Annotated in this window: 187 protein-coding genes, 3 tRNA genes and 3 pseudogenes (1 of these 193 running past the window's edge); 94 read left to right on the top strand and 99 right to left on the bottom strand. The window is 72.2% G+C overall.

The features are described from left to right. The first annotated feature begins 96 nt into the window (after window positions 1-96). Window positions 97-1,104, top strand: coding sequence for an RNA polymerase subunit sigma-70 (locus tag RIN75_RS08110; RefSeq protein ID WP_309111172.1), 1,008 nt, complete (start codon window positions 97-99; stop codon window positions 1,102-1,104). 46 nt (window positions 1,105-1,150) lie between these two features. On the opposite strand, the gene RIN75_RS08105 is transcribed toward RIN75_RS08110, so the two are convergent. After that, the gene (locus RIN75_RS08105) at window positions 1,151-1,735 is read right to left on the bottom strand and encodes a dihydrofolate reductase family protein (RefSeq protein WP_309111171.1); all 585 of its coding nucleotides are present in this window, start codon (window positions 1,733-1,735) and stop codon (window positions 1,151-1,153) included. Between the two features lie 454 nt (window positions 1,736-2,189). Between RIN75_RS08105 and RIN75_RS08100 the strand changes: the two genes are divergently transcribed. After that, a complete protein-coding gene (locus RIN75_RS08100) occupies window positions 2,190-2,999 on the top strand; it encodes an SAM-dependent methyltransferase (protein WP_309111170.1) in 810 nt (269 codons plus the stop codon). Between the two features lie 20 nt (window positions 3,000-3,019). Here RIN75_RS08100 and RIN75_RS08095 read toward each other — a convergent pair whose 3' ends face one another. Beyond that, the gene (locus RIN75_RS08095) at window positions 3,020-4,093 is read right to left on the bottom strand and encodes a GTP-binding protein (protein WP_309111169.1); all 1,074 of its coding nucleotides are present in this window, start codon (window positions 4,091-4,093) and stop codon (window positions 3,020-3,022) included. An 84-nt stretch (window positions 4,094-4,177) separates the two neighbouring features. After that, window positions 4,178-4,312: a hypothetical protein gene (locus tag RIN75_RS08090; RefSeq protein ID WP_309111168.1), complete on the bottom strand. Its 135-nt coding sequence runs from the start codon at window positions 4,310-4,312 to the stop codon at window positions 4,178-4,180. Here RIN75_RS08090 and RIN75_RS08085 point away from each other — a divergent pair. Further along, a complete protein-coding gene (locus tag RIN75_RS08085; RefSeq protein WP_309111167.1) occupies window positions 4,311-4,844 on the top strand; it encodes a hypothetical protein in 534 nt (177 codons plus the stop codon). The genes RIN75_RS08090 and RIN75_RS08085 overlap by 2 nt on opposite strands. Before the next feature lie 357 nt (window positions 4,845-5,201). Then, on the top strand, window positions 5,202-5,510 hold the full coding sequence (locus RIN75_RS08080; protein ID WP_309111166.1) for a hypothetical protein: 309 nt from the start codon (window positions 5,202-5,204) through the stop codon (window positions 5,508-5,510). Window positions 5,511-5,689: 179 nt separating this feature from the next. Here RIN75_RS08080 and ccsB read toward each other — a convergent pair whose 3' ends face one another. The 7 genes from ccsB to RIN75_RS08045 form a co-directional block, all read right to left on the bottom strand. Further along, window positions 5,690-6,463 (bottom strand): c-type cytochrome biogenesis protein CcsB, encoded by a 774-nt coding sequence (gene ccsB / locus RIN75_RS08075; protein WP_309111205.1) that lies wholly within the window; start codon window positions 6,461-6,463, stop codon window positions 5,690-5,692. A 47-nt stretch (window positions 6,464-6,510) separates the two neighbouring features. After that, window positions 6,511-6,909, bottom strand: a complete 399-nt coding sequence (locus RIN75_RS08070; RefSeq protein WP_309111165.1) for a hypothetical protein — start codon at window positions 6,907-6,909, stop codon at window positions 6,511-6,513. Further along, on the bottom strand, window positions 6,902-7,282 hold the full coding sequence (locus RIN75_RS08065) for a hypothetical protein (protein ID WP_309111164.1): 381 nt from the start codon (window positions 7,280-7,282) through the stop codon (window positions 6,902-6,904). Before RIN75_RS08065 ends, RIN75_RS08070 begins: the two co-directional genes overlap by 8 nt. A gap of 64 nt (window positions 7,283-7,346) precedes the next feature. Next, the gene (locus RIN75_RS08060; protein WP_309111163.1) at window positions 7,347-8,189 is read right to left on the bottom strand and encodes a M56 family metallopeptidase; all 843 of its coding nucleotides are present in this window, start codon (window positions 8,187-8,189) and stop codon (window positions 7,347-7,349) included. Continuing rightward, the gene (locus tag RIN75_RS08055) at window positions 8,186-8,539 is read right to left on the bottom strand and encodes a BlaI/MecI/CopY family transcriptional regulator (RefSeq protein WP_309111162.1); all 354 of its coding nucleotides are present in this window, start codon (window positions 8,537-8,539) and stop codon (window positions 8,186-8,188) included. Before RIN75_RS08055 ends, RIN75_RS08060 begins: the two co-directional genes overlap by 4 nt. A gap of 129 nt (window positions 8,540-8,668) precedes the next feature. After that, a complete protein-coding gene (locus tag RIN75_RS08050; protein ID WP_309111161.1) occupies window positions 8,669-8,884 on the bottom strand; it encodes a hypothetical protein in 216 nt (71 codons plus the stop codon). A 56-nt stretch (window positions 8,885-8,940) separates the two neighbouring features. After that, entirely contained in the window at window positions 8,941-9,780 is an 840-nt protein-coding gene (locus RIN75_RS08045) for a TIGR03620 family F420-dependent LLM class oxidoreductase (protein ID WP_309111160.1), read from the bottom strand. Between the two features lie 90 nt (window positions 9,781-9,870). Between RIN75_RS08045 and RIN75_RS08040 the strand changes: the two genes are divergently transcribed. Next, the gene (locus tag RIN75_RS08040; RefSeq protein WP_309111159.1) at window positions 9,871-10,719 is read left to right on the top strand and encodes a LysR family transcriptional regulator; all 849 of its coding nucleotides are present in this window, start codon (window positions 9,871-9,873) and stop codon (window positions 10,717-10,719) included. Between the two features lie 32 nt (window positions 10,720-10,751). Here the strand turns inward: RIN75_RS08040 and RIN75_RS08035 are convergent, their stop codons facing one another. The 3 genes from RIN75_RS08035 to RIN75_RS08025 form a co-directional block, all read right to left on the bottom strand. Further along, window positions 10,752-11,618 carry a hypothetical protein gene (locus tag RIN75_RS08035; RefSeq protein WP_309111158.1) on the bottom strand — a complete coding sequence of 289 codons (867 nt, stop codon included), beginning with the start codon at window positions 11,616-11,618 and terminating at the stop codon, window positions 10,752-10,754. 322 nt (window positions 11,619-11,940) lie between these two features. Then, the gene (locus tag RIN75_RS08030; protein ID WP_309111157.1) at window positions 11,941-12,765 is read right to left on the bottom strand and encodes a hypothetical protein; all 825 of its coding nucleotides are present in this window, start codon (window positions 12,763-12,765) and stop codon (window positions 11,941-11,943) included. A 23-nt stretch (window positions 12,766-12,788) separates the two neighbouring features. Further along, the gene (locus RIN75_RS08025) at window positions 12,789-13,610 is read right to left on the bottom strand and encodes an alpha/beta hydrolase (protein ID WP_309111156.1); all 822 of its coding nucleotides are present in this window, start codon (window positions 13,608-13,610) and stop codon (window positions 12,789-12,791) included. Between the two features lie 23 nt (window positions 13,611-13,633). Here RIN75_RS08025 and RIN75_RS08020 point away from each other — a divergent pair, with 23 nt between their 5' ends. Continuing rightward, entirely contained in the window at window positions 13,634-13,903 is a 270-nt protein-coding gene (locus RIN75_RS08020) for a hypothetical protein (protein ID WP_309111155.1), read from the top strand. Here RIN75_RS08020 and RIN75_RS08015 read toward each other — a convergent pair. Then, entirely contained in the window at window positions 13,873-14,193 is a 321-nt protein-coding gene (locus tag RIN75_RS08015; protein ID WP_309111154.1) for a metalloregulator ArsR/SmtB family transcription factor, read from the bottom strand. The two genes, RIN75_RS08020 and RIN75_RS08015, sit on opposite strands and share 31 nt — an antisense overlap. 62 nt (window positions 14,194-14,255) lie before the next feature. On the opposite strand from RIN75_RS08015, the gene RIN75_RS08010 reads away from it, so the two are divergent. Then, window positions 14,256-15,293, top strand: coding sequence for an NAD(P)/FAD-dependent oxidoreductase (locus RIN75_RS08010; protein WP_309111204.1), 1,038 nt, complete (start codon window positions 14,256-14,258; stop codon window positions 15,291-15,293). Here RIN75_RS08010 and RIN75_RS08005 read toward each other — a convergent pair. From RIN75_RS08005 to RIN75_RS07995, 3 genes are read right to left on the bottom strand one after another with little or no spacing between them, the layout of a single operon-like run. After that, window positions 15,290-15,691 (bottom strand): arsenate reductase ArsC, encoded by a 402-nt coding sequence (locus tag RIN75_RS08005; RefSeq protein WP_309111153.1) that lies wholly within the window; start codon window positions 15,689-15,691, stop codon window positions 15,290-15,292. The genes RIN75_RS08010 and RIN75_RS08005 overlap by 4 nt on opposite strands. After that, complete coding sequence (locus RIN75_RS08000) at window positions 15,688-16,383, bottom strand: MIP/aquaporin family protein (protein ID WP_309111152.1); 696 nt, start codon at window positions 16,381-16,383, stop codon at window positions 15,688-15,690. The genes RIN75_RS08005 and RIN75_RS08000 overlap by 4 nt, the downstream gene beginning before the upstream one ends. Continuing rightward, the gene (locus RIN75_RS07995) at window positions 16,383-17,072 is read right to left on the bottom strand and encodes a helix-turn-helix domain-containing protein (protein WP_309111151.1); all 690 of its coding nucleotides are present in this window, start codon (window positions 17,070-17,072) and stop codon (window positions 16,383-16,385) included. The genes RIN75_RS08000 and RIN75_RS07995 overlap by 1 nt, the downstream gene beginning before the upstream one ends. Before the next feature lie 55 nt (window positions 17,073-17,127). Here RIN75_RS07995 and RIN75_RS07990 point away from each other — a divergent pair, with 55 nt between their 5' ends. Next, on the top strand, window positions 17,128-18,198 hold the full coding sequence (locus RIN75_RS07990) for an ArsO family NAD(P)H-dependent flavin-containing monooxygenase (protein WP_309111150.1): 1,071 nt from the start codon (window positions 17,128-17,130) through the stop codon (window positions 18,196-18,198). 43 nt (window positions 18,199-18,241) lie between these two features. Here the strand turns inward: RIN75_RS07990 and RIN75_RS07985 are convergent, their stop codons facing one another. Beyond that, window positions 18,242-19,456, bottom strand: a complete 1,215-nt coding sequence (locus tag RIN75_RS07985) for an MFS transporter (RefSeq protein ID WP_309111149.1) — start codon at window positions 19,454-19,456, stop codon at window positions 18,242-18,244. Continuing rightward, a complete protein-coding gene (locus tag RIN75_RS07980; protein ID WP_309111148.1) occupies window positions 19,440-20,762 on the bottom strand; it encodes an NAD(P)-binding domain-containing protein in 1,323 nt (440 codons plus the stop codon). Before RIN75_RS07980 ends, RIN75_RS07985 begins: the two co-directional genes overlap by 17 nt. 206 nt (window positions 20,763-20,968) lie before the next feature. Here RIN75_RS07980 and RIN75_RS07975 point away from each other — a divergent pair, with 206 nt between their 5' ends. Together RIN75_RS07975 and RIN75_RS07970 are read left to right on the top strand one after the other, a co-directional pair. Then, the gene (locus tag RIN75_RS07975) at window positions 20,969-21,364 is read left to right on the top strand and encodes a hypothetical protein (protein WP_309111147.1); all 396 of its coding nucleotides are present in this window, start codon (window positions 20,969-20,971) and stop codon (window positions 21,362-21,364) included. Continuing rightward, on the top strand, window positions 21,361-21,774 hold the full coding sequence (locus RIN75_RS07970; RefSeq protein ID WP_309111146.1) for a MerR family transcriptional regulator: 414 nt from the start codon (window positions 21,361-21,363) through the stop codon (window positions 21,772-21,774). Before RIN75_RS07975 ends, RIN75_RS07970 begins: the two co-directional genes overlap by 4 nt. Before the next feature lie 26 nt (window positions 21,775-21,800). Here the strand turns inward: RIN75_RS07970 and RIN75_RS07965 are convergent, their stop codons facing one another. Together RIN75_RS07965 and RIN75_RS07960 are read right to left on the bottom strand one after the other, a co-directional pair. Beyond that, the gene (locus tag RIN75_RS07965) at window positions 21,801-22,160 is read right to left on the bottom strand and encodes a hypothetical protein (protein WP_309111145.1); all 360 of its coding nucleotides are present in this window, start codon (window positions 22,158-22,160) and stop codon (window positions 21,801-21,803) included. Window positions 22,161-22,294: 134 nt separating this feature from the next. Continuing rightward, entirely contained in the window at window positions 22,295-22,564 is a 270-nt protein-coding gene (locus tag RIN75_RS07960; RefSeq protein ID WP_309111144.1) for a DUF1876 domain-containing protein, read from the bottom strand. Between the two features lie 100 nt (window positions 22,565-22,664). On the opposite strand from RIN75_RS07960, the gene RIN75_RS07955 reads away from it, so the two are divergent. Next, on the top strand, window positions 22,665-23,057 hold the full coding sequence (locus RIN75_RS07955; protein ID WP_309111143.1) for a GNAT family N-acetyltransferase: 393 nt from the start codon (window positions 22,665-22,667) through the stop codon (window positions 23,055-23,057). 250 nt (window positions 23,058-23,307) lie between these two features. Here the strand turns inward: RIN75_RS07955 and RIN75_RS07950 are convergent. The 8 genes from RIN75_RS07950 to folE all read right to left on the bottom strand — a co-directional run bounded on the left by RIN75_RS07950 (window position 23,308) and on the right by folE (window position 27,856). After that, window positions 23,308-23,379 (bottom strand) — tRNA-Arg (locus tag RIN75_RS07950). Window positions 23,380-23,383: 4 nt separating this feature from the next. Further along, window positions 23,384-23,456: transfer RNA gene (locus RIN75_RS07945), tRNA-Gln, on the bottom strand. A gap of 12 nt (window positions 23,457-23,468) precedes the next feature. After that, window positions 23,469-23,540 (bottom strand) — tRNA-Arg (locus RIN75_RS07940). 215 nt (window positions 23,541-23,755) lie between these two features. Next, window positions 23,756-24,646 carry an alpha/beta fold hydrolase gene (locus RIN75_RS07935; protein WP_309111142.1) on the bottom strand — a complete coding sequence of 297 codons (891 nt, stop codon included), beginning with the start codon at window positions 24,644-24,646 and terminating at the stop codon, window positions 23,756-23,758. A gap of 15 nt (window positions 24,647-24,661) precedes the next feature. Continuing rightward, window positions 24,662-25,246, bottom strand: coding sequence for a TetR/AcrR family transcriptional regulator (locus RIN75_RS07930; protein WP_309111141.1), 585 nt, complete (start codon window positions 25,244-25,246; stop codon window positions 24,662-24,664). A gap of 9 nt (window positions 25,247-25,255) precedes the next feature. After that, on the bottom strand, window positions 25,256-25,762 hold the full coding sequence (locus RIN75_RS07925; protein WP_309111140.1) for a peptidoglycan-binding domain-containing protein: 507 nt from the start codon (window positions 25,760-25,762) through the stop codon (window positions 25,256-25,258). A 50-nt stretch (window positions 25,763-25,812) separates the two neighbouring features. Then, window positions 25,813-27,096 carry a hypothetical protein gene (locus tag RIN75_RS07920; RefSeq protein ID WP_309111139.1) on the bottom strand — a complete coding sequence of 428 codons (1,284 nt, stop codon included), beginning with the start codon at window positions 27,094-27,096 and terminating at the stop codon, window positions 25,813-25,815. Window positions 27,097-27,262: 166 nt separating this feature from the next. Beyond that, window positions 27,263-27,856, bottom strand: a complete 594-nt coding sequence (folE, locus tag RIN75_RS07915) for a GTP cyclohydrolase I FolE (RefSeq protein ID WP_309111203.1) — start codon at window positions 27,854-27,856, stop codon at window positions 27,263-27,265. Between the two features lie 83 nt (window positions 27,857-27,939). Here folE and RIN75_RS07910 point away from each other — a divergent pair, with 83 nt between their 5' ends. Next, entirely contained in the window at window positions 27,940-28,590 is a 651-nt protein-coding gene (locus RIN75_RS07910; protein WP_309111138.1) for a helix-turn-helix domain-containing protein, read from the top strand. Window positions 28,591-28,637: 47 nt separating this feature from the next. On the opposite strand, the gene RIN75_RS07905 is transcribed toward RIN75_RS07910, so the two are convergent. The 5 genes from RIN75_RS07905 to RIN75_RS07885 all read right to left on the bottom strand — a co-directional run bounded on the left by RIN75_RS07905 (window position 28,638) and on the right by RIN75_RS07885 (window position 32,641). Continuing rightward, complete coding sequence (locus tag RIN75_RS07905) at window positions 28,638-29,105, bottom strand: hypothetical protein (RefSeq protein WP_309111137.1); 468 nt, start codon at window positions 29,103-29,105, stop codon at window positions 28,638-28,640. 18 nt (window positions 29,106-29,123) lie between these two features. Beyond that, window positions 29,124-30,017 (bottom strand): hypothetical protein, encoded by an 894-nt coding sequence (locus RIN75_RS07900; RefSeq protein ID WP_309111136.1) that lies wholly within the window; start codon window positions 30,015-30,017, stop codon window positions 29,124-29,126. Between the two features lie 102 nt (window positions 30,018-30,119). Further along, entirely contained in the window at window positions 30,120-30,293 is a 174-nt protein-coding gene (locus tag RIN75_RS07895; protein WP_309111135.1) for a hypothetical protein, read from the bottom strand. 359 nt (window positions 30,294-30,652) lie between these two features. Continuing rightward, window positions 30,653-31,600, bottom strand: a complete 948-nt coding sequence (locus RIN75_RS07890) for an aldo/keto reductase (protein ID WP_309111134.1) — start codon at window positions 31,598-31,600, stop codon at window positions 30,653-30,655. Window positions 31,601-31,636: 36 nt separating this feature from the next. After that, complete coding sequence (locus RIN75_RS07885) at window positions 31,637-32,641, bottom strand: NADP-dependent oxidoreductase (protein ID WP_309111133.1); 1,005 nt, start codon at window positions 32,639-32,641, stop codon at window positions 31,637-31,639. Window positions 32,642-32,724: 83 nt separating this feature from the next. Between RIN75_RS07885 and RIN75_RS07880 the strand changes: the two genes are divergently transcribed. Beyond that, window positions 32,725-33,651, top strand: a complete 927-nt coding sequence (locus RIN75_RS07880) for a LysR family transcriptional regulator (protein WP_309111132.1) — start codon at window positions 32,725-32,727, stop codon at window positions 33,649-33,651. Here RIN75_RS07880 and RIN75_RS07875 read toward each other — a convergent pair. Next, on the bottom strand, window positions 33,635-34,477 hold the full coding sequence (locus RIN75_RS07875) for a PaaX family transcriptional regulator C-terminal domain-containing protein (RefSeq protein WP_309111202.1): 843 nt from the start codon (window positions 34,475-34,477) through the stop codon (window positions 33,635-33,637). The two genes, RIN75_RS07880 and RIN75_RS07875, sit on opposite strands and share 17 nt — an antisense overlap. A 116-nt stretch (window positions 34,478-34,593) precedes the next feature. Between RIN75_RS07875 and RIN75_RS07870 the strand changes: the two genes are divergently transcribed. Next, entirely contained in the window at window positions 34,594-36,258 is a 1,665-nt protein-coding gene (locus RIN75_RS07870) for an AMP-binding protein (protein WP_309111131.1), read from the top strand. Here RIN75_RS07870 and RIN75_RS07865 read toward each other — a convergent pair. The 3 genes from RIN75_RS07865 to RIN75_RS07855 are packed head-to-tail and all read right to left on the bottom strand — an operon-like array spanning window position 36,182 to window position 39,752. Then, entirely contained in the window at window positions 36,182-37,180 is a 999-nt protein-coding gene (locus RIN75_RS07865; protein ID WP_309111130.1) for a carbon-nitrogen hydrolase family protein, read from the bottom strand. The two genes, RIN75_RS07870 and RIN75_RS07865, sit on opposite strands and share 77 nt — an antisense overlap. After that, window positions 37,180-39,363, bottom strand: a complete 2,184-nt coding sequence (locus RIN75_RS07860; RefSeq protein WP_309111129.1) for an FAD-dependent monooxygenase — start codon at window positions 39,361-39,363, stop codon at window positions 37,180-37,182. Before RIN75_RS07860 ends, RIN75_RS07865 begins: the two co-directional genes overlap by 1 nt. Continuing rightward, a complete protein-coding gene (locus RIN75_RS07855) occupies window positions 39,360-39,752 on the bottom strand; it encodes a thioesterase family protein (RefSeq protein WP_309111128.1) in 393 nt (130 codons plus the stop codon). Before RIN75_RS07855 ends, RIN75_RS07860 begins: the two co-directional genes overlap by 4 nt. Window positions 39,753-39,858: 106 nt before the next feature. Between RIN75_RS07855 and RIN75_RS07850 the strand changes: the two genes are divergently transcribed. The 3 genes from RIN75_RS07850 to RIN75_RS07840 are packed head-to-tail and all read left to right on the top strand — an operon-like array spanning window position 39,859 to window position 41,915. Continuing rightward, entirely contained in the window at window positions 39,859-40,968 is a 1,110-nt protein-coding gene (locus tag RIN75_RS07850; RefSeq protein ID WP_309111127.1) for a cupin domain-containing protein, read from the top strand. 9 nt (window positions 40,969-40,977) lie between these two features. Continuing rightward, a complete protein-coding gene (locus RIN75_RS07845; RefSeq protein WP_309111126.1) occupies window positions 40,978-41,796 on the top strand; it encodes a fumarylacetoacetate hydrolase family protein in 819 nt (272 codons plus the stop codon). Next, window positions 41,793-41,915, top strand: a complete 123-nt coding sequence (locus RIN75_RS07840) for a hypothetical protein (RefSeq protein WP_309111125.1) — start codon at window positions 41,793-41,795, stop codon at window positions 41,913-41,915. Before RIN75_RS07845 ends, RIN75_RS07840 begins: the two co-directional genes overlap by 4 nt. A gap of 60 nt (window positions 41,916-41,975) precedes the next feature. On the opposite strand, the gene RIN75_RS07835 is transcribed toward RIN75_RS07840, so the two are convergent. Continuing rightward, entirely contained in the window at window positions 41,976-42,191 is a 216-nt protein-coding gene (locus RIN75_RS07835) for a hypothetical protein (protein WP_309111124.1), read from the bottom strand. Between the two features lie 131 nt (window positions 42,192-42,322). Between RIN75_RS07835 and RIN75_RS07830 the strand changes: the two genes are divergently transcribed. Beyond that, a complete protein-coding gene (locus tag RIN75_RS07830; RefSeq protein WP_309111123.1) occupies window positions 42,323-42,586 on the top strand; it encodes a hypothetical protein in 264 nt (87 codons plus the stop codon). Window positions 42,587-42,666: 80 nt separating this feature from the next. Further along, window positions 42,667-43,188, top strand: coding sequence for a hypothetical protein (locus RIN75_RS07825; RefSeq protein ID WP_309111122.1), 522 nt, complete (start codon window positions 42,667-42,669; stop codon window positions 43,186-43,188). Between the two features lie 61 nt (window positions 43,189-43,249). Here the strand turns inward: RIN75_RS07825 and RIN75_RS07820 are convergent, their stop codons facing one another. Continuing rightward, window positions 43,250-43,864, bottom strand: coding sequence for a hypothetical protein (locus RIN75_RS07820; RefSeq protein ID WP_309111121.1), 615 nt, complete (start codon window positions 43,862-43,864; stop codon window positions 43,250-43,252). Window positions 43,865-43,950: 86 nt separating this feature from the next. On the opposite strand from RIN75_RS07820, the pseudogene RIN75_RS07815 reads away from it, so the two are divergent. From RIN75_RS07815 to RIN75_RS07810, 3 genes and pseudogenes are all read left to right on the top strand, one after another. Beyond that, window positions 43,951-44,358 (top strand): annotated as a pseudogene (locus RIN75_RS07815) (oxidoreductase C-terminal domain-containing protein); the annotation flags it as partial. Window positions 44,359-44,435: 77 nt separating this feature from the next. Beyond that, window positions 44,436-44,735 (top strand): annotated as a pseudogene (locus RIN75_RS43990) (ABATE domain-containing protein); the annotation flags it as partial. 32 nt (window positions 44,736-44,767) lie between these two features. Next, entirely contained in the window at window positions 44,768-44,944 is a 177-nt protein-coding gene (locus RIN75_RS07810; RefSeq protein WP_309111120.1) for a zinc-binding dehydrogenase, read from the top strand. Window positions 44,945-44,950: 6 nt separating this feature from the next. Here RIN75_RS07810 and RIN75_RS07805 read toward each other — a convergent pair whose 3' ends face one another. Genes RIN75_RS07805 through RIN75_RS07795 form a run of 3 tightly spaced genes read right to left on the bottom strand, consistent with a single transcriptional unit; the run spans window position 44,951 to window position 49,133 of the window. Then, the gene (locus RIN75_RS07805; protein WP_309111119.1) at window positions 44,951-46,168 is read right to left on the bottom strand and encodes a putative PEP-binding protein; all 1,218 of its coding nucleotides are present in this window, start codon (window positions 46,166-46,168) and stop codon (window positions 44,951-44,953) included. 37 nt (window positions 46,169-46,205) lie between these two features. After that, complete coding sequence (locus RIN75_RS07800; protein ID WP_309111118.1) at window positions 46,206-48,017, bottom strand: FAD/NAD(P)-binding protein; 1,812 nt, start codon at window positions 48,015-48,017, stop codon at window positions 46,206-46,208. A 45-nt stretch (window positions 48,018-48,062) separates the two neighbouring features. Continuing rightward, a complete protein-coding gene (locus RIN75_RS07795) occupies window positions 48,063-49,133 on the bottom strand; it encodes a hypothetical protein (protein ID WP_309111117.1) in 1,071 nt (356 codons plus the stop codon). A gap of 118 nt (window positions 49,134-49,251) precedes the next feature. Between RIN75_RS07795 and RIN75_RS07790 the strand changes: the two genes are divergently transcribed. After that, window positions 49,252-49,422, top strand: coding sequence for a hypothetical protein (locus RIN75_RS07790; RefSeq protein WP_309111116.1), 171 nt, complete (start codon window positions 49,252-49,254; stop codon window positions 49,420-49,422). A gap of 7 nt (window positions 49,423-49,429) precedes the next feature. Here RIN75_RS07790 and RIN75_RS07785 read toward each other — a convergent pair whose 3' ends face one another. Together RIN75_RS07785 and RIN75_RS07780 are read right to left on the bottom strand one after the other, a co-directional pair. After that, window positions 49,430-50,239: a methyltransferase domain-containing protein gene (locus tag RIN75_RS07785; RefSeq protein WP_309111115.1), complete on the bottom strand. Its 810-nt coding sequence runs from the start codon at window positions 50,237-50,239 to the stop codon at window positions 49,430-49,432. Further along, on the bottom strand, window positions 50,236-51,144 hold the full coding sequence (locus tag RIN75_RS07780) for a LysR family transcriptional regulator (RefSeq protein WP_309111114.1): 909 nt from the start codon (window positions 51,142-51,144) through the stop codon (window positions 50,236-50,238). Before RIN75_RS07780 ends, RIN75_RS07785 begins: the two co-directional genes overlap by 4 nt. Window positions 51,145-51,216: 72 nt before the next feature. Between RIN75_RS07780 and RIN75_RS07775 the strand changes: the two genes are divergently transcribed. After that, the gene (locus RIN75_RS07775; protein WP_309111113.1) at window positions 51,217-51,609 is read left to right on the top strand and encodes a RidA family protein; all 393 of its coding nucleotides are present in this window, start codon (window positions 51,217-51,219) and stop codon (window positions 51,607-51,609) included. On the opposite strand, the gene RIN75_RS07770 is transcribed toward RIN75_RS07775, so the two are convergent. Together RIN75_RS07770 and RIN75_RS07765 are read right to left on the bottom strand one after the other, a co-directional pair. Continuing rightward, complete coding sequence (locus RIN75_RS07770; protein WP_309111112.1) at window positions 51,582-52,430, bottom strand: NmrA/HSCARG family protein; 849 nt, start codon at window positions 52,428-52,430, stop codon at window positions 51,582-51,584. The genes RIN75_RS07775 and RIN75_RS07770 overlap by 28 nt on opposite strands. A gap of 43 nt (window positions 52,431-52,473) precedes the next feature. Beyond that, a complete protein-coding gene (locus RIN75_RS07765) occupies window positions 52,474-53,202 on the bottom strand; it encodes an NAD(P)H-binding protein (RefSeq protein WP_309111111.1) in 729 nt (242 codons plus the stop codon). An 8-nt stretch (window positions 53,203-53,210) separates the two neighbouring features. Here RIN75_RS07765 and RIN75_RS07760 point away from each other — a divergent pair, with 8 nt between their 5' ends. From RIN75_RS07760 to RIN75_RS07745, 4 genes are read left to right on the top strand one after another with little or no spacing between them, the layout of a single operon-like run. Further along, window positions 53,211-53,348: a winged helix-turn-helix transcriptional regulator gene (locus tag RIN75_RS07760; protein WP_309111110.1), complete on the top strand. Its 138-nt coding sequence runs from the start codon at window positions 53,211-53,213 to the stop codon at window positions 53,346-53,348. Beyond that, a complete protein-coding gene (locus tag RIN75_RS07755) occupies window positions 53,326-53,532 on the top strand; it encodes a helix-turn-helix domain-containing protein (RefSeq protein ID WP_309111109.1) in 207 nt (68 codons plus the stop codon). Before RIN75_RS07760 ends, RIN75_RS07755 begins: the two co-directional genes overlap by 23 nt. Before the next feature lie 58 nt (window positions 53,533-53,590). Next, a complete protein-coding gene (locus RIN75_RS07750; RefSeq protein WP_309111108.1) occupies window positions 53,591-53,938 on the top strand; it encodes a TCP-1/cpn60 chaperonin family protein in 348 nt (115 codons plus the stop codon). Next, window positions 53,929-54,129: a hypothetical protein gene (locus RIN75_RS07745; protein ID WP_309111107.1), complete on the top strand. Its 201-nt coding sequence runs from the start codon at window positions 53,929-53,931 to the stop codon at window positions 54,127-54,129. The genes RIN75_RS07750 and RIN75_RS07745 overlap by 10 nt, the downstream gene beginning before the upstream one ends. On the opposite strand, the gene RIN75_RS07740 is transcribed toward RIN75_RS07745, so the two are convergent. The 3 genes from RIN75_RS07740 to RIN75_RS07730 are packed head-to-tail and all read right to left on the bottom strand — an operon-like array spanning window position 54,121 to window position 58,510. Next, the gene (locus tag RIN75_RS07740; protein WP_309111106.1) at window positions 54,121-54,888 is read right to left on the bottom strand and encodes a class I SAM-dependent methyltransferase; all 768 of its coding nucleotides are present in this window, start codon (window positions 54,886-54,888) and stop codon (window positions 54,121-54,123) included. The two genes, RIN75_RS07745 and RIN75_RS07740, sit on opposite strands and share 9 nt — an antisense overlap. 41 nt (window positions 54,889-54,929) lie before the next feature. Next, window positions 54,930-56,783 carry an ABC transporter ATP-binding protein gene (locus RIN75_RS07735; protein WP_309111105.1) on the bottom strand — a complete coding sequence of 618 codons (1,854 nt, stop codon included), beginning with the start codon at window positions 56,781-56,783 and terminating at the stop codon, window positions 54,930-54,932. Then, window positions 56,780-58,510 carry an ABC transporter ATP-binding protein gene (locus RIN75_RS07730; RefSeq protein WP_309111104.1) on the bottom strand — a complete coding sequence of 577 codons (1,731 nt, stop codon included), beginning with the start codon at window positions 58,508-58,510 and terminating at the stop codon, window positions 56,780-56,782. Before RIN75_RS07730 ends, RIN75_RS07735 begins: the two co-directional genes overlap by 4 nt. A gap of 84 nt (window positions 58,511-58,594) precedes the next feature. Here RIN75_RS07730 and RIN75_RS07725 point away from each other — a divergent pair, with 84 nt between their 5' ends. Then, a complete protein-coding gene (locus RIN75_RS07725; protein WP_309111103.1) occupies window positions 58,595-59,284 on the top strand; it encodes a TetR/AcrR family transcriptional regulator in 690 nt (229 codons plus the stop codon). A gap of 144 nt (window positions 59,285-59,428) precedes the next feature. Here RIN75_RS07725 and RIN75_RS07720 read toward each other — a convergent pair whose 3' ends face one another. After that, a complete protein-coding gene (locus RIN75_RS07720; RefSeq protein WP_309111102.1) occupies window positions 59,429-59,863 on the bottom strand; it encodes a GNAT family N-acetyltransferase in 435 nt (144 codons plus the stop codon). Between the two features lie 54 nt (window positions 59,864-59,917). Between RIN75_RS07720 and RIN75_RS07715 the strand changes: the two genes are divergently transcribed. Next, window positions 59,918-60,565: a transcriptional regulator gene (locus RIN75_RS07715; protein WP_309111101.1), complete on the top strand. Its 648-nt coding sequence runs from the start codon at window positions 59,918-59,920 to the stop codon at window positions 60,563-60,565. A 30-nt stretch (window positions 60,566-60,595) separates the two neighbouring features. Next, complete coding sequence (locus tag RIN75_RS07710; protein WP_309111100.1) at window positions 60,596-61,204, top strand: dihydrofolate reductase family protein; 609 nt, start codon at window positions 60,596-60,598, stop codon at window positions 61,202-61,204. Here the strand turns inward: RIN75_RS07710 and RIN75_RS07705 are convergent. From RIN75_RS07705 to RIN75_RS07695, 3 genes are all read right to left on the bottom strand, one after another. Then, a complete protein-coding gene (locus RIN75_RS07705; protein ID WP_309111099.1) occupies window positions 61,201-63,267 on the bottom strand; it encodes a diguanylate cyclase in 2,067 nt (688 codons plus the stop codon). The two genes, RIN75_RS07710 and RIN75_RS07705, sit on opposite strands and share 4 nt — an antisense overlap. Window positions 63,268-63,394: 127 nt before the next feature. Further along, window positions 63,395-65,773, bottom strand: coding sequence for an HAD-IC family P-type ATPase (locus RIN75_RS07700; protein ID WP_309111098.1), 2,379 nt, complete (start codon window positions 65,771-65,773; stop codon window positions 63,395-63,397). Window positions 65,774-65,820: 47 nt separating this feature from the next. Further along, a complete protein-coding gene (locus tag RIN75_RS07695; RefSeq protein WP_309111097.1) occupies window positions 65,821-66,597 on the bottom strand; it encodes a protein phosphatase 2C domain-containing protein in 777 nt (258 codons plus the stop codon). 173 nt (window positions 66,598-66,770) lie between these two features. Between RIN75_RS07695 and RIN75_RS07690 the strand changes: the two genes are divergently transcribed. Next, window positions 66,771-68,246 (top strand): amidase, encoded by a 1,476-nt coding sequence (locus tag RIN75_RS07690; RefSeq protein WP_309111096.1) that lies wholly within the window; start codon window positions 66,771-66,773, stop codon window positions 68,244-68,246. Here the strand turns inward: RIN75_RS07690 and RIN75_RS07685 are convergent. From RIN75_RS07685 to RIN75_RS07665, 5 genes are read right to left on the bottom strand one after another with little or no spacing between them, the layout of a single operon-like run. Beyond that, window positions 68,231-68,674, bottom strand: coding sequence for a hypothetical protein (locus tag RIN75_RS07685; RefSeq protein ID WP_309111095.1), 444 nt, complete (start codon window positions 68,672-68,674; stop codon window positions 68,231-68,233). The genes RIN75_RS07690 and RIN75_RS07685 overlap by 16 nt on opposite strands. Next, the gene (locus tag RIN75_RS07680) at window positions 68,671-69,312 is read right to left on the bottom strand and encodes an NUDIX hydrolase (protein WP_309111094.1); all 642 of its coding nucleotides are present in this window, start codon (window positions 69,310-69,312) and stop codon (window positions 68,671-68,673) included. Before RIN75_RS07680 ends, RIN75_RS07685 begins: the two co-directional genes overlap by 4 nt. Before the next feature lie 11 nt (window positions 69,313-69,323). Further along, complete coding sequence (locus RIN75_RS07675) at window positions 69,324-70,553, bottom strand: adenylosuccinate synthetase (protein ID WP_309111093.1); 1,230 nt, start codon at window positions 70,551-70,553, stop codon at window positions 69,324-69,326. After that, window positions 70,550-71,530, bottom strand: a complete 981-nt coding sequence (locus RIN75_RS07670) for a hypothetical protein (protein WP_309111092.1) — start codon at window positions 71,528-71,530, stop codon at window positions 70,550-70,552. The genes RIN75_RS07675 and RIN75_RS07670 overlap by 4 nt, the downstream gene beginning before the upstream one ends. A gap of 2 nt (window positions 71,531-71,532) precedes the next feature. Further along, a complete protein-coding gene (locus RIN75_RS07665) occupies window positions 71,533-72,528 on the bottom strand; it encodes an adenylate cyclase (RefSeq protein ID WP_309111091.1) in 996 nt (331 codons plus the stop codon). 111 nt (window positions 72,529-72,639) lie between these two features. On the opposite strand from RIN75_RS07665, the gene RIN75_RS07660 reads away from it, so the two are divergent. Then, window positions 72,640-74,169, top strand: a complete 1,530-nt coding sequence (locus RIN75_RS07660) for a tannase/feruloyl esterase family alpha/beta hydrolase (protein ID WP_309111090.1) — start codon at window positions 72,640-72,642, stop codon at window positions 74,167-74,169. An 11-nt stretch (window positions 74,170-74,180) separates the two neighbouring features. Continuing rightward, complete coding sequence (locus tag RIN75_RS07655; RefSeq protein ID WP_309111089.1) at window positions 74,181-75,305, top strand: MFS transporter; 1,125 nt, start codon at window positions 74,181-74,183, stop codon at window positions 75,303-75,305. 21 nt (window positions 75,306-75,326) lie between these two features. Here the strand turns inward: RIN75_RS07655 and RIN75_RS07650 are convergent, their stop codons facing one another. The 4 genes and pseudogenes from RIN75_RS07650 to RIN75_RS07635 all read right to left on the bottom strand — a co-directional run. Next, on the bottom strand, window positions 75,327-76,787 hold the full coding sequence (locus tag RIN75_RS07650; protein ID WP_309111088.1) for an aldehyde dehydrogenase family protein: 1,461 nt from the start codon (window positions 76,785-76,787) through the stop codon (window positions 75,327-75,329). A gap of 128 nt (window positions 76,788-76,915) precedes the next feature. Next, a complete protein-coding gene (locus tag RIN75_RS07645) occupies window positions 76,916-77,062 on the bottom strand; it encodes a hypothetical protein (protein ID WP_309111087.1) in 147 nt (48 codons plus the stop codon). A gap of 108 nt (window positions 77,063-77,170) precedes the next feature. Further along, window positions 77,171-77,692: a hypothetical protein gene (locus RIN75_RS07640; RefSeq protein WP_309111086.1), complete on the bottom strand. Its 522-nt coding sequence runs from the start codon at window positions 77,690-77,692 to the stop codon at window positions 77,171-77,173. A gap of 82 nt (window positions 77,693-77,774) precedes the next feature. Continuing rightward, window positions 77,775-78,137, bottom strand: a pseudogene (locus tag RIN75_RS07635) (chitinase); the annotation flags it as partial. Window positions 78,138-78,423: 286 nt separating this feature from the next. Here RIN75_RS07635 and RIN75_RS07630 point away from each other — a divergent pair. The 3 genes from RIN75_RS07630 (at window position 78,424) to RIN75_RS07620 (ending at window position 80,653) form a co-directional block, all read left to right on the top strand. Beyond that, window positions 78,424-79,353, top strand: coding sequence for an FAD-dependent oxidoreductase (locus RIN75_RS07630; RefSeq protein WP_309111085.1), 930 nt, complete (start codon window positions 78,424-78,426; stop codon window positions 79,351-79,353). Window positions 79,354-79,448: 95 nt separating this feature from the next. Beyond that, the gene (locus RIN75_RS07625; protein ID WP_309111084.1) at window positions 79,449-79,970 is read left to right on the top strand and encodes a hypothetical protein; all 522 of its coding nucleotides are present in this window, start codon (window positions 79,449-79,451) and stop codon (window positions 79,968-79,970) included. 62 nt (window positions 79,971-80,032) lie between these two features. Further along, window positions 80,033-80,653, top strand: coding sequence for a class I SAM-dependent methyltransferase (locus tag RIN75_RS07620; RefSeq protein WP_309111083.1), 621 nt, complete (start codon window positions 80,033-80,035; stop codon window positions 80,651-80,653). 7 nt (window positions 80,654-80,660) lie between these two features. Here the strand turns inward: RIN75_RS07620 and RIN75_RS07615 are convergent, their stop codons facing one another. From RIN75_RS07615 to RIN75_RS07595, 5 genes are all read right to left on the bottom strand, one after another. Continuing rightward, window positions 80,661-81,236: an XRE family transcriptional regulator gene (locus RIN75_RS07615; protein WP_309111082.1), complete on the bottom strand. Its 576-nt coding sequence runs from the start codon at window positions 81,234-81,236 to the stop codon at window positions 80,661-80,663. Further along, the gene (locus RIN75_RS07610) at window positions 81,164-82,021 is read right to left on the bottom strand and encodes a methyltransferase domain-containing protein (protein ID WP_309111081.1); all 858 of its coding nucleotides are present in this window, start codon (window positions 82,019-82,021) and stop codon (window positions 81,164-81,166) included. The genes RIN75_RS07615 and RIN75_RS07610 overlap by 73 nt, the downstream gene beginning before the upstream one ends. A 202-nt stretch (window positions 82,022-82,223) precedes the next feature. After that, window positions 82,224-83,432 carry a cytochrome P450 gene (locus RIN75_RS07605; protein ID WP_309111080.1) on the bottom strand — a complete coding sequence of 403 codons (1,209 nt, stop codon included), beginning with the start codon at window positions 83,430-83,432 and terminating at the stop codon, window positions 82,224-82,226. Window positions 83,433-83,517: 85 nt separating this feature from the next. Then, the gene (ligD, locus tag RIN75_RS07600) at window positions 83,518-84,462 is read right to left on the bottom strand and encodes a non-homologous end-joining DNA ligase (RefSeq protein WP_309111079.1); all 945 of its coding nucleotides are present in this window, start codon (window positions 84,460-84,462) and stop codon (window positions 83,518-83,520) included. A gap of 204 nt (window positions 84,463-84,666) precedes the next feature. Beyond that, on the bottom strand, window positions 84,667-84,861 hold the full coding sequence (locus RIN75_RS07595; protein WP_309111078.1) for a hypothetical protein: 195 nt from the start codon (window positions 84,859-84,861) through the stop codon (window positions 84,667-84,669). A gap of 150 nt (window positions 84,862-85,011) precedes the next feature. Between RIN75_RS07595 and RIN75_RS07590 the strand changes: the two genes are divergently transcribed. Both RIN75_RS07590 and RIN75_RS07585 read left to right on the top strand, forming a co-directional pair. Continuing rightward, window positions 85,012-87,015: a neutral/alkaline ceramidase gene (locus RIN75_RS07590; RefSeq protein ID WP_309111077.1), complete on the top strand. Its 2,004-nt coding sequence runs from the start codon at window positions 85,012-85,014 to the stop codon at window positions 87,013-87,015. An 830-nt stretch (window positions 87,016-87,845) separates the two neighbouring features. Next, complete coding sequence (locus RIN75_RS07585; RefSeq protein ID WP_309111076.1) at window positions 87,846-88,979, top strand: trypsin-like serine protease; 1,134 nt, start codon at window positions 87,846-87,848, stop codon at window positions 88,977-88,979. 47 nt (window positions 88,980-89,026) lie between these two features. Here the strand turns inward: RIN75_RS07585 and RIN75_RS07580 are convergent, their stop codons facing one another. Continuing rightward, window positions 89,027-89,800, bottom strand: coding sequence for an SDR family oxidoreductase (locus tag RIN75_RS07580; protein ID WP_309111075.1), 774 nt, complete (start codon window positions 89,798-89,800; stop codon window positions 89,027-89,029). A gap of 182 nt (window positions 89,801-89,982) precedes the next feature. Here RIN75_RS07580 and RIN75_RS07575 point away from each other — a divergent pair, with 182 nt between their 5' ends. Further along, a complete protein-coding gene (locus RIN75_RS07575; protein ID WP_309111074.1) occupies window positions 89,983-90,987 on the top strand; it encodes a LacI family DNA-binding transcriptional regulator in 1,005 nt (334 codons plus the stop codon). A gap of 145 nt (window positions 90,988-91,132) precedes the next feature. After that, window positions 91,133-92,902: an alpha-L-fucosidase gene (locus tag RIN75_RS07570; RefSeq protein WP_309111073.1), complete on the top strand. Its 1,770-nt coding sequence runs from the start codon at window positions 91,133-91,135 to the stop codon at window positions 92,900-92,902. Window positions 92,903-93,165: 263 nt separating this feature from the next. Here the strand turns inward: RIN75_RS07570 and RIN75_RS07565 are convergent, their stop codons facing one another. Together RIN75_RS07565 and RIN75_RS07560 are read right to left on the bottom strand one after the other, a co-directional pair. Next, window positions 93,166-93,315: a hypothetical protein gene (locus RIN75_RS07565; RefSeq protein WP_309111072.1), complete on the bottom strand. Its 150-nt coding sequence runs from the start codon at window positions 93,313-93,315 to the stop codon at window positions 93,166-93,168. 293 nt (window positions 93,316-93,608) lie between these two features. After that, entirely contained in the window at window positions 93,609-93,995 is a 387-nt protein-coding gene (locus RIN75_RS07560) for a hypothetical protein (protein ID WP_309111071.1), read from the bottom strand. A gap of 637 nt (window positions 93,996-94,632) precedes the next feature. Here RIN75_RS07560 and RIN75_RS07555 point away from each other — a divergent pair. The 6 genes from RIN75_RS07555 (at window position 94,633) to RIN75_RS07530 (ending at window position 100,710) form a co-directional block, all read left to right on the top strand. Further along, on the top strand, window positions 94,633-95,697 hold the full coding sequence (locus tag RIN75_RS07555) for a hypothetical protein (RefSeq protein ID WP_309111070.1): 1,065 nt from the start codon (window positions 94,633-94,635) through the stop codon (window positions 95,695-95,697). Between the two features lies 1 nt (window position 95,698). Beyond that, complete coding sequence (locus RIN75_RS07550) at window positions 95,699-96,814, top strand: toxic anion resistance protein (RefSeq protein WP_309111069.1); 1,116 nt, start codon at window positions 95,699-95,701, stop codon at window positions 96,812-96,814. Continuing rightward, window positions 96,811-98,421, top strand: a complete 1,611-nt coding sequence (locus tag RIN75_RS07545) for a substrate-binding domain-containing protein (RefSeq protein ID WP_309111068.1) — start codon at window positions 96,811-96,813, stop codon at window positions 98,419-98,421. The genes RIN75_RS07550 and RIN75_RS07545 overlap by 4 nt, the downstream gene beginning before the upstream one ends. Beyond that, window positions 98,418-98,987: a hypothetical protein gene (locus tag RIN75_RS07540; RefSeq protein ID WP_309111067.1), complete on the top strand. Its 570-nt coding sequence runs from the start codon at window positions 98,418-98,420 to the stop codon at window positions 98,985-98,987. Before RIN75_RS07545 ends, RIN75_RS07540 begins: the two co-directional genes overlap by 4 nt. Before the next feature lie 20 nt (window positions 98,988-99,007). Further along, complete coding sequence (locus tag RIN75_RS07535; RefSeq protein WP_309111066.1) at window positions 99,008-100,192, top strand: esterase-like activity of phytase family protein; 1,185 nt, start codon at window positions 99,008-99,010, stop codon at window positions 100,190-100,192. A 98-nt stretch (window positions 100,193-100,290) separates the two neighbouring features. Then, window positions 100,291-100,710, top strand: a complete 420-nt coding sequence (locus RIN75_RS07530; protein ID WP_309111065.1) for an isocitrate lyase/phosphoenolpyruvate mutase family protein — start codon at window positions 100,291-100,293, stop codon at window positions 100,708-100,710. Here RIN75_RS07530 and RIN75_RS07525 read toward each other — a convergent pair. The 4 genes from RIN75_RS07525 to RIN75_RS07510 form a co-directional block, all read right to left on the bottom strand. Next, complete coding sequence (locus RIN75_RS07525; protein WP_309111064.1) at window positions 100,691-101,293, bottom strand: hypothetical protein; 603 nt, start codon at window positions 101,291-101,293, stop codon at window positions 100,691-100,693. The two genes, RIN75_RS07530 and RIN75_RS07525, sit on opposite strands and share 20 nt — an antisense overlap. A 100-nt stretch (window positions 101,294-101,393) precedes the next feature. Beyond that, window positions 101,394-102,191 carry a leishmanolysin-related zinc metalloendopeptidase gene (locus tag RIN75_RS07520; RefSeq protein WP_309111063.1) on the bottom strand — a complete coding sequence of 266 codons (798 nt, stop codon included), beginning with the start codon at window positions 102,189-102,191 and terminating at the stop codon, window positions 101,394-101,396. A 70-nt stretch (window positions 102,192-102,261) separates the two neighbouring features. Continuing rightward, entirely contained in the window at window positions 102,262-102,909 is a 648-nt protein-coding gene (locus RIN75_RS07515) for a response regulator transcription factor (RefSeq protein ID WP_309111062.1), read from the bottom strand. Next, on the bottom strand, window positions 102,897-104,135 hold the full coding sequence (locus RIN75_RS07510; RefSeq protein ID WP_309111061.1) for a sensor domain-containing protein: 1,239 nt from the start codon (window positions 104,133-104,135) through the stop codon (window positions 102,897-102,899). Before RIN75_RS07510 ends, RIN75_RS07515 begins: the two co-directional genes overlap by 13 nt. A gap of 134 nt (window positions 104,136-104,269) precedes the next feature. On the opposite strand from RIN75_RS07510, the gene RIN75_RS07505 reads away from it, so the two are divergent. Then, on the top strand, window positions 104,270-105,043 hold the full coding sequence (locus tag RIN75_RS07505) for a type II CAAX prenyl endopeptidase Rce1 family protein (protein ID WP_309111060.1): 774 nt from the start codon (window positions 104,270-104,272) through the stop codon (window positions 105,041-105,043). On the opposite strand, the gene RIN75_RS07500 is transcribed toward RIN75_RS07505, so the two are convergent. Beyond that, entirely contained in the window at window positions 105,018-105,449 is a 432-nt protein-coding gene (locus tag RIN75_RS07500; RefSeq protein ID WP_309111059.1) for a helix-turn-helix transcriptional regulator, read from the bottom strand. The two genes, RIN75_RS07505 and RIN75_RS07500, sit on opposite strands and share 26 nt — an antisense overlap. A gap of 54 nt (window positions 105,450-105,503) precedes the next feature. Between RIN75_RS07500 and RIN75_RS07495 the strand changes: the two genes are divergently transcribed. Beyond that, window positions 105,504-106,919: an MFS transporter gene (locus RIN75_RS07495; RefSeq protein ID WP_309111058.1), complete on the top strand. Its 1,416-nt coding sequence runs from the start codon at window positions 105,504-105,506 to the stop codon at window positions 106,917-106,919. Here the strand turns inward: RIN75_RS07495 and RIN75_RS07490 are convergent. Further along, window positions 106,916-108,298, bottom strand: coding sequence for a lysine 2,3-aminomutase (locus RIN75_RS07490; protein ID WP_309111057.1), 1,383 nt, complete (start codon window positions 108,296-108,298; stop codon window positions 106,916-106,918). The two genes, RIN75_RS07495 and RIN75_RS07490, sit on opposite strands and share 4 nt — an antisense overlap. Window positions 108,299-108,405: 107 nt before the next feature. On the opposite strand from RIN75_RS07490, the gene RIN75_RS07485 reads away from it, so the two are divergent. From RIN75_RS07485 to RIN75_RS07475, 3 genes are read left to right on the top strand one after another with little or no spacing between them, the layout of a single operon-like run. After that, window positions 108,406-108,885 (top strand): FxsA family protein, encoded by a 480-nt coding sequence (locus RIN75_RS07485; protein WP_309111056.1) that lies wholly within the window; start codon window positions 108,406-108,408, stop codon window positions 108,883-108,885. A gap of 39 nt (window positions 108,886-108,924) precedes the next feature. Next, window positions 108,925-109,884 carry a TIGR03885 family FMN-dependent LLM class oxidoreductase gene (locus tag RIN75_RS07480; protein ID WP_309111055.1) on the top strand — a complete coding sequence of 320 codons (960 nt, stop codon included), beginning with the start codon at window positions 108,925-108,927 and terminating at the stop codon, window positions 109,882-109,884. Further along, window positions 109,881-111,431 (top strand): alpha-amylase family protein, encoded by a 1,551-nt coding sequence (locus RIN75_RS07475; RefSeq protein ID WP_309111054.1) that lies wholly within the window; start codon window positions 109,881-109,883, stop codon window positions 111,429-111,431. The genes RIN75_RS07480 and RIN75_RS07475 overlap by 4 nt, the downstream gene beginning before the upstream one ends. Window positions 111,432-111,868: 437 nt before the next feature. On the opposite strand, the gene RIN75_RS07470 is transcribed toward RIN75_RS07475, so the two are convergent. Together RIN75_RS07470 and RIN75_RS07465 are read right to left on the bottom strand one after the other, a co-directional pair. Next, the gene (locus tag RIN75_RS07470) at window positions 111,869-112,537 is read right to left on the bottom strand and encodes a response regulator (protein WP_309111053.1); all 669 of its coding nucleotides are present in this window, start codon (window positions 112,535-112,537) and stop codon (window positions 111,869-111,871) included. Then, window positions 112,534-114,108 carry a sensor histidine kinase gene (locus RIN75_RS07465; RefSeq protein ID WP_309111052.1) on the bottom strand — a complete coding sequence of 525 codons (1,575 nt, stop codon included), beginning with the start codon at window positions 114,106-114,108 and terminating at the stop codon, window positions 112,534-112,536. Before RIN75_RS07465 ends, RIN75_RS07470 begins: the two co-directional genes overlap by 4 nt. 155 nt (window positions 114,109-114,263) lie before the next feature. Between RIN75_RS07465 and RIN75_RS07460 the strand changes: the two genes are divergently transcribed. From RIN75_RS07460 to RIN75_RS07450, 3 genes are read left to right on the top strand one after another with little or no spacing between them, the layout of a single operon-like run. Then, window positions 114,264-115,241, top strand: a complete 978-nt coding sequence (locus tag RIN75_RS07460) for a tripartite tricarboxylate transporter substrate binding protein (protein WP_309111051.1) — start codon at window positions 114,264-114,266, stop codon at window positions 115,239-115,241. A gap of 5 nt (window positions 115,242-115,246) precedes the next feature. Further along, the gene (locus tag RIN75_RS07455; RefSeq protein WP_309111050.1) at window positions 115,247-115,759 is read left to right on the top strand and encodes a tripartite tricarboxylate transporter TctB family protein; all 513 of its coding nucleotides are present in this window, start codon (window positions 115,247-115,249) and stop codon (window positions 115,757-115,759) included. Continuing rightward, the gene (locus tag RIN75_RS07450) at window positions 115,752-117,251 is read left to right on the top strand and encodes a tripartite tricarboxylate transporter permease (RefSeq protein WP_309111049.1); all 1,500 of its coding nucleotides are present in this window, start codon (window positions 115,752-115,754) and stop codon (window positions 117,249-117,251) included. Before RIN75_RS07455 ends, RIN75_RS07450 begins: the two co-directional genes overlap by 8 nt. Before the next feature lie 55 nt (window positions 117,252-117,306). Here RIN75_RS07450 and RIN75_RS07445 read toward each other — a convergent pair whose 3' ends face one another. From RIN75_RS07445 to RIN75_RS07435, 3 genes are read right to left on the bottom strand one after another with little or no spacing between them, the layout of a single operon-like run. After that, complete coding sequence (locus RIN75_RS07445; protein WP_309111048.1) at window positions 117,307-117,696, bottom strand: hypothetical protein; 390 nt, start codon at window positions 117,694-117,696, stop codon at window positions 117,307-117,309. A gap of 7 nt (window positions 117,697-117,703) precedes the next feature. Further along, window positions 117,704-118,678 (bottom strand): HEAT repeat domain-containing protein, encoded by a 975-nt coding sequence (locus tag RIN75_RS07440; protein ID WP_309111047.1) that lies wholly within the window; start codon window positions 118,676-118,678, stop codon window positions 117,704-117,706. A gap of 18 nt (window positions 118,679-118,696) precedes the next feature. Beyond that, window positions 118,697-119,218 carry a zinc-dependent metalloprotease family protein gene (locus RIN75_RS07435; protein ID WP_309111046.1) on the bottom strand — a complete coding sequence of 174 codons (522 nt, stop codon included), beginning with the start codon at window positions 119,216-119,218 and terminating at the stop codon, window positions 118,697-118,699. A gap of 327 nt (window positions 119,219-119,545) precedes the next feature. On the opposite strand from RIN75_RS07435, the gene RIN75_RS07430 reads away from it, so the two are divergent. The 6 genes from RIN75_RS07430 (at window position 119,546) to RIN75_RS07405 (ending at window position 125,718) form a co-directional block, all read left to right on the top strand. Continuing rightward, window positions 119,546-120,133 carry an EF-hand domain-containing protein gene (locus RIN75_RS07430; RefSeq protein ID WP_309111045.1) on the top strand — a complete coding sequence of 196 codons (588 nt, stop codon included), beginning with the start codon at window positions 119,546-119,548 and terminating at the stop codon, window positions 120,131-120,133. A gap of 315 nt (window positions 120,134-120,448) precedes the next feature. Continuing rightward, the gene (locus RIN75_RS07425; RefSeq protein ID WP_309111044.1) at window positions 120,449-121,462 is read left to right on the top strand and encodes an L-erythro-3,5-diaminohexanoate dehydrogenase; all 1,014 of its coding nucleotides are present in this window, start codon (window positions 120,449-120,451) and stop codon (window positions 121,460-121,462) included. Beyond that, window positions 121,459-123,021: an amidohydrolase gene (locus RIN75_RS07420; protein WP_375295924.1), complete on the top strand. Its 1,563-nt coding sequence runs from the start codon at window positions 121,459-121,461 to the stop codon at window positions 123,019-123,021. The genes RIN75_RS07425 and RIN75_RS07420 overlap by 4 nt, the downstream gene beginning before the upstream one ends. 2 nt (window positions 123,022-123,023) lie before the next feature. Beyond that, window positions 123,024-124,592, top strand: a complete 1,569-nt coding sequence (locus RIN75_RS07415; RefSeq protein ID WP_309111042.1) for a lysine 5,6-aminomutase subunit alpha — start codon at window positions 123,024-123,026, stop codon at window positions 124,590-124,592. Beyond that, on the top strand, window positions 124,589-125,332 hold the full coding sequence (locus RIN75_RS07410; protein ID WP_309111041.1) for an OAM dimerization domain-containing protein: 744 nt from the start codon (window positions 124,589-124,591) through the stop codon (window positions 125,330-125,332). The genes RIN75_RS07415 and RIN75_RS07410 overlap by 4 nt, the downstream gene beginning before the upstream one ends. After that, entirely contained in the window at window positions 125,329-125,718 is a 390-nt protein-coding gene (locus RIN75_RS07405; RefSeq protein ID WP_309111040.1) for a hotdog fold domain-containing protein, read from the top strand. The genes RIN75_RS07410 and RIN75_RS07405 overlap by 4 nt, the downstream gene beginning before the upstream one ends. Here the strand turns inward: RIN75_RS07405 and RIN75_RS07400 are convergent. Continuing rightward, window positions 125,675-127,729 (bottom strand): AAA family ATPase, encoded by a 2,055-nt coding sequence (locus RIN75_RS07400; protein WP_309111039.1) that lies wholly within the window; start codon window positions 127,727-127,729, stop codon window positions 125,675-125,677. The two genes, RIN75_RS07405 and RIN75_RS07400, sit on opposite strands and share 44 nt — an antisense overlap. Before the next feature lie 102 nt (window positions 127,730-127,831). Between RIN75_RS07400 and RIN75_RS07395 the strand changes: the two genes are divergently transcribed. Both RIN75_RS07395 and RIN75_RS07390 read left to right on the top strand, forming a co-directional pair. Then, a complete protein-coding gene (locus tag RIN75_RS07395; RefSeq protein WP_309111038.1) occupies window positions 127,832-128,185 on the top strand; it encodes a GntR family transcriptional regulator in 354 nt (117 codons plus the stop codon). 26 nt (window positions 128,186-128,211) lie between these two features. Then, on the top strand, window positions 128,212-128,952 hold the full coding sequence (locus RIN75_RS07390; protein ID WP_309111037.1) for a TetR/AcrR family transcriptional regulator: 741 nt from the start codon (window positions 128,212-128,214) through the stop codon (window positions 128,950-128,952). Here the strand turns inward: RIN75_RS07390 and RIN75_RS07385 are convergent. After that, window positions 128,946-129,131 carry a PspC domain-containing protein gene (locus RIN75_RS07385; RefSeq protein ID WP_309111036.1) on the bottom strand — a complete coding sequence of 62 codons (186 nt, stop codon included), beginning with the start codon at window positions 129,129-129,131 and terminating at the stop codon, window positions 128,946-128,948. The two genes, RIN75_RS07390 and RIN75_RS07385, sit on opposite strands and share 7 nt — an antisense overlap. A gap of 181 nt (window positions 129,132-129,312) precedes the next feature. Between RIN75_RS07385 and lnt the strand changes: the two genes are divergently transcribed. Together lnt and RIN75_RS07375 are read left to right on the top strand one after the other, a co-directional pair. Next, the gene (lnt, locus tag RIN75_RS07380) at window positions 129,313-130,920 is read left to right on the top strand and encodes an apolipoprotein N-acyltransferase (protein WP_309111035.1); all 1,608 of its coding nucleotides are present in this window, start codon (window positions 129,313-129,315) and stop codon (window positions 130,918-130,920) included. After that, window positions 130,895-131,686, top strand: a complete 792-nt coding sequence (locus RIN75_RS07375; RefSeq protein ID WP_309111034.1) for a polyprenol monophosphomannose synthase — start codon at window positions 130,895-130,897, stop codon at window positions 131,684-131,686. The genes lnt and RIN75_RS07375 overlap by 26 nt, the downstream gene beginning before the upstream one ends. 68 nt (window positions 131,687-131,754) lie before the next feature. Here the strand turns inward: RIN75_RS07375 and RIN75_RS07370 are convergent, their stop codons facing one another. The 3 genes from RIN75_RS07370 to RIN75_RS07360 all read right to left on the bottom strand — a co-directional run bounded on the left by RIN75_RS07370 (window position 131,755) and on the right by RIN75_RS07360 (window position 133,798). After that, window positions 131,755-132,099: an RNA polymerase-binding protein RbpA gene (locus tag RIN75_RS07370; protein WP_121217541.1), complete on the bottom strand. Its 345-nt coding sequence runs from the start codon at window positions 132,097-132,099 to the stop codon at window positions 131,755-131,757. Window positions 132,100-132,581: 482 nt separating this feature from the next. Then, window positions 132,582-133,043, bottom strand: coding sequence for an NUDIX domain-containing protein (locus RIN75_RS07365; RefSeq protein ID WP_309111033.1), 462 nt, complete (start codon window positions 133,041-133,043; stop codon window positions 132,582-132,584). 38 nt (window positions 133,044-133,081) lie between these two features. Next, a complete protein-coding gene (locus RIN75_RS07360; RefSeq protein ID WP_309111032.1) occupies window positions 133,082-133,798 on the bottom strand; it encodes a thymidine kinase in 717 nt (238 codons plus the stop codon). A gap of 77 nt (window positions 133,799-133,875) precedes the next feature. Here RIN75_RS07360 and RIN75_RS07355 point away from each other — a divergent pair, with 77 nt between their 5' ends. The 3 genes from RIN75_RS07355 (at window position 133,876) to RIN75_RS07345 (ending at window position 135,597) form a co-directional block, all read left to right on the top strand. Beyond that, entirely contained in the window at window positions 133,876-134,391 is a 516-nt protein-coding gene (locus RIN75_RS07355) for a hypothetical protein (RefSeq protein ID WP_309111031.1), read from the top strand. A gap of 166 nt (window positions 134,392-134,557) precedes the next feature. Continuing rightward, on the top strand, window positions 134,558-134,872 hold the full coding sequence (locus tag RIN75_RS07350; protein WP_309111201.1) for a PadR family transcriptional regulator: 315 nt from the start codon (window positions 134,558-134,560) through the stop codon (window positions 134,870-134,872). Then, the gene (locus RIN75_RS07345; RefSeq protein ID WP_309111030.1) at window positions 134,869-135,597 is read left to right on the top strand and encodes a hypothetical protein; all 729 of its coding nucleotides are present in this window, start codon (window positions 134,869-134,871) and stop codon (window positions 135,595-135,597) included. Before RIN75_RS07350 ends, RIN75_RS07345 begins: the two co-directional genes overlap by 4 nt. Here the strand turns inward: RIN75_RS07345 and RIN75_RS07340 are convergent. Together RIN75_RS07340 and RIN75_RS07335 are read right to left on the bottom strand one after the other, a co-directional pair. Further along, the gene (locus tag RIN75_RS07340; RefSeq protein ID WP_309111029.1) at window positions 135,560-136,957 is read right to left on the bottom strand and encodes an MFS transporter; all 1,398 of its coding nucleotides are present in this window, start codon (window positions 136,955-136,957) and stop codon (window positions 135,560-135,562) included. The two genes, RIN75_RS07345 and RIN75_RS07340, sit on opposite strands and share 38 nt — an antisense overlap. Before the next feature lie 64 nt (window positions 136,958-137,021). Next, the gene (locus tag RIN75_RS07335) at window positions 137,022-137,798 is read right to left on the bottom strand and encodes a glycerophosphodiester phosphodiesterase family protein (RefSeq protein WP_309111028.1); all 777 of its coding nucleotides are present in this window, start codon (window positions 137,796-137,798) and stop codon (window positions 137,022-137,024) included. A 69-nt stretch (window positions 137,799-137,867) separates the two neighbouring features. Here RIN75_RS07335 and RIN75_RS07330 point away from each other — a divergent pair, with 69 nt between their 5' ends. Continuing rightward, a complete protein-coding gene (locus tag RIN75_RS07330) occupies window positions 137,868-138,227 on the top strand; it encodes a hypothetical protein (RefSeq protein ID WP_309111027.1) in 360 nt (119 codons plus the stop codon). Between the two features lie 42 nt (window positions 138,228-138,269). Here RIN75_RS07330 and RIN75_RS07325 read toward each other — a convergent pair whose 3' ends face one another. Both RIN75_RS07325 and RIN75_RS07320 read right to left on the bottom strand, forming a co-directional pair. Then, entirely contained in the window at window positions 138,270-139,256 is a 987-nt protein-coding gene (locus RIN75_RS07325) for an LD-carboxypeptidase (RefSeq protein WP_309111026.1), read from the bottom strand. Window positions 139,257-139,273: 17 nt separating this feature from the next. Next, window positions 139,274-141,199 carry a prolyl oligopeptidase family serine peptidase gene (locus tag RIN75_RS07320; RefSeq protein WP_309111025.1) on the bottom strand — a complete coding sequence of 642 codons (1,926 nt, stop codon included), beginning with the start codon at window positions 141,197-141,199 and terminating at the stop codon, window positions 139,274-139,276. A gap of 130 nt (window positions 141,200-141,329) precedes the next feature. On the opposite strand from RIN75_RS07320, the gene RIN75_RS07315 reads away from it, so the two are divergent. The 8 genes from RIN75_RS07315 (at window position 141,330) to RIN75_RS07280 (ending at window position 147,727) form a co-directional block, all read left to right on the top strand. Further along, a complete protein-coding gene (locus tag RIN75_RS07315) occupies window positions 141,330-141,896 on the top strand; it encodes a DUF3090 domain-containing protein (protein WP_309111024.1) in 567 nt (188 codons plus the stop codon). Window positions 141,897-141,905: 9 nt separating this feature from the next. After that, entirely contained in the window at window positions 141,906-142,700 is a 795-nt protein-coding gene (locus RIN75_RS07310; RefSeq protein WP_375295923.1) for an SCO1664 family protein, read from the top strand. 99 nt (window positions 142,701-142,799) lie between these two features. Further along, window positions 142,800-143,252, top strand: a complete 453-nt coding sequence (locus tag RIN75_RS07305) for a GNAT family N-acetyltransferase (RefSeq protein ID WP_309111022.1) — start codon at window positions 142,800-142,802, stop codon at window positions 143,250-143,252. Window positions 143,253-143,271: 19 nt separating this feature from the next. Further along, entirely contained in the window at window positions 143,272-144,030 is a 759-nt protein-coding gene (locus tag RIN75_RS07300; RefSeq protein ID WP_309111021.1) for an aminoglycoside phosphotransferase family protein, read from the top strand. A gap of 53 nt (window positions 144,031-144,083) precedes the next feature. Continuing rightward, window positions 144,084-144,911, top strand: coding sequence for a DUF3097 domain-containing protein (locus RIN75_RS07295; RefSeq protein ID WP_309111020.1), 828 nt, complete (start codon window positions 144,084-144,086; stop codon window positions 144,909-144,911). A gap of 85 nt (window positions 144,912-144,996) precedes the next feature. Next, complete coding sequence (locus RIN75_RS07290) at window positions 144,997-145,419, top strand: NfeD family protein (protein ID WP_309111019.1); 423 nt, start codon at window positions 144,997-144,999, stop codon at window positions 145,417-145,419. Window positions 145,420-145,450: 31 nt separating this feature from the next. After that, window positions 145,451-146,665, top strand: coding sequence for an SPFH domain-containing protein (locus RIN75_RS07285; RefSeq protein ID WP_309111018.1), 1,215 nt, complete (start codon window positions 145,451-145,453; stop codon window positions 146,663-146,665). A gap of 177 nt (window positions 146,666-146,842) precedes the next feature. Continuing rightward, window positions 146,843-147,727, top strand: a complete 885-nt coding sequence (locus tag RIN75_RS07280; RefSeq protein ID WP_309111200.1) for a hypothetical protein — start codon at window positions 146,843-146,845, stop codon at window positions 147,725-147,727. Between the two features lie 19 nt (window positions 147,728-147,746). Here RIN75_RS07280 and RIN75_RS07275 read toward each other — a convergent pair whose 3' ends face one another. Continuing rightward, complete coding sequence (locus RIN75_RS07275; RefSeq protein ID WP_309111017.1) at window positions 147,747-147,920, bottom strand: hypothetical protein; 174 nt, start codon at window positions 147,918-147,920, stop codon at window positions 147,747-147,749. Between the two features lie 92 nt (window positions 147,921-148,012). Here RIN75_RS07275 and RIN75_RS07270 point away from each other — a divergent pair, with 92 nt between their 5' ends. Continuing rightward, entirely contained in the window at window positions 148,013-148,792 is a 780-nt protein-coding gene (locus tag RIN75_RS07270) for an AbfB domain-containing protein (protein WP_309111016.1), read from the top strand. 4 nt (window positions 148,793-148,796) lie between these two features. On the opposite strand, the gene RIN75_RS07265 is transcribed toward RIN75_RS07270, so the two are convergent. After that, a complete protein-coding gene (locus RIN75_RS07265) occupies window positions 148,797-150,197 on the bottom strand; it encodes an amidase family protein (RefSeq protein ID WP_309111015.1) in 1,401 nt (466 codons plus the stop codon). Between the two features lie 25 nt (window positions 150,198-150,222). After that, window positions 150,223-150,633: a DUF1707 domain-containing protein gene (locus RIN75_RS07260; protein WP_309111014.1), complete on the bottom strand. Its 411-nt coding sequence runs from the start codon at window positions 150,631-150,633 to the stop codon at window positions 150,223-150,225. Window positions 150,634-150,722: 89 nt separating this feature from the next. On the opposite strand from RIN75_RS07260, the gene RIN75_RS07255 reads away from it, so the two are divergent. Further along, entirely contained in the window at window positions 150,723-151,610 is an 888-nt protein-coding gene (locus RIN75_RS07255; RefSeq protein WP_309111013.1) for a pentapeptide repeat-containing protein, read from the top strand. Window positions 151,611-151,972: 362 nt separating this feature from the next. On the opposite strand, the gene RIN75_RS07250 is transcribed toward RIN75_RS07255, so the two are convergent. Then, the gene (locus tag RIN75_RS07250; RefSeq protein ID WP_309111012.1) at window positions 151,973-152,485 is read right to left on the bottom strand and encodes a CGNR zinc finger domain-containing protein; all 513 of its coding nucleotides are present in this window, start codon (window positions 152,483-152,485) and stop codon (window positions 151,973-151,975) included. Window positions 152,486-152,511: 26 nt separating this feature from the next. Between RIN75_RS07250 and RIN75_RS07245 the strand changes: the two genes are divergently transcribed. Beyond that, complete coding sequence (locus RIN75_RS07245) at window positions 152,512-152,688, top strand: hypothetical protein (protein WP_309111011.1); 177 nt, start codon at window positions 152,512-152,514, stop codon at window positions 152,686-152,688. Then, complete coding sequence (locus RIN75_RS07240; protein WP_309111010.1) at window positions 152,685-153,356, top strand: TetR/AcrR family transcriptional regulator; 672 nt, start codon at window positions 152,685-152,687, stop codon at window positions 153,354-153,356. Before RIN75_RS07245 ends, RIN75_RS07240 begins: the two co-directional genes overlap by 4 nt. Here RIN75_RS07240 and RIN75_RS07235 read toward each other — a convergent pair. Beyond that, window positions 153,261-154,145 carry a sucrase ferredoxin gene (locus RIN75_RS07235; RefSeq protein WP_309111009.1) on the bottom strand — a complete coding sequence of 295 codons (885 nt, stop codon included), beginning with the start codon at window positions 154,143-154,145 and terminating at the stop codon, window positions 153,261-153,263. The two genes, RIN75_RS07240 and RIN75_RS07235, sit on opposite strands and share 96 nt — an antisense overlap. A gap of 105 nt (window positions 154,146-154,250) precedes the next feature. Here RIN75_RS07235 and RIN75_RS07230 point away from each other — a divergent pair, with 105 nt between their 5' ends. Beyond that, entirely contained in the window at window positions 154,251-154,943 is a 693-nt protein-coding gene (locus tag RIN75_RS07230; protein WP_309111008.1) for a hypothetical protein, read from the top strand. Next, window positions 154,928-155,644 (top strand): SDR family oxidoreductase, encoded by a 717-nt coding sequence (locus RIN75_RS07225; protein WP_309111007.1) that lies wholly within the window; start codon window positions 154,928-154,930, stop codon window positions 155,642-155,644. Before RIN75_RS07230 ends, RIN75_RS07225 begins: the two co-directional genes overlap by 16 nt. Before the next feature lie 24 nt (window positions 155,645-155,668). Here the strand turns inward: RIN75_RS07225 and map are convergent, their stop codons facing one another. Beyond that, window positions 155,669-156,460, bottom strand: coding sequence for a type I methionyl aminopeptidase (gene map, locus RIN75_RS07220; RefSeq protein WP_309111006.1), 792 nt, complete (start codon window positions 156,458-156,460; stop codon window positions 155,669-155,671). A gap of 73 nt (window positions 156,461-156,533) precedes the next feature. Between map and RIN75_RS07215 the strand changes: the two genes are divergently transcribed. From RIN75_RS07215 to RIN75_RS07205, 3 genes are read left to right on the top strand one after another with little or no spacing between them, the layout of a single operon-like run. Further along, on the top strand, window positions 156,534-156,791 hold the full coding sequence (locus tag RIN75_RS07215) for a helix-turn-helix transcriptional regulator (protein WP_309111005.1): 258 nt from the start codon (window positions 156,534-156,536) through the stop codon (window positions 156,789-156,791). Continuing rightward, window positions 156,792-157,445, top strand: a complete 654-nt coding sequence (locus RIN75_RS07210) for a 50S ribosomal protein L11 methyltransferase (RefSeq protein ID WP_309111004.1) — start codon at window positions 156,792-156,794, stop codon at window positions 157,443-157,445. It abuts the gene before it with no gap. Window positions 157,446-157,456: 11 nt separating this feature from the next. Next, window positions 157,457-158,221, top strand: a complete 765-nt coding sequence (locus RIN75_RS07205) for a class I SAM-dependent methyltransferase (RefSeq protein WP_309111003.1) — start codon at window positions 157,457-157,459, stop codon at window positions 158,219-158,221. Between the two features lie 86 nt (window positions 158,222-158,307). On the opposite strand, the gene pip is transcribed toward RIN75_RS07205, so the two are convergent. Further along, on the bottom strand, window positions 158,308-159,273 hold the full coding sequence (gene pip, locus RIN75_RS07200; RefSeq protein WP_309111002.1) for a prolyl aminopeptidase: 966 nt from the start codon (window positions 159,271-159,273) through the stop codon (window positions 158,308-158,310). A 29-nt stretch (window positions 159,274-159,302) separates the two neighbouring features. Here pip and RIN75_RS07195 point away from each other — a divergent pair, with 29 nt between their 5' ends. Then, window positions 159,303-159,770: a helix-turn-helix domain-containing protein gene (locus RIN75_RS07195; RefSeq protein ID WP_309111001.1), complete on the top strand. Its 468-nt coding sequence runs from the start codon at window positions 159,303-159,305 to the stop codon at window positions 159,768-159,770. Here RIN75_RS07195 and RIN75_RS07190 read toward each other — a convergent pair. Then, entirely contained in the window at window positions 159,761-160,699 is a 939-nt protein-coding gene (locus tag RIN75_RS07190) for a WYL domain-containing protein (protein ID WP_309111000.1), read from the bottom strand. The two genes, RIN75_RS07195 and RIN75_RS07190, sit on opposite strands and share 10 nt — an antisense overlap. An 893-nt stretch (window positions 160,700-161,592) precedes the next feature. Between RIN75_RS07190 and RIN75_RS07185 the strand changes: the two genes are divergently transcribed. From RIN75_RS07185 to RIN75_RS07155, 7 genes are all read left to right on the top strand, one after another. Continuing rightward, entirely contained in the window at window positions 161,593-162,582 is a 990-nt protein-coding gene (locus tag RIN75_RS07185; protein ID WP_309110999.1) for a tyrosine-type recombinase/integrase, read from the top strand. 181 nt (window positions 162,583-162,763) lie between these two features. After that, entirely contained in the window at window positions 162,764-163,480 is a 717-nt protein-coding gene (locus RIN75_RS07180; protein WP_309110998.1) for a Ku protein, read from the top strand. 42 nt (window positions 163,481-163,522) lie between these two features. Beyond that, a complete protein-coding gene (locus tag RIN75_RS07175) occupies window positions 163,523-164,476 on the top strand; it encodes a Ku protein (RefSeq protein WP_309110997.1) in 954 nt (317 codons plus the stop codon). Further along, the gene (gene ligD, locus RIN75_RS07170; protein ID WP_309110996.1) at window positions 164,476-165,924 is read left to right on the top strand and encodes a non-homologous end-joining DNA ligase; all 1,449 of its coding nucleotides are present in this window, start codon (window positions 164,476-164,478) and stop codon (window positions 165,922-165,924) included. The genes RIN75_RS07175 and ligD (RIN75_RS07170) overlap by 1 nt, the downstream gene beginning before the upstream one ends. Then, window positions 165,917-166,822, top strand: coding sequence for a non-homologous end-joining DNA ligase (ligD, locus tag RIN75_RS07165; protein WP_309110995.1), 906 nt, complete (start codon window positions 165,917-165,919; stop codon window positions 166,820-166,822). The genes ligD (RIN75_RS07170) and ligD (RIN75_RS07165) overlap by 8 nt, the downstream gene beginning before the upstream one ends. A 69-nt stretch (window positions 166,823-166,891) precedes the next feature. After that, entirely contained in the window at window positions 166,892-167,464 is a 573-nt protein-coding gene (locus tag RIN75_RS07160) for a GrpB family protein (RefSeq protein ID WP_309110994.1), read from the top strand. Window positions 167,465-167,708: 244 nt separating this feature from the next. Then, window positions 167,709-168,662, top strand: the 5' portion of a protein-coding gene (locus RIN75_RS07155; protein WP_309110993.1) for a BTAD domain-containing putative transcriptional regulator. The gene runs 2,043 nt beyond the window's last position; only the first 954 of its 2,997 coding nucleotides appear in the window; the start codon lies at window positions 167,709-167,711; the stop codon falls past the right edge of the window.

Raw genomic sequence — 168,662 nt, 5'->3', positions numbered from 1 at the left:
CAGAACGGCCCGGTGTCAGCGGCTTCGCCGATCAGAAATCCTCCGCCACGTCGTCAGTTCTGGTAGCCCCTCTCACCGGTGGAAGGATTGACGACCATGACCGACGCCAGGCCGCCGGGCGCCGACGAGGCCACGTTCATCGCGGCGGTCCGCTCGGGCGATACGGCGCGGTTCGCGCTCGTCACGGAGCGGCACCGGCGTGAGTTGCAGGTGCATTGCTATCGGATGCTCGCGAACTACGAGGACGCCCGGGACATGACGCAGGAGACGTTCCTGCGGGCGTGGCACAAGCGGGAGTCGTTCAAGGGCCACGCTTCGCTGCGGACCTGGCTGTACCGGATCGCGACGAACGTCTGCCTCGACTTCCTCGACAAGCGCAACGACCGCACACCCCTACTGTCCGAGCCGTCGGATGCCGGCTCCAAGGTGCTGTACCTCCAGCCGTACCCCGACCGGATGCTCCCCGAGGACCCGCAGGAGTCGGTGGTGGCGCGGGAGACGATCGAGCTGGCGTTCATCGTCGCCGTCCAGCACCTGCCGCCGCGGCAGCGGGCGGTGTTCATCATGCGCGACGTCCTGGGCTGGCCGGCGCCGAAGGCCGCCGACGCCCTCGAACTGACCGTCGCGTCGGTGACCAGCGCACTGCAACGGGCGCGTGTGACGATGCGCGAGCGGCTGCCCGACCGCCGCCTCGACTGGCGCAGCCCCGCCACCCACGAGCTGTCGAACGACGAGCGGGGCGTGGTGAAGTCGTACGTCGACGCCCATGAGCGCAACGACCTCGACGGGCTGATCTCCCTGCTGCGCGACGACCTGCGCTTCGCGATGCTGCCCGAGTCGGGCACCACGACCGCGACGGCCAAGGAGGCGGTGGACGGCTGGCTCTCCGGTGGGCTCTTCCAGCGCGGCCACGACGACTGGCGCGGCATCACCACGACGGTCAACCGCATGCCGGCCGTCGCGCTGTACCTGCGCACCCCCGACGACCCCGAGTACCGGCTGTTCGCCATCGCGGTCCTGCACGTCGTCGACGGGAAGATCGCCGAACTCACGGGATTCGACGCCGCTGGCAAACCATGGCTGGGCCTGCCCGCGACACTGTGATCACAGATGCCCCCATCGTCACGATCAACGAGGCCGGTCGTCGCCCTCATCGCCTCGTCTCGTATCGGGTCAGCAGCACGCCGCCGGGAAACGCCCGGGTCTCCACCAGGGTCAGGTTCACCCAGCTGTCCAGCGCGGTGAAGAACGGCGTGCCGCCGCCCACCAAGACCGGCACGGTGACCAGCACGTACTCGTCGATCAGCCCGGCCCGCACGGCCGCCCCGGCGAGCGTCGCGCCGCCGATGTCCATGGGGCCTGCGTCCTCGGCTTTGAGCCGGGTGATCTCGGTGACCGCGTCGCCGGTGACCAGGCGGGTGTTCCAGTCGACCGCGCTGATCGTCGAGGAGAACACGACCTTCGGCATGTCCCGCCAGCGGCGGGCGAACTCGATCGCCGCCGGCGTGGCTCCGGGCTGCCGGTCGGCGGTCGGCCAGTGGGAACTCATCGTCTCCCACAGCTTGCGCCCGTACAGCGCCAGGCCCGTTGCCGCCACCCGGTCGGACCACCACTGGAACAGCTCGTCGCTTGGCGACGAGTCCGGACCCTCGCCCGCACTCCAGCCGAGGTCGTCGCCGGGCGCGGCGATGTAGCCGTCCAGCGTCACATTCATGGCGAAGGTCAGTTTCCGCATGGCGTCAGCCTCCCTGTGAGTCGATCTCACGCATATGGACGGGCGCGGCGCGAAAACCTGATCGGTGCGCGATCCGACGGTGGTTCGGCAGGCGGCGAGGTCGTGATCAAGCAGTCAGCTACACCGAGCAGGTGCGCCGTTGACCGTGGCCCAGATGGCCGGCGCGCCCGGCTCCGGTGGCGTGCCGGTAGTCCCGGACGGCCGCGACCAGGGCGGCGTGCAGCTAACAGCAAATTACCTGCAACAAGCAAGGGCATGCGAGAGCGACGTGGGCGACATGGCGGGGTGCCGCGTGCCTCCGGTCGGCCTCATGTCCTTGTCCTTTGTGGAAAGGTGCCCTTCGTGCCGGCGGCGGTGCGACAGGTGGCTATCCTCTGCGCGAGGAGCGGACCGCACGACCAGGCGAGGCATCGGGGTCGGTGCCGAGTCCCTGCGGTCGCGGAAGGGAGCGGGGATGGCCGACCGGTTGGCCGGTGTGCCGGAGGAGATCGACCTCACCCGGCCCAGCGCGGCGCGGGTGTACGACTACTACCTCGGCGGTGCGCACAACTTCGCCGTCGACCGCGAGATGGCCGCCCGTGCCGTGGCGATGTGGCCCGACCTGCCGCTGATCATGCAGGCCAACCGGGCGTTCCTGCGGCGGGCGGTGCGGCACTGCGTGGCCGCGGGGGTGCGGCAGTTCCTCGACCTCGGTTCGGGCATCCCGACCGCGGGCAACGTGCACGAGGTGGCCAGGAGCGCCGCCCCGGACGCCCGCGTGGTCTACGTGGACGTCGACCCGGTGGCCGTGGCGCACAGCCGCTTCATCCTCGGCGACGACCCGGCGACCCGGGTCGTGCAGGCCGACCTGCGTCGGCCCGACCTGCTGCTGGACCACCCCGAGGTGCGGTCGCTGCTGGACTTCGAGCAGCCGGTGGCGGTCATGATGGTCGCGGTGCTGCACTTCGTGCCGGATGCCGACGACCCGGCGGGCGTCGTGGCCGGGTACCTGGGCGCGCTGGCGCCCGGGAGCTTCCTCGTGCTGTCCCACGCCACCCATGAAGGACAGCCGGACAAGGCGGAGGAGCACCAGGAGTTGTACCGGCGCACGGCGACGCCGATGACCATGCGGTCGCGGGCCGAGGTGTCGGCGCTGTTGGACGGCTTGGACGTGGTCGACCCCGGCGTGGTGTACCTGCCGTTGTGGCGACCCGAGTCGCTCGACGAGGTCGACGAGCGCCCGGAGCGGTTCACGGGTCTGGCGGCGGTGGCGCGCAAGCGGTGAAGTCGCCGCTGACCCGGTGCTCAGACCGGGTTGGCGTGCGCTCCGGGGAACGGGTCGGCGAACTGCAACTCGCCCGCCAGCGCCCACTCCTCGTCGGTGAGCAGCGCTTCCCGCAGCGCGGAGGTGATCACGTCGGCCGACGAACGGTGTGAGACCACCACCAGTTCCTGGACGCGGTCGCCGGTGGTCGCATCCCAGGCCGTCACACGGCCACTGTCTGCATCGGACCGAGAGTCCGGTGTGGACGGCCACGGGCCTGCTTCGCCGATGCGCAGGGAGCGGCCGGCCGCCTCCAGCCACATGACGGTGTCGTGGCGGCTGGCCAGCCACACGCGGCCCCGCACGCGCACGACGCCGCGGCACAGCGCGGTGAGCACCCGGTGCAGGCGCACGGGGTGGAAGGCGCGTCGGGCGGTGAAGTGCACCAGGTGCACACCGTGGGAGGGTTCCAGCGGCGTCCGACCGCGCAGCACCGGGCCCAGGACGTCGTCGACCTCGCCTCGCCGCGCGTCGAGGGGAATGGCAGCCAGCAGTGCGGCGACGTCCAGGTGCGCCAGTTCCTGTCGTGCGGCGGTGGGGTTGAGCCGGTCGAGCGCCGCCGCCACCCGCGGGTCCTCCGGTCCGGTCAGGACCAACGCGTCGGCGAACTCCGCCTGTCCGACGACCAGTTGCGCCGTGGTGCGGTGGTCGCCCGGGGCCGCGCCCAGGCCGCGGTCGGCGAGCAGTTCGCCGCCGGTCGCGTCGGCGAGCCAGGTGGCGCGGTCCACCACCGTGATGACGGCCTCGACGCGGACCGGCTCGTCGGTCAGCGCGACGCACACCGCCTCGGGTTCCAGGGCCGGGTCCAGGTGCAGGACCACCGGGCCGTGCAACTGCCGCAGCAGCGGCACGAGGTCCAGCCGCATCGTGCAGGACACGCAGCCGTGCTCCAGGCGCAGTTCGGTCAACACCCCGTCGACCCACCGCCGCACCACGCCCTCGGCCAGCCGGCTCAGGTCGTGGCGCACCAGCACCGCGCCGGGTAGCGCCCGCCACACCTCCTCGGCCACGACGTGCTCGCCCAAGCCGGCCACGAGGATGACGGTGGTGTCCACACCTCACACTGTAAATGGCAATCGTTTTCATTACAAGCGACCTGCCGCGAGACGTGTCGACGTGTGGCACACCGGCGCGCGTGGTCAGCCCGCTTGGGCCGCCGCGAGGACGGTCCGGCAGATGAGGGCCAGGTCGTTGGCGTCGACCACGTAGGGCGGCATGGTGTAGACGAGGTCCCGGTGGGGTCTGAGCCACACGCCGTGGGCGGCGTGGCTCATGTCGGATGCGGTGGCCGAGGTCGTGGCCCAGTGGCAGCGGGAACTCCCGGACGTGGACTTCGGGCCGATCGCGGTGGTGGGCCGGCTGATGCGCCTGTCCCGGCTCGGGCTTGATCTCCAGCTGACTCGAGGTCCTAGCGTCGGCGGCATGAACGGGACACTGCTTTTCCACAACACCATGCGCATCCGCGAGGGACACCTGGACGAGTTCCGCGCGGCGATCCTCAAGGCCGTCGAGTTCGTCCGCGAGCACGGTCCGCAGTTGATGGTGGAGGTGTTCGTCGACGCCGACGCGATGCTGGCGCACAGCTTCCAGCTCTACGCCGACGACGAGTCGGTGCTCAGGCACTGGGAGCTGTCCGACCCCTACATCCGCGAGGTGATGGAGCACTGCGCGGTGGAGCGGTTCGAGGTGTTCGGCCGGCCGGGGGAGCGGGTGCTCGCGGGCCTGCGCACCCCCACTGGCGAGTCCTTCGCCACGACCATCACCCCGCGCCTGACCGGCTTCACCCGCCTGGCCACACCCCGCTGACCGGCGGCACCGGCACGCCGGGCAGTGGCGGCGCGGTTGGCACCGCGAGGTGGGCCTGCCCGCGCGAGCACGACTTCGTCGCTGTTCCGGCACCGCTTGGGCTCGCGCGAGCCGCGGATACCCGCAGAGTGGTCACCCCGTCCGCCGCGGCGTGTCGACACGGGTTGAGCAGCAGCTCGGTCGTCGGTCTCGTGGGCTTGGACGACAGGTGCGCTCATGTTCGTCGCCGCGGCCCGCGGGGCCGGCGGTCCCAGCGCCGTGACGACGCCCGCGGCGACCGCGATCAACGCAAACACGACACCTGGTCTTCGCATGGACTCCCCCAACCGTTGAGTTCCCGAGGAGCCCACGTTGGGGATGAACCGGACAGCCGCTGACGGTCGAACGACCCACAAGCGCGGGAACACCGCCGGTCAGGCCGTCGACGGGGAACCGCTGCGCCAGGTCGCCACCCGCGAGGAGGTGCGCGCGGGCACGTTCTCCCACGACGGCGCGAACGACAAGACCTACCTCGGCAGCGACCCGACCGGTCGCCGGTTCGAGATCCCCGCCCGCAAGAGCGGCCTGCGCTTCTTCGCGGGCGCGGACGGGTCGGTGGTGCGCGGCATCGAAAGACCAAGGCGTGGCGCTTCCGCAACCCGGTGGACGTCTACTCGGAGAAGATGATGGGAATGGTCCGCCAGTTCTACTTCATGGGCCGCGGCTGACCACCAGGCCCGGTGGTGCCACCAACACCACCGGGCCTATCGGCGAGGTTGTGGAGAGCCGGCGGTGAGCAGCTACCCGGCCAACGTTGGAGCGCGCGTCGATCCCGCCCCACCCGCGCCGCTCGACGGGCGCCACTTTCAGGCGTAGGAGTGCAGGCCCACCGTGACGAGGTTGACGAAGAACAGGTTGAACAGCACCGCGACCATGCCGATGACGTTGATCCACGCCGAGTTCCGGCCGCGCCACCCGGCGGTGGAGCGGGCGTGGAGGTAGGCGGCGTAGCAGAGCCACGACACGAAGGCGAAGGTCTCCTTGGGGTCCCAGCCCCAGTAGCGGCCCCACGCCTGTTCGGCCCAGATCGCGCCGGTGACGATGGCGAAGGTCAAGGTGGCGAACCCGATGACGCCGGCGCGGTAGGCGACGCGGTCCAGGATCTCGGCGGGTGGCAAGTGGGAGCGCCCGCGCGCGCTGAGCAGGTGGAGTCCACTGAGGACACCGGAGAGCAGGAACACGCTGGAGGCCATGATGGCGGCGGCGACGTGGATGGTGATCCAGTACGACCTCAGCGCCGGCTGCAACGGGGCGACCTCGGTGTAGAGCTGGTTTCCCGCAAGGAAAAGCAGCAGCGCGATGGGCAGCAGCACGAACACCGACAGCCGCCGCACGCCGTGCCGCCACACCACGTACAGCCACGCCACGACGGCGATCAGGCCGACCGCCGACAGGTACTCGTACATGTTGCCCCACGGCACCCGCCCACCCGCGATCCCGCGCAGCACAACGGAAACGGCGTGCAACACCGCCCCGAGCACGGTCAGCGCCAGCCCGAGCCGCCCGCACAGGTCGGCCACGCGCGCCGAGGCGAACCGGCCGAACGAGTGCTCGCCCGCGCCGAACAGCGCCGCGGCCATGTAGACGCCGAACGCGCTGGTGAACAGCCAATCCGACAACACGGCGGTCACGCGGTTCCTCCTCGGGTGCGCCGGATCCACGCCAGTCCCAGCACGGGCAGCACGAGCGGGATGAACAGGTAGCCGCTGCCGAACGACGACCACACCGTGGCGTCGGGGAACCACGCCGGCGCCACAAGGCTGAGAACCCCGATCCCCAGCACCCCCGCCAGCTCGACCGCGCAGGACACGACCGCGACGCGCCGCGAGGTGCGGCTGCCCAGCGCCAGCGCGACGGTGGCCACCACGTACACCAGGGCGGCCACCGCGGACAGCAGGTAGGCCACCGGCGCCTGGTCGAAGCGGGTCCCGATCTGCGCGGCCGAGCGGGCGGTCGCGGCCAGGGCGAAGATCCCGTACACCGCGATCAGCAGCCGGCCCGGTCCGGACCGCCTGGCCTCACCCATGCCCGGCCCAGATCTGGGTCAGCCGCAGCACCATCACCGGCACGCTCAGGCACCCGACCGCCAGCACCGACGCGCCCCACCGGGACCGCTCGGCCACCGCCCACAACGCGGCCAACGGCAGCACCAGCACGGGACCGAGCAGGTAGCCGACGAACGTGGGCCCGGACAGCTCCCGATCGGTGCCGACCAGTTGCGCCACCCCGATCGCGGCCTGCGCCAGCAGCCCGACCTCCAACAGCACCACCAGCCCGGCGACGCCCAGCGTCAGCCAGGTCTCCAGGGTCAACGGCTTGTTCAGCGCCACCAGCAGCACCGACCAGGCCGCGGCCACGAGCGCCACCGCGGTGAGCGCCACGGACAACGAGTCGATCATGAGTCCTCGAAGCAGCGGGGGAACGTCTACTACAAACTGTAGCACTACAGCTTGTAGTAGAGATTCACCAGAGGACGAAGCTGATCGGCGTCGTCACCAGCACCAGCCCGCCGACCAGCGCGGACCACCGCGCGAACGCGGTCAGCGGCACCGTCCCGGCCAGCCGTTCCAGCCGCACGTCGATGTCCCCGGCCACCCCGAGCGCGCCCGCGGGCGGCGGAGCGTCCCGGAAGCGGCGCAACGCGGACGCCAGGGGAGCGGCACCGTGCTCGCGCCGGGCGTTGTCGTCGGCGCGCATCTCCACCAGCAGCGCCACGGCGGCGGTGATCCGGCGCGGCACCAGCCGGCGCAGCGCGGTGAACGGCAGCAGCACCAGGTCGTGCCGCTCCCGTCCGTGGGCGTGCTCGTGGGCCAGCACCGCGAGCAGTTCGTCCCTGGTCAACGCCCGCACCGCGCCGGAACTGACCACGACGGTGCCCGGCAGGCAGTAGGCGATCGGCAGCGGCGAATCCACCACCACCGCGCCCGGCACGTCCCGGTCCCGCCGCGCGACCAGCGCCAGCACGTCCCGGTGCCGCCGCCGCACCCGCGCCACCGCCAGCCACGACCACACCACCGCGCCGACCAGCCACCCACCCAGCGCCAGCCCCACGACCACCGGCACGACACCCCAGTGCGCCGGGTCCCGCGCCAACGCCACCAGACCGGCCGGGATCGAACCGGGGAACCGCGCCAGCCCGACCGCGAGCAGCAGCCCGACGATCGACAGCACCCACGTGCACGCCAGCATCTGCCACAACAGGATGCCGGTGCGCGGCGACCGCCACACCCACCGCGCCCCGGCCAACGGCCCTGCCAGGCACCCGCACAGCACCAGCGTCACCGCCAGGTGCAGCGCCGCACTCACTCGCGCTCCTCCGCCAACGCCCGGGTCAACGCCTCGGCCTCCGGCTCGCTGACCGCCCGCGCGAAGTGCGCCAGCGCCGCCCGCCGGTCACCGGTCTGGGACAGGGCGTCGAGCATCAGCCGCGCGACGTACTCCTCCCGGCTGGCCGACGGCGAATACCGCCATGCCCGCCCGTCCGGTTCGCGCCGCACGAACCCCTTGCCGGCCAGCCGGGTCAGCACGGTCATGACGGTGGTGTAGGCCAGGCCACGGTCAGCCAGCGCGTCCACGACCTCGCGCACGAGCATCGGCTCGCCGCGGTCCCACAGGACGTCCATGGCGGCCCGTTCCAGTTCGCCGAGCGTGCTCACCGACGTCCTCGCAGGTCCATGCGCCGAATCGTAGCCCCGACGACATGGCGGCGCGGCCGTCGGCGGTCGCCGTTGCGGGGGTGTCGTCGACGCCCTCGCCGACGACCAGCACCCGATGCCCGCCTCCATTCAGACCGGGAACCGTGGTTGCGCCTCGACCTCCTGGAGCGCGCGGCACGTCCGCTGGTCCGCGTCGCCTGTTGCGCTCGTGGTCGTCGGGGCTGCCGTGGACGTGGGCGCGGTCGTGGTCGTCTGGGCGGTCGTGGCGGCGGTCGGGTCTGCGGTCGAACCGCAGGCACCCACGACGAGCATGGTCGCCACCACCGCCGGCCATCGGATCGCCACGCCGCCACGGCAGGCGGGAGTGGCCGGGACCGGTCCCGGTCGTCAAGAGCCGATCATCACCCGGCCCGGGCGGTGTGCACCGCTTCGGCGACGGTGTGGAGCGTTGCGATCGGGTCGTCGCCGAGCGGGTAGACGCCGATGTGGTCCGCGCCGGCGTCGCGGTGGGCCAGCAGCCGCCTCGCGACGGTGGCCGGGTCGCCGTGGGCGACGAGCGCGTCGACGAGGCGGTCGCTGCCGGCGTGGGAGAGGTCGTCTTCGGTGAAGCCGAGCCGCTTCAGGTTGGCCGCGTAGTTGGTGACGCCCAGCGCGGTGCCGGGCGGTGCGGACCGGGCGACCGCACGGGCCCGCGCGGTGTCGGGCTCGGCGAGGGCGAAGTGCCCCGGCAGCAGCAGCTTGTCCGTGCCGAGGGTCGAGCGCGCCCGCCGGGTGTGCTCGGGAGGCACCATGCACGGAACCGCCCCGGCGGCGCGGTCGCGGGCCAGGCGCAGCATCTTCGGCCCGAGCGCGGCCACCACCGTGCGCCCGGCCGGAACGCCCGCCCGGGCGAGTCGGTCCAAATAGGACACCAGTTTGGCGTGCGGAGAGGTGTACTCGGTGTGGACTTCGCGGTGCCCGACCCCGACGCCGAGCAGGAACCGGCCGGGGTGCCTGGCCTCGATCCGGTGGTAGGAGGCGGCGACGGTGTCCGCGTCGGCGGTCCAGACGTTCACCACGCTCGTCCCGACGACCAGCCGGGTGGTCGCGTCGAGCAACTGCTCCGCCAGGGCGAGGTCGGCCGGTGGCGAGGCGTCCAGCCAGAGCGCGCCGTAGCCGGCCCGCTCGATTTCCGCCGCGGCTTCGGGGTTCACTTCGTGCGCGCGCAGATGGGCGCCCAGCAATCCGGGATCGATGCTCACGCCCCGACTCCAGCAGGACGGCCCGCGGCGAACCAGGCCCGGGGCTGACGCGTGGCGATAACCTGACGGCATCGTCGCAGGGGAGGGCCGGTGGAGCTGCGGGCGTTGCGGTACTTCGTCACAGTCGCCGACGAACTGCACTTCGGCCGGGCCGCTGACCGGCTGCACATCGCGCAGCCCGCGGTCAGCAGGCAGATCGCGCGGCTGGAGCGCGAACTGGGCGTCCGGCTGTTCGACCGCTCACCGCGGCGGGTCCGGCTGACCGCGGCCGGGCAGCGGGTGCTCGCCGCGGCGCGGGAGGCGCTCGCCGCCGCCGACCGGGTCCGGGTCGTGGCGCGGGAGCAGGCCGGCGTCATGCGCATCGGGACGGGTACCGGGCAGTTCACCGCCCGCTTGGAACGGGGGATCGACGCGTTGCGGGAGCGGGCCCCGCTGTTCGAGGTCGCGCTCGTCGACCTGCCGCTGCCCGCGCGCCTGAACGCCCTGCGGCAGGGGGAGATCGACGTGGCGCTGGCGCGCGGGGTGCGTTCGGCGCCCGGGGTGCGGGTGCTGCCGGCGTGGACCGAGTCCCTGTACGCGGTGGTGTCCGCGCGGCATCCCGCCGCCGGTGGTGAGGTCGTGGGGGTGGCGGAGTTGGCCGCCGACGTCGTCCGGACTTCCCGGGACCACGACCCGGCTGTGATCACCGCGCTGCGGGAGGCCGGGGTCCAGGTGCGGCCGGGCCGCCGGGCCGGGACCGTCCAGGACACCATCATCGAGGTCGGCTCCGACCCGCGCGGCTGGACGGTGCTGCCCGCCGATCAGGTGGCCGAGATCCGGTCCACCCGCGTGCGCGCGATCCCGCTCGCGCCGCGCACGACGATCACCGGCAGCGTCGTGGTCCCGAACGATCTCCCGCCCACCTGCACGGCGGCCCACCGGGCGGCCTTCGGCGACTGATGCCGTGCCAACTCCCGGCGGCGAGCCGACCGTCAAGTTCTGGCGAGGTCCGGGTGGTTGCGGACGGTGGCGGCGACGCCCGCCGCGGCGGCCAGGCCGCAGGCGGTCAGCGCGGCGACCGTCCACCCGCCGGTGTTCGAGGTCTCCCCGGCCACGCCGAGCCCGATGACCGCGGCGGTGACGGCGTTGAGCAGCGTCTGGCACGCCACCACGAGATCGGGTGGCCCGCTCGCGTAGGACAGCTGGACGAACCACGCCCCGACGAGGAAAGCCACGACCAGACCCGCCACCGACAGCAACGGGACACCACCGAGGCCGTCGAACCGCATGGACACCGACACGTGCCGCAGCAGGACCGCCATCAGGCCGTACGCGACCCCGGCGCCGGTCGCGAGCAGCACGGAGCGGTGGACCCCGTGTCGGGCCAGGCCCAGCACGCCGAGCGAGCCCACGACCAGGGCGACCACACTGCCCGCGTGCAGCGCCGCCTGGTCGGGCAGGCGGGCGTCGATCGCGATCCGCGAGACCGCGGCGACGAACGACCCGACCCCGATGACGGCCGTGGTGACGGCCAGCCAGAACGCGCCGGTGGCCCGGCCGCCCCCGGTGTGGACGTTGATCACCGCCACGATGGGCAGGGACAACGCCGCGATCGGGGCCACCAGGGACACCGGCGCCAACGCCAACGCCGTCACCTGGAGCACCGCCGACACCGCGAGCAGCAGGAAACCGTGCCGCCACCGGGAGTTGCGGGCGAGACCCGGCAGCTTGCGCAAGGTCAACCCGGCCGTCGACTCGGCGCGGACACCTTGGTGCTGCCACCACCCGCCCACCGCGCTCGCGGCCGTCGCGACGAGCGCACACGCCACGGCGAGCGACCACATCAGGCACTTCCGCACACGGTCATCGCAGGCACCCGTCCCGAGCCGGCCATCCTCACCGGTACAACGACGCCGACCCCTCCACCATTTCAACCGCCGAGACGTTCCTCGGCACCGCTCGTCCCGCGGCCTGTCCGAGGTCCGTCCAGAGGCGGCCGGCAAGAGCGCTCCGCGCGGCAGGTGCCGCCGTTGCGGAAACGCGGTGGAAGTGGTGGGTGATCGCATGGTCGAGGCGTTTTCCCATGCGATCATGCATTGGGAAATCCGGCCTCGCTCGCGGCTCCAATTCCGCAAAAGGGTCCATTGACGCCGGCCGGCGCGGAGGGACGACCAAGGGCCGTTACCAGCCGAACTCGCCGTAGATGGTGGTCGAGAAGTGGATGCCGCCACTGAGGTGTTCGATGTAGCGGGGATCCTTCACCGTGAAGGTGAACTCGGCGTAGGGGTAGTCCTCCAGGCGCATCCGCTCGAGCTTGTCCGCGTATTCGTCCTCGTCGAAGTCTTCGTCGTCCTCGACGCCGTCCCACGGCGGCGGCCAGTTGTGGGTCGCGCCGACCTGGTAGTCCGTGATGATCTCGCACGCCACCTCGTGGAACGCTGCACCGTCACGCGGACGCCGGACGTACGAGACCCCTGCGGAGAGGCCCACGCTGAGGGATTTCACGCCGTACCGCTCCTTCAGCGCCTGCGTGGCTGCCTGTTTCCGTTCGTCGTCACGGATCTCGTCGACGGCCCGCAGTTCCTCGACCTCCTGGTCGGACAAGTGGATGTGCGCCCCGTTGTCCAGGTCCCAGAGCCGTTCGAACTCCGCTGTCACCTCGAGGTTGGCCGCGACGGCTTGGGCTTGGCCGAAGTCGCCGGGCACCCGGTCGTCGGGCATGCGGTCGTCGCCGGACGTGAAGAAGAAGCCTTCGCGCAGGCGGTGCCACACTTCGAGGATCATCCGCATCGGGAAGTCCCGTCCCGGGGGAACCGATTCGGAGTCGGGGTTGATGATGTGCACGCGCCCGCGAACGGTCGCGCCCGTCTTGTCGTCGATCGAGATCCGGTACTGGTCGGTCATGCCGCCCGCCCTCCTGGTCGCGAAGATCATCTCAATGACGCGCGTCGCCGTGGTGTGGTTCCACCGGGGCACGGGCGGTGCCATCGTCAACAGCGCGTCCACCGTGCAGAACCGCCCGGCGGCGGTCAGGCCGCCACGCGGGCCAACCAGGAGCGCAGCTCCGTGGCCAGGGTGACCGGCGCGTCGAGGTGGATCAGGTGCCCGGCCTGGTCGACCAGGGTGAGGGTGGCGTTCTTGATGCCCGCGGCGAGCCGTTCGCCGGTCGCCACCGGCAGCCAGGTGTCGTGCGTTCCCCAGAGGACGGTCACCGGGATGTCGACGCGGTCCAGCAGTGCCTCGTTCTCGGCGAGACAGCGCTCGTCGTAGGCGGCGATCTGGCGGTAGAACGCCGGTTGGCCCTCCTCGCCGAGCCAGGGCGCGGTGAGCGCGGCGAGGTCCTCCTCGCGCAGCCCGCGGTGGGACGCGCTGCCGATGTACGCCTTGACGACGGCTTCGTGGATGTACGGCGGCACCTGGGACAGGACGTCGGGGTGCTGCTTGACGAGCCGGAAGAACGGTGAACCCGAAGGCGGGATCGCCACGACGTCGGTCATGAGCAGCGACGCGAGCGGCACGTCATGCACCAGGTGGGCGCGCAGTGACACGGCGCCGCCGTAGTCGTGCGCGACGACGTGCGGCCGGTCGAGGCCCCAGTGCGTCAGCAGTGCCGTAAAGGCTTCGGCCTGGGCGCCGAAGTCGACAGCGTGGCCAGCTTCTTTGGACGACCGGCCGTAGCCCGGCATGTCCCACAGGTACACGGTGAAGTCGCTGCTCAGCGCTTCGGCGAACGGCTGCCACAACCGCGACGACCACGGTGTGCCGTGACAGAACACCACCGCGGGCCCCGACCCCTCGCAACCCCAGGCGATTCGCCTTCCCTTCCACATGAACGTCTCGTTGAGATCCACATCCTTCACCATAGGCGGCGAACTTGGCCGGCGAACCCACCGTCAGCACGGCGGGCGGCGAGTCCAAAATGGTGCTGTCGACGGCGGCGAGCACACCGGCCGGGACCTGCTCGGTGACGGTCACCGGCACCGGCGCCAAGGTGACCCGGACGACGTCGTTCACCTTGGCGGTCGGCACAGGTGGCGGCGGCGCGTGCGCGGGCTACGAGACGGTGCACAGCGGTTTTGCGCGAGGCAACACTCCGTTTTCGCCGATGCGCCATCACCTCGTGTGCTTCGGCGAGGGCTCCTGAGGTGGGCAGCACACCGCCAGGATCGCTTGGAGTTCGGCGAGGGCGTTGCCGATGCCGGTGCCGTCGGCGCGGTAGTAGACGGTCTTGCCGTCGCGGCGTGCGGTGAGCAGGCCGCCTTGGCGGAGCAGGGTGAGCTGCTCGGAGGCGGTGGAGTGGGCGATGCCGGCGCGTTCGGCGACCTGGCCGACGGTCAGCTCGGAGCCGCCGGCGAAGCCGAGCACGAGCTGCTGCCTGGTCTCACTGGCCAGGCCTTTGAGGAAACGCCGGGTCGTCTCGCTCAAACCGTCCACGGGTTCCACGGTGCCAGATCTGTCGTCATTTCGCGACATGACGATACAATCGATGCATGTCTATGGAGCAGGTTGTGGTGATCGGTGGTGGGCAGGCCGGGCTCGCGGCGGCGTGGGCGGTGAAGTCTGCGGGCGGAAGGCCAGTGGTGTTGGAGGCCGGGCCGCGGCCGACGGGCTCGTGGGCGAGCTACTACGACAGCTTGACCCTGTTCTCGCCGGCGCGGTTCAGTTCGTTGCCGGGCTTGGCTTTCCGGGGTGATCCGGAGCGGTACCCGCACCGGGACGAGGTGGTGGACTACCTGTCCCGGTACGCGGAGTGGCTGGACGTGGACGTCCGGACGGGGCACCGGGTGGCGAAGGTGGTCGAGGCCGACGGCGGTTTCGAGGTGTGGTCGGGCGATGGCCGGCGGGTGGGCGCGCGGCGGGTGATCGCGGCCAGTGGCGGGTTCGGGCGGCCCTGGCGGCCGGCGTTGCCGGGCTTGGACCGGTTCACCGGGTCGGTGGTGCACGCCGCCGAGTACCGGAACCCGAGCGGGTACGAGGGGAAGCGGGTGGTGGTGGTCGGGGCGGGCAACTCGGCGGTGCAGATCGCGCACGAGTTGGCCGCGGTCGCTTCGGTGACGGTGGCGTCGCGCAAGCCGGTGAGGTTCGTGCCGCAGCGGCCGTGGGGGCGGGATGTGCACTGGTGGTGGCACGTGACCGGGGTGGACCGGGTGCCGGTCGGGCGGTGGCTGCCCGACCGGTCGTCCACGCCGGTGCTGGACCCGGGCGTCTACCGGGCGGCGATGCGGGCCGGTCGGCCGGACCGCCGCCCGGTGTTCACCGGCCTGGACGGGTCCACGGTGACGTGGGCGGACGGGCGGCGCGAGCACGTGGACGCGATCGTGCTGGCCACCGGGTACCGGCCGGAGCTGACGTACCTGGAGCCGTTGGGAGCTTTGACCGCGGCCGGCTTTCCGCGCCACCGCGAGGGGTTGTCCACCACGCACACCGGGTTGGGCTACGTCGGGCTGGAGTTCCAGCGGAGCCTGTCCTCGGCGACGTTGCGCGGGGTGGGTGGTGATGCCGGGTTCGTGGTGTCCCGGTTGGGTCGGCGTTAGTCGAGGAGTTCGGCGAGCAGGGCCCGGACGCGGCGGTCGATGTCGTCGCGGATGGGGCGGACGGCGTCGATGCCCTGGCCGGCCGGGTCTTCGAGGTCCCAGTCGAGGTAGCGCTTGCCGGGGAAGACCGGGCAGGTGTCGCCGCAGCCCATGGTGATGACCACGTCGGAAGCCTCGACGTCCTCGGTGGTGAGCTTCGAGGGGACCTCGGCGGTGATGTCCAGGCCCAGCTCGGCCAGCGCCTGCGCGGCGGCCGGGTTGACGTGCTCGGCGGGCGCGGAGCCGGCGGAGCGGACGTTGACCCGGCCCAGGGCGTAGTGCTGGAGCAGCGCGGCGGCCATCTGGGAGCGGCCGGCGTTGTGGACGCAGACGAACAGGACTTCGGGCTTGGTGCTCAACGTAGTTGTCCTTCGGTGGCGGGTGCGTCGGTCGTGGTCGGGTGGAGCACGCGCAGCAGGACGACCGCGAGGGGGACGGCGATCACCTGAGCGAGCACGTAGAGGGGGACGGACGAGGGTGCGATGCCGGCGAAGGTGTCGCTGAACACGCGGCCGATCGTGATGGCGGGGTTGGCGAAGCTGGTGGAGCTGGTGAAGAAGTACGCGGCGCCGATGTAGGCGCCGACGGCGGCCGGGACGAGGGCGGCGCGGCCGGTGCGGACCAGGGAGAAGATCACCAGCAGCAGGCCGACCGTGGCGACCACTTCGGACAGTCCGTGCGGCACGGTGGCGCGCTCGGTGGTGGAGATGCTGATCGGGGCGAGGTCGAACATGCTGTTGGCGACGACCGCGCCGCTGACGCAGCCGGTGATCTGGGCGGCGGTGTAGGCGGGGACGTCGCGCCACGCCAGGCCCCCGAAGGCGGCGTCGGCGAGGGACACCGCGGGGTTGAAGTGGGCGCCGCTGACCGGGCCGAAGATCAGGATGAGGGCGAAGAGGCCGACGGCGGTGGCGGCGGCGTTCTCCAGCAGTTGGAGGCCGGTGTCGTCGGGGGACAGGGCTTGTGCGGCGATGCCGGAGCCGATGACCAGTGCGGCGAGCAGGAGGCTGCCGAGGTACTCGGCGAGGAGCCGGTGGGGCAGGGGGCGCATCAGGGCTCCTCAGGCTTGCGTGTGGCGGGGACGAGTCGGTCGATGCGGTCGGCCAGGTCGAGGTAGGCGCTCTGGAAAGCGTCCGAGGTGCCCACGGCGGCGGGGTCGGGGACCGACCAGTGCAGGCGTGCGGTCGGGTCGCCGCCGAGTTCTTCGTGGGCGTTGTCGCACACGGCCACGACGAGGTCGTCGGGCTGGAGGACGTCGTCGAGGTGGTGGGGACGGGCGCGGGTCAGGGACAGGCCGTGCGCGCGGGCGGTCTCGACGGCGAGCGGGTGGACGCGGTCGGCGGGGCGGGTGCCGGCGCTGGCGGCGGGGATGCGGCTGCGGCGCTTCCACAGCGCTGCGGCCAGTTGCGAGCGGGCGGAGTTCCGGCTGCACACGAAGACCACCCGGGACGCTTCGCGCCGGCCGGTCGGGGTCAGGCCGCCGAGGGCGTTCGGGCGCAGGCGCAGGTAGGTGCGGCGGTGGTCGCCCTCGGACCGGAACTTCTCCACCACGCCGGCCTGTTCGAGCAGCTTGACGTGGTGGGCGAGCAGGTTGCTGGGCAGGCCGAGGACGCGGCCGAGTTCACCGGGGGAGGCGTCACCCAGCAACAGGTGCTCGACCACGGCCAGTCGCGCGGGCTCGCCGAGCGCCGCGTGCACGCGGGCTCGGGCGACCAGGCCGGGATTCCAGTCAGTGCTCATTGAGTCAATGGTGCTTGACCGTCTCGGCGTCCGTCAAGCACCATTGACGCAACAGGTGCTGACTGGGCGCGGCTGGTCGCCCGCCGCCGCGGCGCCTGCGGGAGGCGTCGACCGAGACCCGAGGACCCCGCACCGGAGGAGCAGGACACTGAACGTCATCGTCATCGGCGGCGGCCAGGCGGGACTCGCCGCCGGGTATTACCTGCGCCGCGCGGGCCTGGAGTTCACGATCCTCGACGCGCAGCTCGAACCGGGTGGCGCGTGGCGGCACGGGTGGGACTCGCTGCGCCTGTTCTCCCCCGCCCGGCACAGCAGCCTGCCCGGCCGGCCCATGCCCCGGTTCCCCGTCGAGGGCTACCCGACCGCCGACCACGTCGTGGACTACCTGGCCGCTTACGAGAAGCGCTACGAACTCCCCGTCGAACGCGGTGTCCGCGTCCGTTCGGTCCTGCGCACGGCCGAGGGCTTCGACGTCGACGGCCGCCACGCCGACGCCGTGATCAGCGCCACCGGCACGTGGTGGCGGCCGTTCGTGCCCGCTGTGGCGTGGCGGCTGCCCGGTCGCCAGCTCCACACCGTGGACTACCGCAACCCGGCGCAGTTCACCGGCCAACGGGTCGTGGTGGTCGGCGGCGGCAACTCCGGCGCCCAGATCGCCGCCGACCTGGCCGGTCACGTCGACCTCACGTGGGTCACCCAGCGCCCGCCCCGGTACCTGCCCGACGAGATCGACGGCAAGGCCCTGTTCGACATCGCCACCCACAACCCCGGCGGCGTCGCGGCCCTGGGCGACATCGTCGCCGTCCCACCAGTCCGCGGCGCCCGCGACCGCGGCCTGCTCACCGCCCACCCGATGGACCCCGGCGTCCTGCGCTCCGCGGACACCGTCATCTGGGCCACCGGCTTCCGCGCGTCCCTGTCCCACCTGGCCGGCCTGGGCCTGCGCACCCCGGACGGCCGCGTCCCCACCGCCGGTACGCGGGCCGTGGGCGAACCCCGCCTGCACCTGCTGGGCTACGGCAACTGGACCGGTCCCGCCTCGGCCACGCTGATCGGCGTCGGCCCCACCACCAAAGCGGCCGTCGCCCACCTCGCGCGGGAGCTGGGCGCGACCGTCCGGCGCTGACGGCCGTCCCCTCCGCGGCGCCGATCACGCGCGGCGCAGGCCGTCAGTGCGCGTCCGCCGGGACCGATCGGGTCGCCAGCAGCGCCGCCACCGCGCCGGTCGCCGCGAGCAGCACGAACACCGTCGGGTAGCCGCCGAGTCGTTCGGCGACGGCGGTGGCGATCCACGGCGACACCGCGGCGGTCACCGCCAGGGGCGCCTGGAGGAGCCCGCTGAGCCGCCCGTAGTGGCGGGTGCCCCACCGGTCGGTGATGGCGGTGGCGTGCAGCAGTGTGAACACCCCGCGTGCGGCGCCGGCCGGCACCGAAGCGGCGATCAGCGCGACCGCGGGCCCCGGAAGGAGCCCGAGGAGCAGGGCGGTCGTGGAGGCGGCGAGCAGGATCGACACCGTCCGCACCCGGACCGTCGTGCGTTGGACCAGTCGTGCGTATCCCAAGCGGCCCAGCACCTGTCCCACGCCGCCCAACCCGAGCGCCCACGCGGCGAGCGTGGTGGACAGACCGCGTTCGGCCAGCAGCGGCACCATCGCGACCACCACCGCGTACACCGCGACCCCGCCCAGGCTCATCGCCACGACCAGCACCACGAAGGGCCGGCTGCGGGCGATGACCGTCGGGTTCTCGGCGTGGTGTTCGACGGGCGGCAGGGCCGTCCACGGCAGTCGCAGGCCGAAGAAGTGCGCGGGTACGGTCAGCACTGCCGCGACGGCCGCCAACACGAGGTAGGTCTGCCGCCAGTCCAGGTGTTCGGCGAGCAGGGCGGTCAGCGGTGCGAACACGGTGCTGGCCAGCCCGCCGACCAGCGTCAACGCGGTCAGGGCCTGGACCCGCCGGTCGCCGTGCCAGCGGGTCAGCGCGGCGAACGCGGGCTGGTAGAGCGTGGCCGACATGCTCGCGCCGATCAGCACCCACCACCCGAAGAACCACGGCAGCGACCGCGCCGACGCCATCCCGGCCAGCGACCCGACCGCGACCAGCGACCCGACCGTCATCACCGCCCGGGGTCCGATCCGGTCGAGCACGCGCCCCACGGGCACACCGGCCGCCGCCGACACCAGTTGCGCGACGGAGAACGCGCCGATGACCGCGGTGGTGGACCACCCGGTGTCGGCGGCGATGTCGGGTGCGAGGACGGGGAAGGCGTAGAACAGCACGCCCCAACCGGTGATCTGGGTCAGGCACAGCACCACCAGGACGCGGCGCGGCCCGGCACGCTCCTCGACCGTGCCGGGCCGCGCGGGTTCAGCAGCTGCGCGCACTCGGGGCCGACAGCGTCAGTTCCGCCACCTGGAGGCCGCCGCAGCAGCCGCCGGAGGACGCCTCGGGCTCGGCGTCGAACACCCCGGACCCGCCGCACACCCCGGTCTCCGGCAGGGTCAGCTCGACCCGCCCGGCCGACTCGTGGTCGCCGGCGATCTCCGCGACCACGCTGCGGACCTGCTCGTACCCGGTCAGGGTCAGGAACGTCGGCGCACGCCCGTAGCTCTTCATCCCGACCAGGTACACGCCCGGCTCGGGGTGGCGCAGTTCGTCGGCGCCGTGCGGGTAGACGGTGCCGCAGGAGTGGACGTTCGGGTCGATCAGCGGCGCGAGCCTGACCGGGGCCTGCAACACCGGGTCCAGTTCCAGCCGCACCTCCGACAGAAACGACAGGTCGGGCCGGAACCCGGTCAGCACAACGACCTCGTCCACCGGCTCCAGTCGGTGCCCGTCCTCGGACTCCAGCACCACCTGCTCGCCCTGCCGCTCGACCACCGCCGTGCGGAACCCGGTCACCACCTCGACGGCACCGGCCTTCGCGGCGGCCTTCGCGCGCAACCCCAGCGCACCGCGGGCGGGCAACTGGTCGGCCTCGCCGCCGCCGAACACGTTGCCCACCGCGCCCCGCCGCAGCAGCCAGGTCACGTGCGTGCCGGGGTGCCGCTCGGCCAGCTCCGCCAACACCACCAGCGCGGTGAGCGCCGAGTGCCCGCTGCCCGCGACCGCGATCCGCTTGCCCGCGTACCGCTCCAACTCCTCGTTCAGGTCCGGCACCCGGTAGGCGATCCGGTCCGCCGCCGCCTTCTCGCCCACGGCGGGCAGCCCGTCGCCACCCAGCGGGTTCGGCGTGCCCCAGGTCCCGGAGGCGTCGATGACGGCCCGGGCGGTGATGCGCTCCTCGCCCTGAGGGGTCTGGACGTGCACGGTCAGCGGCTCGCTGTCCCGGCCCGCGTCCACCACCCGGTCCCGGCCGCGCCGGGCGACGCCGACGACCCGGGAGTCGTAGCGGACGTGCTCGCCCAACTCCTTCGACAGCGGCTCCAGGTAGTCCGCCACCCACTCGCCCCCGGTCGGGTAGCCCCGCGGCGCGCTCCACCCGGTCGGCTCCAGCAACCGGCGGGCGGCCGGGTCCACCAGCTCCGACCACTGCGAGAACAGCCGCACGTGGTTCCACTCCGCCACCGCCGCGCCCGCCCGCGGCCCGGCCTCCAGCACCACCGGCCGGATCCCCCGCTCCAGCAGGTTCGCCGCCGCCGACAGGCCGCCCGGACCGGCCCCCACCACGACCACCGGAAGCTCGCTCACCGGAACCACCCTTTCATCGACTACGCTCTATCAACCTGGCGTGACTCTATAGACCGCTGTCGATTGATGTAACATCGACGGACATCTATCCATCACTGCTGAGGGGCGCTCCGCAAGTCGCTGGTGTGACGCAGGTCTCATTGAAGGTTGTACCCGGGTACGGGCTTAGCGTTGTGGTGTCGGCGGACCACTGGGAGGTCGGGGACATGGCGGATGAGGTCGCCGGGGCGACGTTCCGGCGGAACGTTCGTGCGCCGTCCGTGCCGGTGCTGGGTGCGGCGTGGGTGTCGGTCGAGGCGTGCACGCTGCCGGTGGAGGGTCAGCAGGTGCGGCTGGCGGAGTTCGACGCGTTGTTCGCCTCGGCGTTGCGCGGGGTGCGCCGGGAGGGGTCGGGCTGGTTGCGGCTGAGCCTGCGCGGGGGAGCGGAGGTCGAGGAGCAGGCGCGGGAGTTGACCGCGCGGGAGGCGGAGTGCTGCTCGTTCTTCGACTTCGCGGTGGGGCGGGACGGTGACGAGGTGGTGGTCGACGTGCGGGTGCCGGCGGACAAGGAGCCGGTGTTGGACGGGTTGGCCGCCCAGGCGGAGGCGGTGCTCGGGCGATGAGATCGGGCGAGTTGGCGGCGGCTGCGGGGGTGAACGTGCAGACGTTGCGCTACTACGAGCGGCGGGGGTTGTTGCCCGAGCCGCGGCGGTCGTCGGGCGGTTACCGGGACTACGACGACGACGCGGTGGCGTTGTTGCGCGTGGTCAAGGCGGCGCAGCGGTTGGGGTTCACGCTGGACGAGGTGGCCGACCTGCTCGACACCGGGCGCCGGCACCCCACCCCGGACCTCCAGGCGCGGGCGCGCGCGAAGCTCGCCGAGGTCGACCAGCGCATGGCCGACCTGGCCCGCATCCGCGAGGATTTGGTGCGGGTGCTCGACGCCCGCTGCGACAGCCTCACCCACTGCACCTGCCCCGAGTGCCCGCTCCCGTTCGTCTCACTCGGCACCGTCGCGGGCGGACCAGCCTGAACGTTCCACCCGCATCACGTGGCGCATCAGGCGGTGGCTGCGGCGAGGCTGGCCCGGCAGGCGCGGACGAGTTGGCGGGTGGCCGCGGTGGCGGGGACGCGCAGGCAGCGGGTGCAGCGGATCACGACGTCGCCGAGGAGTTGGTCGACCGAGATCGACGCGGGGCACTCGCAGTCGCGGCACCACCGGTGGCCGGTGATCGGGACGACGCGGGCGGGGGAGTGCACGCACTGGTGGATCCAGCGGCGGTGCAGTCGGCAGGTGATGCGTTCGAAGGGGTCGAGGCCGTTCTCCTCGGCGGCGTCCTCGGCGTGGCGGAGAACGGCCAGCGAGCGGTCGGCCACGTCGGCGTACCGGTCGGCGGTGGCCTTCCGCATGGTGGTCATGGCCTGCTCCGGGGTCCGCTGTCGGCTTCCAGGGTCCGCTCGCCGCGCTCTTGCCGGCACCGCGCTCCGACGCCGATCCCGGCGGACCAACGGCCGGGCCCCGGCAGGGTCAGAAGACCCGCCGGGACCGAGGATCACAGGTGGACGTGCGCCGGCTCGTGGGTGAGCGCCTCGATGTCGTCCGCGGTGGCGTTGAGCAGGGCGTGGGCGAGGTCGGAGAGCGCGCGGGCGGCGGCGAGTTCGTCGCCGATCTCCGGGACGTTGGTGTCGGCGGGGTTGAGCCGCGCCAGGCCGACGCCGGTCAGGTGGCCGCCGTCGCGGGTGGCCAGCGTGGCCTTGGCCCTGGTGCGGCCGTCGTGCTCGTCGAGCTGGATCTCGACGTGCCAGGTCTTGGCGGTGTTCACGGTGTCCTCCTACTCGGGTCCGTTGCGGCGGTCGATGTGGGCGCCAAGCACGTCCAGTGTCGCCCCGCCGGGCGCAGCCGACACGTCGTAGCGTGGGGTGGTGATCGTTTACGAGTGGCGCGGCCGGTTCGCGAACGTCGAGGTGAACGTCCTGCACGCCGAGGGGTTCGAGCACCCCGTGCCGGACGACGACTGGTGGGGTCAGGTGAACCGGCACAGCCTCGGCTGGGTGTGCGCGCGGCGGCAGGACGAACTGGTCGGCTTCGTCAACGTGGCGTGGGACGGCGGGGTCCACGCCTTCGTGCTGGACACCCTGGTCGCGGGTGCGGTCCGGCGCCAAGGCGTGGGCCGTGAACTCATCGCCCACGCCACCGACCACGCCCGCCGCGCCGGCTGCGAGTGGCTGCACGTCGACTTCGACCCGCACCTCCGGCCGTTCTACTTCGACACCTGCGGGTTCCGGCCCACCGACGCCGGGCTGATCGCGTTGTGACCCGGAGGCGGCCCGCCGGGCCACACGCGGACGATCCCGGGTTCGGCCATGGGTTTTCAGGCGGCATGCACCCGGGCGTGGTGCGCGAGCTGAGGGTTCGCCGGGCCGCCGCGGCGCACCCGGCGCCGGCCGACCGCCTGGCCCCGTGCGGCCGTCACTCGCGGGTGGACAGCTCGAAACAACTCTCGACCACAAGCCTGCGTTTCCGAGCGGTCCGGCGGCGTCGCGGAGCCTGAGCCGACGTCCTGGGTGCCCTCGGCAGGAGTCGAACCTGCATCTCCGCCGTCGGAGGGCGGTGTCGTGTCCGTTGGACCACGGGGGCCGGGCTGCCCGTCGAGGGTTCGAACCTCGGTCTCCGCGTTCAGAGCGCGGTGTCCGTGCCGGCTGGACCAACGGGCATTGCATTCGTCGCACCCCCACCAGGAATCGAACCTGGATCTCGGCGTTCGTAGCGCCGCACTCTTTCCGTTGAGCTATGGGGGTATTGCCGAAAAAGGGTGGGAAAGAGAAAGCCGCCCGGGTCGGTGTTCCGACGGGGGCGGCTCCCGGTGAAAGACCTCTAGCGAGGTGGGGAGACCGCTCGTTGGCGCTGCTGTCGGCGCTGGACGGCACGACGACGGGGTGCGCGTCGGCGCGTTGCCCGGATCGTGGTGACCGTCATTTCAGTGCTCCCCGGTTCGTGGTGTGGGTGAAGCATGTCAGGTGTTCGAAGGGTGTGCAAAGGCTTTTTCGGCGATTACGAAGGAGGTGACTTCGTGGAGGACTTCCGCATTGGTGAGGATGCGGTGGTGGCCCAGGCCGGTGGTGGTGATGAGAGTTGCGTTGGGCCAGGCGGCGGTGAGGGCTTCGCCGTTGGGGTGGGGGACTTGGGTGTCCTTGGTGTCGTGGACGACCAGGAGGGGTGGTAGGTCGCGGTTCGCGGTGCGGGTGGGGATGTTGAAGGAGGACATGGGGCGGCCTGCGATGTGTTCCAGGCGGGTGAGGAAGGCCTTGTGGGTTCGGGGGCCGAAGCCCAGGAAGTCGGCGAACAGGTGGGTTTGGGACAGGGGGTCGGCCATGGGGGAGATGAAGGCGAGGCGGGTGGCGGGGAGGCCGTCCAGGACCGCCAGTGCGGTGGCGGTGGCGCCCATGGAATGGGCGACGATGCTGTGGGCGGGGCCGAAGTGGGTGACAACCGCGGTTAGGGCGTCGGAGAACTCGGGGAGGGTGGCTCGCTTGGGGCCCAGGGTGCCGGGGGCGGAGTCGCCGTGGCTCAGGGCGTCGAAGGTGACTACCTGGTAGCCGGACTGCACTAGCGGGTCGATGAAGGCTGCTAGTTGGGTGCGGTGGCCGCCCCAGCCGTGGGCCAGGTAGATGAGTGGGCCGTTGCCCCGGGTTTCGGCGACTACGGTGCTTCCGCGGACCGGTACTGAGTGGCGAGTACCGGGGTGTGGGGCGGAGGAGGGGCGGGCGTGGCGAGGGGTGCACCAGATGCGGAGAGCCAGGCGTCCGCCCACGGTCGGAGCGATACGTTCCAGGGTGCCGAAGGTGGTGCGAATGAGCTTAGCACGAACGGTCGTGCTTTTTTGCCGGCGGCGTGAAGTGGGCATGGGTTCCCCAGGGTGTCAGGCTCGTGCGTCGGCGAGCAGCTTTTCGAAGGCGTGACGGGTTCGGGCTTCGGCGGCCTCGTCGTCGAGGAGGCGGCTGGCGTGGAAGAACGCCAGCATCACGCCGTGGATGTCGTGGGCGAACTGCTCGGGGTCGGCGTCCCGGCGGAAGTCGCCCTCGCTGATCCCCGTGCGGAACATCTGCGCCACCGAGTCGGCGAAGTCGAGGTGGTCGCGCACCAGCTGGTCGCGGATCGGGCCTGGCTGGTCGTCGTACTCGGCCGAGGCGGAGACGAAGAGGCACGCGGAGCTGCGGTCCTTGGTGCTGGCCAGCCAGTGCTCGAACAGGGTCCGCACCCGGGTTTCGCCGCGCGGTGCGGACAGGGCGGGGCGGACCACCTGGTCGATGAAGAGTTGCCGGGCGTGGGCGAGGACCTGGGCTTGCAGCAGTTCCTTGGAGCGGAAGTGGGCGAACAGGCCGCTCTTGGACATGCCGGTGTCGTCGGCCAGTGACCCGATGGTCAGCCCGGCCAGGCCGATGCGGCTGGCGGTGGCGGCGGCGCGTTCCAGCACGGCCTGCCTGGTTGCCTCGCCCTTGCTCACGCACCAAGTTCAGCACGAACGTTCGTTTTTGGCAAGCGGCAAGCCCGCAAGAGAAAGCCCTGGTCCGCCACCCCTCAGGCGGACCGGGGCCTGACATGATCCGGTCAGTCGCCGGACGTGGTCGTGGCGGCACCCGGTGGCCGCGAGCCACTTCATCTTGCGGTTGGTCTCCGGGCCGTAGACGCCATCAGCCGTAGCGCCCACGGCGCGCTGGACCTGGATCAACGCCGTGCGGGTGGCGGGGCCGAAGTCGCGGTCCAGGGCGATGTTCTTGCCGTAGCAGTACTTCAGCGACTGCTGGAGTGCCAGCACGCCGTTGCCGTAGTTGCCGCGCCCCGGAACGCACTTCTTGGACCGGTTCGCGGTCGCCGGCTGGTAGTCCCACTTGTGCGTGCACGTCGGCAGGACGGCCGCCGAGACCTCCTCGGAAGGCGAAGGAGACGCCGACGCCCACCCCGTCCCCACGGTCAGCGCCATCGCCACTCCCACGGCGACCCGCGCGATCACCAGTTTCATGCTTCCCCCTTAAAACTGCCTGTCGGGGAAGGAACTTAGAGCGAACCGGTCTACCGGCGTGACGGTCGAACGACCAACCGCCGCAGGTCTGCGTACGCGGGGGCCTGGCCGCCCAGGTGCAGGTCCAGCACGACCACGTCGGCGTCCGCGCCCGGACCGGTCCCCGCCACCGCCGGGGTCGCACCGACGTCCAGCACCCGCACCGGCGGGGACGCCGCCGCGCACCACGCCTGGATGCCCGCCACGATCGCCGGGTGGTCGTCCACCACCACTACGCCGGCCACGTCGCCTCCACCCACACCCGTTCCCCCTCCACCACGCTCGACACCGCCACCGCGCCCTTCCGGACCAAAGGCGGCGTGCCGTCGGCGACCACGCTCACCGTCACCGCCGACCCCGTACCCAGCACAGTCACCCTGGCCCGCGACCGCGCAGTCGCCAACAGGCCGGTCCGCGTCCACCAACTCGCGCCGCACCACTACCGGCGGGGTGGGGCGCTCGCCCAGGGTGTCCAGGTGCACCGCGACACCCCGCCGCTCGGCCACGTCCACGCACGCCCGCAACTCGTGCACCAGCGGGTCCGGCACGTCGTCCTGCTCGGCGAACAGCCGCCGCATCCGGGCCGCCTCCACCGCGTACCGGGCGCGGACCCGGTCGTCGGTGAGGTCCGCACGTCCCTCGGTCAGGTCGGTCAGCAGCGGCACGACCGTGGGCAGCAGCGCGTCGTAACGGGCCTTGCGGTCCTCGTGGAGCCGTTCGGCCACCGACGAAGCGGTCCGGGTCGCGGCCTCGCGCCGGGCGGCGCGCGCGGCGTCGGCGGCCACCCGGTCCACCACGGCCGCCGCGGCGACGACGGGCAGCTGGTAGCCCAGGACCAGCACGGCCACCACGGCGAGGTCGCCGGTGTCCTGGCCGACCCACGCGGTGTAGGCGAAGCTGCCCGCGACGTGGAGCGCGAGGAACGCGCAGGTGGCGCGGGGCCCGAGGTCGAGCAGCAGGAGCACGCCGAACCAGCCGATCACGCCGAAGGACCACTCCTCCTCCGACACCACGAACCGGTCGTGCATTCCGGTCAACGCCAGACCCGACGCCACGAGGACCAACGCCGGCAACACCCACCGCGCCGGCCCCCGGGGACGCGTCCCGAACACCAGAACCACCAGCAGCAAAGCGAAAGCGGCGACTTGCCGGGGCAGCGACCGGTAGGCCTCACCGCCCGCGACCAGCACCGGTAACGCGAACCCGAGCAGGGACACGGCCGTGATCACCACGATCGCCCAGCGCACACCCCTCAGCAACCGCTCCACGGTCACCTCGTGGACCTGTTCACGCACCGGGCCACTCCAGCCACACCACGGTCCCCCCGCGCCCGACCGCACCACGGCCCGGCCACCCGCCGACCGCATCCGGTCCACAATGGACTGCCGGATGCCGCGCCACGGCAACGAGACCGAGTCCGCGTCGAACCCCGGCCCCGACCTGTCCCGGCGCTGAACGGGGTCAGGACCCGATGCCCGCGAGGGCGAAGAACTCCTGCCGGGAGCGGGCGTCGTCGCGCAGCACGCCGTGCAGGGCGGAGGTGACGGTTCGGGAGCCCGCAGCCCGCACCCCGCGCAGGGACATGCACAGGTGCTCGGCCTCGACGACGACACCCACGCCGCGCGGCGCGAGGTGGTCCTGCAACCAGTCGGCGACCTGCTGGGTCAGCCGTTCCTGCACCTGGAGGTCGCGCGCGAACAACTCCACCACCCGGGCCGGCTTGGACAGCCCCAGGATGCGTTCGCCGGGCAGGTACCCGACGTGCGCGATGCCCTGGAACGGCAGCATGTGGTGCTCGCACAGCGACTGCACGGGGATCGCGCGGGCCAGGACGAGTTCGTCGTAGCCCTCGTCGTTGGGGAAGGTCGTGAGGTTGAACTCGCGCGGGGTGAGCAGTTCGGCGTAGGCGTGCGCGACGCGGCGGGGCGTGTCGGCCAGGTGCTCGGAGTCGGGGTCCTTGCCCAGGGCGACCAGCAGGTCGGCGACCGCCCGCCGCGCGGCCTCCAGGTCGACGCCGCCGCGACCGTGGAGGACCTGCAACCGGGGTTGCGACATGCCCATCGTCCCTCCTTCTAACGACAACGTGAGCTAACGTTAGAAGTCCGCGACCGATTTCGTCAACAGAAGTTGGTTTTAGAATGGTGGAGATCCCGCACGACCCGGTGGCGGCCGTCGCCGCGCTCGACGAGCCGACCCGCCGCAGGCTGTACGACTACGTCGTCCGCCGGCCAGGACCGGTCGGCCGGGACGAGGCCGCCGCGGCCGTGGGCGCGCCCCGCACGACCGTCGCGTTCCACCTGGACCGGCTGGTCGACGAGGGCCTGCTGGAGGCCGTCCACGAGCGCCGCACCGGCCGCACCGGCCCCGGCGCGGGCCGCCCGGCGAAGCTCTACCGCCGCGCGCCGCACCCGATCGCGGTGTCCCTGCCGGAGAACCGCTACGAGCTCATCGGCGCGCTGCTGGCCGACGCCGTCGCCGAGTCGGACACCACGGGCGAGCCGCCGCGCGCCGTGCTGCACCGCCGCGCCCGCGAACTGGGCCGTGGCCTGGGAAGATCGGGCGGCGACCCGGTGGCCGCACTGGAGGGCCTGGGGTTCGAGCCGCGGGCCGAGGGTGATTCGGTCGTGCTGGGCAACTGCCCGTTCCACAGCCTCGCGCAGCGGCACACCGAACTGGTGTGCGGGGCGAACCTGTGCCTGTTGGAGGGCCTGGTGTCCGGTCTGGGAGCGGATCTCCGCGCGCGATTGGACCCGTCGCCGGGCCACTGTTGCGTGCGCTTGGAGCCCTAGACGCGCCCGGTCCCTTTCGGCAGGGACCGGGCGCGTGGGTCGGTGCTTCAGCGGGCGTGGCCGCGCAGGATGAGCAGGGTCGCGCCGGTCACCCAGCCGAAGAAGACGTGGCCGAACAGGCTCACCCACTGGTCGTTGCCGACGACGAACACCATCTCGCTCATCGCCGAGTTCGCGGTGACGCTCAGCCACAGCGGCATGATGATCAGCGCGCCCAGCAGCCACCACACCACGCCGTACACGGCGCTGATGGCGTAGACGGGCACCATCTTGTCGGCGACGTTGCGGGTCAGCAGCCCGAACAGGGCGCCGGCGATCGCCGAGATCACCATGTGCACGAGGAAGCCGACGAAGGCGTTGTCGACGCCGATCAGCATGCCGACCAGCGGCAGTGTGCCCACGCCGGCCATCAGCAGGCCGAACACGAGGCCGCCGGCCAGGCCGGCGAACACCCCGATCCGGACGGGGGAGTCCGACCTCGCGGTCGTGGGGGCAGCGATAGTCGTCGCGGACACGATCAGCTCCTTCTGTTCTCAGTTGTAAGGCATGGTCGGGAACCAGCCGATGCCGAAGATCGACGGCACCCGGACGTCCCAGTACACGAGCAGGAACACGCCGAGGGCGATGAGCAGCGCCGCGCTGACCGCGGTCGTGCGCCGCGGGTTGCGGGCCACCGCCGCGAGGAACCGCCCCCGGGTGACCAGCGACAGGACGGCGAACAGGATCGCGACGAGCACGATGTTGCCCAGCGACTGGAGCACGAACGTCCCGGCCCCGTAGAGCGGGTTGCCCGACTCCACCGCGGAGCGGAACAGCTTGATGAACATCGGGTACGGCCGGCCGATCAGGAACGCGCCCACCAGCGCCCCGAGCACCACGACGCGCGCCACGGGCCGGCCGCGGAACACGTCGCGCACCACGCCGAGCGTCGCCAACCCGATGTAGGTCAACGCCAACCCGACGACGCCGAACACCACCGCCGACTGCACCAGCCGCACCGGCATCGTCCCGACGGTCGCCGACGACAACTGCGGCAACCCGGTCCCGATCAGCACCCCGACCGCCCCGTAGACCGCCGAGACCCCGACCATGCCGAGGGTGAAGTGCCCGAAGGGCCGCCACAGGGAGGTCGCGCCGGCCTGGCTCATCGGGCCGACCGAGGCGGCCATGGCGATGTTGCACGCGGTGAACGTGCCCGCGAGCCCGGAGACGAAGGCGAACACCAGGCCGGCGGCCGTGCCGGCGAGGGAGGTGGTGGCGGCGTCTTCGCCGAGCAGGGTGTTGGCGACGTTCGCCCCGATCACGTGGTCGACGAACTCGTAGGACCACAGGATCGCCAGCAGCACACCGGCGACGGCACTGCCGAAGATCAACCGCCCTGATCCGGCGTGGCGGTCGACGGGGGCGACGGGCTGGGCGTGCGCCACGGACTTCACCTCACTGCGGTCGGTTGATCGGTCCGCCCAAGAGTCCTTGCCGACCGCCCGCGGCGACTACTTCGAAGCTGCCCTCCTACCCCTCGTTCTTGCTCACCTCGCCGACCACCTCCGCGAACGCCCGAAGACCTCGGCGAACGCCCCGAACACCGGCCGCCCGACCTGCCGGTCGAACACCGCGAACACCACGTGCTCGAAGAACCCACCACCGCCCCGCGACGCCGCCGCGAACGCCCGCGCCACCACGGCCGGCTCGTCGCCGAACACCCCGCACCCCCAGCCCCCAGCACCAACCGCCGGTGCCCGTGCGCGGCGGCCACCCGCAGCACCCGCCCGGACCCACGTTCCAGCTTGTTGGACGCTCGCGCGGTTCCGCCGCCGGGAAATACGCGAGCGTCCAACAGGCGGTATGTGGTGCCCGGCCACTCGGGCGGCGAGCGCGGCGGCGCGGCGTCGTCCGAGGCGTTCGAGGATCGCGGCGACGTCGGCCGCGCGGTCGGGCGTGTTGCGCCGGGATCGCGGTCCGGCTGGGCACGCCGGTGGGCTACGGCGGCTTCAGCGCGTCGTCGGGCACCGCTGAGTCGTCGCCGCGGCGCGTTGGTCAGGATCGCCGAACAGCGCGAGGTTCAGTCGGTCGCGGCCGACAGGGCGGCCAGGTCGGACTGGGTCAGTTCGAACGACAGCGCGCTCACGTTCTCCGTGGCCTGGCGGGCGTTCTTCGCGCCCGGGATCGGCAGCACGTCCGGCTGCTGCAACACCCACCGCAGCGCGATCTGGCTCGGCGTCCGCCCATACCGCTCGGCCAACTGCCGCTGCACCGCGTTCACCCGCTCAAGCCGGGGCATGTCCTTCGACCGGAACGGGGCGCGGTACTGGCGCCAGCCAGCGGGGCGGTTGGTGGACGAGTACTTGCCGGTCAACGCACCCGACGCCAACGGCATGTAAGCGATCAAGGTCACGCCCAACTCCCGGCACGCCTCCAACACCCCGTTGGTCTCCGGCGCCCGGTGCAGCAGGGAGTACTGCACCTGGTTGGACGCCAACGGCAGACCGTGCCGAGCCAACGCGGCGTGGGCCTCGCGCATCTGCTTGGCGGAGAAGTTGCTGACCCCGACCGCCCGGACCTTCCCGGCGGCCACGGCCTCCGCCATCAGGTCCATCACCTTCGGGATCGACATCCACGGCACCGGGTAGTGCACCTGGTACAGGTCGACCGACTCCCGCCGCAACCGCCGCAGCGACGCCTCCAGAGTCCGCGGCAGACTCCCCGCCCCGGCCAGGAACCTCGCCGGGAACTTGGTGGCCACCAGCACGTCCACCCCGACGGTCAGCTCACCGACGCGCCGCTCCGACGCCCCGGCCCCGTACATCGCGGCGGTGTCCAGCATGTTCACCCCGGCGTTGAGACACACGGCGAGGGCCGCCCGTTGGTCGGCCAGGCTGCTCGTCGGGCCGTAGGCGTTGCGGGCCGGGTTCCAGCGGGGCATGGAGGTCGGGTCGCCCCACACCATCGCGCCGACGCCCATGGGCGGCACCCGCACGTCGGTTCGGCCCAGGGTCCGCGAGCCGGTCACGCGACAAGCATCCACCCGCCCGGCGAAGACCGCCCGTCAGACCCGGACGAGCATCTTGCCGGTGTTCGCGCCGCGCATCATCGCCAGGAACGCCTCCGCCGCGTTCTCGATCCCGTCCACCACGGTCTCGTCGGTCACCAGCGACCCGTCGGCCAGCCACCCCGCCGCCTGCCGCACGTACTCGGGCGCCAGGTGGTAGTGGTCGCTGACGTTCATGCCGCGCAACGTGACGCGCTTGCCGATCGCCAGCGGCAGGTGCGGCGGACCGGCGGGCAGCGAGGTCGCGTTGTACATCGAGATCGCGCCGACCAGGCCGACCCGGCCGAACCGGTTCATCACCCGCAGCGCCGCGTCCAGGTGGTCGCCGCCCACGTTGTCGAGGTAGACGTCCACGCCCTCGGGGGCCGCCGCCGCCAACTGGCCGTGGATGTCGCCGGCCCGGTAGTCCAGCGCCACGTCGTAGCCGAAGTCACCGGTCAGCCGGGCCGCTTTGGTAGGTCCGCCGGCCGAGCCGATGACCTTGGACGCGCCGAGCTTGCGCGCCAGGCGGGCGGAGACCGAGCCGACCGCGCCCGCCGCGCCGGAGACGAACACCACGTCGCCCTCGCGGACCGGCGCGACCTCCTTCAGCGTGGCCCACGCGGTCAGGCCGGTGGTGCCCAGCACACCCAGGTACGCGGTCGCGGGAGCCAGGTCGGTGTCCACGACCTGCACGTCACCGGCGCCGAGCAGCGCGTGCTCGCGCCAGCCCAGGAAGTGGGTGACGGTGGTGCCGATCGGCAGTTCGGCCACCTCGGACGCCACCACGGTGCCCACGGCCGACCCGGTCATGGGCTCGCCCAGCACGAACGGCGGGATGTAGGACTCGCCCTCGTTCATCCGGCCGCGCATGTACGGGTCGACCGACAGGTAGTCGTTGCGGACGACGACCTGGCCGGGGCCCGGGTCGGGCACGGTCGCGGTGGCGAAGGTGAAGTCAGAGGGCTGGGGCTCGCCGACGGGGCGAGCGGCGAGGCGCCACTCGCGGCTGGTGAAGGGCATGGCGGTCTTCCTGGGGTTTCGAGCAGTGGGACGGGACCGACGTTAACCGCGCAGACCCATAGCCATCCAATAGCCTTGTGCATGTGAGGGATAGTGAAACCAATGGCTCGTCGTTGGACCTGAACCTGCTGCGGACGTTCCTGGCCGTCTACCGGTCCGGCTCGTTCACCGCCGCGGCGCGCCTCCTGGGCCTGTCCCAGCCCACCGTCACCACGCAGATCCGCGCGCTGGAACGCCAACTGGGTCGGGAGCTGTTCGAACGGCAGGCGCGGGGTGTGGTCCCCGCGCCGCCCGCCGACGATCTCGCCGCCCGCGTCGGCCAACCGCTGGACGCGCTGGCCGCGGTCGCGGGTGACGACGGCGGTCAGGCCGATCCGGTGCACGTCGCCGGACCGGCCGAGTTCCTCACCCACTGCGTGCTGCCCCACCTCGCCCCGCTGGTCGACCAGGGTGTCCGGCTGCGGATCACGGCCGGCCAGACCGAGCAACTGCTGGAGGGCGTGACCACGGGGCGCTACGACCTGGTCGTCGCCACCCACCGCCCGCGCGGCCGCAACCTCGCTTCAGCCCCGCTGGCCGACGAGGAGTTCGTGCTGGTCGCCGGGCCGGACCTGGCCCGCCGCGTCGGCCCGGTCGACGACCCGGCCGCGCTCAACGGCGTCCCCCTGGTCGCCTACGCCGAGGACCTGCCGATCGTGCGCCGCTACTGGCGGCACGTCTTCGGCCGCCGGCTGACCGGCCACCCCGCGGTCACCGTGCCCGACCTGCGCGGGGTGCTCGCGGCGGTGGTCGGCAGCACCGGGTTCAGCGTGCTGCCGCGCTACCTGTGCGAGCGCGAGCTGGCGGCCGGCGAACTGGTGGTGCTGCACGAACCGGACGACCCGCCGATCAACACCGGCTTCCTCGTCCAGCGCCCCGGCGCGTCGGCCAACCCGCACGTGCCCCTGGTCCGCGACCACCTGCTGCGCGTCGGCCGGCACGCCCACGCCTATGTCACCGATGTGAGATGACCCGCATCGCGTGCCGCCGCGCCGGACCCTCCAGCCGGGCGCGGGCGGACTCGAACAGCTCCACCGCGCGCGTGCCGCTCCACTTGCGCGGCAGCACCTCCGGCGGCAGGCCCGGGTCCAGGTAGGGCAGCCGCCGCCAGTCGGTGAGGATGCGCACGTAGGCCACGAACGCCTCCCGTTCGGACGGCTCACCGGGCTCGCCGCCCCCGTACGCGGCGCAGAAGTCCTCGTACAGGTGGTCCAGCGCGTCCAGGTCCCACCACTGGCGCACCTTGTCCGCCAGGTCCGGCAGCGCGGACAGGTAGTCCGCCCGGAACAGGTTGACGTAGTCGCGCAGCCCCAACCGGGTCAGCCGCTCGGCGACCTCCTCGTAGACGTGCGCGGGCGCGATCCACACCCCGGGCGCGGCGGTGCCGAACCCCAGCTTGGTCAACTGGGTGCGCAGGACGTGCCGCTTCTGCCGCTCCGACTCCGGCACCGAGAACACCGCGAGCAGCCACCCGTCGGCCATCGACGCCCGCACCCGCTCGAAGATCCGGTAGTCGCCCTCGCGCAGGATCTCCTGCGCCTGCTCGGTCAGCGCGTACCCGGCGATGCCGTCCACCGCGTGCGGGCGCAGGATGCCGCGCCGCTTGAGCCGCGACACCGACGACCGGACCGCGGGCTCGTCCACGCCCAACTCGGCCAGCAGGCGCACCAGCGACCCCACCGCGAGCCACCCGCCGCTGGGCCGCGCGTACAGCCCGTACAGCGTCACGATCAGCTGCCGGGGCTGCGTGGCCCGGCCCGACGGGGAGTCGAGGGCCGGTTCGTCCAGGTCGAGCATCGTCACGCGCACACCTTAACCCGGCCACGTGGCATGTCGTGTCATTGACTGCCGTCACGAGACCGCCATACGATGTGCCGACCTTCCGCCACCGCGGCCAAGCGAGGTGCAGCGCGATGCAGCTCTCACCCTCCGCCCACCGGGACACCTTCTGCCGGGACAACCTGCCGCCCGCGCACCTCTGGCCCGACCTGCGCCCGCTGGACCACCACCCGGAACGGCTCAACTGCGCGGAAGTCCTGCTCGACCAGACCCTCGCCAGGTTCGGCCCGGACCGCCCGTGCCTGCTCGGCGGTGGCAAGCGCTGGACCTACGGCGAGGTCCGCGACCGGGTGAACCGGCTCGCGAACGTCCTCACCGACCACTTCGGCCTCATCCCCGGCAACCGGGTTCTGCTGCGCGGCCCCAACACACCGTGGCTGGCGGTGTGCTGGCTCGCCGTGGTCAAGGCCGGCGGGGTCGTGGTGGCCACCATGCCGCTGTTACGCACCGGCGAACTCGCCACCGTGCGCGACACCGCCAAGCCGTTCCTGGCGCTGTGCGACGACCGGTTCACCGAAGCGCTGGAACCGTTGCGGGACACCATGACCGTGGTCGGCGAAGAAGAACTGGACAAGCTCTGCGCCGCCGCCCCGACCGACTACGCGGCCGTCGACACCGCCGCCGACGACGTGGTCCTGCTCGGCTTCACCTCCGGCACCACCGGCCGCCCCAAGGCCACCATGCACTTCCACCGCGACGTCCTGGCCATCGCCGACACCTTCTCCGCCCACACCGTCCGGCCCCGCCCCGACGACCTGTTCACCGGCACCCCGCCCCTGGCTTTCACCTTCGGGCTCGGCGGCCTGCTGGTCTTCCCGCTGCGCGCCGGCGCGGCCACCCTGCTGCTGGAACGCCAAACCCCCGTGGAACTCGCAAAAACCGCGCACGCCAACGGGGTCACCGTCCTGTTCACCGCGCCGACCGTCTACCGGGCGATCCTCGCCGCCGGGAAGGCCGACCTGCTGCGCGGGGTCCGCCGCTGCGTGTCCGCCGGCGAAGCGCTGCCCGCCCAGGTCTCCGAGGACTTCCACGCCGCCACCGGTATCCGGATCATCGACGGCATCGGCGCCACCGAGATGCTGCACGTGTTCATCTCCGCCGCCGACGAGGAGGTCCGCCCCGGCGCGACCGGCAAGGTGGTGCCCGGCTTCGAAGCCGCCGTGCTGGACGAAGAGGGCCGGCCGGTGCCCGACGGCGTGGCCGGTCGGCTGGCCGTGCGCGGCCCCACGGGCTGCCGCTACCTGGCCGACGACCGCCAGGCGGCCTACGTCCACGACGGCTGGAACATCACCGGCGACACCTACGTCCGCGACGCCGAGGGCTACTTCTGGTACCAGGCCCGCAACGACGACATGATCATCTCCGCGGGTTACAACATCGCCGGCCCCGAGGTCGAGGCCGCCCTCAACCGGCACCCGAGCGTGGTGGACTGCGGTGTGGTCGCGGCGCCGGACGAGGAGCGCGGCTGGATCGTGAAGGCGTTCGTCATCGCCGAGGGGGTGACGGCGGCCGACCTCCAGGACTTCGTCAAGGCCACCATCGCGCCCTACAAGTACCCGCGGGCGGTCGAGTTCGTCACCGAACTGCCGCGCACCGACACCGGGAAGCTGCAACGTTTCCGGCTGCGCGAGTGGGCGGCGGACGGGACCCCGCCGGACGTGCTCAGTCCTGCCACGGCCCGGTCAACGGCTGACCGTCGACCGGGCCCTGCGCCAGCGGCTGCTGCACAGATCCGTTGACGTGCAAGGAGAACACGTCGAACCGGTTGTAGTGGCCGATGATGTCGTGCATCTGCTTGGGCTGGATGCACCGGGCCAGGTCGACCTCGCCGTAGACGATCCCCTCGTCGTCGATCAACGGCTCGACCACCGGCCGCCCGTCCGGGCCGAAGATCCCGGACAACGCGCTGCGCGGCCGGGCCAGCAGCTCCCGCGCGACCGGGTCGTCACCGGCGACGGTGTCGACGATGGTCGGGGAGATGGTGGAGCAGGACACCACCGAGAAGACCTTGCCCTCGAACGCGTGCGCGGCGGTGCGGATCGCGATCGCCTCCGCCATGTCGTAGTCCTTCGGCGCGACCGGCAGGGCGATGTAGTTCGCCACGTGGACCAGCTCGCCTTGTGCGAGCAGGGCGAACCGGGCCAGGGTGTTGGTGTTCTCGCCGCAGGCCAGCACCCCCAGCGGACCCACGGGAGTCTGGTGCACCCGCAGGGAACTGCCGTCACCGCCGGTCCAGGTCAGCTTCTCCGCCCACGTCGGGACGAGCTTGCGGTGCGCGCCCAGCACCGCGCCGTCCGGGCCGATGACCAGGACCGTGTTGTAGAGGACGCCCAGGCTGTGCTTGCCGCGTTCGTTCACGCCGATGACGACGGTGGTGCCGGTGGCCGCGGCGGCGGCGCGCAGGGTGTCCACGTGCGGGCCGGGCACGTCGATCGCGGCCCGGTAGAGCCGCTCGTACCAGGGCGACCCGGCGACCGGGTTCATCGTCCAGTTCCAGTACGGGTAGCCGGGCACGAACACCTCGGGGAACGCCACCAGCGACGCCCCGTGCCCGGCGGCCTCGCGGATCAGCGACACCGCTTTCTGCACGGTCTTCGCCGCGTCCAGGTACTCCGGTGCGGTCTGCACGGCCGCCGCGGTGAACCTCGGGAACTCGTCCATCACGCCCTCCTCGCGGACCGTTCGGGTTCGTACCGGGGCGCGGCCTCGCCGGCGGCGTAGACGCGGGGCCAGCGCGCGCCCGGTCCGGTGTAGCCGAGCGCGGCGGCGGCGTGCAGGGTCCACGCCGGGTCGTGCACGTGCGCCCGGCCGATGCCGACCAGGTCCGCCCGACCGGCCACGATGATCGAGGCCGCGTCGTCCCACGTCGAGATCGCGCCCGCGGCGAGGGTCCGGACGCCGGTCTCGGCGCGGATGCGTTCGGCGAACGGGGTCTGGTAGCTGCGCCCGTACGCGGGTTGCTGCTCGGGCACGACCTCGCCGCTGGACACGTCCACCACGTCCACCCCGTGCGCGGCGAACTCCCGGGCGATCTCGACCGCGTCCTCCAGCGTGGTTCCGCCGGGTGCCCAGTCGACGGCGGAGATCCGGGCCAGCAGCGGGCCTTGCCACTGCGCGCGCACGGCGTCCAGCACGGCCAGCGGGAACCGCAGGCGGTGGGCGAGCGGCCCGCCGAACGCGTCCGTGCGGTGGTTGGTGAGCGGGGACAGGAACGTGGACAGCAGGAATCCGTGACCGGCTTGGACTTCCACCACGTCGAACCCGGCTTCCGCGGCCCGCCGGGCGGCTTCGGCGAACTGTCCGGCGATCACGTCCAGGTCCTCGGGCGTCAGTTCGCGGGGAACGGGCAGTGAGCCGTAGGGGATGGGGGAGGGGCCGGCGGTGCTCAAGCCCCGGCGGCCGGAGTGGTTGAGCTGGACGCCGATCCGCGCGTCGGTGTGGGTGTGGACGGTGTCGGTGATGCGCCGCCACGCCTCGACCTGCGCGTCGGTGTAGAGGCCCGGGCAGGAGGGTGTGGTGCGGCCGTGCGGGCTGACGGCGGTCATGCCGGTCAGCACCAGACCCGCGCCGCCGAGGGCTTTGCCGGTCAGGTGCAGCAGTTCGGCCTCGCCGGGGATGCCGTCCGTGGCGCTGTCGGTGGCTATGGGTGCGGCCACGACTCGGTTCACGAGTTCGACCCCGCGCACCCGCAGTGGCTGGAACAGCGGCGGGCGGGTGTCGGGGCCGCCGCAGTGGCGGGCGAACCAGGCGTCGGCGGCGGCGGTGTAGGCCGGGTCGCGGCGGCGCAGGTTGTCGTAGGTGACCCGGCGGCTGCGGGTGAGCAGGTTGAACGCGAACTGCTCGGGCTCCTGGCCGACCGACTGGCCGATGCGCTCGAACCACTCCAGGCTGGCCTGCGCGGCGCGCTGGGTGGACTCGACGACCGGCCGGCGCTCGCGTTCGTAGCGGTCGAGGTCGGGCAGGGAGTCGGCGAGCGCGACGGCGTCCTCCATCGCGAGCTTGGTGCCCGAGCCGATGGAGAAGTGCGCGGTATGCGCGGCGTCGCCGAGCAGGACGACGTTGTCGTGCCGCCAGGTCTCGTTGCGCACGGTGGTGAACCGCAGCCAACGGGAGTTGTTGGTGAGCAACCGGTAGCCGAGCAGGTCGGCGCAGCGGGCCACGCTGTCCTCGTCGCTCGCGCCGGGCGGGAGGTCGCGGTCGGCGAACCCGGCGCGGCGCCAGGTGTCCTCGGGGACCTCGACGATGAACGTGCTGCGGTCGGCGCTGTAGGGGTAGGCGTGCACTTGGATCGGGCCGAAGTCGGTCTCGGCGACGAGGAAGGTGAAGGCGTCGAAGACGTGGTCGGTGGCCAGCCACATGTACCGGCAGCGGCGGACGTCGAGGGTGGGCTTGAAGACGTCGGCGTGCGCGGTGCGGGTGGCGGAGTTGACGCCATCGGCGGCTACCACCAGGTCGTTCGTCGTGGCGAGTACGGCGGCCGGGGGTGCGGTGGTGGTGTGGCGGACCTCGACGCCGAGGTCGGCGCAGCGCTTCTGGAGGATTTCGAGGAGGCGCTTGCGGGAGATGGCGGCGAACCCGTGGCCGCCGGAGGTCTGGACGGTGCCCCGGTAGTGGATGTCGATGTCGCTCCAGCGGGCGAACTCGGCCTCCATGGCGGCGAACACGGCGGGGTCGGCGCGGGCGATGCCGTCGAGGGTGTCGTCGGAGAAGACCACGCCGAAGCCGAACGTGTCGTCGGCGGCGTTGCGCTCCCAGACCGTGATGCGGCGGGCGGGGTCTCGTTCCTTGGCCAGGGCGGCGAAGTACAGGCCACCGGGTCCGCCGCCGATCACCGCGACCTTCATGACGGCCCCAGGGCGGCCCGCACGTCCTGCGGCCACGGCGTCGCTCGCTCGGAGTCCGGCTCGGCATGGGCGATGACGACTTGGCCGCGTGCTGCCAGTCCTTCCGGACCGTGCACTTCGAAGGCGTAGCGCAGGGAGGTCCGGCCGATCGAGGCGACCCACAGGCGGGTCCGCACGGTCTCGCCGAACCGCAGTCGGGCGCGGTAGTCGACTTCGTGGCGGACTCGGGGCGTGCGGCCGAACAGCCAGTCCAGGCCGAGTGCGCGCAGTAGTTCGGCTTCCGCCGCCTCTACCCAGCGGAGCACGGCTGAGTGGTGCTGGTGGCCGGCGGCGTCGGTGTCGTGCCACTCCACCACCCGCTCGATCGTGACCTCGGGCGCGTCGGCCATGGACCCCTCCCTTGACAGGCCCGACGCTATAGCGGTTCCATGACGACCGTCAAGAATGAGCACTACGGCGACGCCGGAGGCGGCGCGATTCAACACAGGAGCTGCCATGACGCTCAGCGACGACGTCCTCGGGCGGGCCAGGGTCACCGACAACGAGGAGCTGAAAGCCTTCTATCGCGAGCTGGCGACGCACGAAGCGGGCGCGTTGTGGACCGTGGCCAACGACATCGAGCCCTGGTACCCGCGGCCCAAGTCCGTGCCGACCCTGTGGCGCTACGCCGACCTGCGCCCGCTGGTCCTGCGCGCCCTCGACCTGGTCACCGGCGACGACGCCGGCCGCCGCGTGGTGATGCTGACCAACCCCGAGCGCAGGGACGTCTCCGCCGCCGTCGGCCTGCTCTACACCGGACTCCAGGTCATGGGGCCGGGCGAGTCCATGACCGCGCACCGCCACCAGGCCTCCGCCCTGCGGTTCGTGGTCGAGGGGCAGGGCGCGTGGACCGTCGTGGACGGGCAGAAGCTCAAGGTCGGTCCCGGCGACTTCGCCATCACGCCCAACTGGACGTGGCACGAGCACGGCAACGAGTCCGCCGAGGGTCCCTGCATCTGGCAGGACGGCCTGGACATCCCGCTGGTCAACGCGTTCGACGCGAACTTCTACGAAGTCCACCCGAACGTGTACCAGGAGCCGGGGAAGGTGGAGAACTGGTCGCTGCTGACCTACGGCGCGGGCCAGTTGCGCCCCTACGGGTTCGGCGACACGTGGACCAAGCCGTACTCGCCGCTGCTCGCCTACCCGTGGGAGCCGACCTACGAGGCGCTGCGCAACGCGGCGAAGGCGATCGACGGGTCGCCCTACGACGGCGTGATCATGGAGTACAGCAACCCGTTGACCGGCGGTTCGGTCATGCCGACCATGAGCGCCCACATGCAGTTGCTGCGCCCCGGCGAGGCGACCCTGGCGCACCGGCACACCGGGTCCGTGGTCTACAACGTGGCCAAGGGCAGCGGGTACTCGATCATCGCCGGCCGGCGGTTCGACTGGACGCAGGGCGACATCTTCTGCGTGCCGTCGTGGGCCTGGCACGAGCACGCCAACGGCAGCGACTCCGACGACGCGTGCCTGTTCTCGTTCAACGACTTCCCGGTGATGCGGTCGCTCGCGTTCTGGCGCGAGGAGGCCTACCCGGACAACGACGGCCACCAGCCGGTCTAGAGGAGAACAATGCTCCTGGTCACGTACTCGACCGGCGGCGGACCGCGCCGGGTCGGGGAACTGCGCGGCGACACCGTGGTCGCCACCGGGTTCTCCTCGGTGCTCGACGTCACCGCCCCGGTCGACGGCCCGACCCTCCCGCTGAGCGCGGTGACCCTGCACGCCCCGCTCCGGCCCGGCAAGATCGTCGGCGTCGGCCTGAACTACACCGAGCACGTCGCCGAGTCCGCCCGCGCCCTGGACACCGCGCGCGAACTGCCCCAGCGCCCGGTCCTGTTCAGCAAGCCCGCCACGGCCGTCATCGGTCCCGGGGAACCGATCCTGCACAACGCGTCGCTGACCTCCCAGCTGGACTGGGAGTGCGAGTTGGCGGTGGTGATCGGCCGCGTCGCGCGGCGGGTGTCGGCGGCGGACGCGCTGGACCACGTGTTCGGGTACAGCATCGTCAACGACATCAGCGCGCGCGACCAGCGGCGGTCCGGGCAGTGGTTCTACTCCAAGGGCCAGGACTCCTACGCGCCCTTCGGCCCGGCCGTGCTGACCGCGGACGCCGTGCCCGACCCGCACGACCTGGACCTGTCGTTGCGGGTCAACGGCGAGGTGAAGCAGAAGTCCAACACGCGGTACATGCTGTTCACGATCCCGGAGCTGATCGCGGACATCACCGCCGGCATGACGCTGGAGCCCGGTGACGTGATCGCGACCGGGTCGCCGGCGGGGGTGGGCGCGAGCTTCACGCCGCAGCAGTTCCTGTGGCCGGGGGACGTGGTGGAGGCTTCGGTGCAGGGCATCGGGACCTTGCGCAACCCGGTGGTGGACGCGCGATGAGCACATACCGGATCGGGCAGATCGTGCCGAGTTCGAACGTGACGATGGAGGTCGTCGACCACCGGGCCTTGGAGATCCCGGACAACCTCGCGGTGGCGGCGCAAGGGGTTCACCGGTGAGTTGACCGTGCTGAAGGCCGAGCCGCACCCGCCCTGCCGGCCGAGTCGATGCGACCGGTGTCATAGACGGATGCCCGGTCGGTGCCGAGCCGCAGACGGGCCGGCTCGGTCAGCCGCACCAGCAGCGTGAACGCCCAGAACCGTGTCCAGCTCGACCTTGTCCGTGTCCGGCGTGCCGTGCTCGACGCTCATGCGGCGGCGGGCCAGCGCGGCTTGGACCTGCTCGTCGAGCGCTTCCCGAACGACGTGAAAGCCTTCCTCGGTGACCGCCCGCATCCTGCGCAGGTATCCGGTCAGGGTTGTCGGCGTGTGCGCGACGGGCCGGCGGTGTCGATATCGACCTGGCCGGGCCGGCCGTCGCCGGACACATCGACAGCGAACTACTCCACAAAGGACACTTCTGTCAGTTGCTCGACAACAGCGGCCTGCACGTCGAGCCTGACCTGTTGCGCGTCACCCAGTTCACCACGATCGACACCCGCTCCCGGCGGCAGCAGCCCCTCGACGTCACCGGCATCGCGCCGCTAATCCGCCACATCACCACCGCATGCTCCCTCGTCGTTGCCTATCTGTCCGGCGTCCGCACCGGCGAAGCGCGAAACCTGCTGCGCGGCTGCGTGACCCGCGACCCGAAACTCGGACTGATCTTCATGTCCGGACAGCGACTCTAGGCCGGCCCAGACCGGCGGGAACGATCGCCGAACACCGTCCCCTGGGTCATCAACGAGCACAGCACCAAGGCCATGCCGTCTTGGAAGACCTGTCGGTCAGCACCAGGTTGTTCCCGCCAGGCAAGTGGGCTCACCTGAGTGGCTGGACTCCTCTCGCTGCCGCACCACCGGCAGCATCAACGACGATATCCCCGCCTTCATCGCCTGGTTCAACACCGAGGCTGGCCACCGAGCAGCAACTCATCCGCGACGCCACCGAACGGCTGCTGGTCGGCACCCCGCATCGCAGCAACGGCAGTCTCACCATCGCCAGACTGGCTGCTGAAGCGGGCGTACCTCGTCACCGCGTCTACGAACACCATGCAGACCTCGTTGCCGAGTTCAAGGCCAAGGCCCACAACGGCGGCCCCACCACCACCGACATCCAAGCCCTACAACACCAGTTGGCCGACGCCCGCGCACACATCCAAACGCTGGAAGCCACCGCGGCACAACTCAAAGCCAAGATCACAACGCTCTGCGCTGTCATCACCGAACTCACCCACGACACCACGGCCAACAACGTCCTCACGATGCCGAGCCGGAGACACCGCGATGCCTGAACCGATCACACCATCAACAGGGACGCCGCGGTCCGGCCTTTCGTCAAAACCGGTATCGCAGTCACAGGTAGTCGCGCCAGAACGACACAGTGGCCTGCGGCGACCAGTCGTCCGGGTGCTCGGGCCGAGGTTCCTCGAACTCTTGGTTGACGTAGTCGACCAAGTCAGCCCCGTAGTAGATGATGTCCGTTCCCCACATGGACAGGACCGGGTGTCCGGTCGTGCCGCGTCCTGCGGGCAGAAACCGATGCGCATAGATCGGGACCATCCTGGGCACATCCGCCAGCAGCCGTCGAGCCACCGCCACCGCAGCCTCAGGGGTGTCCGGTCGCGCACCCCAGGCCGGACGCCAGTGCCCGCTGCTCTCAACCGCCCGCAACACGCCCTCAACCGGAAAGTTGAGCTGCTCACGCAACTCCTCAGGGTCACCGTCACGCCACTCGGGCCACGGCTTCTCCCAGGCATGGCTGACCCCCGGTTCCGGCTCGAAAGGGCTGTTCAGTGGCAACCCCGCCGCGAGGAACGCCCGATGATCGTCGGCGAACTCGAAACCGTATTCGCCCTCGATGTCGGCGAACTCCGCATCGGTCAACCCAGGCGCGATCTTGCAGCAACCCAGCTCAGCCAGACGACGCGCGGCCACCATGCCCAGACTGACACCCTCACCTCTCGTCACAGAGGAACCCTAACGCGTCAGGACGCCGCCAAGACCGACATGAACTCTGGTCAGTCACAGCGCCCGCCACCACTGTCGGGCAGTGATTGGATGACAGCGGTCTGGTGCTGGACAACGGGATCGTGTGCGACGCCCACTGCCGGCCCGCCGAGGGGGTCTACGCGGTCGGCGACGTCGCCCGCTGGCACCACGACCGGCTCGGCCCGATCCGGCTGGAGAACCGCACCAACGCCACCGACCAGGCGGCTGCGGTGGCGGACAACATCCTGGGGGTGGAGCGCGCGTACGCGCCCGTGCCGTTCTTCTGGACCGACCAGTTCGACGCCCGGATCCACCGGCACGGCGTGTCGGCCGGTGAGATGGAGGTGGTGGACGGGGATGTCGAGGCGCGTCGGTTCGTGACGGTGCATCGTCGGGGCGGTGTGCCCGTGGGTGTGCTCGGCTGGAACATGCCCAAGCAGGCCCGCCAACTCCGCGCCCGGCTGCTGGCGTGAGTCGCGTGCCCGGCTGTGCTGCGGTGGGGCGCGGCACAGCCCGGCTGCTGGGGTGAGGCGCGGTAGCGTGCCGCACCATGAGCGAGTCTGCCGAGTTCCCGCCGCACGGCGGACGGGTGTCCCTGAACCTCGTCGCCACCCTCGGTCGGCGGCACGCCGAACCCGTCGAGCGGATCCCCGACGGCGCGGCCTTCGCGCGGTGGCTGGTCGCCGCGGGCCTCCTGGTCGACCCGCGCCTCGCCACCGCCGCGCAACTGGCCCGAGTGCGCGAGGTGCGTGAGGCGGTCTACCGCCTGGTGCGCGCGGATGTCCGGTGTGCCGTTCCCAAACGAGGACGTCGAGGTGGTGAACGAGGCCGCCGCGCACCCGGACCTGGTGCCGCAGCTCGTCCAGGGCGTGGTTTGAGACGGTGGGGCCGCGAAAGGTGGTCGAGGCCGTGCTGTCCACTGTGGCCCGTGACGCGGTGCACCTGGTGTTCACCGTGCCGGTCGACGCCGAGTACCCGCTGGAACAGGCCCCCGAAACCCACCGCCACCTCGAAGACCGCCGCAACCTCGGCAAGGTCATGCTCCGGCCGCAGGCGTGAGGCTGGTCAGCGGCGGCCGGCGTGGGCGAGTTGTTGCAGCTCGGCGGTGCACATCATGAAACGGCCGGTCGGCAGGTGCTGGACGTAGTGGCTCAGGTCGGCGCCCAGGGCGAAGACGTGGACCGGGGTTCCGGTCTCCAAGCCCGACTCCACGGCGTGCCGCAGGCCGGCCAGCACCGCCGGGTGCCGGGTCTGGTAGACCGACGCGACCAGGTGGTTGCCCCGGTCGGCGGCCAGGTAGAACTGGATCAGGTCCTTGGTGCCCACGAAGATCTCGCTGGCCCCGACCGCGCAGAACTCGCCCGTGTGGTGCACGGCGGCGGGTGTCTCGACGAACACCGACAGCGGGGTGTCCTCGGTCAGGTCCAGGTGGCGGCGCAGGCGCAGGAACTCGTCCGGGTCGTTGATGAACGGCACCGCGAAGCTCAGCGCCGCGACGTCCTGGCCCAGGCGTTCGGCAACGTGGGCGCGCAGGGCGCGGAACGCGTGCGGGTACAGCGGCTCCTCGACCAGCCAGCGGGCGCCGTGCATGCCGAGTTCGGGGTTGGGTTCGTCGTCGACCGCCACGCCCGTGGTGATCCGGGCGGCGTCGTCGGAGCGCAGGTCGAGCAGGCGCATCACCAGGCGTTGGCCCGGGAGCAGTTCCTTGACCATCCCGCACAACTCCGCCGCGATGGCCGCTCCGTACCGCTCGGCTTCGTCGGCGCCGGCGCGCAGCGCGTCCAGCGGGCTCAGGCCCGCGGACAGGCACACGAACTCCTCGCGGATGAAGAACGTGTCCACCTGCTCGACCCGCGGGGTGACCGCGTTGGTGGACTGGATGTCGGTGACGTCCGCGATCACCACGCACACCGAGTCCAGGTCCTCGGGCGTCACGGCGGGTGGCTCGGGCAGGGCGGCCAGACCGGCCGCGTCGCCCAGCACCACCGACTGGCGGTCGATCCGCACGGTGACCTCGCCGTCGATCCCGGCCAGCTCCTCCGGCGCCACCCGCAGCACCGGGATGCCCCGCGACCGGCACAGCGACTGCATGTGACCGGTGCGCCCGCCCCTGGCGCAGATCACCGCGGTCGACCGGACGATCGTGTCGTACAGGTCCGGGCCGAGCGTCTCGACCACCAGCACCGAACCGTCGCCGGGCCGCCCGCTGCGGTTGCACGTGCCGCGGACGCTCGTCGCGGGCGTGCCGACCAGCAGCACCCCGGGAACCTCGCGTGGACCCACCTGTCGTCCCCCATCCGATCCGGTGAACCAGCCAAGATCAGGCTGGCAGCCGGTCGGAAGAGGCCGCATCTTCAGGCGTGCCCGATGGTTCACCCGCCAATCCGAGCAGCGCGCGCAGTTCCCTCGGGGTCACGGACAGGTCGTTGAGCTTGTCGGTGGCGGCGGCGTTCACCGCGCGGCGCAGGGCGCGTTCGGGCACGCCGGCCCGCCGCAGTGCCTCCATGCACGTCTCGAGTTGCCTGATCAGGGCCTCGCGCTCACGGCGGGTGCGGGCGGCCATGCGGCGGACTTCGAGCCGGACGGAACGGTCGAACGCCTCCCGGTCGGGGATGTCGACGTCGGCTTGGTCGTAGCACGTCTCCAGCCGGCGGAGGACTGCCGCGGCTACGCCTACCGAGTGGTTCTTGATCGCGGCCAGGTTGAACGTGAACGCGCCCGTGCGGCCGTTGCGCACGATCTCGTCACCCTCGCGCGGGCTGCCGATGACCGACAGCGGACCGGCGGGGCGGTCGTCCGCGCCGAGCAGGGCGCCGAACTCGTCCACCTCGACCCCGCGCCCGGTGCGCCGGTGCGGCACGGCCATGCCCTTGGCCAGCAGGCTCGACCACAGCGTGGAGGAAACCCGCGCGTAGTCCGATTCGCGCCCGAAGTTGGAAATGACCAGGTCCGCCTCGATGGTCTTCGGGGTCGCACCCGACACCGAGACCGCCAAGCGGCCGTCGCCTGCGTCCGCGATGTGCTCGACCTTGCCCGTGGTCAACGCGATCTGGCCTTCGCGCATCGCCGCGTCCACGATCTCGGTGGTGTAGGCGACGGCGCTGACGCGCAGGGTGGCCAGCAGGCTGCCGTAGCTGTCCAGCAGCGCCCGCAGATCGGCGGACGGGACGCGGCGCAGGATCTCCGGAAGGTACGGCTCCCAGGACTTGGACACCCGCTCGGTCACCACCACCGGCGACACGTCGGGGTGGTCGCGGGCGACGGCGGCGCAGGCGCGTGCCCATTCGGCCTGGAAGCGCTGGACGAGCGCGTCGCGGCCCTCGTAGCGGTCGGCGCGCAGTTCGGGCGGCGGCAGGGTGAGGACGCGGTGGCGGTGGTCGGTGGGGTAGGTGCGCAGGGTGAGGCCGGAGCGGGAGATCATGTGGATGCGTCCGGTGTGGCCACTGCGCAACAGGAGGGCGGCGGAGTCGTAGGCGCTGAGCAGGGTGCCCACCACGGCGACCCCGGCGTCCGGCGGGAGCGCCAGGATCCGTTCGATCCCGTTGTCGGAGTAGGGATCCCGCACGAATGCGGGGTGGTCGAGCACGGCATCGGCGAACACCGGGTGCCGCTTCTCCAGACCGGTGGCGATGACGACGTGGTCGGCGGTCAGGACGGTGCGTTCGGGTCCTTCGACGACGACTCGTAATCGGGCGCCCGCCGGTTCGACGTCGACCACTTCGCCGTCGGCCGGCACCAGGGTCGCGCCGGGTGTCGCCTCGCGGGCGGCCGCGGCGAGCCGGTCAGCCAGGTAGTCCGGGTAGATCCGGCGCGGCGCGGGCCCGGACTCGGTGAACACGTGGTCGCGCCACGGGTCGGGCCAGTCGGTGCGGTCGGCCTCGTGGTTGGCCCAGCCGATGAAGTCGTCCACGTCCTCGCGGAACACCGCCATGCGGCCGGCCTGGATGTTGAACACGTGGTGCCAGTGGTTGCCCGCCCGGTGGTACGCGACGCCCGCGTTCCGGTACTCGGGGCGGCGTTCGACCAGCACCACCCGCAGCGGCTCGCGGGCGAACTGCAGCAGGCGGATCGCGGTGGCGGTCCCGCCCAGGCCCGCGCCGACGATCACGACCGTGCGGTCGGAGGATTCCACTGCTCGACCCCGTTTCGAGTGCACACCGGACGATCCGTGACGATGTTACCGATCAACGTGCGTTTCGAGGACCGTTCGACGCGACAAGGCTTCGCGGGGTGTCGCGCACAGCTCCAGCACCGCCCGGGTGAGCGCGGTCCGGTGCGTGCAGGCCAGTTCCAGCGTCGGCACGCCCGCCTGCCAGAAGGGGCCGCCGTCACCGGGCCAGGTCACCCCGTCCGGGGCCAGGTCGTGCGGCAGGAACGGCCGGCACACCCGGGGTTCGTCGCCGGCGCGGACCAGGGCGCGGCGGGCGCAGTCGAGCACCGCCGGGTGCCCGGTGGCGAAGCACGACCCCGTGCCGACGCTCAGCGCGGCCTTGACGCGGGGGACGAGGTCGTCGCGGTGCTCGGCCAGGAACGCCGGCACGCCCCACACCTCCTCGGTCGCGAGGTGGCCGGTGGTGAGCAGGACCAGCACGCAGGCGGGCAGGTCGGTTTGCGCGAGGTCTTCCACCACGGACATGACGGAATCGTTGTGCGCCAAGGCGTTCGGGCCGTCGGTGTGGGTTTGGAGCACGACGAGGTCGGGGGAGGAGCCGGGGAGGACGCCGAGGACGTTGTGCGTCGCCACGACGTCGATGTCGGCCTCCACCACCAGGGTCGCCGTGTCGCCCTCTCGTATCGGTTGGTCGGGGCGGGCGAACACGGCCGGGATGCGGCGGTGGCGGCCGTCGCGCAGGAGGTGGGTGTCGGGCTCGTCGACCACCAGGACCGCCCCCACCGCGCCCGCGCTTTCGAAGCGCGCCAAGGCTTCCCGGATGGACTCGTGGTCCGGTGAAGGGACCGGGTCGCCGGCCCAGTCGAGGATGTCCCGGGTGGTCGGGTGGATGCGGGCCAGGCCGATGACCCCGGCCCGGGGTCGTGTCGACAGGAGGCCGGTCACGCCTTCGGGGCCGGTGCGCGCCGTGTACGCCACGGGCACCGCGGCCCCCACGGGGTGCAGTTCGGCGTGGCGGGGTGTCCAGCGGCGCATCGGGATGGGGTCCCGGCGGACCCGTGCACCGGCGGCGGTCAGGCGGCGGGCCAGGTCGTCCACGTGGGCCTCGTGCTCCGGGGAACCGGTGGCGACGGTCATCGGGGGCACCTCCCGTTCGTGGTCGGTCATCCCCGTCGTACTCGCTTCGGGCGCGGGGTGCGCGGGGAGAACGGGCGAACCGGCGGTGCGGTGGCGTGGGCGGGTCAGGTTGGCCGAGGTGCGGGCGTCGTTGGCGGCGGGTTCGTCGGAGCGGGCGGCGGCGGCGCTGCGCGCGGGCTTCGACGTGGACGACCTGCGGGAGGGCGAGGTAAGCCTGGACGCCTTGTGGGACCAGGCCTGTCCCGACGAACCTCTACCCGCCCGCTATGACTTCCGCATGAAGCCGTGAACGGCGATCAGGCGCTGGGCGTCGTGCCGGTGCCGACCAGGGCGCGGGCGTGGAAGGTGGTGGTGGTTGCCATCAGCTCGGTGTAGCGGTCGCGGATGGCGGTGACGGTGGCGGGGTCCTTGTCCGCCAGGAACACGCGGGCCGCGGAGCCCATCAGGAACTGCCAGGCCGACTCGGGGGTGACCGGGGCGTCGTGGTCCACCGGGTGGACCGTGACGTCACGCAGGCCCAGGCTCTCCAGCCACGCCGCCACCTTCTCCGCCGAGTCGACGCGGGCGGCGGCGTTGTGGGACTGCCTGGGCTGCACCGCCACACCGGTGACGTCGGCGATGGCCTGGAAGAACGGGCCGACCACGTCCTGCACGCCGCCCTCCCGCCACGTCGTCACGGTCACCGCGCCGCCGGGGCGCACCAGCCCGACCAGGCGCCGGGTGTCGGCGTCCATGTCCGGCAGGAAGAACACGCCGAAGACGCACTGCAACCGGTCGTACGGGCCGCCGGTCCACTCGGTGGCGTCGGCGTGGTGGAAGCGCAGGTTCGGCAGGGACCGCGCCCGGCTCCGGCCGTGGTCGAGCAGGGCGGTGGAGAGGTCGATCGCGTCCACCGAACCCGTCGGGCCGACCGCGTGGGCCGCCGGGATCGCCGATGAACCGGTGCCGCAGCAGACGTCCAGCACGTGCTCGCCGGGCTTCGGCGGGGCCAGGGCGACGGTGGCGGCGCCGATCGGGTCCCACAGCAGCGGCGTCCAGGCGGCGAAGAGGGCGCCGCCCTGGTCGAAGGCGTCGATCGTCTGGGCGGTGGCCTGCGAGTCGGTCATGGTGTCCATGATGGTCGAAGGTCGTCGATCACGGCTCGGAAATGGGCCACCAAGGGGTTGGGATCGTCTTTGTGCCATGCGGCCACGACCTCCGTGCGGACGGTGTCGGGCGTGGTGGCGCGGAAGGCGACGCCCCGGAGGCGGAGGTGTCGGATGCCCTCCGGGGCAAGGGAAACGCCCAGGCCGGCGCCCACCAGCGCGCACACGGTCTGCCACTCGACGGCGCGTTGGGCGACCCGTGGCGTGAACCCGGCGGCCGCGCAGGCTTCGATGATCCGGTCGTGGAAGCGGGGGCCGGCGGCGCGGGGGAGCAGGACGAACGGGTCGTCGGCGAGCAGGGCCAGCGGGACGGTTCGGCGGGTGGCCAATGGGTGGGTGGACGGCAGCACCGCGACGAACCGCTCGGTGTGGACGGTGGTGGTGTCGAGGTCCGCCTCGCCCGGGGGTTCGCGGAGCAGGCCCAGGTCGACGGTCCGGTCGTGCAGGGCCGCCACCTGCGGCGCGGTGGTCAGTTCGTGCAGGTCGAGGTGGACGTCCGGGAAGCGGTCGCGGTAGGCGCGCAGCAGGGGCGGCAGGACGGTCAGGGCCAGGGACGCGGCGAACGCGACGCGCAACCGGCCGGCCGAGCCACCGCCGACGGCGCGGGCGGCGGCCAGTCCGTCGGCCAGGTCCTCCAAGGCGCGGCGGGCGGCCGGCAGGAGTTCGCGGCCGGCGGGGGTGAGGGCGGTGTGGCCCGGGGTGCGGGTGAACAAGGGGTGGCCGACCTTGTCCTCCAGGCGGCGGATCTGCTGGCTCAGCGGCGGCTGCGCGATGCCCAGGCGGGCGGCGGCGCGACCGAAGTGCAGTTCCTCGGCGAGCACGACGAAGGCGTGCAGCGGGGCGAGAGACAATTCCGGTCGCGTCATACGTTTAGAGATATCACGCCATGCCTTTCGGTGTATTGGACGTATCCGTGCTGGTCACCTAGCTTGTGCGGCATGATTGAACGACGCGCCATCCTCAGTGGTTCGACCTTCGAAGAGCAGATCGGCTATGCCCGCGCGGTCGTGGACGGGGACTGGGTGCACGTGTCCGGCACGACCGGCTTCGACTACGCCACCATGACCATCTCCGACGAGGTCGTGAAGCAGGCCGAGCAGTGCTTGACCAACATCGGGCAGGCCCTGGCCGAGGCGGGTTGCACGTTCGCCGACGTCGTCCGGGTCCGGTACATGCTGCCCGAGCGCGAGGACTTCGAGCCGTGCTGGCCGGTGCTGCGCGCGGCGTTCGGCGACGTCCGCCCCGCCGCGACCATGCTCGTGTGCGGCCTCGCCGACCCGCGCATGAAGATCGAGGTCGAGGTCTACGCCCGCCGCTCCGCCAGCCACTGACGCACCGTGCGCGCGCCGGGCAGGATCTCGTACGTGCGCGCCGGGTCGACGTCGGTGGGGTTGTCGTGCAGCCACCGCCACATCGTCGTCAGGTCCTTGCCGACGAACTTCTCGAACAGCCACACCGGCATGGGGAACCCTCGCGGCCGCCGGCCGAACCTCTCCGCCCACAGCGCTCGGCACTCGGCCAGGGTCCGGATGTCGGAGGCCAGCGCGATGTTCGCGCCCACGAACCGCTCCGGTTCGGCGAACGCCCGCGCGGCGATGGCGCCGAGGTCCTGCGCGGTCAGCCACGGCAGCGGCCGGTCCTCACCCACCAGCTTGGGCATGAGGTGCCAGGCCGAGACCGGCGGGTAGAAGTCCTTGTCGGTCATGAGTTCCATGAACGCCATCGGCCGCAGCACGGTCAGCGGCAGCCCGAGCGCTTCCAGGTGCGCCTGCACCCGGAGTTTCGACTCCCAGGAGCCGACGCCCGTGCCGGGCTGCCCGGTGCCCGCCGACCCGTAGACGACGTGCGCCACGCCCGCTTCCGCGGCCACGTCGCCCACGGTGCGGCCCTGGTGGACCTCGCCGTCCAGGCCGCTGATCATGGAGTTCTGGACGCTGAACACGCCGTGCGCGCCGCGGAACACCGGGCGCAGCGAGTCCGGGTCGGCCATGTCGCCCTTGACGACCTCCGCGCCGAGGTCGGCGAGCCGCCGGGCGGCGGGCGAGGCGGGGTTGCGGGTCAGCGCGCGGACCCGCCGGCCGTCCTCCAGGAGGTGCCGGGCGACCGCGCCACCCTGCCTGCCCGTCGCTCCGGTCACCACCACCAGATCCATCGCGGACCTCCTCTAGTGGTGTATCGCCCGATCGGGCTAGCGGTTACACCGAACGGCGGAAGTCGTCGGCGTGGTCGGCCAGCCAGTCAGGGAACGTGCGGGCCGGGGTGCCGGTGACGTCCTCGATCGTGGTGGTGGGTGGCACGGGGTGCTCCAGGGAGTGGGTCAGGCCGGTGACGAAGGCGTCCGCGACCTCGTCGGGCAGCCACTTCCGCGCGGCCGCGCGTTCCTCCTCGGGCGACGCCTCGACCCAGCGCAGCGGCCGGCGCAGGGCCTCGCCGATCAGCCGCACCTGCTCCGCGCGGGTCAGCAGTTCGGGGCCGGTGAGCACGTACTTCGCTTTGTGGTGGCCGTCGGTCAACAGCGCTTCGACCCCGACGGCGGCGATGTCGTCCTCGTGCACCAGCGTGTAGGAGGCCTGGCCGAACCCGCCGCGGACCTCGTCGCCGGCGAGGATGTCGGGCAGCCACGTGCGGGTGTTGGTGGCGAAGGCGAGCGGGCGCAGGAACGTCCACTCCACGCCGCTGTCCGCGACCGCCCGTTCGACCTCGGCGTGGAACCGGCCGATGATGTTGGACTGCTCCACGACCGAGTCGTCCACCGCCCCGCTGGACAGGAACACGATGCGGGGCGTGTGCGCGGCCAGCGCGGCCACCACCTCGGGCGCGCCGGCGGCGGTGAGCGCCGGCCACACCAGGAACGCGGCGTCGGTGCCCTTCGCGGCCCGCGCCACCGTGTCCGGGTCGAACTGGTCGCCTTCGACGGCCTCCACGCCCGCGGGTGCTGTACCGGCACGTGGCGAGCCGGTGGGCGGGGCTGATCGTGCTGGAGCTGTGGGCGGGGCCGTTGCGGTTCCACCGGTTGCGCGACGCGTTGCCGGGGATCAGCGAGAAGGGTGCTGGCGCAGAACCTGCGTGAACTCGTGCGGGACGGCTTGGTCGACCGGGCCGTGGAGCCGACCCGGCCACCGCGGGTCACGTACTCGCTCACTGCTTTGGGCGCACAGTTGGCGGCCCGCGTCCACGGCCTGCTGGTCTGGGTGGGCGACCACACGCCCGAGGTCCTGGCCGCCCGCGAGCGGCACGACCGGCAAGCCTCCTGACGGGGCCGGCGCGGAGGTTCGTGAAGGGACTGCCTGAAGCGGCCTTGCGGTGTACGACTTGCCGAAGCGGATTCGCGAAGGGCTCCCCGTCGACGGGCACTGGGCGACGCTGGGGGCGAACCTCGTGCGCTCGTTGGTCGGGCGGATGCGGGACGAGTGGTCCGACGGCGCGGCCACCGCCGCGGTGATGGCCGACGCCATGATGTCGAGCGCCGCGGATTCCGTTGCCGCCGGCACGAATCCCGCCCGCTTGAGCGCCGAACTGGCGACGTTCGCCGAGACGGTGACCTCGGCGTTGCGCCATTCCGCAGTGGACGTCGAGTTCAAGGAGCAGGTCGCCGCGGTCGTGCGCACCGCCACCGCGGACGCGACCCTGAACGAGGTGTTCCGAAGTCGGTGTTGCTGAGCGGGCTGGCGGCTCCCTGCGCCCGGATACTCGCGAACAGCGGCTACCCGCCGGACGCGGCCCCGCTCGACGTCCTCACCGGGCGGACGGGGGCGATGTTCGACCTCGGCGTCGTGGACGCCGCGTTCGTGGTCGAAGGGGCGGTGACGGCGGCGGTGGCGACGACCAGGCAGTTCTTGGCACTAGCCTGAGCGGCGGCCGGTGAGGATGCGGACGTCCACGCGCTCGACGAAGGGTGCGTGGGGCGCGAGGACGTCGTTCAGGGCGTGGGCGAATGCCGAACGGTCGGCGGGCAGCTTGTCGACGGGCAGCGCGGACAGCACCCCACCCACGATGTGTTCCACGTGAAGGTGATCGTCGTACTCGAACAGGTGGCGACGGACGGTGAAGTGGGCGCTCAGGGCGTCGGCGTACCGCTGCTGGGTGTGCTCGTCGGCCCCGCACGTCAACGTCAACCGTGTGCCCAGGTAGTTCTCCATGAACGCGCGCAACGCCCGCGACCAGCCGGTGTCCTGCAACCACAGGGGAGTGCCGTTGGTGAACACCGCGACCCCGCCACCCGATCGCACCATCGAGTGAACGGCCCGGAACAGCCGTTCGTGGTCCATCCAGTGCAGGGCCTGACCGATGGTCACCGCGCCGACCGTGCCCAGCGCCAGACCCAGCGCCGGCACGTCGGTGTCCGCCCCGACCACCCAGCTCACGTTGTCCGCGGAAGCCGCTCGGCGCGCGGCGGCCAGCATGTCCGGTTCCGGGTCCACCCCGACCGCCGCCCGCACCCGCCGGGCGAACGGCACGGTCAACTGCCCCGTGCCGCAGCCCAGGTCGACCACGACGTCCTCGCCGCCCAGCCCGAACTCGGCCACCACCGCGTCCACCGCCTCGTCGGGGTAGCCGCGCCGGTAGCGCTGGTAGAACTCGACCACGTCACCGCGAAAACCCAGGTCCACACCGTCCAGCGTGGACCTGGGCCGGCCGACGCGGAAGGGTTCTACGGTGCGCCCTCGGCGAACTGCGCCGCGTACAGCCGGTGGTACGCGCCCTCCGCGGCGATCAGCTGCTCGTGCGTGCCCTGCTCGACGATCCGCCCCGCCGCCATGACCAGGATCAGGTCGGCGTCGCGGATGGTGGACAGCCGGTGCGCGATGACGAAGCTGGTGCGCGACGACCGCAGCGCCGCCATCGCGTGCTGGACCAGCGACTCGGTGCGGGTGTCCACCGAGCTGGTCGCCTCGTCCAGGATCAGCAGCGCCGGGTCGGCCAGGAACGCCCGCGCGATCGTGATCAGCTGCTTCTCGCCCGCGCTGACGTTGCCGCCCTCCTCGTCGATCACGGTGTCGTACCCGTCGGGCAGGGTCCGCACGAACCGGTCCACGAACGCCGCCCGCGCCGCCGCGACGACCTCCTCGTCGGTCGCGCCGGGCCGGCCGTAGGCGATGTTGTCCCGGATCGTCCCGCCGAACAGCCACGTGTCCTGGAGCACCATGCCGGTCCGCGACCGCAGGTCCTCCCGGCGCATCGCGGTCACGTCCACGCCGTCGAGCGTGATCCGCCCGCCGTCCAGCTCGTAGAACCGCATGATGAGGTTGACCAGGGTGGTCTTGCCCGCGCCGGTCGGTCCGACGATGGCCACGGTCTGGCCCGGTTCGGCGACCAGCGACAGGTCCCGGATCAGCGGCTGGTCGGGGGTGTAGGAGAAGGCCACGTCGTGGAACTCCACCCGGCCGCGCCGCTGCGCAGGCTTCACCGCGTCCACCGGGTCGGGCGTCTGCTCCTCGGCGTCGAGCAGTTCGAAGACCCGCTCGGCCGACGCCACGCCGGACTGCATCAGGTTGGCCATCGACGCGACCTGGGTCAGCGGCTGGGTGAACTGGCGGGCGTACTGGATGAACGCCTGCACCTCGCCCAGCGTCATCGCCCCGGAGGTGATCCGCAGCCCGCCGACCACCGCGATGGCCACGTAGCTGAGGTTGGACAGGAACATCATCGACGGCATGATCAGGCCGGACACGAACTGCGCCCCGGTGGAGGACTCCACCAGCTCGTCGTTGCGCCGCCGGAACTCCGCCTCGGACTCCTGCTGCCGCCCGAACACCTTCACCAGCTGGTGCCCGGTGAACGCCTCCTCGATGTGCGCGTTGAGCGCGCCGGTCTGCTTCCACTGCGCGATGAACAGCTTCTGCGACCGCTTGCGGATGCGCCCGGTGAGCACCACCGACGCGGGCACCACGGCCAACGCGATCAGCGCCAGCAGCGGCGAGATCGTCACCATCATCACCAGCACGCCGATCACGGTCAGCCCGGACACCAGGAGCTGGCTCAGCGTCTGCTGCAACGTGGTGGCCACGTTGTCGATGTCGTTGGTGACCCGGGACAGCAGCTCGCCGCGCGGCTGGGCGTCGAAGTAGCGCAGCGGCAGCCGGTGCAGCTTCTCCTCGACCTCCTCGCGCAACCGGAACACGAACCGCTGGACCACGTCGTTGAGGACGCGGCCCTGCACCCAGGCGAACAGCGACGACGCGAGGTAGAGCGCGGAGACCCAGGCCAGCACCTCGCCCAGCGCGGCGAAGTCGACGCCGGGGCCGCCGCGGGCCTGCGCGAGGACGCCGTTGAACACGATGTCGGTGGCGTGGCCGAGGATCTTCGGCCCCGCGACGCCGAGCCCGACGCTGGCGACGGCCAGCGCGAGCACGGCGAGCAGGACGTTGCGCTCGCCGCGCATCCGGTTGGCCAGCCGCCGCGCGGAAGGCCCGAAGTTCTGCGCCTTCCCGACGGGCATCCCCATGCCGGGGAACGGGCCGCCGCCCACGCGCGCGGGCGGCCGGGTGGTGGTCGGGGCGCTCATGCGGCCTGCTCCACGGTCAGCTGGGACTGGACGATCTCGACGTAGGTGGGGCAGGTGTCGAGCAGGTCGCGGTGGGTGCCGACGCCGACCACGGAGCCGTTGTCCAGCACCACGATCCGGTCGGCGTCGAGGATGGTCGACACGCGCTGCGCGACCACGACGACCGCGGCGTGCGCGGTGTGCGGCTTGAGCGCGGCGCGCAGGCGGGCGTCGGTGGCCACGTCCAGCGCGGAGAAGGCGTCGTCGAACAGGTACACCTCCGGCCGGCGCACCAGCGCCCTGGCGATGGACAGCCGTTGCCGCTGGCCGCCGGAGACGTTGGTGCCGCCTTGGGCGATGGCCGCGTCCAACCCGCCCATGGCCTCGACGAAGTCACGGGCCTGCGCGATGTCCAGCGCCTGCCACAGGTCGTCGTCGGTGGCGTCGGGGTTGCCGTAGCGCAGGTTGCTCGCGACCGTGCCGGTGAACAAATACGGCTTCTGCGGCACCAGGCCCAGCTTGCCGCGCAGCACCTCGGGGTCGGCTTCGCGGACGTCCACGCCGTCGACCAGCACCGCTCCCGCGGTGACGTCGATCAGCCGGGGCACCAGGTTGAGCAGGGTGGTCTTGCCCGCGCCCGTGCTGCCGATGACGGCGGTGGTCTTGCCCTGCTCGGCCCGGAAGCTCACCCCGCGCAGCACGGGGTCGGCCGCGCCGGGGTAGCGGAACTCGACGTCCCGGAACTCCACCTCGGCTCGGGCCGGCAGCTCGGTGACGGGCTTGAGCGGCGGGGTCACGGACGGCTCGGCGTCCAGGACCTGGTTGATCCGCTCGGCGCACACGGCGGCGCGCGGCACCATCATCGAGATGAAGGTCGCCATGGTCACCGACATGAGGATCTGCATGAGGTAGCTCAGGAACGCGGTCAGCGCCCCGATCTGCATCTCGCCGGTGTCCAGCCGCAGCGCGCCGAACCACAGCACGGCCACGCTGGAACCGTTGAACAGCAGCATCACCACCGGGAAGGTCAACGCCTGCAACCGGCCGACTTTCAGCGCGGTCTCGGTGAGCGCGGTGTTGGCGTCGGCGAACCGCTTGGTCTCGGCGCGTTCCCGCACGAACGCCCGCACCACGCGGATGCCGGACAGCTGTTCCCGCAGCACGCGGTTGACCTCGTCGATGCGCTCCTGCACGCCCCGGAACAGCGGGACCATCCGGACCACGATCAGGCCGACCGCGATCACCATCGCGGGCACGAACGCGACCAGCAACCAGGACAGGCCCACGTCCTCCTGCAGGGCCATCACGATGCCCGCCGCGCACATGATCGGCGCGGTGACCAGCATCGTGCACACCATGACCACGAGGAGTTGGACCTGCTGCACGTCGTTGGTGTTGCGGGTGATCAGCGAGGACGGCCCGAACGCGGCGACCTCGCGCGCGGACAGCTCGCCGACCCGGTGGAACAGGGCCGAGCGCACGTCGCGGCCGAACCCCATGGCCGTGCGCGCGCTGTAGTAGACCGCGCCGACCGAGCACACGATCTGCACGGCGGTGACCAGCAGCATCCAGCCGCCGGTGGACAGGATGTAGTCGGTGTTGCCGGTGGCGATGCCGAAGTCGATGATGTCGGCGTTGAGGCTGGGCAGGTAGAGCGAGGCGACGGTGCCGACGAGTTGGAGCGCCAACACGTAGGTCAGCTCTCGCCTATACGGCCGCAGGAAGGTGCGGAGCAGGCGGGTGAGCAAGTTTCCCCCATAAGAAACCGATCGTGTCTAATAAGAGCACGGTAGACCGGTTGGATAAGAAACGCAACGTATCTTAGGGGCAGGGTGGCGAACTCGGCGGACACTGCGGACGTATCGGACACGGCGGACTCCGGTGCGGGTTCCCGCGCGCCCGATCCCAAGACGCGCCGCCGAGGAGCGGAGCTGGAAGCGGCGATCCTCGACGCCGCCTGGGCCGAGTTGAGCGAGCACGGCTACGGCCGGTTCACCATGGAGGGCGTCGCCGCGCGTGCCGGCACCAGCAAACCCGTGCTGTACCGGCGGTGGTCGAGCCGGGCGGAGCTGGCGCTGGCCGCGTGGGACAGCCGCGTGCCCGTCGACCCCGACGTGCCCGACACGGGTTCGCTGCGCGCCGACCTGGTCGCGCTGTTCGAGCGGGTGGCCCGGCGGACCGGGGTGATGGTCAGCGAGATGATCGCCGGGGTGATGGGGGACGCGTTCCGGCACCCCGAGATCGTCCAGGTGCTGCGGCAGCGGCTGATGGAGCCGTCGTCGCTGACCGAGGCGGTCGGGGAGGTCGTGTCGCGGGCCGTGGCACGCGGTGAGCTGCCGCCCGTGCGGCTGCCGCACCGGGTGGCCCGGGCGCCGTTGGACCTGGTGCGCAACGAGTTCATCACCTGCGGGGGAGCGGTCGACTCGCACGTGATCGGGGAACTGGTCGACGAGGTGTACCTGCCGCTGCTGCGCGGTCTGGACCGGGATCCGAGTGCCGATCCGGGTACCCCTTCATCGTGAGCGTTCGAGGCGACGCCTCGACATCATGGCCCACGACGGCGGCAGCCCGCACGCCAATTGCGCCCGGCCCATCGCGTCGGCGACGAGGGGATGTCGCGCGGGTCGCCGGCGTCCAGGACCCGTGCCCGGCGTGCCTTCCTCCTGTCACAGGGGGACCACGTAGGAGATGAAGCCCTGGTTTTCGGCGAGCTTGTCGTACAACCGGCGCGCGGTGTCGTTGGATTCGTGGGTGTGCCAGTAGACCCGGGAGCACTCGCGTTCGCGCGCCCACTCGACCACCCCCTCGATCAGCGCCCGGCCCACGCCCAGACCGCGGGCGTCCGGGGCGGTGAACAGGTCCTGGAGGTAGCAGACGTCCGGGGCGGTGGTGCTGGCGTGGACGAGGAAGTGGGCGATGCCGACCAGGCGGTCGTCGTGCCGTGCGCCGAGGGCGTGCATGCGGACGTCGCGCTGGAACTCGCGCCACGCGCGGTCGAGCAGCAGGTCGGGGAGGTCCCGGCCGTAGAAGGCGTTGTAGCCGACGAAGAGTTCCTCCCAGGCCGCGCGGTCGGCCGGCAGGAGTGGCCCCAGGGTGATCATGCGCGACACCCTACGGGGCTAGGCTGCCATCCCGGACCCAACGCGGAGGAAACGATGGCCCAGTCGGCGAAGCAACTGCTGGACAGGATCAGGGACGAGGTCGCGGGCGAGCACGGGGAGAACCGGTTCGTGCCGCTGGTCGCGGCGGGCGAGGCGCCCCTGACCGCGATCGGCGCGCTGGCCGCCGAGGAGAGCCGGATCGTGCCGGGGGACTGGCGCAGCTTCCTCACCCTCGCCGCCAAGTCGCCCGAGCCCGCCGGGCGCGGGTTCTTCACGAGCCTCGCGCACGGGGAGGGCCTTGTGCTGCCCCTGTTGGAACCGTTGGCGCGCAAGGCCGGGGTGGACCTCAAGGGGTATCGCTACCAGCCGGGCTGTCAGGCGTATGCGTCGTACGTGGCGTGGCTGGCGCTCAACGTCGAGGCCGCGGTGGCGGCGGTGGCGATGTTGACCAACTTCGCTGCGTGGGGGCAGTACTGCGGCCAGATCTCGGCGGGCCTGCGCGCCCACTACGGGTTCGAACCCGAGGACACCGCCTTCTTCGACTTCTTCGCCACGCCCGTGCCGGAGTTGGAGCAGCAGGGGCTGGACGCGGTGCAGGCGGGGCTGGACGCGGGTGTGTCGTTCGACGACGCGGTCGAGCACGTCCGCCTGCTGCAAGGCTACGAACTGATGTTCTGGAACACCCTGGCGGACACCGTCTAGGCAGCACACCGACGCATCGGGAGCACGGACATGGGCCTGATCCACATCGAGCTGTTCGCCACCCTGGACCTCGTCGGGCAGTCGCCCGGTGCCCCCGAGGAAGACCCGGTGGGGTTCTCGTTCGGCGGCTGGCAGGCGCCGCTGCTGGACGAGGTGTCCGGGGCGCAGGTCATCGCCGCGTACGAGGGCACGGACGCCCTCCTGCTCGGCCGCCGGACCTACGACATCTTCGCCGCCTACTGGCCCCACCAGGACGACGAGTTCGGCCGCCTGTTCAACCGCATCCCCAAGTACGTGGCCTCGCGCGGCCGGCCCGACCTGTCGTGGGCCGGGTCGACGCTGCTGGGCCGGGACCTGCGCGCGGCGGTGGGCGAGGTCCGGGAGCGGCACGAGCACGTGAAGGTCGTCGGGAGCCTGAACCTGGTGCAGACCCTGCTGCGGGAGAAGCTGTTCGACCGCCTCGACCTCTGGCTTCACCCGATCGTGCTGGGCGAGGGGAAGAAGGTGTTCGACGGCGGCGCGGTCCCGACGAACCTGACCCTGCTCGAACCACCCTCGGCCGGCGCGAAGGGCACCGTGTTCCTGCGCTACGGGCTCGCCGACGGCACACCCGCGACCGGCGACATGACGAAGCTCTAGCCGACGCGGCCCAGGTCGGGCGCGTCGATGCGGCCCTCGGCGTGCAGGTCCAGGAACAGGTCCACCACGTCCGGGTCGAACAAGGTGCCGCGCCCGGTCCGCAACACGGTCCGGGCCTCGTCCACCGACCACGCGGGACGGTGTGGGCGGTCCGCCAGCAGGGCCGCCCACACGTCGCACACGGCCACCAGGCGCGCCTCCCAGCGGATCGCGGTGCCCGCCAGGCCCTGGGGGTAGCCGGAGCCGTCGTAGTGCTCGTGGTGCTGGCGGACCGCCTGGGCCACCGGGAACAGGCCCGGCACCGTGTCCACCAGGCGGAAGCCGTGGTCGGCGTGCCGGCGCACCACCCGCCACTCCTCGGCGTCCAGCGCGGACGGTTTGAGCAGCACCGCGTCCGGGATGACGACCTTGCCCACGTCCCGCAGCCGCGCCGCCAGCCCCGCGACCCGGATGCCGTGCTCGTCGTGGCCCAGTTCGGCGGCCAGCAGCCGGGCCCACCGGCCCACCGCGCGGCTGTCGTGCCGGGACCCCATGCGCAGGTCCACCTGGTCGGCGATGCGGCACAGGTGCTCCACCACGCCCTGTTCGGCGTCCACGCCCACCGCGCCCACCACGGCCCGGTCCCGCCCGGACACCTTCGCCGCGTACAGCGACCGGTCCGCCGCCGCGATCACCGCCGCCGGGTCGCCGCCGTGCTGGGGGTAGCACGCCGCGCCCACCGACACCGTCACGGCCAGCAGCGCCGTGTCCGTCGCCGCGATCGGGCTGCCCGCGACGCTCTGCCGCAGCCGCTGGGCGATCGACGCCAGCTCGTCGGGCCGCACGCCCGGCGCCAGCAGGGCGAACTCCTCGCCGCCGTACCTGGCGATCACGTCACCGGCCCGCGCCGCGCGCCGCAGCCGGTCCGCCACCTCCACCAGCACGCGGTCGCCCGCCGGGTGGCCGTGGCCGTCGTTGATGGACTTGAACCGGTCGACGTCGGCGATGAACACCGCCACCGACCCGTTGCCCCGCCGCGCCCGCTCGACCTCGATGGGCAGTTGCGCGACGAAGAACCGCCGGGTGTGCAGGCCGGTCAGCGCGTCGGTGATGGCCAGCCGCCGCTGGTCGGCGACCATCGCCGCGAGCCGCGCGATCACCAGCGCGAACAGCATCGCGCACGCCGCCGCGATCACCGGGATGTCCCGGAACCGCCCGGTCGCGTGTTGCAGCACCAGCATCGCGGGCGCGATCAGCGCGGCCCCGCACAGCGCGGCGATCCGGCCCCACCCCAGCACGTTGTCCCGCGCGGCGGTCGGCTCGGCCAGCCGGGCCATGGTCGGGTGCAGCGCGGCCGCGCCCAGGGCCAGGTTGCCGCCCAGCCAGATGGCGTCGAGGAAGTTGCCCGCCTGGTAGGTCCCGTTGAGCTGCTGGAGCACGTAGAGCGTGTCGGCGGTGAGGATGGCCAGCAGGTTCGCCGACAGCAGCGCGAACGACCCCGTCCGCCGGCCGGTGCCCAGGAACAGCCGCAGCGCCACGACGAACATCGCCAGGTCCATCACCGGGTAGCCCACCGACGCCAGCGTCACGAGCATCGGCTGGTCCAGGCGGGCGCGCGGGCCGATCAGGTACAGCCACGACAGCATCGCCGCGACGACCGCGAGCACCGAGGCGTCCAGCAGGCCGGGCAGGTCGCGGCCGGGGCTGCGGCGCCGGATCAGCAGCACCAGCGCGACCACGACCAGCGGGTAGTGGCCGAGGTAGAACACGTCGGCCGGGGACGGGAAACCGGTCAGCCCCAACAGGTAGTGGTTGACGTAGAAGGTGCAGTCGGCCAGCGAGTACACCACCTGGCTCAACCCCAGCAGCAGCCACGGCACCCGCGCGCCCGCCCGGTTGCGCACCGCCGCCCACAGCACGACCACCGCCGCCGACGTGCTGGTCAGGCAGTACACGACGACCCGCGCGGCGACGCCCGCGCCCGCGCGCGGGATCAGGTAGTACGCGGTGATCGCGGCCAGCCCGACCGCGAGGTAGCCCAGCCAGGCCCGGCCCGAGAGCGGGCGGGGGCCGTGCGCACTCATTATGTGAACTCCGCGGTGTCGCCTGCGTGTGGGGTGGGCCTCCGGTCTGCGGCAGCGGTGTCCACCGGAACCCGATCATGCCGCACCCGTCGCGAGGCGGGAAACCCGGACCGGTGCTCCATTGGTGTTAAAAGGATTCAGTCGAGCGAGCCTCACTTTCGGCGGTCTGCACCGGGCGCAGCACCACCCGGCCCACGACCTCGACGAGCAACCCCGCCACCAGCCCGATCGCCACGCCGACCAGGAGGCGTTGCGGTGTCACGGCGAGCAGGAAGATGCCGGTGCCCAGCGCGGGCACGGCGAGGACCAGCGCGGCGAACCCGGCCAGGGCGGCGAGTAGGGCGAACTTCCACCGGGTGAACGGGCGGGCGAGGAGCGACAGCGTCCACAGCGAGGCGATCAGCACGACCACCGTCGCCACGGTCTGACCCGCGCCTCGCCCGCCGTCCGGTTCCAAGCCGCGAATCACCAGGTCACCCGCATAGGCCGCGAGACCGATGACCGCACCGGTCGGGATGGCCAGCCGCAGCACCCGGCGCAGGAAACCCGGCACGTAACGGCGGCGGTTCGGGGCGAGCGCCAGCACGAAGCCGGGGATGCCGATGGTGGTGGCCGAGATCAGGGTCAGCTGGATCGGCGCCAACGGGTAGGCCAACGCGGTCGCCACCACGACCAGGGCCAGGACCAGCGAGTAGACGTTCTTGACCAGGAACAGGTTCGCGGCCCGCTCGATGTTGGCGATCACCCGCCGGCCCTCGGCGACGACGTCCGGCAGGTGCGCGAACCGGCTGTCCAGCAGCACCAACTGGGCCACCGCCCGGGTCGCCGGCGCGCCGTTGCCCATCGCGACGCCGATGTCGGCGTCCTTCAACGCCATCGCGTCGTTCACGCCGTCGCCGGTCATCGCCACGACGTGGCCTTTGCGTTGCAGCGCACCGACGATGGCCCGTTTCTGCTGGGGCGTGACCCGGCCGAAGACCACCTTGTGCTCCAGCACCTCGGCCAGCGCGTCGGGGTCTTCGGGCAGGGTGCGGGCGTCCACCGCTTCGGTCGCGTGCTCGATGCCCGGCACGCCGACGGACACGGCCACCGCGCCGACCGTGCGCGGGTTGTCGCCCGAGATCACCTTCAACGCCACGCCCTGCTCGGCGAAGTACCGCAGCGTGTCGGCGGCGTCGTCGCGGATGCGTTCGGCGAGCACGACCAGCGCGCGGGGCGTGAGGTCGGCGGGCAGAGCGGTGTCGGTGTGCCGGCCCGGTGTCGAGGCGAGCACCAGCACCCGCTTGCCGCCGCCCGCGATCTCCGCGGCCTGGCGCACCAGGGGATCGTCGGTGGTGTCCGGGAAGACCATCTCGGGCGCGCCCAGGACCCAGGTGCCGTGGCCGTCCGCGCACACCGCCGACCACTTGCGGGCGGAGGAGAACGGCACCCCGCCGGTCCGCCGCCACGTGCCGCCGGTGAACTCCTCGGCCAGCGCGGCGGAGGTCGCGTTGGCGTCCGGCGCGGACGCGCACAGGGCCAGCGCCTCCCGCACCTCCTCGGGATCGTCGGTGATCAGGTGGTCGAAGACGATGTCGCCGTGGGTCAGGGTGCCGGTCTTGTCCAGGCACACGGTGTCCACGCGGGCCAGCACCTCGACCGCCGGGAGTTCCTGCACCAGCGTCTGCTTGCGGGCCAGCGACACCGCCGCGAGCATGAACGCCAGGCTGGTCAACAGGACCAGGCCCTCGGGCACCATCCCGACCAGGCCCGCGACCGCGCCGGTCACCGCCTCCTGCCAGGTGTCGGTGTCGGGCGTCTCGAACTGGCTCCACAGCAGCAGCGGCCCGACCACCAGCATCAGCAGCGAGATCCACTTGAGCAGCTTGTTCGTGCCCTGCACCAGTTCCGAGGGCACCACCGTGAACCGGCGCGCCTCGGCGGCCAGCCGGGTGGCGTAGGCGTCCGCGCCGACCCCGGTGGCCACGAACCGCCCGCTGCCCGCGACCACGATCGACCCGGACCGGACCTCGTCGCCCCGGTCCTTGGCGACCGGGTCGGACTCGCCGGTCAGCAGCGACTCGTCGATCTCCAGGCCGGCCGACGCGGTCAGCGCGCCGTCGGCGACCACCTGGTCCCCGGTGCGCAGCTCGATCAGGTCGTCGGCGACGACTTCGGCCACCTCGACCTCGGCCACCCGCCCCTCGCGGACCACGCGGGCGTGCGGGGCGTTGAGGACGGCCAGGCGGTCCAGGGTGCGTTTGGCGCGCAGCTCCTGGACCACGCCGATGGCCGTGTTGGCCACGATGACCAGGCCGAACAGGCCGTTCTGCCAGTGCCCGGTGAGCAGCACGAGCACGAAGAGGGTGGCCAGCAGGCCGTTGAACGGGGTGATGACGTTGGCCCGGACGATCTGCGCCGCGCTGCGGCTGGTGCGCGCGCCGACGGCGTTCGTGCGGCCGGCGGCCACCCTTTCGGCGACCTGGGCCAGGGTCAGGCCATCGGCGCTGACCAGCGTGTCGGACATCCCCACCTCCGCCGCCATCGTGCCCCGAGTCCGCCGCGGCCGCCCGATCAACGCAGGTCGACCACGACCGCGGCGGCGTTGTCCTCGACGGCGACGTCGACCAGGGCGCGGGCGGCTTCGGCCGGGTCGGTGGCGGAGCGGGCCAGGCGGGTGACGGTGGCCTCGTCGGTGGCGCGGTGGACGCCGTTGGTGAGCAGGACCAGCCGGCCCGGACCGGCCCCGCGGGCCACGCCGTGGCCGCCCTTGCGGGCGGTGGTGGTGACGACGAGGTCGAGGCGCGGGTTGGCGTCGACACCGCGGTCGCGCAGGTAGCGGCCGACGGTGTGGTCGGTGGTGAGCAGGGTCGCGGGGCCGTTCTCGGGCAGGAAGTAGGCCCGGCAGTCCCCGACCCAGGCCACGAACCACTGCGGCACGCCACCCGCCGCGACCACGAGCGTCGTGTCACCCGACCCGGTTGCGTGCGCCCGCCGAACGTCGGGTGCGGGTGGCTGTGGGAGGCTTTCGCCGGCCGGGCGGGGGAGGGGGACGTCGAGGGGGTGGGTGGACAGGCCGGACTCGTGCAGGCCGCGGCGGACGTCCTCCATGGCCTCGGACACCCCGGCAGCTTCGAGCACCCCGGCGCGCCACGCCGCGTCCACCGCTTCGGCCACCGCGAAGCGGGCGGCGGACGCGGCGGCCCCGGTGTCGCCGATGCCGTCCGCGACGGCGGCGGCGAACGCGGTGGGGGAGGTGCGGACGGCGGCGGCGTCGGCGGCCACGCGCCGCGCGCCGCGGGCGGTGGCCCAGCCGGCGGTCGGGAGGGCGGTGTTGGGCAGGACGGTCATGGCGGGCCTCCGGAGTCCAGAGACGGGTGTCCACCACCGATGATCCGCGCGCTGCCTGAGTGTGGCGTGAGAATTCCCGCTCAGTAGGCATGATAACTTCAGTGTTGACTAAAATAAGTCCCCGACCATCGGCGGCTTGACCCCGCGCGCGCCGGACCACTACGGCTGGGGACATGCGATCCCTGCTCGCGGCGGCGATGACCGTGCTGCTCGTCGCTCCTCCCGCGCACGCCCACGGCTTGGACCTGGACGCGGCGACCATCCCGCAGCTCGTCCGCCGGCTCGACGCGGGCACCTTGACCGCGGTCGACCTGACCCGCGCCTACCTGCGCCGCATCGACACCGTCGACCGCAAGGTCCGCTCGGTCGTCGCCGTCGACCCGACCGCGCTGCGCCAGGCCGCCGAGAGCGATCAGCGCCGGCGTGCCGGTCGTGCGCGTGGTCCGCTGGACGGCATCCCCGTGCTGATCAAGGACAACATCGACACGCGCGGTCTGGCGACCACGGCCGGTTCCCGGGCGCTGCGGGTCCCGCCGCGCGACGACGCCGAGCTGGTGACCCGGTTGCGCGAGGCGGGCGCGGTGGTGCTGGGCAAGACGAACCTGTCGGAGTGGGCGAACTTCCGCTCGACGCGGTCGACGTCCGGTTGGTCGGCGGTGGGCGGCCAGACCAACAACCCGTACGTGCTGGACCGCAACCCGTGCGGGTCGTCGTCGGGGTCGGGTGCGGCGGTGGCGGCGTCGTTGGCGCAGGTGGCCGTGGGGACGGAGACGGACGGGTCGATCGTGTGCCCGTCGGGGGCGAACGGGATCGTGGGGCTCAAGCCGACGCTGGGGTCGGTGAGCGGGGACGGGATCGTGCCGATCTCGTCGCACCAGGACACCGCCGGTCCGATGGCGCGGCACGTGGTGGACGCGGTGATCCTGATGTCGGTGCTGGACCGGCGGCGGGTGTCCTACGAGCTGGCGCCCGGTGCGTTGCGGGGTGCGCGGGTCGGGGTGTGGCGGCAGGCGGGGAAGAGTGCCGGGACGGACCGGGTGGTGGCTTCCGCGGTGGAGGTGCTGCGGCGGGCCGGTGCGGTGGTGGTCGAGGTGGAGTTGCCGTACCAGGAGGAGATCTTCGCGGCGGAGTGGCCGGCGCTGCTGACCGAGTTCCGGCACGAGCTGGAGCGGTACCTGGCGTCGCGGCCGGGCGCGCCGCGGACGTTGGGGGAGCTGATCGCGTTCAACGAGCGGGATCCGGTGGAGCTGAGCCGGTTCGGCCAGGAGATCTTCCTGATGGCCCGGGATGCGCCGCCGGTGACCGATCCGGGGTATCGGGAGCAGCGGCGGACGGCGACGTCGTTGGCGAAGCGGTCGATCGACGAGGTGGTGGCGGCGCACGGGTTGGACGTGATCGTGTCGCCGACGAACTCTCCGGCGTGGCGGACGGACTACGCGGCCGGGGATGCTTTCGTGCTGGGGTCGTCGTCGCCGGCGGCGGTGTCGGGGTACCCGAACGTGACGGTGCCGGCGGGGTTCGCGGGTGAGCTGCCGGTGGGGTTGTCGTTCATGGCCGGGCACGGGGAGGACGTGAAGGTGCTGGGCTTCGCCGCGGCCTTCGAGTCGGTGGCGGGTGCCCGACGACCGCCGCGCTACTTGCCGGGGTAGTGCTCGATGTAGACCCCGCTGGTGAATTCCGTTGTGTCGCCTTGGCGGTGGCAGCGGTAGTAGGCGTGGTAGACGCCGTGGGGTGCGGTGAAGGTGCCTGGCGGGTAGGGCTTCTTGTACTCCTCGACGACGTAGGGGGAGAGCAGCGGGGCGCGTCGGATCAGGTACAGCTCGGGCGGGGTCCAGTGGTCCCAGGCGGCTTCGAGGGTCTCGGCGGGCGGGGCGGCGAGGGCGATGTCGTCGTGGAGTCCGGTGACGATGACGAGCATCGCCATGAGGTCGGTGTCGTGGATGGCGGTGACGAGTTCGTCGAGGAGGCGGAAGGCGGTGGGGACCGCGTCGTCCTCGGTGTAGTCGTCGATGTGGATCGACGTTGCGCCCAGGGTGCGGAACTCGGGGCTGTCGAGTGCGGTGGTGAGCCAGTTCACGGGGTGGTCCAGCGCCAGACGAGGGGTGGTCGGCCGCCCTGGGGGAGGGCGGCGGCGTGTTGGGTGGTGCGTTCGAGGCCGGGGACGCGGTCCATGGTGCGGCCGAGGTTGGCGGGGTAGGGGCGGTCGCCGGTGAGGGATTCGGTGACGTCGAGGGCTTGGGCGGTGGTGAACTCGCGGCCGAGGAGGCCGGCGGTGAAGGTGGTGTCGCGCCACAGCTTGTCGGCGAGGATGGGGCGGCAGTCGGTGACGATGCGGTTGTGGTCGAAGGCGAGTTCGGGGACGTCGTCGAGGCGGGTCCAGGTGGGCCCGGCGGCGGAGGCGGCGGGGTCGAGGGTGGCCCAGAGCGCGACCGACAGGGTGGGGCCGCGGGGGTCGCGGGAGGGTTCGTCGAAGGTGGCGAGCTGCCCGGCGGCGGTGACCTCGGGCAGTCCGAGCTTGGTGGTGACCGCGCGCAGGGCGGCGTCCCGGAGCCGTTCCCCCTTGCCCAGCAGCACACCGGGCAGGGCGAGCGCACCGGCGAACGGGTCGAACGCACGCGGGGCGATCGCGAGCAGGACGGCGTGCGCCTCGACGTCGAAGCGCAGGGTGAGGACGTCCACCGACACCAGGGTCGATTCGATGCGCGGCGCGTTCATGGTTGCCCAGCCTAAGCGGACGCTGGGGTGCGGACGGTGTAGGAGGTGCGGTTGGGGCCGTGGCCTTCGATGTCGATGGGGAGGTCCAGGCGGTCGAACCAGTCGGGGGATAGGGGTTCGAGTTCGGGGGTGCACTGGTTGAGGAACGTGGTGTCAGTGCCCAAAGGCAGGGTGGTGATGCGGCCGGTGGAGGTCTTGTAGGCGGTGGCGACCATGCCTGCGGGGCCGTCTCGGTGGGTTACGGCTAGGGCGTCGGGGCGGGCGCGGGCGAGGGCGTGGCGGAACAGGACGGCGTCGAAGTGGCCGGTGCGCCAAGCGCCCTGGTACGGACCGGTGTCGTTGTGGAGTTCGGGGCGGTCCAGGGCCGGATCCTCGGTCGGGAAGGGGCCGGCGCCGTGGCGGGTGTGGTAGGTGCGGGTGACGCCTACGACGCGGGAGGGGCGGCCGGAAAGGAGGGTCAGGGCGTTGCGCGGGGTGGTGGTGGACCACGTGGTGTGGGGGTGGAAGCCGTGGGTTTCGTCCAGCAGCACGCCCTGTGCGCCTTCGAAGACCAGGCGGCCGGTGTCGGCCAAAAGGCCCACGTGGTCGCCGTCGACGATGCGGACCGCGTCGGCGAAAGCGGTGTACAGGTGGATCAGGTCGTCCACGTGGGTGCCGTCGCCGATCAAGGGCTCGTAGAAGCGGGCGAGGGTGTCGAGTTTCTGGCGCAGAAGCCGAGGGCGGAGGCAGTCGCCGACGGTGGGAGCAGAACCAGGGACGCCCAGGACCTCCTGGTGTTCCACCACCGAGCCGGGACGAGCGCCGGCCAGCAGGGAGTACCAGGCGGTCTCGCCGATGCCCTTGCCGCACGAGCCGTGCCGGTCAGCGCCGCGGGCGTCCTCGCGGGCGCGGTTGGCGGCGATGTGCAGGGGAGTGGTGAGCAGGGCGTCGGCGTGGGCGGTGAGGAGGGTCAGAGGATCCGGGACGCCCAGAGCGGCCAAGGCTCGGGTTTCGGTGGCCAGGGCGATGGGCTCCACCAGGACGTGCTGGGAGAGGTGGGTCGGCACGCCCGCGAGCGTGCCGGACCCGTACTGGCTGAACGTGTGGTGCCGGCCGTCGACGACCACGTTGTGCGCGGCCTGGGCGCCGCCGTTGAAGCGGACGACGGCGGTGACCGGGCCCCGAGCGCACAGCGCGTCGACCACCGCCCCCTTCCCCTCGTCGCCGAAGCCCAGGCCGACGACGATCACGTGCGGTGTCATGCCAGGGTGACGTCGTCGGGGCCGTCGAGGTCGTCCGGCGTGCCGGAGGTGGCGACGGCGCGTGACCCGACCTGGACCAGGGCCTTGCCCACGGCGCGGCTCTCGTCGGCCGAGCCGACCTCGGCGAGGTCGACCATGGCCTGGTCGAGGTCGACGACGCGTTCCTCCAGGCCGATGGTGGCGGCGATCAGCTCGCACACGGCACCGGGGTCGTCGAGCTTGAGGAAGTGCTGGCCGAGCAGGCCGCGCCAGTGGTCGGCGATCTCCGGGTCGTCGTAGTAGTGGGACTGGTCGGGCAGCACGAAGTAGACGTGCCACTTGCGGGCCAGTTCGCGGTAGACGGAGGCGGGATCGATGTCCTGGTGGACGTCGTCGCCGATGATCCGGCGGATGTGGCGGGCCTCCAGCCTGGGCTTGTTGAGTTCGTCGCCGATGAGGAACAGGTAGCCCTTGCGGCCGCGCTTCTCCCAGGCGTCGGTGACGACGTGGCGGGCGATGAAGTAGGCGGCGAGTTCGTAGGACTCGCTCTTCTGCCCGCCGCCGTTGCCCTCCAGGAAGATGGTGCGCAGCTGCTCGTCCATGCGGTTGTCGGACTCGAACTGGCCGATCTGGAGGGGGACGCGGTCGCTGTCGGCGTCGCCGATGCCGCCGAAGAGGATCTGCGGGTCGGTGAGGTATCCCTTGCGCTGCAACAGTCCGTGCAGCTTGCCGAGCTTGCGCTGCATGATCTGCGGGACGTACCCCATGGAGCCGGTGACGTCGAACAGGACGGCGATCGGGGTGGAGTCGGCGTGGTCGGCCGAGTCGCGGCACTCGCGGGCGGTGACGCCGAGCGGGTCGAGGGTGTGGTCGGCCTTCCACTGGTCGCGGGGGCCGTTCTTGAGCTTGGCGGTGTAGCCGAAGTCGTCCAGGCCCTTGGCGGCGCGGAAGGTGCGGGCGGCGGCGTAGGCGTTGTCGTCCCAGCGTCCGTGTCCCATGGTCAGGCTCCTCGTCGGGGGAGGGCGAAGGGCCGGAACACCCTTGCGCCGTAGAGGTCTTCCAGGAGTTGGTCGTACTCGTCGAGCAGGTCGGCGGCGTCGGGGCGGGCCGCCGGGTCGCGCTGCATGCAGCCCCGGGCGAACGTGCGTTGCCGTTTTTCGTTGTGCGCCAACAGGTCCAGCATGAGCTGGTGTGCCATGTGGACGTCGGTGGCGGGGGAGAGGGGTGCTTTGGCGGTGACTTCGGGCGGGTAGGTGGTGGTGTTGTCGGTGGCGAGCGGGGGTTGGCCGGTTTCGACGGCGAAGGTCCAGCCGGTGAGGACGATGCCGTGCCGGCGCGGGTGGACCAGGACGTTGTCGCTGGTCACGGCGCCGTGGACGAGTCCGGCCCGGTGGGCGCCGGCGAGGGCGCGCAGGAGTCGGCGGTGCATCCAGGCGTAGTCGCGGCCGTCGAGCCCGTGCGGGTGGGCGGCTTTGACGTCGGTCAGGGTGACGAAACCGTCCACGAGGGGTTCGAGGACGGTGAAGGCGCGGTGGCCGCGTTGGACGTCGCCGGTGTCGTGGAGGGTGGGGTAGTAGGGCTTGAGCCGGCGGTGCTCGTCGGTGAACTCGTCGAGCGTGCGCAGGGCGTGCCATTCGGCGTGCAGCAACGGGTTGAGCTTGGGGTTGCGGACGAGTTTGACGACGTGAGGGCCGTCGGTGCGGTAGAGGTTGGCGACGCTGCCCACGGCGTGCAGGTCGGTGAGGCGGTAGGTGCCCCGGGTGGTGCGCAGGGTGACGGGTTCGGCGTGTCGCCAGTCGTGGTAGAGGCGGGTGAGGTCGGCCGAGGCGCGGTGGGCGCGGGTGTCGTCGGGGGCGACCCGGTCGGGGTGCAGGGCGCCGGCGAGGGCGCGGTAGAGGCGTTTGGCCTGGTCGCGGCGGTCGGGGGTGGGTGGTCCGAAGAGGCGGGCGGGGCTTGCTCCTTCGACCCTGCGGAGCGCCTCTTCCCTCGTGAACATGGTTTGAGTCTAACTGACTCAAACTGGTGGCGCAATGCGTTCGGGTGATCTGTGATTTGCTGATCGGAGGGAGGGAAGGTCTTGTCGGTTCGTGCGCGTGTGGTGCTCGTCGTGATCGCCTTGGTGGCGTCGTCGTTGCTGACGGGCGCGGCGTCCACGCGGTCCCGGTGCGCTGGTCTCGTCGGGATGGCCGCTGTGGTCACCGACGCCACGCTGGTCGACGCCTCCGACACCGAGGGGGAGCACTGCGACGTGCGGGGTCTCGTCGCGCCGAACGTCCGGTTCCACCTCAAGCTGCCCACCGACTACTCCGGCCGCTACCTGCAACTGGGCTGCGGCGGGTTCTGCGGCGAACTGGTCGAGCCCACGCTGCGCCCGTGCGTGACCGCGCCGGGGGACATGGCCGTGGCCACCACCGACGACGGCCACACCGGCACCGGGGACGTGCCATCGGTCGACGCCGACTGGGCGCGGGACGACCGCGCGGCCCGCGACGACTGGCAGTTCCGCGCCCCGCACGTCGTGTCCCGCGCCGCCAAGGACGTCATCGCCCGCTACTACGGCGCGCCGCCCACCTACTCGTACTTCTCCGGCTGCTCCAACGGCGGCCGGGAAGCGCTGCTGCTGGCCCAGCGGTACCCGGACGACTTCGACGGCATCGCCGCCGGCGCGCCCGCCAACCAGCTCTCGGCGCTGATCGTGCACCAGGCGTGGCTGGCGCGCGCCAACACCGACGTCCACGGCGACCCGATCCTCACCGCGGACAAGCTGCCCGGCCTGCACGCCGCCGTCCTGGCCCGCTGCGACCACCTCGACGGCCTGGTGGACGGCCAACTCGACGACCCGCGCGACTGCGACTTCGACCCTGCGGCACTGCTGTGCCCGGCGGGCGGCAAGGCGTGCCTGACCCCGGCGCAGGTCGACACCGTCCGCAAGCTCTACGACGGCCCCCGCACCCCCGAGGGTCGCCGCCTCTACCCGGCGGGCCAGCCGCGCGGCTCCGAACTGGCCTGGAACCGCTGGATCGTCCCCACCGACGACGGCGCGCTCGCCGCCCGGCTCGCGGACAACTACCTGCGCCACTTCGCCGGCGCTCGGCCCACCACCCTGGCCGACTTCCGCTTCACCGCCGCCGAGTTCCACCGCCTGTCCGCGGAAGGCGTGCGCGGCAACGCGATGAGCCTGGACCTGACCGGTTTCCACCGCGCCGGCGGCAAGCTGCTGATGTGGCACGGGTGGGGCGACGAGGCCATCCCCGCCGCCGGCCTGCTCGACTACCACGCCCGCCTGGCCGCCCGGCACCCGCAGGGGCTGGCTGATTGGGTGAGGGTCTTCATGGTGCCGTCCCTGCACCACTGCGGCCGGGGCGACACCCTCACGTCGTTCGACCCCCTCCCGGACCTGATCCGCTGGACCGAACACGGCACCGCCCCCGACCGCATCACCGCCCACGGCCACGCCCCCGACGGCACCCCGCGCACCCGCCCCGTCTTCCCCTACCCGCTGCGCGCGAAGTACGACGGCACCGGCAGCACCGACGACGCCGCCAACTTCACCCCGGTCCCGCCGCCCGTCCCGCGCAAGGACGCGGTGGACTGGCTCGGCACCCACCTGCACGGACTGCCCGGCCCCGTGGGATAGGGTTCCGGCACGTGCTCAGCCGCGCCCCTCTCTACGCAGCAGGTTTCGTCACCGCCTTCGGGGCGCACGGCATCGCCGCCGGTCTGGGCAACTACACCCACGCTTCCCTGATCACGCTGGGCTTGCTGCTCGCGGTGTACGACGGCGCGGAGATCGTCCTCAAGCCCGTGTTCGGTTCGTTGGCCGACCGCATCGGCCCACGTCCGGTCCTGCTGGGTGGCCTGATCGCCTTCACCCTGGCCTCCGCCGCTTTCGTGATCGCCGGCAACCCGGCCGCCGTCGGCGTGGCACGCCTCGCTCAAGGTGCCGCCGCCGCAGCCTTCTCACCCGCGGCCAGTGCTTTGGTCGCCCGCCTGACCCCGACGTCCCACCACGGCCGGGCTTTCGGCGGTTACGGCGCGTGGAAGGGCCTCGGCTACACCCTGGGTCCGGTGCTGGGCGGCGTCCTCATCCACTTCGGCGGCTACCCGGCCCTGTTCGCCGCCCTCGCCGCCCTGGCCTTGATCGTCGCCATCTGGGCCGCTCTGGTGGTCCCCGCGGTCCCGCCCCTCCCACGCACCCGCCAAACCCTCCGCGACCTCGCTCGCCGCCTGACCAACCCCGGCTTCCTCCGCCCCACCGCCGCCTTGGCCGCCACCACAGCCGCACTCGCGGTGGGTGTCGGCTTCCTCCCCGTGCAGGCGGCGTCGTCGGGTCCGCTGACCTCCGGCCTGGCAGTGTCCACAATGGCCGCCGCAGCCGCCCTGGTCCAACCGCTCGTGGGCAAACTCCGGGACACCGGTCGCATCAAAGACGTCCCCGGCATGGCCACCGGCCTGCTCCTGGCCGCAGCCGGCTACACGATCGCCGCGACCCTCCCCGGTCTTCCGGCCCTGTTCCTCGCCGCTCTGTCCATCGGCGCAGGCGTCGGCGCCGCCACCCCTCTCGGGTTCGCCGCCTTGGCCGCCGCCACCCCGCCGGAACGGCTGGGCCAAACCATGGGCAGCGCCGAGGTGGGCCGAGAGGTAGGCGACGCCGGCGGCCCGCTACTGGTAGGCGCGATCGCCACCGCGACGAGCTTGAGCGGCGGCCTCCTAGCCCTGACCGCGGTCTTGGCCGCGGCCGCCCTGACCATCACCCTCCCGAAATCGCGCTGACTACGAGGCCACGGCACGTCCTCAGAACGGGTAGTGGGCGTGCTGCGTGGCCAGCGTGATCCACCGCGTCGTCGTGAACGCCTCCACCCCCCACCGCCCCCCGAACCGCCCGTACCCGCTGGCCCCCACCCCACCGAACGGCGCCTGCGGCTCATCGCCCACCGACTGGTCGTTCACGTGCACGATCCCCGTCCGCACCCGCCGTGCCAGCACCAACCCCCGCGTCGCGTTCTCCGTCAAGATCCCGCACGTCAACCCGTGCTCGGTGTCGTTCGCCAACGCCACCGCCTCGTCGTCCGACCCGAACACCTCCACCGCGCACACCGGCCCGAACGCCTCCCCGCCGTACACCTCCATCTCCGGCGTCACCCCGGTCAACACCGTCGCCGGGTGCACCGCGCCCTCCGGCGCCCCACCCCCGACCAGCACCGACGCGCCCTTCGCCCGCGCATCCGCCACCAACGCCGCCACCCGAGACGCCGCCGCCGCGTTCACCAACGGCCCGATCACCGTCTCCGGCGAGCGAGGATCACCGTGGGGCAGCGCCGCCACCCGCTCCACGAACCGCGACGTGAACTCCGCCGCCACCGACGAGTGCACCAGCACCCGGTCCCCGGACATGCAGATCTGCCCCGAGTTCATGAACACCCCGAACACCGCCGCGTCCACCGCGTGCCCCAGGTCCGCGTCGTCCAGCACGATGATCGCGTTCTTCCCGCCCAACTCCAGCACCGCCGGCTTCAGGCACGACGCCGCGAGCGCCCCGACCACCCGTCCCACCCCGGTCGACCCGGTGAAGTTCACCGCCCGCACCCGGCGGTCGCAGATCAGCGCCTCGCCGACCTCGGCCGCGTCCTCCGGCGCGTTGGTCACCACGTTGAGCACCCCCGGCGGCAGACCCGCCTCGTGCATCACGTCGGCCAGGAACAGCCCGGACGCCAACGGCGCCTCCTCGCTCGGCTTGAGCACCACCGTGTTGCCCGCCGCCAACGGCGCCGCGAACGCCCGCGTCCCCAGGATCAGCGGCGCGTTCCACGGCGCGAACGCCGCCACCACCCCCACCGGCTCCCGCACCGCCAGCCCCAGCGCGCCCGGCTCCTCCGCGCTCAACACGTCACCACGCGGCGCGGTCACCGACGACGCCGCCTCGCGCAGGATGTTCGCCGCCAGGAACACGTTGAACCGCGCCCACGGCTGCGTCCCGCCCACCTCGGACGCCATCAGCTCCACCGCCGCGTCCGCCCGCGACTCCAACAGCTCCGCCGCGTCCAGCAGCACCCGCCGCCGCGCGAACGGCCCCAGCGCGGCCCACGACGGGAACGCCCGGTCCGCCGCGTCCACGGCCCGGGACACGTCCTCGACACCGGCCGCCGCGACGGTCGCGTACACCTCGCCGGTGAACGGGGCGACGTCGTCGACGGTGCGGCCGGACGCGGCGGGGATCTCCTCGCCGCCGATCAGCAGGGTGCGGTGGATGGTCATGGCTGCGCCTCCTGACCAAGGCAGGGGTTGGTCGGTGCGTCGAGCCTAGGCACAACAAGCCGGGTCCGGTTGTGTGAATGTGTACGCCATTTGGCCGTGCGCGCACGGATTTGCGGCCCCGCTGCCTGTCAAGGGCAGCCCGCCGGCACCCGCTCCAGCGCCGCCCGCTCCGAAGCCTTCACGCTCAACCCGTACGCCGCCTTCACCCCCACGTAGATCCGCACCGGGGCGTGGACGCCGTCCTCGGGTGACTGCGCCGCGACCCGCGCGCGCACGCGGCTCGGCGGGGGCCGACGCGAACGTCGACCCCCGCCGAGCCGCGTGCGTCAGCGTACGGGCACGCGTACCCCGCGTTGGGCGGCAGCCACTCGTCGGGTGTGCGATCACCCTTGTCCTGGTTGACCTTCCCCTGCACGGCGACCAGGTTGCGCAGGTCGTTGGCCGCCTTGCACGCGCCGCTCCGGCGGCCACCCCGACGCGCCGCTGCGCCACATCTCCGCCAACGGCACCACGTGGTCTATCTGCACCTTCGACACGCTGGTCATGGTCTGCCCGGTGTACGGGTCGTGCAGCGTCCCCTCCTTCACCGCGCACCGCCCGTCCTTGCGCACCACACCGACCAGGTCCCGCGCCGGCACCTGGCTGCGCTGGTCGCACCCGTCACCGTCCACATCGGACCACGGCCGGCCGAACACGCACGCCGCCCCGTTGTCGCAGTCCCGCACGTACCCGTCCATCCCGCCGGGCTCCGCGACCGCCAGCGCCGCCAGCTGCACGCGCGCGATCGCGGTGTCGACCGTGCCCTCCGGGACCATGTCGATCGGCGTGCTCGCACCGGGCGCGAACGCGCACCCGGCCACCAACAGCAGCACCAGGACGGCAATCCGGGACGCGGGCACCTCCAACGGCTTCTCCGGTGAGGTACCCGCGTCCCGGGAACCCGCCTAACGGCCCCGACCGGCGCAACACCGTGCGCCGGTCAGCGCATCACCTGCCCTGCAACGACTTCACGTTGCGCCCGAACGTCCAGCCCTTCGACCCGTCCCAGTTGACCGACCACGTCATCAGGCCCTTGAGCCGACCGCCGTAGGTGTTCCACGCCTGCGCGACCGTCCCGGTCGACATGTACCCGCCGCCCGCGCCCGGCTGCGCGGGCAGACCCGGCGCCTGCTTGTCCAACGGCACCCGGATCGTGGTGCCCTGCACGACCAGGCCCTTGTCCAGGCAGTTGGTCTGCGCGGTGAAGCCCTGCACGGTGCCCGCCTGGTACGAGTCGCCCGAGCAGCCGTACAGGGAACCGTCGTAATAATGCATGTCGAGCCACCACAGGCGGCCGTTGTCGGCGTACTTCGACTCCAATCCCGGCCGGCCGCGTCCGCAGGGGCGTCCCGCCGGAGTCGTGTCCTGGCGAGGGTCCGTCGGCGGGGCGGTGACAGGGCCGCACGAGCCGGCCGCGCACAGGGGAGTCCTGGGCAGCGCAACGCCAACCGCCGGGTTTTCCGCTCACTGGCCCCCGGCGCGGGTGTGCCGCCGGTTTGCGCCGCCAGAAGTGATCTGTCGTCAAATTTCATGGAAGCAGGCGGTTCGAACGCGCCACAACCCGACGAACGGCGGAACCTCTGGTAGGACGGCGGGCATGGGTGACATCGCGGTCGTCGGGGGCGGGGTGATCGGCCTGACCTGCGCGCTGCGGCTCGCGGCGGAGGGCCACCGGGTCGAGGTGGTGACGGCGTCCCCGCCCGAGGACACCGTGTCGGCGGTGGCGGGCGGCCTGTGGTTCCCGTACCGGGCCGCGCCCGCCGACGCCGTGTTGCGCTGGGGACAGGTCTCCCTGCGGCACTTCGCGGAACTCGCGCGCGACCCGGCGACCGGCGTGACCTGGCGTTCCGGCGTGGTCCTTCACCGGACGCCCGACCCCGACCTGTCCTGGACCGCCGCCGTCCCCGACCACCGCCCGGCCGACCACCTGCCCGACGGCGTGCACTCCGGTGTCGTGTGCACTTTGCCCGTCGCCTCGATGCCCACCTACCTGCCGTGGCTGGCCGAGCGGTGCGCGGCGGCCGGGGTGTCGTTCCGCCGGCAGGAGATCCACCGTCTTGACTCGCTGCGGCAGGACACCGTGGTCGTGGCGGCCGGTCTGCGCTCGGGCTCCCTGCTCGACGACGACACGCTGGTTCCCGTGCGCGGTCAGGTGGTCCGGGTGGCCAACCCCGGCCTGACCCGTTGGCTGGTGGACGACGACAACCCCGCCGGCATGGCGTACCTGATCCCGCGCGGCGACCACGTGGTGTGCGGCGGCACCGCGGACGAGGGCGCGACCGACCTCACCCCGTCTCCCGAGGTCGAACGCGGGATCCTCGACCGGGTCCGTGCCCTGGTCCCGGAGCTGCGGGACGCGCCGGTGGTGTCGCGCGCGGTGGGGTTGCGGCCGGTGCGGCCCGTCGTGCGGGTGGACCGGGTCGAGCGGGGCGGCAAGGCGGTCGTCTCGTGCTACGGCCACGGCGGGTCGGGCGTCACCCTGTCCTGGGGCTGCGCCGCGGACGTCGTGCGGCTGGTCGGTTTGTGACTGCGCCGGTTTGTGACTGCGCCGGTTTGTGCGCGGGTCGGGGCGGGCAACTCGTGGGTTACCGTTCTTCCGCGCGGGAGAGAGGGTGAGCGGACGTGGGATCCGGTGGCGTGGTGGCCGCGGCGGCGCTGGCGGGCGTGGTGGCGGCCGGTGCCGGTGGCCTGTCCGCGCCCGACGACGAGCCGTGGCAGGCGTTGGGGCTGGAGGTGGTCGACCGGGTCACCCAGGACGACACCGAGTGCGTGTCCCACTCGTTCGGCCAGGTCCGCGACCTGCTGACGGCCACCCCGTGCGTCTCGCTGACCCGCCTGCTGATGACCGTCCGCGACGACCAGGGCACGTTGATCGCGGTGTCGGTCGCGTGGGTGCAGTTCGAGCGGCCGGAGATCGCGGCCGAGTGGAAGCGCGTGGAGGACATCCACGGCACCGGCGACATCACCCCGCTGAACCCGTCCCTGCTCCAAATGGACCCGATCACCTTCACCGCCCACCACTACGACTCGCAGCAACTCGACACCACCGTCGTCGTCGCCGAGTCGGAACCGGTGAAGGGCCAACCCACCCCGGAGCTGCTGAAGGACGTCGCGAAGCTCGCCGTGCGCACCCCGCGCCCGTGACCGCTTTGCCGGAACGGCAAGAAGTGTGGCACTCCGCCGCGACCCCGGTGCACAGTGCGGTCATGACGACCGCCGAAGAGTTCTGGGAAACCTTCTACAACGACCGCGACCAGGTGTGGAGCGGCAAGGTGAACCCGTTGCTGGAGCGCGAGGTCCGCGACCTCGAACCCGGCACCGCGCTGGACCTCGGGTGCGCCGAGGGCGGGGACGCCATCTGGCTCGCCGAGCGCGGCTGGCGGGTCACCGGCGTCGACATCTCCGCCACCGCCCTGGCCAGAGCCGCCGCCCGCGCCGAGCAGGCCGGGGTCGAGATCACCTGGGAGCGCCACGACCTCGCCGAGACCTTCCCCGAGGGCGAGTTCGACCTGGTGTCCGCCCAGTTCCTGCACTCGCCCGTCGAACGGGAGGGCGAACGCGCCGCCGTGCTCAAGCGCGCCAAGGACGCCGTCGCGCCGGGCGGGGTGCTGGTGGTCGGCGGGCACTTCGGGTGGCCGTCGTGGCAGCACGACCACCCGCACCAGGACTACCGCTTCCCGACCACCGCCGACGTCCTCGACGCGCTCGACCTGGACGAGGACTGGGTGGTCGAGACCGACGAGGTGGTCGAACGCGAGCACAACAGCCCCGACGGCGAACCCGGCACCCGCACCGACAACGTCGTCCGCGTCCGCCGCCTCCGCTAGAAGCGCCTCAGCGCGAGCGGGCGCGCAGGTGTGCACGCTCGCCCTGCTGGCCGAACAACGTCAGCAACTCCACCGGGTTGGCGTCGGCCGAGTCGAAGAAGTGCGGCACGTGCGTGTCGAACTCGGCCGCCTCGCCCGGCTTGAGCACGAGGTTCTGCTCACCCAGGTAGAGCCGGAGCTTGCCGTCCAGCACGTACATCCACTCGTAGCCCTCGTGCACCCGCAACTCCGGCTCGACGTGGGCCCGCGCCCCCGGGATGATCATCTTGAACGCCTGCAACCCGCCCGCCCGCCGGGTCAGCGGGATGATCGTCCGCCCACCGCGCCGCACCGGCTTGAGGTGCACCCGGGGGTCGCCGGTCGCGGGCGCGCCGACCAGTTCGTCCAGCGGCACGCCGTGCGCGCGGGCCAGCGGCAGCAGCAGCTCCAGGTTCGCCCGCCGCTGCCCGCTCTCCAGCCGGGACAGCGTGCTCTCCGAGATCCCGGTCTCGGCGGACAGGTCGGCCAGCGTCACCTCGCGCTGCTTGCGGATCGCCCGCAACCGGGGCCCGACCGCCTTGAGCACGTCGTCGAAGTCGTCCACACCGCCCAGCTTGCCGAACCGGCAAGCCGTGGGCAAGCTAGCGGTCCATCAGGGCGAACACACCCCAGCCCAGGTACTCCCGCTGGTACCGGACGTGCCGAACGGCCGCCGTGCGCAGCTCGGCGCGCATCGCCGGCGCCAGCTCGTCGTCCGGGTTGGCGTTCGAGCCACTGCCGGGTGTTGAGCCACTGCGCGGCGACGTAGCGGTCCCAGCCGTCCTGGTCGGCCAGCACCATCTCCACGACGTCGCAGCCCAGGTCCCCGAACTGCTCGACCAGCTCGGGCAGCGGCAGCAGCTCGTCGGGGGAGGACACGTGGCACGCCCGCGCGGTCTCCTCGTCCACGGGCAGCCGCCGCCAGTACGGGTGGCCCAGCAGCACCAGCCCGCCGGGCCGCAGGCTGCGGCGCAACAACTCCACCGTGCCGGGCACACCGTCACCGATCCACGCCGCACCCACGCACGCGGCCACGTCGACCGGCTCGTCCGAGACGTACCCGGCGGCGTCGCCGTGCACGAACGACACCCGCTCCGCGACCCCCAACTCGAAGGCCCGCTCCCGCGCGGAAGCCAGGAACACGGTGCTGATGTCCACGCCGACCCCGGTCACCCCGTGGTCACGCGCCCACGTGCACAGCATCTCGCCGCTGCCGCACGCCAGGTCCAGCACCGAGGCGCCGGCGGGAAGTCGCAACGCCGCGCCGAGGGTGGCGAGCTTGACGTCGTCGAACGGGTTGTGGATGCGGTGGCTGCTCTCGCGGATGGTGAAACTGCGGTGCAGGTCCAAAGTCGAAGCTCCCCGGGGTGGTCGGACGTCGGCGCACGCTAGCCACGTCCGCACCCGCCGGTCCACTCAATTGCTGCCGACGTGCTCGGGCACCCGGACCGCGGACTGCCGCCGCGCGTCGTCCCGCAGCCGGCGTCAACACCGTCGACCCCAGGTCCGCGAACCGCTCGTCCCCGCCGGACCCGACGACGTGGGGTAGGACTCAGAAAGCGACCTTCAGCGAGCCGAGTCGGCGGGACGCGACCTGGGTCGGCACCCAGTCCACCCGCTCGTAGTCCGGGCGCAGCCCCGGCACCTGCTCCTGCAACACGGTGAAGCACACGTCCGCCTCCATCCGCGCCAGCGCCGCACCGAGGCAGTAGAACGCGCCCAGCCCGAACGCGGTGTGCCGGTTGGGCGTGCGGGTGATGTCGAACTTGTCCGGATCCTCGAACACCTCCGGGTCGCGGTTGCCGGCCAGCATCGCCAGGTACACGTTCTTGCCCGCCGGCAACGCCTGCCCGGCCACCTCGACCGGCTCCGCGGTGACCCGGATGATCACGCTCGCCGGTCCGTCGCAGCGCAGCATCTCCTCGACCGCGTTCGCCATCAGCTCGGGCTTCTCCTTGAGCAGCGCGAACTGGTCCGGGTTCTCGAACAGCAGCACCAGGCCGTTGGCGATGAGGTTCGCGGTGGTCTCGTGGCCCGCGAACAGCAGCAGGACGCAGTTGGCGACGATCTCGTCCTCGTTCACCACGCCCTCGGCCTCGGCCGCGACGAACATGCTGAGCAGGTCGTCCCGGGGGTCCGCCCGCCGGGCCGCGACCAGGCCGCGCACGTAGTCCTGCATCTCCAGCACGCTCTGCCGGCAGCGGCGAAGCGCGTCCATGTCGGCGGGTGCGAACAGGGCCAGGATGTCCTTGGACCACGCCTGGAGCTTCTCGCGCTCGTCGGTCGGCATGCCGAGCATTTCGGCGATCACGTTGGCGGGCAACGGGTAGGCGAGGTCGCGGACGACGTCCATGCCGCCCTGGTCCTTCACCGCGGCCACCAGTTCCTCCGCCAGCTCCCGGACGCGGGGGCGCAGCTTGTTGACCGTGGACGGGGTGAAGTAGCGCTTGAGCAGCTGCTGGAAGCGCAGGTGGTCGGTCTCGTTCGTGTGGCCCATCCACAGCCGGACGGACTGCAGGACGGGGGCGAGTTCGTCGCGTTCTTCCCGGCTCAGCCGGTCCAGGCCCTGTCCCATGTTGGCGGGGACCAGCCTGCGGTCCTTGAGGGCGGCGACGATGTCGGCGTGGCGGGTCAGCAGGTAGCCCTGGAGGGGTTCCACCCAGATGACGGGACTGTGGGCGCGGAGCTGGTGCAGCACCGGGTGGGGGTCGGCCAGGAGGTCGGGGGTGAACAGGCCGGGCGCGATGGCTGAATCGCTCATGCCCGCAGTCTCCTCCGGCGGCCTGGGCCGGGGGTGCGGGCCAATGAGGGGATTCGGTGCGCATCCGGAGTAGCCCGAGCGTGACTCACGTCTCGTCCGGTGGCTCCTCGCCGTCCCGGTCGGCCCACTTCAGCAGCGGTTCCAGGGAGAAGGCGGTGTCGTCGATGCCCGCGTGCAGGTCGCCCAGTTCGGCGAAACGGGCGGGGACGGTGGCGATGGTGAAGTCGCGCGGGTCGACGTCGTCGATCTCGTCCCACCGGACCGGCGCGGACACCGTCGCCTCCGGGTTGCCGCGCACCGAGTACGCGGCGGCGATCGTGTGGTCGCGCGCGTTCTGGTTGTAGTCGATGAACAGGTCCTTCGGGTCCCGGTCGCGTCGCCACCACGTCGTGGTGACGTCGTCGGGGGCTCGCCGCTCGACCTCCCGCGCGAATGCCAGCGCCGCCCGCCGCACCTCGGTGAACCCCCACTCCGGCTTGATCCGCACGTAGATGTGCAACCCGCGGCCCCCGGAGGTCTTCGGCCACCCGACCGCGCCCAGTTCGTCGAGCACTTCGCGGGCGACGTGCGCGACGCGTTGGACGCGGGAGAACGGGCAGTCCGGCATGGGGTCGAGGTCGATGCGCCACTCGTCGGGCTTCTCGGTGTCGGCGCGCCGCGAGTTCCACGGGTGGAACTCCACGGTCGACATCTGCACCGCCCAGACCACGTCGGCCACGTCGGTGACGCACAGCTCGTCGGCGTGCCGGTTGTAGCGGGGGAAGTGCACCCGCACGGTCTGCACCCAGGGCGGCGCACCGGAGGGCAGGCGCTTCTGGTGCACCTTCTCACCACTCACGCCGGACGGAAACCGATGCAACATGCACGGCCGCTCGCGGAGGGCGCGCACGATCCCGTCGCCGACGGAGAGGTAGTAGTTGGCCAGGTCGAGCTTGGTCTCGCCGCGGGTGGGGAAGTAGACGCGATCGGGGTTGGAGATCCGCACAACACGATCCCCGACCTCCAACTCGACGGCAGGCGACTGGCCCATACCCCGAACGTAACCCGAAACGGCCGGGTGCACAGCGGTTCGGCTCGGGGTGGGGCGGGTGCGAGGCGGGGCCGGCGGCGTGGGTAGGCACGTCGCCGGCCCCGGGTGGTCAGCGCCCCGTGGCGCGGAGGGCGACGAGGAGCGCCCCCAGCGCCATCACCACCAGCGCCACCACCAACAACACCCGCCGCTCAACCCCGGCAGTCACCACCGCCAACACCGGCGTCCCGACCCATACGCCAACGCGAACGCCGTGATCACCTGCCCAGCCACCCCGAGCGACACCCCGAACCCGTCCGCGACCTCGCCCACCACCGCCGCGACCACATGCGCACTGGTCCCGGCAGCCACCGTCACAACGGCCAGCGCGTGGGTCCGGGTCGTGACCGTGGTGACCATGGGCGGACCTCCCTCGAAAGTGCGCACCACGGTCCGCCCTCGCCGCGCCCGATAGATCGGTCGGCTGACGGAGAAGGCCTTGCCGCCTGTGGCCCCGATCACCTACCGTCGAGTAAAGGTGAATCGGATTCGCGTACCGAGGAGCGGCGCATGAGGTCGACCGTCACGTCCGTGCTCGCCGGCCTGGCGGGCGTGCTGGTGCTCTCCGGCCTGCCCGCCGCGCAGGCCGCGCCCGAGCCTTACCTGGTCGGCCGCGGCATCTCCGACGTCACCGGCCCCGCCGCCGAGAACGGCATGATGGGCTACTCCAAGTTCGACCAGAAGACCACCGGCATCCACCAGCGCCAACGGTCCCGCGCCTACGTGGTGGTCGACCGGTCGTCCGACAAACGCGTCGCGTACGTCAACGCCGACCTCGCCATGATCTTCCGCGCCGTCCAGGAGGACGTGCTGGCCAAGCTCCAGGCCCGCTACGGCACCCTCTACACCCGCGAGAACCTCCTGCTGTCGGCCACCCACACGCACGCCGGCCCCGGCGGCTACTCGCACAACCTCGCCTACAACCTGTCCATCCTCGGCATGCAGCCCCAGACCCTGACCGCCATCACCGACGGCATCGTGGAGTCCGTGGTCGAGGCGCACGAGGACCTCAAGCCCGGCTCGCTGTCCCTGGGCCGAGGCGAGCTGACCGACGCCAGCGTCAACCGCTCCCGGGTCGCGTTCGAGCGCAACCCCGACAAGGGCCACTTCCCGAACGCCATCGACCCGGCCATGACCGTGCTGCGGCTGCGCCAGGGCACCACGGACGTCGGCGCGATCTCGTGGTTCGCCACCCACAACACGTCCATGACCAACGCGAACACGCTGATCAGCCCCGACAACAAGGGCTACGCGTCCTACCAGTGGGAGCACGACGACGCCGGCGTGCGCTACCTCGACGACCGGCCCGGCTTCGTCGCCGCGTTCCCCAACACCAACGCCGGCGACATGTCGCCCAACCTCAACCTGCGCCCCGGTTCCGGTCCGACCGAGGACGAGGTGGAGAACACGCGCATCATCGGCGAACGCCAAAACCGTGCCGCACAACGGGTTTACCGCGGCCCGCAGACCCCGGTGACCGGCAGCGTCGACTACCGGATGCGCTTCGTGGACATGGGCGCGGTGACCGTCGAGGGCCGCTACACCACCGACGGCCGCGCGGGCCGGACGTGCTCCGGTGTCGTCGGCGCGTCCACCTTCGCGGGCAGCATCGAGGACGGCCCGGCGATCCCCGGCTTCACCGAGGGCATGCAGAGCCCGATCAAGACCTTGCTGGAGCCGCTGAACATCGAGGTCCCGCAGTGGCTCAAGGACTGCCAGTACCCCAAGGCGTCGTTGGTGCCGACCGGTCTGGTGCAGGCGACACCGGACGTCCTGCCGTTGCAGATCGTCAAAATCGGGCAACTGCACTTGGTGGCCGTTCCCGGCGAGGTGACTATCGTGGCCGGCCTGCGCATCCGCCGCTCGGTCGCCGCCGAACTGGGCGTCCCGCTGGAGCACGTCCTGATCCAGGGCTACGCCAACGACTACAGCCAGTACGTCACCACGCCCGAGGAGTACGACCTCCAGCAGTACGAGGGCGGCTCGACCCTGTTCGGCCGCAACACCACGCCCGCGTACCAGCAGGAGTTCGGCAAGTTGGCGGCGTCCCTCCGCACCGGAACCGCTCTGCCACCCGGCCCGACCCCCGGCAAGCCCCCGTTCACCGACCTCAACCTCCAGACCGGCGTGGTCTTCGACGACAAGGCCCCGTGGCACACCTTCGGCCAGGTCCTGACCGAACCCGAGGCGTCCTACACCCGCGGCCAAACCGCCACGGCGGTGTTCGTCACCGGCCACCCGAAGAACAACCTGCGTCGCAACGGCACGTACCTGGAGGTGCAACGCCTGGTCGACGGCACCTGGACCCGCGTGGCCGACGACGGCGACTGGTCCACCCGGTACCGCTGGCAGCGGCAAGGCATCGCGAACTCCGAGGCGACGGTGACGTGGACGATCCCCACCGGCGCGCCGCCCGGCACCTACCGCCTGGTCCACCACGGCGACTGGAAGAGCGGCTGGACCGGCGCCATCACCCCGTTCACCGGCGCCACCCGCCCGTTCACAGTGACCTGACCCCCAACCCGCCCGACGCCGAACGACCCCGTGGCCCGGCCGGCGTGGATGGCCCGGCTCCGCCGACGTGGGGGAGTGGTTCAGCGGCCGGAATTGTCGGTAGGTCGTGGGATAATGGAACCGGGGCCGGAGGCCGCGCCCGGTGCTCGCCCACCTCGCCCACCTCGCCGACGCCGCCCGCGCCCGCGCCGACGCCGCCCGCGCCGACGTCGTCGAACAAGCCTTGCGCGGCAACGAGATCCCCGACTCGACGTTGATCGCGTCATCGTTCCACCCGGTGAACGCCAGGTTCCGCACGATGGCGTTCCTCGACCCGCTCAACGTCAGGCCGCACCCGCTGATGGTCACCCAGGACGCGCCCAGGATCGTCTTGTCCGACCCTTACCCGGATCATCCGCGTTCCAGCCCTGGTCGACCCGCTGCCCCAACGCCGGCGCCCCCCACGAGCACCAGTGCTGCCGGCAACACCGCCGCCGCGGTGGCGGCGACTATTCGCGCGACCAGGCGGAACGTTTTTCCTCATGTGAACTCGCGCACGCCTCCTTGCGAGCAGAAACCCCGAGTTCATGCAAATCGCTCGGACCCGGTCGCCCCGCCGCCCACCGCGCCGCCGGGGCCGGCGCCCGCCGGAGGGCGAGGGGACGATCACGGTCGGGAGTCATCCGCCTACTTTCGTAGGTGTCTGCCGGCGGTTTGGCCGGGTTAACGTTGCGCCGGTCCGGTGAAAGCGCCGGCCCGATCGCCGGCGGAATGTCTTCACGTCATTCCGTGGTGATTTCCGCGCATTACCGGTGCCAGTTTTGTCGAACCCTGCGATGAAAGCTGACAAAATGAAGATCCGCACCCTCGGCGCCCTCGTGGGCGTCGCGGTCGGGGCCGCCCTGCTGACCCCCACCGCATCCGCCGCGCCGGACTACGACCCGGCGATGCTCTCCGCCCTGGCCGCCGAACTGGGCACCTCGCCCGCCCAGGCCGCCGAGCGACTGGACCGGGAGCAGGCCCAGGCCGCCACCCTGGTCGACCTGCGCGACCGCGGCGTGTCCGTGGACGGCGCCTACTTCGACCGGAACGGCAAGCTGGTGGTCAACACCACCGACGCCGCCGCCGTCACGAAGGCGGGCCTGACCCCGCGCACCGGTGTGCGCGGCGAGAAGGCGCTGGACGCCCTCACCGCCCGCGTCGAGCAGGCCATCGGTTCGGACATCGCCCAGGTGCAGGCCTTCGGGCCGGACCTGGTGGCCGACCGGGTCGTCGTGACCGTCGAGCCGGACGCCACGTCCGCGCTGGTCGCGAAGCTGTCGAAGATCGACGGCGTGGCCGTCGAGCGGGGCGCGGCGCGCCTGACCCCGCAGGCCGACGTCGTCCCCGGCCGGATCATGGACCTGGTGCCCGGCACGAACTGCTCGCTGGGCTTCAACGGCACCCGCAACGGCCAGAAGGTCCTGCTCACCGCCGGTCACTGCGTCGAGGGCAACCCCGACATCTACGACGCCAACGGCAACCACATCGGCAAGGGCATCGCCACCCGGTTCCCGTCCTACGACATGGGTCTGATGTCGGTGGACGCCGAGGACACCCAGCGCGCGTACGTCGACACCCGCAAGGGCACCACGGTCGCCGTGCGCGGCATGTCCAAGGCCCCGGTGGGCACCTCGCTGTGCAAGGCGGGCAACACGACCGGGTGGACCTGCGGCACGATCTCCGGCTACAACTACACCGTCCGCTACTCGGGTGAGAGCACCTCGACCCGCGGCCTGGCCCGCTCCACGGTGTGCACCGAGGGCGGCGACAGCGGCGGCGCGTACATCGCCGGCAACACCGCCCAGGGCATGACCTCCGGCGGCCCGGCCGACGGCCACGACTGCGGCTGGAACCAGGGTTCCGGCGCGACCGGCTCCTATTCCTACTACCAGCCGGTGGTGGACGCCGCGAACTACTACGGCGTCTCCCTGCTGACCTCCTGAGCCGAAACCCCGGGAATGCGGTGGCACGAGGGCGTGCCACCGCATTTTCAGCGCCGCCGCTCACCCTGGCGACGCAGCAGCCGCAACACTTTCAGGCCCAGGGACGGCGCCAACGCCCCGAGCCGCGCCATGCCCGCCCGGTGCGCCGGGATCGCCCGCACCAGCCGCCGCCCGTCCAGCATCGCCACCGCCCGGTCGGCCACCTCGTCGGGCGGCAGCAACCCGCCGCCGGAGAACAGGATCGCCGAGTCGGCGTCGTGCCGGACCCCGTCGACCATCGCGGTGTCGGCGGCGTCCGGGCACAGCACGTGCACGCGGACGGGGACGCCGGCGACGTCCAGGTCGCCCTGGAGACTGGTGGAGAAGTTCAGCACCGCGGCCTTGGTCGCCGCGTACACCGCGAGCCCCGGCACCGGCCCGTACGCCGACATCGAGGCGATGTTCAGGATGCGCCCGCCGCTCGCGCGCATGACCCCGACGGCCATTCGTGACCCGTGCACCACGCCCAGCACGTTGACCTCGACGAGCCGCCGGACCACGTCGTCGTCCTGCTCCCACACCGGCCCGGTGGCCAGCACCCCGGCGTTGTTGACCCACACCGCGACCCGGCCTTGGTGCCGAGCCACCTCGGCCACCGCCCGATGCGCGGCGGGATCCCGCACGTCCGCCACCACTCCGGTCGCCCCGAACCGCGACGCGACCTCCCCGACCACCGGATCGACGTCGGCCGCCACCACGGCGTACCCGCGCTCGGCCAACCGCCGCGCGATCCCGAGCCCGAACCCGCGCGCCGCCCCGGTCACCACCGCCACATCGCCCATGCCCGAGATGCAATCAGGTCGACGCGAGGCGCGCGACGCCCCGACCGACGCCACCACCGCGCCGCGCGCGAGAACACGACCGAATTGCACGGCTGTGCACCCGATCCGGCAAAGGCGCATGTGGGAGCGATGCCGATGGGTACACTCCCCGCTTTGCCCGAACGGGAGAAGGAGTGGGCGCGGTGGGCGCACCGGTGAGCATCCGGGACGTGGCGACGCGGGCGCGGGTGTCGGTCGGCACGGTGTCGAACGTCCTGAACCGGCCCGACCTCGTCGCGCCCGCGACCCGGGAGCGGGTCCTGGGCGCGATCAGCGAGTTGGGTTTCGTGCGCAACGACGCCGCCCGCCAACTCCGGTCGGGCACGCCCCGCGCCATCGGCCTGGTCGTGCTCGACGTGGGCAACCCGTTCTTCACCGACGTCGCGCGCGGCGTGGAGGACACCGCCAGCGACGCGGGCCACGCGGTGATCCTGTGCAACAGCGACGACTCCGCCCAGCGCGAGGCCCGGCACGTCGAACTGCTGGCCGAGCAGCGGGTGCACGGCGTGCTGATCACGCCGGTGGACACCGACGCCCCGGTCCGCCGGCTGCGCTCACGTGGCCTGTCGGTCGTGCTGCTCGACCACCCGACCGACAACCCCGACCTGTGCTCGGTCGCCGTGGACGACCGCGCGGGCGGGCGGCTCGCACTGAGCCACCTGATCACCGAGGGCTACCGGCGGATCGTGATGATCAACGGGCCGGAGAGCCTGCACCAGGCCCGGGAGCGGTGGCGGGGCGCGCAGGACGCCGCGCAGACGGCCGGTCGGGAGGTCGAGGAGATCCGGGTGCCTGCGTTGAACGTCGCCACCGGGCAACGGGTGGCACGGGCGTTGCTGGACCGGGACGTCCGGCCGGACGCGGTGTTCTGCGCCAACGACCTGGTCGCGTTGGGCCTCCTCCAGGTCCTCGTGCGCGAGGGCGTTCGAGTCCCCGCGGACATGGCCGTGGTCGGCTACGACGACATCGACTTCGCCGCCGCGGCCGCCGTGCCGCTGACGTCGGTGCGCCAGCCACGCGAACTGATCGGCCGCACCGCCGCGTCGCTGGTGATCGAGGAGACGATGTCGCCCGGCGAGCACGAGCACCGCCACGTCCAGTTCCGCCCCGAACTGATCATCCGAGAGTCCAGCCGCCGCTCACTCTGATCATCTGCCTGTCTGATTGCTCGGACCTCTGACCTATATCAGACACCACTCGCTCATCTCTTGCGGCTCCGCACGCGCCTTCGGTAAGAACGAGCCGATACCTCCGATGTCTGGCTCGCTTCAACGCTGAAGGAGTTGAGGTTCGATGCGCTTATCGGCGGCGAAAGCCCTCCTCGCCGTGGTGGTGACGGTGGCCGGCACGCTGACCGTGCTCACCCCCGCGCACGCGGCGCCGGGCGACAACCTGGCCGTGGACGACGTGTTCACCTCGCCGCGGACCAGCGGTTTCCGGGCGGACCGGTTCGGCATGTTCATCCACTTCGGCCTCTACAGCGCGTTCCGCGGCGAGTACCGGCGGGCCGACGGCACGGTGTGCCGGGACGCGGAGTGGATCAAGCGCAACTGCGCGATCCCGTGGCCGGAGTACGAGGCGAAGGCCGCGCAGTTCAACCCGACGTCGTTCGACGCGAAGGCAGTCGTCGGGACAGCGAAAGCCGCAGGCCAGAAGTACGTCGTGATCACGTCCAAGCACCACGACGGCTTCGCGATGTGGCCGACGGCGGTCAACGACTGGAGCATCACCAGCCGGACGCCGTTCAAGCGGGACATCCTGCGCGAGCTGGCCGACGAGGCCCGGGCGCAGGGCATCAAGCTGGGCTTCTACTACTCGATCTGGGACTGGCACGACCCCGACGCCCAGTCCGCCGCGAACTACGACGCGTACGTGGGCCGGATGAAGGCGCAGTTGCGCGAGCTGGTGACCAACTACGGCGACGTGGCGGTGCTGTGGTTCGACGGCGAGTGGGACGGCCAGTGGACCACCCAGCGCGGTGAGGACCTGGCCCGATACGTCCGAGGTCTGTCCCCGAACACGGTCGTGAACAACCGGGTCGGTCACCGGCGGGTGGTGGACGGCGATTACGGGACTCCCGAGCAGGAGATCCCCGGCGGGCCGGTGGACGGGCAGCTGTGGGAGTCGTGCATGACGATCAACGGCACGTGGGGCTTCGCGCAGTGGGACACCAACTTCAAGTCGGTGTCCACGCTGACCCGCAACCTGATCGGGATCGCCGCGAGCGGCGGCAACTACCTGCTCAACGTCGGCCCCGACGACAAGGGCGCGATCCCGGCGACGTCCGCAGAACGCTTGCGCGGCATGGGTTCCTGGCTGGCGGTCAACGGTCCCGCCGTGCACGGCGCAGGCGTTCCCGGCATCGTCACCCAGCCGTCCTGGGGCAAGGTGAGCCGCAACGCCAACCGCCTCCACGCCTCCGTCTACTCCTGGCCGGCCCCCAACACCCCGCTACACCTCACCGCGACGAGTTGGTTCCAGATAACCAAAGCCACCGTCCTGGCCACCGGCGCGGACGTCCCCGTCCAGCCCTCGGGCGACGGCTACGACCTGTACCCACCCGGCAACGCGCCAGACCCGATCGCATCCGTGATCGCCTTGGACATCGTCCCCCGAACCCCGGCCGAACGCGGCACCGGCACCGGCCTGACCGCGAGGTTCTGGCCCAACAACACCTTCACCGGCACCCCCGCCGTCACCCGCCGGGACCCGACGGTGAACTACAACTGGGGCATCACCGGCTCGCCGGCCCCCACCATCCCCACCGACAACTTCTCCGCCCGCTGGACCGGCTGGCTGGAGCCCCGCTACACCGAGCCCCACACGTTCACCACGATCTCGGACGACACCGTTCGCCTGTGGATCGACGGCAAACCCGTGATCACCAACACCACCCCGCACGGCCCGACCGTCGACAAGGGCACCGTCACCCTGGAGGCCGGCCGCCGCTACGCGATCACGTTGGAACACACCGAAAACGGCGGCGAGGCCACCATGAAACTCCTGTGGACCAGCCCCAACACCCCCCAACAACTGATCCCCACCTCCCAACTCCACCCCTGACCCCCCGCGGCCTGGCGGCCCACGCCGCCAGGCCGTTCCAAGGTCAGCGGGTGAGCGGTGAGCGGTACAAGATCACCTTCTCGGTCGAGCTGATCTCCGGGACCGGCTTCGACAGGGAGTGGGAGTTGGGGAACATCAGGCGGTTGACCAGGGGCGCGCAGGACGGTTGCCCCGGGAGCCCGCAATCGGGGTGTTCAAGGCCGAGCAGCCGAAGGCGTTCTCGTCGTAACAGGGGCATGACGGCGGAACCTCCTTGCCGTGGGCTACCAGGAAGTCGGGCGGGGCCAGGCGTGGTTGCAGCTGCTGTAGCCCAGCTCGTTGGCCCGCAGCAGCGCCGAGTCGTCGTACTTCTCGTAGGTCTTGAAGCGCTCGCGCGCCCCGTCGTAGTTGCCCGAGGCGACCAGCTTGCTCATCTCGGTCCAGTACCAGTTGGCGTGGCCTTAGTCGGCCCAGATCTTGCGGGTCTGGTCGGCGAACGGGCCGTCGACGATGGATCCGGTTGCCGACCCCGCGCATCGGCGCGCTGCTGGTCCTCGGCGCCGCCGTCTACTACCTCCAGTACTGCGTTCCACCGACGGCCTGCTGTTCGCCATCGGCTTCTGCCTGGCGTACGCGTGGGCGGGTGTCGCCGCGCACATCCTGATGACGTGGCCGACCGGGCGCCTCAAGGGCCCGGTCGACCGGATCTACGTGGCCGCCTCGTACGTCACCTCGATCGGCACCCAGGTCGCGCGCTACTTCGTCGACGACACGACGCCGCCCTGGGGATCGGCATCCCGAAGCCGGTCACATTCTGGGGCACGTTCGGCAGCGCGCTGGGCGCCTTCATGGCGATCAGCGCGATCGGCATCGTGCTGTGGCGGTGGATGAGGACCGCGAAGATCCACCGCCGGCCGACCGGCCCGGTGTGGATCGGGATCGTCGCCGCGGCCACGTTCAAGATCGCCGAGGCGGTGGCGACCGTGGTGCCCACGCCGTTCGCGGTCAAGACGACCCTGGCCTGGTTGTTCACCATCGCGGTGATCGTGATGATCCCCCTGCTGTACCTGGTGCGCTGGGTGCTGCGCGAACTCGCCCCGGAAGTGCTGGTCAACCTGCTGGTGGGACGTCCATCGCGACTACGCGGGATTCGCCGACCCGGCGGCGTTGCAGCACAGGCTCAGCAGCGGTCTCGGCGACCCGACCCTGGCGACGCTGATGTTCCTGCGGAGCACGGGATCCTCGAGTCGCGACACGCGGTCCTGATCACCGGCATTCGGCGGCCGATCCGACTCCGGACCCGACCTGTCCGCGATCCGCCGGTGCCCGCCCCCGCCGGCCATTGCCCGCCGTGGTCGGCCGGAGCCCGGTGTCCGTTTCCGCCGGCGCGAGTCGGGGACGGTGGCGGCCAGCCGGTCGCGCAGCTCGTCGATGCCGGGCAGGTCGCGGCTGCGGGACTGCCCGTCGCCGCCGACCGGCCGTCCCGCGCCGCACCTTCCTCTTCACGGGACGCGCGACCGGCCGAAAAGTCGCAGATCCTGCATGTCACACGATCGGGGGACACCGCGCCAACCCCGCGACAGCCACTGCGACGACCCCGCGCTATCCGCTTGATCATGCTACCGGAACCACCCCAACACCAGTCGACTTCTTCCGTTCACTCAAGGTTCACCCCGCCAAACCCCGTTCGAGCGTCAAACGAGTCGAACGGGATGCAAGATCGCGGGCGACTGGGGACGAGGGGGTGGGCCGTGAAGCGGCGGTTGTCCATCGGGTTGGCCGTGGTGTTGTTGCTCGCCGTCGTGGCGGTGGTGGTGTGGGGGCGGGAGGACGAACCGGACAGCGAGATCACCGTTGTCCGAGGGGTCATCGGGTCGGAGAAGCAGGCCTTCTTCACCGACCCCCGCGTGGTCGAGGCGTTCGCCAAGCACAAGATCAAGGTCGAGGTCGACACCGCCGGTTCGCGGCAGATCGCGACCACCGTCGACCTCGGCAAGTACGAGTTCGCCTTCCCCTCCTCCTCGCCCGCCGCGCAGAAGATCCAGCGCGACCGCAAGGTCACCACGGTCCACACCCCCTTCCAGTCCCCGATGGCCGTCGCGACCTTCGAGCCCATCGTCAAGCTGCTCGAAGCCAACGGCGCGGTCCGCAAGGGCGCGGGGGACTACCAGGTGCTCGACATCGCCGAGTACCTCGAACTGGCCGACCGGCGCTGGGACCAGCTCCCCGGCAACACCGCCTACCCCGCCCGCAAGAACGTCCTGATCACCACCACCGACCCGCGCGAGTCCAACTCCGCCGCCATGTACCTGTCCATCGTCTCCTTCGTCGCCAACGGCAACGCGGTGGTCAGCAGCGCCGAGCAGGAGGCGAAGGTCCTGCCGCGCATCGCGAAGCTCTTCCTCGACCAGGGCTACACGCAGAACAGCACCGAGGGCCCGTTCGAGGACTACCTGTCCGCCGGCATGGGCAAGTCCCCGATGGTCCTGGTCTACGAGTCCCAGTACGTCGACCGCCTGATCCGCGCCGACGGCTCGATCCGCCCGGACATGCGCATGCTCTACACCGCCCCGACCGTCTACTCCAAGCACACGCTGGTCCCGTTGTCCCCCAACGGCGACCGCGTCGGCCGGCTGCTCGCCACCGACCCCGAGCTGGGTCGGCTGGCCGCGACCTTCGGGTTCCGCACCACCAGCCCGAAGCTGTTCGCCGAGGTCGCCGGGGACAAGGCGCCGGCGGACCTGGTGGACGCGGTCGAGCCGCCGTCGTTCGAGACGCTCGAACGGCTGCTCGACGAGGTGAAGAAGCAGTACTGACGTGGACGACTTCAACCCGGTCGGACCGGTCCCGCCCGAGCGCGCCGCGGGACTGGTCGCGCCCGACCCGCAGACCCGTGAGGACATCGCGCGCAAGGCCGAGGACTTCGCCCGAAAACTCGAAGAACTCGACGTGCGCTCCCCGGAGTTCACCGACCGGCTGGACGAACTGCTGGCCGTCGGCGAGTCCGACATGCGCACCGCCGCCGGCGTCGCGCGCACCATGCTCGACCGGGCCGTCGCCGAGCAGGTCACGCCGCGCAACCCGGTCACCACGACCCTGGCCGGCCTCCGCCGGACGGTCGGGGAACTGGACCCGTCGAAGCTGCCGCTGACCGGCCGCAAGCTGCTGGGCGTGTTCCCGGCCGCCGGCGCCGCCAAGAAAGCCCTCGACCGCTACCGCGCCGCCAACGCGCCCGTCCAGGCCCTGGTCCTGGAACTCCGGCAGCGCCAGGACGCCCTGCGCCGCGACAACGCCGCGATCAAGGGCGAGCGGGAACGGCTGTGGCAGGCGATGGGCCGGCTGGCCGAGGCCGCCGCGTTCGCCGAGGCGGTGGACGCCGCGGTGGACCGGCAGGCCGAGGTGTTCGACCTGACCGACCCGATGCGCGCCCAGACCCTGCGCGCCGACGCGCTGCACCCGATCCGGCAGCGCCACCAGGACCTGCTGACCCAGCTCGCGGTCAGCGCCCAGGGCTACCTCGCGCTGGACCTGGTGCGCCGCAACAACGACGAGCTGATCCGGGGCGTCGAACGCGCGGTGTCCACCACCATGAGCGCCCTCCAGGTGGCGCTGGTCGTCGCCTCCGCCCTGGCCAACCAGCGGGACGTGCTGGACGAGGTCAGCGCCCTGCGCGCCACCACCGACGGCCTGATCCGCGCCAACACCGAGCTGATCGGGTTGCAGGGCGCGGAGATCCAGCGGGCGTCCAGCGACCCGGCGGTGGCCGCGGAGACGATCCGGGCGTCGTTCGACCGGATCTACGCGGCCCTGGACGCGGTCGACGGCCACCGCGCCGAGGCCGTGCGGACGATGGCGGCGACCGTGGAGTCGCTGTCGGGGGAGATCCGCCGCGCCGAGGAGCACCTGCGGCGCTCGCACGAGGGGGACCGATGAGGAAGGCACTGGCGTTCCTGCTGGTGGCGGGGCTGCTGACGGCGTGCACCGACGAGCCGGACCCCGGGCAGCCGGTCGGCCCGGCCGAACCGGGCACGCTGCGGGTCCTGGCGGGCAGCGAGCTGGCCGACATGCGGCCCGTGCTGGAGGAGGCGGCCAAGGCGACCGGCGTGACCGTGAAGTTCAGCTTCACCGGCACGCTGGAGGGCGCGGAGGCGCTGGCCTCGGGCTCGGCGGACGGCGCGTACGACGCGGTGTGGTTCTCCTCGAACCGGTACCCGGCGGCGATCCCGGAGGCCGCCAAGCGCCTGGGCAACCAGGTCAAGATCATGAGTTCCCCGGTGGTGCTCGGCCTGTCCTCGTCGGCGGCGCAGCGGCTGGGGTTCGCGGGTCGGCCGGTCGGGTGGGCCGAGATCGCCGAGAAGGCCGGGCAGAAGGCGTTCAGCTACGGCATGACCGACCCGTCCGCGTCCAACTCCGGGTTCTCCGCGCTGGTCGGCGTGGCCTCGGCGCTGGCGGGCGCGGGCAACGCGGTGGACGCGAACCAGGTCGCCGCGGTGACCCCGAAGCTGACCGAGTTCTTCAGCGCCCAGGCGCTGTCCTCCGGGTCGTCGGGCTGGCTGTCGGAGGCCTTCGAGAAGCGCGCCCAGGACCCGGCGGGCAAGATCGACGGCCTGATCAACTACGAGTCGGTGCTGCTGTCGATGAACGCCGGCGGCAAGCTGCCCGAGCCGCTGTCCATCGTCTACCCCAGCGACGGCGTGGTCACCGCCGACTACCCGCTGACCCTGCTCACCGGCGCGAACGACGACGCCCGCGGCGCGCACCAGCGGCTCACCGACCACCTGCGCACCCACGACGTCCAGCGCCGCATCGCCGAGACCACGCACCGCCGCCCGGTCGTCCCCGGCGTCGAACTGGGCGCGCGGTTCACCCAGAAAGACCTGCTGGAACTGCCGTTCCCGGCCACCCGCGACGCCGTGGACGCCCTGCTGTCGGCCTACTTCAACAAGATCCGCCGCCCGTCGCGCACCTTGTACGTGGTGGACACGTCCGGTTCGATGGCCGGGGACCGCATCGAGGCGCTGCGCACCGCCCTGGTCGGCCTGACCGGCGCGGACGCGTCGCTGACCGGCCGCTTCCGCGGCTTCCGCAACCGCGAGGAGGTGACGATCATGCCGTTCGACACCACCCCGCGGGAGCCGCGCACGTTCGTCGTCCCCGAGCAGGACCCGCGGGCGGTGCTGGCCGAGATCAAGTCGTTCGCCGAGGGCCTGAACGCCAACGGCGGCACCGCGATCTACGACAGCCTCGACCGCGCCTACACCGTGCTGGCGCCGGTGCTGGCCAAGGACCCCGACCGGTTCCACTCGATCGTGCTGATGACCGACGGCGAGAACGCCAACGGCCGCGACTTCGCCCAGTTCCAGACCGGGTTCACGGGGGTGCCGGCGCAGGTGCGGCAGGTGCCGGTGTTCACCGTGCTGTTCGGCGAGGGCAGCGGCGACGAGCTGTCGAAGGTCGCGGACATGACCGGCGGCAAGGTGTTCGACGCGCGCAACACCAAGCTGACCGACGTGTTCAAGGAGATCCGCGGCTACCAATGATCCGCTACCTGGGCTCGACCAAGAACCTCGTCGGCTGCGTCGGCGGCCTGATCGGCGTCGTGCTGTACGTGACCGGCGTCGTGGGGTCGTGGTGGCCGGCGGTCGTCGCGGGCCTGTACGCGGTGGGCGCGCTGCTCGCGCCGCCGGAGAAGGTGCGCCTGGTGCCCAAGGACGCCGCGACCGAGGCGTGGGAGCTGCGCGCGGGCCTGTCCACGCTGGTCCGCGAGGTGGCCGCGCAGCGGTCCCGGATGCCGGAGTCCACAATGGACTCGGTGCGGCGGGTGGTCGAGGTGCTCGACGACATGCTGGGCAAGCCCGAGCGGCTGACCGACCCGGACCTGCGGCACAACCTGGTCCGGCTGGCCCGGACCGACCTGCCGCTGTCCGTGCAGACCTACCTGAACCTGCCGTGGTGGCTGTCGGCGCAGCGCAAGGCGGACGAGGAGCTGGTGGCCCAGTTGGGGCTGCTGGAGGGCCAGGCGCGGCAGCTGGCCGAGCGCTTCTACGCCTCGGACGTCAACCGGCAGACCGACCACGGCCGTTACCTGCGCGACCAGAACGAGTGACCCGTTTCGAGGAGAGTTCGATGAGAAGGACGTTGGTGGCCGGTCTGTCCCTGATCGCCGGGGCGGCCCTGGTGGTTCCGGGTGCGCAGGCGGAGCCGGCCCGGGGCGCGTTCGGGCAGGCCGCGTTGACCGGGTTCGCCGCGCTGCCGGCCCGGACGTTCGTGCCCGCCAGCGAGCCGTCCGGCGCGGCGATCTCCCCGGCCAACGGGGTGGCGACGCCGTTCGACGACCAGCCCGTGCAGGGGTTCAGCGCGGTCCTGCGCAACGCGGACGGGACGTTCGAAGCGTTGTCGGACAACGGGTACGGCAGCAAGGCCAACAGCGCCGACTTCGTGCTGCGCATCCACCGCATCGCCCCGGACTTCGCCTCCGGCGCCGTGGACGTCGTGGGCGGGCTCAACCTGACCGACCCGAACGGGCACGTCCCGTTCCCGCTGACCCGGCCGGACCGCGTGCTGACCGGCGCGGACTTCGACGTCGAGTCACTGGTCCGCCTGCCCGACGGCTCCTACTGGGCCGGTGACGAGTTCGGCCCGTACCTGCTGCACTTCGACCGCGCCGGACGCCTGCTGGCACCGCCCGTGCCCACCCCCGGCGTGTTCGCCCCGGAAAACCCCAGCGGCACCCCGAACCTGGGAGGCAGCAAGGGTTTCGAGGGTCTGGCGCTGTCCCCGGACGGCAAGACGCTCAACGCCCTGCTGGAGGGCACGGTCGCCGGCGACGAGCCGGGCACCTTGCGCCTGTACGAGTTCGACCCGGCCGCCGGCCGCTACACCGACACCCGCTGGACCTACCCGCTGGACTCGACCACGCACGCCATCGGCGAGTCGATCGCCGTGGACCGCAACCGGCTGCTGGTCATCGAACGCGACGGCGCGCAGGGCGTGGACGCCAAGGTCAAGAAGATCTACCTGGCCGACAAGCGCGACCGCGACCGGGACGGCAAGCTGGACAAGACCCTGGTCGCCGACCTGCTCGACCTGGCCAACCCGCGGGGCCTGGGCGGGTTCGGCAGCCCGTTCCGGTTCCCGTTCCCGACCATCGAGAGCGTCCTGATCCTCGACGACCGCACGCTGGCGGTGTTGAACGACAACAACTTCCCGTTCTCGTCGGGCCGCACGCCCAACCAGCCCGACAACAACGAGTTCATCACCGTCAAGCTGACCGACCGCCTGCACGCCGACCCGCGCGTCCTGCGGCGCTGAGGTCCGCCAGCGGGGGTGATGTCGAAATCCGGCCAGACAAGGGTCAGTCGTGCGGCGATCCTGGTGCCCGCACAACGATCACCAGGCGAGTCGACGAGATGTCTCAGCAGGACCAGGCCGAGCTGTTCCGCGACCTGCACACCGGCCCGGTGCTGGTGCTGCCGAACGCGTGGGACGCCGCCTCCGCGCGGCTGGTGGAGCACGCGGGCGCGGAGGCGTTCCTGGCCGCCGGCGCGGACGGCGTGTTCGTGCCCGGCGTCGCCGACCCGGACACCATCGCCGCCCTGGCCCGCGGCATCGACGTCCCGCTCAACGTGATGGCCGGGCCGGGGTCCCCGTCGGTCGCCGAGCTGGCCGGGTTGGGCGTGGCGCGGGTGAGCGTGGGCCAGGGCATCGCGGAGGCCGCGTACGGGGTGGCGCTGGAGTCCGCGCGCCGCGTGCTCGCCGACGACGGCTACCCGGCCGGCGCGGTGGACTACGGCCTGATGAACAGCCTGCTCACCACTCCAGGAGCCTGACGAACGCGGCGAGGTCGTGCCGCGCGTCACCGAGGGTCACGGTGCCGGTCCGGGCGTCCAGCACGACCGCCCGCCCGGCGCCGTCCTCGCCGACCAAGACCCCACCGTCCACAGTGGATGTCTCCGCCGGGGTGAACACGGTCAGGGACGTCCCGTCCGCCAGGAACCCCGACCGGAACCACGACTCGCCCGCCAGGTACTCGCGCCAGGCGTCGGGCAGGCCCGGACCGTCCACACCGGCCCGGTACTCGGTCTCCCGCACGATCGAACCCACGATGTGCGCGTTGAACTCGTCCATGTCCTCCGCGGGCACCCAGTGCTCCAGCACGTCCCGCCCGCCGGCCTGCTGGACGGGGTAGCGGGCGAGGAACGCGGCGTCCACGTCGAACCGGGTCACGTACCCGACGCCCTCGGCCGGCACGTTCCACTCGCGGGCGATCTTCACCGCGTACCAGCGGTTGGCCACGGGGTAGAAGATCGGCTGGTCGGGCAGGCGCGGCGGCCAGGCGCGCCAACCGGAGCCGGCGACGAGGTCCAACTCGGCCTGCCCGGTGGGCCGCCACAGGGTCACGATGTCTTTCACGCGCGGCAGCGTAGGCCGCCGAGGTCATTGCGCGGGAGCGGATTCCTCCGTACCGGACCTCGGTACCGGACTCCTCGGTACCGGACTCCTCCGGGGTGGATCACTCGGGGGCGACGACCTCGACCCGCGGGCGCACGAACTCGCCGTGCCGCCGCACCGGTTCCACGGCCTCCAGCCCGCCGGTCGGCAGCCGGTACGGTTCGGCCGCGTCGAGGTCCACCTGGTAGCCCAGGTCGATGAGCGAGGCCGCGGTGAGCCGGCTGATCGGGTTGCCGACCTCGCCGATCGCGCTGGACATCAGCTCGTTGCGGAAGACCGACTCGCGCCAGTGGCTGTCCCGCGTGCCCTCGCCGCCCCGGTTCTCCACCGGCACGGTCTCGAACTCGCCGTCACCCTGCAACGCCTCGTACTCGACCATCGCCACCCGTCCGATGTAGCGGGGGTCGCCGGAGCCGACGTCGGCCACCAGCCCCTCCCAGAGGGTGCCGATGCCCAGCACGTGCCCCATCTCGTGCGTGATGACGTCGACCAGCGTCCGCTCGGCCTCCATCTGCGCCAGGTCGGCCGTGTCGAACCGCATCACCCCGCGGCACGGCGGCCCGCCCACCCGGATGTGCGTCGGCCCGGCCTCGCCGAGGATGCCGTCCACCCCGTCGATGTCCGCGCCCTCGGCGAGGATGAGCACGTCGTCGATCCGCTCGCCGTCGAGCGTGACGTCCGGCAGGTCCCCGACGATGATCCGCGCCCACCGGTCGGCGGCGTGCTTGAACGCGGCCTTCTGCGTCTCGCTCAACCCGCCGACGAACTTCACCGTGATGGTGAACGGCGAGGTCGTCTCGGCCACTTCCAGCGCACGTCCGGCGTCGGCGCGCGCTTCGTAGATCTCGTAGTCGGCCATGATCTGTCCCCAATCGGCCGGGCGTCGTATGCCTGTTCTGTCGCCGACGACCGCAGGGCGTAACGGTGGTTCACCCGTTCGGGCTACGTAGGTAGGCCAGGACGGCGAGGACGCGGCGGTTGGTGTCGTCGTCGGGTGGGAGGCCGAGCTTGGCCAGGATGTTGCCCACGTGCTTGCCCACGGCGGCCTCGCTGACCACCAGGTCGCGGGCGATGGCGGTGTTCGAGCGGCCTTCGGCGAGCAGGGCGAGGACTTCGCGTTCGCGCGGGGACAGGCGTTCCAGCGGGTCTCGGCGGCGGGCCAGCAGCCGGCGGACGACCTCCGGGTCGATCGCGGTGCCACCGGCCGCGACGCGCCGCAGGGTCGCCGCGAACTCCTCCACGTCCACCACCCGGTCCTTGAGCAGGTAGCCGACCCCTCCGTGCGCGTCGAGCAGGTCGGCGGCCAGTCCCCGGTCCACGTACTGGCTCAGCGCCACCACCGGCAGGCCCGGGTGGTCGTGGCGCAACGCCAAGGCCGCGCGCAGGCCCTCGTCGGTGAACCCGGGCGGCATCCGCACGTCGGTCACCACCAGGTCGGGCCGGTGCTCGGCGACGGCGGCGACCAGGGCGTCGGCGTCCCCGACGGCGGCGACCACGTCCAGGCCGAACCGGGCCAGCAGCCCGGCCAGCCCCTCGCGCAGCAGCACGCCGTCCTCGGCCAGCACTACGCGGACCACGGCAGCTCCACCCGCACCAGGGTCGGCCCGCCGACCGGGCTGGACAGCGCCATCCGCCCGTCGAGCACCGCCACCCGGTCGGCCAGGCCGGTCAACCCGGTCCCACCCGCCGGATCGGCCCCGCCGCGCCCGTCGTCGCGCACCTCCACCACCAGCAGCCGGTCCGAAGCGGACGCCGTCACCGACGCGGTCGTCGCGCCGCTGTGCCGGGCCACGTTGGTCAGCGCCTCGGCGACCACGAAGTACGCGGTCGACTCGACGTGCGGGGGCAGCCGGGGCAGGTCCGCCCGGAGCTCCACCGGCACCGGCCCGCGGTCGGCCAGGTCCTCCAGCGCCGCCGCCAGGCCCCGGTCCGCCAGGACCTTCGGGTGGATGCCGCGCACCAGTTCCCGCAGCTCGGCCATCACCTGCTTGGCCTCCTCGTGCGCCCGCGTGACGTGCTCGTGCGCGGGGGAGTCGGCGGGCACGTCCAGCCGCGCCAGGCCCAGCCGCAGCGTCAGCCCGACCAGCTTCTCCTGCGCCCCGTCGTGCAGGTCCCGCTCGATGCGCCGCCGTTCGGCGTCGAACCCGTCCACCAGCCGCGCCCGCGACCGCGCCACCTCCGCCAGCCGCTCGTCGTCGTGCAGCAACGCCCGTGCCACCGCGCCGTGCGCTCCCGCCACCACCGACCACAGGTAGGGCACCGCCGGCAGCACCACCAACCCGACCGCCGCGTACCCCAACGCCTCACCCACGGAGTCCGTCACCACGAACCCCAACGCCACCGGACCGTCCGCGCCCGTCAGCAACAACGGCCCGCCCAGCAGCATGAACGGGAACGCCGCGACCAGGAACGCCGGCACGTACACCAGCGGCCCCAACGTCAGCAGCAGCACCGCGTAGGCGACCTCCCGCCACGTCGCCGCGTCCCGGTACCCCGTCGGCGGGTGGTGCAGCCGTCGCTGGGGTTCCAGCAGTCGCAACCGCCACCGCTCCAGCCGCGCCAACGGCCGCGCCACCCACGGCAGCCCCGCCCCCAGCACCGCCAACCCCACCACCGCGAACACCACCCGCGCACCCGCCGACTGCGTCGGCGACAACGCCAGCACCCCAGGCAGGCTCAACAACCCGACCGGCACCGCGACCACGGCAGCGACGACCGGCGTCCCCGCGACGTGCGCCAACGCCCGCCACGGCCACCGGGTCACCAGGAAGTCCCGCCCCCGCAAGGCTTTCCAGAAGATCACTTCTGCGACGCTAGCCCAGTCACACCTCGCTGTCGGTGGGTTCGCGCGTACTCCCGGGGTAGGTCTGGCCATACCCCCGTGAGGCCATCCAGTGGTAGTGATCGACCGGCCGGTGCGCTGGTCTGCTGACCCGCATGACGATCACCGCGACCCGGCCCCGAGGCGTCCGGGTGTTCCTCCTGCTGACCTTCGCCCTGGCCTGGGCGGGCATGATCGGCGCGGCCCTGCTCGGGTACTCGACCGCGAACCCGTGGGTGCAGCTGCCGTTCGCGTTCGCCCCGGCGATCGGGGCGCTGGTGGTGCGCCTGCGCGGCGAGGGTTTCGCCGACGCGGGTCTGGCGTTGCGGCTGCGTCAGGCGTGGTGGCACTACCTGCTCGCGTGGCTGGCGCCGTTCGTGTTCGTGGCGGTGGCGGCCGGTGTGGCTGGGCTGTGGGGGTTCGATCTGGCTCCGGTGTCGTGGCAGGTGGTCCTGGTGCTGCTGGTCGGGGTGCCGTTGTTGACGCCGGTGTACTGGGGTGAGGAGTTCGGGTGGACCAGCTACCTGCGGCTGCGGTTGTTCCCGGGGCGGCCGACCGCGGCGACGGTGGCGACCGGGCTGGTGTGGGCGGTGTGGCACTACCCGTTGGCGTTCACCGGTTACGTCGAGTTCGGCAACGTCGTCGTGGGGCTGGCGGTGTGGACGGTGTCGTTCCTGTGCCAGGAGGTGGTGCTGAGCTGGTTGCGGCTGGACAGCGGCACGGTGTGGACGGCGAGTCTCGCGCACGCGGGCAACAACATGGTGCTGTCGCTGCTGGTCGGGTCGATGCTGCCGGGGGTGGACGCGACGGTGGTGACGGTCGTGCTGAGCGTGCCGATCGCGGTGGTGGCGGGGTGGCTGCTGGTCACCGGTCGGACGGGTGAGCGGTGACCAGGAGGAGGGCGTCGAGGAGCCGGTGCCAGTCGCGTTCGGTGGGTTCCCGGTTGGTCAGGGCGGCCATGCGGGCGAGCACGTCGAGCACGGCGGCGGCGAGTTCTTGCGGTGGCGTGCCGGTGTGGTGGGCGAGGGTGTCCAGGTCTTTGTGGAACCGCGCGCTGCGGCCGAGGCGGACCAGGCTCGGGGGCAGTTCGGGCGGGGCGGGGGAGGGGCCGAGGTCGACGTTGAGCGTGGTGCCGAGGGCGGTCGCGAGCCTGGTCAACGCGTCGACGGTGGGGTTGCCCCGGTCGTTCTCCAGGTTGGCGACGTAGGGCACGGACAGTCCCGCGTCCGCCGCGACTGCCGCAACCGTCCGCCCACTGGCCGCGCGCAGTGCCCGCAGCCGTGCTCCGAGCGTCATGCCGTCATCCCATCTTGACAGAATACTTCTCCCGCTGGCTATCTTGTGAGAATAGTGCAGAGGGGGCTGCCGGTGTTCGCTTCGTTGCGTGTCCGCGACTTCCGCCTGCTGTGGCTGGGTCGGACGGTCGGCTCCCTGGGCACGTGGCTGCTGGTGGTCGCGGTACCCGCCCACGTCCTGCACCTGACCGGCTCACCCACTGCCGCCGGCCTGACCTTGGCCGCCGAGTTCCTGCCCCCGGTGATCCTGGGGCCGGTGGCGGGTGCGGTGGTGGACCGGTGGGACCGGCGGGTGGTGCTGGGGGCGGCGGACGTGCTGCGGGCGGCGGCGGTGGCGGTGTTGTTGCTGGTCCGCGGGGCGGACGACGTGTGGCTGGTGTACGTGGCGCTGGTGCTGGAGGGCGTGGGCACTGTCGTGTTCCGGCCGGCGGTGCAGGCCCACGTCCCGGCGATCGTCGGCACCGGCCCTCTGCTGTCCGCCGCGAACACCCTCACGACGGCAACGGACGGCACCATCCGCCTGATCGGCGCACCCGTGGGCGGTCTCCTACTCGGCTTGGTTGGCTGGGAGGTCCTGGTCATCGCGGACGCCCTGACTTACCTCATCTCCGCACTGGCCATCAGCCGCACAAGTGTCGTACCTGGCTGCGAGAATGACCCCCGGGGCTGGGAAAACCGGAATGTCGTACCCGAGTGGGAGAATGATCCCCAGGGGCGCTCAAGATCGACTGTCGTACCCTCGTGGGACGATGGAGACGGGGGCCGCAGGCCACGGTCTCGAGCGTCACGGTCGCCACGATCACGGTCCCGGAGGCGGCAGTCTCGCGAGGCACCATCCCGGCGGCCGCGTGCCGGGTCGTGGCGTGAACTTGTTGCGGGCATAGGGTTTCTGCGCAGGGATCGGACGGCGGGGGCCTTGTTCCTGGTGTCCGCGCTCTTCCTCGGCGCGAACGCCGCCCTGACCGCCCTGCTCGTCCCGCACGCCACGACCACCCTCGGCGGCACCACCCAAACCGGTCTCGTCCTCTCCGGTCTCGGCGTCGGCTTCCTGCTCGGCGCCCCCGCGACCCGCCGCCTCCTGCACCGACCCGCCCCGCTCCTCGCCGCCGCGCTCGCCGGCACAGCCCTGGGCTTCGCGCTGCTGTTCGCCGCCCCGACGATCCCAACAGCACTGACAGCCGCCGTCGTGGTCGGCGCGTTCGGGTCGGCCGTCCTCACCACCACCCAGACCCTGCTGCAACGCGTCACCCCGAACGCCCTGCTCGGCCGGGTCGGCGCGGCCCTGTTCACCGGCGAAGCGGCAGCCACGTTCGTCGGAGCCCTGGTCGGCGCGGCAGCGGCCGGGAACACGCGCGACGCCGTCCTGGGCGCGTGCGCGATCACCCTCGCCGCCGCCGCACTGGCGGTGAAGTTGTTGCCACGCAATGGGGTCCCGGCGCACGAGCACCGGGACCCCATCGAAAAGACCTAGGCCTGGTTGGCCCACCAGTCGCGACCCGCCTCGCCCAACGTCGAGATCGGGTCGTAGTACGGGTACCGGCGGTCGAGGGCGTCCGGGTCCGCCAGTTCGATGCCGGTCCGGTAGTTCTTGGTCCAGTACGAGATGCCCAGCTCCCGGTCGTACTCGGCGACCTGGTGGACCCAGCGCTTGCCGACGTACGGCACGTCGCACACGATGCGCGGCGTCGCGTAACCGGGCAGGTAGCCCATGATCGCGTGTTGGAGTTCCTGCGCCTCCCACACCGCCACGCGCCAGTGCTCGGCGTTGGGGATCATGTCGCACATGTAGAAGTAGTACGGCAGGATGTTCGCCTCGCCCTGCAGTGCGAAGCACAGGTCCAGCAGGTCGTCCGGCGTCGCGTTGACGCCCTTCATCAGCACGCCCTGGTTGCGCACGTCCCGCACGCCGACGTCCAGCGCCGTCCGCGCCGCCTCGGCGACCAGCGGGGTCACCGACTGCGCGTGGTTGACGTGGGTGTGGATCGCGAGGTTCACGCCACGCCGGTGGGCGGTGCGAGCCACGCGCTCCATCCCCTCCACGACGCGCGGCTGGAGCCAGTGCTGCGGCAGGCCCGCGAGCGCCTTGGTGGCCAGCCGGACGTCGCGCACGGTCTCGACGTCCAGCAGCCGCATCAGGAACGACTCCAGCTGCGGCCACGGCACGTTCGCCACGTCGCCGCCGGAGACCACCACGTCCCGCACGCCCGGCGTGCGCTTGAGGTAGTCGATCATCTGGTCCTGCCGGTCCACCGGCTTGAGCAGCAGCTTGTGCTTCTGCACCTGCGGGGTGGAGTTGCCGACCAGGTCCATGCGCGTGCAGTGCCCGCAGTACTGGGGGCACGTGGACACCAGTTCGGCCAGCACCTTGGTCGGGTAGCGGTGGGTCAGGCCCTCGACCACCCACATCTCGGCCTCGTGCAGGGAGTCGCGCGACGAGTGCGGGTGGCTCGGCCAGCGCGGGTCACGGTCGGAGCGGACCGGGATCATGTACCGGCGGACCGGGTCGGCGAAGAACGCGTCGGTGAAGTCCTGCGGCGCGGCGTGCGGCGCCATGGTGTTGAGCATCTGCGGCGGCACGAGCATGGACATCGTGGCGAGGTCGGCCTGGTCGGCTGCCAGCTCGTCGTAGAACCGCTCGTCGAGCAGGTCGCCCATCACGGTGCGCAGCTGCTTGACGTTCTTCACGCAGTTCACCCGCTGCCACTGGGCGTCCCGCCACTGCGCGTCGGTGACCTGCCGCCAACCGGGGAACCGCCGCCAGTCGGGCTCGATCAGCTCGCGACGGACGTAGGTGTACGGCTGGAGGTCGGGTCGCGGCACCGCGGGCACGACGTCGTGTAGCGCAGTCATCCATACTCCCTACCCGTTGAGTGGCGTAAAGATATGCTGCCAGAAGGGCCGTTAGACGTAAATATTTCGGCAGGGAGTGTTTTGGGCCGCTCGTTCGTTGGTGGGGTATGCGCGTGTTCGCGGTAGTGCTGATCGGTCTCGCCGTCGAGTTGCTGACCTTGGTGTGGGCGGCCGGGACGTGGGGTTTCCTGCCCACGCTCGGGCTGCTGGTCCTCGGCGGCGTCGTCGGCTCGGTGCTCATGCGCCGCGAGGGCGCACGCACGATGGCCGCCTTCACCGAGGCCGTCCGCACCCGCCGCGCCCCGCACCAGGAGATCGCCGACGGCGTCCTCATCGCCGCGGCCGGGTTCCTGATCATCGTCCCCGGCTTCCTCAGCGACCTCGCGGGCCTGTTCCTGCTGTTCCCGCCCACCCGCCGGCTGATCAGCAAGCGCATCGCCCGCCGCGCCGAACAGCGCGAACGCGAGATGACCCTGAACCTGCGCTACGGCCGCCCGCCGACGGCCGGCGGCGTGGTGATCGACGGCGACGTGGTCGACGTGCGCCCCGACGAGCCCGCCCCGAAGCACCGCCCTGAACTGACCTGACCGGTGTCACGCCCGGCCGTCGCGGGTACCACACAGCCCATGACGGTCATCGGTGTGCACGCCTCGCACGAGCAGATACACCCGTCCGAGCTGCTCAGGGCCGTGAGACGGGCGGAAGAGGTCGGGTTCGACGCCGCGATGTCCTCCGACCACTTCTCGCCGTGGAGCGCCCGCCAGGGCCAGTCCGGTTTCGCCTGGTCGTGGCTCGGCGCGGCCCTCGAAGGCACCGGCCTGCCGTTCGGCATCGTCAACGCGCCCGGCCAGCGGTACCACCCGGCGGTCATCGCGCAGGCCATCGGCACGCTCGCCGCCATGTACCCCGGCCGGTTCTGGACCGCGCTGGGCACCGGTGAGGCGAGCAACGAGCACATCACCGGCCAGCGCTGGCCCCGCAAGGACGTCCGCACCGCCCGCCTGCGCGAATGCGTCGACATCATCCGCGCGCTGCTCAACGGCGAGGAGGTCAGCCACGACGGCCTGGTCACCGTCGACCGCGCCAGGGTGTGGACCAGACCCGGCGAGCCGCCCAAGCTGCTGGGCGCGGCGGTGAGCGCGGAGACCGCGCGGGGGCACGCGGAGTGGGCCGACGGGCTGATCACCGTCAACGGCCCGACCGAGCACCTGCGCAAGGTCGTCGAGGCCTACCGGGGCGCGGGCGGCGTCGGCAGGCTGTGCCTCCAGGTGCACCTGAGCTGGGCGCCCACCGAGGAGGAAGCCCTCGCGATCGCGCACGAGCAGTGGCGCTCCAACGTCTTCGCCCCGCCGGTGTGCTGGGACGTCGAGACCGCCGAGCAGTTCGACGTGATCTCCGAGCAGGTCACCCCCGAACAGGTCGCGCGCACCGTCAACGTCTCCGCCGACCTCGGCGAGCACGCGGCGCGCCTCACCGGGTACGTGGAGTTGGGCTTCGACGAGATCTACCTGCACCACGTGGGGCAGGAGCAGGACCGGTTCCTCGACGCGTTCGGCGAGCACGTCCTGCCGGAGGTGGGCCGGTGAAGCTCACCCGGACCGCCGACCTGTGGTGGAAGAACGCCGTCGTCTACTGCCTGGACGTGGAAACCTTCCACGACTCCGACGGCGACGGCCACGGCGACTTCCGCGGCCTGACCCAGAAGATCGACCACCTGCACAGCCTGGGCGTGACGTGCCTCTGGCTGATGCCGTTCTTCCCCTCACCGGATCGCGACGACGGCTACGACATCACCGACTTCTACGGCGTGGACCCCCGCCTGGGCACCCACGGCGACTTCGTCGAATTCGTCCGCACGGCACGTGACCGCGGTATGCGCGTGATCGCCGACCTGGTCGTCAACCACACCTCCGACCGCCACCCGTGGTTCGAGGAAGCGAGGTCGTCCCGCGACAACCCCCGCCGCGACTGGTACGTCTGGCGCGACCGGCCGCCGCCGGACGCGGAGAAGGGCGTGGTGTTCCCGGATCGGGAGAAGTCCTTGTGGGAGAAGGACGAACGAACGGGCCAGTACTACCTGCACCGGTTCTACAAGCACCAGCCGGACTTGAACGTGGCCAACCCGGCCGTGCGCGACGAGATCGCGCGGGTGATGGGGTTCTGGATGGAGCTGGGGTTGTCCGGGTTCCGGGTGGACGCGGTGCCGTTCCTGCTGGAGGCCCCGGTCCAGGACCTGCCTGATCCGCACGACTACCTGGGGGATCTGCGGGCGTTCCTGTCCAGGCGGAACGGGGAGGGGGTGCTGCTGGGTGAGGTCAACCTGCCGTACGCGGAGACGATGAAGTTCTTCGGGAGCAGGGACGGTGTCGGCGATGAGCTGCACATGTGCTTCGACTTCATCGGGATGCAGCAGATGTACCTGTCGCTGGCCCGGAAGGACGCCAGCCCGTTGAGCCATGCTCTGGGGGAGCGGCCTGTGCCGCCGCGGGACTGCCACTGGGCGACGTTCGTGCGCAACCACGACGAGTTGACCCTGGACAAGCTGACCGAGCCGGAGCGCCAGGAGGTCTTCCAGGCTTTCGGGCCGGAGCCGGAGATGCAGCTGTACGGGCGGGGGTTGCGGCGGCGGTTGCCGTCCATGGTCGGGGGTGATCCGCGGCGGATCAAGATGGTGTACAGCCTGTTGTTCACGCTTCCGGGGACGCCGGTGTTGTTCTACGGCGAGGAGGTGGGGATGACGGAGGACCTGTCGCAGGAGGGCAGGCTCGCGGTGCGGACCCCGATGTGGTGGGACGCGGTCCGGGAGCAGCGGCACGAGGAGGGGTCGCTGCTGTCGTGGATCAAGCTGTTGATCCGGGGGTATCGGGATTGTCCGGAGTTGGCTTGGGGGGCGTTCCAGGTGATCGACACGGCGGAGCCGGCGGTGTTGGCGCACCGGTGTGACATCGACGGGGGGACGGTGGTGGCGGTGCACAACCTGGGGGAGGGGGAGGTCGAGGTGGACCTGTCCACTGTGGATGGCGAGTTCGTGGATGTGTTCAGCGAGGAGGGGGTGAAGCCGAGGTTCACGTTGGAGGGGTACGGGTGTCGGTGGTTGCGGGCTTGGGCGGACGGGGTCCGGCCTGACCGGTAGGCGATCGGTCGGGTTGTGCGGCTGGGTCTGGCTTTGCGGGTTGGGCTTCGGCCGCCGGTTGTGTGTCCACCCGCCCACCCCCTCCCAGGCCACCTCGCAAAAGCCACAAAGACACCCGCCTTCGCCGGGGCAGCCTGCGGCCGAAGGCCCGGCGAAGCCGGGCCTTCGGCCCGCGCGAAGCGCGCTCGGCGCGCAGGGCGCGCCTGGCTTGTGCCAGGTGGCCTGGGAGGGGGTGGGCGGGTGGACACACACCGGCAGCCGAATCCAACCACCATCCAGCACCATCCCCGACCAAGCCAACCCACCCCCCGACCAAGCCAACCCACCGACCGCCGCTCCCACCACAACCCGCGCGCTGCTCGCCACCACACGCCACACTCAGCCCCCCGGTCCAGCTCGAATCAGCCGAACCCGGCCCGAGTCAGCCCAAGCCCGGCTCAGGTCAGCCGGTACCCGTGGGCCGGCCGGTTGGCCATCCCGTACCGCGGCTGGACCTCGGCCTTCCCCACCGCCACCAAGTGCTCCAAGTACCGCCGCGCACTAACGCGCGACAACCCCGCCCGCTCCCCGACCTCCTGCGCCGACAGGTCCGCCTCGCTGTCCCGCAGCGCCTCCGTCACCAGCCGCAACGTCACCGCCGACAACCCCTTCGGCAACCCCGCCCGCGGCCGGTGCTGCAACAGCTGGTCCACCTCGTCCTGGTCCAGCCACTGCCCCAACCGCTGCACCTCCAACCGCCGCGCCAAGTACTCCCGCATCCGGTCCAGGAAAGCCGCCCGCGTAAACGGCTTCACCAGGTAATGATCTACCCCTCGGGACATGGCCTGCCGCACGGTCTCCAGCTCCCGCGCCGCCGTCACCGCGATCACATCGACCGGCGGACCCGACCGCGCCCGCAACCGGGCCAGCACCTCCAAGCCGGAGATGTCCGGCAGGTGGATGTCCAGCAGCACCAGGTCCGGCCGCAGCGATTCCACCGCCCGCAACGCCTCGCCACCCCCGTGCGCCTCGCCCACCACCGTGAACTCCGGCAACGCCTCCAGGAAAGCCCGGTGCACGGCCGCGACCGCGAAGTCGTCGTCCACCACCAACGTCCGCACGGTCATCGGACACCGCCATCCGGCAGCCACACGTCGAACGACGCGCCACCCAACTCGGAATCAGTGATCTCCACCCGCCCACTGCGCCGGGTGACCACCCTGGACACCAAAGCCAACCCGATCCCTCGCCCGTGCGCACCCTCCGGCGCCTTCGAACTCACGCCCAACGTGAAGATCCGCCCCCGCTGCGACTCCTCGACCCCCGGCCCGTCGTCGTCCACGACCATCCGCACCCCGTCCGACGACGACCGCACCAGCACCCGCACCGTCCCGCCCGGATCGACCGCGTCGACCGCGTTGTCCACCAAGTTCCCCAACACCGTCAGCGCATCATCGCCCGCCCGGGTCGCTACCGCCGACGACGGGTCCAGCCGCAACGCCACACCCCGCTCGTGCGCCGTAGAGGACTTGGCCAGCAGCAACGCCGCCAACGCCGGATCGGCCACCGCACCGGAGATGATGTCCGAGGTCACCGACCCTGCCCCGCCGACCCGCTCGATGTAGGCCACCGCCTCGGCACGCCGGTCCAGCTCCACCAGACCACCGATCACATGCAGGTGGTTGGAGAACTCGTGCGCCTGCGCCCGCAGCACCTCTGTCACCGTCCGCTGCCCGTCCAACTGCCGCAACGCGTCGTGCAGCTCCGTCCGGTCACGCAACGTCAACACGACACCCACCGGACGCCCCTGCGTCTTGGCCGTCATGCGGTTGGCGACCAGCACCCGCTCCCCGGCCAGCACCAACCGGTCGGCCACGTCGTCGACACCCCGCGCCAGATCCAGCAGCCCGCCGTCCTCCAAGACCTCGGCAGCCGGTCGACCAGTGGGATCCTCGGTCAGGCCCAACAAGCGCACGGCCTCGTCGTTGACCAGCGCCAACCGCTCCCGGTCGTCCACCGCCACGACCCCCTCGCGGATGCCGTGCAGCATCGCGTCCCGGGTCTCCAGCAGCTGCGCGATCTCGGCCGGCTCCAGCTTGAACGTCCGCCGCCGCACCAACTGCGTCACCAGCGCCGCGCCCAGCACGCCGACCAGCGCCGCCGCCGCCAACCAGCCGATCAGCTCGGGAAGGTCCTCGGCGAGGTCGGCGGACAGTTCACTCTCCAAGATGCCCACCGACGCCATGCCGATGATCTGCCCGTCCGCCGCCCGGATCGGCACCTTCGCCCGCAGCGACGTGCCCAGCGTGCCGGTCTCGGTCCCCACGAACACGTTGCCCGACAGCGCCGAACTCGGATCCGTCGACACCCGTTCTCCTATACGCCGCGGGTCCGGGTGGGCGTACCGCACACCGTTGCGGTCGGTGACGACCACATAGGTCACGCCGGAGGCCTTGCGGATCAGTTCCACCAACGGCTGGATGGTGGCCGACGGCTCGGGCGCGCTGAAGGCTTCCACCACCGTGGGCAACCGTGCGACGCTCTCCGCGACCGACAGCATCCGGTCCTTGTAGGCCTCGCGGATGCGGTCGGACTGCAACTTGGCCGCCAGCAGACCCGCCGCACACGTCGTGACCAGCACGATGACCACCTGCAACACGAGCAGGGACCACCCGAGGGGGACGGTGCGGCGACGCATGGCAGGCATTCTGACCCACGGCGTGTGAGACCGGCCACGACCTAAACGACCAATACGGCCCTTACGACCGATGCCTTACCGCCCGCTCCCGCCGTCCCTACCGTTCCCGCCCAACCAGGGCGACGACGCCCCGGTGGGAACGCGGAGGCAAATCGATGGCAGCACAGCACACCCGGTTGGTCGCGGCGGTGGTCGCCGCGGGCCTGGTGCTCGCGGGGTGTGGGGGAGGCGCGAAGTCGGCGAGCGGGGAACTCGCCAAGCTGGAGATCATGGCCCCGGCCGACCCGGGCGGCGGCTGGGACCAGACCGCACGGGCCATCCAGGCGGCGGTCACCGGCGCGGGCCTGGCCAAGTCGGCGCAGGTCAGCAACGTCGGCGGGGCGGGCGGCACGGTCGGGCTGCAGAAGCTGGCCAACGAGAAGTCCGAGTCCTACCTGATGGTCACCGGCCTGGTCATGGTCGGCGCGGTGGAGACCAACGGCGTGGACAAGCGGCTGGAGGACACCACCCCGATCGCGCGGCTGACCGCCGAGGAGGAGGTGGTGGTCGTCCCGGCCGACTCGCCGCACCAGACCATCGAGGACCTGCTCAAGGCCGTCGAGGAGAAGGGCCAGGGCGTGTCGATCACCGGCGGCTCGGCCGGCGGCACCGACCACATCCTCGCCGCGATGCTGCTCAAGGCCAAGAACATCGACCCGGCCAAGCTCAACTACGTGCCCTACTCCGGCGGCGGCGAGTCGCTGGCGGCGCTGCTGGGCAAGAAGGTCGACGCGGGCATCTCCGGCGTCGGCGAGTACAAGGAGCAGATCAAGGCGGGCAAGCTGCGCGCCCTGGGCACCTCCGGCGCCACCCCGCACCCGGACCTGAACGTGCCGACGTTCAAGAACCTGGGCACCGGCGTGGAGCTGATCAACTGGCGCGGTGTCGTGGCGCCCGGCTCGATCTCGGCGGCGGCCAAGGACCGGCTGGTCAAGCTGATCACCGACATGCACGCCAGCCCGCAGTGGCAGGAGGAGCTGAAGAAGAAGGGCTGGACCGACACGTTCCTGACCGGCGACGAGTTCTCCAAGTTCCTCACCGCGGAGATCGGCCGCATCAAGCCGGTCCTCCAGGACATCGGCCTGGTCAAGTGAGTCGGGTGACCACCGACGCCGCACCCCGGGAGGCCTCGGCCAAGGTCGAGGAGTACGTCTTCGGCGGCCTGGTCGCGGCGCTGGGCGTGTTCACGCTGGTGGACGCGGGCTCCATCGCCGCGACCCGGGACGCCGTGGGCGCCCGCGCGTTCCCCTACGCGGTGGGGGTGTTGTTGCTGGTCACGGGCGTGGCGGCGGTCGTCGCCACGGCCCGGGGCCGGTTGGGCGAGGCCGAGGACGGCGAGGACGTCGACACCGGGGTGCGCACCGACTGGCTGACCGTGGCCAAGCTGGTCGCGCTGCTGGTGGCGCACCTGGTGCTGATCGACCTGGTCGGGTGGCCGGTCGCGGCGGCCGTGCTGTTCTTCGGGGCGGCGTGGGCGCTGGGCGCGGTGTGGTGGGAGGCGCTGCCGATCGCGGTGGTGCTGGCGCTGGTGGTGCAGGTGGTGTTCGCGTCCGGGCTGGGCCTGTCGCTGCCCGCCGGCGTGTTCGAGGGGGTGCCGCTGCTCGATGGGTAGCCTCACCGCCCTGCTGGAGGGCTTCGCGACCGCCTCGCAGCCCGAGTACCTGCTCTACGCCCTGCTGGGCGTCACCCTCGGCACCGCCGTGGGCGTGCTGCCCGGCATCGGTCCGGCGATGACGGTGGCGCTGCTGCTGCCGCTGACCTACTCGCTGGAGCCGACCGCGGCGTTGATCATCTTCGCGGGCATCTACTACGGCGGCATGTACGGCGGGTCGACGACCTCGATCCTGCTGAACACGCCCGGCGAGTCGTCCTCCATCGTCACCGCGCTGGAGGGCAACCGGATGGCCCGCGCGGGCCGGGGCGCGGCGGCGCTGGCGACGGCGGCGATCGGGTCGTTCGTGGCGGGCACCATCGCGACCGTGCTGCTCACGGCGTTGGCGCCGACCATCGCCGACGTCGCGGTGACGCTGGGTCCGGCGGACTACGTGGCGTTGATGGTGGTGGCGTTCGCGACCGTCGCGGCACTGCTGGGTTCTTCGCCCGTGCGCGGGCTCGCGTCGCTGGGCGTCGGCCTGTTCCTTGGTTTGGTCGGGACGGACACGTTGTCCGGCCAACAGCGGTTCACCCTCGGGGTGCCGACGCTGGCCGACGGGATCGACGTCGTGGTCGTCGCGGTCGGCGTGTTCGCGGTCGGAGAGGCGCTCTACGTGGCCTCCCGGCTGCGGCACGGCCCGGTCGAGGTGGTGCCGGTGGGCGGCAAGTGGTTCACCGGGGAGTTCTGGCGGCGGTCGTGGAAGCCGTGGCTGCGCGGCACGTTCATCGGGTTCCCGATCGGCACGGTGCCGGCCGGCGGCGCGGACGTGTCGACGTTCCTGTCCTACGCGGCGGAGAAGAAGCTGTCGCGGCACAAGGACGAGTTCGGGCGCGGCGCGATCGAGGGCGTGGCCGGGCCGGAGGCGGCGAACAACGCGGCGGCGGCCGGTGTCCTGGTGCCGCTGCTGACGCTGGGCCTGCCGACCACGGCGACCGCGGCGGTGATCGTGGCGGCGTTCCAGAGCTACGGCATCCAGCCCGGACCGCTGCTGTTCACCAACAACTCGGCGATGGTGTGGGCGCTGATCGCGTCGCTGTACATCGGCAACGTGATGCTGCTGGTGCTCAACCTGCCGCTGGTGAAGATCTGGGTGAAGGTCCTGCAGATCCCGCGCCCGTACCTGTACGCGGGCATCCTGCTGTTCGCCGCCCTGGGCACCTACGCGGTGAACTTCGTGGTGGACGACCTGGTCGTGCTGCTGATCATCGGCGTGGTCGGGTTCTTCATGCGCCGCCACGGCTACCCCGTGGCGCCGCTGGTGGTGGGCCTGATCCTCGGGCCGATGGCGGAGGAGCAGGTGCGCCGGACGCTGCAGATCAGCGAAGGCGACCCGACCGCCCTGGTGACCAGCCCGTTCGCGGCGGCGGCCTACGCGCTGCTGGCGGTCGCGCTCGCCGTGGCGGCGGTGCTGCGCCGACGCCGGCCACGCGTGCCGACGCCCACGGGCTGAGCGTGCCGCCGCCGGGCGCGGTAGGCGCGTGCGCCCGGCGGCGGCACTTCTCAAGTCATGTGGTGAACCGGACGGAGTCGAACAGGGTGTCGGCGAGGGCGCAGGTCTCGTCGTCGGCGCAGGACACGCGGACGGTCAACTGGTTGGGGCCGTTGTCCACGCGCAGGACGCGGACCCGCCGCCACGGGTCGCTGCCGGCGACCTCGATGTCGGTGGCGGTCCGCTCCTGCACCTGCCGTTCCCGGCTGGCGTAGCCGGGCTGGTCGCGCAGTTCGGCCAGGTCCTCGCCGTAGCGGCCGTAGTCGTAGACGATCTCGTAGCCCTCGCCGCGCAGCACGCCGAACACGGAGTCGACCGGCGGCATCTCGACGGCCGCGGCGTCGGGCGGCACGGCGAGTTCCACCGCGTCGCCCAGCCGCAGCACGCGCCAGCCCTCGGGTGGCATGTCCGGGCTACTCCGCCTGCGGGCTGCGCTTGGGCGTGGTGCGCCGGTCGGACACGCCCGAGATCTCGACCTCCTTGTTCGTGACCCGCAGCCGTCCGGCGACGGGCGCGGCGCCGGGGCGTTGGGCGGCGCGCAGGTCCAGGACCAGGTCGCCTTCGGCCAGCGACCCCTCGGCGACGTAGACGTCCTCACCGGTGAGCCGGGTCAGCCGGACCGCGAGGCGGTCGCCGCGCGGGCGGCTGAGCGCGATCATCGCCGGGTAGAAGTCGTCGTACTCCAGGTCCTGCACCGCGACGACGGCCGGGGTGGCGGGGCCGCGGCGGAGCTTCCCCTTGCCCTCGGCACCGAGGACGCCGCGGTCGACCGCGATCTCCAGCAGGCGCGGGCCGCACTGGACCTCGTAGACGTCGTGGTCGGCGGGGTTGAACCAGGGCAGGTCCCGCTTGATCGCCTTGAGCGCCCGGGAGCGCCGTTCCGGACCCGGGCGGACCCCGGCGAACGCCAGCGCCCCGACCTCTTCGGGTGCCGGCGCGGTTTCGGGCAGCTCCGCGTCGTCCTCCTGGTCGGTGAGCCCGAGCCGGTGGACGATCAGGTCCGCGGCGAACCGCGCGCGGTCGCCCAGCAGGCCGCCGCCACGTGCGCGCAGCGCGTCGAGGTGCTCGGCGGTGCCCACGTGGCCCAGGGCGGTGGCCGCGGCGGCGGCGATCCGGTCGTCCCCGTCGAGCGCGGACAGCAGGGTGGGCACGGCGTCCGCGCCCGCGACCCGGGCGTAGACGGTGACGGCCCCGGCGCGCACGTGCGGGTCGAGGTCGGTGTTCTCGGCGCTGTCGCGCAGCAGCTCCACCCGGTCGGCGCCGGGCACGTCCAGCTCGGAGAGCAGGGCCAGCGCCACCGAGGGCGGCACGCGGGGCACGCGGCCCGCGAGGGATTCGCGGACGACGTCCGGACCGGGCTCGACTCCCGGGATGTCGATCTTCACCATGTCGGCCTCCGGTGTCGGCTACGGCTCGATGAAGCAGTGGGACTTCATCCTGTTCCCCTGCGTGGTGGTCAGCAGCCCGCCGTTGGGCACGGACGGGAACATCAGGTTGGTGGAACTGCCCGTGGTGTGCGACAGCCCGAGGTAGTGACCGACCTCGTGGGCCAGCACCAGGCCGGTGTTGCCGCCGATCAGCTCGACGACCGCGCCGTCCATGCCCTTCGCGTTCTTGTCGCACGGGCCGGGGACGGGCGACAGGCCGGCGACCGACCCGACGTAGAGCTTGACGAAGAACACGTCGATCGCGTTGTTGCGCACGGTCCACTCGTCGGTCAGGGCCTCGGCCTCGCCGTTGTTGTCGATGACGTCGCGGCCTCTCGCGTCGGCCAGCGGTATGCGGTAGCGCTCGATCCGGCGCACCTGGATGCCGACGGTCGCGTAGATGTTGGTGAACGTCGTGAGCGCGTTGTTGATGGTGGTGGCGTCGGCGGCGGTGAAGTTCTCGAACCCGACGCGGATGACGTTGATGCTGATACCCGGCATCCGGGCCTCCGGAAGTGGTGCATCGCGCTCCGGCCCGCCGCGCCTGATGGGTGCCGGCGGGTCCGCGCTGCTCGGGGGATTGGCGGTGGAGCGGGCCCGCGACCAGTGCAGCAGCGGACTACGGGGCGGACAAGGCAGCGTTGCGGCTTGTCATACGGAAGAGTGACGGGCTGACCGCATTTATGTACTTTCGCGCTCGCGTTCAGTGATTTCGCGGGCACTGTTCGTGTCGGCTCGCACGATTGGTTGGATCATGCGCGCCGGTGTCGCGGTCGCGGGTGCGCTGCTCCGAGGATTGGGTGGACCTGAAACGGACAGGGAGGCCCGGTGTCCACGTCGTTCCTCGACCGCAAGATCCGCCACGGCTTCGACCGCTTCGACGGCGACCGGGACGGCCGGCTCACCTGGCACGACCACGTGGTGATGGGGGAGCGGACGGCGGCGGGGCTGGGGCACGAGCCGGGGTCGGCGGACGGGCACCGGATCATCGAGGCGTACTGCCGGATCTGGGAACGGGTGCACCGGCCGCACGACGCGGACGGCGACGGCAGCGTGACCCGGGACGAGTTCGCGGCGGCGATCATCGGGGCGGCCGGTCGGGCGGGGGCGATCGCGGACCTGGCGGTGACGGTGTTCGAGGTGGCCGACGCGGACGGCGACGGGCGGATCGGGTTCCCCGAGTACCTGGCGTTCCTGCGCGGCCACCAGCCCGACATGCCCGAGGAGGAGGCGGCGGAGGCGTTCGGCCACCTGGACCGGGACGGCGACGGGGCGGTTGGCCGGGCGGAAGTCGCGACCGCGATCGTGGAGTACTGGACCAGCACCGACCCGGCCGCGCCGGGCAACTGGTTCTACGGCCGGCCGCCCAGCGCCCTCAAGGCCGTCGCGCCGGGGGAGCCGGGTTCGGCGGTGTAGGTGTTCGGCGGTGTAGGTGGCGAGGGTGCGGTCGGGTTCGCCGGGAACTCGCTCGACTCGCTCACGGGTGGGCGGCCCGGGTCGCGCGTGGTGGTGAGGCCGGGCGTGGCCTCCGGCCCGTGTGGTGGTTTGGCCGGGCGTGGCCTCCGGCCCCCGGTTCCATGGTCGCACGGGGTACCGACAGTTTGCTGGGGCTGCGGTGCCCAGGAAATCCTCGGCTCGGGGTAGGCAACCAAGAGCGCTGAACTCTTGCGCAATCTTGACGCCTCACGTGAAGATATCGGCGTCCAGCCGTCGTCGAGCCGAAGGATTTCCATGACGTCGCCGTTCGGTCTCCACCGTGTCGTCGAACCCGCGGGTGTCCTGCCGCAGCAGGCCTGGCGGCTGGACCCGGCACCGGAGTGCGGCGCGGACGAGGTCGTGGTGGACGTCGAGCGGCTCAACCTGGACGCCGCGTCCTTCCGGCAGCTGCGTGAACAGCACGGCGACGGCATCAAGCGGGCTGTGCTGGACATCGTGGCCGAGCGCGGCAAGATGCAGAACCCCGTGACCGGGTCCGGCGGCATGCTGCTGGGCACGGTCCGCGCGGTCGGTCCGGACTCGCCGCTGGACCTCAAGCCGGGCGACCGGATCGCGACGCTGGTCTCGCTCACCCTGACCCCGCTGCGGATCACCGACGAGCTGGCGCACTGGGACGGCACGACAGAGCAGGTCCCGTGCGCGGGCACGGCGGTGTTGTTCGGGCGGTCGATCGCGGCGGTGCTGCCGGACGACCTGCCCGACGAGTTGGCGCTGTCCGTGCTGGACGTGTGCGGCGCGCCCGCGTTGACCGACCGGGTGGTGCGGCGCAAGGGTGCGAAGTCGGTGCTGGTGCTGGGCGGTGGCGGCAAGTCGGGGTCGTTGTCGTTGGCCGCTGCCCGCCGGGCCGGCGCGACCCGGCTCACCGCGCTGGTCCCGACCGAAGCGGAAGCCGAGCGGGTGCGGAATTCGGGGCTGGCCGACGAGGTGGTCATCGCCGACGCGCGCAACCCGGTCGCGGTGCTGGACGCGGTGGGCACCCCCGCTGACGTGACCGTGGTGTGCGTGGACGTCCCGGGCTGCGAGCACGGCGCGATCCTGGCCACGGCGGACGGCGGCACGGTCGTGTTCTTCTCCATGGCCACCTCCTTCTCCGCCGCTGCCCTGGGCGCGGAGGGCCTGGCGGCGGACGTGGAGATGCTGGTCGGCAACGGCTACGTGCCCGGTCACGCCGAGTTCGCCCTGGACCTGCTGCGCGCCGAGCCTGCCGTCAGGGCGCTGTTCGACCACAGGCAGACTGCACAGGCGTGACTACCGTGAACAGGACCCAGCTGCTGGTGGGTGGCCGGGTCCACTCCCCGACCTCGCCGGACGCCACCGCGATGGCGATCACCGACGGCACCGTGGTGTGGCTGGGCCAGGACTCCGTCGGCCGCGCCCTGCACCCCGACGCCGAGGTCGTGGACCTGGCCGGCGCGTGGGTCGCGCCCGCGTTCGTGGACGCCCACGTGCACGCCACCTCCGCCGGCCTGCTGCGCACCGGCCTGGACCTGACCCGCTGCCGGTCGTTGGCCGAGCTGCTGGACGCGGTCCGCGCAGCGGAGGGACCGCTGGTGTGGGGGCACGGCTGGGACGAGACCCGCTGGCCCGAGCAGCGCCCGCCCACGCGCGCCGAGCTGGACGAGGCCGCCCGCGGCAAGACCGCGTACCTGTCCCGCATCGACGTGCACTCGGCGCTGGCGTCCACCGCCCTGGTCGACCTGGCCCCGTCCGCCCGCGAGGCTGACGGCTGGTCCCCGGACGGCCCGCTGTCCCGCGCCGCGCACCACCTCGTGCGGGGCGCGGCCAAGGACGCCATCCCCGTCGACCAGCGCCGGGCGGCCCAGAAGGCGTTCCTGGCGCACGCGGCCTCGATGGGCATCGCGTCGGTGCACGAGTGCGCGGGCCCGGACATCTCCAGCCGCGACGACCTGGCCGACCTGCTCGCGACCACGGATGGCCCGGAGGTCGTGGGCTACTGGGGTGCCCGCGACCCGATCGACCTGCCGGTGCGGGGTCTCGCCGGCGACCTGTTCGTCGACGGCGCGCTGGGCTCCCGCACGGCCGCGCTGTGCGAGAAGTACGCCGACGCCGACACCTCCGGCGCGCTGTACCTGTCCGCCGACGAGATCGCCGCGCACCTGGTGGCGGCCACGCGAGCCGGGTTGCAGGGCGGGTTCCACGTCATCGGCGACGCCGCGATGGCCGCCGTGGTCGAGGGCTTCGAGAAGGCCGCCGCGACCGTCGGCGCGCCCGCCCTGGCCGCCCGCCGGCACCGCCTCGAACACGTCGAGATGATCACCGCCGAGCAGGCCGCGAAGCTCGGCTCGTGGGGCGTGGTGGCGTCGGTGCAGCCGTTGTTCGACCACGAGTGGGGTGGCCCCGAGGGCATGTACGCGCGGCGCCTGGGCGTCGAACGCGGCACCGCGCTCAACCCGTTCGCCCAGCTCGCGAGCGCCGGGCTGGTGCTGGCGTTCGGCTCGGACGCCCCCGTGACCGCCGTGGACCCGTGGGCGGCGATCCGGGCCGCCGTGCACCACCGGACGGACGGGTTCGGCATCTCGCCGCGTGCCGCGTTCAACGCCCACACCCGCGGCGGGTGGCGCGCGGCCGGCGTGGACGACGGCGTCACCGGCACGCTCCAGCCCGGCGCGCCCGCCACCTACGCGGTGTGGGAGGCCGGGGAACTGGAGGTCACCACCCCCGACTCCCGCGTGCAGCGCTGGTCCACCGACCCGCGCTCGCGCGTGCCCGGACTGCCGTCCCTGGACTCCACCCCCACCTGCTTGCGGACCGTGTTGCGCGGCCGGACGATTTTCGAAAGGGAGTGACAATGGCGTTGCTCGACCTCGACCCCGATGTGGTCGCCACGGCGCGCAGGCTCGCCGCGAGGGCGGCGGAGCCCGTGGTGGCCATCGCGAAGGCCCACACCACGGTGGCGGTCGAGCGCGCGACACTGCGGCTGGCCGGGATCACCGGCGCCGACTCCACCCACCGCGCGGGCGACGTGCCGTGGGTGAACCGGGTGATCGACACCGTGCGCGAGCACTGCGGGCTCGAACACGGTGTCGCCCTCCCCGCCTTCTACGCGCTCAAAGAGCACAACCTGGGCACCCTGACCGAGCTGGCCGAGGCCACCGCCGCCGGCCAGGTCCGGTTCACCGTGCCGACCGGACGCGACCGGACCCGCGCGGAGAAGGCCGCCCGCGCGGCGATCGCCCGGGGCATCAAGACCGTCGACAAGAACAAGGCGCAGCGGGACAAGCTGGTCGCCAAGTGGGGCGACCCGGCGCAGCGACCGTGGATCTACCTGATCGTGGCGACCGGTGACATCGACGAGGACGTGGTCCAGGCGCAGAACGCCGCCCGCGCGGGCGCGGACGTCATCGCCGTCATCCGCTCCACCGGGCAGTCGCTGCTGGACTACGTGCCGGAAGGCGCGACGCACCACGGGTTCGCGGGCACCTACGCCACGCAGGAGAACTTCCGCATCATGCGGGCCGCGCTGGACGAGGTGTCCAAGGAGGTCGGCCGGTACGTGCGGCTGACCAACTACGCCTCGGGCCTGTGCATGCCGGAGATCGCGGTGCTGGCCGGGTTGCAGCGGCTGGACATGATGCTCAACGACTCCATGTACGGCATCCTGTTCCGCGACATCAACCCCATCCGCACGTTCGTCGACCAGCGGTTCTCCCGCCAGGTCCACGCCCGCGCCGGCATCATCATCAACACCGGCGAGGACAACTACCTCACCACCGCCGACGCCGTGGACGCCGCGCACACCGTCACCGTGTCGCAGCTGCTCAACGAGCACTTCGCGCACGAGGCCGGGCTGCCCGACCACCTGCTGGGCCTGGGGCACGCGTTCGAGATCAACCCGAAGGTGCCCGAGTCGTTCCGGCTCGAACTGGCGCACGCCCTGCTGGCGCGGGAGCTGTTCCCCGACGCGCCGCTGAAGTGGATGCCGCCGACCAAGCACATGACCGGCGACGTGTTCAACGGCTACCTGCTGGACGGGTTCTTCAACCTCGCGGGCGTCCTGACCGGGCAGTCGATCCTGCTGGTCGGGATGATGACCGAGGCCGTGGTGACGCCGTTCCTGTCCGACCGGGACCTGGCGCTGGCCAACGTCCGGTACGTGCTCAACGCGGCCGGCGGGCTGGCGGAGGACTTCCGGCCCGCGCCGGACGGGTTCATCGTCAAGCGCGCCCACCAGGTGCTGGGGGAGGCCGTGGACCTGCTGGAGCGGATCGTGGACGACGGGCTGTTGAACGCGATCGCCGATGGCACGTTCGGGCTGATGAAACGGCCGGCGGACGGCGGCAAGGGCGCGGACGGCGTGGTGGAGAAGGCGGACGGGTACTGCAACCCGGCTTCGGAGCTGCTGGAGGCGGGGGCGTGACCAAGCGGCACGTGCGTCCGTACGGCGACACCACCGGCGACGGGATGGTGCAGACCTCGTTCACCCTGCCGGTCCCGTTCGGGCCCAAGGCGGACGGGGCGGCGCAGCAGTTGGCGAACAAGATGGGCATCGACCCGGCGATGGTCGTGCACTCGCACCCGATCGGCGAGGACTTCACGTTCTTCGTGGTGTACGGGTCGGTCAAGCACATCGTGGACCTCGACGCGGTCCGGGTGGTGGAGCGGGAGTACCCGCTGCTCTCGCCCGCCGAGGTGAACACGACGGTGAAGAAGTTGTTGCGGCGCAAGCTGGTCGTGGTCGGCGGGTGCATCGGCACCGACGCGCACACGGTGGGCATCGACGCGATCCTCAACATCAAGGGCTTCGCCGGCGAGAAGGGCCTGGAGTACTACCGCGAGCTGAAGGTCGTGAACCTGGGCGCGCAGGTGTCGGTGCCCGAACTCGTGCGCCGGGCGCGCGCGGAGAAGGCGGACGCGGTGCTGGTGTCGCAGGTCGTCACGCAGCGGGACGCGCACATCCTCAACACCCAGGAGATGTCCGCGGCGTTCCGCGAGGCCATGGGCGACCGCCGCCCGCTGCTGATCGCCGGCGGACCCCGCTTCGACCCGCTGATGGCGGACTCACTCGGTGTCGACCGGGTGTTCAGCCGGGGGACGACGCCCGGTGAGGTCGCCAGCTACCTGGTGCACGCGATGCAGGAGAGGAAAGGGGCAGCGTGAGCCTGACCGAGGGTTTCTCCGTGACACACCGCCGGTACGTGCCGCACTCGCACGCCCACTACGGGGGCAACCTCGTGGACGGGGCGTACGGGCTGGGCATGTTCGGTGACGTGGCGACCGAGCTGCTGATCCGAACGGACGCCGACGAGGGCCTGTTCGCGGGTTACTCGAACGTCGAGTTCACGGCCCCGATCCAGGCCGGCGACGTGATCGAGGCGACCGCGACCCTGGTCCGCGTCGGCACCCGGTCCCGCGAGATCGAGTTCGAGGCCCGCGTGGTGTGCCGGTCGGCCCCGGAGCGCGGGCCGTCCGCGGCGGACGTCCTGGACCCGCCGGTCGTGGTCACCCGCGCGCGGGGCACGGTGGTGGCGCCGAAGCAGGACTGAGTTCGGGCAGGTCGACGATCTGTTCTGGGGGCGGGCCCGGGTGGAGCAGGCCGAGCCGGTGGGTGGTCCTGGTCATGGCCACGTACAGGTCGCGTGGCTCGGCCAGGATCGCCGCCGGGTCGACGACCAGGACCGAGTCGAACTCCAGTCCTTTGACCTGGCGAGGGGTGAGGGCGCGGAACCGGTCGTCGGGCAGTGCGGCGGCGAGCTCCGGCACCAGGTGTTCGGGCGCGACGACGGCGAACCGGCCTTCGTGCCGGGCTTCTGTGGCGGCCCACGCGGCGACGTCGGCGGGGAGGTCCGTGGACTGCTTGCGCCACGGCCGCACGCCTGTTGACCGGATGGCGGTGGGTGGTTCGACGTCCAGCACGGCGGCTGCGGCGGCGACGACTTCCGCCGGGGTGCGGTAGGTGACGGTGAGCCGGGTGCGCCGCCACCGGTCGCCGACGTGCGGCCCCAGCACCTCGTCCCAGGATCGTGCGCGGCCGCCTTGGTCGAGGTCGCCGACGACGGTGAGCGACCGGCTGGGGCAGCGGCGCAGGACCGCCCGCCACGCCATCGGCGACAACTCCTGCGCCTCGTCCACCACGACGTGCCCGAACGCCCAGCCCGGGTCGGCCGCCGCCCGCTCGGCGAAACTCCCGCCGGACCGGTCGGCGGCGCGCTGGGCGAGGCTCCGGCCGGCGGTGTGCTCGGCGAAGCTCGCGCCGGACCGGTCGGGGCCGGCGCCCACCAACGCGGCGGCTTCGTCGAGCAGGGGCACATCCGCGGCGGTCCAGCCGCCGGGGGAGCGGCGCAAGGCGTCCCGTTCGGCCGGTGACAGCCCGCGGGCGCGGGACGGGTCCGCGTAGAGGTCGTCCAAGACCCGGGTCGGGGTCAAGTCCGGCCACACCTCGGCCACGGCGGCGCGGACATCGGCCGACGCCAGGAGAGCGGCGCGCAGGTCGGCCAGGTCGTCGTCATCGAGCACCGGGCGCGGCCCCAGGTCGTCGGGGTCGACCACGAAACCGACTGCCTCCAGCGCCCGCACGTCCGCCGCGCCCAGCCCACCGTCCGCCCGACCGCCGTCCAGCGCCTCGCCGTCGTCGGACAGCACGACCGCCTCCATCCGCCTCGCCAACGCCCGGACCAGCGCGTCCACCACCTCCCGGTGGAACACCGACCCCGCCGGACCGTGCGGCAGACCGGCCCGGCGCGCCCGCCGCACCGCCTCCGCCGTGTCCACCACCAGCCGGTGCCCTTCGAACTCCACCTCGACCTCGCCGCCGCGGACGTAGGACCGGACGGCGTCGGCCAGCACCTCGGCCAGCACGGCCCGGCCCTTCAACTCGGCGACCTCGGCGGGCTCCGCCCGGTCCGGGGCGATGCCCGGGAGCAGCCGGTCTACCGTGGTCGTCACCACCCGGTCCTCGCCCAGGCCGGGCAAAACCTGGCCGATGTAGTCCAGGAACAGCCGGTTCGGGCCGACCACCAGCACACCGCGCGCGGCCAGGTGGGGGCGGCGGTAGAGCAGGTGTGCCACGCGGTGCAGGGCCACGGCGGTCTTGCCGGTGCCGGGACCGCCGTCGATCACCAGCACGCCGGCGTGGTCGGAGCGGATCACGGCGTCCTGTTCCGCGCGCAGCGTGGTGACGACGGTCCGCATCCGGTCGCCGCGCGCCGCCGTCACGGCCTGGAGCAGCGCGGCATCGCCGGTCACGCCGTCCACCTCGCCGTCGCCGAGCAGTTCGTCGTCCACGGCGAGCACGGTTCGGCCCCGGGTGGTGATGCGCCGTCGCCTGATCACGCCTTCGGGGGAGGCGGCGGTGGCGGTGTAGAAGGGGCGGGCGGCGGGGGCGCGCCAGTCCAGCAGCAGCGGCTCGTCGTCGCGGAACACGCCGGCGCGTCCGATGTGGACGGAGCGGCCGTCGGCGTGGTCCAGGCGGCCGAAGCACACGTCGTCGGGCAGGTCGGCGAAGCGGTGCAACTCGTCGAGGAAGTCCTGTTCGCGGCGGATCTCGGGGCTGGTCACGGGCAGTCACGGTGCCGGACCCGATCGGGGAAGTGCAGTCTTGTCTTTCCGCACGCGCTCAGCCGGTACTGCGCGTCGGCCGGCGTCTGCCACTATCGACGCGTGATCAGCCTCGATCCGGCCTCCTCGGTACCGCCCTTCGAGCAGGTGCGGTCCCAGTTCGCCCGCAAGATCACCGAGCGCGAGCTGGCCGTGGGCACCCGGTTGCCCACCGTGCGGGCCCTCGCCGCCGAGCTGGGCATCGCGGTCAACACCGTGGCCCGTGCCTACCGCGAGCTGGAGGAGGCGGGTCTCATCGAGACCCGGGGCAGAGCCGGGACCGTGGTCAGCGCGGCGGGGGAGCGCAGCCGGGAACGGGTGCTGCGGGCCGCCCGCAATTACGCCGCCACGGCGCGCGAGCAGGGCCTGACCGCCGAGGAGGCGCTGGAGATCGTCCGCGCCGCCCTCGCGGACTGAACCAGTCCGATCAGTAGGGTGGCCGGGTGGCGACCGAACGCAGTGACCCGGCGCGCACCCTCGCGGTGCTCTGGCGCACCTCCACGCCCGCACCGCGCAAGGGCCTCGGGCTGGACCGGATCGTCGCCGCCGCGGTCGAGTTGGCCGACGCCGAAGGCCTGGACGCGGTGTCCATGCGCCGGGTCGCGGACAAGCTCGGTGTCGGGGCGATGTCGCTCTACACCTACGTCCCCGGCAAAGCCGAGCTGGTCGACGTCATGGTCGACACGGTCAGCGCCGAGACCGCCCGGGACGAGGTCCCCGGCGGGTGGCGCGCCCGGCTCGCCCACCTCGCCCGCGAGAACTGGGCACTGTGCCTGCGCCACCCGTGGCTGCTCGACGTCCCCGGCGCCCGGGCGGTGCTCGGGCCCAACGTCGCCGCCAAGTACGACCACGAGCTGCGCGCGGTCGACGGGATCGGGCTCACCGACGTCGAGATGGACGCCGTGCTCACCCTCGTGCTCGGGCACGTCCGCGCGGCGGCCCGGCTCGCCGTCGAGTCGGCGCGGGTCGAGCAGCGCACCGGGCTCAGCGACGAGCAGTGGTGGGCCGCTGCCGCGCCGGTCCTGGCCGGTGTGTTCGACCCGGCGCGGTTCCCGCTGGCGGCCCGGGTGGGCGCGGCGGCGGGGGAGGCGCACGGCGCGGCGTACTCGGGGGAGCACGCGTTCGAGTTCGGCCTGGAACGCGTGCTCGACGGCGTCGAGGCGCTGGTGCGGACCCGTCAGTAGGGGCGCTTGGGCATCATCACCCACAGCACGAGGTAGATGACGAACTGCGGTCCGGGCAGCAGGCAGGACAGCAGGAACAGCAACCGGACCGTGTTCGGCTTCCAACCGAACCGGGCGGCCAGTCCCGCGCACACACCGGCGATCACCTTCTGGCTCTGGGGCCTGGTCAACGTGGTCATGACTCCACCATCCGCCGGTCCGGGCCGGTTCGCATCGGTGGGAACCCTGAACCGGGACCAGGGACGGGAGACCCGCCTCACGCACGGGCAACCCCGCGTGCACCCACACGTCCGGTGGTTCGTGGGGTTGATCTCGGTGGCCGGTGTCGGCGCAGGCCGGCGGCCTCGTAGGCTGGTCGGCGTGGTCGCGACCCCCGTGGCGCCGGGACAGCCCGCCGCCGACACGCCCCCTGCCCGCCGCCGGGACGTGCGGGGCGCCTTGCTGAGGATCGCGCTGGCCGCGGCGGGCGGGGGACTGGTGTTCCTCAGCTTCCCGCCGCGCACCCTGTGGTGGCTGGCCCCGATCGGGTTCGCCGTGCTGGGCGTCCTGCTGCACGGGCGGCGGATGCGCGCGGGCTTCGGGCTGGGCGTGGTGTGGGGCGTCGGGTTCATGGCGCCGCTGCTGCGCTGGACCGGCGAGTTCGTCGGGCTGATCGCGTGGCTGCCGTTGGCGCTGGTGTGCGGCTTGCTGATCGGCGTGGGCACGGCCCTGATGGCGCGGGTGTCGACGCTGCCCGGCGCGCCGGTGTGGATGGCGCTGCTGTGGGTGGCCGGTGAGCTGTTCCGGAGCGTGTTCCCGTTCGGCGGGTTCCCGTGGGGCAAGATCGCGTTCGGCCAGCCCGAGGGCTGGTACCTGCCGCTGGCGTCCCTGGGTGGTGCGCCGCTGGTCGGGTTCGCCGTGGCGCTGACCGGCTTCGGCCTGGCCCACCTGGGCCGCAACTGGAAGCTCGGCGCGCCCCTGGTGGTGCTGCCGCTCGCGCTCGGTCTGGCCGCGACGCCGCTGGTCGGCACCGAGCCCGACCAGGGCACCGCGGTGGTGGCCGCGATCCAGGGCAACGTGCCGCGCGCCGGCCTGGACTTCAACGCCCAGCGCCGGGCCGTGCTGGACAACCACGTCAAGCGCACGATCGAGCTGGCCGAGGCGGTGGCGGAAGGCAAGGCGAAGCAGCCGGACCTGGTGATCTGGCCGGAGAACTCCTCCGACATCGACCCGTTCCGCAACGTCGACGCCGCCGCCCAGATCAACCGGGCCGCGCGGGCCATCAAAGCCCCGATCGCGGTGGGCGCGGTGGTCATCGACCGCTCGGACAACCTGCCGCGCAACACCGTGGTGCTGTGGGACCCCGAGCGCGGCCCGATCGACACCTACACCAAGCGGCAGCTCCAGCCGTTCGGCGAGACCATGCCGTTCCGCGGCTTCTTCCGGATCTTCACCAAGACGGTGGACCGGGCCGGGGTGTTCCAGCCGGGCTCGGACCCGGAGGGCTTCACCATGGGGCCCGCGAAGGTGGCGATCGACACGTGCTACGAGGTCGCGTTCGACGGTGTGGTGCGCGACTCGATCACCGCGGGCGCGAACCTGATCGCGATCCCGACCAACAACGCCACGTTCGGCTTCACCGAGATGACCTACCAGCAGCTCGCGATGTCCCGGGTGCGGGCCGTCGAGCACGGGAAAGCGGTGGTCGTGGCGGCCACGAGCGGGGTCAGCGCCATCGTGGCGCCGGACGGCTCGGTCACCCAGCGGACTGGTTTGTTCACCCCCGACGCACTGGTGGCGGAGCTGCCGCTGCGCGGGGAGGCTACGCTTGCCACCCGGCTCGGCGCATGGCCCGAGTGGGTGATGACCGCGCTGGGCCTTCTGGCCGTGGCGTTCGGCTTGACAGTGCAACGACGAGGATCGCGTCCGACCCCTGGTGCGGGTGTCGGCGAGGAGGAAACGGATGGCGGACCAGCAGGCGCAGCCTGACCGCGAGCTCGGGCCGGTGCTGGTGGTGATCCCGACCTACAACGAGCGGGACAACATCGGGAAGATCGTGAAGCGGCTGCACGCGGCGCTGCCGAAGGTGCACGCGCTCGTGGTCGACGACGGCAGCCCGGACGGCACGGGGCAGCTCGCCGACGAGATGGCCGCCGCGGACGACCGGGTGCACGTGCTGCACCGCACGGAGAAGGCCGGGCTGGGCGCCGCCTACATCGCGGGCTTCGGCTGGGGCATGGAGCGCGGCTACCAGGTGCTGGTGGAGATGGACGCCGACGGTTCGCACGCGCCGGAGGACCTGCCGCGGCTGCTGGACGCGCTGCGCGACGCCGACCTGGTGATCGGCTCGCGGTACGTGCCGGGCGGCAGCGTGGTGAACTGGCCGAAGAAGCGGGAGGTGCTGTCGCGGGGCGCGAACCTGTACTCGCGGCTGGCGCTCGGCGCGAAGGTGAAGGACATCACCGCGGGCTTCCGCGCCTACCGGGCGGATGTGCTGCGCAACCTGAACCTCACCTCGGTGGCCTCGGCCGGGTACTGCTTCCAGATCGACCTGGGCTGGCGGACCATCGAGCTGGGCTACCGGGTCGTGGAGGTGCCCATCACGTTCACCGAGCGTGAGATCGGTGTGTCGAAGATGAGCGGCGACATCGTCCGCGAGGCGCTCATCAGGGTGACCAAGTGGGGCCTGCGCCGCCGCTACACCCAGCTGCGCGACCTGTTCGCGCCGAAGACCAAGGCCGGCACGAGCCGCTAGCCGGTGTGGTGTTGACGAAAGGGGCCCGCCGGATCTCCGGCGGGCCCCTAGTCGTGTGTGTGGGGGTGTCAGGCGGTGCGGGTGCGCCGACCCCTCAGCTCCTCCAGCCGCTCGTCGAGCAGCTCCTCCAGCTCCGGGATGGAGCGGCGCTCCAGGAGCATGTCCCAGTGCGTGCGCGGCGGCTTGACCTTCTTGGCCTCCGGCTCGGCACCGTCGATGATCTTGGACTCCTGGCCGTGCAGGCGGCACTCCCAGGTGTGCGGGATCTCGGCGTCGTCGGAGAACGGCACCTCGAAGTCGTGGCCCTTGGGGCAGGCGTACCGCACCGACCGGCGCGGGGCGAGGTCGTGATTGCGGTCGGTCTCGTAGCTGACTGCTCCGAGCCGGCTACCCCGTAGAACGCGGTCGGCCATGGCGGTTCCTTTCGCTCGGCTCAGGGCCGGGGCCCAGGCGGTGTTGCTCACCGAGTGCAACGATCGGACTGCTCCGTTCGTTCCCGGCGTCACGGTCATGGTCGCCCACAGTGACGTCTTTCACTCGTCAACGAAGGCTTCCTCCTAAGGGATGCAATCGCGGCGAGATCGTGACGCGTTATCAAGCTGTCGGGCTACTTCATCACACTGATGGAGTAGTTCCGGCAGAAAGTGTGCGGCTGCGACAGCTTAGACCGATGACGCAGGGCGATGTTAACTCGGGCTTAACTCGCTTGTAGTGACGAGGATCGTCCGGATGGTCACTGTCAGTCATTTCGGCGGGTTTCGTGGAGTCGGCAACGCTGCGTGTCGTTGTAGGTGTGCTCCGTGGCGGCTGCCGAACAAGGGTCACCCGGTCGGCGCGCACCCAAACGTTGGGCGGAGGATTTTATTCCCTTGATGATTTCAGTGTGGAATAAAGATCACTCGTCCGTGGCGGCCGTCAGCCGGTCGAGGAACTCGCGCTGGGCCGAGACCAGCTTGGGACGGGCGTCGGCGAGCGGGAACCAGCCGACCCGGTCGACCTCCGGGTACTCGCGGACGGTGCCCTTGGGGTGTTCGAGGGTGAAGGTGCCGGGGACGACCTGTTCGGGGTCCAGATCGCCTTCCAGGGCCCAGACGTGGACGGTCTTGCCGCCGGACTGGCGGACGTGGCCCAGCGGGCGCAGGTCGCCGGCGGGGACGGGCAGGCCGAGTTCCTCGGTGAACTCGCGGCGGGCGGTGTCCTCCAGGGGTTCGTCGCCGTCGGGCTCGCCCTTGGGGATGGACCAGGCGCCGGCGTCCTTGCGCGCCCAGAACGGGCCGCCCATGTGTCCGATGAGCACTTCCAGGCCGTCGGCGGTGGCGCGGTACAGCAGGATGCCCGCGCTGATCTTCCCGGTCACGGTGGCCAGTGTGCCGGGTCGGTGGGGGAGCGGGGTCGTCAGGTGAGGCTGAGTTGGCGGCTGTCGACGGCGGTGGGGCCGAGGTCGCCGGTGCGGTAGTGGCGGCGGCACAGGACCTGGTAGCGGACTTCCTCGGTGGTGGCCGCGGTGTCGGCGACGAGGACGGTGTCGCCGGCCCGGACGACGTCGCCGTCGTGGACGCGGGCGTTGAAGCGGCCGGGGTGGCCGCACCAGCACAGGACCTCGACCTGGATGGCGTTGAGTTCGTCGGCCAGTTCGAACAGGCGGGCGGAGCCGGGGAACAGGGTGCTGCGGAAGTCGGTGGCCAGGCCGAAGCAGTAGACGTCGAGCTGGGCGTCGTCGGCGAGTTCGGCGAGTTGGTCGACCTGGGCGGGGTGGAGGAACTGGGCTTCGTCGACGATCAGGTAGTCGACGCGGGTGCCCCGGGACCAGTGGGTGCGCACGAGCGCGCACAGGTCCATGTCCTCGTGGACCTCGATGGCGCGGCGGGCCAGGCCCATGCGGCTGGTGATGCTGGGGGTGCCGGAGCGGTCGTGGCGGACCAGGAGGAGGCCGCTGCGGCCCTGGCGGGCCTGGTTGTGGTCGATCTGCAGGGCGAGGGTGGACTTGCCGCAGTCCATGGGGCCGAAGAAGAACCGGAGCCTGCCGGTGGGGGTGACGCCGCGGCGGGCGCCGGCGGCGGGCACCGAGGACAGGGCGTCGGTGGGGTCTGTGCTGGGGTTGGTCGGCTCCACGGCGGGCCACCTTAGTGGTATCACCGCGCCGGCTGATCGCTCCTCCTGTCATCCGTTGTCGCACAAGGAGGTTGGCGATGGTGCGCAAAGCCCTGTCGTTGTTGGTGTTGTGCCTGATCACGTCGTTGGCGGTGGTGACGCCGGCGTCGGCGGTGCCGGTGCCGGCGTGCAACCAGACCGAGACGTTCAAGACCTACAAGTGGGCGTGGAACGGGGAGTACTACGTGCCGGTGGGGACGTACTTCCACAGCTACGTGGGGTCGTCGACGGCGACGTTGACGACGTCGTTCCGGACGTGGCACGTGACGTACAAGGGGGAGGGGGCCGCGTTCGCGACCTACTCGCACGCGTACGCGGTGCGGTGTGACGGGGAGGGCAACGCGGTGGCGGAGGTCGACCTGACTCGGACGTCCGCGGACACGTTGTCGGAGTTCGACCTGCGGTGCGGGACGGCGTCGTTCAGCAGTGGCAACACGACCTACACGTTGGTGGGGTCGCGGTCGTTCCTGTCGGTGACGTGGCGGTACTGGTCGACGAAGACGACGTCGCAGTCGTTCATCTACTGGGGTGTCACGGCGGCGCGCTGCCAGTAAAGCAGGGTTGGTGCTGTCAATAGCTTCAGTGTCACCCAAAAGTATGATTCCCGAGGTGGTGCGGTTCTACCGATGAGCGCGGGGCGCCGCACCACCCGCACCGGAAGCAGGATGTGCCTCTGGCGGGTATATACCGCTTTGCGATATAACCTGCGGTGTGAGAGGTATGTCGGAGCAGGCGTTCCTGGTGCTCACCGCGTTGGCGGAGGAGCCGATGCACGGGTACGCGATCGTGCAGGCGGTGGAGACGCTGTCGGAGGGGCGGACCCGGTTGCGGGTCGGGACGCTGTACGGGGTGTTGGACCGGCTGGTCGCCGAGGGGTTGGCGGAGCGGGACCGCGAGGAGGTGCACCAGGGTCGGTTGCGGCGCTACTACCGGTTGACCGACGCGGGGGTGCGGGCGTTGAGCGCGGAGGTCGCGCGGTTGTCGGCGAACGTGCGGGCGGCGTCGGCCGTGCTGCGGGCGAGGGAGGCGCGGTGAACGCGGGGATCGGGCCGGGTTCGGACGTGGAGCGCGGTTCGAACCTGGAGCGTCGTTACCGGCGGCTGTTGCGGGTGTTGCCCGCCTGGTACCGGGCGGAGCGGGAGGAGGAGATGGTCGGGATCTTCCTGGCCGAGCGCGCCGACGGGGTGGACGCCGATCTGGACCTGGAGCACGGGTGGCCGGGGTGGGGTGAGGCGTGGGCGACGGTGGACCTCGCCGTCCGGGTGCGGTTCGGGCCGGTGCGGCGGGCCGGGGTCCTCGCGCGGGTGGTGGCGTTGGCGGGGCTGCTGGGGCACGTGGTGTCGGCCGGGCAGGGGTTGGGGTCGGTGGCGCGGTTCGGCGGGGTGTGGGTGTGGTGGTTCGACGCGTTGGTCGCGGTGGCGGTCGCGGGGGTGGCGTGGCGGCAGTGGGCGGCGGTGAAGGCCGCGGTGGGGGTGTTGGCCGTGCACGGGGGGTTGGTGGCGCAGGAGCCCTGGGCGTTGGTGCCGGTGGTGTTGTCGTGGGTGACGCTGGTGGCGTTGGTGTTGGGGTGGCACCGGGAGGCCCCGCCGGTACCACGGGCGCGGTGGTGGGCGACGGTGGTGGCGGGGCTCGGGCTGGGTGCGGTGTGGGGGTTGGCGGTGCCGTTGTCGCCGGTGGCGTTCGGGGTGGCGGCGGTGATCACCACGGGTGTGGTGGTCGTGGTCAGACCTTGGCGGGCAGCGGGTTCCCCGACGCGGTGATGGCCTTGCGGACCGGGACGAAGATCATCAGGACGAAGCCGATGACGAAGAAGATCACCAGGCTGATGATCGCGAGCCGGAACGAGCCGGTGGCCTGGCCGACGCCGGCGAACACCAGCGGGCCCAGCCACGAGGTGGAGCGTTCGCCGACCTCGTAGAGGGAGAAGTACTGTGCTTCCCGGCCGGGCGGGATCATCTGGGAGAACAGGGAGCGGGACAGGGCGTTGGTGCCGCCGAGCACGATGCCGATGCCCACCGCGAGCGCGTAGAACTGGGTCTGCTGGCCCTGCTGGACGAAGTAGGCGGCGGCGAGGACGACGATCCACACCACGAGGCTGATCATGATGGTGCGCTTGGCGCCCCAGCGCTTGGCCATCCAGCCGTGCAGCATGGCGCCGCCGAAGGCGACGAACTGGACGATGAGGATGGTGGCGATCAGGACGGTCTCGTCGAGCTTGAGCTCTTCGCGGCCGTACTGGGCGGAGACGTTGGCGACGGTGGCGATGCCGTCGGTGTAGATGAGGTAGGTGCCCAGGAACGCGAGGGTGAGCGGGAACCCGAGGGCCAGGCGGAGGGTCTGGCGGAGTTCCTTGAACCCGGCGGTGATGACAGAGGCGCCGGATTCGCCGCCGTGGGGTTGCTGGTGGCGCTTGAGGCGGGCCAGCGGGATGAAGGTGAACGCGGCCCACCAGATGCCGGAGAGGACGAAGGCGACGCGGACGGCGGCGGCTTCGGACAGGCCGAGTGCGTCGTGGCCGAGGAACAGTCCGAGGTGGACGGCGAGGGCGAGGCCGCCGCCGAGGTAGCCGAAGGCCCAGCCGCGGCTGGAGACGGCGTCGCGTTCGTCGGGGGTGGCGATCTCGGGCAGGAAGGCGTAGTAGACGACGATCGAGGCGCCGTAGCAGATGTTGGCGATGATGAACAGGACGACGCCGAGCTGCCAGTTGCTGCCGGCGACGAAGGCGAGTGCGGCGGTGGCGGTGGCGCCGGTGAAGGCGAGGCCGCCGAGCATGGCGCGCTTGTTCTGGGTGCGGTCGGCGATGGCGCCCATGATCGGCAGGACGACGACCTGGACGACGGTGGCGACCGAGAGCAGGAAGCCCCACAGGGAGCCGGCGGGGAAGTGGGCGCCGAAGGCGGAGATGTCGCACTGCTGCAGCGAGCTGGTGGCGCAGGCGTCGGGGCCGTTGCGGGCGGTGTCCTCGCGGGCGGCCTGCTTGGCCACGGCCGTGAGGTAGCCGGAGAGGAACACCGTGATCACGGAGGTCGTGAAGACCTGGTTCGCCCAGTCGTACCAGACCCATCCGCGTTGTTCCCGTTTGCGGTCGATCGCGGGTGCTGGGGTGTCGGCCACGCTCATGGGGGCGGACTGTACTTCCCCGGTCGGCCGGTTGTGGTGATCACGTCCCAACCTGTTGTGAACTTCAGCGGGCGGGCCACTGGTCGCGGGTCTTGAGGACGTCGCGGAGCCGGTCGGGGCGGTCGGTGACCAGGCCGTCGACGCCCATGTCGAGCAGGCGGGTCATGTCGGTTTCGTCGTCGATGGTCCAGACGTGGACTTCGAGCGCGCGGCGGTGGGCGGCGCGGACGAAGCGGTGGTCGACGACGGTGAGGCGGCCCTGGGTGGCGGGGACCTGGGCGATGAGCCCGGCGACGGGCAGGCCGATGAGGGGGATGCGGCCCGCGGCCCACAGGGCGCCGGCGGAGCGGGGTCCCATGCTGGTCATGAGGTCGGGGCCGGCGAGGCGGCGCAGGCGGGCGAGGCGTTTTTCGCTGAAGGAGGCGAGGCAGACGCGGTGCAGCGCGTTGGTGCGGCGCAGGAGGGTGATGACGGGGTCGACGGCCTGGTCGGATTTGACGTCGATGTTGAGCTTGGCGTCGGGGAGTTCTTCGAGGAGGTCTTCGAGGCGGGTGATGGGTTCGCGTCCGCCGACGTTGGCTTTTTTGACCGTGGACCAGGGTTGGGTGGCGACGGGGCCGGTGGCGTCGGTGGTGCGGTCGAGGACGTCGTCGTGGTGGACCACGACCACCCCGTCGGAGGTGGCGTGCACGTCGGTCTCCAGGTAGTGGAAGCCTTCGTCGGCGGCGCGGCGGAACGCGGCCAGGGAGTTCTCCATGCCCGTGAGGTCGTCGAGGTGCCAGCCGCGGTGGGCGAAGGCCCTGGGGTGGGGTCCGGAGAGGTAGGGGTGGTTCGTGGTCACAGCGGGAGAGTCTGCCTTGGCGGCGTGGCGTGGGGGTGACCGGTGGGTAGCCGGATACGGTCGCGCGTCATGGAGCTGGTGACCGGGGAGGCTGTGGCGCCGCGCCGGGAGGAGGCCAGGCACTGCGCCTGGTGTGGTCGTCGTCTGCCCGACAGCGGTCGGATCGGCCGGCCGCGGCGGTACTGCGCGCAGCCGTGCCGGCAGCGGGCGTACGAGCGTCGGGCGGCGGTGCAGCGGGGCGGGTTGCCGGAGGACGCGGTGGTGCTGTCCTCGGGTGAGCTGGCGGATCTGCAGGACCGGCTGTTCCAGGTGCGGTGCGCGGCGGAGGACGTGGCGACGGCGGCGTCGGACGGTGCGGGGCGGGCGGAGTTGCGGCGGTTGGCGGAGGAGTTGGTGGAGGCGGCTCGGAGTTTGGAGCGCATCCGCTAGTTGTTCTGCCCACCGGGTGCCGAGCCGCGTCGGGCGGGGCGGCTAGCCGGCGATCGTGACGGTGGCTTGGTCTAGGTGGACTGTGGTGCCCAACGGGATGGTGCGTTGGGCGGCGCAGTGGCCGAAGGGGACGTCGGCGACGATCGGGATGCCCAGGCCGGCCAGGCGGTCGTGCAGGACGGCATGGACGTCGGCGTGGTCGCCGCAGCCGGTGAAGGAGCCCAGGACGAGGCCGGCGACGTCGTTGAACCAGCCGCGGCGCAGCAGGGCGGTGAGGGTCCGGTCGAGGCGGTAGGGGGCTTCGTCGACGTCTTCGAGCCACACGATCGCGCCGGGTGGTGGTGGGGTGTCCAGGAGGGTGAGGGTGCCGCCGGTGGAGGGGCCGGTGGCGGTTCCGGGGACGAGGGCGGTGCCGCGGTAGGGGCCGGGGTCGCCGGTGAACAGGGCGCGGCGCAGGTGGTCGCGGGCGGCGCCGTCGTGGACGAAGGCGGGGGTGGCGGGCATGGGGCCGAACCAGGTGCGGCGGCCGAGGCGGTTGAGGCGGTCGTGCAGGACGGTGGTGTCGCTGGAGCCGATGAACGCCTTGGGTTCGGCGTGTTCGACGGCGGTCCAGTCGACGAGGTCCAGGACGCGTTGGCAGCCGTAGCCGCCGCGGGCGCAGAAGACGGCGGTGGTGGCGGGGTCGGTGAGGGCCTCGGTGAGGTCGGCGGCGCGGTCGGCGTCGGTGCCGCCGAGGTGGGGCAGGGTCGGGTGGGTGTCGCTGACGTGCTTGCCGTGCACGACTTCCAGGCCCCACGCCTCCAGCCAGGCGGTGCCGGCGCGCAGCATCCCGGGTGCGACGGGTCCGGCGGGTGCGACGAGCGCGACCCGGTCGCCGGCGCGCAACAGGCCGTCGCCGGGCCGGCCGCGCTGTTCGGGGTGGGCGGGCCCTGCGGCGGGGGCGGAGTGGACCAGGCGCAGGGCGCGTTCGCCCGGCGGTTGGGCGGCGTGTGCGGTGGTGGGCCGGGCCGTGCCCGCCGGGGCGGGCACGGGGCCTTCTCGTCGGGTCACCGGCGCAGGGGCAGGACGGGGACGTCGGGCGGGGTGAACCCGAAGACCTGGCCGTAGAAGGACAGTTCGGCCTCCAGCGCGGCGATGATGGACTCGGCCTTGCGGAACCCGTGCTGCTCGCCCTCGAAGGTCAGGTAGGCGTGCTGGATGCCGGTGCCGTCCAGGGCGGCGACGAACCGGTCGGCCTGCTCGGGCGGGCAGATCTCGTCCTCCAGGCCCTGCAGCAGCAGGACGGGTCCGGCGAGCCGGTCCACGCGGTGGGAGGGGGAGCGTTCGGCGTAGACGTCGGCGGCCTGGGGCCAGGGCCCGACGAGGCCGTCGACGTAGCGGGACTCGAAGTCGTGGGTCTCGCCGCCGTCGCCGGTCCAGCCGCGCAGGTCGAGGATCGGGAAGGCGACCATGCCGCACCGGTAGGTCTTGACCGAGGTCATCGACGCCGCGGAGGTCCAGCCGCCGGCGCTGCCGCCGCGGATGCCGAGGCGGGCGGGGTCGGCGGTGCCCTCGTCGGCCAGGGCCTGGGCGACGGCGGCGCAGTCGTTGACGTCCACGACGCCCCATTGTCCGCGCAGCCGTTCGCGGAAGGCGCGGCCGTAGCCGGTGGAGCCGCCGTAGTTGACCGCGACGACGCCGATGCCGCGGCTGGTGAAGTAGGCGATGTCGACGTCGAGGACGGGCGCGCTGCGGCCGGTGGGGCCGCCGTGGACGTGCACCACGTACGGCGGGCGTTCGTCGTCGGGGCCGGCGTAGTCGGGGTTGGTGGGCGGGTAGACGTAGGCGGGCACGTCCTGCCCGTCGGGGCCGGTGAACACGCGTTCGGCGGGCACCGGCAGGTAGTCGGCGGGCGGCAGCGCGGCGGGGGGCTCGGTGAGGCGGGTCAACTCGCCGGTGGACAGGTCCAGCCGGACCACGGCGGCTTCCTCGCGGGGCCCGGCGGCGCTGCTGACCACGACCCCGTCGTGCACGGCCAGGTGGGCGCCCCACACGGGCAGGTCGTTGTCGACGTCGGTGACGGTGCCGGACCGCTCGTCGAGCACCGCGAGCGCGCCGGAGCGCAGCACGAGGTGCCGGCCGCCGCCGAGGGTGGCGAACCAGCGGTTGCCCAGCCGCCACATGGGGCCGCCGAGTTCCTCGGCGCACGGGGCGAGGTGGGTGCGGGTGCCGTCGGGGCTGATGCGGTGCAGGTTCCACCAGCCGTCGGGGTCGGTGAGGGCGAGCAGGTCCGGCCCGTCCCACTCGACCTGGCACACCGCTTCCTCCGGCCCGCCCGCGACCACCCGGTGCTCGGTCGAGCCGACGTCGGCGACGCACAGTTCGGTGCCGTCCCACGGCATGTTGGGGTGGTCCCAGCCGATCCAGGCGAACCGGGTGCCGTCGGGCGACAGGCGCGGCCCGGTCATGAAGTGGTGGCTGGCGGCGAGCACGCGGGGTGCGGAGCCGTCGAGGGGGATGGCGACGAGGTCGCGGTGGATGTCGGTGCGCTTGTCGCCGGTGACGGTCTCGCGGACGCACCACACCTCGGTGCCGCCGGGTCCGGCGGTCAGGTCGGCGTAGCGGACCCCGTGGTGGCGTTGCGGGGCGTCGGTGATGGGCACCGGGGCCACGGGGTCGGCGTCCGGGTCGAACAGGTAGACGCGCTGGTCGTCCCAGTTGGTGAAGGCCACGCGGGTCCCGTCGGCGGTGTCGAGGACCACCCAGGGCCGCCCGCCGTACTCGTGGACGCGGTTGCGCACGTTCCAGGGCGGCGGCAGCAGGTCCCGCCCTTCGCGCACCAGCGCCACCCGGCCGGCCTCGGCCGGTCGTCCCTCCGCCCACCACGCCGAACCCGCGTGCAGGTCCACCCAGTGCAGGCCGCCGCCGGCCGCGGCGGCGTCGGCCGCGGCGATGGGCGATGTCCACGTTCCGTACGGTGCGATCTTCACCACGCCCGCGACCCTATAGCGGTGGTGGTCGAGCCGGTGAGCGCCGATCGGGCGCGCCGCGGACTCCACAGATGACGGAAAACCCGGGGGAGGGCTGCCGATCTTGGCTCGGTGGCCTAGGGTCGTTGGTGTCATGGCACGCGTCATCCACGTATTCCGCCAGCCCGACCGGTTCGTAGCCGGGACCGTCGGGCAGCCTGGCGAGCGCACGTTCTACCTGCAGGCGGCCGAAGAGGCGCGCCTGGTGAGCGTGGCGCTGGAGAAGCAACAGGTCGCCGTCCTCGCCGAGCGCATCGGTTCGCTGCTGGAGGAGGTGCACCGGCGGTTCGGGGCGGACGTGCCCGAGTCGGTGCCCGAGGACCTCCGGGACACCGAACCGCTGACGGTGCCGGTCGAGGAGGAGTTCAAGGTCGGCACGATGGGGCTGGGCTGGGACGCCGAGTCCCGCGCGGTGGTCATCGAGCTGCTGGCCATGACCGAGGAGGAGGTCGACGAGGCGGTGGTCCTCGACGACACCGAGGAGGGGCCGGACGCGGTGCGGGTGTTCCTGAGCCCGCTGGAGGCGCGGGCGTTCGCCGAACGCGCCGACCGGGTGGTGCGCGCGGGCCGCAAACCGTGCCCGCTGTGCTCGGAGCCGCTGGACCCCGACGGTCACGTGTGCCCGCGGCAGAACGGCTACCGGCGTTCGGACGAAGGCTGACCGGCGGTCGTGCGGCCCGGTGACGACGGAGTGCTCGATCTGCTTGCCCGCGGCCGGATCGAGGTCGAGGGCAGGCTGGTCGACGCGTCGAACGCGACCCTGTTCTGCGCGATCAGCGCGGACGGGGTGAGCGCGCAGTGCGTGTACAAGCCGGTGCGCGGCGAGCGGCCCCTGTGGGACTTCCCCGACGGCACCCTGGCGGGCCGCGAGGTGGCGACCTACCTGGTGTCGCAGGCCGCCGGGTTCGGGCTGGTGCCGCCGACGGTGCTGCGGCCGGGCCCGTTCGGGCCGGGCATGGTGCAGCTGTGGGTGGACACCCGCGAGGACGACGACCTGGTCGACATCGTCCCGGTGGACCAGGTGCGGCCGGGGTGGCGGGCGGTGCTGCGCGCCCACGACCGGCACGGTGACCCGGCGGTGCTGGTGCACGCCGACCACCCGCGGGTGCGGCTGATGGCGGCGTTCGACGCGGTGGTCAACAACGCCGACCGCAAGGGCGGGCACGTGCTGCACGCCGACGACGGCGGCGTGTACGGGGTGGACCACGGGATCTGCCTGCACAGCGACGACAAGCTGCGCACGGTGCTGTGGGGTTTCCTGGGCGAGCCGCTGCCCGAGCAGGCGGTGGACGGGCTGGCGCGGGTGCGGGCGGAGCTGTCCGGCGCGCTCGGGGAGGCGCTGCACGAGCACCTGACCCGCGCCGAGGTCGCCGCCCTGGCCGAACGCGCCGACAAGCTGCTGGCCGCCGGCGTCTACCCCGAGCCCTCCGACGACTGGCCCGCCATCCCCTGGCCCGCCTTCTGACCCACCTGCTTTCCCACGCCGCGCCGGGCGCGTTTGTGCTGCCGGCGCGACCGCCGATGGGGTGTAATCGGCGGGGTGAGCGGTGTTCAGCTTCGCGATGTGACCGAGGCCGACGTGCTGGTGTTCTTCGAGCACCAACTCGACCCCGAGGCCAACCGCATGGCGGCCTTCGTCGCCGCGGACCCCACCGACCGGGCCGCGTTCCTGGTCAAGTGGGCCCGGATCCTGGCCGACGACACCGTGTTCACTCAGACCGTCGAGTTCGACGGCCGCGTCGTCGGCCACGTCTCCCGGTTCACCCAGTTCGGCGAACCCGAGGTGACCTACTGGATCGACCGCGAGTACTGGGGCATGGGCCTGGCCACCGCCGCGCTCACCGAGTTCCTCAAGCGCGACCCGACCCGGCCGCTGTACGCGCGGGCCGCGGTGGACAACCTGGGTTCGCTGCGGGTGCTGGACAAGTGCGGGTTCGTCGCGGTGGGCGAGGACGTCGGCTACGCCGAGGGCCGCGGCGAGGAGGTCGAGGAATTCATTTTGCGGCTCGACGCCTGAACCGGCGAAGCTCACCGCCGTGACCGCGACGCTCATCACCCGCTTCGGCCCGGGCGTGCAGTCCTGGCTCGACGACCTGCCCGCCCTGGTCGACACCCTGTCCGCCCGCTGGGACCTGCAACCGGACCGGGTGTTCAGCGGCGGCACCTCGCACACCCTGCTGTGCCACCGCGCCGGCCGGCCGGTGGTGCTGAAACTGACCCCCGACCCGGAGATCGCCCGGCAGGAACTGGCCGCCCTGCGCGCCTGGGAACCGTCGCCGCGCGTGGTCCGGGTGCTGGAGGTCGACGTGGACGAAGGCGCCCTGCTGCTGGAAGGCCTGCTGCCCGGCACCCCCGCGGTCTACGACCCGCCCCGCATGACCGCCCTGCTCGACGCGCTGCACGTCCCGCCCCGCGGCGACTTCCCCACCCTCGCCGAGCGCGTCGACTTCGTGTTCGACCTGCTGGCCCGCCGCCGCCCCGGCGACCACACCGCCGGCCACGCGGCGGCCTCGAAACTGGCCCGCGACCCGGTCACCGCGACCCTCCTGCACGGCGACCTGCACCTGGAGAACGTCCTCGACGCCGGCGAACGCGGCCTGGTCGCCATCGATCCCCGACCGTGCGTCGGCGACCCGGCCGCCGACGCGGTCGACTTCGCCTACGCCGCCCCCGACCTGCGCTCCGGCATCGACGCCCTGGCCGGCGTCGTGGACGGTGACCGGCTGGCCGCGTGGTGCGCCGCGTTCGCCGACTTCTTCCCCGACCGCCGCGAGGAAGCACTGTCCCTGGCCTGACCCCGGCGTGGCAGGCGGTCACACGACGGGGTGAGCGGCTAGCGTCGCGGGTCGTGCGATCACAGGACTACGGACGGGACGTGCCGGCGGGGCCCAAGCGGCGCAAGGTGCCCGAGGTGGCCGCCGAACCCGGACTGGTCGCCGAGGACCCCGCCAGCGGGTTCTGCGGCGCCGTCGTGCGCTTCGAGCACGGGCGGGTGGTGCTGGAGGACCGGCACGGCCGCGAACGGCTGTTCCCGCTGCGCCCCGCCGGGTTCCTGGTCGACGGCAAGCCCGTCACCCTCGTCCGCCCCGCCGCCGCTCCCGCCAAGCCGGCCCGTTCGGCGTCGGGGTCGGTGCGGGTCGAAGGCCTCAAGGCCCGCACCGCCCGCGACTCCCGCATCTGGGTCGAGGGCCTGCACGACGCCGAACTGGTCGAACGCGTCTGGGGCCACGACCTGCGCGTCGAAGGCGTCGTCGTCGAACCGCTGGACGGGGTGGACGTGCTCGCCGACCGGATCGCGGAGTTCGGCACCGGACCCGGCCGCCGCCTGGGCGTCCTGGTCGACCACCTGGTGCCGGGCAGCAAGGAGTCCCGGCTGGTCGAGGGCATCCGCGACGAGCACGTCCTGGTCACCGGTCACCCGTACGTGGACGTGTGGCAGGCGGTGAAACCGGCGTCGGTCGGCATCGCGGCGTGGCCGGTGGTTCCGCGCGGCGTGCCGTGGAAGGACGGCGTGTGCGCCGCGCTGGGCTGGGGCGAGCCGGCGGCGGGCTGGCGGCGGGTGCTGGCGGGCGTGCGCGGCTTCCGGGACCTGGAGACCCCGCTGCTCGGCGCGGTCGAGCGGCTGATCGACTTCGTCACCGCCGGCGGGCCCGACGACGAGCAGCCCGACGAGTGATGCGACGGGCAGTCCGCGGGGCGGTTCGACGGGCGGGACGGGTGAACCGGTCACGCGCCGGGCCCGATGGTGGGAGGATGGCACCGTGGCCGCGTTGATCTGGTTGATCCTCGGTGTCGCCCTCGTGGCGGCCGAGATCCTCTCCGGCGACTTCGTCCTGGTCATGCTCGGCGTCGCGGCGCTGGGCGCGGCCGGGGTGTCGGCGCTGGGCGCGGGTGAGCTGGTCAGCGCGGCGGTGTTCGCCGTGCTCGCGCTCGGCCTGATCGTCGGCGCGCGGCCCGCGCTCAAACGGCGGCTCACCGCCGGGCAGGACCACAAGTCCGGCGTCGCGGCGCTGCTGGGCAGCACCGCCGTCGTCGTGTCCACTGTGGACGCCCACGGCGGCAGGGTCCGCATCGGCGGCGACGTGTGGTCGGCGCGGTCGCTGGACCACAGCGTGCTCGAACCCGGCGCGGAAGTCACCGTGGTCGAGATCCAGGGCGCGACCGCCGTCGTGCTCGGCATGTAGGACCCGGCAGCTAGGAGAGGAGAGGAGAGACGTGACCACGACGTTGATCGTCATCGCGGTCCTGGTGTTGTTCGTGCTCATCGTCGCGGTCAAGTCGGTGCTGGTGATCCCGCAGGCCACCGCCGCGGTGATCGAGCGGCTCGGCCGCTACCGCACCACCGCCGCGCCCGGCCTGAACATCCTGGTGCCCTTCTTCGACCGCGTCCGCGCCCGCATCGACCTGCGCGAACAGGTCGTGTCGTTCCCGCCGCAACCGGTGATCACCCAGGACAACCTCACCGTCTCCATCGACACGGTGGTGTACTTCCAGGTCACCGACCCGCGCGCGGCGGTCTACGAGATCTCCAACTACATCGTCGGCGTCGAGCAGCTGGCCACCACCACGCTGCGCAACCTGGTCGGCGGCATGAGCCTGGAGGAGACGCTGACCTCCCGCGACCAGATCAACAACCAGCTGCGCGGCGTGCTGGACGAGGCGACCGGCCGGTGGGGCATCCGGGTCGCGCGGGTGGAGCTGAAGGCGATCGACCCGCCGCCGTCCATCCAGGACTCCATGGAGAAGCAGATGCGCGCCGACCGGGAGAAGCGCGCCATGATCCTCACCGCCGAGGGCCAGCGGGAGTCCGCGATCAAGTCCGCCGAGGGCCAGAAGCAGGCGGCGATCCTGTCCGCCGAAGGCGCCAAGCAGGCCGCGATCCTGGCCGCCGAGGCCGAGCGCCAGTCCCGCATCCTGCGCGCCCAGGGCGAGCGCGCCGCCCGCTACCTGCAGGCCCAGGGCCAGGCCAAGGCCATCGAGAAGGTGTTCGCCGCGATCAAGGCGGGCAAGCCGACCCCGGAGGTGCTGGCCTACCAGTACCTGCAGACCCTGCCGCAGATGGCGCAGGGCGACGCGAACAAGGTCTGGCTGGTGCCCTCGGACTACGGCAAGGCCCTGGAGGGCTTCGCCCGGATGCTCGGCGCGCCCGGCGAGGACGGCGTGTTCCGCTACGAACCGCCCGCCGACGAACCCGCCCGCAGCACCCCGGAGGAGGACGAGGAGTCGGTGGCCGACTGGTTCGACACCGCTCCCGACCCGGCGGTGGCCGAAGCCGTCCGCGCCGCGGAAGCCGTGGCCCGCAAGGAAGTCCCCGGCCCGCTCGACTCGACCCGCGCGTCCCTGGCCGAAGCCGCGCCCGACACCACCGCCGCCCTCGGCCCCGGTTCCTCCCCCGAGGAGACCGAGCCGCCGCGCTCGCTGCACGAGTAGCGGGCGGGGGAGCACATACGGGCTGTTGGACGCTCGCGTATTTTCCGGCCCCGGAACAGCTTGAGCGTCCAACAGGCTTGTACCGGTCCTGCGGCGGTCGCGCCGGCGGTGCTGATCACAGTCGCCGCACCGAAGTGGAGCATCGTCACGCACCGTGCGGTGCGGTTGGATGTGCCGGTGCACCCATTGCCCGATCGAGTGAAGGCCTGGTTGGGTCGCCCGGACGTGTCGTGGTCGCGGCGGTGGGACGGGTTGACCGCGGCCGTGGCCGAGCTGTCCGCGGAGGTGCTCGCGGGGCCCGGCGGCCGGGCGGTCGTCGAAGCCGTCGCGGAAGTGCTGGTGGCCGGGATCGGCGGGCACCGGGGGCACCGGGCGGAGTTGGCGGGGCTGGTCGACCGGGTGTTGGACCTGCACGCGGTGGCCTGCGCGTCCGATCCGCCCGAGCCCGAGCACCTGGCGGGGTGGCTGCTGCACCTGCAGACCGCGTTCCCCGAGCCGCCCGAGGTGCGGCTGGCCCCGTACGCGGCGGCGTTGGGCGTGGACGGGTTGGCGCGGTACCGGGCCGAGGCGGTGGCGCGGTTCGAGCGGCTGCCGGTGATCGGGTTCGGGCAGACCGGGCGCTACGACCGCGAGCGGTGGGCGTTGCTGCGGGTGATGGAGGAGTTGGCCGAGCACACCCGGGACGTGGACCTGCACGTGCTCGTGCTGGCGCGGGACCTGTCGTCGGGGTGGCACTACCTCCAGGTGGCGACCGTGCTGCGGGACGCCGGGCGTTCCGAGGAAGCGCTGGAGTGGGTGGCGCGCGGTTTGGCCGCCACGGGCGGGCGGGGCGCGGCGGGGCGGCTGGTGGACCTCGCGGTGGACGAGTGCCTGCGGCTGGGGTCGGGGGAGCGGGCGGTGCGGTGGCGGCGGGAGGCGTTCCTGGCGTGGCCGACACCGGAGAACTTCGCGCGGCTGCGCGGGTTGGCCGTGGCGCAGGGGGTGTGGCCGCGCGTGCGCGACGAGGTCCTGGCGACGGTCACCGACACCGCGCTGCGCGACGACCTCGCCCGCCAGGGGTAGCGCCGCCGGTGCCGGCTGCTCAGGCCGATCGTGTCCGCAGCGCGTGCGGCGCCACGGCGCCGGTGATGCCGTAGGGGACGTGGCCGAGCAGGCTCCACCACTGGTCCCGGCCGAGGTGGAAGACCATGTCGCGCGTCATCGGGTCGGCGGTGACGCTCAGCCGCGGCGGCATGACCAGCAGCGCGCCGAGCACCCACCACAGCAGGCCGTAGCCGGTCCCGGCGGCGAGCAGCGGCCCGATCCGGCCCGCCCACCGCCAGGCGAGCGGGGCGAAGACGGGCGCCGATGACCGCGGAGTCGATGCCGGTCGGCGCGGGAGGCCCGCGCCGACACCGGGTTGCGCGCCGACCGCGCACGACCCCGCCCGACACGGCTGACCTCTGCCCGCCGCCGGCGACCGCGTCCCGGCGCTGGACGCTCGCCGGCGCGGCAATCCGCCTTCCGGGGCACCGGGCCGCAATTCTCGGGCATTTCCGGGTGCGGGCCGGCGTGTCGGCGCGGGCGCGTCCCACACTGGCGTCTCCGCGCGGGCGGTGGGGTCGGCGCGAGGCGTTCCCGGAGGCGGTTATGACGACTTATCTGCGTTCCCTGTCGCTTCGATCGCTGAACTACCCGTCGCATTTCCTGCGCCACCGGAACTTCGGCGTGGAATTGACCGGACTCGACGGTGACCTCGACCGGCGGGACGCGACGTTCCTGACCGAGGAGAACGCCGGCACGATCCGGTTCAAGGCCGCCTACCTGGGCGGACAGCCCAACCGCAGCGGCAGGTACCTGCGCCACCGCGACTGGGAGGTCACGCTGCAGCAGGAAGACCTGACCGGCGTGATCCCGGAACCGTCGCCCGAGCAGAAGCAGTTCACGCTCGACACGACGTTCCGAGTGGTGCTCGGATTGGCCGACGTGTCCTGTGTGTCGTTCGAATCCGTGCAGCACGCCAAGCACTACCTGCGGCACCGGGATTGGAAGTTCTTCCTGGAAAGGGCCGAGGACGACCTCGCGCGCAAAGACGCGTCCTTCCACGTGGTGAGCGGGCTGGTGCCGGTGCCAACACCGGACATCTGACGACTCACCCGGCCAGGGGCGGGCGGCGGTCGGTCCAGGGGCGGGCGCGTTCCAGTTGGGCGGCGGCGGCGAGGATGGTGTTCTCGCCGTGGGGTGGGCCGACCAGCTGGACCGCCAGGGGCAGGCCGGTGCTGGTGTGGCCGGCGGGGACGGCGGCGGCCGGGTTGCCGGTGATGTTCCACAGGGGCAGGAACGTCGTCATGCGCGCGGCGGCCAGGAGTGCGGCCACGGTCGGGCGGCGGCGCCACTCGCCGATGCGCAGCGGCGGGCGGGTCAGGACCGGGGTGAGCAGGAGGTCGTGGTCGGTGAAGACCCGGTTGGCGTGGTCGGTCAGCGCCTGGGACTGGTCCAGCGCCGTGCGCACGGCCCGACGGGGCAGGGCGCGGCCGAGGGCGGCGACGCGGCGGGTGCGCGGGTCCAGCCGGTCGGGGCGGTCCAGGGTGTCCTCGGTGATCGCGGCGCAGTGCAGGTAGCGGGCGGCGAACGCGGCCGACCCGGAGACGTCGCGCATCTCCGGGTCGAGGCGGACGACGTCGTGGCCGAGGTCGGTGAGCAGGCTCGCGGTGTCCAGGACGGCGTCGCGGACCTCTTCGCTGATCGGGATGCCCGGCCCCCACGTGCGCAGGGACACCGCGATCCGCAGCCGGCCCGGGTCGGGGGCGGTGGCGGCGGTGTGGGCGTGGTCGGGGGCGAGGACGTCCAGCAGGACGGCGGCGTCGCGGACGTGCCGGGTGATGGGGCCGGCCACGACCAGACCGGTCCACATCTGCTCGTCCAGCGGGACGTGGTCGCGGTGCGGTTTGAGGCCGAACAGGCCCGTGCACGCCGAGGGGATGCGCACCGAGCCCGCGCCGTCGGTGCCCACCGCGGCACCGACCATGCCCGCCGCGACGGCCGCGGCCGAACCGCCGCTGGACCCGCCCGGCGAGTGCTCCGGCGACCACGGGTTGCGGGTCGCGCCCGCCCAACTGCTCTCGGTGTAGGGCCACAGCCCCATTTCCGGCATGCGGGTCCGGCCCACGATGACCGCGCCGGCGGCGCGCAGGCGGCGCACGATCTCCGAGTCGGCGGTGGCCCGCGCCTCGACCGCGGCGGTGCCCTTGGTGGTGGGCAGACCGGCGACGGCCAGGTCCTCCTTGACCGCGACCGGCACGCCCAGCAGGGGCGCGTCCTCGCCGCGGGCGCGTCGGGCGTCGGCCTCGGCGCGGGCGCGTCGGGCGTCGGCCTCGGCGGCGTCCGCGCGGGCCCGGTCGGTGAACACCAGGCGGAACGCGTTGAGCGAGCGGTCGTGCGCCGCGATCCGGCGCAGGCACTCGTCCACCAGGTCACGGGAGGTCAGCTCGCCCGCGCGCAGCAGCTCGGCTTGCCGCGCGGCGCCCGCGAAGCACGCGTCGGTCAGGTCCATGGCCGCACCCTAGGGCAGGAGCGGCTCAGGTCGGCCGGTGACGCGCGCGGTGGCGCAGCACGAGGAACGCGACCAGCAGCAACGGCCACGGGAACGGCAGCGGCGACGCGATCCACGCCACGACCGCGATCACGGCGACGATCGCGACGACCGGCGGGCGGTCCCTGCCGGACGGGCGCGGGGTGTGGGTGGGTTCGGGGGTCCGGGTCGGGGGCAGGTCGGCGGTCAGGGGTGCCAGGTCGGCGCGGTGGACGGCGGCGTAGGCGGCGGCGATGCGGTCCTCGGCTTCGGCCAGGGTCAGCCGGCCCTCGCCGACGGCGTCGCGCAGCCGTGCCGCGATCGCGTCCCGTTCGGCGTCCGAGGCCCGGACCCCGTCCGAGGCGTGGCGCTCGTCGGTGCTCCGGCTCCGGTCGGCGGGTGGGGTGGGGTGTGTCATGGGGTCGATGGTGTGCGCGCGGCGCGGGTCTCCGCATCGGTCGAGGGGCGGTGACGCGGACTACGTCCCCCGACGTACGCGGTGCGGGCATGATCGGTGTCATGCCGACGTGGGTGCTGTGGCTGGCGGTGGCGCTGGTGCTGGTCGTGATCGTCGCTCGGCACCGGCGGCGGGCGCGGGCCGAGGTGCTGCTGGACGAACACGCCCGCCGCCGGACCGCGCGGGAGTCGCCGTCGCCGGTGTCGGTGTGGCGGGAGGCCAACCGGCTGTTCCGGGCCGGTGACCGGGAAGGGCTGTTGCTGCTGGCCGAGATCGGCCGGGAGCTGCCGTCGCGGCGGCAGGACGTGGTGGACACGTGGCTGGCGGCGTTGCGCGGCGGGGTCAGCCGGGGGCTGGACGCGGGGTGGCGCGCGGCGGTGCAGAGCGAACTGGTGGCGCACCTGCGGCCGGGTGCGGACTACTGGCCGGGCATGGACGTGCGGGCGGCGGGGGCGATCCTGGTGGAGGTCGACCTGTCCGGGTGCCGGGTGGGGCGGGCGGACTTCACCGGGGCGGTGTTCGTGGGGGACGCGCGGTTCGAGGCGATGACGGTGACCGGGGAGGCGGTGTTCGACGGGGCCCGGTTCCTGCGGCACGGGCTGTTCACCGACACCCTGTTCGCCCGGTCGCTGTCGATGGTGGCGGCGGTGTTCACCGGCAACCTGGCGCTGTCGGGGGTGCAGGTGGCCCATGCGGCGCGGCTGGCCGGGGCGAAGGTGTCGGGGCGGGCGGACCTGCGGCGGGCCGAGTTCGGCGGGTCGGCGGGGTTCGAGTCGGTGTTCTTCGGCGGGCGGGCGCTGTTCGGCGAGGTGGTGTTCCACCGGGACGCGTTGTTCACCGGCGCGTGGTTCCGCGGCCGCACCGACGTGACCTCCGCCCTGATCGGCGAGACGGCGGACTTCGGCGGGGCCCGGTTCGGGCGGCGCGTGATGCGCTGACCACGCGCTACCAGCGGAGACTACAACGGGAACCGGCTCGCGGCCGTGAGAGCGGTCCGGCGATCGGCTGAACCTGCCGCCCGGCAACGATCACCTGATCCCTCGGCCGCGCGGAAGAGGTGCCCAGGACCGACCGCATCGGCGCCGGCCGGTGGCCTCCACCCTGCTGCTTCGGCCCGGCGCTCGACCGTGATCGCCACGCGGGCAGGCCACCGGCCCGCTTCGGGCGCCGGCCTCCGGCCTCCGGCCCCCGTCTCCATTGTCCCATGGGGCACCGACAAGATCAGGCGGTCCGGCGGCGTCAGGCGGCCAGGCGGTCCGGCACGGCCGAGAGGCGCGACGAGATCAGGCGGCGCGGCGGGTCAGGCGGCGCGGCGGCGGTGGCGGGCTACCTGTTCTCGGTTGGCGCAGCGGGTGGTGCAGTAGCGGCGGCGGCCGTTGCGGGAGGTGTCGACGTAGACGGTGCCGCAGCCGGGGCGGGCGCAGTGGCCCAGGCGGCCGGGGTCCTCGCACAGCACGTGGGCCAGGCCCGAGGCGGTGAAGGCGCGGACGCGGTCGGGGGTGGGGGCGGTTTCCGGGGCGAAGTGCAAGTGCGGGGCGCGGCCGTCGTGGGTGGAGATGTAGGGGCGGGCGGCGGCTTCCGCGAGCAGGGTGTTGACGTGCGCCACGCGGTCGACCTCGCCGGTGAACACCGGTTCCAACCGCCGCGCCCACGCCAGCAGGTCCCTGGCCTGGGCGGGGGAGAGGGTGCCGAGGGGCTTGTAGGCGTGGTCGCGCAGGAGGGTGAGCAGGTCGTCGGCGGTGGCCGCCCGGTCGGCGTTGACCAGGGACGCCGCGAGCTGCGCCGCCGCGCCGCCGTAAGGGTTGAAATGCACTGAACCATGACACCACGCTGGGTGGCGTGACGACCAGATGCCCTTCCTGCGGGTGGCCCACCACCGACCACGTCCACCCGGTGTCCCGGCACGGCCGCACGGCCTACCTCCGCTGCGTCTGCGGCCTGTGGCTGGTGCTGGACGCGGGACGGGTGGTGGCCACGGCCGGCGGCCCAAGATCGGCTATCGTCCCGTCCCCGTGACCACCCGCCGCGAGCTGCTGTGCGACACCGTGATCTCCGTGCTGGCCGACGAGGGCGGCCGAGGGCTCACCCACCGCGCGGTGGACCGGGCCGCCGGCGTCCCGCTGGGCACCACCAAGAACTACTTCCCCACGCGGGAAGCGCTGCTCCAAGCCGCCGCCGAGCGGATGGCGCTGCTGCACGCCGAAGCCGTGGCCCGGCTGCGGGAATCCACGCCCGCCGACGTCACCCCGACCCGGGTGGCCGAGCTGTACCCGGCCCTGCTGCGCCGCGCGGTGCTCCAGGACCCCACCCACCTGCTCGCCATGGCCGAGCTGTACCTGGAGGCGGTGCGCCGTCCCGCGGTGCGCGAGGCGCTGGGCCGCATGGTCGTCTCCAACGCCGAAGCGGGCGCGTCCCTGCACCGCGCCGCCGGGCTGCCCTCGACCGCGCGGGACGCCGGTCTGCTCGACGCCTACTTCCTCGGCGTCGCCGTGTCACTGCTGGCGCTGCCCGCCGAAGCCCTGCGCGCCACCGGCCTCGACGACCCCTACGCACTGGGACTGGGCCTGTTCCACGCCGCCGTCCCACCCTCAGGGCACGGGGACCAGCCGCTCGACCCCGGTGGCGACGAGCCGGGTGGGCACGACGGGGGCCGCGCCGCAACTGCCCGGACGTGCGGGCGGTAGGTCCCGGCTCTCCACCGCCACCCGCCACGCCCGCCCGTCGGCGTGCCGCACCGTGGTGCCCCGCACGGTCAGCACATCCAACCGCTCACCGAGCCGTTCCCGCACCGCCAGCTCCGCGACCTGCCCCTCCTTCGGGAACGCCGACCGGCCCCGGCAACGCTGCGTGACCACCCGTCCGTGCGCGGCCTCCGCGAGCAGGTGCCGCGCGAACGGCACGTCCAGCCGCCCGTACAGGTACCCGGTGGGCAGCAGCACCCCGGTGGGGGAGAAGCGGTGCCCGCCGGTGTGCGTGCACTCCCACACCGCCTCCGGGTGCTCCACGGCCAACTCGGCGACCAGCGGACGCCCCCACAGCGCGCAGCACACGTCCCGCCGGCTGTTCGTGCACACCATCAGCAACGGCTGCGCGACCGGCTCACCCAACCCCGGCCGCACACCCTCAGCCAGAGCCGCGAAATCCAAGTCCAGCAACCGAACCGGGTCGATGTCGGCGCCTTCCAGCCAACTCGCGCCCGGCGCCGTGGACGCCACGTACACCCGGCGCGGCGCGGGCCGGTGGGTGTCGGCGTGGTGACCGGGCCGACGGATCAGCAGCACCCGCACCCCCGCGGCCTCCGCCCGACGCCCCAGTTCCGCCCCCAGCGCCGGGTCCAGGTGGCTCTCGGTCAGCGCGTCCCGGCCCCACGGGCCCGGCTGCTCCAGGCAGATCCACGCGGCGGCGGTGGCGGCGGTGCCCGCCTGCGGCTCGTGCAGGGCCGCCGACACGGCGGCACAGCGTGGCTCGGTCACCACTCCAGAGTGCACCCGTAGGGCCGTTCGGGTGACACCGGGGTGTCCACTCCGCTCACAGAAGAACCGCCACCGGCCGCCGACCCGGCCCCGTACGGTGGCCCCATGATCACCGGAACCGCGGCCGGCGTGCCGTACGTGGCCCTGCCACCCCGCACCGGCCGGCGACTGGTCCTCGCGTGGCACCTGCTCGGCGAACCCGGCACACCCCAGGACATGGCGGCCACGCTCCCGCTACCCGAGGTGGACGCCTGGCGCGTCTACCCGGCGCTGCCGCTGCGCGAACCCCGCCCCGACTTCCTCCTCGACGGCTACGCCCCGCTGGTCACCGAAGCCGCCGACGTCGTCCCGGACCTGGTCACCGCGCTGCGCGCCGAACTGGGCTGCGCCGGACCGGTCGACGTCGTCGGTGGCTCGGCGGGCGGGCACGTGGCGCTGCTGACCGCCGTGCGCGGCGAAGTCCAGGTGCGGCGGGTGGCCGTGGTCAACCCCGCCGTCACCGCGCAGTCGGTGATCGAGGCGTCCGTGGCCGCCGGCGCCCTGCCCGCCTACGAGTGGACGCCCGCCGCCCACGCCGCCGCCGCGCCCCTGGACGTCCTCGCCGCCGCCGACCGGTTCACCGCGCCGCTGCTGCTGGTGCGCGGCGCCGACGAGTACCCGGCGTTCCGGCCGGTGCAGCAAAAGCTGTGCGACGCCGTCCCCGGCGCGAAACTGGTCGACGTCGACGGCCTGGCCCACATGCTGGTCACCCAGGTGGACGAAGTCCGGGCGGAGGTGGGCGCGTGGCTGGCCGACTGACCGTCGTGACCGGCGGCAGCCGGGGGATCGGCGCGGCGACCGTGCGCCGGCTCGCCGCCGACGGCCACCGCGTCGTCCTGGGCTACCGCGCCGCCCGGGAGGACGCCGAACGCCTCGCCGCCGAGGTCGACGGGCTGGCCGTGCGCTGCGAGGTCGCCGACCCCGACGACGTCGACGCCCTGTTCACCGCCGCCGCCCGCCTCGGCCGCGTCACCGGCGTGGTGATCAACGCCGGCATCACCAGCCCCGCCGGACCACTCGCCGACACCGAGGTCGCCGACCTGCGCCGGGTGATCGACGTCAACGTCCTCGGCGCTCTGCTGTGCGCCCGCCGCGCCGCCCGCGACCTCACCGAGGGCGGCGCGATCGTCTCCGTGTCCTCCGCCGCCGCGACGCTGGGCAGCCCGGGGGAGTACGTCCACTACGCCGCCAGCAAGGCCGCCGTCGACGCCATGACCGTCGGCCTGGCCAAGGAACTGGGCCCACGTGGCATCCGCGTCAACGCCGTGGCCGCCGGCACCGTGCACACCGACATCCACCACCTGTCCGGCATCCCCGACCGCCCCGACCGCGTCGCCCCGCTCATCCCGCTGCGCCGCGCCGGCCGACCCGAGGAGATCGCCGCCGCCGTCGCCTGGCTGCTCGGCGACGACGCCTCCTTCACCACCGGCGCCGTCCTCCGCGTCGCCGGCGGCCTGTGACGCGCGGGGACGGCCCCTGACCGGTCACGCGCCCGAGGTCACCGGCAGGCGGGGAGCGGTCAGCACGCGCGGGCCCGACTCGGTGATCGCCACCGTGTGCTCCACGTGCGCCGCCCGGCTGCCGTCCACCGTCCGCAGCGCCCACCCGTCCGGGTCGGTGGTGTAGGCGTCCCGCCCGCCCGCGTGGAACATCGGCTCGATCGCCAAAGCCATGCCCGGCCGCAGCGTCAGCCCCCGACCCGGCCGGCCCTCGTTGGGCACGCCCGGCGACTCGTGCATCGCCCGCCCGATGCCGTGACCGCCGAAGTCCTCCGGGATGCCGTAGCCCGCCGCCCGCCCGATCCGGCCGATCGCCGCCGACACGTCACCCAGCCGCCCACCCGGCACCGCCGCCTCGATCGCCGCCGCCAACGCCCGCTCGGCCGCCGCGATCAGCGCCAGGTCCGCCGGATCGGCCTGCCCGACCACGAAGCTGACCGCCGAGTCGCCGTGCCAGCCGTCCACGTGCGCACCGCAGTCGATGCTCACCAGGTCGCCCTCGCGCAGCCGGTAGCCGTCCGGGATGCCGTGCACGATCACGTCGTTGACCGACGCGCAGATGTAGCCGGGGAACGGCGTCGGCGCGAACGACGGCCGGTAGTGCAGGAACGACGACCCCGCGCCCGCCGCTCGGATCACCCCGGCGGCCACCTCGTCCAACTCCAGCAGCGACACCCCCACCCGGGCGTGCTCGCGCACCGCCGCCAGCGCGTCGGCCACCACCAGACCCGCCACCCGCATGGCGTCGAACTCGCCGGGGGACTTCAACTCGATCACCGGAACCCACTCCCAACCGTGATAACAATACCGGTATAGATATCACAGTCACGTCGGTATTACCATCGCGCACATGGTGCGACAGCCGCTCACCCAGTCCGACCGCGAACGCGGCGAACGCCTCGGCGACGCCCTGCGCCGCGCCCGCGGCGACCGCAGCATGGTCCAGGTCGCCACCGCCGCCGGCATCTCCGTGGAAACCCTCCGCAAGATCGAACGCGGCCGCATCCCCACCCCCGCCTTCTTCACCGTCGCCGCCCTCGCCGACGCCGTCGGGCTCTCCCTCGACGACCTGTGCCGCCAACTCACCGCCGAGCGCCCCGCCGCCTAGATGCCCGACGCCCGGATGCCCGACCACACCACCCCCGAACCGGTCCCGCTCGTCCCCGAGATCACCCTGCACACCGCCGGCGACATCACCGCCCTCTGGGAACGCCTCGGCACCCCCGACCCGCCCTTCTGGGCCTTCCCGTGGGCCGGGGGACAGGCACTGGCCCGCCACCTGCTCGACCACCCCGACCTCACCGCCGGCAAGCGCGTCCTCGACCTCGCCACCGGCTCCGGCCTCGTCGCCATCGCCGCCGCCCGCACCGGCGCCGCCCACGTCACCGCCAACGACGTCGACCCCCTCGCCGGAGAGGCCGCCACCCGCAACGCCCACGCCAACGACGTCACCCTCACCGTCGAGATCGCCGACCTCCTCGACACCGACACCGACCACGACGTCGTCCTCACCGGCGACGCCTTCTACGACCGCGACATGGCCGCCCGCGTCCTGCCCTTCCTCCACCGCGCCCACCACCGCGGCGCCCTGGTCCTCATCGGCGACCCGCAACGCGCGCACCTGCCCCGCACCGGCCTCACCCGCGTCGCCACCCACCAGGTCCCCGTCCCGCGCGACCTCGAAGGCACCACCCTGCGCACCACCCACGTCTGGCGCCTCCGACCGGAAAACCGCTACACCACACCTGGGCACCACCAGTAGCGTCCGCGACCATGCGCGCCGGGACGAGCGACCACACCACCCGCAACCGCCACCACTGGGACACCCGCGCCGCCGCCGCGCACGGCCCCCTGGCCCGGGCCCACTGGTCCCGCACCGAACCCGCCTGGGGCCTGTGGGCCACCCCCGAAGCCACCCTCCGCGTCCTGCCCGACGACATCGCCGGTCAACAGGTGGTCGAACTCGGCTGCGGCACCGCCTACATCTCCGCCTGGCTCGCCCGCGCCGGCGCCCACCCCGTCGGCATCGACATCTCCACCGCCCAACTCGCCACCGCCCGCGCCATGCAGGCCGAATTCGACCTCCACTTCCCCCTCCTGCTCGCCGACGCCGAACACGCACCCTGCGCCGACAACACCTTCGACCTCGCCATCAGCGAGTACGGCGCCTCCCTGTGGTGCGACCCCCACCGCTGGATCCCCGAAGCCGCCCGCCTCCTGCGCCCCGGCGGCCGGTTGGTCTTCCTGCACCGCTCACCGCTGTTCGCCCTGTGCGCCCGCCCAGGCCAACCCGCCGCCACCACCCTGCAACGCCCCCAGGCCGACCTCGACCACGTCGACCACGACACCGCCACCGAGTTCACCCTCCCGCACGGCGCCATGCTCCGGCTGTTGCGCGCCAACGGTTTCGACGTCGAAGACCTCATCGAGATCCACGCACCCGCCACCACCCACCACGACTACCCGGAAGTCACCGCGCGGTGGGCCCGCCAATGGCCCAGCGAGGAAATCTGGAAAGCCCGCCTCCGCCCCCTCTGACCACCCCGGCCCCGGCGGCTTCGCACTGACCCGCCCCAGCCGCGGCCACCTCGCCTCACCCGGCCGGCCGGGCCGGCCGGTTGTCGCTAGGCGCGCCGATGGGCGAACTTGTCCGTCGCCGCCAGCACCGCCTCCGCCATCCCCGGGTCCTGCGCGCTGTGCGAAGCCTCCCGCACCACCACCAACTCCGCGTCCGGCCACGCCCGCGCCACGTCCCACGCCGTCGCCACCGGCCCCTGCACGTCCCACCGGCCGTGCACCAACACCGCCGGGATCCCGTGCAACCGCGGCATGTCCCGCAACACCACACCGTCCTCCAGCCACGCCCCGTGCCGGAAGTAGCGCGCCGTGATCCGCGCGAACGCCATCCGCCACCGCGGGTCCAACTCACGCGGCGACGGCTCCCGGTCCGGGTCCAACGTCAGGATCGACGACTCCCACGCCACCCAGTCGTCCGCCGCCTTGCGCCGCACCGCCGGATCGGGGTCGTTCAACAACTCGTCGTACGCCGCCACCAGATCCGTCGCCCCCGCCGGCGCCCCCTCCCGGAACCGCTGCCACTCCTCGGGGAAGAACCGCCGCATCCCGTGGTAGAGCCACTCCAACTCCTCACGCCGGCTCGTCGTCACCGCCACCAGCACGACCTCGCTCACCCGCTCCGGGTGCAGCTGCGCGTACCGCAACCCCAGCGTCGACCCCCACGACCCGCCGAACACCATCCACCGGTCCACACCCCGGTCCACCCGCAACCGCTCCATGTCCGCCAGCAGGTGCGCCGTCGTGTTCGCCGACAGGTCCGTCCCGTGGTCCGCCGCGTGCGGCGTCGACCGCCCCGAACCCCGCTGGTCGAACAGGATGATCCGGTACGCCTCCGGGTCGAACTGCCGCCGCATACCGGGGGAGCAGCCCGTGCCCGGACCACCGTGCAGGCACACCACCGGCTTGCCCTCCGGGTTGCCGCACTCCTCCCAGTACACGAGGTTCCCGTCACCGACGTCGAGCATCCCGTGCGCGTACGGCTCGATCTCCGGGTACACCACTTCTCCTCCCACAGAAACAACAGTGCTGTTACATTAGGGGAGTGGACGACAACCCCACCACCGATTACCTCGGCACCCGCCTGCGCCACCTGCTCGACCTGCTCGACGACGGCGTGGCCCACGCCTACACCCGACTCGGCCTCGACGGCTTCCGACCCCGCTACAACCCGATCATCCGGATCGTCCACGCCCGCGGACCCCGGTCCATCCGCGACCTGGCCGCCACCACCGGCGTCACCCACTCCGCCGTCAGCCAGACCGTCAACCAGATGCACCGCGACGGCCTCGTCGAACTCCACCCCGGCGACGACGCCCGCCAACGCATCGTCCACCTCACCCCGCGCGCCCTCGAACTACTGCCCGTCCTCGACGCCGAGTGGCACGCGACCACCACCGCCGCCCGCGAACTCGACGCCGAACTCCCGTACCCGCTCAGCGACCTCGTCGAGCACGCCCTGCGCGCACTGGGGGAGCGGCCCATGCCCGACCGCATCGAACGTCACCTGTAAAGCTCCAGGAGCTCGCCGCCCAACCGCCTCAGCTCGGCCCGCACCGCGTCCGACTCCACCACCTCGGCCAACGCACCCCACCCCGCCAGGTGCTGCGCCACCATCAGCGGAGTGGGCGCGGACACCCGCACCCGCGCCATCCCGTCCTCAGTGGACTCCACCGCGCAGTGCCGCCCGAACTGGCTCCGCAACACCCGAACGTGCCGCTCCTGGACCACGACCGTCGCCTCGGCCGACGTCTGGAACCGCTCGACCTCCGTCACCACCCGGTCCCAGGCCTCCGACAACTCGAACCCCTCGGGCCGCACGACCTCCTCGTCGGTGACCTCCACACCCGCCACCCGGTCCACCCGGAACGTCCGCTGGCCCTCCGGCGTGCCCGCGACCAGGTACCAGACGTCGTCCTTGTCCACCAACCCCAACGGGTCCACCACCCGCACCGATCGCTCCCCGGACCGCTTCACGTAGTCCAACCGCACCTTCCGCCGAGCCACCACCGCCCGCTGGAGGTCCTTGACCAGTTCTGGCCGCTCCTTGTCCCGCTGCCCCCACCGAGCCGGGTCGATCACCACCGCGTCCGCCGCCGCCTCGGCGTCCCGCCGGAACGTCTCCGGCAACGCCCGCACCAACTTCCGCAACGCCGCCTTGGCCTCGGCGCTGACCGCCGCCGCCGGCCCCACCAACACGAACAGCGCTTGAGCTTCACTCGCACTGAGCCCGCTGAGATCCGTCCGCGCCCTGCCAACGAGTTCCCAGCCGCCGCCACGGCCGGGCTGCGGGTAGACGGGGATGCCGGCCGCCGACAGAGCTTCGAGATCCCGCCGCGCGGTCGCCACCGACACTTCGAGTTCAGCCGCGAGCTCAGCCGCGGTCACCCGCCCACGCGCCTGCATCAGGAGCAGGGCAGCCACCAGTCGATCCGCACGCATGGGGTCCAGTGTGGTGGGTGAAGTGCTCACCGACTGAGCACTTTGGGTGGGTTGCGTCGAAGTCGAACACCTGATCGAACAGGCCGGGGGAGCAGGGGAGAGGTCAGCCTGCGCGCTGCCCTGGGACTCACCGGATTCGGGACTCGCAGGACCCGGGGGGAGCACTGGGCGCGTTGGCGCGTACTGGGTGCGGCCTCCGGCCCCCGTCTCCATCATCCCACGCACCACCGACAATCCCAGCCGATCGACCACCTAAGGACCGCCGAAACACTGGAGCCGACCGCCGAAACAACTCGGCCGCCAACAAGCTCCGGCCGCCGGCAAATCGGGGACCGCCGATCCGGGGGCGAGGCGAGCACGCGGGCGGTCGGGTGGGGATCGGGGTTGGGGGCGATCCTCGAAGGGCGTCAGAGTCGGCCCCCGAAGCGCTTACTTAACATAATGTAGATTATCGGCGTTGCGGGACAGGCCGGTCATCGAGGTCGACATACGTCACGTGACGTATCTACGGCAGTGTCGGCGGATGGTCGATTGGGTCTGCGCGTCCGGCTGCCGTCGATGATCAAGCCTTCGGTGGCCTGGCCCGTGTGCCGCGATGGTTCTTCGTGTCGGCGGCCTGGCGATGCGGTGTGCGTTGCGGGCGTGCGACGTGCGAGCGTCCGAGGGGTCGACGGGCCGGGGTGGTCGGACGTGATGGCAGATCCCCCGGTTGTGGCCGAGTCCGCGTCAAGGTCTGCGTCGCCGAAGCCGCGCCCCGTCGACCCCGACCCACACCCACACCCACATTTCATGGATAATCGGCATTATCCATGAAATGATCTTGATCCCCCTGCCCTGATCAACTTCGCGGTGCGCCTGCCGAAATTGTCGGTGTCGTGCGCTAGGAAGATCACATGCGTGTGCTCGACGCCCAGGAGTCGTTCTTCCTCGCCCGCCGTCCGCGCAAGGACTCCCCCCACACCACGGCGGCCTACCGGCGGGACCTCGCCGGGGTCACCGCCCTGCTCTCCGACGTCGTCTCCGCTCCCCCGGACGACCTCCTCGTCGCCCACCTGACCGCCGGCAACCTGCGCAAGGCGTTCGGGGTCTTCGCGGACACGCACGCGAAGTCCTCGGTGCTTCGGGCCTGGTCGACCTGGAACCAGTTCCTCACCTTCTGCGTGGCCGAGGACCTGTTGCCCGGCAACCCGATGGGCGCGGTCGCGCGGCCGAAGACGCCACCGTTGGTGCCCAAGCCGTTGCGGGGTGAGGACACGCCCGAGAGGCTCCTGGCGGCGGCGGCCGAAGGGGTGCGCAAGGCGCGGGACCCGTGGCCGGAGCGGGACGTGCTGGTGTTGGCGTTGGGGCTGGTCGCGGGGTTGCGGTCGGCGGAGATGCGGACGTTGACGTTGGCCTCGGTGGTCGGGCGGCCCGGTGAGCGGCGGTTGCACGTGGCGGGCAAGGGGAACCGGGACCGGTCGGTGCCGATCGAGCCCGCGATGGACCGGATCATCGAGCAGTACCTGGAGTCGTGCCGGGCGCGGTTCCCGCAGGGGCGGTTCGACCGGGGGTCGGCGTTGCTGCGCGACCGGCACGGCGAGCCGATCGGGCGCGGTGGGCTGGAGTACCTGGTGCGGTCGTGCTTCCGCTGGGCGGGGTTGCACGACCGGGTCCCCTCGGGGGCGAACCTGCACGCGCTGCGGCACACCTTCGCCACGCGGCTGGCGGAGGACGGCGCGTCGGCGTCGGAGATCATGGCTCTGCTGGGCCACGCGTCGCTGGCGACGTCGCAGAACTACATCGAGGCGACGGCGCGGGAGCGGCGGGCGGCGGTGGCGGGCAACCGGACGTACGTGTCGTTGGCGAACCTGCCGTCGGCGCGGCGGGACGACGACGGGTTGTGACGGTTCACGGGCTCAGCCGGGAACAGAGGCCGTCGCCGGGCCACTCCGGTGTCGTGCGCACGCCCGGGGCCTTCGTGCTCGGGGTCCTCGGTGGCGGGCCGCACCGGGGATGGTGGCGCGGGCCGGGAGAGCCGATCACACTTCTGCCGGCAGTGCGTTGGGCTGTTCGGGTGATGCTTGGGTGACCTTGTTCGAACGGGTGTACGCAGGTGTCATGAGGGCGGCGTGGCGTGGGGTGTTGGTGTTCGGGTTGGTGACGTTCCCCGTGCGGTTGTTCCCGGTGGTGCGGGGCCACGGGGTGCGGTTGCGGCAGGTGCATCGGGCTGATTCGGGGCGGATTCGGCATCGGCGGGTGTGTGAGGTGTGCGGGGAGGAGGTGGCGTTGGCCGACGTCGGGCGTGCGGTGGAGGTGGGTGACGGGCGGCTGGTCGCGGTGGAGGCCGACGAGTTGGCGCGGGTGCCGGTGCCGGAGGGGCGGGTGATCGAGGTGGTGCAGGTGGCCCGGGCCGAGGAGGTGGATCCGGTGGTGTTGGGGCGGGCGTTCCACGTCGAGCCGGAGGCGGCGGCGGTGGGGTCGTACGTGGTGTTGCGGGACGCGTTGGAGCGGTCGTCGCGGGTCGGGGTGGCTCGGGTGGTGGTGCGGCGGCGGGAGCGGGTGGCGTTGGTGCGGGCGCGGGGCTCCGGGTTGGTGGTGCAGACGCTGTTGTGGGACGACGAGGTGCGGGAGCCGGATCTGGGGTTCCTGGAGGGTGCGGCCGCTCCCCCGGCGTCGGCGGCGCGGATGGCGGCGTCGTTGGTGGAGTCGATGACGGCGCCGTTGGACCTGTCGGTGTTCGAGGATCGGCGGGCGGCGGCGTTGGCGGGGTTGGTGGAGGCGAAAACTAGCCCGTTCGAGTGATGCCCTGGTGCGAAAACCGCAGTTGACGGGTACCCACGTGGAATGAGGTCCGTGTGGCGTGGGGCGATCTCCTTCGGCTTGGTGACGATCGGTGTCCGGTTGTACACGGCGACGGAGGAGCACGACTTCCGGTTCCACCAGGTGCACCGCGAGGACGGTGGGCGCATCCGCTACAAGCGGGTGTGCCAGGTGTGTGGCGAGGAGGTGGCCTACGCCGACATCGCCAAGGGCTACGAACTGGACGACGGTCGTGTGGTGGTGATGGACAACGAGGACTTCGACAAGTTGCCGATCAACACCGATCACGCGATCGACGTGCTGGAGTTCGTGCCGGCGGAGGAGATCGATCCGATCTTCTTCCAGAAGGCGTACTACCTGGAGCCGGACAAGGCGGCGACGCGGCCGTACGTGTTGTTGCGGACGGCGTTGGAGCGCAGTGGGCAGTTGGCGGTCGTGAAGATCACGATCCGGCAGCGGGAGACGTTGGCGATGCTGCGGGCCCGTGAGGACCTGCTGGTGATGCACACGATGTTGTGGCCGGACGAGGTGCGCAAGCCGGACTTCGACTTCCTGGACTCCGACGTGGAGGTGCGTCCGCAGGAGTTGAAGATGGCGTCGTCGCTGGTGGAGAGCATGGCGGGGTCGTTCGACCCGGGCGACTTCACCGACGACTACACCGACGCGATGCAGAAGTTGATCGAGGCGAAGGCGGAGGGCGCGGAGTTGCCCGAGCAGCCGGAGGTCGAGGAGGCCGGTGAGGTCATCGACTTGATGACGGCGTTGGAGCGCAGTGTGGAGCAGGCGCGGTCGGCGCGGGGTGAGGCGGCGAAGCCGGCTGCGGAGAAGAAGCCCGCCGCGCGGTCGTCGAGGGCCGGTGGGTCGTCGCGGGCTTCGGGGTCGGCGCGTGCGGGTGGTGGGTCGGCGAAGTCGGGGGCGTCGAAGGCGAAGGAGACCAAGGAGAAGGCGCCGGCGAAGAAGAAGGCCAAGCCCGCCTGATGGGTGGGGACCTGTCGGAGTACCGGCGCAAGCGGGACGCCGGGCGGACGCCGGAGCCGGTGCCGGGTGCGGGCGTGCCGCTCCCCCGCGGTGACGACGACACGTTCGTGATCCAGGAGCACCACGCGTCGCGGCTGCACTGGGACGTGCGGTTGGAGCGGGGTGGGGTGCTGGTGTCGTGGGCGGTGCCGAAGGGGTTGCCGCCGGAGCCGGGGACGATCCGGTTGGCGGTGCGCACCGAGGATCACCCGTTGGAGTACGCGACGTTCGAGGGGACGATCCCGAAGGGCGAGTACGGCGCGGGCGAGATGCTGATCTGGGACCGGGGCCGGTACGAGACGGTGAAGTGGAGCGACCGCGAGGTGGACGTGGTGCTGCGCGGGTCGCGGGTCGAGGGTGAGTTCGTGTTCTTCCGCCGGACTTCGGGCGGGGACGGCAAGGACTGGATGGTGCGGCGGCGGCACGAGGCGGTGCGGCCGGACTGGGTGCCGTTGCCGGAGGTGGTGGCGCCGATGCTGGCGACGGCGGCGGAGGGGTTGCCGGAGCGCAACGGGGCCTACGCGTACGAGTTCAAGTGGGACGGGGTGCGGGCGGTCGCGCGGGTGGAGGGCGGCCGGGTGCGGTTGGTGTCGCGGTTGGGCAACGACGTGACGGCGACGTACCCGGAGTTGCAGGGGTTGGGTGAGTCGCTGGGGTCGACGCAGGTGTTGCTGGACGGGGAGATCGTCGCGCTGGAGGGTGGGCGGCCGAGTTTCGGGGCGTTGCAGCAGCGGATGCACGCGTCGGGGGCGCAGGCGCGGCGGTTGGTGTCGAAGGTTCCGGTGACGTACCTGGTGTTCGACGTGCTGCACCTGGACGGGTCGTCGTTGTTGAACATGCCGTACGCGCGGCGGCGGGAGTTGTTGGAGGGGTTGGACCTGCGGGGGCCGCACTGGGCGACGCCGAGGGCGTATCCGGGTGCGGGGCCGGAGGTGTTGGCGGCGTCGCGGGAGCAGGGGTTGGAGGGGGTGGTGGCGAAGCGGCTGGATTCGCCTTACACGCCGGGGGTGCGGTCGCCGCACTGGGTGAAGATCACGCGGGTGGCGGCGCAGGAGGTGGTGGTCGGCGGGTGGCGGCCGGGTGAGGGTAAGCGGAAGGGGGTGGTGGGGGCGCTGTTGTTGGGGATCCCGGAGGGTGACGGGTTGGCGTTCGTGGGGTCGGTGGGGACGGGGTTCGGTGAGGCGGAGCTGCGGTCGTTGACGGCGCGGTTGCGGGAGTTGGAGGTGCGGCGGTCGCCTTTTGTGACGGAGGTGCCGCGGGAGCGGGCGAGGGGTGCGCGGTGGGTGCGGCCGGAGTTGGTGGGTGAGGTGGTGCACCGGCAGTGGACGGCGGACGGGCGGATGCGGTTCCCGACGTGGCGGGGGTTGCGGCCGGACCGGTCGCCTGCGGAGGTGCGGCGCCTTGGTTGAGTCGGCGGTGGTGCGGGTCGGTGAGCGGCGGTTGAAGCTGTCGAACCTGGGGAAGGTGCTGTACCCGCAGGTGGGGTTCACCAAGGCCGAGGTGATCGACTACTACACGCGGATCGCGCCGGTGCTGCTGCCGCACCTGGCGGGGCGGCCGTTGACGGTGCGGCGGTTCCCGGACGGGGTGGACGGGGAGTCGTTCTTCGAGAAGAACGCGCCGTCGCACGCGCCGGAGTGGGTGCGACGGGTGCGGGTGGAGACGCCGGGGTCGTCGCGGGGGTCGGAGTACCTGGACTTCGTGGTGGTGGACGACCTGCCGACGCTGGTGTGGTTGGCGAACCTGGCGGCGTTGGAGTTGCACGTCCCGCAGTGGACGGTGGGGCCGCGGGGTGGGCGGCGCTCCCCCGACCTGGTGGTGTTCGACCTGGACCCGGGGCCGCCGGCGACGGTGGTGGAGTGCGCGCGGGTGGCGGTGGCGTTGCGGGAGGTGCTGGTGGCGGACGGGTTGTCGCCGGTGGTGAAGACCAGCGGGTCGAAGGGGTTGCAGGTGTACGCGGCGGTGGAGGTGTCGGACCCGATGCGGCCGTCGGAGTACGCGAAGGCGGTGGCGCGGCGGTTGACTCGGGAGCGGCCGGGTGAGGTGGTGTGGCAGATGGCGAAGGCGGCGCGGACGGGGAAGGTGCTGATCGACTGGTCGCAGAACAACCCGGCGAAGACGACGGTGGCGCCGTACTCGTTGCGGGCGCGGTCGGTGCCGTCGGTGTCGACGCCGGTGACGTGGGACGAGGTGGCGGCGTGCCGGTCGGTGTCGGACCTGGTGTTCACGGCGGACCAGGCGCGGGAGCGGGTGGAGCGGCTGGGTGACCTGTTCGTGGTGGAAAAGGCGTCGCCGTTGCCGGGGTGATCGCCCTATCCTGGCCCGCTTGCCCGCGTTCGGGTTCGGGTTCGGGTTCGGGTTCGGGGGAGGTTCGTGGTGGCCAGGGACGAGGAGATCCGGTCGGCGTTCGTGGACGGGCGGCCGGACCCGGGTCGGCGGGTGGAGTTGGTGGCCTACGACCCGGCGTGGCCGGGGTTGTTCGAGCGCGAGGCGGCGCGGGTGCGGGGCGCGTTGGGCGCCGCGGTGGTGGGGTTGGAGCACGTGGGGTCGACGTCGGTGCCGGGGTTGGCGGCCAAGCCGGTGATCGACGTGGTGTTGGCGGTGGCGTCGTCGGCGGACGAGGCGGCGTATGTGCCGGCGTTGGAGGCGGCGGGGTACGTGCTGCGGATCCGGGAGCCGGAGTGGCACGAGCACCGGATGTTCAAGGGGCCGGACACGAACGTGAACCTGCACGTGTTCACGGCGGGGTCGCCGGAGATCACGCGGATGGTGCTGTTCCGGGACTGGTTGCGGGCGCACCCGGAGGACCGTGAGCGGTACGAGGCGGTGAAGCGGGAGTTGGCGGGGCGGTCGTGGCGGTACTTGCAGGGGTACGCGGACGCGAAGAACGACGTGGTGGACGAGATCATCGCCCGTGCCGACCCCGCCGCTCCCCCGCGCGTCGGCTGAGCCGCGGCTCGTGGCCGCCTCGCGCCCATGTCGTCACGATCAGCCGTCAGATCGGCCGCGACGGCGGCCCCGGCGACTACCACGATCAGCCGTGAGGTCGGCCCCGGCCACTACCCCGCCCCGAGCGGGTGCACACGGACATCGGTGATCGTGGACGGCTGGTTTCGCGGGGTGCGGGCGTCTGGTGGGCGGTCGCGGTGGAAACGGCGTCGGGGGCGGGGCTGGTCCGGGAGGATGGCGGGTTGTGAGGTTCGGGGTGCTCGGCCCGGTGGTGGCGTGGCGTGCGGACGGGTCCGAGGTCCGGGTCGGGGGCGCGGGGTTGCGGGCGTTGTTGGCCAGGCTCGCGGTGGACGCCGGGCGGGTCGTGGGGGTCGATCGGCTGGTCGACGCGCTGTACGGGGAGCGTCCGCCGGCGGGGGTGGCGAACGCGGTGCAGTCGCAGGTGTCGCGGTTGCGGTCGGTGCTGGACGTCGGGATCGAGCGGTCGTCGGCCGGGTATCGGCTCGCGGTGGACCCGTGGGACGTGGACGCGTTGCGGTTCGAGGAACTGGTGGCGCGCGGGTTGTCGGGTGAGGCGCTGGCGTTGTGGCGGGGGCCGGCGTTGGCGGACGTGGGTGACGCGCCGTTCGCGGGTGTGGTGGCGGCGCGGTGGGAGGAGTTGCGGCTCAAGGTCGTCGAGGACCACGACGTGGCGTCGGTGGCGGTGCTGCGGGAACTCGTTGCGGCGCACCCGTTGCGGGAGCGGCTGGTGGCGCGGTTGGTCCGGGCGCTGCACGGTGAGGGGCGCCAGGCCGAGGCGTTGGCGTTGGTGGATCGGACGCGGCGCGTGCTGGCGGAGGAGCTGGGCGCGGACCCGTCGCCGGAGTTGGCCGCCGCGCACGGCGAGGTGCTGCGGGGTGAGCGGCCGGCGGGGCGGCACGTGCTGCCCGCGCAGTTGACCAGTTTCGTCGGGCGGGCCGAGGAGGTGCGGCTGGTCGGCAAGGCGTTGGACGAGGCGCGGCTGGTGACGTTGCTGGGGCCGGGCGGGGCGGGCAAGACGCGGTTGGCGGTCGAGGTGGCGGCGGGGCGGCCCGGTGACGTGTTCTTCGTGGACCTGGCGCCGTTGGGGGCGGGCGGGGACGTGCCGCAGGCGGTGGTGACGGCGCTGGGGTTGCGGGAGGACGGGCTGCGGGCCCCGCGGGCGGCGCGGGAGCGGCTG

The organism is Saccharothrix sp. (assembly GCF_031180885.1).
In the GTDB taxonomy this organism is placed as follows: Bacteria; Actinomycetota; Actinomycetes; order Mycobacteriales; family Pseudonocardiaceae; genus Actinosynnema.
The sequence above is the reverse complement of the archived record's forward strand: the minus strand, read 5'-3'. Positions and strand labels throughout refer to the sequence as shown.

Bases quoted from the DNA above. Each gene is read 5' to 3' on its own strand.
- RIN75_RS07870 (WP_309111131.1), top strand. From the start codon at position 34,594: ATGCAGCTCTCACCCTCCGCCCACCGGGACACCTTCTGCCGGGACAAC.
- RIN75_RS07630 (WP_309111085.1), top strand. From the start codon at position 78,424: ATGGGTGACATCGCGGTCGTCGGGGGCGGGGTGATCGGCCTGACCTGC.
- RIN75_RS07925 (WP_309111140.1), bottom strand. From the start codon at position 25,762: ATGAAACTGGTGATCGCGCGGGTCGCCGTGGGAGTGGCGATGGCGCTG.
- RIN75_RS07670 (WP_309111092.1), bottom strand. From the start codon at position 71,530: ATGGGACACGGACGCTGGGACGACAACGCCTACGCCGCCGCCCGCACC.
- RIN75_RS07470 (WP_309111053.1), bottom strand. From the start codon at position 112,537: ATGACCGTGCGGACGTTGGTGGTGGACGACGACTTCGCGGTCGCGGCC.
- RIN75_RS07835 (WP_309111124.1), bottom strand. From the start codon at position 42,191: ATGCGGGCGGTCACCGAGGAAGGCTTTCACGTCGTTCGGGAAGCGCTC.
- RIN75_RS07785 (WP_309111115.1), bottom strand. From the start codon at position 50,239: ATGACCGACTCGCAGGCCACCGCCCAGACGATCGACGCCTTCGACCAG.
- RIN75_RS07885 (WP_309111133.1), bottom strand. From the start codon at position 32,641: ATGCCCTTCACCAGCCGCGAGTGGCGCCTCGCCGCTCGCCCCGTCGGC.
- RIN75_RS08080 (WP_309111166.1), top strand. From the start codon at position 5,202: ATGAACCGGACAGCCGCTGACGGTCGAACGACCCACAAGCGCGGGAAC.
- RIN75_RS07190 (WP_309111000.1), bottom strand. From the start codon at position 160,699: ATGCGTGCGGATCGACTGGTGGCTGCCCTGCTCCTGATGCAGGCGCGT.
- RIN75_RS07565 (WP_309111072.1), bottom strand. From the start codon at position 93,315: ATGAGCAAGCTGGTCGCCTCGGGCAACTACGACGGGGCGCGCGAGCGC.
- RIN75_RS07875 (WP_309111202.1), bottom strand. From the start codon at position 34,477: ATGCTCGACCTGGACGAACCGGCCCTCGACTCCCCGTCGGGCCGGGCC.
- folE (WP_309111203.1), bottom strand. From the start codon at position 27,856: ATGTCGCAACCCCGGTTGCAGGTCCTCCACGGTCGCGGCGGCGTCGAC.
- RIN75_RS07185 (WP_309110999.1), top strand. From the start codon at position 161,593: ATGCGTGTGCTCGACGCCCAGGAGTCGTTCTTCCTCGCCCGCCGTCCG.
- RIN75_RS07350 (WP_309111201.1), top strand. From the start codon at position 134,558: ATGTCGGAGCAGGCGTTCCTGGTGCTCACCGCGTTGGCGGAGGAGCCG.
- RIN75_RS07775 (WP_309111113.1), top strand. From the start codon at position 51,217: ATGATTGAACGACGCGCCATCCTCAGTGGTTCGACCTTCGAAGAGCAG.
- RIN75_RS08105 (WP_309111171.1), bottom strand. From the start codon at position 1,735: ATGCGGAAACTGACCTTCGCCATGAATGTGACGCTGGACGGCTACATC.
- RIN75_RS07650 (WP_309111088.1), bottom strand. From the start codon at position 76,787: ATGACCATCCACCGCACCCTGCTGATCGGCGGCGAGGAGATCCCCGCC.
- RIN75_RS07975 (WP_309111147.1), top strand. From the start codon at position 20,969: ATGGCGGATGAGGTCGCCGGGGCGACGTTCCGGCGGAACGTTCGTGCG.
- RIN75_RS07215 (WP_309111005.1), top strand. From the start codon at position 156,534: ATGGTGCGACAGCCGCTCACCCAGTCCGACCGCGAACGCGGCGAACGC.
- RIN75_RS07865 (WP_309111130.1), bottom strand. From the start codon at position 37,180: ATGGACGAGTTCCCGAGGTTCACCGCGGCGGCCGTGCAGACCGCACCG.
- RIN75_RS07570 (WP_309111073.1), top strand. From the start codon at position 91,133: ATGCGCTTATCGGCGGCGAAAGCCCTCCTCGCCGTGGTGGTGACGGTG.
- ligD (WP_309111079.1), bottom strand. From the start codon at position 84,462: ATGGGCCAGTCGCCTGCCGTCGAGTTGGAGGTCGGGGATCGTGTTGTG.
- RIN75_RS07460 (WP_309111051.1), top strand. From the start codon at position 114,264: ATGGCAGCACAGCACACCCGGTTGGTCGCGGCGGTGGTCGCCGCGGGC.
- RIN75_RS07770 (WP_309111112.1), bottom strand. From the start codon at position 52,430: ATGGATCTGGTGGTGGTGACCGGAGCGACGGGCAGGCAGGGTGGCGCG.
- ccsB (WP_309111205.1), bottom strand. From the start codon at position 6,463: ATGGCCGCGGCGCTGTTCGGCGCGGGCGAGCACTCGTTCGGCCGGTTC.
- RIN75_RS07735 (WP_309111105.1), bottom strand. From the start codon at position 56,783: ATGAGCGCCCCGACCACCACCCGGCCGCCCGCGCGCGTGGGCGGCGGC.
- RIN75_RS08070 (WP_309111165.1), bottom strand. From the start codon at position 6,909: ATGGGTGAGGCCAGGCGGTCCGGACCGGGCCGGCTGCTGATCGCGGTG.
- RIN75_RS07680 (WP_309111094.1), bottom strand. From the start codon at position 69,312: ATGAACGCGCCGCGCATCGAATCGACCCTGGTGTCGGTGGACGTCCTC.
- RIN75_RS07595 (WP_309111078.1), bottom strand. From the start codon at position 84,861: ATGGTCACCACGGTCACGACCCGGACCCACGCGCTGGCCGTTGTGACG.
- RIN75_RS07330 (WP_309111027.1), top strand. From the start codon at position 137,868: ATGGAGCTGGTGACCGGGGAGGCTGTGGCGCCGCGCCGGGAGGAGGCC.
- RIN75_RS07270 (WP_309111016.1), top strand. From the start codon at position 148,013: ATGACCGCGGAGTCGATGCCGGTCGGCGCGGGAGGCCCGCGCCGACAC.
- RIN75_RS07315 (WP_309111024.1), top strand. From the start codon at position 141,330: ATGGCACGCGTCATCCACGTATTCCGCCAGCCCGACCGGTTCGTAGCC.
- RIN75_RS07260 (WP_309111014.1), bottom strand. From the start codon at position 150,633: ATGACACACCCCACCCCACCCGCCGACCGGAGCCGGAGCACCGACGAG.
- RIN75_RS07355 (WP_309111031.1), top strand. From the start codon at position 133,876: ATGGTGCGCAAAGCCCTGTCGTTGTTGGTGTTGTGCCTGATCACGTCG.
- RIN75_RS07520 (WP_309111063.1), bottom strand. From the start codon at position 102,191: ATGGCCGACTACGAGATCTACGAAGCGCGCGCCGACGCCGGACGTGCG.
- RIN75_RS07425 (WP_309111044.1), top strand. From the start codon at position 120,449: ATGACGTCGCCGTTCGGTCTCCACCGTGTCGTCGAACCCGCGGGTGTC.
- RIN75_RS07840 (WP_309111125.1), top strand. From the start codon at position 41,793: ATGAGCACATACCGGATCGGGCAGATCGTGCCGAGTTCGAACGTGACG.
- RIN75_RS07265 (WP_309111015.1), bottom strand. From the start codon at position 150,197: ATGGACCTGACCGACGCGTGCTTCGCGGGCGCCGCGCGGCAAGCCGAG.
- RIN75_RS07375 (WP_309111034.1), top strand. From the start codon at position 130,895: ATGGCGGACCAGCAGGCGCAGCCTGACCGCGAGCTCGGGCCGGTGCTG.
- RIN75_RS07535 (WP_309111066.1), top strand. From the start codon at position 99,008: ATGAGAAGGACGTTGGTGGCCGGTCTGTCCCTGATCGCCGGGGCGGCC.
- RIN75_RS07845 (WP_309111126.1), top strand. From the start codon at position 40,978: ATGCTCCTGGTCACGTACTCGACCGGCGGCGGACCGCGCCGGGTCGGG.
- RIN75_RS07580 (WP_309111075.1), bottom strand. From the start codon at position 89,800: ATGGGCGATGTGGCGGTGGTGACCGGGGCGGCGCGCGGGTTCGGGCTC.
- RIN75_RS08100 (WP_309111170.1), top strand. From the start codon at position 2,190: ATGGCCGACCGGTTGGCCGGTGTGCCGGAGGAGATCGACCTCACCCGG.
- RIN75_RS08010 (WP_309111204.1), top strand. From the start codon at position 14,256: ATGGAGCAGGTTGTGGTGATCGGTGGTGGGCAGGCCGGGCTCGCGGCG.
- RIN75_RS07505 (WP_309111060.1), top strand. From the start codon at position 104,270: ATGACGATCACCGCGACCCGGCCCCGAGGCGTCCGGGTGTTCCTCCTG.
- RIN75_RS07970 (WP_309111146.1), top strand. From the start codon at position 21,361: ATGAGATCGGGCGAGTTGGCGGCGGCTGCGGGGGTGAACGTGCAGACG.
- RIN75_RS07795 (WP_309111117.1), bottom strand. From the start codon at position 49,133: ATGACCGTCGCCACCGGTTCCCCGGAGCACGAGGCCCACGTGGACGAC.
- RIN75_RS07620 (WP_309111083.1), top strand. From the start codon at position 80,033: ATGACGACCGCCGAAGAGTTCTGGGAAACCTTCTACAACGACCGCGAC.
- RIN75_RS07210 (WP_309111004.1), top strand. From the start codon at position 156,792: ATGCCCGACGCCCGGATGCCCGACCACACCACCCCCGAACCGGTCCCG.
- RIN75_RS07995 (WP_309111151.1), bottom strand. From the start codon at position 17,072: ATGAGCACTGACTGGAATCCCGGCCTGGTCGCCCGAGCCCGCGTGCAC.
- RIN75_RS07705 (WP_309111099.1), bottom strand. From the start codon at position 63,267: ATGAGTGCGCACGGCCCCCGCCCGCTCTCGGGCCGGGCCTGGCTGGGC.
- RIN75_RS08110 (WP_309111172.1), top strand. From the start codon at position 97: ATGACCGACGCCAGGCCGCCGGGCGCCGACGAGGCCACGTTCATCGCG.
- RIN75_RS07860 (WP_309111129.1), bottom strand. From the start codon at position 39,363: ATGAAGGTCGCGGTGATCGGCGGCGGACCCGGTGGCCTGTACTTCGCC.
- RIN75_RS07585 (WP_309111076.1), top strand. From the start codon at position 87,846: ATGAAGATCCGCACCCTCGGCGCCCTCGTGGGCGTCGCGGTCGGGGCC.
- RIN75_RS07935 (WP_309111142.1), bottom strand. From the start codon at position 24,646: ATGCCCACTTCACGCCGCCGGCAAAAAAGCACGACCGTTCGTGCTAAG.
- RIN75_RS07700 (WP_309111098.1), bottom strand. From the start codon at position 65,773: ATGTCCGACACGCTGGTCAGCGCCGATGGCCTGACCCTGGCCCAGGTC.
- RIN75_RS07675 (WP_309111093.1), bottom strand. From the start codon at position 70,553: ATGACACCGCACGTGATCGTCGTCGGCCTGGGCTTCGGCGACGAGGGG.
- RIN75_RS08000 (WP_309111152.1), bottom strand. From the start codon at position 16,383: ATGCGCCCCCTGCCCCACCGGCTCCTCGCCGAGTACCTCGGCAGCCTC.
- RIN75_RS07695 (WP_309111097.1), bottom strand. From the start codon at position 66,597: ATGACCGTCCTGCCCAACACCGCCCTCCCGACCGCCGGCTGGGCCACC.
- RIN75_RS07665 (WP_309111091.1), bottom strand. From the start codon at position 72,528: ATGTTCACGAGGGAAGAGGCGCTCCGCAGGGTCGAAGGAGCAAGCCCC.
- RIN75_RS07530 (WP_309111065.1), top strand. From the start codon at position 100,291: ATGTCTCAGCAGGACCAGGCCGAGCTGTTCCGCGACCTGCACACCGGC.
- RIN75_RS07465 (WP_309111052.1), bottom strand. From the start codon at position 114,108: ATGCGTCGCCGCACCGTCCCCCTCGGGTGGTCCCTGCTCGTGTTGCAG.
- RIN75_RS07340 (WP_309111029.1), bottom strand. From the start codon at position 136,957: ATGAGCGTGGCCGACACCCCAGCACCCGCGATCGACCGCAAACGGGAA.
- RIN75_RS07445 (WP_309111048.1), bottom strand. From the start codon at position 117,696: ATGCCACCCGAGGGCTGGCGCGTGCTGCGGCTGGGCGACGCGGTGGAA.
- RIN75_RS07855 (WP_309111128.1), bottom strand. From the start codon at position 39,752: ATGGCCGACGCGCCCGAGGTCACGATCGAGCGGGTGGTGGAGTGGCAC.
- RIN75_RS07480 (WP_309111055.1), top strand. From the start codon at position 108,925: ATGACGGTCATCGGTGTGCACGCCTCGCACGAGCAGATACACCCGTCC.
- RIN75_RS07450 (WP_309111049.1), top strand. From the start codon at position 115,752: ATGGGTAGCCTCACCGCCCTGCTGGAGGGCTTCGCGACCGCCTCGCAG.
- RIN75_RS07605 (WP_309111080.1), bottom strand. From the start codon at position 83,432: ATGAGCGATTCAGCCATCGCGCCCGGCCTGTTCACCCCCGACCTCCTG.
- ligD (WP_309110996.1), top strand. From the start codon at position 164,476: ATGGGTGGGGACCTGTCGGAGTACCGGCGCAAGCGGGACGCCGGGCGG.
- RIN75_RS07175 (WP_309110997.1), top strand. From the start codon at position 163,523: ATGAGGTCCGTGTGGCGTGGGGCGATCTCCTTCGGCTTGGTGACGATC.
- RIN75_RS07590 (WP_309111077.1), top strand. From the start codon at position 85,012: ATGAGGTCGACCGTCACGTCCGTGCTCGCCGGCCTGGCGGGCGTGCTG.
- RIN75_RS07435 (WP_309111046.1), bottom strand. From the start codon at position 119,218: ATGCCGGGTATCAGCATCAACGTCATCCGCGTCGGGTTCGAGAACTTC.
- RIN75_RS07540 (WP_309111067.1), top strand. From the start codon at position 98,418: ATGATCCGCTACCTGGGCTCGACCAAGAACCTCGTCGGCTGCGTCGGC.
- RIN75_RS07255 (WP_309111013.1), top strand. From the start codon at position 150,723: ATGATCGGTGTCATGCCGACGTGGGTGCTGTGGCTGGCGGTGGCGCTG.
- RIN75_RS07230 (WP_309111008.1), top strand. From the start codon at position 154,251: ATGATCACCGGAACCGCGGCCGGCGTGCCGTACGTGGCCCTGCCACCC.
- RIN75_RS07850 (WP_309111127.1), top strand. From the start codon at position 39,859: ATGACGCTCAGCGACGACGTCCTCGGGCGGGCCAGGGTCACCGACAAC.
- RIN75_RS08090 (WP_309111168.1), bottom strand. From the start codon at position 4,312: ATGAGCCACGCCGCCCACGGCGTGTGGCTCAGACCCCACCGGGACCTC.
- RIN75_RS07780 (WP_309111114.1), bottom strand. From the start codon at position 51,144: ATGACGCGACCGGAATTGTCTCTCGCCCCGCTGCACGCCTTCGTCGTG.
- RIN75_RS07710 (WP_309111100.1), top strand. From the start codon at position 60,596: ATGGGCCTGATCCACATCGAGCTGTTCGCCACCCTGGACCTCGTCGGG.
- RIN75_RS07715 (WP_309111101.1), top strand. From the start codon at position 59,918: ATGGCCCAGTCGGCGAAGCAACTGCTGGACAGGATCAGGGACGAGGTC.
- RIN75_RS07500 (WP_309111059.1), bottom strand. From the start codon at position 105,449: ATGACGCTCGGAGCACGGCTGCGGGCACTGCGCGCGGCCAGTGGGCGG.
- RIN75_RS07490 (WP_309111057.1), bottom strand. From the start codon at position 108,298: ATGACTGCGCTACACGACGTCGTGCCCGCGGTGCCGCGACCCGACCTC.
- RIN75_RS08065 (WP_309111164.1), bottom strand. From the start codon at position 7,282: ATGATCGACTCGTTGTCCGTGGCGCTCACCGCGGTGGCGCTCGTGGCC.
- RIN75_RS07205 (WP_309111003.1), top strand. From the start codon at position 157,457: ATGCGCGCCGGGACGAGCGACCACACCACCCGCAACCGCCACCACTGG.
- RIN75_RS07385 (WP_309111036.1), bottom strand. From the start codon at position 129,131: ATGACCACGTTGACCAGGCCCCAGAGCCAGAAGGTGATCGCCGGTGTG.
- RIN75_RS07720 (WP_309111102.1), bottom strand. From the start codon at position 59,863: ATGATCACCCTGGGGCCACTCCTGCCGGCCGACCGCGCGGCCTGGGAG.
- RIN75_RS07545 (WP_309111068.1), top strand. From the start codon at position 96,811: ATGAGGAAGGCACTGGCGTTCCTGCTGGTGGCGGGGCTGCTGACGGCG.
- RIN75_RS07415 (WP_309111042.1), top strand. From the start codon at position 123,024: ATGGCGTTGCTCGACCTCGACCCCGATGTGGTCGCCACGGCGCGCAGG.
- RIN75_RS07910 (WP_309111138.1), top strand. From the start codon at position 27,940: ATGGTGGAGATCCCGCACGACCCGGTGGCGGCCGTCGCCGCGCTCGAC.
- RIN75_RS07440 (WP_309111047.1), bottom strand. From the start codon at position 118,678: ATGGTGAAGATCGACATCCCGGGAGTCGAGCCCGGTCCGGACGTCGTC.
- RIN75_RS07690 (WP_309111096.1), top strand. From the start codon at position 66,771: ATGCGATCCCTGCTCGCGGCGGCGATGACCGTGCTGCTCGTCGCTCCT.
- RIN75_RS07370 (WP_121217541.1), bottom strand. From the start codon at position 132,099: ATGGCCGACCGCGTTCTACGGGGTAGCCGGCTCGGAGCAGTCAGCTAC.
- RIN75_RS07485 (WP_309111056.1), top strand. From the start codon at position 108,406: ATGCGCGTGTTCGCGGTAGTGCTGATCGGTCTCGCCGTCGAGTTGCTG.
- RIN75_RS08085 (WP_309111167.1), top strand. From the start codon at position 4,311: ATGTCGGATGCGGTGGCCGAGGTCGTGGCCCAGTGGCAGCGGGAACTC.
- RIN75_RS07965 (WP_309111145.1), bottom strand. From the start codon at position 22,160: ATGACCACCATGCGGAAGGCCACCGCCGACCGGTACGCCGACGTGGCC.